Source organism: Terrabacter sp. Ter38 (assembly GCF_024519435.1).
Classification (GTDB): Bacteria; Actinomycetota; Actinomycetes; order Actinomycetales; family Dermatophilaceae; genus Terrabacter.
In genome coordinates this window covers 56,676-285,356 of the sequence record NZ_JALJRZ010000003.1, presented here as the reverse complement: position 1 = coordinate 285,356, position 228,681 = coordinate 56,676, and the positions used below count along the sequence as shown (strand labels likewise).

212 protein-coding genes, 3 tRNA genes, 1 pseudogene and 1 riboswitch (1 of these 217 cut by a window edge) are annotated in these 228,681 nt (G+C 71.8%); of the genes and pseudogenes, 88 read left to right on the top strand and 128 right to left on the bottom strand.

Features of this window, described 5'->3' with window-relative positions:
• Positions 1–59: 59 nt before the first annotated feature.
• From NR112_RS08690 to NR112_RS08675, 4 genes are all read right to left on the bottom strand, one after another.
• Positions 60–1,040, bottom strand: coding sequence for a ribose-phosphate diphosphokinase (locus tag NR112_RS08690; protein WP_256793596.1), 981 nt, complete (start codon positions 1,038–1,040; stop codon positions 60–62).
• On the bottom strand, positions 1,037–2,545 hold the full coding sequence (glmU, locus tag NR112_RS08685; RefSeq protein WP_256793595.1) for a bifunctional UDP-N-acetylglucosamine diphosphorylase/glucosamine-1-phosphate N-acetyltransferase GlmU: 1,509 nt from the start codon (positions 2,543–2,545) through the stop codon (positions 1,037–1,039). The genes NR112_RS08690 and glmU overlap by 4 nt, the downstream gene beginning before the upstream one ends.
• Before the next feature lie 384 nt (positions 2,546–2,929).
• Positions 2,930–3,008: transfer RNA gene (locus NR112_RS08680), tRNA-Gln, on the bottom strand.
• A 53-nt stretch (positions 3,009–3,061) separates the two neighbouring features.
• Positions 3,062–5,545, bottom strand: a complete 2,484-nt coding sequence (locus tag NR112_RS08675; RefSeq protein WP_256793594.1) for a sigma-70 family RNA polymerase sigma factor — start codon at positions 5,543–5,545, stop codon at positions 3,062–3,064.
• A 395-nt stretch (positions 5,546–5,940) separates the two neighbouring features.
• On the opposite strand from NR112_RS08675, the gene NR112_RS08670 reads away from it, so the two are divergent.
• Positions 5,941–6,546, top strand: a complete 606-nt coding sequence (locus NR112_RS08670) for a TetR/AcrR family transcriptional regulator (protein ID WP_256793883.1) — start codon at positions 5,941–5,943, stop codon at positions 6,544–6,546.
• 22 nt (positions 6,547–6,568) lie between these two features.
• Here the strand turns inward: NR112_RS08670 and NR112_RS08665 are convergent, their stop codons facing one another.
• Positions 6,569–8,404: a sigma-70 family RNA polymerase sigma factor gene (locus tag NR112_RS08665; RefSeq protein WP_256793593.1), complete on the bottom strand. Its 1,836-nt coding sequence runs from the start codon at positions 8,402–8,404 to the stop codon at positions 6,569–6,571.
• Positions 8,405–8,983: 579 nt separating this feature from the next.
• On the opposite strand from NR112_RS08665, the pseudogene NR112_RS08660 reads away from it, so the two are divergent.
• Positions 8,984–9,541: pseudogene (locus tag NR112_RS08660) on the top strand (cryptochrome/photolyase family protein); the annotation flags it as partial.
• A gap of 12 nt (positions 9,542–9,553) precedes the next feature.
• Here the strand turns inward: NR112_RS08660 and NR112_RS08655 are convergent.
• Entirely contained in the window at positions 9,554–10,444 is an 891-nt protein-coding gene (locus NR112_RS08655) for a methyltransferase domain-containing protein (protein ID WP_256793592.1), read from the bottom strand.
• Positions 10,445–10,499: 55 nt separating this feature from the next.
• On the opposite strand from NR112_RS08655, the gene NR112_RS08650 reads away from it, so the two are divergent.
• A complete protein-coding gene (locus tag NR112_RS08650) occupies positions 10,500–11,033 on the top strand; it encodes a MarR family winged helix-turn-helix transcriptional regulator (RefSeq protein ID WP_028785714.1) in 534 nt (177 codons plus the stop codon).
• Between the two features lie 13 nt (positions 11,034–11,046).
• Here NR112_RS08650 and NR112_RS08645 read toward each other — a convergent pair whose 3' ends face one another.
• The 7 genes from NR112_RS08645 to metG all read right to left on the bottom strand — a co-directional run bounded on the left by NR112_RS08645 (position 11,047) and on the right by metG (position 19,643).
• A complete protein-coding gene (locus NR112_RS08645; protein WP_256793591.1) occupies positions 11,047–11,409 on the bottom strand; it encodes a VOC family protein in 363 nt (120 codons plus the stop codon).
• 63 nt (positions 11,410–11,472) lie between these two features.
• Positions 11,473–13,344, bottom strand: coding sequence for an ABC-F family ATP-binding cassette domain-containing protein (locus tag NR112_RS08640; RefSeq protein WP_256793590.1), 1,872 nt, complete (start codon positions 13,342–13,344; stop codon positions 11,473–11,475).
• A gap of 119 nt (positions 13,345–13,463) precedes the next feature.
• Positions 13,464–14,408 carry a 4-(cytidine 5'-diphospho)-2-C-methyl-D-erythritol kinase gene (locus NR112_RS08635; protein WP_256793589.1) on the bottom strand — a complete coding sequence of 315 codons (945 nt, stop codon included), beginning with the start codon at positions 14,406–14,408 and terminating at the stop codon, positions 13,464–13,466.
• Positions 14,409–14,438: 30 nt separating this feature from the next.
• The gene (rsmA, locus tag NR112_RS08630; protein ID WP_256793588.1) at positions 14,439–15,362 is read right to left on the bottom strand and encodes a 16S rRNA (adenine(1518)-N(6)/adenine(1519)-N(6))-dimethyltransferase RsmA; all 924 of its coding nucleotides are present in this window, start codon (positions 15,360–15,362) and stop codon (positions 14,439–14,441) included.
• 143 nt (positions 15,363–15,505) lie between these two features.
• Positions 15,506–16,663, bottom strand: coding sequence for a resuscitation-promoting factor (locus tag NR112_RS22485; protein WP_306216930.1), 1,158 nt, complete (start codon positions 16,661–16,663; stop codon positions 15,506–15,508).
• Positions 16,664–16,848: 185 nt separating this feature from the next.
• Positions 16,849–17,730, bottom strand: a complete 882-nt coding sequence (locus NR112_RS08615; RefSeq protein ID WP_256793586.1) for a TatD family hydrolase — start codon at positions 17,728–17,730, stop codon at positions 16,849–16,851.
• Positions 17,727–19,643 (bottom strand): methionine--tRNA ligase, encoded by a 1,917-nt coding sequence (gene metG, locus NR112_RS08610; RefSeq protein ID WP_256793585.1) that lies wholly within the window; start codon positions 19,641–19,643, stop codon positions 17,727–17,729. The genes NR112_RS08615 and metG overlap by 4 nt, the downstream gene beginning before the upstream one ends.
• A 134-nt stretch (positions 19,644–19,777) precedes the next feature.
• Between metG and NR112_RS08605 the strand changes: the two genes are divergently transcribed.
• On the top strand, positions 19,778–20,209 hold the full coding sequence (locus NR112_RS08605; protein ID WP_256793584.1) for an SRPBCC domain-containing protein: 432 nt from the start codon (positions 19,778–19,780) through the stop codon (positions 20,207–20,209).
• A gap of 100 nt (positions 20,210–20,309) precedes the next feature.
• On the opposite strand, the gene NR112_RS08600 is transcribed toward NR112_RS08605, so the two are convergent.
• Both NR112_RS08600 and rsmI read right to left on the bottom strand, forming a co-directional pair.
• Positions 20,310–20,735 carry an OsmC family protein gene (locus NR112_RS08600; protein ID WP_256793583.1) on the bottom strand — a complete coding sequence of 142 codons (426 nt, stop codon included), beginning with the start codon at positions 20,733–20,735 and terminating at the stop codon, positions 20,310–20,312.
• Between the two features lie 131 nt (positions 20,736–20,866).
• Positions 20,867–21,697 (bottom strand): 16S rRNA (cytidine(1402)-2'-O)-methyltransferase, encoded by an 831-nt coding sequence (gene rsmI, locus NR112_RS08595; RefSeq protein ID WP_256793582.1) that lies wholly within the window; start codon positions 21,695–21,697, stop codon positions 20,867–20,869.
• 196 nt (positions 21,698–21,893) lie between these two features.
• On the opposite strand from rsmI, the gene ppc reads away from it, so the two are divergent.
• Positions 21,894–24,731 carry a phosphoenolpyruvate carboxylase gene (ppc, locus tag NR112_RS08590; protein ID WP_256793581.1) on the top strand — a complete coding sequence of 946 codons (2,838 nt, stop codon included), beginning with the start codon at positions 21,894–21,896 and terminating at the stop codon, positions 24,729–24,731.
• Between the two features lie 157 nt (positions 24,732–24,888).
• On the opposite strand, the gene NR112_RS08585 is transcribed toward ppc, so the two are convergent.
• A complete protein-coding gene (locus NR112_RS08585) occupies positions 24,889–25,902 on the bottom strand; it encodes a YafY family protein (RefSeq protein ID WP_256793580.1) in 1,014 nt (337 codons plus the stop codon).
• A gap of 61 nt (positions 25,903–25,963) precedes the next feature.
• On the opposite strand from NR112_RS08585, the gene NR112_RS08580 reads away from it, so the two are divergent.
• Together NR112_RS08580 and NR112_RS08575 are read left to right on the top strand one after the other, a co-directional pair.
• Entirely contained in the window at positions 25,964–26,539 is a 576-nt protein-coding gene (locus NR112_RS08580; protein WP_256793579.1) for a DinB family protein, read from the top strand.
• A gap of 13 nt (positions 26,540–26,552) precedes the next feature.
• Entirely contained in the window at positions 26,553–27,161 is a 609-nt protein-coding gene (locus NR112_RS08575) for a DinB family protein (protein ID WP_256793578.1), read from the top strand.
• Between the two features lie 383 nt (positions 27,162–27,544).
• Here NR112_RS08575 and NR112_RS08570 read toward each other — a convergent pair whose 3' ends face one another.
• A complete protein-coding gene (locus NR112_RS08570) occupies positions 27,545–27,925 on the bottom strand; it encodes a hypothetical protein (protein WP_256793577.1) in 381 nt (126 codons plus the stop codon).
• A 46-nt stretch (positions 27,926–27,971) separates the two neighbouring features.
• Positions 27,972–28,721, bottom strand: coding sequence for a dienelactone hydrolase family protein (locus NR112_RS08565; RefSeq protein ID WP_256793576.1), 750 nt, complete (start codon positions 28,719–28,721; stop codon positions 27,972–27,974).
• Between the two features lie 64 nt (positions 28,722–28,785).
• Here NR112_RS08565 and NR112_RS08560 point away from each other — a divergent pair, with 64 nt between their 5' ends.
• Both NR112_RS08560 and NR112_RS08555 read left to right on the top strand, forming a co-directional pair.
• Positions 28,786–29,661 (top strand): CPBP family intramembrane glutamic endopeptidase, encoded by an 876-nt coding sequence (locus tag NR112_RS08560; protein WP_256793575.1) that lies wholly within the window; start codon positions 28,786–28,788, stop codon positions 29,659–29,661.
• Between the two features lie 68 nt (positions 29,662–29,729).
• Entirely contained in the window at positions 29,730–31,325 is a 1,596-nt protein-coding gene (locus tag NR112_RS08555; protein WP_256793574.1) for a dolichyl-phosphate-mannose--protein mannosyltransferase, read from the top strand.
• Positions 31,326–31,388: 63 nt separating this feature from the next.
• On the opposite strand, the gene NR112_RS08550 is transcribed toward NR112_RS08555, so the two are convergent.
• From NR112_RS08550 to NR112_RS08520, 7 genes are all read right to left on the bottom strand, one after another.
• Entirely contained in the window at positions 31,389–31,943 is a 555-nt protein-coding gene (locus NR112_RS08550; RefSeq protein ID WP_256793573.1) for an LURP-one-related family protein, read from the bottom strand.
• A 172-nt stretch (positions 31,944–32,115) separates the two neighbouring features.
• Entirely contained in the window at positions 32,116–33,000 is an 885-nt protein-coding gene (locus NR112_RS08545) for an ABC transporter permease subunit (RefSeq protein WP_256793572.1), read from the bottom strand.
• The gene (locus NR112_RS08540) at positions 32,997–33,893 is read right to left on the bottom strand and encodes an ABC transporter ATP-binding protein (RefSeq protein ID WP_256793571.1); all 897 of its coding nucleotides are present in this window, start codon (positions 33,891–33,893) and stop codon (positions 32,997–32,999) included. Before NR112_RS08540 ends, NR112_RS08545 begins: the two co-directional genes overlap by 4 nt.
• A complete protein-coding gene (locus tag NR112_RS08535) occupies positions 33,890–34,282 on the bottom strand; it encodes a GntR family transcriptional regulator (RefSeq protein WP_256793570.1) in 393 nt (130 codons plus the stop codon). Before NR112_RS08535 ends, NR112_RS08540 begins: the two co-directional genes overlap by 4 nt.
• Before the next feature lie 371 nt (positions 34,283–34,653).
• A tRNA-Ala gene (locus NR112_RS08530) sits at positions 34,654–34,729 on the bottom strand.
• A 141-nt stretch (positions 34,730–34,870) separates the two neighbouring features.
• Positions 34,871–35,980, bottom strand: a complete 1,110-nt coding sequence (locus NR112_RS08525) for a peptidoglycan-binding domain-containing protein (protein ID WP_256793569.1) — start codon at positions 35,978–35,980, stop codon at positions 34,871–34,873.
• 129 nt (positions 35,981–36,109) lie between these two features.
• Positions 36,110–36,511 carry an SHOCT domain-containing protein gene (locus NR112_RS08520; RefSeq protein ID WP_256793568.1) on the bottom strand — a complete coding sequence of 134 codons (402 nt, stop codon included), beginning with the start codon at positions 36,509–36,511 and terminating at the stop codon, positions 36,110–36,112.
• A 368-nt stretch (positions 36,512–36,879) separates the two neighbouring features.
• Here NR112_RS08520 and NR112_RS08515 point away from each other — a divergent pair, with 368 nt between their 5' ends.
• From NR112_RS08515 to NR112_RS08475, 9 genes are all read left to right on the top strand, one after another.
• Complete coding sequence (locus tag NR112_RS08515; protein WP_256793567.1) at positions 36,880–37,416, top strand: hypothetical protein; 537 nt, start codon at positions 36,880–36,882, stop codon at positions 37,414–37,416.
• Between the two features lie 26 nt (positions 37,417–37,442).
• Positions 37,443–38,600 (top strand): DUF4331 family protein, encoded by a 1,158-nt coding sequence (locus tag NR112_RS08510; protein ID WP_256793566.1) that lies wholly within the window; start codon positions 37,443–37,445, stop codon positions 38,598–38,600.
• 8 nt (positions 38,601–38,608) lie between these two features.
• Complete coding sequence (locus NR112_RS08505; RefSeq protein WP_256793565.1) at positions 38,609–39,997, top strand: Dyp-type peroxidase; 1,389 nt, start codon at positions 38,609–38,611, stop codon at positions 39,995–39,997.
• Between the two features lie 28 nt (positions 39,998–40,025).
• Positions 40,026–40,889: an enoyl-CoA hydratase/isomerase family protein gene (locus NR112_RS08500; protein ID WP_256793564.1), complete on the top strand. Its 864-nt coding sequence runs from the start codon at positions 40,026–40,028 to the stop codon at positions 40,887–40,889.
• Between the two features lie 68 nt (positions 40,890–40,957).
• A complete protein-coding gene (locus NR112_RS08495; protein ID WP_256793563.1) occupies positions 40,958–42,037 on the top strand; it encodes a sulfite oxidase in 1,080 nt (359 codons plus the stop codon).
• Between the two features lie 40 nt (positions 42,038–42,077).
• Positions 42,078–42,908, top strand: coding sequence for a DUF72 domain-containing protein (locus NR112_RS08490; RefSeq protein WP_256793562.1), 831 nt, complete (start codon positions 42,078–42,080; stop codon positions 42,906–42,908).
• Between the two features lie 119 nt (positions 42,909–43,027).
• On the top strand, positions 43,028–43,543 hold the full coding sequence (locus tag NR112_RS08485; protein ID WP_256793561.1) for an OsmC family protein: 516 nt from the start codon (positions 43,028–43,030) through the stop codon (positions 43,541–43,543).
• Between the two features lie 9 nt (positions 43,544–43,552).
• Positions 43,553–45,655, top strand: coding sequence for a phosphate acetyltransferase (pta, locus tag NR112_RS08480; protein WP_256793559.1), 2,103 nt, complete (start codon positions 43,553–43,555; stop codon positions 45,653–45,655).
• Positions 45,652–46,809, top strand: coding sequence for an acetate kinase (locus tag NR112_RS08475; RefSeq protein WP_256793558.1), 1,158 nt, complete (start codon positions 45,652–45,654; stop codon positions 46,807–46,809). Before pta ends, NR112_RS08475 begins: the two co-directional genes overlap by 4 nt.
• A 62-nt stretch (positions 46,810–46,871) precedes the next feature.
• Here NR112_RS08475 and NR112_RS08470 read toward each other — a convergent pair whose 3' ends face one another.
• The gene (locus NR112_RS08470) at positions 46,872–47,744 is read right to left on the bottom strand and encodes an SDR family oxidoreductase (protein ID WP_256793557.1); all 873 of its coding nucleotides are present in this window, start codon (positions 47,742–47,744) and stop codon (positions 46,872–46,874) included.
• A 157-nt stretch (positions 47,745–47,901) separates the two neighbouring features.
• On the opposite strand from NR112_RS08470, the gene NR112_RS08465 reads away from it, so the two are divergent.
• On the top strand, positions 47,902–49,122 hold the full coding sequence (locus tag NR112_RS08465; protein ID WP_256793556.1) for an AI-2E family transporter: 1,221 nt from the start codon (positions 47,902–47,904) through the stop codon (positions 49,120–49,122).
• Between the two features lie 187 nt (positions 49,123–49,309).
• Here the strand turns inward: NR112_RS08465 and NR112_RS08460 are convergent, their stop codons facing one another.
• From NR112_RS08460 to glp, 5 genes are all read right to left on the bottom strand, one after another.
• Positions 49,310–50,425, bottom strand: a complete 1,116-nt coding sequence (locus tag NR112_RS08460) for a hypothetical protein (RefSeq protein WP_256793555.1) — start codon at positions 50,423–50,425, stop codon at positions 49,310–49,312.
• A 70-nt stretch (positions 50,426–50,495) separates the two neighbouring features.
• Positions 50,496–51,128 (bottom strand): GNAT family N-acetyltransferase, encoded by a 633-nt coding sequence (locus NR112_RS08455; protein ID WP_256793554.1) that lies wholly within the window; start codon positions 51,126–51,128, stop codon positions 50,496–50,498.
• Positions 51,129–51,203: 75 nt separating this feature from the next.
• A complete protein-coding gene (locus NR112_RS08450; RefSeq protein ID WP_256793553.1) occupies positions 51,204–51,698 on the bottom strand; it encodes a molybdenum cofactor synthesis domain-containing protein in 495 nt (164 codons plus the stop codon).
• A complete protein-coding gene (moaC, locus tag NR112_RS08445; protein ID WP_256793552.1) occupies positions 51,691–52,194 on the bottom strand; it encodes a cyclic pyranopterin monophosphate synthase MoaC in 504 nt (167 codons plus the stop codon). The genes NR112_RS08450 and moaC overlap by 8 nt, the downstream gene beginning before the upstream one ends.
• Positions 52,194–54,836 (bottom strand): gephyrin-like molybdotransferase Glp, encoded by a 2,643-nt coding sequence (gene glp / locus NR112_RS08440; RefSeq protein WP_256793551.1) that lies wholly within the window; start codon positions 54,834–54,836, stop codon positions 52,194–52,196. Before glp ends, moaC begins: the two co-directional genes overlap by 1 nt.
• A gap of 59 nt (positions 54,837–54,895) precedes the next feature.
• Here glp and NR112_RS08435 point away from each other — a divergent pair, with 59 nt between their 5' ends.
• Positions 54,896–55,510 (top strand): 5-formyltetrahydrofolate cyclo-ligase, encoded by a 615-nt coding sequence (locus NR112_RS08435; RefSeq protein WP_256793550.1) that lies wholly within the window; start codon positions 54,896–54,898, stop codon positions 55,508–55,510.
• 110 nt (positions 55,511–55,620) lie between these two features.
• Here the strand turns inward: NR112_RS08435 and NR112_RS08430 are convergent, their stop codons facing one another.
• A complete protein-coding gene (locus tag NR112_RS08430) occupies positions 55,621–58,152 on the bottom strand; it encodes a penicillin acylase family protein (protein WP_256793881.1) in 2,532 nt (843 codons plus the stop codon).
• A gap of 229 nt (positions 58,153–58,381) precedes the next feature.
• Between NR112_RS08430 and NR112_RS08425 the strand changes: the two genes are divergently transcribed.
• The 5 genes from NR112_RS08425 (at position 58,382) to mscL (ending at position 62,547) form a co-directional block, all read left to right on the top strand.
• Positions 58,382–59,902, top strand: coding sequence for a potassium/proton antiporter (locus NR112_RS08425; protein WP_256793549.1), 1,521 nt, complete (start codon positions 58,382–58,384; stop codon positions 59,900–59,902).
• Between the two features lie 45 nt (positions 59,903–59,947).
• Entirely contained in the window at positions 59,948–60,343 is a 396-nt protein-coding gene (locus NR112_RS08420) for an FmdB family zinc ribbon protein (protein WP_256793548.1), read from the top strand.
• Positions 60,344–60,416: 73 nt separating this feature from the next.
• Positions 60,417–61,322, top strand: a complete 906-nt coding sequence (locus NR112_RS08415; RefSeq protein ID WP_256793547.1) for an S-methyl-5'-thioadenosine phosphorylase — start codon at positions 60,417–60,419, stop codon at positions 61,320–61,322.
• A 2-nt stretch (positions 61,323–61,324) separates the two neighbouring features.
• Positions 61,325–62,023: an SAF domain-containing protein gene (locus tag NR112_RS08410; protein ID WP_256793546.1), complete on the top strand. Its 699-nt coding sequence runs from the start codon at positions 61,325–61,327 to the stop codon at positions 62,021–62,023.
• Between the two features lie 158 nt (positions 62,024–62,181).
• Positions 62,182–62,547: a large conductance mechanosensitive channel protein MscL gene (mscL, locus tag NR112_RS08405; RefSeq protein ID WP_256793545.1), complete on the top strand. Its 366-nt coding sequence runs from the start codon at positions 62,182–62,184 to the stop codon at positions 62,545–62,547.
• Positions 62,548–62,654: 107 nt separating this feature from the next.
• Here the strand turns inward: mscL and NR112_RS08400 are convergent, their stop codons facing one another.
• From NR112_RS08400 to NR112_RS08390, 3 genes are all read right to left on the bottom strand, one after another.
• Positions 62,655–63,089 carry a tol-pal system YbgF family protein gene (locus tag NR112_RS08400; RefSeq protein ID WP_256793544.1) on the bottom strand — a complete coding sequence of 145 codons (435 nt, stop codon included), beginning with the start codon at positions 63,087–63,089 and terminating at the stop codon, positions 62,655–62,657.
• A 66-nt stretch (positions 63,090–63,155) separates the two neighbouring features.
• Complete coding sequence (locus NR112_RS08395) at positions 63,156–67,295, bottom strand: AAA domain-containing protein (protein ID WP_256793543.1); 4,140 nt, start codon at positions 67,293–67,295, stop codon at positions 63,156–63,158.
• A 96-nt stretch (positions 67,296–67,391) separates the two neighbouring features.
• Positions 67,392–68,216 carry a nucleotidyltransferase domain-containing protein gene (locus tag NR112_RS08390; protein WP_256793542.1) on the bottom strand — a complete coding sequence of 275 codons (825 nt, stop codon included), beginning with the start codon at positions 68,214–68,216 and terminating at the stop codon, positions 67,392–67,394.
• 121 nt (positions 68,217–68,337) lie between these two features.
• On the opposite strand from NR112_RS08390, the gene NR112_RS08385 reads away from it, so the two are divergent.
• The 4 genes from NR112_RS08385 to NR112_RS08370 all read left to right on the top strand — a co-directional run bounded on the left by NR112_RS08385 (position 68,338) and on the right by NR112_RS08370 (position 72,535).
• Positions 68,338–69,993 (top strand): DUF1800 domain-containing protein, encoded by a 1,656-nt coding sequence (locus NR112_RS08385; protein ID WP_256793541.1) that lies wholly within the window; start codon positions 68,338–68,340, stop codon positions 69,991–69,993.
• A gap of 8 nt (positions 69,994–70,001) precedes the next feature.
• On the top strand, positions 70,002–71,330 hold the full coding sequence (locus NR112_RS08380) for a DUF1501 domain-containing protein (protein ID WP_256793540.1): 1,329 nt from the start codon (positions 70,002–70,004) through the stop codon (positions 71,328–71,330).
• Positions 71,331–71,403: 73 nt separating this feature from the next.
• Positions 71,404–71,676 (top strand): hypothetical protein, encoded by a 273-nt coding sequence (locus NR112_RS08375; RefSeq protein WP_256793539.1) that lies wholly within the window; start codon positions 71,404–71,406, stop codon positions 71,674–71,676.
• 118 nt (positions 71,677–71,794) lie between these two features.
• Positions 71,795–72,535 carry an aminoglycoside phosphotransferase family protein gene (locus NR112_RS08370; RefSeq protein ID WP_256793537.1) on the top strand — a complete coding sequence of 247 codons (741 nt, stop codon included), beginning with the start codon at positions 71,795–71,797 and terminating at the stop codon, positions 72,533–72,535.
• Positions 72,536–72,867: 332 nt separating this feature from the next.
• Here the strand turns inward: NR112_RS08370 and NR112_RS08365 are convergent, their stop codons facing one another.
• On the bottom strand, positions 72,868–73,857 hold the full coding sequence (locus NR112_RS08365; protein WP_256793536.1) for an aldo/keto reductase: 990 nt from the start codon (positions 73,855–73,857) through the stop codon (positions 72,868–72,870).
• A gap of 78 nt (positions 73,858–73,935) precedes the next feature.
• Here NR112_RS08365 and NR112_RS08360 point away from each other — a divergent pair, with 78 nt between their 5' ends.
• The 6 genes from NR112_RS08360 (at position 73,936) to NR112_RS08335 (ending at position 78,673) form a co-directional block, all read left to right on the top strand.
• A complete protein-coding gene (locus tag NR112_RS08360; protein ID WP_256793535.1) occupies positions 73,936–74,445 on the top strand; it encodes an NUDIX domain-containing protein in 510 nt (169 codons plus the stop codon).
• Positions 74,446–74,698: 253 nt separating this feature from the next.
• Positions 74,699–74,896 (top strand): hypothetical protein, encoded by a 198-nt coding sequence (locus tag NR112_RS08355; RefSeq protein WP_256793534.1) that lies wholly within the window; start codon positions 74,699–74,701, stop codon positions 74,894–74,896.
• Positions 74,897–75,313: 417 nt separating this feature from the next.
• A tRNA-Arg gene (locus NR112_RS08350) sits at positions 75,314–75,389 on the top strand.
• A gap of 490 nt (positions 75,390–75,879) precedes the next feature.
• Positions 75,880–77,208, top strand: a complete 1,329-nt coding sequence (locus NR112_RS08345) for a glycosyltransferase family 2 protein (protein WP_256793533.1) — start codon at positions 75,880–75,882, stop codon at positions 77,206–77,208.
• Positions 77,205–77,711 carry a hypothetical protein gene (locus NR112_RS08340; RefSeq protein ID WP_256793532.1) on the top strand — a complete coding sequence of 169 codons (507 nt, stop codon included), beginning with the start codon at positions 77,205–77,207 and terminating at the stop codon, positions 77,709–77,711. Before NR112_RS08345 ends, NR112_RS08340 begins: the two co-directional genes overlap by 4 nt.
• Positions 77,711–78,673, top strand: coding sequence for a pyridoxamine 5'-phosphate oxidase family protein (locus NR112_RS08335; RefSeq protein ID WP_256793531.1), 963 nt, complete (start codon positions 77,711–77,713; stop codon positions 78,671–78,673). The genes NR112_RS08340 and NR112_RS08335 overlap by 1 nt, the downstream gene beginning before the upstream one ends.
• Here NR112_RS08335 and NR112_RS08330 read toward each other — a convergent pair.
• Positions 78,599–79,126 carry a DDE-type integrase/transposase/recombinase gene (locus NR112_RS08330; protein WP_374511941.1) on the bottom strand — a complete coding sequence of 176 codons (528 nt, stop codon included), beginning with the start codon at positions 79,124–79,126 and terminating at the stop codon, positions 78,599–78,601. The genes NR112_RS08335 and NR112_RS08330 overlap by 75 nt on opposite strands.
• On the opposite strand from NR112_RS08330, the gene NR112_RS23180 reads away from it, so the two are divergent.
• Positions 79,065–79,466: a hypothetical protein gene (locus NR112_RS23180; RefSeq protein WP_374512092.1), complete on the top strand. Its 402-nt coding sequence runs from the start codon at positions 79,065–79,067 to the stop codon at positions 79,464–79,466. The genes NR112_RS08330 and NR112_RS23180 overlap by 62 nt on opposite strands.
• 290 nt (positions 79,467–79,756) lie before the next feature.
• Entirely contained in the window at positions 79,757–80,368 is a 612-nt protein-coding gene (locus NR112_RS08325) for a carboxymuconolactone decarboxylase family protein (protein ID WP_256793530.1), read from the top strand.
• A 59-nt stretch (positions 80,369–80,427) separates the two neighbouring features.
• On the opposite strand, the gene NR112_RS08320 is transcribed toward NR112_RS08325, so the two are convergent.
• The 5 genes from NR112_RS08320 to NR112_RS08300 form a co-directional block, all read right to left on the bottom strand.
• Complete coding sequence (locus NR112_RS08320; protein ID WP_256793529.1) at positions 80,428–81,111, bottom strand: DsbA family protein; 684 nt, start codon at positions 81,109–81,111, stop codon at positions 80,428–80,430.
• 95 nt (positions 81,112–81,206) lie between these two features.
• Entirely contained in the window at positions 81,207–82,001 is a 795-nt protein-coding gene (locus NR112_RS08315; protein ID WP_256793528.1) for a C40 family peptidase, read from the bottom strand.
• 2 nt (positions 82,002–82,003) lie between these two features.
• A riboswitch (cyclic di-AMP (ydaO/yuaA leader) is annotated at positions 82,004–82,168 on the bottom strand.
• Positions 82,169–82,385: 217 nt separating this feature from the next.
• Entirely contained in the window at positions 82,386–83,081 is a 696-nt protein-coding gene (locus NR112_RS08310; RefSeq protein ID WP_256793527.1) for a metal-dependent transcriptional regulator, read from the bottom strand.
• Between the two features lie 29 nt (positions 83,082–83,110).
• On the bottom strand, positions 83,111–84,364 hold the full coding sequence (locus NR112_RS08305) for an MFS transporter (RefSeq protein ID WP_256793525.1): 1,254 nt from the start codon (positions 84,362–84,364) through the stop codon (positions 83,111–83,113).
• 78 nt (positions 84,365–84,442) lie between these two features.
• Complete coding sequence (locus NR112_RS08300) at positions 84,443–84,781, bottom strand: hypothetical protein (protein ID WP_256793524.1); 339 nt, start codon at positions 84,779–84,781, stop codon at positions 84,443–84,445.
• A gap of 3 nt (positions 84,782–84,784) precedes the next feature.
• Here NR112_RS08300 and NR112_RS08295 point away from each other — a divergent pair, with 3 nt between their 5' ends.
• Positions 84,785–85,960 (top strand): hypothetical protein, encoded by a 1,176-nt coding sequence (locus NR112_RS08295; protein WP_256793523.1) that lies wholly within the window; start codon positions 84,785–84,787, stop codon positions 85,958–85,960.
• The gene (locus NR112_RS08290; protein ID WP_256793522.1) at positions 85,957–86,280 is read left to right on the top strand and encodes a hypothetical protein; all 324 of its coding nucleotides are present in this window, start codon (positions 85,957–85,959) and stop codon (positions 86,278–86,280) included. The genes NR112_RS08295 and NR112_RS08290 overlap by 4 nt, the downstream gene beginning before the upstream one ends.
• A gap of 233 nt (positions 86,281–86,513) precedes the next feature.
• Here NR112_RS08290 and pdxH read toward each other — a convergent pair whose 3' ends face one another.
• Complete coding sequence (gene pdxH, locus NR112_RS08285) at positions 86,514–87,230, bottom strand: pyridoxamine 5'-phosphate oxidase (RefSeq protein ID WP_256793521.1); 717 nt, start codon at positions 87,228–87,230, stop codon at positions 86,514–86,516.
• A 111-nt stretch (positions 87,231–87,341) separates the two neighbouring features.
• Here pdxH and NR112_RS08280 point away from each other — a divergent pair, with 111 nt between their 5' ends.
• On the top strand, positions 87,342–87,746 hold the full coding sequence (locus tag NR112_RS08280) for a hypothetical protein (protein WP_256793520.1): 405 nt from the start codon (positions 87,342–87,344) through the stop codon (positions 87,744–87,746).
• A gap of 39 nt (positions 87,747–87,785) precedes the next feature.
• Here NR112_RS08280 and NR112_RS08275 read toward each other — a convergent pair whose 3' ends face one another.
• Entirely contained in the window at positions 87,786–88,373 is a 588-nt protein-coding gene (locus NR112_RS08275) for a pentapeptide repeat-containing protein (RefSeq protein WP_256793519.1), read from the bottom strand.
• A gap of 134 nt (positions 88,374–88,507) precedes the next feature.
• Here NR112_RS08275 and NR112_RS08270 point away from each other — a divergent pair, with 134 nt between their 5' ends.
• Both NR112_RS08270 and NR112_RS08265 read left to right on the top strand, forming a co-directional pair.
• Entirely contained in the window at positions 88,508–89,629 is a 1,122-nt protein-coding gene (locus NR112_RS08270; RefSeq protein ID WP_256793518.1) for a citrate synthase 2, read from the top strand.
• A 108-nt stretch (positions 89,630–89,737) separates the two neighbouring features.
• Positions 89,738–91,741 (top strand): PQQ-dependent sugar dehydrogenase, encoded by a 2,004-nt coding sequence (locus NR112_RS08265; protein WP_256793517.1) that lies wholly within the window; start codon positions 89,738–89,740, stop codon positions 91,739–91,741.
• A 22-nt stretch (positions 91,742–91,763) separates the two neighbouring features.
• On the opposite strand, the gene NR112_RS08260 is transcribed toward NR112_RS08265, so the two are convergent.
• Positions 91,764–92,753, bottom strand: a complete 990-nt coding sequence (locus NR112_RS08260; RefSeq protein WP_256793516.1) for a hypothetical protein — start codon at positions 92,751–92,753, stop codon at positions 91,764–91,766.
• A gap of 322 nt (positions 92,754–93,075) precedes the next feature.
• On the opposite strand from NR112_RS08260, the gene serC reads away from it, so the two are divergent.
• On the top strand, positions 93,076–94,200 hold the full coding sequence (serC, locus tag NR112_RS08255; protein WP_256793879.1) for a phosphoserine transaminase: 1,125 nt from the start codon (positions 93,076–93,078) through the stop codon (positions 94,198–94,200).
• A gap of 152 nt (positions 94,201–94,352) precedes the next feature.
• On the top strand, positions 94,353–95,714 hold the full coding sequence (locus NR112_RS08250) for a lytic transglycosylase domain-containing protein (protein WP_256793515.1): 1,362 nt from the start codon (positions 94,353–94,355) through the stop codon (positions 95,712–95,714).
• Positions 95,715–95,826: 112 nt separating this feature from the next.
• On the opposite strand, the gene NR112_RS08245 is transcribed toward NR112_RS08250, so the two are convergent.
• From NR112_RS08245 to NR112_RS08230, 4 genes are all read right to left on the bottom strand, one after another.
• A complete protein-coding gene (locus tag NR112_RS08245; RefSeq protein ID WP_256793514.1) occupies positions 95,827–96,357 on the bottom strand; it encodes a ferritin in 531 nt (176 codons plus the stop codon).
• Positions 96,358–96,551: 194 nt separating this feature from the next.
• Positions 96,552–97,838, bottom strand: a complete 1,287-nt coding sequence (locus tag NR112_RS08240; protein ID WP_256793513.1) for an MFS transporter — start codon at positions 97,836–97,838, stop codon at positions 96,552–96,554.
• Entirely contained in the window at positions 97,835–98,284 is a 450-nt protein-coding gene (locus NR112_RS08235; RefSeq protein WP_256793512.1) for a MarR family winged helix-turn-helix transcriptional regulator, read from the bottom strand. Before NR112_RS08235 ends, NR112_RS08240 begins: the two co-directional genes overlap by 4 nt.
• 200 nt (positions 98,285–98,484) lie before the next feature.
• Entirely contained in the window at positions 98,485–99,981 is a 1,497-nt protein-coding gene (locus NR112_RS08230) for an NCS2 family permease (RefSeq protein ID WP_256793511.1), read from the bottom strand.
• A gap of 58 nt (positions 99,982–100,039) precedes the next feature.
• Here NR112_RS08230 and NR112_RS08225 point away from each other — a divergent pair, with 58 nt between their 5' ends.
• Complete coding sequence (locus tag NR112_RS08225; RefSeq protein WP_256793510.1) at positions 100,040–100,312, top strand: DUF2530 domain-containing protein; 273 nt, start codon at positions 100,040–100,042, stop codon at positions 100,310–100,312.
• Between the two features lie 88 nt (positions 100,313–100,400).
• Here the strand turns inward: NR112_RS08225 and NR112_RS08220 are convergent, their stop codons facing one another.
• Positions 100,401–101,234, bottom strand: a complete 834-nt coding sequence (locus NR112_RS08220; protein WP_256793509.1) for a DUF3027 domain-containing protein — start codon at positions 101,232–101,234, stop codon at positions 100,401–100,403.
• A gap of 4 nt (positions 101,235–101,238) precedes the next feature.
• Positions 101,239–101,634: a cold-shock protein gene (locus tag NR112_RS08215; protein WP_256793508.1), complete on the bottom strand. Its 396-nt coding sequence runs from the start codon at positions 101,632–101,634 to the stop codon at positions 101,239–101,241.
• A gap of 156 nt (positions 101,635–101,790) precedes the next feature.
• On the opposite strand from NR112_RS08215, the gene NR112_RS08210 reads away from it, so the two are divergent.
• A complete protein-coding gene (locus NR112_RS08210) occupies positions 101,791–102,267 on the top strand; it encodes an SRPBCC family protein (protein WP_256793507.1) in 477 nt (158 codons plus the stop codon).
• Positions 102,268–102,297: 30 nt separating this feature from the next.
• Here the strand turns inward: NR112_RS08210 and NR112_RS08205 are convergent, their stop codons facing one another.
• A complete protein-coding gene (locus NR112_RS08205; protein WP_256793506.1) occupies positions 102,298–103,239 on the bottom strand; it encodes an aldose 1-epimerase family protein in 942 nt (313 codons plus the stop codon).
• A gap of 71 nt (positions 103,240–103,310) precedes the next feature.
• Here NR112_RS08205 and NR112_RS08200 point away from each other — a divergent pair, with 71 nt between their 5' ends.
• Both NR112_RS08200 and NR112_RS08195 read left to right on the top strand, forming a co-directional pair.
• Positions 103,311–105,731, top strand: coding sequence for a helicase-associated domain-containing protein (locus NR112_RS08200; RefSeq protein WP_256793505.1), 2,421 nt, complete (start codon positions 103,311–103,313; stop codon positions 105,729–105,731).
• A 6-nt stretch (positions 105,732–105,737) separates the two neighbouring features.
• On the top strand, positions 105,738–106,112 hold the full coding sequence (locus tag NR112_RS08195) for a DNA polymerase ligase N-terminal domain-containing protein (protein WP_256793504.1): 375 nt from the start codon (positions 105,738–105,740) through the stop codon (positions 106,110–106,112).
• 8 nt (positions 106,113–106,120) lie between these two features.
• Here NR112_RS08195 and NR112_RS08190 read toward each other — a convergent pair whose 3' ends face one another.
• Entirely contained in the window at positions 106,121–107,053 is a 933-nt protein-coding gene (locus NR112_RS08190; RefSeq protein ID WP_256793503.1) for a hydroxymethylglutaryl-CoA lyase, read from the bottom strand.
• Positions 107,054–107,157: 104 nt separating this feature from the next.
• Between NR112_RS08190 and NR112_RS08185 the strand changes: the two genes are divergently transcribed.
• From NR112_RS08185 to NR112_RS08160, 6 genes are all read left to right on the top strand, one after another.
• A complete protein-coding gene (locus tag NR112_RS08185; protein WP_256793502.1) occupies positions 107,158–108,810 on the top strand; it encodes a DNA repair helicase XPB in 1,653 nt (550 codons plus the stop codon).
• 342 nt (positions 108,811–109,152) lie between these two features.
• Complete coding sequence (locus NR112_RS08180; protein ID WP_256793501.1) at positions 109,153–109,875, top strand: response regulator transcription factor; 723 nt, start codon at positions 109,153–109,155, stop codon at positions 109,873–109,875.
• 4 nt (positions 109,876–109,879) lie between these two features.
• Entirely contained in the window at positions 109,880–111,436 is a 1,557-nt protein-coding gene (locus NR112_RS08175; protein ID WP_256793500.1) for a cell wall metabolism sensor histidine kinase WalK, read from the top strand.
• A gap of 68 nt (positions 111,437–111,504) precedes the next feature.
• Entirely contained in the window at positions 111,505–112,791 is a 1,287-nt protein-coding gene (locus NR112_RS08170) for a S1C family serine protease (RefSeq protein WP_256793499.1), read from the top strand.
• A 219-nt stretch (positions 112,792–113,010) separates the two neighbouring features.
• Positions 113,011–114,531, top strand: a complete 1,521-nt coding sequence (locus NR112_RS08165; protein WP_256793498.1) for an SDR family NAD(P)-dependent oxidoreductase — start codon at positions 113,011–113,013, stop codon at positions 114,529–114,531.
• A 60-nt stretch (positions 114,532–114,591) separates the two neighbouring features.
• Complete coding sequence (locus NR112_RS08160) at positions 114,592–114,993, top strand: VOC family protein (protein ID WP_256793497.1); 402 nt, start codon at positions 114,592–114,594, stop codon at positions 114,991–114,993.
• Positions 114,994–115,051: 58 nt separating this feature from the next.
• On the opposite strand, the gene NR112_RS08155 is transcribed toward NR112_RS08160, so the two are convergent.
• From NR112_RS08155 to NR112_RS08090, 14 genes are all read right to left on the bottom strand, one after another.
• Entirely contained in the window at positions 115,052–115,567 is a 516-nt protein-coding gene (locus tag NR112_RS08155) for a GNAT family N-acetyltransferase (RefSeq protein WP_256793496.1), read from the bottom strand.
• Positions 115,564–116,388, bottom strand: a complete 825-nt coding sequence (locus NR112_RS08150) for a hypothetical protein (RefSeq protein ID WP_256793495.1) — start codon at positions 116,386–116,388, stop codon at positions 115,564–115,566. The genes NR112_RS08155 and NR112_RS08150 overlap by 4 nt, the downstream gene beginning before the upstream one ends.
• A 5-nt stretch (positions 116,389–116,393) precedes the next feature.
• Complete coding sequence (gene pepN / locus NR112_RS08145) at positions 116,394–118,892, bottom strand: aminopeptidase N (protein WP_256793494.1); 2,499 nt, start codon at positions 118,890–118,892, stop codon at positions 116,394–116,396.
• 73 nt (positions 118,893–118,965) lie between these two features.
• Positions 118,966–119,841 (bottom strand): zinc metalloprotease HtpX, encoded by an 876-nt coding sequence (gene htpX, locus NR112_RS08140; protein WP_256793493.1) that lies wholly within the window; start codon positions 119,839–119,841, stop codon positions 118,966–118,968.
• A gap of 206 nt (positions 119,842–120,047) precedes the next feature.
• The gene (locus NR112_RS08135; RefSeq protein WP_256793492.1) at positions 120,048–121,631 is read right to left on the bottom strand and encodes a proton-conducting transporter membrane subunit; all 1,584 of its coding nucleotides are present in this window, start codon (positions 121,629–121,631) and stop codon (positions 120,048–120,050) included.
• Positions 121,628–123,133 (bottom strand): NuoM family protein, encoded by a 1,506-nt coding sequence (locus NR112_RS08130; protein ID WP_256793491.1) that lies wholly within the window; start codon positions 123,131–123,133, stop codon positions 121,628–121,630. The genes NR112_RS08135 and NR112_RS08130 overlap by 4 nt, the downstream gene beginning before the upstream one ends.
• On the bottom strand, positions 123,124–125,037 hold the full coding sequence (locus NR112_RS08125) for an NADH-quinone oxidoreductase subunit L (protein ID WP_256793490.1): 1,914 nt from the start codon (positions 125,035–125,037) through the stop codon (positions 123,124–123,126). The genes NR112_RS08130 and NR112_RS08125 overlap by 10 nt, the downstream gene beginning before the upstream one ends.
• Entirely contained in the window at positions 125,034–125,486 is a 453-nt protein-coding gene (gene nuoK / locus NR112_RS22480; protein ID WP_306216927.1) for an NADH-quinone oxidoreductase subunit NuoK, read from the bottom strand. Before nuoK (NR112_RS22480) ends, NR112_RS08125 begins: the two co-directional genes overlap by 4 nt.
• The gene (locus tag NR112_RS08115; protein WP_256793489.1) at positions 125,483–126,058 is read right to left on the bottom strand and encodes an NADH-quinone oxidoreductase subunit J; all 576 of its coding nucleotides are present in this window, start codon (positions 126,056–126,058) and stop codon (positions 125,483–125,485) included. The genes nuoK (NR112_RS22480) and NR112_RS08115 overlap by 4 nt, the downstream gene beginning before the upstream one ends.
• Positions 126,055–126,957, bottom strand: a complete 903-nt coding sequence (locus NR112_RS08110; protein WP_256793488.1) for an NADH-quinone oxidoreductase subunit I — start codon at positions 126,955–126,957, stop codon at positions 126,055–126,057. The genes NR112_RS08115 and NR112_RS08110 overlap by 4 nt, the downstream gene beginning before the upstream one ends.
• A gap of 303 nt (positions 126,958–127,260) precedes the next feature.
• Complete coding sequence (gene nuoH, locus NR112_RS08105; RefSeq protein ID WP_256793487.1) at positions 127,261–128,229, bottom strand: NADH-quinone oxidoreductase subunit NuoH; 969 nt, start codon at positions 128,227–128,229, stop codon at positions 127,261–127,263.
• Positions 128,226–128,753: an NADH-quinone oxidoreductase subunit C gene (locus NR112_RS08100; protein ID WP_374511909.1), complete on the bottom strand. Its 528-nt coding sequence runs from the start codon at positions 128,751–128,753 to the stop codon at positions 128,226–128,228. Before NR112_RS08100 ends, nuoH (NR112_RS08105) begins: the two co-directional genes overlap by 4 nt.
• A complete protein-coding gene (locus NR112_RS08095) occupies positions 128,750–129,316 on the bottom strand; it encodes an NADH-quinone oxidoreductase subunit B (protein ID WP_306216979.1) in 567 nt (188 codons plus the stop codon). Before NR112_RS08095 ends, NR112_RS08100 begins: the two co-directional genes overlap by 4 nt.
• A gap of 104 nt (positions 129,317–129,420) precedes the next feature.
• The gene (locus NR112_RS08090) at positions 129,421–129,780 is read right to left on the bottom strand and encodes an NADH-quinone oxidoreductase subunit A (protein WP_256793484.1); all 360 of its coding nucleotides are present in this window, start codon (positions 129,778–129,780) and stop codon (positions 129,421–129,423) included.
• A 207-nt stretch (positions 129,781–129,987) separates the two neighbouring features.
• Here NR112_RS08090 and NR112_RS08085 point away from each other — a divergent pair, with 207 nt between their 5' ends.
• From NR112_RS08085 to NR112_RS08070, 4 genes are read left to right on the top strand one after another with little or no spacing between them, the layout of a single operon-like run.
• On the top strand, positions 129,988–131,886 hold the full coding sequence (locus NR112_RS08085; protein ID WP_256793483.1) for a 2-oxoacid:acceptor oxidoreductase subunit alpha: 1,899 nt from the start codon (positions 129,988–129,990) through the stop codon (positions 131,884–131,886).
• Positions 131,883–132,989, top strand: a complete 1,107-nt coding sequence (locus tag NR112_RS08080) for a 2-oxoacid:ferredoxin oxidoreductase subunit beta (RefSeq protein WP_256793482.1) — start codon at positions 131,883–131,885, stop codon at positions 132,987–132,989. Before NR112_RS08085 ends, NR112_RS08080 begins: the two co-directional genes overlap by 4 nt.
• The gene (rarD, locus tag NR112_RS08075) at positions 132,986–133,987 is read left to right on the top strand and encodes an EamA family transporter RarD (RefSeq protein WP_256793481.1); all 1,002 of its coding nucleotides are present in this window, start codon (positions 132,986–132,988) and stop codon (positions 133,985–133,987) included. Before NR112_RS08080 ends, rarD begins: the two co-directional genes overlap by 4 nt.
• A gap of 37 nt (positions 133,988–134,024) precedes the next feature.
• A complete protein-coding gene (locus NR112_RS08070) occupies positions 134,025–135,593 on the top strand; it encodes an MFS transporter (protein ID WP_256793480.1) in 1,569 nt (522 codons plus the stop codon).
• 27 nt (positions 135,594–135,620) lie between these two features.
• On the opposite strand, the gene NR112_RS08065 is transcribed toward NR112_RS08070, so the two are convergent.
• Complete coding sequence (locus NR112_RS08065; RefSeq protein WP_256793479.1) at positions 135,621–137,357, bottom strand: sialidase family protein; 1,737 nt, start codon at positions 137,355–137,357, stop codon at positions 135,621–135,623.
• A gap of 126 nt (positions 137,358–137,483) precedes the next feature.
• Between NR112_RS08065 and NR112_RS08060 the strand changes: the two genes are divergently transcribed.
• Positions 137,484–138,890, top strand: coding sequence for an aspartate ammonia-lyase (locus tag NR112_RS08060; protein ID WP_256793478.1), 1,407 nt, complete (start codon positions 137,484–137,486; stop codon positions 138,888–138,890).
• A gap of 51 nt (positions 138,891–138,941) precedes the next feature.
• On the opposite strand, the gene NR112_RS22875 is transcribed toward NR112_RS08060, so the two are convergent.
• Entirely contained in the window at positions 138,942–139,808 is an 867-nt protein-coding gene (locus tag NR112_RS22875; RefSeq protein WP_256793477.1) for a VOC family protein, read from the bottom strand.
• Positions 139,809–139,955: 147 nt separating this feature from the next.
• Between NR112_RS22875 and NR112_RS08050 the strand changes: the two genes are divergently transcribed.
• Complete coding sequence (locus NR112_RS08050) at positions 139,956–140,270, top strand: hypothetical protein (RefSeq protein ID WP_256793476.1); 315 nt, start codon at positions 139,956–139,958, stop codon at positions 140,268–140,270.
• 41 nt (positions 140,271–140,311) lie between these two features.
• Here the strand turns inward: NR112_RS08050 and NR112_RS08045 are convergent, their stop codons facing one another.
• The 19 genes from NR112_RS08045 to NR112_RS07955 all read right to left on the bottom strand — a co-directional run bounded on the left by NR112_RS08045 (position 140,312) and on the right by NR112_RS07955 (position 162,493).
• The gene (locus tag NR112_RS08045) at positions 140,312–141,643 is read right to left on the bottom strand and encodes a D-arabinono-1,4-lactone oxidase (RefSeq protein WP_256793475.1); all 1,332 of its coding nucleotides are present in this window, start codon (positions 141,641–141,643) and stop codon (positions 140,312–140,314) included.
• A gap of 4 nt (positions 141,644–141,647) precedes the next feature.
• Complete coding sequence (locus tag NR112_RS08040; RefSeq protein ID WP_256793474.1) at positions 141,648–142,829, bottom strand: alanine racemase; 1,182 nt, start codon at positions 142,827–142,829, stop codon at positions 141,648–141,650.
• A 140-nt stretch (positions 142,830–142,969) separates the two neighbouring features.
• Positions 142,970–143,986 (bottom strand): polyprenyl synthetase family protein, encoded by a 1,017-nt coding sequence (locus tag NR112_RS08035; RefSeq protein ID WP_256793473.1) that lies wholly within the window; start codon positions 143,984–143,986, stop codon positions 142,970–142,972.
• Between the two features lie 46 nt (positions 143,987–144,032).
• On the bottom strand, positions 144,033–145,646 hold the full coding sequence (gene nuoN / locus NR112_RS08030) for an NADH-quinone oxidoreductase subunit NuoN (RefSeq protein WP_256793472.1): 1,614 nt from the start codon (positions 145,644–145,646) through the stop codon (positions 144,033–144,035).
• On the bottom strand, positions 145,643–147,244 hold the full coding sequence (locus tag NR112_RS08025; RefSeq protein WP_256793877.1) for an NADH-quinone oxidoreductase subunit M: 1,602 nt from the start codon (positions 147,242–147,244) through the stop codon (positions 145,643–145,645). The genes nuoN and NR112_RS08025 overlap by 4 nt, the downstream gene beginning before the upstream one ends.
• An 8-nt stretch (positions 147,245–147,252) precedes the next feature.
• Positions 147,253–149,238 (bottom strand): NADH-quinone oxidoreductase subunit L, encoded by a 1,986-nt coding sequence (gene nuoL / locus NR112_RS08020; protein WP_256793471.1) that lies wholly within the window; start codon positions 149,236–149,238, stop codon positions 147,253–147,255.
• A gap of 15 nt (positions 149,239–149,253) precedes the next feature.
• Entirely contained in the window at positions 149,254–149,553 is a 300-nt protein-coding gene (gene nuoK / locus NR112_RS08015; RefSeq protein ID WP_256793470.1) for an NADH-quinone oxidoreductase subunit NuoK, read from the bottom strand.
• Positions 149,550–150,338, bottom strand: coding sequence for an NADH-quinone oxidoreductase subunit J (locus NR112_RS08010; RefSeq protein ID WP_256793469.1), 789 nt, complete (start codon positions 150,336–150,338; stop codon positions 149,550–149,552). Before NR112_RS08010 ends, nuoK (NR112_RS08015) begins: the two co-directional genes overlap by 4 nt.
• Complete coding sequence (gene nuoI / locus NR112_RS08005) at positions 150,335–151,144, bottom strand: NADH-quinone oxidoreductase subunit NuoI (RefSeq protein ID WP_256793468.1); 810 nt, start codon at positions 151,142–151,144, stop codon at positions 150,335–150,337. Before nuoI ends, NR112_RS08010 begins: the two co-directional genes overlap by 4 nt.
• Entirely contained in the window at positions 151,137–152,558 is a 1,422-nt protein-coding gene (gene nuoH / locus NR112_RS08000; RefSeq protein WP_256793467.1) for an NADH-quinone oxidoreductase subunit NuoH, read from the bottom strand. Before nuoH (NR112_RS08000) ends, nuoI begins: the two co-directional genes overlap by 8 nt.
• A complete protein-coding gene (locus NR112_RS07995) occupies positions 152,555–154,996 on the bottom strand; it encodes an NADH-quinone oxidoreductase subunit G (RefSeq protein WP_256793466.1) in 2,442 nt (813 codons plus the stop codon). Before NR112_RS07995 ends, nuoH (NR112_RS08000) begins: the two co-directional genes overlap by 4 nt.
• A complete protein-coding gene (nuoF, locus tag NR112_RS07990; RefSeq protein ID WP_256793465.1) occupies positions 154,993–156,324 on the bottom strand; it encodes an NADH-quinone oxidoreductase subunit NuoF in 1,332 nt (443 codons plus the stop codon). The genes NR112_RS07995 and nuoF overlap by 4 nt, the downstream gene beginning before the upstream one ends.
• Positions 156,321–157,079: an NADH-quinone oxidoreductase subunit NuoE gene (nuoE, locus tag NR112_RS07985; protein ID WP_256793464.1), complete on the bottom strand. Its 759-nt coding sequence runs from the start codon at positions 157,077–157,079 to the stop codon at positions 156,321–156,323. Before nuoE ends, nuoF begins: the two co-directional genes overlap by 4 nt.
• Entirely contained in the window at positions 157,076–158,464 is a 1,389-nt protein-coding gene (locus NR112_RS07980; protein ID WP_256793463.1) for an NADH-quinone oxidoreductase subunit D, read from the bottom strand. Before NR112_RS07980 ends, nuoE begins: the two co-directional genes overlap by 4 nt.
• Positions 158,464–159,246, bottom strand: a complete 783-nt coding sequence (locus NR112_RS07975) for an NADH-quinone oxidoreductase subunit C (RefSeq protein ID WP_256793462.1) — start codon at positions 159,244–159,246, stop codon at positions 158,464–158,466. Before NR112_RS07975 ends, NR112_RS07980 begins: the two co-directional genes overlap by 1 nt.
• Positions 159,243–159,797, bottom strand: a complete 555-nt coding sequence (locus tag NR112_RS07970; RefSeq protein ID WP_020145017.1) for an NADH-quinone oxidoreductase subunit B family protein — start codon at positions 159,795–159,797, stop codon at positions 159,243–159,245. Before NR112_RS07970 ends, NR112_RS07975 begins: the two co-directional genes overlap by 4 nt.
• A gap of 78 nt (positions 159,798–159,875) precedes the next feature.
• On the bottom strand, positions 159,876–160,235 hold the full coding sequence (locus NR112_RS07965) for an NADH-quinone oxidoreductase subunit A (protein ID WP_020145018.1): 360 nt from the start codon (positions 160,233–160,235) through the stop codon (positions 159,876–159,878).
• A 127-nt stretch (positions 160,236–160,362) separates the two neighbouring features.
• A complete protein-coding gene (locus NR112_RS07960) occupies positions 160,363–161,682 on the bottom strand; it encodes a geranylgeranyl reductase family protein (protein WP_256793461.1) in 1,320 nt (439 codons plus the stop codon).
• Between the two features lie 118 nt (positions 161,683–161,800).
• Entirely contained in the window at positions 161,801–162,493 is a 693-nt protein-coding gene (locus tag NR112_RS07955; RefSeq protein ID WP_256793460.1) for a demethylmenaquinone methyltransferase, read from the bottom strand.
• 94 nt (positions 162,494–162,587) lie between these two features.
• Between NR112_RS07955 and NR112_RS07950 the strand changes: the two genes are divergently transcribed.
• Positions 162,588–163,883 (top strand): isochorismate synthase MenF, encoded by a 1,296-nt coding sequence (locus tag NR112_RS07950; protein WP_256793459.1) that lies wholly within the window; start codon positions 162,588–162,590, stop codon positions 163,881–163,883.
• 11 nt (positions 163,884–163,894) lie between these two features.
• Positions 163,895–165,763, top strand: a complete 1,869-nt coding sequence (gene menD / locus NR112_RS07945) for a 2-succinyl-5-enolpyruvyl-6-hydroxy-3-cyclohexene-1-carboxylate synthase (protein WP_256793458.1) — start codon at positions 163,895–163,897, stop codon at positions 165,761–165,763.
• Between the two features lie 16 nt (positions 165,764–165,779).
• Here the strand turns inward: menD and NR112_RS07940 are convergent, their stop codons facing one another.
• The 4 genes from NR112_RS07940 to NR112_RS07925 all read right to left on the bottom strand — a co-directional run bounded on the left by NR112_RS07940 (position 165,780) and on the right by NR112_RS07925 (position 168,486).
• Positions 165,780–166,544, bottom strand: a complete 765-nt coding sequence (locus NR112_RS07940) for a 3-keto-5-aminohexanoate cleavage protein (RefSeq protein WP_256793457.1) — start codon at positions 166,542–166,544, stop codon at positions 165,780–165,782.
• Positions 166,541–167,545: an o-succinylbenzoate synthase gene (locus NR112_RS07935; protein ID WP_256793455.1), complete on the bottom strand. Its 1,005-nt coding sequence runs from the start codon at positions 167,543–167,545 to the stop codon at positions 166,541–166,543. Before NR112_RS07935 ends, NR112_RS07940 begins: the two co-directional genes overlap by 4 nt.
• Positions 167,546–167,568: 23 nt before the next feature.
• Positions 167,569–167,832, bottom strand: coding sequence for a hypothetical protein (locus NR112_RS07930; RefSeq protein ID WP_256793454.1), 264 nt, complete (start codon positions 167,830–167,832; stop codon positions 167,569–167,571).
• Between the two features lie 135 nt (positions 167,833–167,967).
• Entirely contained in the window at positions 167,968–168,486 is a 519-nt protein-coding gene (locus NR112_RS07925) for an NUDIX domain-containing protein (protein ID WP_256793453.1), read from the bottom strand.
• A 35-nt stretch (positions 168,487–168,521) separates the two neighbouring features.
• Here NR112_RS07925 and NR112_RS07920 point away from each other — a divergent pair, with 35 nt between their 5' ends.
• Entirely contained in the window at positions 168,522–169,493 is a 972-nt protein-coding gene (locus NR112_RS07920) for a 1,4-dihydroxy-2-naphthoyl-CoA synthase (protein WP_256793452.1), read from the top strand.
• A gap of 3 nt (positions 169,494–169,496) precedes the next feature.
• Here the strand turns inward: NR112_RS07920 and NR112_RS22870 are convergent, their stop codons facing one another.
• Positions 169,497–169,868, bottom strand: coding sequence for an alpha/beta hydrolase (locus NR112_RS22870; protein WP_256793451.1), 372 nt, complete (start codon positions 169,866–169,868; stop codon positions 169,497–169,499).
• Entirely contained in the window at positions 169,865–170,476 is a 612-nt protein-coding gene (locus tag NR112_RS22865) for an alpha/beta hydrolase (protein WP_256793450.1), read from the bottom strand. The genes NR112_RS22870 and NR112_RS22865 overlap by 4 nt, the downstream gene beginning before the upstream one ends.
• Before the next feature lie 269 nt (positions 170,477–170,745).
• On the opposite strand from NR112_RS22865, the gene NR112_RS07905 reads away from it, so the two are divergent.
• The 5 genes from NR112_RS07905 (at position 170,746) to NR112_RS07885 (ending at position 176,053) form a co-directional block, all read left to right on the top strand.
• Positions 170,746–172,287 (top strand): MFS transporter, encoded by a 1,542-nt coding sequence (locus NR112_RS07905; RefSeq protein ID WP_256793449.1) that lies wholly within the window; start codon positions 170,746–170,748, stop codon positions 172,285–172,287.
• A complete protein-coding gene (menE, locus tag NR112_RS07900; protein ID WP_256793448.1) occupies positions 172,287–173,471 on the top strand; it encodes an o-succinylbenzoate--CoA ligase in 1,185 nt (394 codons plus the stop codon). The genes NR112_RS07905 and menE overlap by 1 nt, the downstream gene beginning before the upstream one ends.
• A 47-nt stretch (positions 173,472–173,518) precedes the next feature.
• The gene (locus NR112_RS07895) at positions 173,519–173,800 is read left to right on the top strand and encodes a PLD nuclease N-terminal domain-containing protein (protein ID WP_256793447.1); all 282 of its coding nucleotides are present in this window, start codon (positions 173,519–173,521) and stop codon (positions 173,798–173,800) included.
• Between the two features lie 19 nt (positions 173,801–173,819).
• Positions 173,820–174,695: a 1,4-dihydroxy-2-naphthoate polyprenyltransferase gene (locus NR112_RS07890; RefSeq protein ID WP_256793446.1), complete on the top strand. Its 876-nt coding sequence runs from the start codon at positions 173,820–173,822 to the stop codon at positions 174,693–174,695.
• 134 nt (positions 174,696–174,829) lie between these two features.
• Positions 174,830–176,053: an NAD(P)/FAD-dependent oxidoreductase gene (locus tag NR112_RS07885; RefSeq protein ID WP_256793445.1), complete on the top strand. Its 1,224-nt coding sequence runs from the start codon at positions 174,830–174,832 to the stop codon at positions 176,051–176,053.
• A gap of 105 nt (positions 176,054–176,158) precedes the next feature.
• On the opposite strand, the gene NR112_RS07880 is transcribed toward NR112_RS07885, so the two are convergent.
• Genes NR112_RS07880 through NR112_RS07855 form a run of 6 tightly spaced genes read right to left on the bottom strand, consistent with a single transcriptional unit; the run spans position 176,159 to position 181,318 of the window.
• Complete coding sequence (locus NR112_RS07880; RefSeq protein ID WP_256793444.1) at positions 176,159–176,485, bottom strand: DUF4229 domain-containing protein; 327 nt, start codon at positions 176,483–176,485, stop codon at positions 176,159–176,161.
• Positions 176,486–176,497: 12 nt separating this feature from the next.
• Positions 176,498–177,517, bottom strand: coding sequence for a c-type cytochrome biogenesis protein CcsB (ccsB, locus tag NR112_RS07875; protein WP_256793443.1), 1,020 nt, complete (start codon positions 177,515–177,517; stop codon positions 176,498–176,500).
• On the bottom strand, positions 177,514–179,283 hold the full coding sequence (locus tag NR112_RS07870; RefSeq protein ID WP_256793442.1) for a cytochrome c biogenesis protein ResB: 1,770 nt from the start codon (positions 179,281–179,283) through the stop codon (positions 177,514–177,516). The genes ccsB and NR112_RS07870 overlap by 4 nt, the downstream gene beginning before the upstream one ends.
• Position 179,284: 1 nt before the next feature.
• Positions 179,285–180,028, bottom strand: coding sequence for a cytochrome c biogenesis CcdA family protein (locus NR112_RS07865; RefSeq protein ID WP_256793441.1), 744 nt, complete (start codon positions 180,026–180,028; stop codon positions 179,285–179,287).
• Between the two features lie 7 nt (positions 180,029–180,035).
• The gene (locus tag NR112_RS07860; RefSeq protein ID WP_256793440.1) at positions 180,036–180,650 is read right to left on the bottom strand and encodes a TlpA disulfide reductase family protein; all 615 of its coding nucleotides are present in this window, start codon (positions 180,648–180,650) and stop codon (positions 180,036–180,038) included.
• The gene (locus tag NR112_RS07855; protein ID WP_256793439.1) at positions 180,650–181,318 is read right to left on the bottom strand and encodes a histidine phosphatase family protein; all 669 of its coding nucleotides are present in this window, start codon (positions 181,316–181,318) and stop codon (positions 180,650–180,652) included. Before NR112_RS07855 ends, NR112_RS07860 begins: the two co-directional genes overlap by 1 nt.
• A 210-nt stretch (positions 181,319–181,528) precedes the next feature.
• Here NR112_RS07855 and NR112_RS07850 point away from each other — a divergent pair, with 210 nt between their 5' ends.
• Positions 181,529–182,146 (top strand): LysE family transporter, encoded by a 618-nt coding sequence (locus NR112_RS07850; RefSeq protein WP_256793438.1) that lies wholly within the window; start codon positions 181,529–181,531, stop codon positions 182,144–182,146.
• A gap of 17 nt (positions 182,147–182,163) precedes the next feature.
• Here the strand turns inward: NR112_RS07850 and NR112_RS07845 are convergent, their stop codons facing one another.
• The 9 genes from NR112_RS07845 to NR112_RS07805 form a co-directional block, all read right to left on the bottom strand.
• On the bottom strand, positions 182,164–182,784 hold the full coding sequence (locus NR112_RS07845) for a hypothetical protein (protein WP_256793437.1): 621 nt from the start codon (positions 182,782–182,784) through the stop codon (positions 182,164–182,166).
• 212 nt (positions 182,785–182,996) lie between these two features.
• Complete coding sequence (gene hemL / locus NR112_RS07840) at positions 182,997–184,334, bottom strand: glutamate-1-semialdehyde 2,1-aminomutase (protein WP_256793436.1); 1,338 nt, start codon at positions 184,332–184,334, stop codon at positions 182,997–182,999.
• A 46-nt stretch (positions 184,335–184,380) separates the two neighbouring features.
• Complete coding sequence (locus tag NR112_RS07835; RefSeq protein ID WP_256793434.1) at positions 184,381–184,866, bottom strand: MarR family winged helix-turn-helix transcriptional regulator; 486 nt, start codon at positions 184,864–184,866, stop codon at positions 184,381–184,383.
• A gap of 35 nt (positions 184,867–184,901) precedes the next feature.
• Entirely contained in the window at positions 184,902–185,867 is a 966-nt protein-coding gene (gene hemB / locus NR112_RS07830) for a porphobilinogen synthase (RefSeq protein WP_256793433.1), read from the bottom strand.
• A 12-nt stretch (positions 185,868–185,879) separates the two neighbouring features.
• Positions 185,880–187,529, bottom strand: coding sequence for a uroporphyrinogen-III synthase (locus tag NR112_RS07825; RefSeq protein WP_256793432.1), 1,650 nt, complete (start codon positions 187,527–187,529; stop codon positions 185,880–185,882).
• Complete coding sequence (gene hemC, locus NR112_RS07820; RefSeq protein ID WP_256793431.1) at positions 187,526–188,494, bottom strand: hydroxymethylbilane synthase; 969 nt, start codon at positions 188,492–188,494, stop codon at positions 187,526–187,528. The genes NR112_RS07825 and hemC overlap by 4 nt, the downstream gene beginning before the upstream one ends.
• Complete coding sequence (gene hemA / locus NR112_RS07815) at positions 188,491–189,873, bottom strand: glutamyl-tRNA reductase (RefSeq protein ID WP_256793430.1); 1,383 nt, start codon at positions 189,871–189,873, stop codon at positions 188,491–188,493. The genes hemC and hemA overlap by 4 nt, the downstream gene beginning before the upstream one ends.
• Positions 189,870–190,553: a redox-sensing transcriptional repressor Rex gene (locus NR112_RS07810; protein ID WP_256793429.1), complete on the bottom strand. Its 684-nt coding sequence runs from the start codon at positions 190,551–190,553 to the stop codon at positions 189,870–189,872. Before NR112_RS07810 ends, hemA begins: the two co-directional genes overlap by 4 nt.
• 143 nt (positions 190,554–190,696) lie before the next feature.
• Complete coding sequence (locus NR112_RS07805) at positions 190,697–191,005, bottom strand: glutaredoxin family protein (protein WP_306216923.1); 309 nt, start codon at positions 191,003–191,005, stop codon at positions 190,697–190,699.
• Between the two features lie 174 nt (positions 191,006–191,179).
• On the opposite strand from NR112_RS07805, the gene NR112_RS07800 reads away from it, so the two are divergent.
• The gene (locus NR112_RS07800) at positions 191,180–191,953 is read left to right on the top strand and encodes an RNA polymerase sigma factor (RefSeq protein ID WP_256793427.1); all 774 of its coding nucleotides are present in this window, start codon (positions 191,180–191,182) and stop codon (positions 191,951–191,953) included.
• Positions 191,954–192,275: 322 nt separating this feature from the next.
• Complete coding sequence (locus tag NR112_RS07795) at positions 192,276–193,583, top strand: DUF5667 domain-containing protein (RefSeq protein WP_256793426.1); 1,308 nt, start codon at positions 192,276–192,278, stop codon at positions 193,581–193,583.
• 63 nt (positions 193,584–193,646) lie between these two features.
• Here the strand turns inward: NR112_RS07795 and NR112_RS22860 are convergent, their stop codons facing one another.
• The 6 genes from NR112_RS22860 to NR112_RS07765 form a co-directional block, all read right to left on the bottom strand.
• A complete protein-coding gene (locus tag NR112_RS22860; protein ID WP_256793425.1) occupies positions 193,647–195,497 on the bottom strand; it encodes a lysophospholipid acyltransferase family protein in 1,851 nt (616 codons plus the stop codon).
• On the bottom strand, positions 195,494–196,540 hold the full coding sequence (locus tag NR112_RS07785; protein ID WP_256793424.1) for an NAD-dependent epimerase/dehydratase family protein: 1,047 nt from the start codon (positions 196,538–196,540) through the stop codon (positions 195,494–195,496). Before NR112_RS07785 ends, NR112_RS22860 begins: the two co-directional genes overlap by 4 nt.
• A gap of 296 nt (positions 196,541–196,836) precedes the next feature.
• The gene (locus tag NR112_RS07780) at positions 196,837–196,935 is read right to left on the bottom strand and encodes a 30S ribosomal protein bS22 (RefSeq protein ID WP_003792170.1); all 99 of its coding nucleotides are present in this window, start codon (positions 196,933–196,935) and stop codon (positions 196,837–196,839) included.
• A 226-nt stretch (positions 196,936–197,161) separates the two neighbouring features.
• The gene (locus NR112_RS07775) at positions 197,162–197,362 is read right to left on the bottom strand and encodes a helix-turn-helix domain-containing protein (protein ID WP_020145054.1); all 201 of its coding nucleotides are present in this window, start codon (positions 197,360–197,362) and stop codon (positions 197,162–197,164) included.
• A gap of 183 nt (positions 197,363–197,545) precedes the next feature.
• A complete protein-coding gene (gene aspS, locus NR112_RS07770) occupies positions 197,546–198,862 on the bottom strand; it encodes an aspartate--tRNA(Asn) ligase (RefSeq protein ID WP_256793423.1) in 1,317 nt (438 codons plus the stop codon).
• A 314-nt stretch (positions 198,863–199,176) separates the two neighbouring features.
• A complete protein-coding gene (locus tag NR112_RS07765) occupies positions 199,177–200,373 on the bottom strand; it encodes an acetoin utilization protein AcuC (protein ID WP_256793422.1) in 1,197 nt (398 codons plus the stop codon).
• Positions 200,374–200,423: 50 nt separating this feature from the next.
• On the opposite strand from NR112_RS07765, the gene NR112_RS07760 reads away from it, so the two are divergent.
• Complete coding sequence (locus NR112_RS07760) at positions 200,424–201,092, top strand: TrkA family potassium uptake protein (RefSeq protein WP_256793421.1); 669 nt, start codon at positions 200,424–200,426, stop codon at positions 201,090–201,092.
• 90 nt (positions 201,093–201,182) lie between these two features.
• On the opposite strand, the gene NR112_RS07755 is transcribed toward NR112_RS07760, so the two are convergent.
• From NR112_RS07755 to NR112_RS07740, 4 genes are all read right to left on the bottom strand, one after another.
• Positions 201,183–201,710 (bottom strand): GNAT family N-acetyltransferase, encoded by a 528-nt coding sequence (locus NR112_RS07755; protein WP_256793420.1) that lies wholly within the window; start codon positions 201,708–201,710, stop codon positions 201,183–201,185.
• A 91-nt stretch (positions 201,711–201,801) separates the two neighbouring features.
• Complete coding sequence (locus NR112_RS07750) at positions 201,802–202,314, bottom strand: N-acetyltransferase (RefSeq protein WP_256793419.1); 513 nt, start codon at positions 202,312–202,314, stop codon at positions 201,802–201,804.
• Positions 202,315–202,329: 15 nt separating this feature from the next.
• Positions 202,330–203,136, bottom strand: coding sequence for a pyrroline-5-carboxylate reductase (proC, locus tag NR112_RS07745; protein ID WP_256793418.1), 807 nt, complete (start codon positions 203,134–203,136; stop codon positions 202,330–202,332).
• Positions 203,137–203,149: 13 nt separating this feature from the next.
• On the bottom strand, positions 203,150–204,100 hold the full coding sequence (locus NR112_RS07740; RefSeq protein WP_256793417.1) for a proline dehydrogenase family protein: 951 nt from the start codon (positions 204,098–204,100) through the stop codon (positions 203,150–203,152).
• Positions 204,101–204,287: 187 nt separating this feature from the next.
• Here NR112_RS07740 and NR112_RS07735 point away from each other — a divergent pair, with 187 nt between their 5' ends.
• The 3 genes from NR112_RS07735 (at position 204,288) to NR112_RS07725 (ending at position 207,251) form a co-directional block, all read left to right on the top strand.
• Positions 204,288–205,028: a hypothetical protein gene (locus NR112_RS07735; protein ID WP_256793416.1), complete on the top strand. Its 741-nt coding sequence runs from the start codon at positions 204,288–204,290 to the stop codon at positions 205,026–205,028.
• On the top strand, positions 205,028–205,879 hold the full coding sequence (locus tag NR112_RS07730) for a maleylpyruvate isomerase N-terminal domain-containing protein (RefSeq protein WP_256793415.1): 852 nt from the start codon (positions 205,028–205,030) through the stop codon (positions 205,877–205,879). Before NR112_RS07735 ends, NR112_RS07730 begins: the two co-directional genes overlap by 1 nt.
• An 85-nt stretch (positions 205,880–205,964) precedes the next feature.
• Positions 205,965–207,251, top strand: coding sequence for an alpha-hydroxy-acid oxidizing protein (locus NR112_RS07725; RefSeq protein WP_256793414.1), 1,287 nt, complete (start codon positions 205,965–205,967; stop codon positions 207,249–207,251).
• Positions 207,252–207,267: 16 nt separating this feature from the next.
• Here NR112_RS07725 and NR112_RS07720 read toward each other — a convergent pair whose 3' ends face one another.
• Positions 207,268–208,332, bottom strand: a complete 1,065-nt coding sequence (locus tag NR112_RS07720) for a hypothetical protein (protein WP_256793413.1) — start codon at positions 208,330–208,332, stop codon at positions 207,268–207,270.
• Positions 208,333–208,459: 127 nt separating this feature from the next.
• On the opposite strand from NR112_RS07720, the gene NR112_RS07715 reads away from it, so the two are divergent.
• From NR112_RS07715 to NR112_RS07680, 8 genes are all read left to right on the top strand, one after another.
• Positions 208,460–209,212: a cyclopropane-fatty-acyl-phospholipid synthase family protein gene (locus tag NR112_RS07715; RefSeq protein ID WP_256793412.1), complete on the top strand. Its 753-nt coding sequence runs from the start codon at positions 208,460–208,462 to the stop codon at positions 209,210–209,212.
• Positions 209,209–209,712, top strand: coding sequence for a nucleoside deaminase (locus NR112_RS07710; RefSeq protein WP_256793411.1), 504 nt, complete (start codon positions 209,209–209,211; stop codon positions 209,710–209,712). Before NR112_RS07715 ends, NR112_RS07710 begins: the two co-directional genes overlap by 4 nt.
• A 499-nt stretch (positions 209,713–210,211) precedes the next feature.
• Positions 210,212–210,799 carry a hypothetical protein gene (locus NR112_RS07705; protein WP_256793410.1) on the top strand — a complete coding sequence of 196 codons (588 nt, stop codon included), beginning with the start codon at positions 210,212–210,214 and terminating at the stop codon, positions 210,797–210,799.
• A 367-nt stretch (positions 210,800–211,166) separates the two neighbouring features.
• Entirely contained in the window at positions 211,167–213,785 is a 2,619-nt protein-coding gene (locus NR112_RS07700) for an ATP-dependent Clp protease ATP-binding subunit (protein WP_256793409.1), read from the top strand.
• A gap of 164 nt (positions 213,786–213,949) precedes the next feature.
• On the top strand, positions 213,950–214,882 hold the full coding sequence (locus NR112_RS07695) for an ATP-binding cassette domain-containing protein (protein ID WP_256793408.1): 933 nt from the start codon (positions 213,950–213,952) through the stop codon (positions 214,880–214,882).
• Positions 214,879–216,210 (top strand): FtsX-like permease family protein, encoded by a 1,332-nt coding sequence (locus NR112_RS07690; protein WP_256793407.1) that lies wholly within the window; start codon positions 214,879–214,881, stop codon positions 216,208–216,210. The genes NR112_RS07695 and NR112_RS07690 overlap by 4 nt, the downstream gene beginning before the upstream one ends.
• Positions 216,211–216,232: 22 nt before the next feature.
• Positions 216,233–217,486, top strand: a complete 1,254-nt coding sequence (locus NR112_RS07685) for an LCP family protein (RefSeq protein ID WP_256793406.1) — start codon at positions 216,233–216,235, stop codon at positions 217,484–217,486.
• Positions 217,483–217,989, top strand: a complete 507-nt coding sequence (locus NR112_RS07680; RefSeq protein ID WP_256793405.1) for an amino-acid N-acetyltransferase — start codon at positions 217,483–217,485, stop codon at positions 217,987–217,989. The genes NR112_RS07685 and NR112_RS07680 overlap by 4 nt, the downstream gene beginning before the upstream one ends.
• Before the next feature lie 109 nt (positions 217,990–218,098).
• Here NR112_RS07680 and NR112_RS07675 read toward each other — a convergent pair whose 3' ends face one another.
• Genes NR112_RS07675 through NR112_RS07665 form a run of 3 tightly spaced genes read right to left on the bottom strand, consistent with a single transcriptional unit; the run spans position 218,099 to position 220,630 of the window.
• Positions 218,099–219,031, bottom strand: a complete 933-nt coding sequence (locus tag NR112_RS07675) for an ATP-binding cassette domain-containing protein (RefSeq protein WP_256793404.1) — start codon at positions 219,029–219,031, stop codon at positions 218,099–218,101.
• On the bottom strand, positions 219,028–219,843 hold the full coding sequence (locus NR112_RS07670) for an ABC transporter permease (RefSeq protein WP_256793403.1): 816 nt from the start codon (positions 219,841–219,843) through the stop codon (positions 219,028–219,030). Before NR112_RS07670 ends, NR112_RS07675 begins: the two co-directional genes overlap by 4 nt.
• On the bottom strand, positions 219,836–220,630 hold the full coding sequence (locus NR112_RS07665) for an ABC-2 family transporter protein (RefSeq protein ID WP_256793401.1): 795 nt from the start codon (positions 220,628–220,630) through the stop codon (positions 219,836–219,838). The genes NR112_RS07670 and NR112_RS07665 overlap by 8 nt, the downstream gene beginning before the upstream one ends.
• 104 nt (positions 220,631–220,734) lie before the next feature.
• Between NR112_RS07665 and NR112_RS07660 the strand changes: the two genes are divergently transcribed.
• On the top strand, positions 220,735–221,124 hold the full coding sequence (locus tag NR112_RS07660; RefSeq protein WP_308336571.1) for a PPOX class F420-dependent oxidoreductase: 390 nt from the start codon (positions 220,735–220,737) through the stop codon (positions 221,122–221,124).
• Between the two features lie 87 nt (positions 221,125–221,211).
• On the opposite strand, the gene NR112_RS07655 is transcribed toward NR112_RS07660, so the two are convergent.
• Genes NR112_RS07655 through radA form a run of 3 tightly spaced genes read right to left on the bottom strand, consistent with a single transcriptional unit; the run spans position 221,212 to position 224,675 of the window.
• Positions 221,212–222,105, bottom strand: a complete 894-nt coding sequence (locus NR112_RS07655; RefSeq protein ID WP_256793400.1) for an A/G-specific adenine glycosylase — start codon at positions 222,103–222,105, stop codon at positions 221,212–221,214.
• A 23-nt stretch (positions 222,106–222,128) separates the two neighbouring features.
• Complete coding sequence (disA, locus tag NR112_RS07650; RefSeq protein ID WP_256793399.1) at positions 222,129–223,205, bottom strand: DNA integrity scanning diadenylate cyclase DisA; 1,077 nt, start codon at positions 223,203–223,205, stop codon at positions 222,129–222,131.
• 54 nt (positions 223,206–223,259) lie between these two features.
• Positions 223,260–224,675, bottom strand: coding sequence for a DNA repair protein RadA (radA, locus tag NR112_RS07645; protein WP_256793398.1), 1,416 nt, complete (start codon positions 224,673–224,675; stop codon positions 223,260–223,262).
• A gap of 70 nt (positions 224,676–224,745) precedes the next feature.
• Between radA and NR112_RS07640 the strand changes: the two genes are divergently transcribed.
• Complete coding sequence (locus tag NR112_RS07640) at positions 224,746–224,964, top strand: hypothetical protein (protein WP_256793397.1); 219 nt, start codon at positions 224,746–224,748, stop codon at positions 224,962–224,964.
• A 268-nt stretch (positions 224,965–225,232) separates the two neighbouring features.
• Positions 225,233–225,565 (top strand): Lsr2 family protein, encoded by a 333-nt coding sequence (locus NR112_RS07635; RefSeq protein WP_256793396.1) that lies wholly within the window; start codon positions 225,233–225,235, stop codon positions 225,563–225,565.
• Between the two features lie 133 nt (positions 225,566–225,698).
• Here the strand turns inward: NR112_RS07635 and ligD (NR112_RS07630) are convergent, their stop codons facing one another.
• Together ligD (NR112_RS07630) and ligD (NR112_RS07625) are read right to left on the bottom strand one after the other, a co-directional pair.
• Positions 225,699–226,583 (bottom strand): non-homologous end-joining DNA ligase, encoded by an 885-nt coding sequence (ligD, locus tag NR112_RS07630; protein ID WP_256793395.1) that lies wholly within the window; start codon positions 226,581–226,583, stop codon positions 225,699–225,701.
• Complete coding sequence (gene ligD / locus NR112_RS07625; RefSeq protein ID WP_256793394.1) at positions 226,583–227,530, bottom strand: non-homologous end-joining DNA ligase; 948 nt, start codon at positions 227,528–227,530, stop codon at positions 226,583–226,585. The genes ligD (NR112_RS07630) and ligD (NR112_RS07625) overlap by 1 nt, the downstream gene beginning before the upstream one ends.
• Positions 227,531–227,548: 18 nt before the next feature.
• Here ligD (NR112_RS07625) and NR112_RS07620 point away from each other — a divergent pair, with 18 nt between their 5' ends.
• Together NR112_RS07620 and NR112_RS07615 are read left to right on the top strand one after the other, a co-directional pair.
• Positions 227,549–228,532, top strand: a complete 984-nt coding sequence (locus NR112_RS07620; protein WP_256793393.1) for a Ku protein — start codon at positions 227,549–227,551, stop codon at positions 228,530–228,532.
• Positions 228,533–228,658: 126 nt separating this feature from the next.
• Positions 228,659–228,681: the 5' portion of an acetyl-CoA hydrolase/transferase C-terminal domain-containing protein gene (locus tag NR112_RS07615; RefSeq protein WP_256793392.1), read on the top strand. 1,207 nt of this gene lie beyond the right edge of the window; the window shows 23 of its 1,230 coding nt (coding positions 1–23); the start codon lies at positions 228,659–228,661; its stop codon lies off the right edge, out of view.

The window sequence follows — 228,681 nt, the reverse complement described above, 5'->3', positions numbered from 1 at the left end:
GAGGGCGTATGCCGCCGGGGCGGTCCCGACGGCATACGCCCTCGTCGTGTGGTGGCCCTTCAGGCCTTGCCGTCGAAGAGGCTCGTCACCGAGCCGTCCTCGAAGACCTCCCGGATCGCCATCGAGACGAGCGGCGCGATCGAGAGGACCTCGAGCTTGTCGAAGCGGCGGTCGTCGGGGATCGGGAGCGTGTTCGTCACGATGACCTCCTCGACCTTGCAGGCCTTGAGGCGGTCGACGGCCGGCCCCGAGAGGATCGCGTGCGTCGCGGCGATGATGACCCCGGCGGCACCCTGGTCCATGAGCGCATCGGCGGCCTTGGTGATGGTGCCGGCCGTGTCGATCATGTCGTCGACGAGCACGCAGACGCGGCCCTTGATCTCACCGACGACGCGGTTGGCGACGACCTCGTTGGGCCGGTTGATGTCGCGGGTCTTGTGGATGAAGGCGAGCGGAGCGCCACCGAGGCGCGAGCTCCAGTCCTCGGCGACCTTGATGCGCCCGGCGTCGGGCGAGACGACGGCGAGGTCGAGGTGGCCGTACTTCCTGCCGACGTAGCCGGCCAGGATCGGCATCGCCATGAGGTGGTCGACCGGGCCGTCGAAGAAGCCCTGGATCTGCGCGGTGTGGAGGTCGATCGCCATGAGCCGGTCGGCACCGGCCGTCTTGAACAGGTCGGCCATGAGGCGGGCCGAGATCGGCTCCCGGCCACGGTGCTTCTTGTCCTGGCGGGCGTAGCCGTAGAAGGGCAGGACGACAGTGATGCGCTTGGCGGAGGCCCGCTTCAGCGCGTCGATCATGATGAGCTGCTCCATGATCCACTCGTTGATCGGAGCGGTGTGGCTCTGGATGACGAAGGCGTCGGAGCCGCGGACGGACTCCTCGTAGCGGACGTAGATCTCGCCGTTGGCGAAGTCGTAGGCCGACGTCGGTACGAGGTCGGTGCCGAGCGCGGCGGCGACCTCCTGCGCGAGCTGCGGATGGGCCCGGCCGGAGAAGACCATGAGGTGCTTCTCGGTCGTCTTGTTGATGCCGCTCATCGCTGGGCGTCCTTCGTCTCGGAGGTCTGCTCGGGGATCTGCTCGGGGGCCCGCTCGGGGGTCTGTGCCGCGGTGGACCGCTCCTGCGCGGCGCGGGCTGCCTCGTCGGTCTTCGTGCCGGCCCGGCGCCGGGCCACCCAGCCGTCGACGTTGCGCTGCTGCGCGCGGGTCACGGCCAGCTGTCCCGGGTCGACGTCGCCGACGACGGCCGATCCCGCGGCGACGTAGGCGCCGTCGGCGATCGTCCGGGGCGCGACGATGACCGAGTTGCTGCCCACGAAGCTGTGCGCCCCGACGTTCGTGTGGCCCTTCGTGACGCCGTCGTAGTTGGCGAAGATCGTGCCCGCGCCGATGTTGGCGCCCTCGCCGATCGTCGCGTCGCCGCAGTAGGTCAGGTGCGGCACCTTGGCGCCCGCTCCGATGTCGGCGTTCTTCGTCTCGACGAAGCCGCCGATCTTGCCCTTCGCCCCGAGTCGTGTGCCCGGGCGCAGGAAGGAGAAGGGCCCGACGGTGGCGCCGGGCCCGATCTCGGCGAGCTCGGCCTGGGTCCGCACGACGCTCGCACCGTCACCGACCTCGACGTCGGTCAGCGTCGTGTCGGGGCCGATGACGCAGTCGCGGCCGATCGTGCTGGCGCCGAGGATCTGCGTGCCGGGGCGCACGACCGTGTCGGGCCCGATCGTCACGTCGGCGTCGAGCCACGTCGTCGCCGGGTCGATGACGATCGCGCCGTCGCGCATGGCCTGCTCGACGGTGCGGCGGTTGAGCTCGGCACCGAGACGGGCCAGCTGCACCTTGTCGTTCACGCCTTCCGTCTGCCAGAGGTCGGCGACGAGGTGAGCGCGCACCCCGAGACCGCGCCCGCGGGCGATGGCGATGACGTCGGTGAGGTACTTCTCGCCCTGCGCGTTGTCGGTGCCCACCTCCGAGAGGGCTTCGCGCAGGACCGCCGCGTCGAACGCGTACAGGCCGCTGTTGACCTCGCGGATGGCGCGCTGCTCCTCGTCGGCGTCCTTCTGCTCGACGATTGCGACGACCGAGCCCTCCGCGTCACGGATGACCCGCCCGTAGCCCGTGGGGTCCTCGAGCGTCGCCGTGATGACGGTGACGGCACTGCCGGACGCGTGGTGCGCCGCGACGAGTCCCTCGAGCGTGGCGCTGGTCAGCAGCGGCACGTCGCCGTAGGTGACGACGACGGTGCCGGCGAGGTCGCCGGGCAGCGCCTCGAGCGCGCACTCAACGGCGCGCCCCGTCCCCTTGACCTCGTCCTGGTCGGCGACGACCGCCTCCGGGTCGACCTGTGCCACGTGCTCGGCCACGCGGTCGCGCTCGTGGCGCACGACGACGGCGAGGTGGTGCGGGCTCGTACCCCGGGCCGCCCGGATCGCGTGGGCCACGAGACTGCGGCCTCCGATCGTGTGGAGGACCTTGGGGGTCGCGGACTTCATGCGTGTGCCCTCACCGGCGGCGAGGACGATCACGGCGGTCGGCCGTAGATCGCTCACAGGGCGCAGCTCCTTTTTGGATCGGGGTGCACTCGGGTGCGTACGACCCCGGCCCACGCGGGCGCCGGGGTGCGCCTCGGCCATGCTACTCGTGGGGAGCGAGGGTGCCGGCCCAGCCACGGGCGTGCCGTGACCCCCCTCACATCGCCCCTTCCGCGCGGTGGCGTATGCCGTGTGGCACACGGCGCGGTCGCGTGCTGAGCGCCCATCTCCGCCAATCGTGCGACCATGGGAGGACGGGCCCGCCAGTCCCCCCCTAAGTTGGCGGACCCGGGGCTGGCTCTGGCACCAACTCCCTGCCGAGCGGCCAAGGCGTCGCTCGACCGCGGACCCCCACCGCATGTCGGGCGACGCCGCTCGTCCGAGGGCCGTCAGCGGCCCCTGCTCCCCGGGCAGGAGTCGAACCTGCGTCGCTTGTCCTGATTCAAAGTCAGGCGGGCCCTGCCGGCAGACCAACCGGGGATCGTCGTGGACGTGGACAGGGTAGTGCAGACCCCGGGTCGCTCCGTCGCGGACTCATGCACCTGCCGGGGGCGCGTCGCCGGGCGGTGTCTCCGGCGTCGCATCACCGGCGGCAGGACCGTGGGAGCCCTGGACCGGGGCGGCGACGACGGATGTCGGCTCGGTCGGCGGATCTGCCGGTTGGTCGGCTCCTGGACTGGCGGAACGCAGCTGGCCGTTCTCGGTCGCCGGGCTGGACGCCGCGCTCGTCGCCGCGGGGTCCGCCGGATCTGCGCCACCGGGCGCGGAGACAGGGTCAACCGTCGAGGATCCCGAATCACCTTCAGCCGGAACGGGATCCGTCGGCGCCGGGTCGGACGGAGCCGAGTCGGCAGGTGCTGGATCGGCCGGCGTCGGGTCGACAGGCGTCGCGTCTGACGGAGCCACAGGCGCCGGATCCGCGGGCGTCGGATCGGCCGGCGTCGGATCGGCCGGCGTCGGATCGGCCGGCGTCGGATCGGCCGGCGTCGGGTCGACCGGCGTCGGAGCGGCCGGCGTCGGGTCGGCCGGCGTCGGGTCGACCGGCGTCGGATCGGCCGGCGTCGGGTCGGCCGGCGTCGGATCGGCCGGCGTCGGATCGGCCGGCGTCGGGTCGACCGGCGTCGGATCGGCCGGCGTCGGGTCGACCGGCGTCGGGTCGGCCGGCGTCGGGTCGACCGGCGTGGGGTCGACAGGCGTCGCATCTGACGGAGCCACAGGCGCCGGGTCGGCCGGCGCCGGGTCGGCCGGCGTCGCGTCGGCAGGCGCCGGATCCGCGGGCGCCGGGTCGGCCGGCGCCGACGGGGCAGGCGTCGGGTCGGCCGGCGTCGAGTAGGACGGCGCGGGGTCGACGGGTGCCGGAGCAGCAGGTGCTGGGTCCGGAGGCGCCGGGGGTGCAGGCGCGGGGTCGACGGGCGTCGCGTCGGACGGCGCAGGGGCCGCGGGCGCGGGGTCGGTCGGCGCGGGGTCGGCGGGGGCAGGGAGGAGGGCGAGGTGGAGCACGTCGACCGGGGTCGTGCCGGCGGCCGCCCCGGCCACCGACCCGGGGCTGAGCACAGGTGTGGCGCCGTCGACCGAGGCGGCGACCGACGTCGTCGCCGTCGTACCAAGGTCGTGCGCTGCCGCCGGTGCAACCGAGAGGCCGAGCCCCACGACAAGGCCGGCCATCGCGGTGGCGAGGGGTGGGCCGATCGCCGTCCCGGCCAGGATCGAACCGCCCGTCAACGCGGCGACGGGAGTGACGATGGCCGCGCTGGACATGAGGGCGGTGGTCCCGGCCATGCCGGCCGCAGCCGGCACCGTGAGGACTGCGCCGCCCGCACCCGCGCACGTGGCCGTACCGGCGGCGGCCGTACCGGCCGCGGTGGCGGCCGACACGGAGGTCGCCCCCGTGGTGATTCCCGCTCCTGCGGCCGCCGCGCCGGATGCCGTCGCCCCGGCACCGCTCGCGGTCAGCGTGCCGCCGAGACCGGCGCTGCCTGCAACCGTGCCTCCGACCGTGGACCCGGCGCCGACCGAGGCGACGGCAGTCGTGCCCGCGGCACCCGCGCCGGCCGTTCCACCCGCAGCACCGGCACCCGCCGTCACACCCGTGGTCGCACCCGTGGTCGCACCCGTGGTCGCACCCGTGGTCGCACCCGTGGTCGCACCCGTGGTCGCACCCGTGGTCGCACCCGCCGCGCTCGACCCGACCAGAGCAGCGAAAGTCCCCGGGGGCAGCCCGGCGAGCATCGTCGCTCCGGCGGCGAGGAGGAGAGGACCGGTCAGTGCACCGAACCCGTCGTAGACGCGCTGCAGCTCCACGGCGAGTCCCGCCTCGCGAGGACAGCAGTCCAGGTGCGCTTCGACGCGCGCTCGCTGCCGCTCCGTCAGTCGGCCTCGGACGTGGCCGCTGAGATGGTCGAGGGTCCAGCGACAGTCGCGCGCGTCGCAGACCGGCACCCGGCGCCGCACCCAGGAGTCGAGATAGCGGTCCCGGAGCTCGTCACGAGCGCGCTTCGCGCGTGCACTGGCCGCGTTGGCCGAGACACCGAGCTCGGGAGCGACCACCCGCGGCGGATGGCCCTCGACCATCGTCTGCCAGAGCAGCCGTCGATCTCCCTCGCTCAACCGGAGAAAAGCCTCTCGGACCAGGTCCGTGTCGACACCCTGGGCGCTGAGGGCCGACAGTCCTTCGTCAGGGCCGGGCAGCAGGTCGAGGTCCGTCGTCGACGTCGGGACCACGCTCATCTCACGACGGATCGCGTCGACGCCGACGGTGCGGACGGTCGACAGGAAGTACGCGCGGAAGTTCGACGACGGTCCCCTCCCCTCGCTCAGGAGATGGAAGAGACGGGCAGAGGCCTCGGCCACGAGGTCCTCGGCGGACACGCGGCCGCGATACGGCGTGGCGGCGGCGTGGGCGGCTGGCAGGTGGCGGCGCCAGAGCGCTGCAAAGGCCTCCTCGTCGCCCGAGCGCGCCCGCGCGAGCAGCACGACATCGGACTCCTCGACCCCAGCCGTCGCGGGTGCGGCGGTCATGGTGTCGGACCGTGGTCCCATCGTGTGTGCTGACACTCTGCGGCACCTTTCGCCGGATGTGCCTCACCAGTGTGCTCCACGACGGCCGCCCCGTGGGGGTCTTTGCCGAAGTGTCGTCGGGCATGACGGTGAGGTCGATCCGCGCCCGCCCCTTCGCGTCGAGATCGACCTCACCGGCGGTCTCGGCCGAACCGTGTCCCCACACGGCGCCCGGCGCGAACCGCCTCCTCCCTACCAATGACATAGACGTGTCGGGGGGGCGTTTCATGACGGGATTCGGCAAGAAAGTCGGGTCCGGCCTCATCCGTCGCGGCCGACGGGACCGGGACAGGCACAATGGCGGCGTGACCGCCGACCGTTCAGACCGCGCCGACCGCTCCCGCCCTCGCGCCCGGATGACCGGCCCGGAACGCCGTGAGCAGCTCATCGCCGTCGGTCGCAAGCTCTTCGCCGACAAGGGTTTCGAGGCGACGACGGTCGAGGAGGTCGCGGCCAAGGCGAGCGTCTCCAAGCCGGTCGTCTACGAGCACTTCGGCGGCAAGGAAGGCCTCTACGCCGTCGTCGTGGACCGTGAGATCCAGGCGCTGATGGGCGGCATCAGCACGGCGCTCGAGGAGCCGGAAGGGGCGCGGGTCCTGCTCGAGCGGGCCACCCTCGCCCTGCTCGACTACATCGAGAGCGACCCGTCGGGCTTCCGGATCCTCGTGCGGGACTCGCCGCCGGGCCAGTCGACCGGGTCGTTCGCGAGCGTCCTCGGTGACGTCGCGGTCCAGGTCGAGCACCTGCTCGCCGCCGAGTTCAAGCAGCGCGGCCTCGACCCCAGGTCGGCACCGATCCACGCGCAGATGCTCGTCGGAATGGTGGCTCTGACCGGGCAGTGGTGGCTCGATCGACGCAAGTTCAAGAAGGACCAGGTCGCAGCGCACCTCGTCAACCTCGCCTGGAACGGTCTCTCGGGGCTGGACCGCACCCCGCGGCTCGTCACCGTCCCCCACCGCTGAACACCCCCCTCGTGTGAGGGGTTCAGGTGGGGCGGACGGTCTCCGTCCACGTGTCGCCGGCGGCGTCGGTGACGCGAACGACGACGGCCTGGGCGCCTCCGGTGCCGGACTGCTCGAGCAGCGCCTGCCCCCGCTCGCCGGTGCACCGCACCGCCGACGTGCTCGTCTGCGTGCACGTCCAGCTGGAGTTGCGCACCGAGAGCGTCCCGGCGCCGGACGCGTCGCTGATGCGCACCGTCATCGAGCCCTCGACCCGGGAGCGCACGCGCACGGAGATCCGTGCCGGGTCGCGTCCGGACACGAGGCGGACCGTGATGGTGGGCGCGACGCCACCCGGCTGGGGTGCCGGGGGCGTCGTGGTCGGCGTCGTGGTCGGCGTCGTGGTCGGCGCCGGGGGCGTCGGGCTGGGAGCCGGCGGCCGCGTCGGCGGCGTCGCGGGCGCCGGGGCCGGCGGCGTCGCGGGCGCAGTGGCCGTCGGTCGTCCGGGGGTGTCGCTCGCCGCGGGTGCGGGGGCCGGCGGGGGCGCCGGATCGGCGCCACCGCTGTCGGCCCGGGGCGCGCCCGGAGGCACCGGGGTGCCGGATGCGGTCGAGGGCGTGGCGGCACCGTCGCCGTCCGTGCCGGCGGACGGTGTCGGCCGACCCGACGTCGAGGGGACGGCCGCGGCGCTCGTGCCGGCCGGGCCGGTCGAGCTCTGGACGGGTGTGGCGACGGCACCGGAGGCACCCGAGGCGGTCCGTCCGCCGGGGGCCGGGGCGCCGCCCGGACCGGCGGCAGCCCCTGCCGCCGGCGAGGAGGCGGTCGGAACCGTCGCGGCCGCCGACGGCGCTGCCAGGGAGGCGCCGGGCAGGGCCAGCGCGCCGGCGACGCCCGCGGTCACCGCGAGCCCCGCGACGAGCCCGGTGACCCGACTCGCAGCCTGGGCCAGGACCTCGACCGAGGTCCCGGAACCGGCAGATGAGGAGGAGGAGGGCGACGGCACAGGCTGACCCGCGGCATCCGCACCCTGGGCCCCCCCACCCGCGACGCCGGCGAACCCGGCGAAGCCGGCCGCTCCGGCCCCGCCGGAGAGACCGACGACGGCCGGGACACTGACGAAGCCCGGCGTGCCGAGGCCCGCCAGCAGCGCGAGCGGGACGATGAGCGCCGGGAAGCCCTCGTGGATGACCCGCAGGTCGGCGGCGATGGCGGCGGCGTGGGGGCACTCGGCGACGTGTGCCTCGGCACGTTCGGTCTGCCGCTTGGGCAGGCGCCCCCGGACGAGCGCCCCGAGGTGGCTCACGGTCCAGTGGCATTCGTCGGTGTCGGCCGCGGCGAGGCCGCGCTCGGCCCGGGCGTCGAGGTAGAGCGCCCGGAGCGACTCCCGGGCCCGCATGGCCCGAACGCTGACGGCGTTGGCGGTCATGCCGAGGGCCGGCGCGACGGCGCGCGGCGCGGCGCCCTCGACCGTGGTGTGCCACAGCACGCGCTGGTCGCGCTCGGGCAGCCCGGCGAAGGCCTCCCGGACGAGGGCGAGGCCGTCGTCGTCGGTGGCGAGCCCCTCGAAGGGGTCGTCGGTCGGGTCGGCGAGGACCTCGAGGTCGTCGGCTTCGGTCGGCACGACCCGCAGGTCGCGGCGGCCCTGGTCGATGGCGACGGACCGCACGGCCGAGAGGAAGTAGGCCCGGAAGTGCTCGTCGGGCCCCTTGCCCGCGCGGATCAGCGCGAGGACGCGCGCGGCAGCCTCCGCGACGATGTCCTCCGGGGCCGAGCGGCCCCGGTGACGTCCGGCGACGGCATACGCAGCCGGCAGGTGGCGACGCCACAGCTCGCCGAACGCCTCGGCGGAGCCTTCGCGGGTCCGGGCGAGGAGGGACACGTCAGGGGCCGAGGCCCATGCCTCGCTCGACCACAAGGTCGCGTCTGCCGACAACCCTCTCGCCCTTCTCCTGCCCCGGTGCGGGTCAGTCTGCCAAGCGGCGGGGCGGGCGTCGAGTCGGAACGCGGGCGTGTGCGAGATCAGGACGAAACAGTCCGGATCGGGCCCTGCCTCGGCGCCCTCGTCGGGGGCTGCGTCGAGGCGCGGTGGGCAGGTTTCGTCCTTCCGGATGATCCCCTCCACGAAACCACGCGGAAGGACGAAACCTGGCGGCACCACCGAAGACAAACCCGTAGGGGCCACTCCCTCCCCTGACCAAGCGGGAGACCCCTTCGGTGCCGTCATCTGTATGACGTGCCGGGACCCATTTCATGACACGCTTTCCCGAAATGGGTCGAAATGCCAGAAATTGACCCAGACTTTCTGCCCGAGCGAGACGGCTGGCGTCGTCGAGACCCGGGCCTTAACCCGACGAGACCGGCGGTTTACCTCACGACTCCACGCCCTCCCTCTGAGCGGCCCGGCTGTCGCCGGGCTCGACCATGATGAGGGCGTGCCCCTGACGATGCCGCCGACCCGATGACGAGGCGCTGGCTCTTCGCCGACCAGCTCGGCCCGCACTTCGACGTGGGTCGCGGCGGCGTCCTGCTCGTCGAGAGCCGTCGGGCACTGGGACGGCGACCGTTCCACCGTCAGAAGCTCCACCTCGTGCTCTCGGCGCTGCGCCACCGGGCCGCCGAGCTCGGAGACTCAGCGACGCTCCTGCGCAGCGACACGTACACCGACGCGCTGCGCGAGCTGGGCGAGCCGGTGCGGGTCCACGAGCCGACGTCGTATGCCGCCGAGCGCCTTGTGCGCCGCCTGCTCGCGTCGGGCATCGTCGAGTCCGTCGACCCGACGCCGGGCTACAGCCTGTCGCGCGAGGACTTCGCCCGGTGGCCCGACGGGCGGCGGCGGCTGCGGATGGAGGACTTCTACCGCTTCCAGCGGCAGCGGCTCGACCTGCTCGTCGAGGGCGACCGGCCCGTCGGCTGTCGGTCGTCGTCCGACGAGGACAACCGCGAGCCGCCGCCCCAGGGAGCCGAGCGGCTCGACGTGCCGGCGCCCTACGAGCCGCGCGGCGACGCAGCGCCCAGAGAGGTGACCGCGTCAGCGCGCGGCGCGGGCCACGGCGAACGTGCGCGTGAAGGGGAAGAGCACGCCGAACGCACGACGCGGGTATGCCGTCTCGAGCTCGCGCTCATAGTCCGTGACGAAGGCGTCTCGCTCGTCACCGTCGAGAACGCCGAGCACCGGCCGCAGGCCCGTGCCGCGCACCCACTCGAGCACCGGGTGCGGGCCGCCGGCCTCGCCGCCGAGGACGTGCTGATAGGTCGTCTGCCACACGTCGACGTCAGCAGTGCGGTCGAGCAGGAGGGCGGCATACGTCTCCGGGCGGGCCACGGCCTGGGCCCGGTCGAGTCCCGGGCGCAGGTCGTCGGCGCGGGGGTGGCGCGCCGCGACCTCGCGCATGAGGCGGTGCGACGGCGCGTCGAAGTTCGCGGGGACCTGCATGGCGAACGTGCCTCCGGGCGCGAGGCTCTCGAGCCACGAGGGGATGAGGCGCAGGTGGCTCGGGACCCACTGGAGCGTGGCGTTCGTGACGAGGACGTCGACCGGGGCGCCGGACTCGGTCGGGTCCCAGTCCTCGGCGCTCGCCTCGACCCACTCGACGCGGTCGTCGGTGTCGAGGGCCCGGGCGCGCTCGAGCATCTCGGGAGAGCTGTCGACGCCGATGATCCGTGCGCTGGGCCAGCGCTGGGCGAGCCCGAGCGTCAGGTCGCCGGGGCCGCAGCCGAGGTCGACGACGAGCGTGGGGTCGTCGGCGTCGACGCGCGCCAGCAGGTCGGCGAAGGGCCGGCCGCGGTGGCCGGCGAAGACGGCATACTGCCGCGGGTCCCAGGCGGAGTCGGCGGAGCGGGCAGGAGCGCCTGGGGCGACCGGACGGTCGGGGGCGACCTCGACTCCATCGGCTTCAGGTGGGGTCGTGGGCTCGGTCATGTCGTCTCGCTTTCTTTCGATGTCAAGAGTCTTGACGGCGACTACAGTTGGGAACATGAGCGCCGACCGCAGGCCAGCCGACGACGTCGACGAGATCGTCGCGGCCTGGCGCCGGGAGCGCCCCGACCTCGACGTGTCGCCGCTCGAGGTGCTCTCGCGGGTGTCGCGGCTCGCGCGCCGGCTCGACCTCGCCCGCGGGTCGGCGTTCTCCGAGCACCTGCTCGACGGATGGGCCTTCGACGTGCTGTCGGCGCTGCGCCGGGCGGGCGAACCCTACGAGCTGTCGCCCGGCCAGCTCGTGCAGCAGACTCTCGTCACCTCGGGGACGATGACGAACCGCGTCGACCGACTCGAGCGCAGCGGCTTCGTCGAGCGGCGTCCCGACCCGGGTGACCGGCGCGGCGTGCTCGTCCGCCTGACCCCGGCGGGTCGCGACGTCGTCGACTCGGCGATGGCCGACCTCATCGAGCAGGAGAAGTCGTTGCTCTCGGAGCTGTCGGCGACCGACCGGACCCAGCTGGCCGGGCTGCTGCGGCGGATGCTGGCCCCGCTCGAGAGGCGCGAGACGCGTCGCGACTCGCACGGCTGAGGTCGTCACCCGATCACTCCTGAGCCTGCTGGAACTCCAGCCGGTTGCCGACGGGGTCGGCGGTGTGGAAGCGGCGCAGGCCCGGGATGTTCTCGTCCCACGTCACCGGCGCACCCGCCTGCTCGACGGCGCGCGCGAGAGCGTCGACGTCACCGACCGCGATGCCGGGGTGGGCCTTGCGGGCCGGGACGAAGCCCTCCTCGATGCCGACGTGGACCTCGGCGGAGCCGGCCCGGAACCACGCTCCGCCGCGGGCCCGGAGTCGCTCTGGCTTGTCGACCTCGGTCATTCCGAGGACGCCGACGTAGAAGTCGCGCACGGCGGCTTCACACCCGGACGGACCGGACACCTGGACGTGGTGCAGGGACATTTCCATGCCTCCAAAGTATCTTGACATCAAGATACTTTCAAGAGCCCTGCGGGCGCGGGCTCGAGAGGCTCAGCCGACGATCTCGGCGGCCTCGAGCCACTCGAGCTCGAGCTCCTCGCGCTCGATGACGACGGCCTGCAGCTTGGCGTTGAGGTCGGCGAGGGCCGCGGGATCCGTGGCCTTTTCGGCCATGTCGCCGTGCAGGCGCTCCTCACGGTCCTGCAACCGCGAGAGCTGCTTCTCGATGCGCGCCATCGACTTGCGCGCCTCACGCACCTCGGCCGGGCTCGCGGTCACCGCCGCCTGAGGAGGAATGCCGGCCGCCGAGCTCGACGCGGCAGCCGCGCCACCGCTCGGGACGGAGGGAGCGGCCGCGCGCGCGACCTGGGCCGCGATGTCCGCCGTGCGCAACCGGAGGTACTCCTCGACACCGCCCGGCAGCTCGCGCACCTTGCCGTCCCCGAGCAGGGCCAGCTGCTTGTCGGCCACCCGCTCGAGGAGGTAGCGGTCGTGCGAGACGACGACGAGGGTGCCGGCCCAGCCGTCGAGGACGTCCTCGAGCGAGGTCAGCGTCTCGATGTCGAGGTCGTTGGTCGGCTCGTCGAGGATGAGCACGTTGGGCTCGGTGAGCAGCAGGCGGGTCAGCTGGAGCCGGCGTCGCTCGCCACCGCTGAGGTCGCCGACCCGCGACTGCTGGCGACCGCCCGGGAAGCCGAGACGAGTCGCGAGCTGGCTGGCGCTGATCTCCTTGTCGCCAAGGGTCGTCCACTGCTTGACGTCCTCGATGGCCTCGATGACGCGCCACTGCTCGAAGCGCTCGAGCTCGCGCACCTCCTGCGTGAGGTGGGCGATGGCGACGGTCTTGCCGATCTTGCGACGACCGGCGTCGAGCGGGACCTCGCCCGTCAGCGCGCGCAGGAGGGTCGACTTGCCGGCGCCGTTGACCCCGACGATGCCGATGCGCTCGCCCGGCGCGAGCCGCCACGTCACGTGGTCGAGGAGGCGGCGCTCGAGGGGCGGCTCGCCCACGGACACCGTGGCGTCCTCGAGGTCGAGCACGTCCTTGCCGAGGCGTCGGCTCGCGAACGACGCGAGCTCGACGCTGTTGCGTGGTGCCGGCTCGTCCGCGATGAGCGCATTGGCCGCGTCGATGCGGAACTTCGGTTTGCTCGTGCGCGCGGGCGCCCCGCGGCGCAGCCACGCGAGCTCCTTGCGCATGAGGTTGGAGCGGCGGTCGGCGACGACCCCGGCGAGACGGTCGCGCTCGGCCTTGGCGAGGACGTACGCGGCATACCCGCCCTCGAAGGCGCTGACCTTGCCACCCTCGACCTCCCACGTGTTCGTCGCGTAGGCATCGAGGAACCACCGGTCGTGGGTGATCGCGACGGTCGCGTTGCCGGGTCGGGGCCGTTTCGTCGCGAGGTGGTCCGCGAGCCAAGCGACGCCCTCGACGTCGAGGTGGTTGGTCGGCTCGTCGAGCAGGAGCAGCTCGGGGTCCGAGACCAGCAGGCGCGCCAGCGCGAGGCGGCGCCGCTCACCACCGGACTTCGGGCCGACCCGGCTGTCGAGGCCGCCGACGTTCTGCGCCTCGATGCCGCCGAGCAGCCCCGTCAGGACGTCGCGGATGCGGGGGTCGCCGGCCCAGACGTGCTCGGGAAGGTCGCCGAGCACCGCCTCGCGGATCGTCCACTCGGGGTCGAGCGCGTCCTCCTGGGCGAGCATGCCGATGCGGATGCCGTAGGCGCCGCCCTGCTTGGTGATGCGGCCCGAGTCGGCCTCCTGCAGGCCGGCCATGACGCGCAGCAGCGTCGACTTGCCGCCGCCGTTGACGCCGACGACGCCGATACGGTCGCCCGTGAGGATGCCGAGGCTGACGTCGTCGAGGACGTGGGACGTGCCGAAGACGAGCGACACGCGCTCGAGGGAGATCAGGTTTGCCATCGCTGACTGACCCTATGTGCTCCGGCCCCTCCCGCCGAACGCGGCGTTCGGTGGCGGACTCAGTGCTCTACCCGCACTTTCCCATCGAACGCCGCGTTCGGTGGGAAGGCGTGGGGGGCTCACTCGACGTGGCGGGGGGTGGCGACGACGTGGGCTCCGTGGACCGGGCCCTTGGCGCGTCGCAGGTCGCGGCAGAGGTCAGAGGCCGCGAGCGACACCGACAGGTCGAGCGAGGCCTCGTGGCTCTCGGTGAGGAAGGCGACGGTCGGGCCCGAGCCCGAGACGATGCCGCCGAGCGCGCCGAACTCGACGCCCGCGTCACGCAGCTCTCGCAGCTGGGGCCGGAGCGAGAAGGCGGCCGGCTCCAGGTCGTTGTGCAGGGCCGCGCCGAGCAGGGCCGGGTCACCCGAGCGCAGGGCGGCCATGAGCTCGGAGCTGACCTGCGGCTCGGGCACGTCGACGCCGTCACGCTGGCGCAGGCGGTCACACTCGGCATACACCTCCGGGGTCGACAGGCCGGTGTCGCTGATGGCGAACACCCAGTGGAAGGTGCCGCGCGCCAGTACCGGCGCGAGCTGCTCGCCGCGGCCCGAGCCCATGGCGTTGCCGCCCGAGAGGATGAACGGCACGTCGCTGCCGAGGGTGGCCGCGAGCTCGGCCAGCTCGTCGCGGTCGAGACCGAGGCCCCACAGCTGGTCGCATGCCACGAGGGCCGCCGCGGCGTCGGCGGAACCGCCGGCCATGCCGCCCGCGACCGGGATGTCCTTGTCGATGCGGATCGAGAGGCGCTCGTCGACGTCCCACCGGTCGGCGACGAGACGGGCAGCGCGGACGGCGAGGTTGTCACCGTCGGTGGGGATGCGGTCGGCATACGCCCCCGCAGCGACGACCTGCCACTCGGCCCAGCGCGCGACGGAGACCTCGTCGTGCAGAGAGACCGCCTGGTACACGGTTGCGAGCGCGTGGAAGCCGTCAGGACGCCGGGGACCGACGCGCAGCTCGAGGTTGACCTTGGCCGGGACCCGCACGGTCACGGCGCCGGGCAGGGTCGGAGCGACAGTCATGCGCCCACCCTATGGGCCGATCCGCCGGCGTCAGGACGTACGGCCCCCACGGCGTGCGCGCGGTTCGGCGGGACCCACGCCCTGGGGCCGGGCCTCCGCAATGCGCGCGAAGGTCAGGATGTCGAGCTGCTCACCGCGGGTGCGGGGGTCGACCCCGGCTGTGACGAGCGCCTGCTCGGCAGCGTCTGCCGACCCCGCCCACGACGCCAGCGCCCCACGCAGGGACTTGCGTCGCTGGAGGAACGCCGCGTCGATGCAGCGGAAGACGTCCTCGCGGCTCGCGGTCGTCTTCGGCGGCTTGCGCCGGCGCAGCGCGACCAGGCCCGAGTCGACGTTCGGCGCGGGCCAGAAGACGTTGCGCCCGACCCGCCCGGCCAGCTCGACGTCGGCGTACCACGCGGCCTTGAGGCTCGGGACGCCGTAGATCTTGCTGCCCGGCTTGGCCGCGAGCCGCTCGGCGACCTCGAGCTGCACCATGACGAGGACACGCTCGATCGTCGGGAAGTGCTGGAGGAAGGAGAGCACGACGGGGACCGAGATGTTGTAGGGCAGGTTGGCGACGAGCGCGGTGGGATCGGGGCCGGGGAGCTTCGTGATCGTCAGGGCATCGGCCGCGACGAGGCGGAGCTTGTCGGCGTTGTCCGGCTGGAGCGAGCGGACCGTCTCCTCGAGCGCGCCCGCGAGCCGCGGGTCGACCTCGACGGCCGTCACGTGCTTGACGGCAGGGAGTAGTGCGAGGGTGAGCGAGCCGAGCCCGGGGCCGACCTCGACGACGACGTCGTGCGGTCCGACGCCGGCCACCCGGACGATCTTGCGCACCGTGTTGGCGTCGACGACGAAGTTCTGGCCCCACTGCTTCGTCGGCCGCACATCGAGACGCTCGGCGAGCTCACGCACCTGTGCCGGCCCGAGGAGCGCGGCATCGTCGACGGCCGGCGCGTCCTTCTTGCTCATGCTCTCACCCTATGGGGCCGTGCCCGCTGGCGTATGCCGCCGGGCGGATGACGAGATCGCGCCGGCTCGCGCGCCCGTCGGCGAACGGACGAGGCCCCCGACCGTGACGGTCGGGGGCCTCGTGCGGACGTGGGGAGGGTGGCTCAGCCACAGCTCCACTGCGACGTGCCGTTGTCGGCGTAGACGCGGTTCGCCACGGTGATCTGCTGCTCGCGGGAGGCGAGGTCAGCGCGGGAGGCGAAGTCGCCACCGCCGTAGCCGAGCCACGTGGAGGTGAGGAACTGGAGGCCGCCGTAGTAGCCGTTGCCGGTGTTGATGTGCCAGTTGCCGGTGGACTCGCACTGGGCGATGCCGTCCCACATGGCCGCGCGGGCCAGGTTGATCCCCGCACCCGAGCTCGAACCACCCGTGCTGCGGGTGGTGGTGCTGGTGCTCCGGGTGCTCTTCGGGCTCGGGGCAGCGACCGGCCGGGCCTTCGTGCCGACGAGCACGATGCGGTCGACGGGGGCCTTGGTGACCTTCGAGGAGATCGCCTTGGTCGAGACGACCTTGCCGTCGACGACGGTGGTGCGGACGGTGACGGTGCGCACGCCGGCGACACCGGCACGCGAGGCCTTGGCCTGGTCGACGTAGAGGTCGCTCGTCTTCTTCTTCGTCGTGCCGAAGGCGATGGACTCGTTGACCTTCTTGTCCTTGGTCTGCACGCGCTGGACGGCGATCTTGACACCCGAGGTGAGGCGGGTCGTGACCGGCGGGTTGACCTTGTCGGTCTTGCCGACGCGGACGCCGAGCTGCGTCAGTGCCTCACCGACGGTCGCCGCGGCGATGGTCTTCTTCGTCGTCTTGCCGTCGACCACGACCGTGACGGCCTTCGGGGTGACGATGCTGACGGTGAGGCCCTGGCGACCGATGGTCTGCGAACGCGAGACCGACAGACGGGCACCCTCACCGCGGAGGCCGAGCGCGAGGAGCGCTCCGTCGACCGTCGTCTCGGTCGTGCGCAGCTGACGCGTCTTGCCGTCGACCGTGAGGGTCAGCAAGCGGGCGTACTTGACGGTGATCGTGTCGCCGTCGTTGATGGGGGCGTCTGCGGCAGGGACGACGACGTCGCCCGGCTTGACCGCGATCCCCTGGTTGTCGAGGACGTCGCCGACCGTGCTGCCGAAGACGTGGGCCGAGCTGGCCGTGCCGTCCACGGAGAGGTTGACGGCCTTGTCGAGCTGGGTCGCGCCGACGGCGCCACCGGTGAGGACGACGGCCGCGCCAGCGGCGGCCAGGATCTTGGCGTTGCGAGAAATCAAAACACTCCGAACGTCGAACGACCCGGGTGCAACGCGCTCTCGATCCGTCCTCCTCACGTCGTCGGAAGGAGGTCGATGCGGGGTGGCAACCGGCCAACAGTCGTCCACAGTGACCGACAGACCACGGAAAGGTCAAATTTCGGTAACGGAGACCAGTGTCGGTGGACGCGACGCTCTGCGGTGCGCTAGGCGGATTGTCCGGTTCGCTCCGCACCCCACGGGCCGTACACCCGCTCGCTGTTCTCCGAGACCGCACGACACAGCGCGGGGACGTCGATGTTGAGCACCGCGGCCATCGCCCGGACCGTCACGGGCACGAGGAACGAGGCGTTCGTGGCACCGCGGTGCGGGGCCGGAGCGAGGTAGGGCGCATCGGTCTCGACGAGAATGCGGTCGAGCGGGATCGCGGTCAGCGCGTCGCGCAGGCCGCGCGCGTTCTTGAACGTCACGGTGCCCGCGAAGCTGAGGTAGTAGCCCCGGTCGACGCACTCGCGCGCCATCGTCAGGTCGCCGGAGAAGCAGTGCAGCACCGTGTGCTCCGGAGCCCCCTCCTCCTCGAGGATCCGGAGCACGTCGGCATGCGCGTCGCGGTCGTGGATCTGGAGGGCCTTGCCGAGCCGCTTGGCGAGGTCGATGTGCCAGCGGAAGCCGTCCTGCTGCACCGGTACCCCCTCGGGGCCGGTGCGGAAGTAGTCGAGACCGGTCTCACCGATGACGCGGATGCGATCGTGGGCCGCGCAGCGCTCCACCTCGGCGTACGCCTCCTCGAGCCGACCGTCCGCCGCGAGGCGTGGAACCTCGTTGGGGTGCAAGGCGATTCCGCCGACCAGCTCGTCATGGGCATCGATCGCGTCCATGGTGAAGCGGATCCCCTCGAGGTCGCACCCGACCTGGACGAGACGGGTGACACCGACGGCTCGGGCGGCCTTGATCGCGTCGGCGACGTCGAACGGCTCGTCGCCCTCGCGCGTGATGTCGAGGTGGACGTGGTTGTCGACGACGTCGATGGGCAGCGGGTCCGGCGCCGTCTCCGGCAGGCCCCGCTGCCCCGACGCGTGCGGGGTCATGCGGTCGGTGCCTCGGCGCCGGCGGCGCTCCCGGCGCCCCGACCGCCGCCCTTCGGCGCCCTCATCCTCGGCGCGGCGAGCGGGTCGGTGTGGTGCCGCGTGCCCCCCGGTGCGCTGTCGCCGAGGCGGGCCCGCTCGTCCTCGACGACCTGCTCGGCGTCGAGCTTGACGAAGACGCCGGACGGCTTGGCGACGGGCGTCCCGACGACGACCGGACGCGACTCCCACCGGGGTGTGGCGGAGTACTCGCCGGTGATGACCGGATAGCTCCGGAGGTCGTCGTCGAGGTCGGCGACGACCTCCAGACGAGGCATCGGCATGAACTCGCCCTCGCCGCCGAGGACGGCGTGGACGCGGTTCGCCGCGTGGGGCAGGAAGGGTGAGATGAGCGTATTGATATCTGAGACGGCCTGGGCCAGCGTGTGCAGCACCGTGGAGAGACGCTCGCGCTCGTCGTCACCCTTGAGCTTGAACGGCTCGGTCTTGGAGACGTACGCGTTGGCCTCACCGACGACCCGCATGACCTCGGCGAGGGCGGCCTTCTGCCGGTGTCGCTCGAGGGAGGCACCGACGGTCGCGAACGCACCCCGCACGGCGGCCAGCAGGTCCTCGTCGACGGGCTCGACGGCATACGCCCTCGGGATCTCGCCGAAGCTCTTGGCGATCATCGCGGCCGTGCGGTTGACGAGGTTGCCCCAGCCCGCGACGAGCTCGCTGTTGTTGCGCTGGACGAACTCAGCCCAGGAGAAGTCGGCGTCCTGGTTCTCGGGACCGGCGGCGCAGATGAAGTACCGGATCGGGTCGGGGCCGTAGCGCGCGACGATGTCCTGGACGTAGATGACGTGCTTGCGGCTCGTCGAGAACTGCTTGCCCTCGAGGGTGAGGAACTCGGAGGCCACGACCTCGGTGGGCAGGTTGAGCACGCCGTACTCCCCCGGCTCGCCGCCCTTGTCACCCTTGCCGGCGTAGCCGAGCAGCTCGGCCGGCCAGATCTGGCTGTGGAAGGTGATGTTGTCCTTGCCCTGGAAGTAGTAGGACACGGCCGACGGGTCGTTCCACCACTCGCGCCAGCGCTCCGGTTCACCGACCCGGCGGGCCCACTCGATGGAGGCGGAGAGGTAGCCGATGACCGCGTCGAACCAGACGTAGAGGCGCTTGCTCGGGTTGTCCTCCCAGCCCTCGAGCGGCACCGGGATGCCCCAGTCGATGTCACGGGTCATCGCGCGCGGTCGGACGTCCTTGAGGAGGTTCTCGGAGAACTTGATGACGTTGGGGCGCCACGTGCCCGACGCCTCACGGCCCGCGAGCCACTCGCCGAGCGCGCCGGCGAGGGCGGGCAGGTCGAGGAAGAAGTGCTGCGTCTCGATGAACTCGGGCGTCTCGCCGTTGATCTTGCTGCGCGGGTTGATCAGCTCGTCGGCGTCGAGCTGGTTGCCGCAGTTGTCGCACTGGTCGCCCCGGGCCTCGGGGAAGGCGCAGATGGGGCACGTGCCCTCGATGTAGCGGTCGGGCAGCGTGCGGCCCGTCGAGGGGCTGATGGCGCCGCGCGTGGTCTGCTCGATCATGTAGCCGTTGGCGTGGACCTGGCGGAACATCTCCTGCACGACGGCGTAGTGGTTGCGCGTCGTGGTGCGGGTGAAGAGGTCGTAGGACAGGCCGAGGTCGGCGAGGTCCTGGGCGATGACGGAGTTGTACTTGTCGACGAGCTGCTGGGGCTCCAGGCCCTCCTCCTCGGCGAGGACGAGGATCGGGGTGCCGTGCTCGTCGGTGCCCGAGACCATGAGGACCTCGTGCCCGGCCATCCGCATGTACCTGCTGAAGACGTCGGAGGGCACGCCGAAACCGGCCACGTGGCCGATGTGGCGCGGGCCGTTGGTGTACGGCCAGGCGACGGCAGACAGGACATGGCTCATGGCGAGCAATCCTAGGCGGGGCGGGGGCGCCACCGCGCACGAGTATGCCGCCGGGCCGCGACGCCGGGTCCGGCCCGGACAGGCTGTCGGTTTCCTTCTAGCGCCGGACGTCCTCCTGGGGGTACGACAGAGACATGACTGGACACATCGCACAGGCAGAGGTCATCGTCGACGCGTCGCAGCGTGCCGTCTGGGGCGCCCTGACGCAGCCGGAGCAGGTGAAGGAGTGGATGGCCGGCACCACCCTCTCCACCGACTGGCAGGTCGGCAGCCCCATCACCTGGCAGGGCGAGATGGAGGGCAAGCCCTACGAGGACAAGGGCGAGGTGCTCGAGGTCGAGGAGGGCCGCCGTCTCTCGATGACGCACTACAGCCCGCTCATGGGCCAGGAGGACCGGCCCGAGAACTACCACACCGTCACCTACACGCTGACCCCGACGCGGGACGGCCACACCACGCTGGCCCTCGAGCAGGACGGCAACGACTCGCAGGAGCAGGCCGACCAGTTCTCGCAGAGCTGGCAGGGCATGCTCGAGTCGCTGAAGTCGACGGTCGAGTCGGGCTGACGTTCCGCGCGCCGTCACGAGCGACCTCGGCCCACCACGGAATCGGCGCCGACCCTGGACGGGTCGGCGCCGGTCGCGTGCAGGACCGCAGCGGTGCGGCTCAGCCGAGGCGAGCCTCGAGGGAGATGGGCACGGCCTTGAGCGCCTGGCTCACGGGGCAGTTGGCCTTGGCGTCCTCGGCCGCGGCCTGGAAGTCCTCGGCCGAGATGCCGGGCACGTCGGCGACGACGCTCAGGGCGATCTCCGTGATGCCCGTGCCCGGGACGAACGTGACGTTCGCCGTCGTGTCGAGTGTCGTCGGAGGCGTGCCGGCCTTGGCGAGGCCGTTCGACAGCGCCATCGAGTAGCACGAGGAGTGCGCGGCGGCGATGAGCTCCTCGGGGCTCGTCTTGCCGTTCGACGACTCCGCCCGCGAGGGCCAGTTGACGTCGTAGGTGCCGATGCCCGAGCTCTCGAGGCTGACCTGGCCGGAGCCCTCGAAGAGCGAGCCCTCCCAGTGCGTGCTGGCGGTGCGAGTGGTGCCCATGCCTTGCTCCTTCGCTGTGCAGTCGACTCGGCCGGACGGTCGCCGGCCTCCGAAGAGGGAACGAGAGCAGCCTTGCCCGCTGTTCCCCGGGAGGCAAGGGGTTCGCCTGTCGAGACGGCCCGGCGGGGCGCTCAGCGAGCGGCGAGCGACGCGTCGTAGAGCGCCTTCTTGGACAGTCCCGTCCGCGACGCGACGTCGGCGGCGACGTCCTTGAGCCGCTCCCCCGCGTCGACCCGCGTGCGGATGCCGGCCACGGCCTCCTCGAGGGACGGCACCACGCGCTCGGCACCGGCCACGACGACGGTGATCTCGCCCTTGACGCCGCCCTCGGCCCACTCGACGAGCTCGTCGAGCGTGCCGCGTCGGACCTCCTCGTAGGTCTTCGTCAGCTCGCGGCACACGGCGGCCCGGCGGTCCGGGCCGAAGGCGTCGCGCATCGCGGCGAGCGTCTCCGAGAGCCGGTGCGGCGCCTCGAAGAAGACGATGGTGCGCCGCTCGTCGGCCACGTCGGCGAGGACCTTCGCCTTCTCGCCCGGCTTGCGCGGGAGGAAGCCGTCGAAGCAGAAGCGGTCGACCGGGAGGCCCGAGACGGCCAGCGCCATGAGGACCGCGCTCGGACCGGGGACGCACGTCACGCGTACGCCCGCCTCGACCGCAGCGGCGACGAGGCGGTAGCCGGGGTCGGAGACGGACGGCATACCGGCGTCGGTGACCACGACGACGCGCCCGCCGGCCACGAGCCGGGCGACGAGGTCGGGCGTGCGGGCGGCCTCGTTGTGCTCGTGGTAGCTGACGACCGACCCGGTCGGGGTGACGGCGAGCTCGGCGAGCAGGCGACGCAGGCGGCGGGTGTCCTCGGCCGCGACGACGTCGGCGGTGGCGAGCTCCTGCCCCAGTCGAGGTGCCGCGTCCCGTGGGTCGCCGATCGGGGTGGCCGCGAGGACGAGGGTGCCGGTGGTCATGCCGTCATCCTCGCAGGGCACCGACGTGCCCCGTCGCGACGGTGCGTCACGACAACCGGCCTGGTGGCGGCTCGTCGAGGCCCCCTACCGCTGATGACCCCGACAACCGTCCACGTGGTGGACTTCGGTGTCCACGGGATGGTCCCCATCGTGGACTCGAAACGCCGACGAAACCTCGACGCGGTACGACAGACCCATGACGAGCCAGGGCCCCGCCACGACCGAGCAGCTCCTCGAGGCCGACCGGCGCGAGCCGAACGCCGCGACGTTCGCCTCCGGCGTCTCGTCGGCGCAGCAGCACGCGGCCCTCCGCGCGTCCGTGCGCCAGCTGGGCGCGCTGCTCGGCGAGGCCCTCGAACGCCACGAGGGCGCTGCCCTGCTCGCGCTCGTCGAGAAGGTGCGCGGGCTGGCCCGCGAGCCGGAGGACGACGAGCTGCGCGCGCTCCTCGAGGGCGTCGACGCCCCGACCGCCGTCGTGCTGGCCCGGGCCTTCACGGCCTACTTCCAGCTCGTCAACGTCACCGAGCAGCTGCACCGCTGGCAGGAGCTGAGCGCGGTCGAGCAGACCCCCCTGGAAGCGACGGTCGGCCGCATCGGCGCCGCTCTCGAGGCCGGGACCCTGGGTCGCGACGAGCTCGAGTCGATCCTGGCCCGGCTGGAGTACCGCCCGGTCTTCACCGCGCACCCCACCGAGGCGACGCGACGCACCGTCCTCAATCTGCTCCGGCGGATCGCCGTGACCGTCGACGAGCTCGAGGACCCGCGCCGTCCGGTGTCCGACGGACCGCGTGCCGAGCGCCGGCTGGCCGAGCTCGTCGACATGATGTGGCAGACGGACGAGCTGCGGATCGTCCGGCCCGAGCCGACCGACGAGGCCCGCACGGCCATGCACACGCTGCGCTTCCTCGCCGACCAGGTGGTGCCCGACCTGCTCGCCGAGCTCGACCGGACGCTCGCCGGCATCGGCGTCGAGCTGCCACCATCGGCCCGGCCGCTGCGCTTCGGTGCGTGGGCCGGCGGCGACCGGGACGGCAACCCCAACGTCACGCCCGAGGTGACTCTCGCGGTCATCGGCATGCAGCACGACGCCGGCCTCGCCGAGCTCGTCGAGAAGCTCGACCACATGCTCCACGAGCTGTCGTCGTCGACCCGCTTCGTCGAGGTGACAGAGGCCCTGCGCGAGAGCCTCGAGCGCGACGCGGAGGCGCTGCCGGTGACGTATGCCGCGGTGTGCCGGCTCAACGCGGAGGAGCCCTACCGCCTCAAGCTCAGCTTCGTGCGCGTCCGGCTGCTGCGCACGCGCGACCGCCTCACCCACGGGACCCCACACGAGCCCGGCCGCGACTACGCGGGGTTCGACGAGCTGCTGGACGACCTCGTCCTCATGCGCGACTCGATGCTCGCGGCCGGTGACACGCTGACCGCGGACGGTGCGATCCTGCGCCTCATCCGCGCGGTGGTCGCCACCGGCACCGGCCTCGCGACGCTCGACGTGCGCGAGCACAGCGCGAAGCACCACGCCGCGCTCGCCGACCTCTACGACCGCATCGGCGGCCTCGACACCCCCTACGCCCAGCTCGACCACGCGGCACGCATCGAGGTGCTGGCCCGCGAGATGGCTTCGCGCCGTCCGCTCACCGGTGTCGGCGTCCACGACGTCGGCGAGGCCGCGCAGGCGTCCCTGTCGCTCATGGCGGCGATCGGGCGAGCGCTCGACACCTACGGCCCCGAGGCGATCGAGACCTACATCGTGTCGATGACCCACGACGTCGACGACCTCTTCGCGGTCGTCGTCCTGGCCCGTGAGGCGGGGCTCGTCGACACGGGCACCGACTCGACCCCGGCCACCGCGCGCATCGGCTTCGCGCCGCTCTTCGAGACCGTCGCCGAGCTCGAGGCCGCCGGGCCTCTGCTCGAGGCGCTGCTGTCCGATCCGTCGTACCGCCGCGTCGTCGCAGCCCGCGGCGACGTGCAGGAGATCATGCTCGGCTACTCCGACTCGTCGAAGGACGCCGGGATCGCCGCCTCGCAGTGGCAGATCCACCGGGCCCAGCGCGCGCTGCGCGACGTCGCCCGGCAGCACGGGGTCGTCCTGCGGCTCTTCCACGGCCGCGGCGGCTCGGTGGGTCGCGGTGGCGGCCCGACGGGTGAGGCGATCCTCTCCCAGCCCTACGGCAGCCTCGACGGGCCGATCAAGATCACCGAGCAGGGCGAGGTCATCAGCGACAAGTACACGCTGCCCGGCCTCGCGCGCTTCAACCTCGAGGTCGCCCTGGCCGCGGTGCTCGAGGCCTCGGTCCTGCACCGGAGGTCGCTGCTCCCCCGGGACGTCCTCGACGGCTGGAACGGCACGATGGACCTCGTCGCCGGGCGCGGCCAGGACGCCTACCGCTCCCTCGTGCGGGACCCCGGGCTCGTGCCCTTCTTCGTGTCGGCGACGCCGGTCGACGAGCTGGGCAAGATGAACATCGGCTCGCGGCCGTCCAAGAGGCCCGGCGGCGAGGGTGGACTCGAGGACCTCCGCGCCATCCCGTGGGTCTTCGGCTGGACCCAGTCGCGGATCATCCTGCCCGGCTGGTTCGGCGTCGGCTCCGGTCTTGCCGCGGCTCGCGAGGACGGCCGCGAGAAGACGCTGCGCGAGATGTACGGCTCATGGGCCTTCTTCCGCACCTTCCTGTCCAACGTCCAGATGACCCTGGCGAAGTCGGACCTCGACATCGCCGCCGGGTACGTGCGGGCCCTCGTGCCCGACGACGTCGCCGGGGTCTTCGACACGATCCGCGAGGAGCACGCGCGGACCGTCGAGGAGGTGCTGCGGGTCACCGGTCAGAAGGAGCTGCTCGAGGCGGCTCCCGTGCTGCGGCGCACGCTCGACCTGCGCGACAGCTACCTCGCCCCGTTGCACGCGCTGCAGACCTCCCTGCTCGCGCGCTCACGTGCGGTGCCCGACGACGTCGAGCCGGACGCCGACGTGCAGCGCGCACTGCTCCTGACGATCAACGGCATCGCCGCGGGGCTGCGCAACACCGGCTGAGGCCGTCAGCCGTATGCCGTATGCCGTATGCCGTTTGCCGTAGGCGTCTCGACCGCGCCACGTCCGCCGCGGCGCAGCCGGCGCCGCGAACCGGGCCCGGACAACCCCCCGAAGCCAGCCCTGGCGCAGTTGCCGCGGCGTGGGTTTCCGGCCGGGGTCAGTCGGTGTCGGTGGCGGTGAGGCTGGCGGTGGCGCTCGCGGGGTCGACGGCGGCGCGGAGCATTCGGGTCGCCTGCTCGCGCATCACCTCGCGCAGCTCCGGCGGGTCGAGCACGGTCATCTCCCACGGCAGCGCGCCGAGATGCATCGCCATCGCGCCGAGGTGGTTGCCGCCGGCCTCGAAGATGCAGTGGTCGGGGCCGTCGGCCGTGACGGTGCCGACCGATGGCGGGACCTGGCGGTCCACCGACGACTTCGGCGCCTCGATCCGCACTCGGGCGACGTGGTCGTACGCGTCGCGGCTGATCGCCCGCTGCACGTGCTCGGCGGCGTCGGGCGCGTCGTCGCGCGGCCGGAAGCGCCAGCCACGGGTCGTCGCATCGGCCATGCGGTCGAGCCGGAAGGTGCGCCAGTCCTCACGGTCGAGGTCGTACGCGAGCAGGTACCAGCGGCGACCGGTGGCCACGAGGCGGTAGGGCTCGACGCGGCGTTCCCCGGACCCGCGCGGGCCGGCATACGCGAAGGTGACCCGCTCCGTCTCGCGGCAGGCGCGCGCCAGCAGCAGGAGGGTGGCGGCGTCGACGGGCGCGGCGCCACCGTCGAGCGTCACCGTCGCCTCGTGGATGGCCTCGACCTGCGCGCGGAGCCTCCCCGGCAGCACCTGGTCGAGCTTGGCGAGCGTGCGCACCGCCGCCTCCCCGAGCCCCTCGACCGTGCCACCGGCTGCGAGCCGGAGGCAGACGGCGACGGCGACCGCCTCGGTGTCGTCGAGCAGCAGCGGTGGCAGGCGTCGCCCGGCGCCGAGCTGGTAGCCGCCACCGGCTCCGTGGGCGGCGTTGACGGGGTAGCCGAGGTCGCGCAGCCGCTCGACGTCGCGGCGCACGCTCCGGGTCGTGACGTCCAGGCGGTCGGCGAGCTCGGTGCCGCTCCAGACGGGGCGGCTCTGGAGCAGGTCGAGCAGGCGCAGGACCCGGGCCGTCGTGCCGGAGCCGCTGTCGGACGTCGTGGACATGGCTCGAGCATGCCAGCCTCTGCGGACAGAAACTGTCCTATATGGCTGAGAGAGTCGAGCCATGACCACGACACAGACCTCCATCGACTGGACCTCGACCCTCGTCGACCAGGCCGCCCGGCACTGGACCAACCAGCTGCGCCCCCGCTTCGAGGGACTGACCGACGAGGAGTACCTCTGGGAGCCGACCCCCGGCGCCTGGAACGTCCACCCGCGCGGACAGGGCGCCACCGAGATCCAGGGCGGCAGCGGTGCGCTGACCATCGACTTCGCCCACCCCGAGCCCGTCCCCGCACCGGTCACGACGATCGCCTGGCGGCTCGCGCACCTCATCGTCGGCGTCCTCGGCGCCCGCGTGCACAGCCACTTCGGCGGACCAGAGGTCGACTACCTCACCTTCGACTACGCGGGTACCGCAGACGAGGCCCTGGCCCAGGTCGACCTGGCCTTCGCCGCCTGGGCCGCCGGCGCCAGAGGCTGGGACGAGACCGCGCTGGCCGAGCCGTGCGGACCGAGCGAGGGCCCCTGGGCCGAGCACCCGCGCGTCGAGCTCGTCCTCCACATCAACCGCGAGCTCATCCACCACGGGGCAGAGATCGCCCTGCTCCGTGACCTCTACGCCCACCGGAACGACTGAGAGAGGACCCGACATGGCAGCCCACGTCCCACCCGTCGCCGACGAGCGCGACAGTCTCATCGCCTACCTCGACCAGCAGCGCGACGCCTTCGCCACCGTGGCCCTCGGCCTGGCCGAGGAGCAGATCCGCCTCGCACCGACCGCCGGCACCCTCAGCATCGGCGGCCTCGTCAAGCACGTCACCACGTGCGAGCGAGGCTGGACCGAGCGGATGGCTGCGGCGCCCGACGCGCCGGCCCCGCCGGACCGGTCCCTCGAGGAGCAGGCCACCGCCTGGGGCGACGACTTCCGCGTCACCGACGGTGACTCGCTCGAGTCGCTCCTGGCCGCCCTCGCCGCCCAGGGCGACACGACCCGCGAGGTGCTCCGCCGGGCCGACCTCGGAGCCGCGGTGCCGGTGCCGCGCGACGCCCCGTGGTTCCCCCAGGACGTCGACGCGTGGTCGGTGCGCTGGGTCGCGATGCACCTCGTCGAGGAGCTCGCCCGGCACGCCGGGCACGCCGACATCGTCCGCGAGTCGATCGACGGCGCGACGACGTTCGAGCTCGTGGCCGCCCGGGAGGGCTGGCCCGAGACGCCGTGGCTCACCCCGTGGCGACCGGCGGCGCAGAGCAGCGCCTGACGCGAGTTCCGTTGCAGCACAACGCGTGCAGCACAAAGGCGAAGGGCCCTTGGGAGTATGAGTCTCAAGGGCCCTTCTGGTTGATCGGTCGATGTGACGCTCCCGATCGACTCCTCGTCGTTTCCGGTCCCGGCCGCCTCGTCACCCGGCTGCCGCAGTGGGTTGCCCCACCGTGTGGACCCTCGTCTCCGAGTTGTCCCGCTCTCCCCGAGGGGAGGGCGTGAGAGATTTCTATCCCGCACCGACGGGGTCCGCAAGGGCTTTCGCCAAACATTTCCGCGGTCCACAGGCAGGCGGCGTGTCGTCCACAGGAAGAGTGCGTTTCTCCACCGGTCGTACGCGCTGGTGCACAGCTTGTGCACCGCGCCTGTGGACGGCGGGGCTCAGTCGCCGGCCCCGCCCGACTCGGCCAGAACGGCCCGAAGGAGGGCCACCCCGACCGCCGCGTCGCGCGCCCGCTCGCGGTCCCCGGCGGCGGCATACGCAGCCTCCGCCTCGACGAGCGACCGCAGCTCGGCGGCCACGAGCGAGCGCTCGGTGGCATCGTCGAGCCGGCGACGCTCGGCCTCCGTGACCCCGAGCCCGACGGCCGCCCCGGCGACGTCGGCCGACGTCGCGACGGCGCGACGGTCGGCGACCTGCACGGCCTCGGCGTTCTCGATCGCGGCCACGGTGGTGCGCAGCACGCTCACGGCGGCCCGGTCGCGCTCACGCATGGCCGTCGTCAGACGGGAACGCAGAACGGTGCGGAGAGGCGAAGACATGCCGAGACGGTATGCCGCCGCCCGTGCTGCGCGCCAAGAGGTTTCGTCACGAGGGACGTCGGTCCGACGGACGCAGCCGCTCCCGGAAGAAGTCGCGGACGGCCGCGACGGCCTCCGGGTGCTTGTGGTCCGTGAGCGTCGCGTGGTCGTGGCCCTCGAGCTCCACCGCGATGAAGCCGTCGCCGAGCTCACGACGCAGCGTCTCGAACCGCGTCCCCGTGACCCAGTCACCGCTGTACCGGACCCCGAGCACCGGACATCCCTGCGCGACGCGGCGTCGCACCACCTCGAGGTCCGCAGCCGCCAGGTTGATGTCGGCCGCCCGCCGTCGCCCGAGCGGCAGCGGGGTCGCCGGCTGCGCGACCACCGGCGCCACCACGACGGGGTCGACCATCATCGCCAGCGCGAAGCCGCCGGTCACGCACATCCCGATCGCCCCCACTCCCGGGCCGCCCGCGCGCAGGTGCAGGTCCCGCGCGAGGGCACGTAGCCACCCGGCGAGCGGTGCCGTGCGACCGGTCGCGAACATCGTGAACTCGCGGGTCATGCAGAGCCGCGGCACCACGCGCAGCGCCTCCCACGTGTGCGGCGGCGCGTGCGACGACCCGAACAGGTGCGGCATCGTCACCCTGAAGCCGTCCTCGACGAGCTCGTCACCCAGCTCGATGACCTCGGGGGTCAGGCCCGGACTCTCGTGGACCACGACGATCCCCGGCCCCTCGCCACGCTCGTAGACGGGGTAGGTGAAGCCCTCCGCGGCGAAGTTCGCGCCCGCCCAGCCCGTCAGCAGCGACATGCAACGACCCTACGGCGGCCGGCACTCCCACGGGCGGAGTCGGCCGCGCGGCTACAGTGACGCCATGTCGAGCGACGCCGGCGCGGCCGCGACCCAGGTCTCCTCCCCGGGCGGCGGCGCCCTCGCGCGGCTCCTGTCGCGGCCCTCCCCCCGCGACCCGTCGCCCGTCACCGACCCCGCGGCGCGTCGCGGGCTCCGCTGGGAGACGGTCCTCGTCCTCGGGGTCAGCCTCGGGTCGTCAGCGGTCTACGCGGTGCTCAGCATCATCGAGAAGCTGACCCGCCCGGTACCGCTGTCACAGCAGACGACGGCGATGAACCAGTCGGCCACGCCGGGACGTCCCTGGCTCGACCTCGCCTACCAGCTCGCCGGCATCGTCCTGCCCCTCGTCGCCGTCGGCCTGGCCCTCTACCTGCTCAACCACGTCCGGAGGCCGGCCGTCGACGTCCGCGCCGGCCACTTCGTCGGCCTCGACCGTCGCGAGCCCGGCCGTGACCTGCTCCGCGGCCTCGGGCTCGCCGCCGTCATCGGCATCCCGGGGCTCGGCTTCTACTTCCTCGCCAAGGCGATCGGCATCAACACCCAGGTCTCGGCGGCCAACCTCGAGGCGGTGTGGTGGTCGGCTCCCGTGCTCGTCCTCGCGGCCGTCGAGAACGCCCTCCTCGAGGAGGTCATCATGGTCGGTTACCTCTTCACGCGGTGGCGCCAGACCGGGTGGTCGTGGCCGCTCGTCATCGGGCTCTCGGCCCTGATCCGCGGCAGCTACCACCTCTACCAGGGCTTCGGCGGCTTCGCGGGCAACATCGTCATGGGGCTCGTCCTCGGCCTCGTCTTCGTGCGCACCCGACGCGTCATGCCGCTCGTCGTGTGCCATGCGGTGCTCGACACCGTGGCCTTCGTCGGCTACTCCGTGCTGCGGGCGCGCGGGGTCTCGATCTGACCGGGCGCCGCGCGCCGCCGCCGGAGCGCTGCGCGGCCCACCCAGCCCCACTGCATACGATGGCGCCCATGAACTCGGCCAGACAGGTGCGCGCTCGCCTGCTCGGGGACCCGGCCGACGACTACCGGCTGACCCGCCGCACCGCCGGTCGCATCGCGTGGCTCGGCTGGGCCGGACCGCTCTTCTTCATGCTCGTCGGTGGCTTCATGCGCTTCTGGCACATCGGGGCCCCGCACCAGCTGATCTTCGACGAGACGTACTACGTCAAGCAGGGCTGGTCGATGGTCCTGTACTGGTTCGAGATGAAGAACGACGACGTGCTGCAGCAGGCCAACCAGGTCGACCAGCACTTCACCGCCAACGACCCGATGGTCTACGGCACCGAGGGCGACTTCGTCGTTCACCCACCCGTGGGGAAGTGGCTCATCGGCTGGGGCGAGGCGCCGTTCGGCATCCTCAACTCCTTCGGCTGGCGTTTCGCCGTCGCGCTCGCCGGCACGATCTCGATCTTCATGCTCGGTCGCATCGCCCGGCGACTCTTCCGCTCCGACCTGCTCGGCACCGTCGCGGCCGCGCTCCTGGCCTTCGAGGGCCACCACTTCGTCCACTCGCGCACCGGCCTGCTCGACATCTTCGTCATGTTCTTCGGCCTCGCCGCCTTCGGAGCCCTGCTCATCGACCGGGACAAGGCGCGAGAGGTGCTGGCCCGCAAGGTCGGTGACCGCGCCCGGGCCGCGACCTCGTGGATGGGACCGTGGCTCGGCTGGCGCCCCTGGCGCTGGGTCGCGGGCATCATGCTCGGTCTCTCGGCCGGCGTGAAGTGGTCCGGCCTCTACTTCCTCGTCTTCTTCGGGCTGCTCACCGTGCTCTGGGACATCGGGGCGCGCCGAGCCGCCGGTGTGCGTGGCTGGTCGGTCGGCGGGGTCGTCAAGGACGGGCCGTACGCGTTCGCGCAGCTCGTCGTCACCGCCGTCGCCACGTACGTCGCGAGCTGGACCGGCTGGATCCTCACCAAGGGCGGCTCCTTCCGCACGTGGGCGCAGAACAACCCCGACACCGACCACGGCTGGCTGCCGGACTGGTGGCGCTCCCTCTGGGCCTACCACCAGCAGATGTATGCGTCGACGCAGGCGATCACGAGCTCGCACCCGTACCAGACCAACCCGTGGTCCTGGCTCATCCAGGGACGGCCGACGTCGTTCTTCTACGAGGGCCCGAAGAAGGGCGCCGACGGGTGCCTCGTCGACCAGTGCAGCAAGGCGATCACCTCGATCGGCACCGTCTCGATCTGGTGGGGCGCGACGCTCGCGATCTTCGTCCTGCTCTTCATGTGGGCGCTGCGCCGCGACTGGCGGGCCGGCGCGATCCTCTGCGCTCTCTTCGCCGGCTACCTTCCGTGGTTCTTCCTCGGCAACCGGACGATCTACTCGTTCTACGAGGTCGCGTTCGTGCCCTACGTCGTGCTCACGTGCGTCTACGTCCTCGGGCTCGTCGTCGGCGGTCGCGACGCCTCCCTGACGCGCCGCCGCATCGGCTACGGCCTCATGGGGGCGTTCGTGCTCGTCACCATGGGCCTCTTCGCGTTCTTCCACCCGATCTACGTCGCCGACGTCATCCCGCTGTCGGAGTGGCAGGCTCGGATGTGGTTCCCCAGCTGGGTCTGAGCCCTGCTCACGTCGGTAGGGCCTGGTGGACGAGCCGGAGTCCGCCTGCGGCGCCAGCGGTGGTCAGCCGGCGTCGTGGGTCAGCTGGTCGATCACGGCGGCCACGGCCAGCAACAGCACCGCGTCCTGCCCGTCGGCGACCTCGACGCCGTACGTGTCCGCGACCCGGAACCACTTCTTCGACACCTCCGCGACCTTCTCGCCGTCCGCGGTGATCTCGTACTCATGGTCGACGACGTTGCCCTGCACGTCCAGGTCGGGACCCTCCGCCACGTCGACGGAGAACCGCTCCCGCAGTGGCGAGATCAGCGCCTTCCTGACCGTGGCGACAGTGCGTCCCGACGGGTCCTCGATCTCCATGGAGTCGCGCACCCGTAGCTTGCGCTCCTGCAGCTTCAGGAGCGCATTGCCCTCGGCATCCTCGAGGACCAGCGTGTCACGGATCCGGAGGGCCTTGCCGTTCACCTTGAAGAGGCGCTGGCCCTGCTCGTCCTCGATCCAGTAGTCGTCACCGATCGAGACGAGCTTCTGGCGCATCCGGTACGTCGTGCGCCCGACCCCCCTGCGGTCGTCCCGGCGCTCCTCGCGTCGCTCCCGACGCCGATCCCCGATGCCCACGCGTTACCTCCTCGAGAGCCCACTCGCGTTGGTCCCGACCAGTACACGCCTCGCCGCCCCGGATGTCCCCGGAATGCGAGGTTCCACCGGGATGAGCTGGCACGCCAGTCAGGCCACGCGGACACGTCCGTCGCGTCGACCCAACACCGAGAACCCCGCTCCCCTCGGAACGTCAGTGGGATCGGCGTCTGACCCAGACGTAGGTGAGAGTGATGAGGGTGGCCGCGATGGCAACGGTGATGCCGAGCTCGAGTGCCTGGAAGGTCCAGAAGCGGTCGGCGGGCTGGTAGATGATGACGGTGGGGTAGCCGGATCCCGGTTTGGGAATGTCCTGCTCCATGAGCCAGTCCCCGTGAGCGCCGCTGGGCAACACCGTGGGCGCGTGACCCACCCAGCTGACGGTCAGCGGGGTCATGAACCGGCCGCGCAGCATGTTCTCGATGACCAGCCGGATCAGGAAGTACCCCGCCAGAGTGATCGCGAACGCAGGCGCGCTGCGTCGCACGGTCACGCCGACGAAGGCCCCCAGGGCGAAGGCGGCCAGCGCGTAGCCGAGGGGGACTATCCCTTGGATGTTGTAACCGGTCGGTTCGAAACGACCGTCGAGCATGTTGACCGGGCCCCGCCAGTAGGTCATGAGCAGCGTGATGGCGAGCTGGGCGACCACAACGACAAGTCCGGCGATGACGAGTCTCGAAGTGAGCCACCGGGTGCGCGTTACGGATTGGGTCCAGGCCAGGCGCAGTGTCCCGGACTCGATCTCGCGGACGAGGATCGGAGTTCCGACGAAGACCCCCAGCAGGCCAGGCAGCAGGACCAGGTAGGCCGCGACAGGTTGGCCGCCGGTGAGTGAGTTCAGCGTTCGGTAGAAGGCGGCAGCCTGGTCGGAGCAGGTTTGTCGGCTACCCCCGGCCGACAGGCACGACAACAGCCCAGTGGAGTCGAGGGCGGCGCGCAGGGTGTGTCCGGCCGCGACGAGGTAGGTCGCGAGCAGCGCGACGAGGGCGGCGGCGCCTATCGCGGCCGGGCGTGTGAGTCGCCAGGAGGTCCAGGTCATGACAGGCTTCCTGTCGCTTGTGTCGCGAAAGTCCGGGTTCCTGCGTCCGGGTCGCGCAGGTAAGCCAGGACGAGGTCTTCGAGGCTGAGCGGGTGGGTGGTCCATCGCGGGTCCTGGACTGGGCCGTCGAGCTCGACGATGAGCGTGGTCTGACGTTCGGTGGTGTGCTCGGACAGGACGTGCCGCAGCCCCGTCGGGGGTGAGGCGTAGCCGGGTCCGACGAGGATCCGGTGGCGGTCGAGGAGGTCGTCGATGGCGCCGTCGACCTGGACCTGTCCCGAGCCGAGGACGACGAGGTGGTCGCTGACCCGTTCCAGTTCGGAGATGACGTGGGATGACAGGACGACGGTCGTGCCACGGTCGGCCGCGTCGGCAAGCACGGTGGCCATGAAGTCTCGTCGGGCCAGCGGGTCGAGGCTCGCGACCGGTTCGTCGAGGATCAGGAGTGCCGGTCGCTTCGCCAAGGTCAAGGTGAGCGCCACCTGTGCCTGCTGGCCACCGGACAACCCGCCGGCCTTCCTGGACAGCGGAATGCCGAGTTCGGCGAGGTGGCCGAGGGCGAAGTCGTGATCCCAGGTCGGATTCATTCCGCGGCCCATGCGCAGCAGGTCGCCGACAGTCAGGCCCCGGTAGAGCGGGTGGTCCTGGGCGAGATAGCCGACCTGGGCAAGGGCGGCGGCCGATGTGGCTGGCGGCTGCCCGAATATTGTCGCGGTTCCTTCGGTCGGGGTCAGCAGCCCGACCGCGAGCTGGAGCAGCGTTGACTTTCCCGCGCCATTCGGCCCGACCAGCGCCGTGATCGAGCCCGGTTCGATGCGTAGAGAGCAGTGCCGCAAGGCCCACGTGTGGCCGAACGACCGACCCAGCCCGGTCACTTCCAAGGGGGCGCTCATGCGACACCTTCTGCGACAGAGTCGTGCAGTGCTGACGCGAACAGCGCGCTGAGGTCCTGGTCGTCCAGACCCTCCTTGCGCGCGGCGTCGACCCACGCCGACAGTCGGCGTCGAAGGGCCGGGGTGGCCATGACTGTCTGGTCCGGCACGTCGACACGGACGAACGTCCCAACACCCGGTCGCCCCACCGTCAGGCCTGCAGACTCCAGCTGCCGGTAGGCCTTGAGCACCGTGTTGGGGTTGATCGCCAGGCTGGCAACCACTTCCCGGACCAGCGGTAGCTGGTCCCCCACCTGCAGCTGCCCCACGCGCAACGCGTGCTTCACCTGGTGGACCAGCTGAAGGTAGGTCGGGACACCCGATGCCGGGTCGAGTCGAAACGTAATCACGACAACACCTTATCTACGAAGGTAGGTAAATAGTGATGCAAGGGTGGTCTCGACGTCAAGCAGGGGTGCGCATCTCGATGTCGGGTCAGGCGCAAGGGCTCTTGATGCCCGTGGTGGCCGCGGCTGGGAGGTCAGCGCGATTGCTGTCGACCCGAGATTGGTTGCAGCCTCGAGAGCAGTCGGGCCCAGACGCGTGACGCGTGGTCGACAGGTCGCTGCCGGCCCTTCCGTTCGCCGACATCGACGCGACGAAGTCCCGTCGGTCCGCCACCGGCGCGCCCCCGCCGCCGCCCACCACGGCGGCTCCTCGAATCACTGAATTCCAGAAAAGCAGAGAGACCGGACGAAAGGCGTGTCCGGTCTCTCTGCTTTGGTGGAGCTGAGGGGATTCGAACCCCTGACCTTCTCATTGCGAACGAGACGCGCTACCAACTGCGCCACAGCCCCGAGGTGCGAAGGAACGATAACACCACGCCGGCCGGCATACCCAATCGACCCGCACCCCCGCAGATCGTGGTGGATCGCCGGCGCCCGGCGCCGGGAAACCACCAGCACGAGCGCGCCCCCGGCGCCCATCGGGCAGGGCGGCTACGTCGTTGTCGACGCCTTCGATGTCGACGCCGACGGCTCCGGTGCTGTCGACGTGGCTGACCGCGAGGGGGTCGGTGAGGGCGTCGGCTGCCCGGCCTTGGCGATCGCCTTCTCGAGCGCGGCGACCGTCGCGGCGTCCACCGTCCCGGTGGCAGGGACGTGGAGCTCGGCCTGCAGCTCCTTGAGCGCTTCCGTCAGGGCAGGTGTCCACCGTCCGTCGACGGGACCGTCCCAGAAGCCGGCGAGCTTGAGGGTCTGCTGCACGGCAGCCGTCGACGCGAGCTCCTCCTGCGCGGCCGCGCCGCCCTTTGCCTGGAGGTCGGACTGGAGGGCCTCCTGCGTCGCCTTGTCGACCGTGCCCGTGACGGGTAGTCCATGGGCCTTCTGCAGCGCCTGCACGGCGTCGACCGTCGACGGCCCGTACACGCCGTCGACGTTGCCGTCGAAGTACCCGGCCTGGCTCAGGGACTTCTGCAGCGCGGCCGTGTAGTCGTGCACCGCGGCCTGGGCGGACTTCTGGGCCTCGTCCGTCAGACATCCGGCCTCGGCGAAGAGGGCCAGCCACGACATCTCGAGGGCCACGGCCGCGGCGTTGAACTGTTGGGCCGCCTGGTGCAACGGCGTCTGGGCGCCGATGCCCTGCTGAGCGGCCGTGAACTCGGTCTCGGCCTGCTTGACCCGGTTCACCGTCGCCGGCGGCAGGGTCGGCGCCGGGCTCTGGCTCGCCGCCGGGGTCGTGGAGCTCGACGAGGACCCGCCCGTGGTGTTCGCGGAGGCCGCGGCCTCCCGTGCGGCCGCGAGCTCCTGCTCTGCCGTCACCATCGCCGCCCGGGCGTCGACCGCAGCGGTCGCGGCTGCGGTGACGTCCGCGCGCGGCTGCTCGAGGTCGGCGCCTGCCGTCTGGACGTCCCCGACGGTCGGAGCCGTCGCCGTCAGCACGTCCCCGTAGCGGTCGACCGCCGTGACGTAGTCGGCAGCCGTCGTGCAGAAGTGCGCCTCGGCGGCCGCGGCGGTCGTCTGCGCCTGCGCGAGGTCCTTCTCCTTGACGGACACCCGGGCGTCGGGCACTGCCGTCCCGGCGCTGGTGCAGGCCCCGAGGGCCAGCACCAGCGCCAGCGTGCAGCACCCGAGGTGGAGTCGACTCCGGCGACCCGCACCGGATGGACGCCCGTCGACCTCAGTGCGGTCGGAGGTGTCGGACAGACCCCTCAGGGGCAGCACGGTCGCTGACCCTCGTCAGGCCAGCGCCCTCGCCTTGAGGGCATCGAACTCGTCCTGGTTGATGGTCCCGGAGTCGAGCAGGCCCTTCGCGCTGGCGATCTGCGCAGCCGGGCTCTCCGCTGTCTGCGAGCCAGCCGCCTGACGGATGTACTCGTCCTGCTGGGCCCTCATCTGCGCCATCTCCGTCATCTGCCGCTCGGTCATGCTCCGACCGCGGGCGATGAGGTAGATCAGCGCGCCCAACCAGGGCACGAGGATGAGCAGCACGGCCCAGCCCGCCTTGCCCCATCCGCTGAGCTCGCGGTCACGGAACAGGTCGAAGATGCACCGGAACCACACGGTGATCGCGGCGATCCAGATGAAGAACCAGAAGCTCCACAGCAGGACGTCCCAGAAGTTGGTGGTGATGTTGTCCATGTCAGTCCCCTCGGTGCGGTGTGGCGATGATCCGGGCGCTGACGTGCGCCGATGACCACAGCCTGCCCACCCGCCCCACCTGATGCCTCAACCCCGGAGGGTGAACCCTTCGGACGAAATTCGGCCGGAGCAGCCGGCTTCGGTCTGCCTGCACGACCTCACGCCGCCGCCGAGGAGGCGCTCGGAGCGGCCGTCTCGGGTCCCCTTTCATACTGTGCGGGTGATGTTCACCCCCGGCGCAGCCGTGACGGTGGGATCGGTGGGAGGGGGTCTCGCGGGGCCCCGAGCAACGACTGGACCGAATGACAGCCTCCGCTCGGGGCAGCGGGCCCTCCCACCAGAAGCCACCGAGAGACAGGGCGTCAGTGATGGGTTCCGACACGAGTTCCAGACCGGGCATCAGGGTCGGGCCCACGAGTGAGTTCAGCCTGTTCTTCCACGTCAAGCCGGGACACGGGGAAGCCCTTCACCAGGCGCTCCGGGACCTGCAGGCCGCACCGGGCTACCGTCCCGGCGACTACGAGATGCCGATCGCCTCGATCCACGAGGCCCGGTTCGTCCCCTTCGACGACGACACGCGGCTGCTCTTCGCGACGAGCTTCGACGGCCCCTGGGACGCCTACATGGAGGACTTCGCCTCGAAGCCGCTCAGGCTCTTCGACGCGATCTTCCAGCACGTCGTGGGCTACGAGGGCCTGCCGACCCTCGAATCGGTGAAGGACTTCATCCTCAGTGCCCAGCAGAGCGCGGGAGGCTACGCCCGCAACTACGGGGGCACCGTGAAGGAGATCCGCAAGGCCGCGAAGGTCAACGAGGCGTTCCAGCAGGTTCTCGACGACCCCGATGCGGCCGAGGCGCTGGAGCATCCCGCCCTGCGCCCCCTTCTCGACGTGGCTGCGGACTAGTCGGCATGCCCGCCCAGGGAGCCTGAATGTCCGATCACATCTCCGGCCCGCGCGCGCTGGCCGAGCCCATCGCGGACATCACCGACGTGTACGCCTTTCCGAGTCCCGAGCAGCCCGGGCGGTTGGTGCTCGTCATGAACACCCTTCCGTTCGCCCAGCCGGACGACCACTTCTCCGACGGGCTCGTCTACCGTTTCCGGCTCCGTCGACTGTCCTCCCGCGGCGAGCCGGGGCCGCGGCTGTTCCACGTCGCCGAGCCGGAGGTCACGGTCGACGTCCTCTTCGACGAACCGGACGCCGACGACCACCAGGGTCAGCGCGGCGTGGTCCGTACCTCCGAGGGCGCGACCCAGGCGTTCCACGTCGGCGACGACAACAGCGGGAGTGGCGGGAGTGGCGGTGCCACGGGCCCCCTGCGGGCCTTCGCCGGCGCGAGGTGGGACCCGTTCTTCATGGACGCACCGGCCGCCCTGAAGACCATTGCCACCGGGCAGCTGAGCTTCGCGCAGCCCGGGAGCATCTTCATGGACGGCAAGAACGTCCTCAGCATCGTCGTGGAGCTCGATGTCGCGGCGCTCCTCGGACCGGACGACGAGCAGACGGGCCTGGTGGGCGTGGTCGCCGAGACGCTGACCCGCGGACGGCTGAACGTCCGGATCGAGCGGGTGGGCCGGCCCGAGGTCAAGAACCTCATGCTCGCACCGAAGCAGTTCGACCAGGTCAACCGTGACCTCGAGATCCGCGACCTCTACAACATGGAGGACGGGTTCCACCTCGCCGAGGGGTACAAGGGGGCCTACCGGGCCCGGCTGGACGCGAACCTCGCCTTCTGGGACAGCCTGGACGGCAAGGCGGACTGGCCGGTCGACGAGAGCGGCGCGCACGCGCTCCGGGGCGTCATGCTCGATGACTTCCTCGTCGTCGACGTCACCAAGCCGTATGCGGAGACGGGCTCGTTCTTCGAGATCGAGCGCGCCCTGATGAACGGGGAGCCACACCGCACGTGCGGTGGACGCACGCTCAACGACGACGTCATGGACACGATCTTCACCCTCCTGGTGAACGCCGGCCTGGGACCCACCATCAGCGACGGGGTGGAGGGTGCCACCAGGCCGGCATCGGGCTCCTTCCCGTACCTGGCCGCTCCCAACCCCGAGCCGCCCGTGCCGCCGGCCCACGTCTAGGCGGATCCATGAGCACTCTCCCTCCCGGGTCGGTCCATGGTCCCGTCGACACGACCGCGACCGGCATGTCGCCCGCTCTCGAGATCGACGACATCCAGAGCGGCGCGCTCCACGAGCGACCTTCCCCGTACGTCGGCACGTACCTGCTGCTCAAGGTCCACGAGCCTGCCGACGGCAGGGAGCTCATCCGGCGGCTCATCCCCCTGCTGCAACCGGGCCGTGAGCTCACCGAACCCGGGCTCGGGGCCTGGTTGACCGTCGCCTTCACCTACGAGGGTCTCAAGGTGCTCGGTGTCCCGCAGGACTCGCTGGACAGCTTCGCACCGGAGTTCCAGCAGGGCATGGCTGCACGTGCTGCCGAGATCGGGGACGTCGGCGCCAACAGCCCCGAGCACTGGGAGAAGCCGCTCGGCACCTCTGACGTGCACATCGCCCTGGCGGCCCTGTCCCCCGACGCGGCACACCTCGATGCGGTCGTCGACCGGGCCCGCCGCGCCCAGGAACAGATGCCGGGGGTCGAGGTGGTCTGGCGTCAGGACTGCTACCAGCTGCCCACCGGCCGCACGTCGTTCGGCTTCAAGGACGGGATCGGGCAGCCGACGGTCGAAGGCGCTGGGACGCCGCCCACGAACCGCGGCGAGCTGCCCATCAAGGCCGGCGAGTTCATCCTCGGATATCCCGACGAGACCGGCGGCATGGCACCGGTGCCGACCCCGGACGTCCTGGGCCGAAACGGCACGTACATCGTCTTCCGCAAGCTCCACACCCGCGTCGCGGCCTACCGCCAGTACCTGCACGACAAGGCCAGGACGCGGGAGGAGGAGGCCTTGCTGGGCGCCAAGATGGTGGGTCGGTGGCAGAGCGGCGCTCCCCTCGCGCTGGCTCCGGACGAGGACGACCCGGCCCTCGGCGCCGACCCCGCCCGCAACAACGACTTCGGGTATGCCACCGACCTCCGCGGCTTCACGTGCCCAGCCGGGTCGCATGCGCGCCGGGCGAACCCGCGGGACTCGCTCGACCACGAGAACAGCGTCGACGTCCGCCTGCACCGCATGATCCGGCGGGGCACGAGCTACGGTCCGCCGCTGCCGGACGGCGTCCTCGAGGACGACGGGGAAGACCGAGGGATCATCTTCGTCTTCGCAGGGGCACACCTCAAGCGCCAGTTCGAGTTCGTGAAGACCCAGTGGCTCAACGACGGCATCTTCATCGGGGCCCCCGACGAGAAGGACCCGCTCGTCGGGGCCACGGACGGATCCAGCCCCTTCACCATTCCCCAGCACCCCATCCGCCGCAGGTTGCCCGACGTGCCGCCCTTCGTGGTCACCCGCGGCGGGGAGTACTGCTTCGCCCCCGGGCTCCGCGCGCTGCGGTGGCTGGCGGACCTCACCACCTGACGGCCAGCACCCCACCCGAGGAGAGCGCATGTCCGACACGACCGGCACCGACCGCTGGAAGGCGCTCGACTTCGCGCCCCCTCCGCCCGACGAGGACGGGTCGGAGCCGTCCGTCCTGCTCGAGTACCGGTCCGGCGACAGCATCGCCGTGATCACCCTGAACCGGCCGCTCGCCGACAACGCCATCACGACGGAGATGGGTGCGCGCCTGACCGAGGTTCTCGAGACGATCGCCGTTCGACCCGCCGTCCGCGTCGCGCTCATCACCGGGGCGGGTGACCGGGCGTTCTCGGTCGGCAGCGACCTCAGGCAACGCAAGAGCATGACCAAGGAGCAGTGGCTGGGACAACGCCAGGACTTCGACCGCACGCTCTACACGCTGCGGCAGGTGCGCAAGCCGATCTTCGCCGTCGTCAACGGGATCGCGTACGGCGGCGGGTCCGAGATCGCCCAGAGCACGGACTTCATCATCGCGTCGGACAACGCGACCTTCGGACAGCCCGAGGCCATGATCGGGCTGTCGGCCGGTGGCGGCTCCCCGGCGCTCCTCCCCCGCCTCCTGCCACGGGGACGAGCCCTGCAGATGCTGATGACCGGAGATCCCATCACGGCCGCCGAGGCGCACCGGGTCGGGATGGTCAACGAGGTGCATCCACCCGCCGAGCTGATGCCGGCGGCCCTTGCCATCGCGGAGAAGATCGCGAGCAACTCGCCCACGGCGGTCCAGGCGGTCAAGCGCGCCGTGCACATGGGCGAAGGGCAGCCGATCGAGCAGGCGGTCGCGATCATGATGGAGGCCCACTGGCGATCCGCCGTCCATCCCGACCGGGTTGAGGGCATCGGCGCCTTCAACGACAACCGGGACCCGCACTTCCAGGACCCCGACTACTGACGGACGTGCCTGCGCGACAACCCTGATCGACAACCGTGATCGACAACCGTGATCGACGAGGAGCCCCCGTGCTGACTGAAGACAGCCTCCGACAAGCCCGTTCCGCCCTGACCATGATCCACCACGAGCCGTTCAACGCCGAGGCTCCACCGGCCGCCCTGGAGGGTGACATCACCCCCACCGAGCAGCACTACGTGCGGAGCAACTTCGACGTGCCCGAGCACGACGGCACCCTCCAGATCGGTGGGGCCGTGGGCTCGCCGACGACGCTCACGCTGGACGACCTGCGCGCCCTGCCGTCCGTCGAGCGGGCCGTCACGCTCGAGTGCGCAGGAAACGGCCGACTCGAGACGCGGCCGCTGCCCGCGGGAGAGCCATGGGGGGCGTATGCCGTCTCCACCGCCGTGTGGACGGGCACGTGGTTGCGTGACGTGCTCGAGCAGGCGCAGCCTGCGTCTGACGGGGTCGAGGTCCGGTTCGAGGGCGCCGACAGCGGCTCCTACCTGCTCAACCCGGTGCTCGCCCAGACCGTGAAGTCCGACCTGACGTTCGTCCGTTCGCTGACCCTCGAGCACGCTCTCGACCCGGCGGCGGAGATCCTCATCGCCTACGAGATGAACGGACGTCCGCTCGGCCTCGACCACGGGGCGCCCTTCCGGATCGTCGTGCCGGGCTGGTTCGCCGTGGCCTCGGTCAAGTGGCTGAAGCGGATCGACGTCCTCACGGAGCCCTTCGAGGGCGAGTTCCAGACCGGGCACTACGTCTACGAGTGGCCCGATCGTCCTCACGAGCGGGTGACGACGATGCGCGTGAGGGCCCGGATCACCGACCCGGCGCCGGGGGCCGTCCTCACGCCCGGGACCCACGTCATCCGCGGGAAGGCCTGGTCGGGCACCGGGCCGGTCACGAACGTCGACCTCAGCTTCACCGGCGAGGGCGCCTGGAGCCCTGCCGTGGTCGAGCCTCCCCAGGGTCCGCACCAGTGGCAGAGCTGGGCCTACGAGTGGGAGGTCGCCCTGCCGGGGCGATACAGCATCCGTGCCAAGGCGACCGACGCAGCGGGCAACGAGCAGCCGGACGTCCCACCGTGGAACCGGCTCGGATACGGGAACAACGCCGTCGAGGTGTCCTACGTCGACGTCCGGTGACCCCCGCCGCTCCCGGGCGCCTCGTGGGTAAGAGCCAGGCATGCCCCACGCGAGGATCGGCGTCTCCGGCTGGCGCTACCCGTCGTGGCGCGGCGACTTCTACCCGAAGGGTCTTCCCCAACGGCTCGAGCTGACGTACGCGGCCGAGCGGATGACGTCGGTCGAGGTGAACGGCTCCTTCTACTCCCTCCAGCGTCCGAGCTCGTATGCCGCGTGGCGGGCAGCCGTGCCCGCCGACGTCAACTTCGCGGTCAAGGGTGGGCGCTTCATCACCCACATGAAGGCGCTGCGCGACGTCGAGACCCCGCTGGCCAACTTCTTCGCGAGCGGGGTCCTCGCCCTCGGCCCCCAGCTCGGCCCGGTGCTGTGGCAGCTGCCGGCCCGCATCGAGTTCGACCCGAACCGTGTCCGGAGCTTCCTCCAGCTGCTGCCACGCTCGACGGGCGAGGCCTCGCGGCTGGCCGAGAAGCACGACGACAAGCTCAAGGAGGACCGCATCCTGACGACCTGCGAGGTCGACACCCCGATGCGGCACGCCCTCGAGCCGCGTCACGACAGCTTCGACACCGAGGAGGCACGGGCGCTCTGCGCTGAGTACGGCGTCGCCATGGTGATCGCCGACAGCGCAGGCACGTGGCCGGTCATGGACGACGCGACGAGCGACTTCCGCTACGTGCGGCTGCACGGCGAGACCGAGCTCTACGCCAGCGGCTACACGGACGAGTCCCTGGACCGGTGGGCGCGAACCTGCCACCACTGGATGGAGCAGGGGCACGACGTCCACGTCTACTTCGACAACGACGCCAAGGGGCACGCGCCGCACGACGCCGTGCGTCTCGTCCGGCGGCTCGGGCTGTCCACGACCGCCTGAACCGTGGAGGCGGGTCGAGGCGTTCGCCCGGCACCCGGCCACGCGGCATACGGTGTCGTCACGAGAGTCCTCGGACGACGGGAGACAGTCATGACCGAGCAGCACCCGGGTGAGGCGCCGTGAACCGCGACGAGCTCCGGGCCGTGCAGGAGCCCCTCAAGGCCCGCTACCGCGAGGACCCGGCCTCGGCCCTGCACCCGGTGTCGGCGAGCGCCGTCTTCGGCGTGCCGGTCGCGGTCGAGGTGCGCACCGCCGCCGGGGCGGTCCGCGCCGGGCTGCACCCGGCGGCGGGTGGCGACGGATCCGACGCGTGCTCGGGCGACATGCTCATGGAGGCGCTCGTCGCGTGCGCCGGGGTGACGCTCCACGCCGTGTCGGTCGCGTTCGGCGTCGACCTGCGCGAGGTGGAGGTCCGGGCGGAGGCCACGTTCGACGCGCGCGGCACGCTCGGTGTCGACCGGACGGCACCGGTCGGCATCCTCGGCCCGAGGGTCGTCGCCGAGGTCACGACGGACGCCGACGACACCACCCTGCAACGGCTGGCCACGGCCACGGAGCGCTACTGCGTCGTCGGCCAGTCGCTCCGCGAGCCACCGTCGATCGAGGTGCGGCGCCGCGAGCCCCGTGACCGATAGGTTCAGGACGTGAGCCGCAGCGTCTATGTCGCCTCTCCCGAGGGCCTGACGGGCAAGTCCGCCGTGGCCCTCGGCCTGCTCGACGCCCTGCTGCGCGAAGTCGGCTCGGTCGGTGTCTACCGCCCCCTGACGACGCTCGGGGGCACCGGTCCCGACGAGGTCGACCACATCGTCGAGATGCTCGTCAGCCAGCCCGGCGTCGAGCAGACCTACGAGGAGGCACTCGGAGTCACCTACGCCCAGGCGCATGACGACCCCGACGAGGCGCTCCACGTCATCGTCGAGCGGTTCGGCGCGCTGAGCGCGCGCTTCGAGGTCGTCATCGTGCTCGGCTCCGACTACACCGACATCTCGACCGGCACCGAGCTGTCCTTCAACGCGCGGGTGGCCGCCAACCTCGGCTCGGCCGTCGTGCTCGTCGTCCACGGCCGCGACCGCACGCCCGACCAGATCCGCGTTGCCGCCGACAGTGCCATCACCGAGCTGCGTGCCAACCACGCCCAGACCGTCGCCGTCGTGGCCAACCGCGTCGACCCGGCCGACCTCGACGCGGTGCGGGCCGTGCTCGGCACGTTGCCCTTCCCGGTCACCGCCTCGATCCCCGAGAACCCACTCCTCTCCGCGCCGAGCTTCCGGGCTCTCGCCGACGCGATCGGCGCGCGGCTCGTCCTCGGCAGCGAGTCGTGGATGGACCGCGACAGCCTCGGGCTCGTCGTCGCGGCGATGAGCCTGCCCAACGTGCTCGCCCGGCTCGGCCCGGACGTCACCGTCATCGCGCCGAGCGACCGCACCGACCTCATCCCGGGTCTCCTGCTCGCCCACCAGTCCGGCACCTTCCCGACCCTGGCGGGCATCATCCTCACCGGCGGCTACCCGATCCCCGAGACGATCTCGCGCCTGTCGGCCGGTGTGCAGCACGACCTGCCGATCGCCCTCACCGACGACGGCACCTTCCGCACGGCCGAGCGGCTCATGCGGGTGCGCGGACCGATGACGAAGGGGTCGCGCAACAAGATCGAGACGGCACGCCGGCTCTTCTCCGAGAGCGTCGACCAGTCCGCCCTGCTGACCGCCATCGACGTCTCGGCCTCCGAGGTGCGCACACCGCTGATGTTCGAGTTCCAGCTCATGGAGCGGGCTCGCTCGGACCGCAAGCACATCGTGCTCCCCGAGAGCCAGGACGACCGCATCCTCGAGGCCGCCGACGTGCTGCTGCGACGTGGTGTCGCCGACCTCACGCTGCTCGGCGACGAGACGAAGGTCCGCGCCCGCGGGTCGGCGCTCGGGCTCGACCTCGACGCCGCGACCGTCGTCTCCCCCACCGACGCCGACCTCGTCGAGCGATTCGCGCAGGAGTATGCCGCCGCGCGGGCCCACAAGGGCATGACCCTCGAGCGCGCCCGGGAGGTCGTCACCGACATCTCGTTCTTCGGCACGATGATGGTCCACCTCGGCCTCGCCGACGGCATGGTGTCCGGCGCCGTCAACACGACCGCGCACACGATCCGTCCGGCGCTCGAGTTCGTCAAGACGGCCGACGGGGTCAAGACGGTCTCGAGCGTCTTCCTCATGTGCCTCGCGGACCGGGTGCTCGTCTACGGCGACTGCGCGGTGATCCCCGACCCGACGGCCGAGCAGCTCGCCGACATCGCGATCTCCTCGGCCCAGACCGCGCAGCAGTTCGGGATCGAGCCGCGGGTCGCGATGCTCTCCTACTCGACGGGCACGAGCGGGTCCGGCGCCGAGGTCGAGAAGGTCCGTGCCGCAACGGAGCTCATCGCCCAGCGGGCGCCGGACCTCGCGCTGGCCGGGCCGATCCAGTACGACGCCGCCATCGACCCCGTCGTGGGCCGGGCCAAGATGCCTGACTCCGACGTCGCCGGCCACGCCACGGTCTTCGTCTTCCCCGACCTCAACACCGGCAACAACACCTACAAGGCGGTGCAGCGCAGCGCTCACGCCGTCGCCGTCGGTCCGGTGCTCCAGGGTCTGCGCAAGCCGGTCAACGACCTCTCGCGCGGCGCGCTCGTCGACGACATCGTCAACACCGTCGCCATCACCGCCGTCCAGGCGCAGGGCGTCTCGACCGAGCAGCAGGGAGCAGGGCAGTGACGGAGCCCACCCGCGACCAGCCCGTTCTCGTCCTCAACGCCGGTTCGTCATCGCTGAAGTACCAGCTCGTCGTGCCGGAGTCGGGCGAGGTCCGCGCGGGTGGGATCGTCGAGCGCATCGGCGAGGCCGGCAGCGACGTCGCCGACCACTCGGCCGCACTCCAGGCCATGACGACCCGGCTGCACGCAGACGGTGTCGACCTCGACGAGGTGCCGCTGCGCGCCGTCGGTCACCGTGTCGTCCACGGCGGTCCTGACTTCTCAGAGCCGGTCATCATCGACGACGCCGTGCTCGAACGCATCAGGGCGCTGAGCGCCCTTGCGCCACTGCACAACCCGGCTGCCGTCATCGGCATCGAAGCCGCTCGGCAGCACTACGACGTGCCCCACGTCGCCGTCTTCGACACCGCCTTCTTCTCGACCCTGCCGGACGCGGCGTCGACGTATGCCGTGCCCCGCGACCTCGCCGCGAAGCACTCCATCCGCCGTTACGGCTTCCACGGCACCTCGCACCAGTTCGTCGCGCAGGCGACCGCCGACCTGCTGGGACGCCCTCTCGCCGAGCTGCGTCAGGTGATCCTCCACCTCGGCAACGGCTGCTCGGCCTCAGCCGTGCGGGGTGGTCGGGCCGTCGAGACGTCGATGGGCCTGACCCCGCTGCAGGGACTCGTCATGGGCACCCGCTCGGGCGACGTCGATCCCGGGTTGCACGCATACCTCGCCCGAGAGGCGGGGATGACGCTCGACGAGATCGACACCCTCCTCAACAAGAGGTCCGGGGTCCTCGGGCTGAGCGGCGTCAACGACTTCCGCGAGCTCGTGCAGCGCGTCGATGCCGGCGAGCAGGACGCGAGTCTCGCGTTCGACGTCTTCGTCCACCGGCTCAAGCACTACGTCGGCGCCTATCTCGCGATCCTCGGCGGGGCCGACGTGCTCGTCTTCACGGCGGGCATCGGGCAGCACAGCGCCCCGGTCCGGGCAGCGGTCGCCGACGGACTCGGCGAGCTGGGCATCACGGTCGACGCGCACCTCAACGCGTCGGGCTCGAGTCAGGCACGCGTCATCTCTCCTGACGGGTCACGCGTCGTCGTCGCGGTCGTGCCGACCAACGAGGAGCTCGCCATCGCCCGGCAGACGGCCGATCTCGTCGGCTGACGCCCGACCGCGCCACCTCCCACTCGTTCGAGGCGATGTCGCCACCCACGCGGGTGCCGCGATCACCTCGACGGGCGCTGGGCCTCGAGGTACTCGCGAAGGGACGTGGGGCGGCGACCCGTCAGCCGCTCGACGTCGCCGCTCACGCCGTCGAGCTCACCCGCGGCGACGGCGGTGTACGTCGACACCCAGGCGTCCACCTGCCAGTCCGGTGCCCCGTAGACCGCGCGGGACGCATACGCCTCCTCGACCGTCTCGTCGTGGAAGCGCACCTCGCGGCCCGTGACCTCGGTGATGACCTGCGCCATCTCGGTGAACGTCAGCGCCTCGGGCCCGGTCAGGTCGTAGGTCGCTCCCTCGTGCGCTGCCGGGTCGAGCAGGACGGTGACCGCGACGCGTGCGATGTCGTCGTGCGAGACGACGGCGGCCCGGCCGTCGCCCGCGGGGCCCCGGACGACGCCGTCCTCGCCGACCATGTGGTCCATGAACTCGAGGTAGAGGTTGTCGCGCAGGAAGGTCCACGCCATGCCCGAGTCACGCAGGTGCTGCTCCGTGGCCGCGTGGTCACGAGCCAAGGTGAACGTCGCGTCCGGTGCGGCTCCGAAGAACGACACGTAGACGACGTGCCCGACCCCGGCAGCCGCGGCGGCGTCGACGAAGGCTCGGTGCTCGGCGAGCCGGTCCTCGTTCTCGGCGGCCGAGACCATGAAGAGGGTCTCGACACCCTCGAGAGCCGCTCGGGCGGCGTCGGCGTCGCGGTAGCTGCACGGGGCCGCAACGGAGCCCGGCAGCTCGGGCGCCCGTGACGCGTCGCGCACCAGCAGCCTCTGGGTGACGCCTCGGTCGGCGAGGTCGCGCGCAACGAGACCACCGAGCCACCCGGTCGAGCCGGTGACGGCGAGGACGGGACGGTCGGCACGGGCGTCGGATTCCATACCCCCGAGCGTACGCAGCCGTGGCGCCGCGCCGGCAGGTTGCGCTCAGGTCGTCGCTGTGAGGACGCGAGGACCGAGCCGCTGCGCTCACCCTCGTGACGGCCAGCGAGCAGGGGCGATCCCCCGGAACCCCAGCGAGGCAGCATACGGTGTGGTCGTGACCGACAACCATGCCGACCCCTCTGGTGCGCCCCTCGACGTGAGTGCGCCCGTCCCCACCCACGACGGCAGCGACACCCTGCGGGCCGATCCCCCCTTGGCCCCGGAACTGCCCGGCATCGAGGCTGCGGCCGTCCCGCCCGGCATCCGGGTCGCGAGTGATTGGGCGTGGCGCCTGCTGCTCATCGGCGCGGCCATCTACCTGCTCTCGCTGGCGGTGCGCTCGGTCTCCGAGATCGTCGTGCCCGTCGCGATCGCCATCCTCCTGACGGCACTGCTGCGACCCGTCGCGACGTGGCTGCACCGCCGGATGAAGCCGGGCGCCGCCGCCGGCATCACCCTGCTCGGCACGATCCTGATCATCGGGGCGCTCTTCACCCTCGTCGGCACGCAGTTCAGCAGCGGCTTCTCCGACCTGACGAACCAGGTCGCCACCGGCCTCGAGCGCATCCGGGACTGGGTGCGGACGTCGTTCAACATCACCGACGCGCAGTTCGACCAGTACTTCAACACGATCCGCGACAAGGTGAGCCAATCGGGCAACCTCGGCGACACCGCGACCTCGGTCGGCCTCACGGCGACGCACTTCATCGCCGGCCTGTTCATCGCGCTCTTCTCGCTCTTCTTCTTCCTCTACGAGGGACCGCGCATCTGGACCTGGGTCGTGCGGCTCTTCCCGCGCGCCACCCGCCCGCGGGTCAACTCCTCGGGCGTCATCGCCTGGCACCAGCTGTCGGCGTTCGTCCGCGCGACGATGATCGTGGCCTTCGTCGACGCGGTCGGCATCTCGGTCGGCGCCGCGATCCTCAAGGTCCCCTTCGCCTTCGCGATCGGCATCCTCGTCTTCATCCTGGCGTTCATCCCCATCGTCGGCGCCCTGCTCTCGGGGGCCGTCGCCGTCCTGCTCGCGCTCGTCGCGCACGGTCCGGGCGTCGCGCTCATCATGCTCGCGGTCGTCATCGGCGTTCAGCAGCTCGAGTCGCACGTGCTCCAGCCGTTCCTGCTCGGCAAGGCCGTCAGCGTCCACCCGCTCGCGGTCATCCTCGCGATCGCGACCGGCTCGATCATCGCCGGCATCGTCGGAGCCCTCGTCGCCGTTCCCTTCGCTGCGGTGCTCAACGCCGTGGGCAAGCACCTCTTCAGCGACGAGACCGAGGGCGAGCTCGACCGGGAGATGGCGGCGTCGGCCGACGAGGGCGGAGCCCCGGCCAACGCCTGACCGAGGTCGAATGCCGTCCGGCTGGGTCCCCGCTCATGAGCAGGGACCCAGCCGGACGCGTACCCAGCCCCGGCCGCCCGTGGCGCGCCGCGGCCCCCGAACCGACGGCGCGAGACCCGAGCCGCCAGCCATTCGCGCGCCGCGGCCCCCGAACCGTCGGCTCAGGGCAACCGTGAGCGGGGCGGGCCTACTGGGAGACGGCGCGGCGGGCGAAGAGGGCCCGGTCGTCGAGCTCTTCGGCCTCTTCGGCGAACTCAGGCGTGTCGAAGACGTCGGCCGGGATGCCGGACTCGGTGTAGCGCGGCTCGGCCTTGGCCTTGAGCGAGTAGGTCGGGCGCGGCACCGGGACCGGGCTCCAGCTGCCCTCGGCGGGCTGCTCGACGGCGGCCACGGCGACGGGCACCTCACCGGTGATCGGGGCCTGGACGTCGAAGACGCCGGGCTCGACGTGCTGGGCCTCGACGGCCTGCGACGCCTGCGAGACCGCCACGACCTCCGACGGCGCCGCCGCGGCGGCGCTGCGGATGACCTGGGTGTCGTCACTCGAGAGGAGCGGCACGTGGTGCGCAGCATCGTGCGCGTCGTAGGACCTGGCGCGGCGGCGACCCCGCCGACCACGCTGACCGCGGCTCTCCCCCGCATCCGAGCTGGCGCGCAGGCGGTCGGCCTGGGCCTCGGCCCGCAGCCACACGAGGACGGCGGCGACGGTGAGCACGGCGAACGGGATGGAGATCCACATGAGCACGTCGGTGACCGTCAGCACGACGGACACCGGCAGCCATGCGACCGCGACGAGGAGCAGCGCCGCGCGAAGGCGGCGCTGTGCCAGCGGAACCCGAGGGGGGGCCGTGGGTCGAGCCGGCCTCCGGTCCGCGTGGCTCGTCGATCGCGCTGACTCGGGCATGCGGTCCACCTCGGCGGAGTAGGGGGCGATGTCGTGGTCGGTCTGGCTCTGGTCTGACGAGGGGCCCGACGCGACGAGCGAGCTCGCGAGCACGCGCTCGTCGGAGCGACGGGCGACGAGCGGAGAGTGCCGGCGCGACGTGCCCGCGGGGACGGCCCGCTTCACATCGACGGTGGGACGGCCGGTGCTCGCGGGCTTGACGGCATACGAGTGCGGGCGCGGGGTGCTCAGCGCCGCGGTCGGCAGGGCCGGTCGCTTCTCGAGGACGCGCATGGCCTCGGAGAAGCCGTCGACCGACCGGGTCGCGGCGGCGTCCTCGCGGCGGCGGGCCCAGTGCTGCACGAGATAGGCAGCCCAGATCGCCACGATGACGACGAAGATGAGGCTGCTGACGGGCACGTGACCCACGGTAGGACGCGGTTCGGTAACGGCCCCGCACATTCGAGGCGTGTCGCGCAAGAGGCTGGTGTTACACCTGTGACAGGCGAGCCGTGAGAGTCGAGCCGCCCAGGTCCTCGATCGTGACGGCGAAGGAGCGGTGGTCGCGCCACGCGCCGTCGATGTGGAGGAAACGCTCGCGCACTCCCTCGTCACGCAGGCCGAGCCGCTCGACCACGCGCAGCGAGGGAACGTTGTCGAGTCGGATGTTGACCTCGACGCGGTGCAGCCCACCCGCGCCGAGAGCGTGGTCGACCGCCAGCGCCAGGGCGCGGGTCGCGATGCCCTGCCCCGTGACGGACTCGTCGAGCCAGTAGCCGGCAGCACCCGACTGCTGCGCGGCGCGGACGATCCCGAAGAGGTGGACCTGACCCACGATGCGACCGCCGACCTCGATGCACCACGGCATGGCGCGATCGGCGCGCGCCTCGGTGTCGAGGTCGCGCACGAACTGCCGGAACGGGACCGGAGCCCGCGCCGGCGAACCCGGCGGGAGGGTGGGCTCCCACGGCTGGACGTATGCCGCGTTGTCGCGCCGCACGCGCTGCCAGTCGCGCTCGTCGTCCAGACGCAGGGGCCGCAGCACGATCGTGGGCTCGGACGAGGCATCACGCAGGACGACCGGCCAGCGGGCCTGACCGTCCCGGTGGGGGCGCCACGGCATCCTCATCCGACCGACCCCATGGTCATCGGTCGACGCCGGATCACCACGTGGCGCAAGCGGGTCCGGGTCCTCACGTCAGTGGTCACTGCCGGGGATCTGGTCGAGGGCGTGGCCCACGACCGGCTCGAGCACGTCGAGGGCGTCGGTCACGCCGCCGCGCGACCCCGGGAGGTTGGCGACGAAGGTGCGCCCGGCGACGCCGACGAGACCCCGCGAGAGCATGGCCGTCGGCACCCCCTTGCCGACGCCGGCCGCGCGGATCGCCTCGGCGACGCCGGGGACGAGCCGGTCGAGCAGCGGCGCGGTCTGCTCGGGTGCCACGTCGGTCGGGGTGAGGCCGGTCCCCCCGGTCGTGATGACGAGCTCCGGCTCGCTCGCGAGGACCTCGCGCAGCGCCAGGCCGAACTCGTCCCCGTCGGGCACGACGACGGGCTCGCCCACCTCGAAGCCCCAGGCGCGGAGCCGCTCGACGATGACCGGGCCGGACCGGTCGGCGTAGACGCCGGCGGCGGCCCGGGTCGAGGACGTGACGACGACGGCCCGGCGCCCCACGCCCGGACCCTCACTCACGCCAGTCCCCCGACCGGCCACCGGACTTCGCCGTGACGCGGACGTCGGTGATCCGGCCGTGCTTGTCGACGGCCTTGATCATGTCGATGAGAGCGAGCGCGGCGACCGACACCGCGGTCAGCGCCTCCATCTCGATGCCCGTGCGGTCGGCGGTGCGCACCGTCGCCGTGATGTCGGCGCCGTCGTCGGCCACCGTCACGTCGACCTCGACACCGTGCACGGCGATCGGGTGCGCGAGCGGGATGAGCTCGGGCGTGCGCTTGACGGCCTGGATGCCGGCGATGCGGGCGACCGCCAGGGCGTCGCCCTTGGGGACCCTCCCCGAGCGCAACGCCGCGACGGCGTCGGCGCTGAGCAGGACGCGCCCCGCCGCGCTGGCCTGGCGGGCGGTCACGGCCTTGGCCGAGACGTCGACCATGTGGGCGCTGCCGTCGGCGCGCACGTGGGTCAGGCCGGGCGCCTCGCGAGCTCCGGGCTCCTCGGTGACGTCGCTCATCAGGCCTCCTTGTCGAGGACGAGGACGTCGACGACCTCGCCGGCGACGAGCTCGGTCACGTCCTCGGGAACGACGAAGAGCGCGTTGGCCCGGGAGAGGTCGGCGACGAAGTGCGAGCCCTGGCCCGCGACGGGGACGGCGACGAGGGTGCCCTCGGCCGACCGTGACACGACGGCACGACCGAACTGGCGCCGCCCGCCGAAGGACTCGACGCCGGAGATGAGCGTGGCCGGCCGCAGTCGTCGCTTCTCGGGAGTCAGGCGCATCAGCCGGCGCAGCGCCGGTCGCACGAAGACCTCGAACGACACGAACGACGACACCGGGTTGCCGGGCAGGGCGAAGAGCGGCACCTGCCTGCCACCCGGTCCGGTCAGCAGCCCGTAGCCCTGCGGCTTGCCGGGCTGCATCGCCACCTTGACGAAGTCGATGCCCTCACCACGCAGAGCGCTCTTGACGACGTCGTAGGCCCCCATCGAGACACCGCCGCTCGTGATGACGACATCGGCCTCGGCGACGACCTCGTCGAGCACGGCGAGCAGCTCCTCGTCGGAGTCGCCGACCGCCGCCCGGATCTCGGCCGAGGCTCCGGCGCCGACGGCGGCTGCCCAGAGCATGGAGGAGTTGGAGTCGTGGATCTGACCGGGCTGCAAGGGCTTTCCGGGCTCGACGAGCTCGGCACCCGTCGACAGCACGACGACGTGCGGCCGGCGGTGGACCTCGACCTGGGCATGACCGCACGCGGCGAGCAGCGCAATGGTGCGGGCGCCGACGACCTCGCCCGCGGAGACGATGATCTCGCCCGACGACACGTCCTCGCCCTGCCGACGGATGAAGCGACCCGGGGTGACCGCCACGCGACACTCCACGTCGCCCGTCGCGGCCGCGTCGGTGTCCTCGACGGCGATGACGGCGTCGGCACCCTCGGGCATCGGGGCGCCGGTCATGATCCTGGCCGCCTCTCCGACGCCCACGGAGAAGGTCGGGTTGGCACCCGCGGCGACCTCGCCGACGATGCGCAACCGCACCGGGGAGCCTCCGGCAGACGCGAGCGACTCGGAGCGGACGGCATACCCGTCCATCGACGAGTTGTCGAAGTGCGGCAGGTTGACCTTGGCACGGACGTCGCGGGCCACGACGAGGCCGAGGGCCTCGGTGAGCGGAGTCCACTCGGTCGGCGACGGCTCGAGCGTCGAGAGGATGGCCTTGAGGTGCTCGTCGACCGTGCGCACGTCACCCGGTGTCGTGACGGGCGCCGGCGTCGGCGTCGGCAGCTCGCCGAGCACGGCGTCGTCGAGGACGCGGCGGTAACCGTCGATGAGCACCTCGCCGACGCAGCGGACGTTGCGGCCGAAGACGGGGTCACCGATGACGCGCAGGCTCGTGCAGTCGCGCATCGAGGGCACTCCCTTGGGGAAGCGCTGCTCGAAGCCCGACACGAAGCGGTAGGCCGAGTCGAGGTCGACGTAGGGCTCGGGCGCGTCGACGGTCGCGACGACGTGGTAGCCCTTGTCGAGGGTGAAGAAGTCGGACCGGATGACGAGCAGGTCGTTCGTCGTCTTGACCGGACGGAAGCGGGTGCGCGGCACGAGGATCGCCTCGGACCCCTCGAACACCTCGATCGCCGTGCCCATCGCCGACTCCATCTGGATGACCTCCGGCGAGCTCGGGTCGGCGGGGTCGACGTTCTTGTGGTTGACGATGATCGGCAGGCCGAGGACGCCCTGCTTGGCGGTCATCCGCTCGCGCAGGACCTCGAGGTTGATCCACACGTTGTTGGCGTTGAAGGTGCTGTGCCGCTTGATGTCGCGGAAGTAGCGTTCCTCCCCCTCGGCCACCATCGCCGTGTCGCGCAGCACGATCCGGCCGTCGGACTTGCGCACCGCGAGGTGGCCGCCCTTGCGGTCGCTCTTGGTGCGCTTGCACACCTCGGCGACGTAGGGCAGGCCGTGCTCGACCATCCACGCCGCGACATCGGGGTCGCACGTCGCGCCGAGGTTGTCGGAGTTGGAGAGGAACGCGTAGCGGATCCCCTTCTCCAGCAGGGAGTCGAGCACACCGGACGTGACGAGCGAGACGTAGATGTCGCCGTGGCCCGGCGGGCACCACTCGAGCTCGGGGTCGTCGGGCCAGTGCACCGGCATGAGGTCGTCGGGGCGCAGCTTGGGCTCGGCGTTCTGGATGAAGTCGAGCGGCAGCCCCTCGACCGGCAGGTCGGGGTACTTCGCGAGGATCTTGAGCGACTCCTCCGAGGTGCGGAAGGAGTTCATGAGCACGAGCGGGAGCTCGACGCCCCAGCGCTCACGCAGGGCCAGCACCTGCAGGGCGATGATGTCGAGGAAGGTCAGGCCGTCCTTGACCTCGAGCGCGGACTTGGCGCCCGTCATGCCCATCCCGGTGCCGAGGCCGCCGTTGAGCTTGATGATGGCGGTGCGGGACAGCGCCTCGCGTGCCTCCTCGTCGGACACCTGGACCCCGCGGAGGGTCTGCACCTCGCCGAGGGGCTCGATCGACTCCTCGGGGATCGTGCCGAGGGCCCCGGCCTGCAGCTGCTCGTAGTAGTGCTCGAACACCCTGATCGCCTCAGGACCGAGGCCCCGGTCGCGCATCAGTGCGACGGACGCGTGGAGCCCCTGGTCACTCATGGGCATCACCTTACGATGGGCCGCATGTGCGTCACCCGAGTGCGCGAAATGTGCTCACCGTGAGCGGCCTGGGCAAGCGTGACCTGCGTCACGCCGCGCGGGCCAGGCGGCGCCAGATCGCCTCGCGCCTCACCCCGGCCGAGCGTGACGCCGCCGCGGCGGCGATCGCCGGGGCCGTGCTCCGGTTCGTGCCCGACCCGTCCCGGGTGGCGGTCTACGAGTCCCTCCCGGACGAGCCGCCGACGGGCCGCCTCGTCGAGGCGCTCCTCGCGGCCGGGCACGAGGTCATCGTGCCCGTCGTGCAGGACGACTTCTCGCTCGAGTGGAGGTATGCCGTCCCGGGCACCTCGGGCGACGACGCGACCGTGCGCCGCCCCGGCCACGGCGGCCACGCACCGGACAACGAGGAGCGACACGGCTGGCTCGGCACCGACGCCCTCGCCACGTGCGACCTCGTCGTCACGCCCGGGCTCTCCGTCGACGGACACGGGACGCGCCTCGGCCAGGGCGGCGGCTGCTACGACCGGGCCCTGCTCCACCGGGACCCGGCCACCCCCGTCGTGACGCTGCTCCACGAGGGCGAGCAGAGCGAGACGGACCTGCCGGCCGACGCCCACGACCTCCCGGTCGACGGCTACGTCACGACGACCGGACGCGTCGTGCGGCTGCGCTGACGCGCACCTCGTCGAGCCGACCGCCGGCCCCGACCACCCGGCATACGCCATCGGTGGCGGACGACGCCGGTGACTCCCTCAGGCCCGGCCCGCCCCGGGACCCGGGCGGGCTACGGGTTCGACGTCGGCGACGGCGGCACGAGCGTCAGCTCGTCGTCGGTCGCCTCGCGCACCGCGGTCGGGCTGAACGGCCACACGAAGGTCTCGTTGGCCGCCCACGCGTCGATCTGGTCGGAGTAGTGGTCGTCGTAGGCGTGCCCCGACTGGCCGGTCGAGTTGACCCAGCGCGACGCGTCGAGGTTGCCGAGGTCGACGACCATGCGCATCGACGGGCCGCTCGTGACGTCGTAGCCGGGCTTCGAGGCGTTCCACGCGTTGGCGTTGACGATGGAGTTGCCGCCGCCGAGCTCGATGTCGTCGCGGTTGAAGAGGTTCTGGATGAACTCGGGAACGCCGTCGGCGCCCATGACCTGGTGCGTCAGGTCGAGCGAGTGCAGGCGACCCCAACGCCACGTCGCGGGCACCTTGCCGAGCTCGCGGGCGAGGTCGAGACGCGCCTCGACGAGCGCGCGCTTGAGGATCTCGCCGGAGCCCTCGGTGACGCCGGGCGTCGTCTTGTCGTCCCACCAGTCGTTCTTCGGGTCCTTGAGCAGCTGCTCAATGACGACCATCCACCGGCTGCCGCCGTCAGGCGCGATGTCGGGCGGGAGCTCGTCGAAGGTGAACTCCAGCAGGTGCTTCCACACGGCGTTGTAGTACGCCGCCGAGGCCGCATCACGCGTCTTGTCGTTGGGCTGGTTGCCGTCCCAGTCACGCAGGAGGCGCTGGGCCTGCGCCGTGAAGTCGTCGACCTGCACGGCGAGGAGGCGCTCGACGAGGCCCGGCGCGTACGTGTTGAGGGTGTCGCCCTGGATCTGCGACATCGTCTCGGGCGAGACCTTCGGCGTCGCGGCGAGCAGGGTGCGGATCCGCTGCGCCCGGAACCCGTAGTCCCACTCCGAGGTCAGGAACGGCGTCGGGCTCGCGGTGACGGCCTGGTTGGCCGTGACGATGAAGCCCTCGGCGGGGTCGAAGGTGTGGGGCAGGTCGTCGAAGGGCACGTAGCCCTTCCAGTCCCATTGCGAGTCCCAGCCGGGCGACGGCCAGAAGCCGGGGGGCGAGCCGGGCGTCGCCGACCGTCGCACGGGGATCTTGCCCGGAGACTGGTAGCCGATGTGGCCGGCCGTGTCGGCGTAGACGAGGTTCTGCGACGGCACGGAGAAGAGGGCCGCGGCCTTGCGGAAGTCCGACCAGTTGGTGGCCCGGTTGAGGGCGAAGATCGCGTCGGCCGTCGTGCCCGGCGTCAGCGCCGTCCACGCGAGCGACACGGCATACCGGTTGGACTGGGGAGCGCCGCGCACGACGCTGCGGTCACCCGCCGTGTCGATCGCCGGGACGATGTCGGACATGATCGGCCCGTGCACCGTCGAGCGCACGGTCAGCGGCACGTCGGCGCCACCGGCGACCTTGATGACCTCCTGGCGCGTCTCGAGCGGCTTGGTCAGCCCGTCACGGAGGTAGCCGTCTCCCGAGACCTGCTCGAGGTAGAAGTCGGTGACGTCGGGGCCGAGGTTCGTCATGCCCCACGCGACCTTGTCGTTGTGGCCGATGACGACGCCCGGCAGCCCCGAGAAGGTGAAGCCCGAGACCTGGAAGGGGCACGCCGCGCTCAGGGTGCGGCACTGGAGGTTGACCTGGCCCCAGATGCCGGGGATCGACAGCGCGAGGTGCGGGTCGTTGGCGAGCAGGGGCTTGCCCGTCGTCGTGCGCGAGCCCGAGACGACCCACGAGTTCGAGCCGATGCCGTCGCCCCGGCCGAGGCTCGACGGCACCGCGTTGACCGACGCGAGCGCCGAGTCGATGGCGGCGTTGCCGTCCTCGGAGCGCATGGCCGTCAGGGCCGCGGGGGCCGGGCTCGCCGCCTGGTCGCTCGCGGACGCGGGCTGCCAGTCCTGCTCCGAGAGGATCGGCTGGTTGCGGTCGACGGGGTAGGGAGGGTAGAGCAGGTTGATCTGCTTGAGGGAGCGCGTCGTGCGCGACAGGCGGGCGCGGGCGAGCTCGTCGTCGTAGTTGCCGCGCAGGTCCCACGCCATCGCCTTGAGCCACGAGAGCGAGTCGACGGGTGTCCACGGCTCGACGCGGTAACCGGGGCTGCGGCGGGCGAGCACGGTGTACTCGAGCGACATCTTCTCGGGCGCCTCGGCCTTCTTGATGTACGCGTTGACGCCGTCGGCGTACGCCTGGAGGTACTGCCGCGTCTCGGGTGCGAGCTTCGGCAGCTCCTGCTCCGCGATGCGGCGCCAGCCCATCGTGCGGATGACCTTGTCCTTGTCGATGCCGGCGCTGCCGACGAGCTCGGAGAGCCGACCGGCCGTGACGTGGCGGCGCAGGTCCATCTCGAAGAAGCGGTCCTGGGCGCTGACGAAGCCCTGCGCCCGGAAGAGGTCGCTCGCGTTGTCGGCGTAGATGGTGGGGACGCCCTGGGCGTCGCGGTGCACCGACACCGAGCTCGTCAGGCCCTCGATCTCGAGCTGTCCCGAGGTCTCCGGGAACGACTGCCGCACCACCCCGATCGCCAGGATCCCGACACCGACCACCGCCATGACGACGAGGACGGTGACGAGAAGGACGATCCGACGGGCGCGCTTCAACCGTGACACGCGACGAGCCTAGGCCACCGCGGACGGTGCAGCTCGCAGCCCGTCGGGCGCTGCGCGACATCGTTGCCGAACCGACGACCGACGCTGCCGACCCGACCGCGACGCCCCGCGGACCGCCCCACGGGCGCCGGCACCGGGATGGTTGGATTGCCCCACACCGGAGGAGCTGCCGTTGACCGCACTCGCGAGCATCACGTCGTCGACCATGGACCTCGACGACCTGACGCGCGTGCTCCTCATCGGGTCGCTCGTGCTGCTCGTGGCCGTCGCGGCCGTGCGCCTGTCGGTCCGCTCGGGACTGCCGTCGCTGCTCATCTACCTCGGGATCGGCCTGGCCCTCGGCAACGCCGGCGCCGGCATCCAGTTCGACGACGCATCCATCACGCGCGTGCTCGGCTACGCCGCCCTCGTGCTCATCCTGGCCGAGGGTGGCCTGACGACGTCGTGGTCCAACATCAAGGACTCGGTGGCCCCCGCCGCGGTGCTCTCGACGGTCGGGGTCGTCGTGTCGGTGCTCGTCGTCGCGGTGGCCGCGCACGCCTTCCTCCCGCTGTCGTGGACGATCTCGCTCCTCATGGGCGCGATCGTCTCCTCGACGGATGCCGCCGCCGTCTTCGCCGTGCTGCGCAACGTGCCGATCCCCAAGCGCCTGTCCGGGATGCTCGAGGCGGAGTCGGGCTTCAACGACGCGCCGGTCGTCATCCTCGTCGTCGCCTTCGCCGCCCAGGGGGTGCCTGGCGGCACGGCCGACCCCTGGTGGGTGCTCGTGCTGCACGCCGCGGTCGAGCTCGCCGGGGGCGCCCTCGTCGGGGGTGCCGTGGGCTGGGTCGGTGGGCAGCTGCTGCACCGCGTCGCCGGCGCGTCGTCCGCCCTCTTCTCGATCGGAGTCGTCGCGCTCACCGTCCTGGCGTATGCGATCGGCGCCGCGATCCACGTCTCCGGTTTCCTGGCGACCTACCTCGCGGCCCTCGTGCTCGGCAACATGGGACTGCCCAACCGGGTGGCGTTCCAGAGCTTCGCCAACGCGCTCGGCTGGATCGCCCAGATCGGCCTCTTCGTGCTGCTCGGCCTGCTCGCCGACCCGAGGCGCCTCGACGAGCAGATCGTCCCGGCCGTCGTCATCGGCCTCGTGCTGCTGCTCGTCGCCCGGCCGCTCTCGGTCTTCGCGTCGGTCTCGTGGTTCAAGGTGCCCTGGCGCGACCAGGTCTTCCTGTCGTGGGCCGGACTGCGCGGCGCCGTACCGGTCGTGCTCGCCACGGTGCCGCTCGTCGTGGGCACGCCGGACACGGAGTGGATCTTCGATCTCGTCTTCATGCTCGTCGTCATCTTCACGATCGTGCAGGCCCCGCCCCTGCCGTGGGTGGCGCGGCGGCTCGGTCTCACCGAGCACGTCCACTCGGTCGACGTCGACCTCGAGTCGACCACCCTGATGGAGATCGGCGCGGACGTCATCCAGGTGACGGTGGGTGCCGAGTCGAGGCTGCACGGGGTGGCCGTCTTCGAGCTGAGGCTGCCCAAGGGCGCCAACGTCACCCTCGTCGTGCGCGCCGGCGAGGGCTTCGTGCCCGAGCATCACACGACGATCCGTCACGGCGACCGGCTGCTCGTCGTCACGACCTCCAAGGTCAAGCAGCGCACCGAGCGACGCATCCGCGAGATCAGCCGTGGCGGGCGTCTCGCCGGCTGGCCGTAGACTGACCCTCGGTCATCTTCCGCCCCCGACGTCCGAGGTTCACCTGTGCCCACCTACTCCTATGCGTGCCAAGAGTGCGGCCACGCCTTCGACATCCGCCAGTCGTTCACCGACGACTCCCTGACGGTGTGCCCGGAGTGCGGCGAGCCCCGCCTGCGCAAGGTGATCCACCCGGTCGGCATCGCGTTCAAGGGCTCGGGCTTCTACAAGACCGACTCGCGCGCCGCGTCCAAGAGCGCGTCGACGCCGGCGGCCTCCGACGGCGCGGGCTCGGGCGACACGAAGAAGAACGACGGCGGTTCGTCCACCTCGACCTCCTCGTCGACCTCGTCCTCCGACTCGTCGGGCGGCTCGTCGGGCGGCTCGTCAGGCAGCTCGAGCACCTCGACGCCGTCGAAGACCGCGTCGACGTCGTCCGGGTCGTCGTCCACAGCCACCTGAGCTCGGGGGACGTTGTCCCCACCCGAGGGCATATGCCGCTCGACCGGCCGGGTGCCCGCCTTAGGCTCCTCGCATGACGACCGAGCAGACGACCCAGTCCGACCCCGCCGTCCCCGGCGCCCTGTCCGACCCCGCCGTCCCCGGAGCGCCCGCTCCGGGTCTGCGCGCCGAGATCGGCGTCATCGGCGGATCGGGCCTCTACGAGTTCCTCGACGACTACGAGACCGTCGACGTCGAGACCCCGTTCGGACGACCGAGCGACCCGCTCGTCATCGGTGAGGTCGAGGGCCGCGGCGTCGCCTTCGTCGCGCGGCACGGCAAGGGCCACCGCTTCGCGCCGCACGGGGTCAACTACCGCGCGAACCTCTGGGCGCTGCGGGCCGTCGGCGTCCGCCAGATCCTCTCCCCCTGCGCGGTCGGCTCGCTCAAGCCCGAGCACGGGCCCGGCACCATCGTCGTGCCCGACCAGGTCGTCGACCGCACGTGGGGGCGGCCCCACACCATCTACGAGACGGAGGGCCCGGTCGTCCACGTCGGGTTCGCCGATCCCTACTGCCCCAACGGCCGTCAGGTCGCCGTCGCCGCAACCCGGCTCTCGCAGCTCGAGGTCGTCACGGAGGGCACCCTCGTCGTCGTCAACGGGCCACGGTTCTCCTCCCGCGCCGAGTCGCTCATGCACCAGCAGGCCGGCTTCGGCATCGTGGGCATGACGACGATGCCCGAGGCGGCCCTGGCCCGCGAGCTCGCCATGTGCTTCACGACGATCGCCATGGTCACCGACCACGACGCCGGCGTGGAGGGCGGCGACGCCGTCACGCACGACGAGGTCCTGCGCGTCTTCGCGACCAACGTCGAGCACCTCACCTCGATCCTGCGCGATGCCATCGGCCAGATGCCGGCGCACGAGCCCGACGAGACGGCCACCTGCCCCTGCCGACGCAGCCTCGACGGTCTCGAGCTGCCCTTCCCGCTCCCCTGACCATGAGCGGCAGCCGATCGGGGTCCCGGTGGCGCCGCGAGACCGGCCGGGCGGGCTGGCCTGACGGTCCGCGGCGGCGTCGGGCCCGACGCGCGCGCTGGCGGCGATGGGCGGCGGCGAGCCTGGCCGCCCTGGCCGTGCTCGTCACGGTCGCGGCCCTGCGCCCGGCGCCGGCAGGAGGCGCGGGAGCGCCGACGGTCGTCATGGCCCGTGACGTCGCGGCCGGACAGACGATCGGCGCCGACGACGTCACCGTCGCGGCCCGACCCGGGGGCCAGCGACCCGTGGCAGCCCTGTCGACGGCACAGACGGCGGTCGGTCGCGTGGCCGCGGCTCCCCTGTCCGTGCACGAGGTCGTGACGCCGGAGCGCCTCGTGGGCGGCGACCTGCTCGCCGGCCAGCCCGGCGATCACGTGGCCCTCAGCGTCCCCGTCCTCGATGCGGCGTCGGTCGGGGTGCGGCCGGGCGACCACATCGACCTCTACGCCACCGGCTCCGGCAGCCGGGCCGCGACCGACGTCGTCGTCCTCGCCGTCCGCGCGGCCGAGGAGTCGACCGGCCTCGGCTCCGGCGCGCCGGCGCGAGTGACCCTGGCCCTTGACCCGACGCAGGCCGCCGAGGTGGCCCGCGGCCTCAGCGCTCTCGAGGCCGGCCAGGGTCTGGTGGTCGCCGTCCGGCACGGGCCGGGACCTGCACAGTAGGCTCGGGGTGCCCGGGGCGCGCCTCACGCGTCACTCTCGTCGCAGCGTCGCACACGGGTCGCAGGCTCAACACGGACAGGCAGGCCCCACCGGGGCGAGTCGCAACCAGCCCCCGCGGCATCGAGATCACCCAGTCCAGGGCACAGAAAGGGACGCGCATGATCAAGGGTTTCAAGGACTTCCTGATGCGAGGCAACGTCGTCGACCTCGCGGTCGCCGTCGTCATCGGCACGGCGTTCGCCAAGGTGGTCGACTCGTTCGTCACCGTCATCATGGACCTCATCGGCAAGATCGGCGGCAAGCCGAACTTCTCGCAGTTCAACCCGGGCGGCGTCCACTTCGGCGCCTTCCTGACCCAGCTCGTCGGCTTCGTCATCGTGGCTGCCGCGGTCTACTTCATCGTCGTCGTCCCGATGAACCACCTCGCCGAGCGGCGCAAGGCCGGGATCGAGCCCGAGCCCGAGGCCCCGTCGGAGGAGGTCATCCTGCTCACCGAGATCCGCGACAGCCTCCGCGCCCGCTGAGTCGGACCACACGAACGCACGTCGATGGGGCGGGAGCCGATGGCTCCCGCCCCTTCGTCAGTCCCAGCCATCCCGTGTCACGACGGGGACACTCGACGGACGCCCGGTCAGACGGGCTCAGCGGTGTCGGCGAGGGCGGTGGGACCGGTGGCGGTGGTGCCGTAGGCCTCAGGGCGCTCGTAGTCGCCGAGGATCTCGGCGAGGGCGAGCGGGCGGGCGGCCTCGGCGTGCCGGCCGGCGCGCTGGAGCGTGCGACCGAGCAGCAGGTGCGCGTAGGAGTCCGTCGGCGACTGCTCGATGACCTCGTTGAGGGTCGCCTCTGCCCGACCGAGCTGCGCCGACTGGAAGTAGGCGCGGGCCAGCATGAGCCTGAGGTCGGTGACGGAGTGGAGCACACCCTCGTCCGCGGCCTCGGCCGTGCGCGACGACTCGACCTCGTCGACGAGATCGGCCAGGGCGGTCGCGGCGGCCACGTGGTCACCTCGCTCGAAGAGACCCTGAGCCCAGGAGAGGCGCAGCGAGAACGGTGTCGTCGTGTTCATGTGGCCCACAACGCCACACGAGCCCACGGCATTCCGGCAGGTAGCACCGCCGTGGTCCGCGTCAGGTCACTCGTAGTGCGGGGGCCGCTGCTCCTCGAGCCAGCGGTCACCCAGACCTGAGCCCGAGGGGCGCTCGCCCCAGCCGAGGTCGAGCTCGTCACTGCTGCGGCCGAGCGCCGCACCCGGCTCGCTCGCATCGGCGTCGACGTCGGGCGTGCTGTCCGCCGCTCCGGTGCCCTTGCGGAACACCCTGCGCCGCTTGCGCTTGGGGCGCGGAGCAGACTCCGTCGTCGATGGACCGGCTCCGTCGGAGGCCGCCCGGCCCGTCGCCGGGCGGCCCTCTCCGGAGGGCGCACTGGCACCCTCCGACGGCCCGTCGCCGTCTGACGCGCTCGTCGGACCAGCGCCGTCGTCTGGCGTCGGTGCCGCCCCGTCGGTCCGCTCGGCCTCGCGGGGCGGCGACGACGTGCGGGCGAGCGTCACGATGCGGGCGATCTCCCGCGCGGGATCGCGGAACACGTCGGTGCTCCACACCCGCTCGTGCAGCCAGCCGAGGCGGGCGAGCTGCTCGGGGCGCAGGCGGTCACGGTCGCGCGTGCTGCGCAGGGCGGCATACCTGCTCCCGTCGGTCTCGACGGCGATGAGGGCCCGGCCCCGGTGGTAGGGATCCTCGACGGCGATGTCGATGCGGTGGGTGGCCGTGCCGTAGTCCTCGTGGACGGTGAGGCCCTGGCGGCGCAGGCGCTCGGCGAGGTCGTGCCGCAGCGGGTCGACGGTTGTCGGGGCGGAGGCGAAGAGGGTGTCGTCGGCGCCGACGACACCGCGCCTCTCGGCGTACGCGAGGAAGTCGCGGAGCATGATCGCGCCGCGGGCCTTGAGCCGCTCGGGGTCGAGGTCGATCGCCCGCAGCGCCGACACGACGGTCATCCGGGCGCGGGCTCGGGTGATGGCCACGTTGAGACGTCGCTCGCCGCCCTCGATGTTGAGCGGACCGAAGCGGTGCAGGACCCGTCCGTGCGGCGTCTTGCCGTAGCCGATCGACAGGATGATGGCGTCGCGCTCGTCGCCCTGGACGCGCTCGAGGTTCTTGACGAAGAAGCGCTTGTCGCGGGAGTCGTCGAAGTAGGGGGCGACGTCCGGCGCGGTGCGCAGCGCCTCGGTGATCGCCTCCTCGAGGCGGTCGGCGTGCTTGATGCCGAGGGCGATGACGCCGAGCGACTCGCTGGGACGGGTGCGGGCGTGCTCCAGGACGAGCTCGACGACGCGGGCCACCTCGCCGTCGGTCGTCTCGATGGTGTCGACGCCCGGCTGGACGACAGCCTGACCGTCGACCGGCTCGAAGGTGACCGCCGACTCGAGCGACGTGCCGGGGAAGGTCGTGAGGCGGCCGTCGTACATCGCGTCGTTGGCGAAGGCGATGAGGCGCTCGTCGCGGCTGCGGTAGTGCCACGTGAGGTTGCGGGTCGGCAGAGCTGCAGCGAGCACGTCGAGCACCGACTCGAAGCCCTCGGTCAGGGTCTCGTCGGCAGGAGCCGCGGCATCGGACTCGTCGTCGGAGACGACGGTGAAGAAGTTCGTCGGCGGGAGCTGGCGCTCGTCCCCCGCGACGACGACCTGTCGGGCGCGGGAGATGGCCGAGATCGCCTGGGCGGGCTGCACCTGCGAGGCCTCGTCGAAGATGACGACGTCGAACCAGCGCCCCGGAGGCAGCGTGGATGCGACGACGAGCGGGCTCATCGCCCAGCACGGCTTGATCGCCGTCAGCGTGGACGACGCCTGCGGCATGAGGTCGCGCAGCGGCTTGTGGCGGCGAGCCTTACCGGCCTCGGCACGCACGAGGGCCTCGTGGGCCGGGTGGTCGGCGAGGACCTCACGGATGTTGCGGGCGACCGCGGCGCGCACCCGGTCGACGGTCGCCGACTGGTGGGCGCGGTCGGCCTCGGCGAACTCCGCGACGTCGCGGCGCAGTCCCGCGCCGTCGTGGGCGCCGTACGCCGGGTCGCGGACGGTGATCTCCTGCGCGACGGAGGCCCACCACACGTGCTCGACCTCGGCCGTGACCTGGTCGGTGGGGATCCCGCGGGCCGCGAGGTCGTCGACGACCGGGCCGAGCCCGGTCGAGCGCAGCTCGTCGAGGGCCGAGGTGACCTGGGGCAGCACCGCGATCCGGTCGGGCCGGCTCGCGAGCCGGGCCAGCCGGTCCCGCAGGTCGCGCAGCGGCAGGGACGTCAGCGTGCGCCCGTCGGGCCCGACCTGGAGGCGGTCGTCGAGCCACTCGAGGTCGGTGGTGAGCTCGGCCAGCAGCGACAGCCCCTCGTCGAGGCGCGGCGAGATCTCCGGACGACCGCCTCCGCCGACGAGCTCGAACCAGTGCTCACGCTGCTCGCTGGCCGACACGAGCTCCTCGTGGAGGTTGGCCGGCGGTCGACCGGGGCGCAGGAGGCGCTTGGTCTGCTGCCGGATCTTCCAGCGGTCCACCCAGCCCATGTCGACGTCGCGGGCCTCACGCCAGTCGCGCGTGGCGGTGGCGGCGATGTGCTCCTTGAGCGGGATGTCGAAGACCTCGGGCCGGAAGACCTCGAGGGTCTCACGGACGCTCGACATCGTGGCGAAGGCCGACTTCCAGTCCTCCAGCGAGTTCGCCTCGGGCACGTGGGATTCCGACAGTATGCGGTTGAGCTGGCGGGCGGCGTCGTCGAGCCCGCTCGTGCTGTGTCGGGTCGTGACGTCGAGGGCGCGGGCCGCGTCGTCGGCGGTGAGGATGCGGGCGCCGAACCACGGGTCGTCGCCGTCCCGCGTCCACGCCCCGAGCCCGGCGGCGTCGCGCAGCCGCCGGCCGAGCTCGACGGCCCTCGCACGGCTCAGTCGGGCGAGGTCGCGGCTGCCGAGACGGACGTGACACGTCGGCGCAGGCGTGCGCGTGCCGAGCTCGACGAGTGCCTGCTGGGCCTCGTGCGCGGACACACCCCACGGGTCGCGCACGGCGTGGAGCGCCTCGACGTGCTTCTGCAGGCGCGCCCGGCGGTCGCGCAGCGTCGCGGTCGTGCGGTCGCTCTCGAGGGTGTCGTTCTCGACCGCGGCGTCCAGGCTCTTGGCGAACTGCTGGGCGGTCGCGCGCTTGTTCGTCGGCCCGTCGTAGGCGTCGAGCACGAGGTCGCCGAGCCCGAGACGGTCGAGACGGCTGAGGACGGCGTCGATGGCGGCGCGCTTCTCGGCGACGAAGAGGGTCGACTTGCCCTCGGCTGCGAGCGAGGCGATGAGGTTGACGATCGTCTGCGACTTGCCGGTGCCGGGAGGTCCCTTGACGACGAGGTGGGCGCCCGCGCGTACGGCGTCGATGGCTGCGTGCTGGGAGGAGTCCGCGTCGAGGACGAGGTACTCGTGCTCCGGGTCGGGGTCAGGGTCGCTCTCGGGCAGGCGCAGCCGCACCGCCGCGAGCGCCGACTCGTCGCCCGCGAGCGCGGCGACGACATCGTGGTCGGCGAGGGTGTCGCCCTGGAGGGCGAGGTCGGCGACCATCGGCAGCTTGGCGTAGGAGAAGGTGCCCAGCACGAGCCGGGGGGTGATCTCGAACTCGGCCACGCGCTCGCACGCGTGGCCGAGGGCGGCATACACCGGGTAGGGGTCGAAGCCGTTGCCGGCCGTGGCGAGGTCCGCGAGCGCGTCCGCGTCGATCTCGATGCCCTGCTCGGAGCGGAGGTACTCGCGCAGGACGGGGTTGAGCTCGGCCTCGGGGCCGAGGTCGATCTCGAAGTCCTCCTGGGCGGCGCCCGTCGGACGCAGCACGCACGAGCGCAGCAGCACCGGCGAGGCCGGCGGGCGTGCGGCGCGCGGCACGGACCACGTCGCCATGCCGATTGCGATGAAGCCGGCCGCGATGCCGCGCTCCTCGTGCAGCTCGAGGGCCTTGGACCGGATGGCGCGCGCGCGGCGACGGGCCTCCTCGAAGGCCGCGGGCTCGCGCACGAGGTCGGACAGTCGCGTGCGACGGCCGGCGAGCAGCATCGAGACCCCGCCGGGGTGCGCGGTCGTCAGGTCGAGGGTGCCGGAGGGGAGGTCGCGGTACCAGAGGAGCGTGTTGCGCCCGCCGAGGTCGACGAGCGTGCGCTGCCAGGTCCTGACGGCCGCCCCGACGCGGTCGGCGCGCGGATCGCCCGAGGGCGACTCGGCCTTGGGGGCAGGGTCGGTCCTGAGGGCGTCGGTCATTCCAGCAGGCTAACGAACGAACCTCCGCGTACCCGCCACCGACAGACCACCGGGCAGAGGAATCCGTGCTGAGACGGCCCGTGCCGTGCGCTCTTGTCAGCGCTCGCCGAGGGCGGCGCGGGTCTCGCCGACGAGCCGGGCCACGGCGGCGACGGCAGCCCTGAGGGACTCCTCGGTGGCACCCAGCGCACCGAGCGCGAGGGCAGCGTCCCGCGAGAAGCCCGCGGGAGCGTCGGGCAGGGTCGCCACTGCGGGCGCGAGCCCCTTCTCGTTCGTCACCCAGCGTCCGGCCTGCGCGTGCAGGGCGTGGGCACACAGCAGGACCGCTCGGGCCAGCGCCAGCGACACGTAGGTCGTGTCGGCGCGACGGGCGCCCTTCGTGGCCGCGCCGACGAGGAAGTCGGCCTCCCAGAGGGCGCCGACCATGGCGTCGCGCAGTGCGAGGGGGTATGCCGTCACGGCCGCGCGCAGGGACGCGAGCCGACCGGCCGGGTCGGCCAGGACGACCCCGGTGGCCAGCTCGGCGGCATACGACACGTCGAGGAAGCCAAGTGGGTGACCTGCTTGCGGGTGGAAGGCGAACTCACCACGGTTGGCTCGATCCGCTTGTGCTGCAACCCGATCGACGTCGCGCAGGATCCAGTCGACGGCGGTGCCCTCGACGTCGAGCCAGCCACCCGCGTCGACCCAGGGGCCCCAGGAGCCGGGCACCCCCACCGCGACGTCACGTCCGGACCAGCGGCTCGCGAGCCGACCGAGCACGGCGGTGTCGGGCACACCTTCGTAGTAGATGCCGAGGTCGACGTCAGACGTGGGCAGCGCGTCGCCACGAGCGCGGCTGCCGCCGAGCACGACGCCGACGACCCCGCGCACTGCGGTCAGTTCGCCGGCCATCCGGGCCAGCGTCTCGTCGGCGATCATCGGGCAGCCCTGGGCATGGGCCGGACGCTACCGGAGCGCCGTCCCGACGCCGAGTCGGCGAGAGTGACCTAAATGTCCGATAACGACGTCAGCGCCCGATCTGGTATGTACCGTCCCACGCATGACCGCTCACTCCCCCGAGTCGCCGACGTCCGGCGGACCGTCCTTGGCCGGACCGTCGTTGGCCGGACCGTCGTTCGCCGGGCCGTCGGCAGCGCCCGCGCGCCGACGCGTGCTCTCCGGGCTCGGGGGCGGCGCGGCCCTCGCCATGGCCACCGCGACGACCGCGTCCGCGGCATCCGCCTCAGCCGCAGCGGCGCCCGGGACGGCCACCCCCGCGGTCATGGCCGCAGCCGTCACGACCGACCCCGTACTGCACCTGCTCCGGCGCGCGACGTTCGGACCGACGCCGGCCCTGGTCGCCGAGGTGCGCGCGACGGGGACGACGGCCTGGCTCGACGCCCAGCTCGCGCCGCTGACCAAGGTGCCCGACACGGCCATGGACACGATCCTCAAGCGCTGGCCACGGCTGGGCTGGAAGGCGTGGGAGGTGCGCGAGCGCCTCGAGGGCGGCGACACGTGGACCGTCATGATGGACCTCGTCGAGGCGCACCTGGCCCGGGCCCTCTTCTCCCGCCGGCAGCTCCTCGAGACCGTCGTCGACTTCTGGACCAACCACCTCGTCGTCCCGGTCCCGAGCAGCGAGGTCTGGGACAGCTCGCACCTCTTCCAGCGCGACGTCATCCGCAAGCACGCGCTGGGCAAGTACTCCGACATGCTCAACGCGGCCGCTCGACACCCGTCGATGCTCAAGGTCCTCGACAACGCCGACAGCACGAAGAAGGCGCCGAACGAGAACTACGGCCGCGAGCTGCTCGAGCTGCACACCGTCGGCGTCGGGACGTTCACCGAGGCCGACGTCAAGATGTCCGCGCTGGCCCTGACCGGCCTCAGCGTCGACCCCGAGTCGGGTCTCTACTACTACCGGCCCAACCGTCGTCACGTCGGGACCGTCAAGGTGCTCGGCTGGAGCGACCCCAACGCGACGCCCGAGAACGGCAGCGCGGTCGCGACGCTCTACCTCACCTACCTGGCGAACCACCCGGCGACGGCGACCCGCATCGCGACGAAGCTCGCCACGCGCTACGTCTCCGACACGCCCCCGGCCACCCTCGTCACCAAGCTCGCCCAGGTCTACCTCGCGAACGGCACGGCCATCGCACCGGTGCTGCGAGCCCTCTTCCTCTCCCCCGAGTTCGCCGCGTCGGCGGGCCAGAAGATCCGCACGCCCTACGAGGACGCCCTCGCGTCGTGCCGCATCCTCGGCCTGACCCCGGAGCCGGTCCCGGCCGCCGGGGTGACGAGCGACCTGCGCAGCCTCTTCTGGCAGATGGGCACCTTCGGGCAGGCGCCGATGGGGTGGCCCGCTCCGAACGGCTATCCCGACGTCGCCGCCGCCTGGAACGGCGCGTCGAGCACCCTGAACCGCTGGAACTTCCACCTCGGCCTCGCGGGCAACTGGACGCTCAAGGCGATGAAGCGTCCCGACGTCACGGCGCTCGTGCCGTCCCCGCTGCCGACGACGTATGCCGCCCTCGTCGACGCGCTCGCCGCGAAGCTGCTCATCACGCTGACGACCGTCCAGCGCGACGCGATCTGCCGGTTCGTCGACCACGCCCCGGGCGACGCCCTGAAGGCGGGTGCCGCGGCCCTGACGTGGCGGCTCCCGTCGATCGTCGCGCTCCTGCTCGACTCCCCCAACTTCGCGACCCGCTGAGGACGACCATGACGACCCACCCCGCGACCACGTCCTCGGCCCGAACAGGCGTCCCCGCGGAGGGCTGCGGTTGCCCGCAGGGCCAGGCCCTGACCTCACAGGTCTCCCGCCGCACGCTGCTCGCGGGCGCATCCGCGCTGGGAGCGCTCGGCGCCGTCGTCGGCACCGCCGGCCCTAGCGCCGCCACGCAGCTCGCTTTCGCCGGGACGGCCTACACCGGCGACACGATCGTCATCCTCAGCCTGCGCGGCGGCTTCGACGGCCTGTCCGCGGTGGCCCCCGTCGGGGACCCCGCGTACGTCACGGCTCGCCCCACGATCGCCATCCCCGCGTCGCGGGCGATCAAGCTCGACAGCATGTTCGGGCTGCACCCGGCCCTCGCCCCGCTCAAGCCGATCTGGGACGCCGGCGGTCTCGCAGCCGTCCACGCCGTCGGTCAGGTCAACCCGACGCGGTCGCACTTCGAGGCGATGGCCACGATGGAGAACGCCGCCCCCGGCTCGAGCATCCGCACCGGCTGGCTCGACCGCATGATCGGACTCAGCGGCCCGGTCTCGACGTTCGCGTCCGCGTCGGTCGGCTCGGCGACGACTCCGCAGTCGATGATGGGGCCGAACCCTGAGGTCGCGATCCGCACCGTCGACAGCTTCAGCCTCAGCGGCGCGAGTACCCCGGAGGAGCAGACCCGCTGGACGACCGCCCTCAACGCCTTGTATGCCGGAGCGCCCGCCGCGCTCGGGGCACCCGCCAGGGCGACGCTGGGGGCTCTCTCGACGATGTCACCGCTCAAGGCCGCCGGCTACACCCCGGCCAACGGGGCGGCATACCCCAAGGGCGCCGTCGGCGACGCCCTCCGCGACCTCGCCCGCCTCATCAAGGCCCGCCTCGGCCTGCGGGCTGCCACGGTCGACGTCGGCAACTGGGACATGCACTCGGGCCTCGGGTCCAGCGACTCGGGCTGGATGTTCCGCCAGCTCACCGAGCTCGGCCAGGCCCTCGCCGCCTTCAACCAGGACCTCGGCGCGCAGATGAGCGACGTGACCCTCGTGACGCTCAGCGAGTTCGGCCGCCGCGTCGCGCAGAACGGCTCCGGTGGACTCGACCACGGGCACGGCAACGTCTCGCTCGTCCTGGGCGGCGGCGTACGCGGCGGCCAGGTCTACGGTCGCTGGCCCGGCCTCGCGGCGGCCAACCTCGACAACGGGGACCTCGCCGGCACGACCGACTACCGGACGATCCTCGCCGAGGCGCTCGAGAAGCGTGCGCAGCTCTCCTCGTCGACGGTCTTCCCGCTGCTCGGCACCCACCGCCTCGGGATGTTCGCGGCGAAGGCCTGACTCCCGGCCGCTGACCCGGCGTACGGTCTAGGAACGGTGCCGGCCCGGCCGGCACCGGCAGAGGGAGGGGCTCATGAGGCTGTACATCTGCTGGGGCACCGGCGGAAGCGCCCACCACGACTGCCACACGGCGCACCAGGCCCTGGTCGACGCCGGCCACAGCCCTGAGATCGTCAAGGCCAGAGGTCAGGAACATCTGCCGAAGTTCTTGCAGCGCAAGGTGCGTCGCGAGGTGCACGCCCTGACCGGTTCGTTCTTCGTCCCCGTGCTGGTGCTCGACGACGGCACGGCCATCAACACCCCGGACGAGATCGTGGCCTGGGCGCGCGCCCACCCCGCCGGGTAGACAGATCAACCTCGACGACCGGTGATGGCCCGTGCGGTGGCGAGCTGGCACGTGCTGCCTCCTGCCTCGGGCGACAAAGGGGTGGGCGCTGCGCAGCTCGTGCGCGACACTGACCGATGTGGACGAGGTCGAGGTCGTGGTCGCTCACCAGGCGCGCGCGACGCTCCGCGTCGGCGACGTGTTCCTCAAGGTCGACGGGGACCAGACGTACACCGACGTCGAGATCGAGGCGATGACGCTGGCGCCGGTCCCGACCCCGGAGATCCTGTGGCGCAGGCCGCCCGTGCTCGCGCTCGCGGCGCTGCCAGGAGTGGCGCTGGGTCGCCTGGGTCGCCCGTCGACCGCCTCGGCGGCGGCTTGGGCCGCGGCTGGTGCCACGCTCCGAGTCCTGCACGACGCGCCCTTGCCCGCGTGGTCCGGGAAGACCTTGGACGAGAAGGCGGCGAGCCTCGAGGCCGAGTGCACGTGGCTCCTGGCGAACGACGTCCTGCCGGCTGACCTCGTGTTGCGCAACCGTGAGTGTGCCGAGGCTGCGCTGCGTCCGTGGACGCCGGTGTTCATGCACGGCGACCTGCAGGTGGCGCACGTCTTCGTCGACGGTGATGAGGTGACGGGGATCCTCGACTGGTCCGAGGCGGGTCGCGGGTCAGCGATGTACGACCTCGCCAGCCTGACGCTGGGGCATCCGGAGCACCTCGACGACGTCGTCGCCGGCTACGGCGCGGCTGCCGTCGACGTCGACGTGGTGCGCGCCTGGTGGTCGCTGCGGAGCCTGACGGCGATCCGCTGGCTCGTCGAGCACGGCTTCGACCCAGCCGCGCCCGGGTGCGAGATCGACGTGCTCAGGGCCCAGCTCTGAGGCTGCGGTTCGCCGGCGCTCGGCTCAGAGCTCTCTCACGGTGAACAGCGTGGTGGCGTGGACCAGGTGCACCTGCCGGCGGTCGGTCTCGACGAAACCGACCTTCGCCGGCACCCGCCGTGAGGCGGCGTTCCAGTCCCAGACCGTGGCCCGGATACGCTCGTGGCCAAGCGATCTCGCCCAGTCGGGGACGGCGACCGAAGCCTCGTCCCGTAGCCCTGACCCCAGACGCACTGGAGCAGCTCGAACGCCAGCTCCGGCTCCGCGTCGACCCCGCGGCCGCTGTCGACGAGACCGCACTAGCCGCAGGCCGTCCGGTGGCCGTTGGGGGCTCAGCGGTCGATCATGCGCTGCATGGCCTCGGGGTAGCGGTCGCCGTGGACCTGCACGCCGGCCGAGGCGGCGTCCAGCTCGCTGAGGTCCTCGTCCGTGAGGACGAGGTCGGCGGCTCCGAGGTTCTCGTCGAGGCGCTCGAGCCGGCGGGTCCCGGGGATCGGCACGACCCACGGCTGCTGCGCGAGCAGCCAGGCCAGCGCCACCCGACCGACCGTCGTGCCCTTGCGCTCGGCGACCGCGGTGATGAGGTCGACGAGGGCGAGGTTGGCCTGCAGGGCCTCCCGCTCGAAACGCGGCAGCGAGGCGCGGATGTCCCCCTCGCCGAACTCCGTGGTGGCGGTGACCTTTCCCGTGAGGAAGCCCCGCCCGAGCGGACTGAACGGGACGAAGCCGATCCCGAGCTCCCCGAGGGCGGGGAGGATCGCCTCTTCCGGCTCGCGCCAGAACAGGGAGTACTCGCTCTGCAACGCCGTGACGGGTTGTACGGCGTGGGCGCGCCGGATGGTGCCGACTCCGGCCTCGGACAGGCCGAAGTGGTGCACCTTGCCGGCCTCGATGAGCTCCTTGACCGTGCCGGCGACCTCCTCGATGGGGACGTCGGGGTCGACCCGGTGCTGGTAGAGCAGGTCGATGGCGTCGGTGCGCAGCCGTCGCAGGGAGCCGTCGACGGCGGCGCGGATGTCGTCGGGCCGGCTCGTGACGCCCGTCTGGGCGCCGTTCTCGTCGAAGGCGAAGCCGAACTTGGTGGCGATGACAACGTCGTCGCGGACCGGTTGCAGTGCCTCGCCGACGATCTCCTCGTTGTGGAACGGGCCGTAGACCTCGGCGGTGTCGAAGAGGGTGACGCCGCGGTCGACCGCAGCGCGCAGGAACGTGACCATCTCGTCCCGTGGGGGTCGAGGGCCGAAGGACTGGCTCATGCCCATGCAGCCGAGGCCGAGGGCGGAGACCTCTAGGCCTCGGGTGCCGAGAGTGCGTGTCTGCATGCGGGTTCTCCTTGGTCGTGTTCGTGGAGATGGACTTGCGGCATGTTCCTGACGCCTTGATCATCTGTCGATGAGCGAATGCCTGCAATCGTGAAGCTGCGACAAGCGGTCCGGGCGGTCATCCTGGCCGACGACGAGGGGGTCCTCCTGTGCCGCTTCAGCGCGCCGCATCCAGCCGTCCCCACGGGGGCGACGGTCGTGTGGGCGGCCCCCGGCGGCGGGGTCGAGCCCGGTGAGTCCCCGCTGGCGGCACTGCGCCGGGAGCTGCACGAGGAGACGGGACTCGTCGTCGACGGCGACCCGCCTCACGTCTGGCACCAGGAGGTCGTGGCTGCCGGCCACGCGGACGGCTACGACGGTGTCGTCAACGACTACTTCCTCGTCCGGACGCCGCTCTTCGACCCCAGAGGCGCACTGTCCGACGCCGAGCTCGCCGCCGAGCACATCAGCGGCTTGCGTTGGTGGCGGCACTCAGAGATCGCCGGATACGACGGACCTGACCTGTTCTCGCCTCGCGACATCGCCTCACCGCTGGCGGCGTTGATCGCCGGTGACATCCCGACCACGCCGGTGCGGCTCGGCCTCTGACCTGCCGGCGGCTCGGCGCTCCTCCACAGATGACCCCCGTGTCCGGGCGACACTGGCGTCCTGTCGGTTGGCGCCATGTGGGCAGGGAACGTGCCCGGGCTGGTCTGGGCCGCCCCTGGGAGCCGTGCCGTAACTTCCGGCGGTCCGGTGCGTTGAGTGAGTAGCGGGACGGCGGTCTCACCTACCCCGAGCGACTGCCGTCCTGCGACCTTCCACTGGCACCACGACCATCCCGCACAGAACCCGGTGGTACATGTTGGACACGATCACGACCCCATGGCCGACCCAGGGCTGCCACGGCGAGATCTACGCTGCCCGAGAGCGCAACGCAGACGGCACGGCCTGGCAGATCCTCTGGTTCGACGACGTCCCGGTGGTCATCTGCTCTCGCAGCTGCAGACCGCCCGAGGACCTGATCGAGCGCATCCAGCCCGACATTCGCGCCGCCTGACGTCCAGCCGTCACAGCCCCCCACTGCCAGCTGCGCCACCTAGCCTCGCTGGCTCGTCGCCCCAGGACCTGACGACGGCGGCGACGTCCGTCGTGCAGGACCGCCCAGGCAGGAACGGTCAACCCACCGCCACCACCATCGCCGTCGCTGCGATGACCCTCCTCATCGGCTCCGGGGTCTGGAACCTTCGACCTGGGCCGACGATCAGTAGCCTCGGGTGCATGGAGCCCACGTCTCCTGGGAGGACTCGTGCGCAGTGCAATGTGTATCGCTCATGGGCACACCGGGATGCCAGCGGCGGCCGCGCGGACTACCGCGCGCGGACGGCCGTGTGCGGTCCAGTAGCCTGTCCCCGTTGGTCGGCCCGGCGGGGCCTCGTCGCGGCGAGGTTTCCAGCGCAGGTCTCAGCCATGCCCCGCCCTCGTAGCTCAGGGGATAGAGCACCGCTCTCCTAAAGCGGGTGTCGCAAGTTCGAATCTTGCCGGGGGCACCACACGTCGTGCAGGTCAGGGTGCGTTCTCGGCGATGCCTTCCGTCGGCAACGGGAGCACCCATCCACGTGGGGTGCACGTGGGGTGCCCGTGGGGTGCACGTGGGGTGCCCGTGGGGTGCCCGTGGGGTGCCCGTGGGGTGCCCGTGGGGTGCCCGAGAGCCTTGTTACCCGAGCGAGTGCCGCCTTGTCGGCGTCGGTCCCATGAGGTGGCCGTACGTGTCCAGGGTCAGTTTCGCGGTCGAGTGCCCGAGCCACGAGGACATGGTCTTGATGTCGACACCGGGACTGCTGGCTGTCCACGCCGCTTGGGTCGAGATGGACCGAACCGGCGCAAAACGTGGCAGGATCACGACATGAGAGGCGGCGCTGCCAAGCGCCTGCGGCTACCGCCGTCATCGCTGAGCTTGACGAGTGTCGCTGAATCCGTCGGGATGGTTTCGTCCGGTCGGACCAGGCCCAGGCGAGTTGACCATGCACCGAGGAGACCGTGATGCCGACCACGGACACTGACTGGTTCGTGCAGCTACTCATCTTCGTCCTCGTCGCCTACCCGATCGTCGGTGGCTTGGCGTTCCTCGTGTCCAGCTTCTACTACCACGTGTTCTCGGAGCGGGCCGATCTCCCACGATATCTGCAGCAGGGTGAGCCCTTCGTGACCATCTTCGTCCCTGCGCACAATGAGGAAGACTCAATCGAGAGCACGGTGCTCTACCTGGAGCGCCAGCTCAACTATCCGGCGGACAGGTACGAGATCATCGTCATCGACGACGCATCCACCGACCGAACTGCGGAGATCCTGGTAGGGCTGCAGGATGAATACCCGCACCTGCGCGTCATCACCATCGTCCAGAATCGTGGAAAGGCGCATGGCTTCAACGTGGCGCTCGCGTATGCCAAGGGCGACTTCATCCTGTCCAACGACGCCGACACCAAGCCCAATCCCGACGCGCTGTGGCAGTACCTGAGCTACTTCGAGCGTGAAGGTGGGCACAACGTCGGCGCTGTGACCGGCAACATGCTTGCGGCCAACCGCACGACGTTGACCGCAGAGGCTCAACAGAACGAACTCAACTCGATCATCGGGCTCATCAAGCGCTCACAGATGTCCTACGGGGCCTTGTTCGCGTTCTCCGGTGCCAACACCTTGTACCGCAAGCAAGCCGTGCTCGACGTCGGCGGCTGGCATGCCGAGCAGCCGACCGAGGACATCGCGATCGCCTGGGACATGCAGGCGGCGGGTTGGCGTGCTCTGTTCGCGCCTCATATCCGGTTCTTCCTGGACGTTCCCGAGCAACTACGTGCCTTGGTCAAGCAGCGACGGCGCTGGTCGTCGGGCGGCATCTTCGTTCTGGTGAGCAAGGGCCCGAACCTGGTGCGGCACCCGATCCGGAACTTCAGGATGATGCCGGTGGTCCTCGACTACAGCCTCAGCATCGTCTGGAGCCTCCTCTACTGGGTCAGCATGTTCTTGTTCGTCGTGACCCAGGTCTACTTCGCGGCAACGCAGAACTGGGAGCGGTTCTGGCACGACTGGTACATGGTCGGCATCTTTGTCGCCATCCAGATGGTCGTAGGTCTGGCCCAGTTGAGCGTCGCGTCGTACTACAACGACGGCGGCCGCACTCTGAAGTACATGGTGTTCGCGCCGTGGTACATGCTCGTCTACTGGATGGTCAACACCTGGACCGTCGTCCTCGAGTTCATCCCGACGATCGGCAAGGTCTGGGCGCGTCGAGATGGCGGTTCGTGGAAGTCCCCGGAGCGCTCCGACAGCCTGCAGGGCATCCGCGAGGGGTATCAGGGACAGGGGCCGACATGACGCCCAAGCCTTCGTACGTCACCCACCACGTGGACGAGAAGGACGTCACCGTCGACTGGTTCTTCGGGTCCAGGCTCCGCGGCACGAAGCTGAGGCAGTTGGTCCTACTGGTGGTCAGCTGGTTCTTCGTCGTACTGCCGGTGGTGATCACTGCCTCGTCCCTCCTGAACCGGGACAACGACGGGGGCTGGTGGAGCTACCAGGAGGGCTTCGACATGTGGGATCGGACCGTGCGCCTACTCGGGATCCTGGTGGTCATCTTCGTCGTCGGGTTCCTGGCGTTGCACCTCATCCATCGTGCCACCCTCAAGGAACGCAACCAGCGGAAGACCTACGACGAGCAGCGTCTCGCCCGTCGGATGGAGATCGCCGACGCCTGGTACGCCGACAAGTTCGGTCCGGAAGCACTTCGCCTGCAGCAGCGGAAGGCCCAGATCGAGCCTTACGTCGATATCGAGACCCACGAGCTGCGCGGCCTCTATCGCGCCAATGGGGTCAACTGATGCCGCTCTCGCACGTCGACCAAGCGCTCATCGGAGACATGAAGCAGCGAGAGCTGCACCTCAAGAGCAGGCAGCGCGCCGCCGACGCGATCCTCTTCGGGCTGCGGCGGTATCGGAAGGTGTGTGTGGCCTTGGTGGGCGTGGTGGGCGCCGCCGCCGGGGCCGGACTCTTCCTCGCTGTGAACAGCACGCTGCCAGAACGGCCCGGTTCGTGGCGGCTGATGCTCCTGAACGTCATCCTCGGTGCGATCCTCGGTGTGCAACTGGGTCGAAGCCTCCTGCGCATGAAGTGGGGCCACAGACTGCTTGCCAGGAAGGAGGGCAGGCTGCGTTCGGAGTACGCCAGCGAGCTGCACGCAGGTCGCCGCTGGCGGCCCTTCTACTACCAGGATGAGGACATCTCCCCGTACGTCCCGCAGATTCTGTACTTCATCGAAGGGGAGCAACGCTTCGACTCCGTGCACGCTGCGCTTGCCTTCGCCAAGGAGCACCCGCACCGCGGCACCACGTCCCCCTCGCGGGTGCTGGCCATGTTCAACAAGGTCGCGGCGCAGACCAACCTCGTGGTCGTCTCGAGTGCCGACGAAGCGGGTACGCCATCGAGTCGCCTGATGCGCTTCGTCAGGTCGGACCGCCCCGGCGTGTGGTACATAACGACGGCACCACACGGAAATAAGGCCCATGCATTCGACACGGGTCGGATCGCACTGGTGACGCCACCGACGGAGTCGGGCGCGACGATCGGGAGCAACCGGGTCCAGGTCAGGCGGGCAGAAGTCCCTTTCCCTCAGGTCGCTCACTTGTATCGCGCCCAGGTGCCTGGCTACGTCGATCGCCTGACCCAGGACGAACAACAACGCGAACTGGTCTACGAGGTGACTTTGCAGTCAGCCAAAGTGGACACCTGGCTGGAACACGAGATCGTGGAGTTCGACGATCCTGGGCCTAGTTCGATTCAGTGACTGGTCGCTGGATCCAGGTGACGATGGCTGGGCGCATTTCGTGGCGTGCGCCAGCGGCGGGTGTCGACGACGACGTTCTGCAGCAGGGCGAAAAGCCCTCCATGGCGGAGTTGTCGGCGCTGGAGGCGGCCCGGCCCACGACCCGCGCAGCTCGTGCCGTTCCAGCTCGTGGACGTAGCGCCGACAGCGGAACTGGGCACCTGGGTCGATGTGGACCACGCAGCCGGCCACGACAGGGGCGCCGCCGCGGCGGGTGACTGCTATCCGGAGCGCGTCGACCGCGAGGTGGGAGGGCATCCGGTCATCGATGGCGCATCCGATGATTCGGGGCAACCAGACGTCCTTGACCGCGCACAGGTAGAGCTTCCCCTCGGCGCTGTGGTGCTCGGTGATGTCTGTCAGCCACACCTGGTTTCGGTCGGTCCGAGGTGAAGTCGCGCTCGACGAGGTCATCGTGCCCGGGCGGCCCGGGCCGGCGGGACGTGCCGCGTTTGCGGGCCCGCCCGTCCCGGTCATCAACGGGCCAGGTCACGGCCCAGCGGGTAGCTCATTTTGGGGACTGGCCCAGTTTCAGGTTCGTCTGGGACAGGTACGCGGCGGCGCGGCGCAGAACCTCGTTCTCCTGCTCGAGCAACCGGCTTCGCTTCTTCAGCTCGCGAAGCTCCTCGGGCTCCTCGCGTGTCGGGCCGGCCCGGATCCGGTGCTCGACGTCGTCGCGGAACTCATGGGGTGGGCTGCAGGCATGGTGAACAGCCTTCCATCGGCGACCTCCGTCGTCACCGGTCGGGTGTGAGCAGACCGTCAGCAGTCCCCCGCTCGGGAGCGGTCGGTGAAGAGGGCCCCGAGGTCCCCCGAGAGCCGGGATCTCGTCGTCTCGGCCGGGTGGGCGGATCCGTCCCGTCCACGGTAGGGGCCGACGAGTCCCGGCCCGTTGGCGGGCCTCGTACGCGGGATGGCTGGTGCTCCCGACGAGAGGACGGGAGCAGGACCAGGGCCCCGGGCCGGATCGCCCAAGGGCCTGATCCGGCCGGGACGAACGTGGGACGATGGAGACTCCACGACCCGTCACCCCAGGAGCACCTCATGACGGCGACCGACCCGAGCCACGGTTTCCTCACCGAACCGGCTCTGACCCCGGAGCTCGAGGCCTACTTCGCGAGCGACGTCACCGACCACGGCTACGTCATGAACCTCAGCCGCGTCTGGGCCCAGTCACCCGCTGCCCACGACACGCTCTTCCGGCTCCTCGCCGACATGGTCTCCGTCGCCGGCCTGAGCTTCCGGCAACGGGGCATCCTCATCGCCGCAACCGCCTCGACCATCGGCGACTCCTACTGCGCGCTCGCGTGGGGTGGCCGCCTCGCCACCGCGGCGGGCGAGGAGGTCGCGGGCGCCGTGCTCCGCGGCGACGACGAGCCTCTCGACCCCGTCGACGCCGCTCTGGCGACGTGGGCCCGCACCGTGGCGAGCACCCCGAACACCACCACGCCCGCCGACCTCGAGCCGTTGCGCGCGGCCGGCTTCGACGACCGCCAGATCTTCGCGATCACCGTCTTCGTCGCGCTGCGCCGAGCCTTCTCGACCGTCAACGACGCCCTCGGCCCGCTCCCCGACCACCAGCTGCGCGCCGACGCCCCACCGGCCGTGGACGACGCCGTCTCCTTCGGCCGCCCGGCTGCGGACCAACCCTCCTGACCGAGGGCGTATGTCGTCCGCCCGGCTCACCGGCCGGGCCCCTTCTCGTGCGCCCGCGCTCAGACGCGCTGCGTGGCGACCCCGCGCAGCAGCGCGAGGTAGTCCTCGACCGGGTGCGCTCCCGTCACGGCGGCGTACCCGTTGGCGACGACGAACGGCGTCGACGTGACACCCATCGACCGCGCCTGCTGCTCGTCCTCCCGCACCTGCTCGGCGTACTCGTCGGACGCGAGCACCGCCGACACCCGACGCTCGTCGAGGCCGCACTCGGCGGCGAGACGCTGGAGGACCTCGTGGTCGTCGATGGGAAGGCCCTGGCCGAAGTGGGCGGTGTGGAAGCGCTCGACTGCCGCGGAGCGCAGGGCGGGGCCACCCATCTCTCCGGCGAGGGCGCAGAGCCGGTGGGCGTCGAAGGTGTTGGCGCGGACGGCGCGGTCCCAGTCGAAGACGAGGTCGTCGGCCTCGGCGACCTCGCTGGCCTTGGCGTTCATGAGCCGGCCGGCCCCCGCGTCGCCGCCGTGGCGTACCGAGAGGTGGTCGCTGACGGGCACGGAACCGCCCACGGGGACGTCCGGGAAGAGCTCGAAGGAGCGCAGGCGCACGGTGACGTCGTGCGGCCGCTCGAAAGCGGCGACGGCAGCCTCGACACGACGCTTGGCGACCCACGAGTAGGGGCAGACGAGGTCGCTCCAGAGGTCGAGCTCGATGATGGTCGTGGACTCGGCAGCAGGCTGATCGGTCATCGACTCAGTCAACCACGGAGGCGGCCAGGGCCGGAAAGCACTGCGCCCCCACCGGATCCGGTGGGGGCGCAGCGTGTGGCGTGAGAGGTGACCGCTCAGATGCGGCCGTACATCGACGGCGTCGTCCAGATGGAGTGGTTGCCGATGACGGTGCCGGGGCGCTGGGCGTCGATCATGCGGCCCGGGCTGACGTAGATGCCCACGTGGTAGATCGGCGATCCGAAGAAGACGAGGTCGCCGGGGCGCGGGTTGCTGACCGGGGTCGAGGCCGCGGCCTGCGCGGACGCGGTGCGTGGGATCGAGATGCCGGCCTGGCGGTAGACGTAGGACGTGAAGCCCGAGCAGTCGAAGCCGGAGGGCGTGGTGCCGCCGTAGACGTAGGGAACGCCGAAGAACGACTGGGCGATGCCGATGATGCCGGTGGCGCTCGGGTTGGGCGCAACGTTGAGGGCGGCGCGGCTCGCGGAGCGCGACGCGCGCTGCGGGGTGACCTGGCGCTCGGCGGCGGCCTGCTCGGCGGCCTTCTCGGCGGCCTTCTCGGCGGCCTTCTTCGCGGCGCGCTCGGACTTGACCTGGACGTCCTCGATGACGACCGGCTTGACCGACGCCTGCTTGAGGGCGGGCTTGGCGAAGCCGATCGCCGACAGGGCGTTGCCGGCCTTGAGCGTGCCGACGGCGGGGCCGACGGCCGCGGGACCGGCGACCGTGTTCGCGGAGCCGTCAGCGGCGTTCGCGGTGCCGGCGAACGAAGCGACGAGACCACCAGAGGCCGCGACGATGGCGGCACCCTTCACGGCGGGCTGGGCCGACTCCTTGGCGATCGTCTTGAGCTCCGAGATCGCGTTGAAGCGACCGGGGGCGCGGTGGCGCCCGGGAACGTTCTGAGCCACGTTTGACCTCTCGACGCCTACGAGGTGAGCTGTCGGGTTCGGGCTGGAGGTACTGCCCGGCCTTCGCTCGGACCGGTCTCGGTCCACGGAGGGCTTCACCCCGAGGGCGTCTCTCGACGTCCGGAGAAAGTGGTTCCCCCGCTCCTGCCATGCGGTTCGTACTGAGCCTCAGGTCGATGGCAGGACTAGGCGGTCCGACCCGGGGCACTCACTCGACGGGGAGAGCAAGTTCGCCCACCGTACCCAAGTAGGGGTGCCTTGTCACCTTCGAGTTCCCGGAAGTCAAAGAATTTTCAGCGACCCCCCGACGGGGCCGGACGAGGTGTGGCAAGGCATGCCAGAACGACCCGGCAGAACGGGGCAAACCCTGACGGATGCGGCGTGTCAGACGGCCTGGCAGAAGACGTGGACCGCCACGTCGTCGGGCAGGGAGACGCCGGTGGACGGCTCGCTGCCCTCGCGGACGGCCAGGACCCGACCGCCGTCACGGACGACCTCGACACGGGCGCCGGGCACGACGCCGGCACTCGTCAGCAGCGCGAGCGCCTCCGGGTCGACCTGGACGGGCTCGCCGATGCGACGGATCGTCACGACCGTCGGCGCGGACCCCACGGCGGCCGTCAGGGTGCTGAGACCGGTGAGGAAGTCCTCGTCCTGGCGCACCCCGAGCTCCTCGAGACCGGGAATGGGGTTGCCGTAGGGCGACTCGAGCCCCTCGCCGATGAGGCCGAGGATCTTGCGCTCGACCTTCTCGGACATGACGTGCTCCCAGCGGCAGGCCTCGTCGTGGGCGTACTCCCACTCGAGGCCGATGACGTCGACGAGCAGCCGCTCGGCGAGGCGGTGCTTGCGCATGACGCGGGTCGCGAGCAGCCGGCCGTGGTCGGACAGCTCGAGGTGACGGTCGCCCGAGACGGCGACCAGCCCGTCGCGCTCCATGCGGGCGACGGTCTGCGACACGGTGGGACCCGAGTGGCCGAGACGCTCGGCGATGCGCGCGCGGAGGGCCACGATCCCCTCCTCCTCGAGCTCGAAGATCGTGCGCAAGTACATCTCGGTGGTGTCGATCAGGTCCGTCACGGTCATACCTTCTCAGAATCGGAGAGCGGTCAAGGACCGCCCGTCAGTGGCCCCGGCCTCGGGTCGACCCTCGCGCGTCGGGTCGGGTCGTGCCGTGGCACCCAGACGCGCAGCCAGCCCGCCCCGGCCACGGCCCCCAGGCCGAGCACGACCGCGGAGGCGCCGAGCGACATGATGGCGCTCAGCCCTGACAACGCCAGCGGGCCCGCCGCCCTTCCCACGTCCGCGCAGAGCCGCCAGCCGCCGAGGAACTGCGCACGTCCTTCCGCGGGCGACGCGTCGGCCCCCAGGGTCATGATGAGCCCCGCCCCGAGCCCGTTGCCGAGACCGAGGACGGTCGCCACGGCCGTGACGGCGACGAGGCTGGTGGCGAGCGGGAGCAGCATCATGCCCAGGCCGAGCACGAGCATGCTGGGCACCGCGGCTGCGACCCGGCCGTAGCGGTCCATGAGCCAACCCGAGGGGTAGAAGAGCGCCATGTCGAGCGCCCCGGCCACACCGAAGACGAGCGACGTCTGCGCCGGTGTGAATCCGACCGACTCGGCCCACAGCGGCACGAGGGCCTCGCGGATGGCGCGCGCCCCGGCCACGCACATGGCCCCGGTGCCGAGCGTCAGCAGGACGTGCCGGTGCTGCAGCAGCACGGACGCCACGCTGCGCGGCGGTCCGCCGCCCGCGAGCCGGTGCGCCGAGCCGGTGATGTCCGGCGCGAGCAGGACGAGGACGAACGCGGCAAGGCTCGCGACGCCGCCGACGGCATACGCCGCCCCGGTGCCCCACCTGACGATGACGAGCGATCCGATGAACGGGCCGACGAAGTAGCCGATCCGGTGCACGCCACCCAACGTCGACAGGGCCCGCGCCCGCATCGCCACCGGTACGGCCTCGGTGAGGTAGGCCTGTCGGGCCAGGCCGAAGAGCGAGCCGGCGAGCCCGATGACGAGCACCCCGACGAACAACATGACGAGACCGCCGGCCAGGGCCGCGACGAGCATGCCGACGGCCTCGATCACGGCCGCGACGAGCAGCGCGCGGCGCTCACCGATACGGGCCGCGAGGGCCCCGGAGGGCAGGTCCCCGAGCAGCTGGCCGACGCCCAACATCGCCACGAGCAGCGCGGCGACGCCGACCGAGGCGCCGAGCTCGCGCGCCGACACGGCGATGATCGGGGACACCGCGCCCGCGCCCGTCGAGCCCAGGAGGGTGGGCCCGTAGGCCGACAGCGCGATGGCGCGCAGGCGCCCGCTGCGTCCGTCCGCGCCGTCCCCCTGAATCTCGGTCACGCCACAGGACCCTAACGATCGGGTTACTCGGGTGGCCGGGCCGACCGCCCGACGAAAGCATTGGCCCGTGGCCAGGACTCAGAGGACGAGCAGACCGAGGGCGGTGGAGGCGGCGTTGGCGGCGACGACCGCCAGCGCCACCGTCACCGCGTCCTCGCGCGCCCTGACCCGCCACCCCGCGACGAGGAGCGCCGTCTCCACCGCGGCGACGGCGACCTCCGCCCCCACGAGCTGCCACGGTGACCTGAAGCCCGTCGACACGGCATACAGCACGGGGTGGGTGACGACGTTGACGCCGACCGCGCCGACGAGTGCGCGGCCCCACCCGGCCCAGCCCGCGGCACGCGCGAAAGCCACGAGCACGGGCACCTCGACGACCAGGGTCAGCGCGAGGGCCTGCAGCGCGGCGGGGCTCACCCCGTGACCGCGCAGCCCCGACCGGGAGGCTCCGTGACCGACGCGCCCGACCCGGCCGTCGCCGTACATCGTTCGAGCACCATCACCCTCCTCGTGCTGGCGGCAGTCTGTCTCTCGCTCGCGATCGCGCTCGGGGCGCCGATCGCGACCGCCGTCATCGGCCTCATCCTCTTCGGCATCCTGCACAACCTCCTCGAGATCCGCTACGTCGCGGGGCGCTTCGGCGGCCTGCTCGGGCGCCCCTTCCTCGAGCTGCTCGTGGCACTCGTCACCGGCATCGTCGTCTGCCGGCTCCTCGCCGGGGTGGTCGGGCGGCCCGCGCGCCTGGCCGAGATCGTGCTCGGCTACGTCATCCTCGCGGCCGCCGCCCGGCACGGGCTCGACGGCCGGCGTCGTGTCGCTGCCTGGGTGCTCATCGGTGGCGCGGCCGCCGTCTCGCTGACCTTCCCGACGTACCACTTCGTCGTGCTGACCCACCTGCACAACGTCGTGCCGCTCTTCTTCCTCTGGGAGTGGTCGCGCCGGATCACCTCACATCGCGGGCGGCAGGCCTTCCGGGCCGTGCAGGTGCTGTGGGTCATCGCCATCCCGGCGGTGGTCCTGCTCGGCTTCCTCGACGGGTCCCTCAGCGCCGACCCCGGCATCGTGCGCAGCGTCGTCGGTGACGGCCAGACGGTCCTCGCCGCGAGCGCCCCGCCGAGCGCGGCCGCGACGGTGCTCGGGATGCGCTTCCTCACCGTCTTCGCGTTCATGCAGACGATGCACTACGTCGTGTGGGTGGCCCTGCTCCCCCGCGTCGCGCCGGATGCCTCGGCTGCCTTCGAGGCCCGCGTGCCGTGGGTGACCGGTCCGCGGCTGTGGGCCGTGGGCTTCGTCGCTGCCGCACTCTTCGCCGTCCTCTTCGGTCTCGACTTCGCCCAGGGCAAGGCGTTGTATGCCGCCCTGGCGAGCTACCACGCCTACCTCGAGCTACCGGTGCTGCTCGCTCTGCTCGTGGGCGCCCGCAGCCTGTCCGCGTCACCCCGCTCTGCCGACCGTCGTGACGCCTCCGGCTCGGAGACCGGGTCGACCCCTGCACCGCCGACCCCGCTACCTCCCACCGGGGGTGGGTCACGTGGTGCCGAGCTGAGGCCCGAGGCCACCGCGGCGGTCGCCCCGGACGCCGAGGTGGGGCCGTGACGCTGCCCGCCCCGACGGGCCTGGTCGCGGCGCTGCCAACGGACGCCACGGCGCCGCCGGACGCGGCCTGGGGCCCGATGGTCGTCGTGGCGCTGGTCGTCATCGCCGTCGTCGCTGCCGTCGTCGCCGTCGGTCGGATCACTCGGCGCCGACACACCGACGACGAGCCGACCCGCAGCGGCACCGGGACCGGCACGACGAGCAGCACGACGAGCGGCACGACGACCGACGACCCGCTGCCGACCGACCCGCACCAGCACCGACCAGGGCAGCCCGGTGGTTCAGACGGCCCCGACGGCTCCCCCGGGCAACCCTCGTAAAAAGTCTTGCCGCCCAGTCAGGCCCCGACGTACGGTCGTCACATCGAAACCGAAGGGAGGTGATCCGAGAAGTGATGTCTTCCGGAGCGTGTGAGGTGGCCACGCGCTAGCCGCGTCCCCATCCACACCCATGGATGAAGCAGGGCAGTCCGACTCGTCGGGCTGCCCTGTTCCGTTGTCCGGCCTGCCCCACCGAACGCGGCGTTCGAGGTGTCAGGCGAGTGCGGGAGGCGTCAGGGCTGGAGGCGCAGCCGCGTCCACGAGTCGGCGTCGGCGAGGCCGCCGGGGCCCGTGCGGCGGAAGACGATCCGGTCGTGGAGGCGGTTGCGCCGCCCGGCCCAGAACTCGACCTCGTCGCAGACGATGCGCCACCCGCCCCAGAAGTCCGGCACCGGCACGTCGTGGTCCCCGCCGGTGTCGGGGAAGCGCTCGAGCACGTCCTGCCACTTGCGCTCGAGCTCGGCCCGATCTGCGGCCGGGCGCGACTGGTCCGACGCCCAGGCCGACAGCCGCGAGCCGTAGGGCCGGGAGTCGAAGTAGGCCTCGACCTCGTCACGGTCGACGAGCTCGGCCGTGCCCCGGAAACGGATCGCGCGGTAGATGGCGGGCCAGGTCAGGGCCGCCGCGACACGAGGGTTGGCCCGCAGGTGTTCGCTCTTGGCCGAGCCGAGGTTGGTCACGAAGCCCGGACCGCGCTCGTCGAAGAAGCGCATGAGCACGGTGCGCACGTCGGGCGTGCCCGTCGCGTCGACGGTGGCCACCGAGATGGCGGTCGGCTCGGGCACGTCCTCGCGGTCCTCGGCCGCGGTGAGCGCGGCCTCGACCCAGCTCTTGGCCTGCAGATAGGGCGACGCCGCCACATCGGACTCGACGAGGCCGTCGCCGGAGTAGTCGACGCGGCGTACGGCAGCGAGGCCCTCCCGGGCCGGCTCGTGAGATGAGCTGTCCATGACCCCACACTAGGGTTGACCCGAGAAGGTCCGCGCGGACGTCAGGCCACGGCGCGCGCGGTCCCGGCGACAGCCCCGGCCCGTCCGGGGCGCTGTGAGGAGTCACCAACGATGGCAGGCAAGGGCAAGCTCGTCACCCAGACCGTCAAGCTCGGCATCAAGTACGGCCCCCAGATCTGGGTGGCCACTCAGGCGCTGCGCGAGCCCGCCAAGGAGGCCGCCAACAAGGCGATCTCGAGCGAGCGCGCCCGGCGGCAGGCGATGGCGCACGCGAAGTCGCTCGCCGACGGCAGCATCCTCAAGGTCTACAAGGGCGACGTGGCCCACTGGATCGTCTTCAGCGGCGACGAAGCGGTCGGCGTCCACCCCGAGACCGACATGCTGCTGTCGACCCTCGTCGAGCGGGCCGACCTGACCAAGCGCATCCGGCCCGACGACAAGGTCAAGGCGACCGACCGCGCCAAGGACGCCGCCACCGCGGCCCTGCGTCGGGCCAAGCCCAACCAGATCAACTGACGCCCGCGCTCGGCTCAGGGTGCCCACGCCGCCCTGGGCTCAGTCGGCGACGACGATCCCGAGCTCGGCCGCGAACGCGTCGGAGAGGTCGATGACCTGCGAGCGGCTCATCGTCGCGCCCTTGAGCCCGGCGAGACCCACCGGGGAACGGAGCGTGGCCCCCGAGAGGTCGAGGGCGGCATACCTCCCGCGACCGAAGGTGGGCGACACGAGCGTGCACCCCTCGAAGGTCAGGCCGTCGACGGCCGCCTCCTGGAGGTCGAGCTCGACGACGACACAGTCGACGAAGGCGACGTCCTTGAGGCGGGCGCCGCGCAGGTTGAGGAAGTCGACCTTGCCGCCGCGCACCGTGACATCGCGCCACGTCGAGCCCCAGGCGGAGACGGCGGCCAGTCGGCACCCCTCGATGGTCATCTCGACGAGGCTCGCCTCGGCCAGCGTCACGCCGACGCCGCCCACCCGCTCCCACTCGCACTCCGACCAGCGTGAGCCCTCGAGGTGCGCCTCGTCGAGCGTGCCACCGAGCACCGAGCACTCGAGGAACGAGTGGCCCTCGGCGTGGGCTCTGGTGAAGTCGGTGCCCTCGAACCGGACCGCGTCGTGATGTTGGTCTCGGGTGGCGAACACGGCGTCACGAAACACGGTCTGGTCGGCGGCTGACGGCATACGGTGAGTCTGTCAGCCGGGACCGACGCCCACCGTCCGCCTCCCGGCTGCGGCCTCCACACCGCGGTGGTACCGCCTGCACAGCAAGGACGCACATGGCAGACAGCACGCCCGACCCCGACTTCAAGCCAGGACTCGAGGGCGTCGTCGCCTTCGAGTCGACCATCGCAGAGCCGGACAAGGAGGGCGGGGCGCTGCGCTACCGCGGCGTCGACATCAACGACCTCGTCGGGCACGTCGACTTCGCCCACGTCTGGGGCCTGCTCGTCGACAACGAGTTCGACCCGGGCCTGCCGCCGGCCGAGCCGTATCCGCTGCCCGTGCACACCGGGGACGTACGCGTCGACGTCCAGTCCGCGCTCGCCATGCTCGCCCCGGTATGGGGTTTCAAGCCGACGCTCGACATCGACGCCGACGAGGTGCGCGACAACCTCGCCCGCGCCGCGGTCATGGCCCTCTCGTTCGTCGGGCAGTCGGCCCGTGGGCTCGACAAGCCGATGGTCCCGCAGAGCGAGGTCGACAAGGCCCGCACGATCACCGAGCGCTTCATGATCCGCTGGCGCGGCGAGCCCGACCCGAAGCACGTCGAGGCCGTCGACGCCTACTGGGTCTCCGCCGCCGAGCACGGCATGAACGCCTCGACGTTCACCGCCCGCGTCATCACCTCGACCGGTGCCGACGTCGCCGCCGCGCTCTCGGGCGCCGTCGGGGCGATGTCCGGTCCGCTCCACGGTGGTGCGCCCTCGCGCGTGCTCCACATGCTCGACGGGGTCGAGCAGCAGGGCGATGCAACGGCATACGTCAAGGGCGTCCTCGACAAGGGCGAACGCCTCATGGGCTTCGGCCACCGCGTCTACCGCGCCGAGGACCCGCGCGCGCGGGTGCTGCGCTCGGCCTGCGAGCGCCTCGGTGCGCCGCGCTACGAGGCAGCGGCCGCCCTCGAGAAGGCCGCGCTCGACGAGCTGCACGCCCGCCGACCCGACCGGGTGCTCGCGACGAACGTGGAGTTCTGGGCCGCCGTCATCCTCGACTTCGCCGACGTCCCGCCGTCGATGTTCACGCCGATGTTCACGTGTGCGCGCACGGCCGGCTGGTCCGCCCACATCCTCGAGCAGAAGCGGACCGGCCGGCTCATCCGGCCGTCGTCGCGTTACATCGGCGAGGGGCCGCGCACGCCCGAGGACGTCGCCGGCTGGACGCCCGACATCTCCCACTGAGCGGCGGTCGCCCACCCGACGTCCCGCTGGGCTCTCGACGCGCGGACCTGTCGGCTCGCGCGTAGCCTCGCGAGCAGAGCCAGCAGGTCACCGAGTCGGGGAGTCAGCATGGTGCAGCGACTGCGAGTCCGAGGATCGATCGCCCTCGTCGGCGCCCTGGTCGCGGGGGGTGCGCTCGCCGTCCAGCCCATGCCCACGGCCGACGCGGCGCCGACGCTCCAGGTGACGACGGTCGTGTCGGGGCTCAGCTACCCGTGGGACATCACCTGGGTCGGCGACCTCATGCTCTACGACCTGCGCCCCGGCCAGGTCTGGAGCAAGCGAGGCAGCAACGCCCCTCGCCGCGTCGCCATCTCGGGCTTCCCCTCCCTCTACGTCAACAGCGAGGGTGGCCTGCTCGGCATGGTCGCCGATCCCGCCGCAGCGACGAACAAGCGCTTCTACACGTGCCAGTCCGTCCGCACCCCGGCGGGCAACCCGCTCGACGTGCGTGTCCTGCGCTGGCGGCTGACCGGCGACACCACCGCGGTCTCCGACGGGTCGCCGGTCGTCACGGGGCTGCCTGTGACGAGCGGTCGCCACTCCGGGTGTCGGCTGCGCTTCGGCGGCGACGGCAAGCTCTACGTCGGCACCGGCGACGCGGCCACGGGGACCAATCCGCAGAACCTCGGCTCGCTCGGCGGCAAGGTGCTCCGGGTCAATGCCAACGGCACGATCCCGACCGACAACCCCTTCTACTCCCGCGGTGGCAACGCCCGCTACGTCTGGAACTACGGGCACCGCAACATCCAGGGACTCGCCCTGCGGCCGGGCACGACCGAGCTGTGGTCCGCCGAGCACGGCACGACCCGCGACGACGAGATCAACCTCTCGGTCCGCGGCGGCAACTACGGCTGGGACCCCGTGCCCGGCTACGACGAGACGACCCCGATGACCGACCTCGGCAAGTTCCCGAGCGCTCGCGTCGCCATGTGGTCCTCGGGCGACCCGACCGTGGCGACGAGCGGCGCCACCTTCCTGCGCGGCTCGGCCTGGGGTGAGTGGCAAGGTGCTCTCGCCGTCGGCCTGCTCAAGGGGCAGGGCATCTACCTCATGCGCTTCAACCCGTCCCCCACGACGACCCGTCCCGCGACGGTGACCCGGATGGCCATCGCCCAGGGCTACGGCCGCATCCGGGCCGTGCAGCTCGGGCCAGACGGGGCGCTGTGGTTCACGACCTCCAACGGCACCGACGACAAGATCGTCCGGATCACCCCGAAGGTCACCGTCCCCAGACGGTCCGGTGGCAGCCTCATCTCGCCCGTCGGCGTCACCGGCGCCCGCACCGGGTCGCAGGTCACGACCTTCATCCGCGGCACCAACAACGCCGTCTCGTTCAAGCGCAGCACCAACGACGGGGCCTCGTGGGGGTCCTGGACCTCGGCCGGCGTCACCTCCACCGATGCGCCGTCCGCGACGAGCTCACGCTCCGGACGCGTCGACCTCTTCACCCGCAACAGCGCGAGGCAGCTCGTCCACACGTGGTACCAGGACGGCATACGCAAGGGGTCGGCCAACCTCGGCGGCACCGTCGTCGCCCAGCACGGGGCCTCGCTCGGCAACGGCACGATGGACGTCTTCGCCGTCGCGACCACCGGATCGGCCTGGCGCAAGCACTTCGACGGCACACGGTGGAGCGGCTGGATCTCGGCGGGCGGGATCTTCACGTCGGGCCTGTCCGCGTCGGCCAACCCGGCGAGCGGCGGCATCCTCGTGACGGGCCGCGGCACCAACGGCGCGACCTACGAGCGCACCTTCTACCCCACGACGGCGACGAGCAGCTGGGTCCAGCGCGGCGACAACCTCGCAGCCTGGTCCGACCGCGCCCTCGGCGACATCTGGCCGGGGCGGGCCCTCGTCGCCGTCGGCAACGGGGTCGACGGTCGCGCGGTCGTCCAGCGCGGCAGTCTCCTCATCGGGACGGCCCAGGCCTTCACGTCCGCGCCCGACGTCGTGACGCGCGCCGACGGCACCTTCCTGCTCTTCGGCCGTGGCTCGGGTGGCGAGCTGCGGGTCTACGACGGGCGCCCCGGCGCCTTCACGAGCACGTCGCTCGGCGGCATCGTCCGCTGACGCTCACCGGACCGGGGCGCACCTACGCGTGCGCGCCGGTCCCAGGAGTGCGCGATGCACCGCGCACTGCTGGGTCCAAGGGCCACCTGCGGGACGAGCGCACACCTGCGCTCACGCGGCCCAACGTCGAGAGTCGACGATGGCTGCCTGGGTGCGAGCCCTGATGAGGGGCGACGTCGTCGAGCTCGGCCCAGACGTAGCGCGCGAAGAACCACCCCTTGCGCCGCATGGCGTCCTCGCGCCGCTTCTCCGCGAAGGCGGCGCGCTTGTCGGCGTACTTCTCGGCACCGTCGAACTCGACGAGGACCCGCGTGCCCTCGATCCGGAAGTCCGCGTACCGGTCCCCGACATCCGTGGCCACCTCGAACTGCGGCTCGATCCGGTGGCCGAGGGCCCGCAGCCGGTGGCCGATGACGCTCTCCCCGGGCGACTCGATGCGGCGGTCCGCCTCTCGCAGGATCGCGCGGACCGGCCCGATCCCGCGACACCCCGCGAGCAGCTCGCAGGCCGCCGTGAGCTGCTCGGTGGTGACCAGCTCTCGATGCAGCGCGGCGTCGGCCGCCACGAGGGCGCTGAGCGGCACCCCCTCCAGTCCGGCCTGCACGACACCGACCGCGGTCGCCACCCGGTCGTCCGAGGTGCCGTGCGCGAGTCCGCGTGCCGGGAGCGAGCGGTGGATCTTCACGTCGCGTCCGTTGCGCGTCGGGCCCACGCCGAGGCGAGTCAGGTGCACGGCCTCGAGGTCGAGCCGGTAGTCGGGCAGGCCCTGGGCGACGAGAAGGGACTGGTGGCTGATCAGGGACCGCCCCTCGAAGCGGTGCCAGGCCGCCACGGTGCGCAGCCAGTGGAGGTCACGGGCGTCGCGGGGCGGGCGGACGGCATACCACCCGCGCAGCAGCGGGGTCAGCAGGCCGGTGCGCACGGCTCGCGCGACGGCAGCCGGGCCGTGGCCGGCAGCGCCGAGTCGGGCAGCGCTGACGACGTCGCGGTGGGCGAGCTGCTCGAGATCCATCGCTTCATCGTGGGGCGTCGGACACCTCGCGCGCTCCGGGCCTGTGGATAGTGGTGACGCGGCACCCCGACGGTGCGCGTTCGTGCCAGAGATGCGCGTTCCAACGCGCACTCGTGGGGCGGGGGCGCATCTCCCGAACCACCCCGCACCCCGACCGCGTGCCGTGTGGGCGTCCACACATCGAGCAGCAATGTCCAAGGGGTGGGCACGTGGGGTTGAATGTCAGCGGTGACAACGGCGTCATCCGACCTCAACACGTCCGCCACGAGACCGTAACGTGGCCGCACTTCGCAAGGGTGAATCCGTGACCGAAGCACCAGTCGTGACCCAGCCCATCACCATCCCCGCCGAGCTGCTGCCCGCCGACGGACGGTTCGGCTCCGGCCCCTCGAAGGTACGCCCCGAGCAGATCGACTACCTCAGCTCCCTCGGTCGCACGGTGCTAGGCACGTCACACCGCCAGGCGCCGGTCAAGAACCTCGTCGGCGAGGTCCGCGCGGGCCTGCGCGAGCTCTTCTCCCTGCCGGACGGCTACGAGATCATCCTCGGCAACGGCGGCTCGACGGCGTTCTGGGACATCGCGGCCTTCGGCCTCGTCCGCGAGCGCGCCCAGCACCTCGCCTTCGGCGAGTTCTCGAGCAAGTTCGGCAACGTCACGGCGGCCGCCCCCTTCCTCGGCGACCCGACGATCATCAAGGCCGACCCGGGCACCCTCGCCACGCCGCGAGCCGAGTCCGGCGTCGACGTCTACGCCTGGCCGCACAACGAGACCTCGACCGGCGTCATGGCACCGGTCCAGCGCGTCGAGGGCGCCGACGACGACGCGCTCGTCCTCATCGACGCGACCTCCGGCGCCGGCGGCCTGCCCGTCGACATCACCCAGACCGACGTCTACTACTTCGCCCCGCAGAAGTGCTTCGCCTCGGACGGTGGTCTGTGGCTCGCGGCCTTCTCCCCTGCCGCTCTCGCGCGCGTCGACGAGATCGCGGCATCGGGTCGCTGGGTCCCCGACTTCTTCAGCCTGCCGACCGCGGTCGACAACTCGCTCAAGAACCAGACCTACAACACCCCCGCGCTGTCCACGCTCGCCCTCATGAAGAGTCAGCTCGACTGGATGAACGGCAACGGCGGCCTCGACTTCACGACCGGTCGCACCCAGGACTCCTCGAGCCGCCTCTACGGCTGGGCCGAACAGACCGACTGGACGACGCCCTACGTCGCCGACCCGGCCGCCCGATCGCAGGTCGTCGGCACGATCGACCTCGACGACTCCATCGACGCCGCCGCCGTGGCCAGCACCCTGCGCGCCAACGGCATCGTCGACGTCGAGCCCTACCGCAAGCTCGGCCGCAACCAGCTGCGCGTCGCGATGTTCCCGGCGGTCGACCCCGAGGACGTCACGAAGCTGACGCAGGCGATCGACCACGTGGTCGCAGCACTCGGCTGACCGGCCGAGCACGCGCCGAGAGGGCCGGCCCCCGTATGCCGGGTGCTGGCCCTCCGCGCGAACCCCGCCGTCCCCGCGTGACCTTTGACGACGTGCCTCGTTGATCCCGGCAGACCGCCAAAGAGGGCGGCTGTCGCATTCGAGGAGTCACCATGGTCCGCATCGTCCGCGCAGGCACCACCGCGCGCCGGGTCGCTGCAGCCGTGCCGGTCATCGCCCTGGTGACCGCCGGCATCGCGTTCGCCGCCACCCGCGGCAGCGACACCGTCGCCCCGACGTCGGCGATCACCGTGCCTGACCAGGCCATCTCCGGGGGCAGCCCGCTCTACCCGCAGGCCGGCCCGGCGCCCGCGCCGATGCAGCTGCCGCCGATCTACCAGACCTTCACCCAGGACTACGCCCGCGTGAACGTGGCCGGGCCGGCAAAGGCCGCGATCTCGGCCATCGACTCGCTCGCGCCGGTCCGCCTGGACGCGAACGGCATACCCGCGGCGGCCGTCACGGCCTACCAGCGCGCAGCCGGCGTCCTCGGCAGCATCAAGCCCGGCTGCGGCATCGACTGGGCCCTGCTCGGAGCCATCGGACGCGTCGAGAGCAACCACGCACGCTTCGGCGGCAACGTCCTCGACGCGAGCGGCATCGCCCGACCCGGCATCATCGGCATCCCGCTCGACGGGTCGCGCGGCACGGCCCGCATCACCGACACCGACGGCGGTGCCCTCGACCGCGACACGACCTTCGACCGCGCCGTCGGCCCGATGCAGTTCATCCCGACGTCGTGGTCCGTGGCGGGCCGTGACGGTGACGGCGACGGCGTCGCCAACCCGCAGAGCCTGACCGACGCGGTCACCGGTGCCGGCGTGCTGCTGTGCTCGGGCGGCACCGACCTGCGCCAGCCCGGTGCGGCCCATGACGCCGTGCTGCGCTACAACCACTCCGACTCCTACGTGCGCACGGTGCTGTCCATCGCCGACGCCTACCGCCGTGGCGTGGCCGTGGTCCCGATGAGCGCGATCCCCGCTGCCCGCCCTGCCGCAGGGAGTGGCTCCGCCACCCCCGAGGGCTCGGGCTTCGCGTATGCCGGTTCGCCGGCTCCCCGTTCGACGGCTTCGCCGAGCGCACGCCCCACACCGAGCTCCTCGGCGAAGCCGTCACCCGCACCGTCCGCCACCTCGAAGCCCTCGGCGTCACCGAAGCCGTCGGCCCCGCCCCAGCCGGCCCCGAAGCCGAAGCCCGGCGCACCTGGCCTGCCGATCCCGCTGCCGTCGGTTCCCGGCGTCCCGCTGCCGACGGTCACGGTGCCGCTGCCGTCCGTGACGAAGGTGCCCGTGACGAAGGTGCCCGTGCCGACGTTGCCGGCCGAGATCGTGCGGCTGCTCGCCCTGCCTCACCTGCCACTGCTGAGCGGCGACCCCAAGGACCTCGTCCGGGTGCTCGACCCGCTGACCGCGAAGGTCGTCTGCGTCCTCGACGCCAAGGTCGTGACGTGTCCCACCGGAGGTCTGCTCGGCTGAACGAGACCCTGTCGGCCGAGCAGCACCCCTCACCGCGAGAGCGGCCGCCCGTCCGGGCGGCCGCTCTCGTCGTGGCCGCGGCGCCCGCGAGCCTCGCGTGACGGCACGACCGTCAGGCGAGGGCACCCGCGATGGGCGGGGCGGAGGCGTCGGCCTGCTCGCTGCTGGCCTCGCGGCGGAGGTACTCCTCGATGTTCTCGACGTCGGCCCGGTTGCGCCGGACGACGGTCAGCAGGTCGGACATCGAGCTGACCTCCTCGACCTGCTCCTTGATGAACCACTGCATGAACTGGTCGGACGCGAAGTCGTGCTCCTCGCGGGCGACGGCGGTCAGCGCGTTGATCTGGTCGGTGACGCGCTTCTCCTGGGCCAGCGCCAGCTCGACGGGCTCGACGATGTCGGCGAAGGCGTTGGTCGGCGCGGCCACGCCCGGGATCGCCACCGTCGAGTCGGTGTCGAGGAGGTACTGGACCATCATCATCGCGTGGTCGCGCTCCTCGACCGCCTGACGGTAGAAGAGCGCTGCCATCTGCGGCATCGTCAGGGTGTCGTAGTAGACCGCGATCGCGACGTACTGCTGGTGGGCGGCGTACTCGTGGCCGATCTGCTCGTTGAGCAGGTCGACGAACCTCTGGGCGGCCATGGTTGGCTCCTCCGCGCTGGTCTCGACGGGTGGCAGACGCCCATCCTAGGGACGGGCACCTGCCCGCCCGCAGACCCGTCCGCAGCCGAGCCCACTCCGGCGGACGGCTCAGCGCTTGACGAACGCGGCGATGACGGCGATGGCGATGAAGAGCAGGAGGGCCGCGACCGTGATGCGGTGGCGGAACTTGAAGTTCACTTGGTCACCTCGGGGGCCGAGGGCACCACCGAGGCGAGCTGGATCCGGAGTCGGGGGCGCCGCTGGGTCTGGATGGTCACCGCGACATTCTGCCGACGTGCGACCCAGAGTCCAACCGCTGCGAGGCTGAGACCCACCGCGACCGTGCCGATGGCGATCGTCCAGCGGGGTCCCCAGGCGTCACCGATCCATCCGATCACGGGCGCGCCGATCGGCGTGCCACCCATGAAGATCGCCATGTAGAGGGCCATGACCCGGCCCCGCATCACGGGGTCGACGCTCACCTGGACCATGGCGTTGGCCGTGGTGAGCGCGGTCAGGGCGGCGAGGCCGGTCGGCACGAGGAAGAGGGCGAACATGACGTAGGTCGGCGCCATCGAGAGGAAGGCCGTCGACACCGTGAAGCCGGCGAGGGCGACGAGGAGGACCCGCATCCGGGGCCGGGCGCGGCGAGCCGAGAGCAGGGCCGCCGTGAGCGAGCCGATGGCCATGATCGAGCCCAACAGGCCGTACTCCCCCGGGCCCTTGTCGAAGACCTTCGTGGCCATTAGCGCCATCGTCAGCTGGAAGTTCATCCCGAAGGTCCCGAGGACGAAGACGAGCGCCATGATGAGCACGAGGTCGGGGCGTCCTTTGACGTAGCGCAGTCCCTCGCGGATCTGTCCCTTGCCTCGGGCCCGGGGCGACGGCGTCAGCAGGCTGGTGTTCATCCGCAGGAGCGCCACGAGCACGAACACGAACGTCGCCGCGTTGACGTAGAGCGCGGGCGCGATGCCGAACCAGGCGATGACGAGGCCGGCGACGGCCGGCCCGACGAGGCGGCCGAGGTTGAACGAGGCGCTGTTGAGCGCGACGGCGTTGGGCAGGTGCTCGGTGTCGACCATCTCGGAGACGAAGGTCTGCCGGGCCGGGTTGTCGACGGCCGTCGCGACTCCCTGGAGGAAGGCGAGCGCGTAGACGTGCCACAGCTCGACGACCCCGGCCGCGGTGAGCACGGCGAGCAGCAGTGCCGTGACGAGCAGCGCCGTCTGGGTGAGGAAGAGGATGCGCCGCTTCGGGAAGCGGTCGACGAGCATCCCCGCGAACGGCGCGAGGATGAGGAAGGGCAGGAACTGCAGTCCCGTGACGATGCCGAGCGCCGTCGACGAGTGGTCGGTGAGGACCGTGAGGACGAGCCAGTCCTGGGCCACTCGCCCCATCCACGTGCCGACGTTGGAGACGATCGCGCCGGAGGCGTAGACGCGGTAGTTCGGGATCGAGAGGGAGTGGAAGGTGGGGCTCATTCGCTGGCCACCTTGGCCAGCACGGCGGCGGCCCGCTGGAGCAGCTCACGCTCGTCGTCGGTGAGCTGTTCGAAGCGCGAGAGCATCCACTCGTCACGGTGCTTCCGGATCCGCTTGAGCGCCTTTCGGCCCTCGGGGGTCAGCGACAGGATCACCTGTCGGCCGTCGGTGGGGTCGTCGGCCCGGGCGACGTAGCCGCGCTCGACGAGCATGGTCGTCGTGCGCTTCATGCTCGGGGCGGACACTCGCTCGATGTCGGCGAGCTCGCTGTTGGTGCGAGCGGTGGCCTCGAGGCGGCACAGCACGGAGAACTGGTGCGGGGGCAGCTCGCGGTCGGACTCGAAACGGACTCGCCGCGAGATGCGCATGCAGGCGAGTCGGATGTCGTTGGAGAGCGAGACGAGCTCGGCTCTGGAGAGCCGGATGGTCGGGTTCTTGGCAGTCAAGGGCGGATCCTCGGAAGTGCAGTCTGGTGATACTTAGCCTAACTCATTACCTCGGCTAACCATTCCCAACCCTGGACAGACCGGGCACGCACCGAGCGGCCCGCCGGACACGAGAAGGCCCCTTCCCGAGCGGGAGGGGGCCTTCACGGCACACGTGCTCTGGCGTTGCGGGAGCGAACCGCCTCGTCCGACAGCGTCACTCAGGTGAGCATCGACTCCAGCGGCGCCTTGATGAAGTAGACGACGAAGAAGGCGGCGACGATCCACAGCAGCGGGTGGATCTCGCGGCGCTTGCCGCGCGCCATCTTGACGAGCACCCAGGCGATGAAGCCGGCACCGATGCCGACGGAGATGTTGTAGGTGAACGGCATGAGCACGATGGTGAGGAAGGCCGGCAGCGCGATCTCCATGTCGTCCCAGTCGATGTTCTTGACCTGGGTCATCATGAGGAAGCCGACGATGACGAGCGCCGGGGCCGCGGCTTCCGAGGGGACGACGGCGAAGAGCGGGGCGAGGAACGTCGCGAGCAGGAAGAGCACGCCCGTCACGATCGACGCGAGCCCCGTGCGGGCACCCTCCTCCACCCCGGACGCGGACTCGATGTAGGACGTGTTGCTGCTGACGCCACCGGCGCCGCCCGCGATCGCGGCGACCGAGTCGACGACGAGGATGCGGTCGGTGTGCGGCGGGTTGCCGTCCTCGTCGAGGAGCTTGGCCTCGGTGCCGATCGCGACGACGGTGCCCATCGTGTCGAAGAAGTCGGCGAGCAGGAGCGAGAAGACGAACATGAGGGCCGTGACGACGCCGATCTTCTCGAACGAGCCGAGCAGGCTGAACTGGCCGAGGATCCCGAGGTCCGGGGTGTTGGTGATCGAGTCGGGCAGCTTGGGCACGGTGAGGGACCACGCCGACGGGTTGGTCAGCGCGCCCTTGTCGTCGAAGACGCGCGGTCCGATGCTGAAGACCGCCTCGAGCACCATCGCGAGGACGGTCGCCGCGACGATGCCGATGAGGATCGCGCCCTTGACCTTGCGGATGAGCAGCACGGCGATGAGGAGAACGCCGAAGACGAAGACGAGGGTCGGCCACCCGTCGAGGCTGCCGCCGATGCCGAGCTCGCTCGGGACCGATCCGGGGGTCGTGGGCCGGCGCGCGAAGCCCGCGTCGATGACGCCGATGTAGGCGATGAAGAGGCCGATGCCGACGGAGATCGCCACCTTGAGCGGCCCCGGGATGGCCCTGAAGACCGCCTTGCGGAAGCCGGTCAGCACGAGCACGAGGATGATGACGCCCTCGATGACGACGAGGCCCATGAGGTCGGCGAAGGTGATCTTGTCGGCCGAGTGGGTGATGACCATGCCGGTGATGAGGCCGTTGATGCCGAGCCCGGCGGCCAGCGCGATCGGGAAGTTCGCGACGAGGCCCATGAGGATGGACATGACGCCGGCGATGACCGCCGTGCCGACCGCGACGAGCAGCTTGCTCTCGGCCAGGTCGGTCGTGCCGCCGATCATGGTGCCCGAGCCGTCGACGACGCCCGAGAGGATGATGGGGTTGAGGACCACGATGTAGACCATCGTGAAGAAGGTGACGACGCCGCCCCGGACCTCGCGAGCGACGGTCGACCCGCGCTCGGTGATCTTGAAGAAGCCGTCCAGCCCGGTCTGTGTGGGCGCTTTGCGTGTATCCGTCGACATGGCGCACACCTTAGTGGCGGCGCGTTTCAGGCGTGTGACGAGACCCTAGGCTGTCCACGTGAGCGACGAGACCACCCCCGACGTGCCGGCCCGGCCGGCCGAGCCGACGACGCCCGAGCAGATCGCACCGCTGCCCGTGCCGATGCTGCGGATCATCGAGGTCGGGCTCGCCGCGTGGGTCGTCGCGCTCGTCGTCATCCTCGTCGTGCCCGCCCTCCACGAGGGCGACCGCGACTGGTGGCCGTGGACGTGCGTGGCCGGCTTCGTGCTCGGCGTCATCGGCTGGGTCTACGTGTGGCGCGGCCGCGGCAACGCGAGCGACGCAGCCTGACCCGCCTCCGCCTCCGCCCTGCCGCACAGCCGGGGAAACGCACGAACCACCCGGGTATGCCGGGTGGTTCGTCCGTGGTCGGGCGCGGTCAGTCGGTGACCGGGTCGTCCGAGCCGTGCGACTCCTCGCCCCGGTCCTCGACGTCCCGGTCCTCGGCGTCCCGGTTCGCGCGCTCGGCCGGCTCGAGGTCGACCGCGAACTCGTCGACGATCGGCTCCCCGATCGGCATCGGCTCGGGGTGGTCCATGTCGGTCTCGGAGTGGGCACCGCACCCGTGGTCGAGCGAGACGACCCGGCCGTCGGACGGGCTCCACTCGTTGGCGCACACGCCGAACGTCGCGCGCAGGGCGCCGGCCATCGGCAGGAAGTAGCCGCACGTCGTGCAGTGCGCGGTGGCCTTCGTCGCGATCTCAGCGGTCGGGCCGTGGTCGCCGTCGTACCAGCGGCTCGCCGCGACCTCCCGCCCCTCGGCGGAGAGCACGCGCGGACGTCCGAGGCCGAGCTCGAAGAAGGCCATCTGGTCGACGTCCTCCTCGCCCGTGGCCTCGAAGCCGGCCTCGAGGTTGGGGTCGTCGGGGCGGAAGGGCAGCACGTCGCCGGCACCGAGGTCTCCGGGAGCGAGCCGGTCGGCATACGGCAGCCACTCGGGTGCGAGGACGGCGTCGGGACCGGGCAGCAGGTTGGTCTCGCAGACCGTCGCCACCTTGGCGCGCGAGACCCGCGCGACGCTGACGCCCCAGCGCCAGCCGCGATAGCCCGGCGACGTGCACTCGAACCAGTGCATCCCGAGGCGTTCCTGGAGCAGGTCCATGCCGAGGTGCGCGCCGATGGTTCCGGGCTCGGCGACGTCCTCGAGGACGCTGCGGGCGAGGTCGGACGCGGCCAGCAGCACGGCGTCCGTCTTGGGGGTGGTGACGGTCATCAGCTCACTTCTCCAGCTCGTCCGCGAGGCCGCGCAGGGCACGGGCGACGGTGGAGGCGAGCTTGCGGTCGGGACGGCGTCCGGAGCGGTAGCCGTTGCCGACGCCGTCGAGGAGCTGCACGACGTCCTCGATGATGACGGTGAGCTCCTCCGGCGTCCTGCGGGTCTGTGCGGTCTTGTTGGCGGCGACGGACTGGACCGGGTCGAGCACCGTGACCGACAGCGCCTGGGCACCCTTGCGGCCCTCGACGATGCCGAACTCGACACGCACGCCCTTCTTCAGGTTCGTGACGCCCGCGGGGAGCGCGTTCGCGTGCAGGAAGACGTCCGCGCCCGAGTCCTCGGAGATGAATCCGAAGCCCTTGTCCGCGTCGTAGAACCTGACCTTGCCAGTCGGCACAGTCCACCTCGTTCAGATCTCGGTCGGCGCTCTCGCGGCACGACTCGATGGCGCTCCTTGCGCTCCGCTCCAGCCTAACGGCTCGGGGCAAGCCGGATTCCGCGCCGCGCAGGTGTCGAGACCCCGACCGGCCGGCTCGTCGACCTACGCTGGGGCATGCCCACGCCCCTGCACCTCGAGTCCTCCCGTGCCGTCCCCGTGGAGGTCGCCGCCGCGTACGACGGCCTGCTCGCCCACCCGCTGACCGACCTCATGTCGCGGCGCTACGGGCTGCTGCCTCCGATCCGCGAGGTGCGCGACCAGACCGGTCCGTGGGGAGAGGTCGGACAGACCCGCACCATCGCCCTCGCCGACGGCGGGACGATGCGCGAACGGCTGACCGAGGTCGTGCGGCCGGATCGTTTCGACTACGTCCTCACCGACTTCACCGGGGCGTTCAAGCCGCTCGTCTCGCACGTCGACGGCCGGTGGACCTTCGCGCCGGAGGGCACGGGCGTGCGGGTGACGTGGAGCTGGACGCTGCACCCGACGAGCACGTATGCCGCCCGCGTCCTGCCGCTCGTGGGCCGGATGTGGCGGGGCTACGCCCGTCAGGCCCTCGAGCAGGCCTCGGACGTGCTGCTCGGCCACTGAGGCGTCCCATGGACGGTCCGGTCGACGCGGTCAGGCCGGGGAGATGCCCCACGTGCCGGTCCACTCCTCGCCCGGGGCCAGCACGACGAGGCCCTCCCCGGAGTTGAAGGCGTCGGCGGGGCAGCTCATCGGCTCGACGGCGATGCCGACCTCGCCCTTGCGGTCCTCGGCGATCGCGGTGAAGACCTGCAGCCACGGGAAGGCGGCGTCGGCCCAGAGCGTCGTCGTGCGGTCGGCGGCCGACACGGTGGCGCGCCACATGCCGTCGGGGTCGCGCACGACGTCGGTGTAGGCGATGTCGAGACGGGCCTCACCCACGGGGCGACGCTGGCGGAAGTCGCAGGGCTCGCCGTCGACCGGACGGGTCGCGGCGGGGAGCAGCCGGTCGTCGACCTCGACCCACGTCGCGCCCGGGATGCGCAGCTCGACGTCGGGCAGCAGGGTCTCGCCGATGGCGAGGTAGGGGTGGGCGCCGTAGCCGAAGGGCGCCTCCGACGGCCCGACGTTGCGGGCGGCCGTGGTCACGACGAGGCCCGAGTCGTCGAGCAGATAGGTGGTGCGCAGGTCGAGGAAATGGTCCCACCCCGGCTGCGGGTGGAGGCGGTAGCCGACGGTGACGCGGTCGTCCTCGAGCTCGACGAGCTCCCACAGCGCCCAGCGGACCAAGCCGTGGCTCGCGTTGCCGCGGGAGACCTCGGTGACCGACAGCTGGTGCTCGGTGCCCGCGAACGTGTAGCGCCCGTCGCGGATCCGGTTGGGCCAGGGCATGAGCTGCTGGCCACGACCCCACGCGCACGTCTCGTCGGCGGCGTAGCCCGCGACGACGTCGACGCCGTCACGGGTGAACGTGCGCAGGCCGCCCCCGACCTCGACGACGGTCACCTCGAACGGACCGTGCCCGATGGTCCACTGCTGCCCGGTCGGGTGCGCCGGGGACGGCTCGGCGGGTGTCGCAGGTGAGAGCGCGCTCATGGGGCAACGCTAGCGGTGCGCGCCGCCGTCGCGGGTCGGGGGCACGGCGTGGCGGGCAGTAGGTTGGGAGGATGGCCACCTCGAGCCGGAGCCTCGCCGACGACATCCGCGGTCGCAGCGACGCAGAGCTCATCGACCTCGTGCTCGCGCGCCCGGATCTCGCGCGCCCGGCGCCGGCCGACCTGACGAGCCTGGCCGCGCGTGCCGGCACCCGGGCCAGCGTCCAGCGCGCCGTCGAGGCACTCGACCGGGGCCACCTCCAGGTGCTCGAGGCCGTCGTCGTGGCGGGCGACGCTGCCGAGCGGAGCACCCTGCTGCACCTGCTCGGCACCGACGACGCCGCGACCGTCGACGCGATCGTGCAGGACCTCTGGCGCGCAGCCCTGCTCTGGCGCGGCGCCGACGGCGACCACGTCGTGCGCACGGTGCCCGAGGTCCTCGGCACCGCGGTCGCCGGCCTCGGGGCGCCGATGCGCGAGCTGCGGCCCTCGTCACCTCCCGAGCACGCCGCCCCCGACCGCATCCGGGCCGCCCTCGCCGAGGCCCCCGACGACTCGCGGGCGATGCTCGAGCGGATGACGTGGGGGCCGGCCTTCGGCGTGCTACCCACGGCCACGCCCGGACGCACTACGGCCCGGTGGCTGCTCGAGCACCACCTGCTCGTCCCCGTCTCCACCGACCGCGTCGCGCTCCCCCGCGAGGTCGGCCTCGTCCTGCGCGAGGGGCGGCTGCACCGGTCGGCCGAGCTGACGCCACCCGACATCGAGGCCCGACCCGTCGCGCTCGTCGACGCCGCCGCCGGCGGTGCCGCGAGCGAGTGCCTGACCCACCTCGACGAGCTCGCCGCGGCGTGGGGCGCCGAGCCACCCCGGGTGCTGCGCGCCGGCGGCCTGTCGGTGCGCGACCTCCGCGTCACGCAGATGACGCTCGACCTCGACCCCGAGCACACCGCCTTCGTCGTCGAGCTGGCGTATGCCGCCGGGCTCGTCGCCGACGACGGCGAAGTCGTGCCGGTGTGGGCGCCCACGTCGGAGATCGACGAGTGGAGCTCGAGCGAGGCCGGGCACCGGTGGGCGACGCTGGCCATGGCCTGGCTCGGGTCGACCCGGGCCCCACACCTCGTGGGTCGACGCAGCACCGGAGCCGGTCCGGCGAACGCCCTCGGCCCCGACGTGCAGTGGCCCGCGATCCGGGCGATCCGCCGCGAGGTGCTGCGTGAGCTGGCGTCTCTCGCGCAGGGCCACGCTGCCGACCACACCTCGCTGCGCCAGCGCCTGGCCTGGCGCCGGCCGAACCGGTCGGCCGCCGTGCTCGACGAGGCCGTCGAGGCGGTGCTGCGCGAGTCCGAGTGGCTCGGCGTGACCGGTCGCGGGGCCCTGTCCGAGGCCGGCCGTGCGCTCGTCGCCCCCCTCCTCCCCCCGCCCCTCCCCCCGGTTCGAGGTGATGGCGCGAGCAAGGCCGGTGTCGCGAACACCTCGAGCGGCAGGCGCCCCGCGCGGGGTCGAGGTGACCGCGCCAGCGGCAGCGCTGCCGACATCACCTCGAACGGGCAGACGCCGGCCGAGTCGGGCGCCGTGGCCGAGACCGTCGCGGCGGGGATGTCGGCGCACCTGCCGTCGCCGGTCGACCACATCCTCGTCCAGGCCGACCTCACGGCGGTCGCCCCGGGCCCGCTCGTCGGCGGTCTCGGGTCGTTCATGCGCCTCGCCGCCGACGTCGAGTCCCGCGGCGGCGCCACCGTCTACCGCTTCACGCCCGAGTCGGTGCGTCGCGCGCTCGACGCCGGGTGGACCGCGGCCGACTTCACCGAGACCGTGCGCCGGTCGAGCCGCACCCCGGTGCCGCAGCCGCTCGAGTACCTCGTCGCCGATGTCGCGCGCAAGCACGGCCAGACCCGCATCGGCGGGGCGGCGGCCTACGTCCGGTCCGACGACGCGGCCGTGCTCGACACGATGCTCGCGTCGCGCGACCTCACGCCTCTCCGGCTGCGGCGGCTCGCGCCGACGGTGCTCGTGTCGTCGGCGGACCCGCGCGTCCTCGTCGACCTCTTGCGCGACAACGGTTTCGCCCCCGTGCACGAGGGACAGGACGGCGCCGTCGTCCACGCCGAGACGCCGCGCCGCCGGGCGGGTTCACGCCGCCGTGGCCCCGGCCCGATGGTCTCGCCGGTCGACCGGCCCTACACCCAGTCGCTCGTCGACGGGCTGCGCGCGGCCGAGGCGACGGCCGACCAACGCCGCGTCGAGGACGAGACCCGACCCGGCCCGCGCATCCAGGCGATGGATCCCGTCGTGACCCTCTCGCTGCTGCGCGACGCGGTCGCCGACCGGCACGGCGTGTGGATCGGCTACTCCGACGGCCACGGAGCCACGAGCCGCCACCTCATCCACCCGCAGAAGGTCGAGGGCGGCCGCGTCCGGGCCACGGACGAGTCCGGCCACGAGAAGTCGTTCTCGGTCCACCGGATCACCGGCGCGACGCTCGAGAGCTGAGCAGCCTTGACAGGCAACGGCATCCGTGAGGGCCACCGGCCGGCATACGTCCTCCACGACCACCGGAAGCCGCGGCCGCACTTCGACCTGCGGCTCGAGGAGGACGGTGTCCTGCGCTCGTGGGCGGTGCCCAAGGGCCTGCCGACGACGAGCCGGCACGACCGGCTCGCCGTCGCCGTCGACGACCACGACCTGGACCACCTGACGTACACCGACGAGCACAAGGCGGTCGCCGACACCGGATGGTGGGAGGAGGAGTCGCGCGACGACCACCGGATCGTCTTCGTGCTGCACGGTCGGGACGCCTCGCGCCGCTACGCCCTGATCCGCACCGACCGCGACTGGCTGCTCCACCTCACGAAGGACCAGCCCTCCGGCTGAGGAGCGGGTCAGGCGCCGGCGAGGGCGCGCACGACGTTGCTCGGGCTGGGGCGGCCGAGCTGCTGCGCCATCCACACCGACGTCTCGACGAGGGCGTCGAGGTCGACCCCGGTCTCGACGCCCGCGCCGTGCAGGGCCCAGACGAGGTCCTCGGTGGCGAGGTTGCCGGTTGCGGATTTCGCGTAGGGGCAGCCACCCAGCCCGCCGGCGGCCGCGTCGACTACCGAGACGCCGTCGCGGAGGGCGGCCACGGTGTTGGCGAGCGCCTGCCCGTAGGTGTCGTGGAAGTGCACGGCGATGCGGTCGGTGCCGATGCCTCGCGCGGCAAGCGCCTCGAGCAGCCGGTGGACGTGGCCCGTCGTGCCGACGCCGATCGTGTCGCCGAGGCTCAGCTCGTGGCAGCCGAGGTCCATGAGCCGCTCGGCCGTGTCGACGACCTGGTCGATCGGCACCGGGCCCTCCCACGGGTCGCCGAAGCACATCGAGACGTAGGCGCGCACCCACATGCCGTCGGCGAGGGCGCGCTTCACGACCGGCTCGAACATGGCGTACTGCTCGCTCACGGACCGGTTGAGGTTCTTCTGCGCGAAGGTCTCGGTGGCCGAGCCGAAGATCGCGATCGCCCCGAGCCCGAGCTCCTCGGCGCGGTCGAGGCCGCGCTCGTTGGGCACGAGGGCGGGACGGCGGCGCCCGAGCCCGTCGGCACCGAGTCCGGCGAGCACCTCCTCGGCGTCGCCCATCTGTGGCACCCACCTCGCCGGGACGAACGAGGTCGTCTCGATGGTGCCGAGCCCGGCAGCCTCGAGACGGCGGATGAACTCGACCTTCGTCGCGGCCGGGACGATCGTCTTCTCGTTCTGCAGGCCGTCGCGCGGACCGACCTCGTAGATCGTCACCTTCGGGGGCAGCCCCGTCGCCGCCTCGACCTGTGGGGATCGCATGCGCCCATACTGTCACCAGCACGCCCCACGCCCCGGCCGAGGTATCGGCTCGCGATGGCCCCCGACGGAATACCTCGACCCACGCTCGGAGTTGTCTCCACACGATGAATGACGGACCCCTGATCGTCCAGAGCGACAAGACCCTCCTCCTCGAGGTCGACCACCCGAACGCCGAGGCCGCACGCCGGGCCATCGCTCCGTTCGCCGAGCTCGAGCGTGCCCCGGAGCACGTGCACACCTACCGCATCACGCCGCTCGGCCTGTGGAACGCCCGCGCGGCCGGCCACGACGCCGAGCAGGTCGTCGACGCCCTCATCACCCACAGCCGGTATGCCGTCCCCAACGCGCTGCTCGTCGACGTGGCCGACACGATGGACCGTTACGGCCGCCTGACCCTCACCAAGGAGGGTCTCGCCGACAGCCCCGAGGGCACCCGTCTCGTGCTGCGCACGACGGACCGGCCGGTGCTCGAGGAGGTGCTGCGGCACAAGAAGATCAAGCCGCTGACCGGCGAGCGCCTCGACGACCTCGCCGTCGTCGTGCACCCGAGCGAGCGCGGCACCCTCAAGCAGGAGCTGCTCAAGGTCGGCTGGCCGGCCGAGGACCTGGCCGGCTACGTCGACGGTGAGGCCCACCCGATCGACCTCGACCAGGCCGACTGGCACCTGCGCCCCTACCAGCAGCACGCCGTCGACGGCTTCTGGCACGGCGGCTCCGGAGTCGTCGTCCTCCCCTGCGGCGCGGGCAAGACGCTCGTCGGCGCTGGCGCGATGGCCGCCGCCAAGGCGACGACCCTCATCCTCGTCACCAACACGGTGAGCGCGCGGCAGTGGAAGGACGAGCTGATCAAGCGCACGACGCTGACCGAGGACGAGATCGGCGAGTACTCCGGCGCCCGCAAGGAGATCCGCCCGGTCACCATCGCGACCTACCAGGTGCTGACGACGAAGCGGAAGGGCGCCTACGCGCACCTCGACCTGCTCGACGCCCGCGACTGGGGCCTCATCGTCTACGACGAGGTGCACCTGCTGCCGGCACCGATCTTCCGGATGACCGCCGACCTCCAGGCGCGCCGCCGCCTCGGCCTCACCGCGACCCTCGTGCGCGAGGACGGCCGCGAGGCCGACGTCTTCAGCCTCATCGGCCCGAAGCGGTTCGACGCGCCGTGGAAGGACATCGAGGCCCAGGGCTACATCGCTCCCGCCGACTGCGTCGAGGTGCGCGTCACGCTGCCCGAGGGCCAGCGCCTCGCGTATGCCGTGAGCGAGCCGGAGGACCGCTACCGTCTCGCGTCGTGCTCCGACGCCAAGCTCCCCGTCGTCGAGACGCTGGCCGAGCAGCACGCCGGCGAGCCCACCCTCGTCATCGGGCAGTACCTCGACCAGCTCCACGAGGTGGCTGAGCGGCTCGGTGCCGAGGTCATCACCGGAGAGACGACCGTCAAGGAGCGCCAGCGCCTCTACGACGCCTTCCGCACCGGCGAGATCACGACGCTCGTCGTCAGCAAGGTGGCGAACTTCTCCATCGATCTGCCGGAGGCGAGCGTCGCGATCCAGATCAGCGGCACCTTCGGCTCCCGCCAGGAGGAGGCCCAGCGCCTCGGTCGCGTCCTGCGCCCCAAGGGTGACGGGCGCACGGCGCACTTCTACACGATCGTCAGCCGCGACACCGTCGACGCCGACTTCGCCGCGCACCGGCAGCGCTTCCTCGCCGAGCAGGGGTACGCGTACCGCATCGTCGACGCCGACGACCTCTGAGCGTCGGGACCGCTCACCCTGCGACTCCATGAGGTCAGAGAAGCCTTGCCTGTTTCGCGTCGTCGACGTGGGCGAGCTCAGGGCCGAGGACGTGGCGAAGCTCAAGCCGAAGTCCACGTGCTGCAAGGACAGCCCGCGGTGCACGAGGTGCCCCGTGGTGATCAAGCGACGGCGCGCGCAGGACTGTGCCTCGATGGGCGGCAGCGACTTCAGGAAGGCTCTGGCCAGGGCTCGCACGCGCTGACTCGCGGTCGGCCGGTCCCGTTCCGGGCGCTGAACGGTCGCCGCGACCGGTTCCGTCGTTCCCAGCGAACTCCCAGCGAACACCCTGACACTGGGACCGTGGACACCCAGACAGCTGCGGCACCCGAGGCTCGCCTGCTCGTCGTCGAGGACGAGCCGAACATCCGCGAGCTCCTCGCAACCTCACTTCGCTTCGCCGGCTTCGAGGTCGAGACGGCCGGTGACGGCACGACCGCCCTCGCCATGGCCGCCGAGTCCGAGCCCGACCTCGTCGTGCTCGACGTCATGCTCCCCGACGTCGACGGCTTCGAGGTGACCCGTCGCCTGCGCGACCGCGGCCGCCAGCAGCCGATCGTCTTCGTCACCGCTCGCGACGCGACGGGCGACAAGATCCAGGGCCTCACCGTGGGTGGCGACGACTACGTCACCAAGCCGTTCAGCCTCGAGGAGGTCATCGCCCGCATCCGGGCGGTCCTGCGCCGCACCCGCGGGCAGGCCGACGACGGCGCGACGCTCCGCTTCCACGACCTCGAGCTCAACGAGGACTCCCACGAGGTGCGCCGCGGGGGGCGGATCATCGACCTGTCCCCCACCGAGTTCAAGCTGCTGCGCTACCTGCTGCTCAACCCCAACCGGGTGCTCTCGAAGCTGCAGATCCTCGACCACGTCTGGGACTACGACTTCCGCGGCGAGTCCGGCATCGTCGAGTCCTACATCTCCTACCTCCGGCGCAAGATCGATGCCGACGGCCCCTCGCTCATCCACACCAAGCGCGGCGTGGGTTACGTTCTCCGGGTGCCCCAAGAGCTGCCCGCCCCCTGACCGGATGGCCGACCTGACCGCCCCGGCGGCCGACCTGCGCGCCCCCGCTGACGACGCGAGCGTCCCGCACGCCGCGGTGCGTGGACGCTCGCTGACCCGCCGCCTGCGGGCCCTGCCCTTGCGCTGGCGCCTCCTCGCCGTCACTCTCGGTCTCGTCGCAGCAGCCCTCGCTGTCACCTCGCTCGCGGTCAGCGCCCTGCTGCGCGGCTACCTCGTCAGCCAGACGGAGGAGGAGCTCAAGGTCTACGCGGCGAGCCTGGCCTCGGTCGAGCTCTCCGAGCTGCAGGCGACGAGCTCGCAGCTGCCGTCGAACTTCACCGCCAAGGTGCTCGACCTGTCGACCGGCGAGATCACGAACCTCCGCGACGCCGTACTCCTGGAGCCCGCGACCCCTGCCCTGCCCACGCCGAAGCTCACCGACTCGAACCTGCTCGAGCCGTCGACGTTCCAGGTGGGCTCCGCCACCGGGGAGGGCCAGTGGCTGGCTCTCGCCAAGCTCAACGACGAGAGCAGCGGGATCGTCGAGGTCGCGTTGCCCCTGCGGCCGCTCGAGGCCACTGTCAGCCAGTTCCTCCTGTATGCCGCCGCCATCGGTGCCATCGCCCTGCTCCTGACGGCGCTGCTCGGCTGGTACCTCATCGGGCGCACCTTCCGGCCGCTGACCCGCATCGAGGACACTGCGGCCCAGATCGCCGTGGGAGACCTGACCCAGCGCGTCGACGTGCCTGACACCGACGACGAGGTGGCCTCGCTCTCCCGGTCGCTCAACGCGATGCTCGCCCGGATCGAGCAGAGCTTCGCCGCGCGAGAGGCCAACGAGGAGAAGATGCGCCGCTTCATCGCCGACGCGTCCCACGAGCTGCGCACCCCGCTCGCAGCGGTCGGCGGCTACGCCGAGCTCTACCGCCAGGGCGCGCTGCCGACGGCCGACGCCGTGACCGGTGCCATGGGGCGCATCGAGTCCGAGGCGCACCGGATGAGCGGTCTCGTCGAGGATCTGCTGACCCTCGCCCGCCTCGACGGCGAACGCCCGCTCGAGCTGCAGACCGTCGATCTCGCCGTCCTCGCGGCCGACGCGGCCCAGGACGCGCGCACCATCGCGCCGGAACGTCACATCGTCGCGACCGGCGTCAGCGGACCGATCGAGCCGACGGAGCTGCGGGCCGACGAGCAGCAGCTGCGGCAGGTCGTGACCAACCTCGTGACCAACGCGCGCGTGCACACCCCCGACGGCACCCCCATCGAGATCCTCGTCGGACGGGTCGACCCCCAGCACGTCGCACTCCACGTCCGCGACCACGGACACGGCATACCCGTCGACGCCCGCGCCGACGTCTTCGAGCGCTTCTACCGCGCCGACCGCAGCCGCAGCCGTGGCCAGGGTGGCGGCAACGGGCTCGGGCTGGCCATCGTCCACGCGATCATCGAGGCCCACGACGGCACGGTCCGTGTCGACGAGACTCCCGGTGGTGGGGCCACCGTCGTCGTCGAGCTCCCGATCACCCGGACCACGAGTGAGCCACGTCACCATGGCTCCTCCCAAGGCACAGCCGATTCCTAGGAACACCACAACGTCGTCCAAAGCTGGGTCGATGTCATGGAGACAACAGACCAGAGCGAGGAGGAGCCATGACCCTGGCACCTGAGGACCACACCCAGCAGATCCCGCAGGGCAGCTACTACAGCCAGTCCCTACCACCAGCGCCGCCGGCCCCGCCGACGCCGCCCCTGGGTGAGGGCAGCCGTCCGGCGCCCAAGCGCGAGAGCCGCGTCGGCCAGACCATCGGCGTCGCGCTGCTCGCGGCCGTCCTCGCGAGCGGTGGCACGTATGCCGCCACGCAGCTCGGCGACCAGGGCACCGCCACGTCGCCGACGTCCACCACGTCGACGACCAACCAGAACCAGGGCTCCTCGCCGACGGTCGTGCAGGGCAACGCCACGGCTCCCGACTGGACCGCCGTCTCCGCCGCCGTGACGCCCAGCGTCGTCAGCATCGACGTCACGACCCAGCAGGGGTCGGGCGCCGGCTCCGGCGTCGTGTTCGACAAGAGCGGACACATCCTCACCAACAACCACGTCGTCGGGGACGCGACCGGCAACGGCGCGATCACCGTGACGCTGAACGACGGGCGCACCTACGCCGCGACCATCGTCGGCACCGACCCCTCGACCGACCTCGCCGTCATCAAGCTGACCAACGGACCGAGCGACCTGACCCCGATCACGCTCGGGGACTCCGAGGCCCTCAAGGTCGGAGACCCGGCCATGGCCGTCGGCAACCCGCTCGGCCTGTCGGGCACCGTCACCACGGGCATCGTGTCGGCGCTCAACCGTCCGGTCAGCACCGGGACGGCGAGCGAGTCGCCCCTCGGCCAGCAGCAGACGTCCGGCGACGAGGTCGTGACGAACGCCATCCAGACGTCGGCCGCGATCAACCCGGGCAACTCCGGCGGCGCGCTCGTCAACGCCAAGGGCGAGCTCATCGGCATCAACAGCTCGATCGCGTCGCTGGGCCAGAGCTCTAGCGGCAGCCAGAGCGGCAACATCGGCATCGGCTTCGCGATCCCGGTCAAGGAGGCCAAGTCGATCGCCGACCAGCTCATCAAGAGCGGCAAGGCCGAGCACGCCTTCCTCGGGGTCAGCACCCGCGACACGGTCGTCTCCGACGGCAGCGCCAAGCGGGCCGGCGCCCAGGTCGTCGCGGTCAACAGCGGCACTCCCGCAGCGAACGCCGGCATCAAGAACGGCGACGTCATCATCGCCGTCGACGGCCAGCGCATCGACTCCGCGACGGCCCTCGTCGCCCAGATCCGCGAGATGACGGCCGGCGACAAGACCACGCTCACGGTGATCCGGGACGGTGCCCGCCAGGACGTCCCCGTCACCCTCGCGGTCAAGCCGGTCAGCTCGAACTGACCTCTCCACTTCGCGCCGGGTCACGGACAGGGTGACGACACGCTGGACGTGACCCGGGCGAGGCCACCCTCCCCGGTCTCGGATGCCGTCGGGCTCGCGCCCGTCCCCGCCACCACGTTCCCGGTGGCTCGGACGGACGCCGGCCCGGCGGCATACGTCATCTCTCCGGCCGGGAGCGCGGATTGGGGGCGGAGCGAGCCACCCGCGTACCCTTGCGCGGTGAGTGAGACCGAGAACGAGCTGGACCCCGCTGCCGTCGTGCACCTCGACCCCGAGGACGTCGCGACCGCGGTGCGCGTGCTGGCCCTGGCGCCCTCGCTCGAGATCGACGACCCGGACTTCGAGACCCTGAAGCGCGCCGCGTCGCTGATGTACAAGCGGCTCAAGAAGGACCGGCGCAACGCGAAGACGTGGGCCGAGCGCAAGGCCGACCGGCAGGTCATCGAGTCGACGGCCACCGGGTCGCCGATGCGGATCGACGACGAGACCAAGGGGATCCCCTTGGTGTCCAACGCAACCGGCGCCTTCGCCGGAGAGCTCATCAACCCGCGCGGGTGCTACATCTGCAAGACCGACTACACGCTCGTCGATGCGTTCTACCACTGGCTCTGCCCGGACTGCGCGGCTCGCTCGCACGCGAAACGTGACCAGCGCACCGACCTCACGGGCAAGCGCGCCCTGCTCACCGGGGGCCGGGCGAAGATCGGGATGTACATCGCGCTGCGCCTGCTGCGCGACGGCGCCCACACGACGATCACGACGCGCTTCCCCAAGGACGCGATGCGCCGCTTCTCCGCCATGGAGGACTCGGCCGACTGGATCCACCGGCTCAAGATCGTCGGCATCGACCTGCGCGACCCCACCCAGGTCGTCGCCCTGACCGACGAGGTCAGCGCGGCGGGGCCGCTCGACATCCTCATCAACAACGCCGCCCAGACGGTGCGGCGCTCCCCCGGGGCCTACAGCAACCTCGTCGAGCTCGAGTCGGCTCCGCTGCCCGACGGCGTCGCCCTGCCCGAGATGGTGACCTTCGACCGGATCAGCGAGGCGCACCCGGCCTCCATCGCCGGCGCTCTCGGCACCCATGCCGTCGCGCACCACGACGGCGAGTCGGTCGAGCACGCGATCGCGGCCCAGACAGCCGCGTCGATGACCGCACTGGCCCTGACCGCCGGGCACGCGAGCCTCGAGGCCCACCGGGCCGGCACCGCCGTCGACGCCGGCGGTCTGCTGCCCGACCTCCAGCGCACCAACTCGTGGACGCAGAAGGTCGAGGAGGTCGACCCACTCGAGCTGCTCGAGGTGCAGCTGTGCAACTCGACGGCGCCGTTCATCCTCGTCTCGCGTCTGCGTCCGGCGATGCGAGCCGCGGTCGGCGGCGGTGCGCGGCGGGCGTACGTCGTCAACGTGTCCGCCATGGAGGGGCAGTTCTCCCGCCGCTACAAGGGGCCCGGCCACCCGCACACGAACATGGCCAAGGCCGCCCTCAACATGATGACCCGCACGAGTGCGGGCGAGATGTTCGAGACCGACCGCATCCTCATGACGGCCGTCGACACCGGCTGGATCACTGACGAGCGCCCGCACGACGAGAAGCTGCGCATCGCCGCAGAGGGCTGGCACGCCCCGCTCGACCTCGTCGACGGCGCGGCCCGCGTCTACGACCCGATCGTGCGCGGCGAGGCCGGCGAGGACCTCTACGGCTGCTTCGTCAAGGACTACGAGCCCAGTCCCTGGTGACCCACGGTCGGCACCGATGGCGTATGCCGTCCCGGCCCTCGACGGCGTAGCGTCCCGTGCATGATCACAGCCGTTCACAACCTCGTGTACTCCGATGACGCACCGGCGACGCGCGCCTTCTTCCGCGACGTGCTCCAGTGGCCGTGCGTCACCGACGAGCCCGGCGCCGACGTCTCGGACGACGCGGCGTGGCTCATCTTCGGGACCGGCCCGAGCGAGCTCGGGGTGCATCCGACGCGCGGGCCGGAAGGGACGACGTGGTCGGCGCCGCGGCACCACGCGATCTCGCTCATGTGCGACGACCTGCGCTCGACGATGAACGAGCTCATCGCGCGCGGAGCGGAGTTCACGACCGAGCCCACGAACCAGCGCTACGGCCTCGTCGTCATGATGGCGGTCCCCGGAGCCGACGAGATCCAGCTCTACGAGCCGCGCCACGCGACCGCGTACGACCTGACCTAGGAGCGGTTCGTGGAGATCCTTCGGCATCGGGTGCCGGACGATCTCCACGAACCAGCGGTCAACGGAGAGTCTTGGCGTACCAGACCTCGGCGTAGTCGCCCTCGTTGAAGGCCGGCACCTCGACGTAGCCCTGCCGGCGGTAGAGCGCGCGGGCCTCGACGAGGTCGAGACGGGTGTCGAGCCGGACCGTCGTCGCACCGAGGTCGCGAGCGGCCTCCTCCACCGCGCCCAGCAGCGCCCCCGCGAGGCCGGTCCCGCGCGCCTCCGGCCGGACGAACATCCGCTTGAGCTCCGCGACGTCGGACCGGTCCGGGACGAGGCGCACACCGACGCAGCCGACGAGCCGTTCCCCCGACCGCGCGACGACGAAGTCACCCGTCGGCGGGGCGAGGTCGCCGCTCGGCATCTCAGCGAGGCTCTGCTCGATCTCCTCGGGCGTCGAGTCGCGGTCCTCGTGCAGCCGGAACCACCGGTCGCTGACGTCGACGAGGTAGTCACGCAGCAGGACGGCCGACTCCGCCGACGTGACGTCGGCCCGCTCGACGACCCACCCCGTGGGCGGCGTGCGACTCACTGCCGCGGCGGGGCCGTGATCGCCACCCCGTCGGCGATCACCTCGGTCATCAGGGCGACGAGGTCACGGCGACGACGACCGGGGTCGGTGGCATACGTCGACAGGTCGTCAGGACGCTCCCGCACCCGGAGGCCCTCCTCGACGATCTCACGGTGGTGGGGGTACGCCGCGCGTGCCCACCGGCCCGCCCCGGACTTCGACGTCGGCTGCCCGGTCACGAGCAGGTGGACGAGCCGCGGCGCCCCGAGAGCACCCCACTCGGCAGCCTGGGGCAGGGACGCCTCCCGCGGGTGGTGCTCCATCGCCTCGAGCTGCGAGCGCCAGAAGGTGTCGAGGTTCTCGCGGGTGGCGTCGTGCAGTGCGGCGTCGTCGCTCGCGATCGCGATGTCACGGACGTCCTTGCCGCGCACGGTGATCCCGTGGTCACGCAGCTCGCGCCACGTGATCTCCTTGAGGTCGCAGTGGGTGCCGACGTCGAACCACTGGTGCAGGACGCCGGGTCCTTCTGGCACGCCGCCCGGAGAACCGGCCAGGTCGCTCTCGATGACGTAGAAGCCGTCGTAGTCGGGCTCGGGCCAACGACGGGCGAGCTCGGCGTGGACCTCCCGCAGCACCTCGACGTCGGCCTCGGTGGGGCGGCGGCTCGTGACCGCGACGAAGTCGATGTCGCTGCCGGCGTGGAACTCCCCGCCGAAACCGAGCGACCCGTGCAGGTAGAGACCCTCGAGCAGCCCCGGCACGCGCTCGTCGAGGAGAGCGAGATGAGAGCCGCACACGTCGCGGACGACGTCCGGGAGCGCGTCGCGCGTCGGGACGCCCACCGTGATCAGACGGCCGCGCCGAACGTCGCCCGCGACGCGAGTGCCTCACGCAACTCGGCGTCGGCGTCGACGAGGGAGCGGTGGACCGCAGGGGTGAGATCGTCACGCGAGATGGCCGCGGCGCTGAGACGTGCCGTCTCGTCGTCGAAGATGCGCGGGAAGGCGACGAGGACGACGCGCGAGAGGGCGTCCTCCCCGACCCAGTCCGACATCGCCGGGACGTCGGTGAAGTAGCGCGGCACGTAGTCGGCGACGAGCGAGTCGTCGGGCGCGACCCAGAAGCCGCGGGCCAGGTGCACCATCTCGTAGTTGGAGCGGCCCTGGCGGCCGGTCAGCTGCTCCCACGCCCAGGCCTTGGCCTCCGCGTCGGGCAGGCTGGCCCGGCACATGAGGGCGTTGAGCCCGCCCTGCAGGGTGTCGTCCTTGGCGCGGAACGCCTCGACCTCCGCCACCCCGATGAGCCCGCGCGCCGAGAGGTTGCGCACGACGATCCAGCGGAAGTCACCGTCGTCCTCGAGCCCGGCCGGCAGGCCCTGACCGTCGGCCCAGGCGCGCAGCAGCGCCTCGTCGTCGCTCGTACCGGCGACGAGGCGGGCCGCGGCCAGCGACTCGGTCGTGCCGGCCGTGGCCCGTTCGAGCAGCCCCACCGCGGCCCGGTTGAGACGGGCCATGGCCGCCTCCTGCAGCTCGCGCGGCACGAAGTACGGGACCATCCGGTGCTCGGCGTAGGCCGCCACCCGGGTCAGGATCGAGGAGTTCGTCTCGAGCGGCCACGCGGCGTCGAAGACGTCGAGGAAGGCCTGGGGAGAGACCGTCGCCCCGTGCACCCCGTCGATGAGCGCGGACCACACGACGGCGCGGGCCTGCTCGTCGGGAATCTGGCCGAGCTGGGACGGCAGCGCGGCCACCGTGGCGTCGGACAGGCGTACGCGGGCCCACGTCAGGTCGGACGCGTTGGGCACGACGACGGTGGGCTCCGGCGTCCCCTCGAGCTCGGCGAGGGCGGTCTCGGGTCCCGTGACGGTGACCATGACACGACCGAGCTCGCGCCCGTCGGTCCACCCCGCGACGTCGAAGGCGTGCGGGCGGTCGGCCGGCCGGTCCGCCGGCGCCTCGCGGCGCACGACGGCCGACTCGACGACGCCGGCCTGCTCGTCGACGTCGACCGAGATCGTGTCGCGGTCGGCCGTCAGCAACCAGGCCCGCGACCAGGCCTCGAGGTCCTTGCCGCTCGCGGTCTCGATCGCGGCGAGGAAGTCGGCGAGCGTGCCGTTGCCGTAGGACTTGTCGTTGAGGTAGGCACGGACGCCGGCGATGAACTGGTCGTCACCGACGTACGCGATGAGCTGGCGCAGCGTGGCTGCGCCCTTGGCGTACGAGATGCCGTCGAAGTTCTGCAGCGCGCTCTGCGCGTCGAGCGCCTCGACGCCGGCGACGGGGTGGGTCGACGGGGAGCGCTCGGCGCCGTAGCCCCACACCTTGCGCACGATCGAGGAGTCGACCCAGGCGTCGGTGTACTCGGTCGCGTCGACGAGGCACCGGTGCGACATGTACTCGGCGAACGACTCGTTGAGCCAGAGGTCGTCCCACCACTTCATCGTCACGATGTCGCCGAACCACATGTGCGACATCTCGTGGCTGACGGTGTTGGCCCGGGTCAGCAGCTCGTCGCGCGTCGCGGCGCCGCGGTAGAGGTACTGGTCGCGGAAGGTCACGCAGCCGGGGTTCTCCATCGCGCCGGCGTTGAACTCCGGCACGAAGACCTGGTGGTACTCGCCGAACGGGTAGCGGATGCCGAAGAGCCCGTGGAAGTAGTCGAACGACCGCTTCGTCACGTCGAAGAGCTCGGCCGCGTGGCGCTCGAGGGGCTCGCGCAGCGAGGCCCGCGCGTGGAGGCCCAGCGGTATGCCGTCGTGCTCGTCGTGGACGGAGACGTAGGGCCCCGCGCACACCGTCATGAAGTACGTCGCGAGCGGCTTCGTCGTCGCGAGGCTCCACGTGCCGGCGCCGACCTCGGAGGCCGCACCGTTGCCGATGACCGTCCAGTCGAGGGGCGCGTGGACCGTGACGTCGTAGGGCGCCTTGAGGTCGGGCTGGTCGAAGCACGCGTAGACGCTCGGGGCGGCGTCGAGGAAGAGGTGGCCGTAGACGTAGTCGAGGTCGTCGGCGGGGTCGGTGGCCCGGTGCAGCCCCTGGCCGTCGTGGCTGTAGGCCATCGTCGCGGCCACGACGAGCTCGTTGTCGGCGGCCAGCCCCTCCAGCGGGAGGCGGCCGTCGACGACGTCGGCCGGGTCGAGCGACTCACCGTTGAGCGAGATCGTCTCGACCGAGCGGGCCTTGAGGTCGATCCACGAGCCCGCGCCGGTCTGGGCGCAGGAGAACCGGACGCTGGTGCGTGAGCCGAAGACCTCCGTCCCCTGGTCGAGATCGAGCTCGACGGCATACGACGTGACGGTGATCAGCGAGGATCGCTCGCGGGCTTCGGCCAGGGTGAGACTGCGCATAGGGGCGAGCCTGCCAGATCGACGGGCCCGCCGCCGCCGGGGTGGCCTCCCTCGTCGTGGTCCCCGGGCCCGGTCAGCGGTGGAGCGGACCGCCGGCCATGCTCTCGAGGCGCGCGATGCGCTGGTCCATCGGCGGGTGCGTCGAGAGGAACCGGGTGACGTCCTGCGCCCGGAACGGGCTCGCGATCATCATGTGGCTCGCGTTGACGATGTCCTGGGAGGGGGCGAGCGGTGCGCGCGCGACGCCGGACTCGAGCTTGCGCAGGGCCGAGGCGAGGGCGAGGGGGTCGCCGGTCAGCTTCGCACCGTCCTCGTCGGCGTCGTACTCGCGGGTGCGGCTGATCGCCATCTGGATCATCATCGCGGCCATCGGCGCGAGCAGGCTCATCGCGAGCAGCGCGAGCGGGTTGGGACGGTCCTCGTCGGAGCCACCGCCGCCGAACATGCTCGAGAACATGAGCATCTGGCCGATCGAGGTGATGACGCCGGCGACCGCGGCGGCGACCGAGCTGGTGAGGATGTCGCGGTTGTAGACGTGCATGAGCTCGTGACCGAGCACGCCGCGCAGCTCGCGCTCGTCGAGCAGGCCGAGGATGCCCTCGGTGCAGCAGACCGCTGCGTTCGACGGGTTGCGCCCCGTCGCGAAGGCGTTCGGCGCCTGGGTCGGGCTGATGTAGAGGCGCGGCATCGGCTTGCCGGCGGCCGTCGAGAGGTCGCGCACGATGCGGTACATCGCCGGCGCCTGCGCCTCGGAGACCGGGTAGGCGTGCATGGCCCGGATCGCGAGCTTGTCGCTGTTCCAGTAGCCGTAGAACGTCATCGCGACGCCGATGAGCGCGAAGAACCAGATGAAGCGCCCGCCACCGACGAGGGCGCCGATCCCGAGCAGGAGGGCCCAGATGCCGCCGAAGAGCGCGGCCGTCTTGAGCCCGTTGAAGTGGTTGTGCATGCCGGGTGAACGAGCGGCCCGCAACGCGTGTTCCCACGGGGAATCCCCTGAGCGACGCAGGAACCCTCCTCGTCGACCTCCGTGACCCAGATCCCCGTCGAGGAGGAGCCGAGCCCGGAGACCATCACGATGGCGGCGCACCGTCGGAGCCGCGCCCTGGCCCTCCGGCTGCGGCGACCTCGCGGCCCGCGGCCTCGGGGTCGCCGTCAGCCGAGGAGGCGCAGGAGCAGGTCGGGCTGGACGCTGACGACGACGAGGACCGCCGACGCGAGGACGAGCCCGGCGACCATGACCGGTCGCCGCCGCGCGACAGCGACCGGTGCGGGGGCTGCGCCCTCGGTGCCGGCACCGGCCACCACGTCGGGGGCGGTGATGACGGCACGCAGCCAGCGCAGGTAGACGGCGACGCCGATGACGGCGTTGACCGCTGCGACGACCGCGAGCCAGACCCAGCCCTCGGCGACGACCGGTCGCAGGGCGGTGATCTTGCCGACGAGGCCGATGATGCCGGGGGGCAGTCCCGCGAGGGAGGTCAGGGCCAGGGCGAGCGCGCCGGCCCGCCACGGGCTGCGCTGCCACAGACCCTCGTAGGCCGCGATGGACCGTCCCTCCCCGGGCTGGTCGCGCAGGGTGACCGCGACGACGGCGAAGGCGACGAGGGTCGCGACGACGTAGGTGAGCAGGTAGGTGGCACTGGCGCTGACGCCGAGCGCGGAGATGCTGACGAGCGGCAGCACGACCCACCCGGCCTGCGCGACCGTCGACCACGCGAGCAGACGCACGACGTCGTCCTGACGCAGCGCCATGACGTTGCCGAGCGTCATGCTCAGCGACGCGAGCAGCGCGATCGACACCAGGGCCGGCGTCCCGAGCGCGGCGACCGCGCGGAGCACGACGAGCAGCGCCGCGAGCGCCGCGATCTTGGAGACCGTCGCGAGGAAGGTCGCGACGGGCACCGACGAGCCGGCGTATGCCGTGGGCGTCCACGCGTGGAACGGCACGAGCGAGAGCTTGAAGCCGACCCCGGCGACGACGAGGACCGTCGCCAGCGCGACGACACCTCCGGAGACCGACGGGAAGACGACGGAGGTCGGGGCACCCGACGCGGCCGAGAACGCGCCACCGGAGGACAGCGCTGCGTCCGGGGTCAGGAACGGGCTCCCCGTCGCGGCGAACCACAGAGCCACGCCGAGCACGAGCAGGGCGAAGGAGACGAGGGACGTCACGAGCAGCTGGGTGGCGCCGGCCACGGCTGACCGGCGTCCGGAGAGGGCGACGAGCGCGATGACGGGCAGGGTCGCGAGCTCGAGGGCGACGAGCCACGTGCCGACGTCGCGGCTGGCGGCCACGACGATCGTGCCGGCGAGGGCCGCGAGGAGCAGCACGGCCTCGACCGGCTCACGGGTGCTGTCGGGCGGGCGCCGGCGGCGGGTGCGGGGCCAGGCCAGGGCGATGCAGACGACGGCCGAGACGGCGGCAGCGAGCTGGAGGGTGCTGCCGAGGGCGTCGGCCTGCCAGAGGCAGACCTGCGGCAACCCGTCGACCGTGGGCGCCGACGCACTCGCGGCGGTCCGGCCGGTCAGGCAGAACGTCTCGCGCGTCGTACCGCCGCCGAGCACGAGCCCGGGCACCGTGGCCACGGCTGCCCCGAGGGCGGCCAGGGCGGCGACGGCGTAGGGCACTCGGCGAAGGCGCGGGTTGACGAGGTCGGCGACGAGCACGAGCACGAGCCCGGCGACCGGCAGGAGCGCCGGCAGCAGGGTGGTGTAGTCGATGGCGAGGCCCGTCACCGCGAGACCCCCAGCCCGGAGAGCAGGCCGGACGTCGCGGCGTCCGAGAGGCCGAGGAGCAGGTGCGGGAGCAGGCCGAGCGTGACGATGACGACGACGAGCGTCATGACGACCGCCCAGCGGGCGCCACGGGCGTCCGCCACGGGCTCGCCCGCCGGCCCCTCGGCGGCGTCGCTGCCCTCCCCCGCCCAGACGATGCGGGCCACCCGGAGCGCGTAGGCCGCCGCGAGCGCGAGCCCCACGGCACCGAGCACGACACAGACGCGCAGGAGGGCGACGGGCCGGTCGGGCGCGGGGGACCACGCGGCATACAACGCCAGGAACTCACCCCAGAAGCTGACGAGACCGGGGAGCCCGAGCGCCGCCGCCAGGCCGACGACGAGCGCGAGGCCGAAGCGCGGAGCCTTGTCACGCAGCGCGGCCCGGGCGACGTGGAGGTCGGAGGAGCCCCACTGCTCCTTGAGGTCGCCGACGACGAAGAAGAGGAGGGCCGCGACGACACCGTGGGCGATGTTGCCGAAGAGCGCCGCCTGCAGACCCGTCTCGCTGCCCGACGCGATGGCGAGGGCGACGAAGCCCATGTGCGCGACCGAGCTGTAGGCGATCAGGCGCTTGAGGTCGCGCTCGACGAGGCAGGCGAGCCCTCCCCAGAGGATGCCGACGACGCCGAGGATCGCGAGGACCGGGCTCAGCTGCGCGACTCCTGCGGGCACCGTGCCGACCGCGAGCCGGACGATGCCGTAGGTGCCCATCTTGAGCAGGACGGCGGCGAGGAGCACGGAGCCCGCGGTGGGGGCGATGGTGTGCGCCGAGGGCAGCCACGTGTGCAGCGGCCACAGCGGCACCTTGATGCCGAGCCCGAGCAGCAGGATCGCGGCGATCGCGACCTGGAGCGGCCGGGACAGCCCGACGCCGTGGCGCTCGGCGAGAACGGTGAGGTCGCTCGTGCCCTGGTGGTGGACGAGGAAGAGGATGCCGACGAGCATCAGCGTCGAGCCGAGGACCGTGAAGAGCACGAACCGGCCCGCGGCGTCGGCGCGGGTCTCGTCGCGCACGTGGTCGTCACCGAAGCGGCGGACGAGCACCCACATCGGCACGAGGACGACCTCGAAGGCGATGAAGAAGAGGATCGCGTCGCGCGCCATGAACGTGGCGAGCGCCCCCGCCTCGACGAGCAGGATGCAGCCGAGGAAGGTCGACCCGGTGCCTCCCCTGGGGATCGGCCCGGACAGGGCGTGCGCGACGACGGCGACGGTGAGCAGCGCGGTGAGGAGCACGAGGGCTGCCGAGATGCCGTCGACGCCGAAGTGCCACCGGACGCCGAGCGAGCGGATCCACGGCACGTCGACCTCGTGGCGGCCCCAGACCACGACGACGGCGAGCACCGCTGTGGCGACGGTGGATCCGAGCGCGATGCCGCGTTCGACGGTGGACTCGCCAGGGATCGCGATGAGGGCGATCGCCGCGAGGAGCGGCAGCAGGAGCATGAGGGTCAGCGCCATGCGGCCACCCCCAGGACGGCGACGACCACGACGCCGACGAGCAGGCTGAGCAGCGACAGCGAGGGCACGGCGCGGTGGCTGCGCTCCCCCGCCCGGCCGGCCGCCCGGGCGACGACGGCGGCCGCCCGCGGGTAGGCGTCGACGACGTCACGGTCGAGCGCCACGACGAGACGCGCGACGGCCGTGACCGCCCGGCCGACGCCGACGTATGCCGTGTCGACGCCGAAGCCGCGCACCGCCGGCTCCCGGACTCGGCTCGGGACCCGGTCGGCGACGTCGAGCCGGCCGCGGTCGCTGACGGACCACACGGCATACGCGGCTCCGGCGACGAGCAGGACGGACAGCAGGGCGCTGAGGAGCCCGACGTGCACGCCACCGCGGAGGCCGACGAGGAAGAGGGTGCCGACGACGGTGAGGGCGGCGAGCACGGACACGACGAGCGCGGCCGGGAGCGTGATGGGGGCGTGGCCGTGGGCGTGGACGCGCTCGACCTCGGCGTCGTCGGCGCTGTCGCTGGCGGTCACGACGGCGACGTCCTCCTCGGCGACGACGGCGGGCTCGAGGTCGGGCAGCGCGCCCGTCTCGGCGACGGGCGTGTCGAGCAGCAGCCACGCGCGGGTGCAGTAGGCCGCGGTGAGGACGACGGTGACGAAGAGGGCGACGACGACGAGCCAGGCACGGAGACCGCCACCACTCGTCGCACCATCCAGCGCGGCGTCGATGACGGTGTCCTTGGTGAAGAAGCCGATGAGCGGCGGCACCCCGGCGAGCGCAGCCAGGCCGATCCCCATCGACCAGCGCAACGCGCCGGTCGGACGCAGTCGACCGCGCAGGGCGGCGACGGCGGTCGCGCCGGCGAGCACCGAGAGCCAGCCGGCCCCGAGGAAGAGCAGCGCCTTGAAGAAGGCGTGGCCGACGAGGTGCGCGATGCCCGCTCCGGGCCCGAGCTCCGCCGGTGCCGCGGCGAGCGCCGAGAGCATGATCGCGATCTGGCTCAGGGTCGAGTAGGCGAGCATCCGCTTGAGGTCGGTCTGCACGAGCGCGAGCAGTGCGGCGTAGACCATGGTCACGGCTGTCAGGACGGCGAGCAGGGTGCGCGCGCCGTCGTGACCGGCGTAGAGCGAGAAGAGGCGGGCGATGACGTACGTGCCGGCCGCGACCATCGTCGCCGCGTGGATGAGTGCTGACGCCGGGGTCGGGCCCTCCATCGCGTCGGGGAGCCAGTCGTGGAACGGCACGAGACCCGACTTGCCGGCGACGCCGATGACGACGCCGACGAGACCGATCGTGAGCAGCGTGCCGTCTCCGGTGGCCGTGAGGACCGCCATGAGGTCGGTCGACCGGGCCCGCACCGAGAGCGCGACGATGCCCACGACCATGGCGATGTCGGCGACCCGGGTGACGATGAAGGCCTTGTAGGCCGCTCGCCTCGCCGCGGCGCGCTCGCTGTCGTGCCCGATGAGCAGCCACGAGCACCAACCCATGACCTCCCAGCCGACGAGCATGAGCACGAGGTCGCCGGACTGGACGAGGAGCAGCATGCCGGCCGCGAAGAGCGAGACGGTTGCGGCGAACTGGCCGTAGCGGGGGTCGTCGCGGAGGTACCACGCGGTGAAGACCTGGATGCCGAGCACGACGAGCGCGACGACGAACGCCACGAGGCCCGAGACACGGTCGGAGAGCAGGTGCAGCGGCACGGAGAGGTCGCCGAGCGGGAGGCTGCCGACCGAATCGATGTCGGCCGTGCGCGACGGCGCGATCCACTGGATGAGTCCGAGCACGGCGACGTAGGCCGACACCGACACGGCGACGGCCGCCGCCAGCCCGCGCTGGCGCCGCGTGAGCAGCCCTGCGAGGGCAGCCAACGCCGGGAGCACGACGATCATCCGGACGATCCAGCTCATGCGAGGGCCTCCCCCGCTGCCGCCGGCTCACGGGTCGCGTCGCGCGGGTGGCCGTCCCGGTCGGCGGCGCGCGGGTCCTCGGCGTCGCCGGGGTCGCCGGCGTCGTCCGGGTCGTCCGGGTCGTCCGGCTCGTCCGGCTCGTCGTCGGTGAGGTCGGGAACCGCCGTGAGGTCGATGTGTCCCGTGCGGCGGAACATCACGAGGATGATCGCGAGCGCCACGGTGATCTCGGCGGCGGCGATCGTGATGACGAAGAGGGTGAGCACCGGACCGGCCGAGAGCGGTGCGCCGGGGCGGGACCCGGCCGTGACGAGCAGCAGGTTCGCGGCGTTGAGGATGAGCTCGACACCGATGAGGACGAGGACGGCGTTGCGGCGCGCGAGGACGCCGTAGACGCCGATGCCGGCCAGGAGTGCCGACAGGGCGGCCGGCAGCGAGAGGTGGATCATCCGCGACCGTCCGACCGTGCGCCCGCCGACACGGTGCCCGGGTGGCGGGCGCCGTCGCCGCCGTCACGGTGCAGGACCAGACGCGACACGGCGAAGGCACCGATGAGCGAAACGAGGAGCAGCACCGAGAGCAGCTCGAAGGGCCAGACCCACGTGCCGAAGACCGCCTGGGCCACCCGGGGCGTGGTCGTCGTCGGGGTGTCGAGGTCGGCCGTCGCACCGGAGAAGAGCGGGAGCAGGAGCGAGGCGAGCAGTGCGGTCGTCGCGGCGCCGAGGAGGGCACCGACCAGGCGCTGCCACCACGGGGTGTCGATCTCGGCGTGGGGACCGATCGGCGCGCGGGTCAGCATGAGCGCGAAGAGGACGAGCACGACGATGGCGCCGACGTAGACGAGCAGCTGGACGAGTCCGACGAGCTCCTGCCCGAGCACGAGGTAGGCACCCGCCAGCGAACCGAGGCAGACGAGCAGCCACAGCGCCGCGTGGACGACCTGCTTCGTCGTCACCGACAGCAGAGCCGACAGGGCCGTCACGGCGCCGACCGCGGTGAAGACGATGTCGCGGGTCGTCACTCGCTCCCCTCCTCGTCGGTCGACACCGTCGGCAGGACCTGGGTCGAGTCTCCCTGTGCCGCAGCCTGCTCCGCGGCCCGCTCGGCCTCAGCGCCGTCGGCGGGTGGAAGCGCCGAGGTCTGCTCGGAGGCCGCCGGGCCCTCGGTGCGCTCAGCAGCGGGCAGCGCAGCCGTGCGCTCGACCGCCGGCATGACCCGGGTCTGCTCGGCCGCTGCTGTCGTCGGCTCGGGGCTGGAGGCCGGCATGACCCCGGTCTGCTCGGCTGCGGGCGGGGCCGCCGTCTCGGGGGTCGTCTGCGGCGGGGTCGTGGCCTCCCGGCGTACCCGCGTCGGTCGGGGCGCGGCCCCGGCTCCACGCGTACCACCCGTGGGAGCGGCTGCTCCGGCGGACCCGCGGGCCGGCTTCGCGGCCGCCGTGACCTCGGCGGGGTCGGCGCTTCCCGGGTCGAGGGCAGGCGGCGCCGGGACGGTGGCCATCCAAGCGCCGAGGCGGTCCTTCTCGTGGAGCAGGTCGCGGATGTCGGTCTCGGCGTACTCGAACTCCGGGCTCCAGTGCAGCGCGTCGAACGGGCAGACCTCGATGCAGATGCCGCAGTACATGCAGAGCGAGAAGTCGATGGCGAAGCGGTCGAGGACGTTGCGCTGGCGGGCGCGGCCGCCGGGGGCCGTCGGCGGCAGCTCCTCCTTGTGCGAGTCGATGTAGATGCACCAGTCGGGGCACTCGCGCGCACAGAGCATGCACGAGGTGCAGTTCTCCTCGGTCAGCGCGATGACGCCGCGGGACCGGGGCGGGAGCGCGGGTGACACGTCGGGGTACTCGGCCGTGTGCGTGTGCCGGGTCAGCGACTTCGCCGTCGTCGCGAGTCCCTTGACGAGCCCGGGAATGATCCCGTCAGCCACGTGCGCTCACCTCTTCCTCTGCTCGCTCCCCGGCCGGGACCCCGACCCCGTCCCGGACCCCATCCTCCTCAACCGTCCAGAGGCCACGTGTGGCCCACTTCAGACCGTCGAGAGGCCACGTACGGCCCGCTCCCGCAGGTCGAGTGGCGCGGGCCTCGGCGGCCAGACGTGGCCACTCGAACCGCGCACGGCGGCCACTCGTGGCCTCTCGACGGTGAACGAAGGGCCGAACGTGGCCTTTCGACGGGGAGAGGGGGGCCGGACGTGGCCCTTCGACGGTTCGGACCCTGGGGACGGTGGGGGTCATGAAGTCATCACCACGCCGACGGCGGTCACTCCCAGCTGGACCAGGGCCAGCGGCACGAGCCACACCCAGGCGAGGCGCTGCAGCTGGTCCTCGCGCATGCGCGGCCACGACACGCGCAGCCAGATGACGACGACCGCGACGAGGAAGCCCTTGAGCACGGTCCAGAACCAGCCGAGCCACTGCTCGAACGGCCCTGACCAGCCGCCGAGGTAGAGCACGGCGAAGAGCAGCGACATGACGACGATGCCGGCGTACTCGGCGAGCAGGAAGAAGGCGAAGCGCAGGCCGGTGTACTCGGTGAAGGCGCCGAAGACGATCTCGGAGTCGGCGAGCGGCATGTCGAACGGCGGGCGCTGCAGCTCGGCGAGGGCCGCGACGAGGAAGACGACGGCGCCGGGCAGCTGCCAGAGCAGCCACCACGGGTTCCACGCCTCGGCGATCGAGACGAGCGACAGGCTGCCGGCGGCGAGGGCGACGGAGGCGACCGCGAGGACCATCGGCAGCTCGTAGGACACGAGCTGGGCGGCGGCGCGCATCGCGCCGAGCAGGGAGTACTTGTTCGCCGAGGCCCAGCCGGCCATCAGCGTGCCGATGATGCCGACGCCGATGACGGCCAGGACGAGCACGACGCTCGCGTCGACGGTCGCACCGACCACGGTCGGCGACAGCGGGATCACCGCGAGCGCGACGAGGTACGGGATGAGCGCGACGAAAGGGGCGAGGCAGAATACCCAGGGGTCGGCCCGGGCCGGCGTGATGTCCTCCTTCTGGACGAACTTCACGCCGTCGGCGACGAGCTGGGCCCACCCGTGGAAGCCTCCGGCATACATCGGCCCGAGCCGGCCCTGCATGTGTGCCATGACCTTGTGCTCGGTCTGGCCGACGAGCAGGGGCAGCACGAGGAAGGCCGCGAGCACCGCGACGGCGCGCAGCACGACCTCGAGCCACGGAGCGAGGTCGCTCATCGCGGTCCCCACTCCGGTCCGGGCACGCCGGGCGCCTGCACGCGCCGGCGACCGGGCGCGCGGGCGGAGTCGTGGCCCTCACCGGGCTCCTTGGCACCGGGCCAGGCCTTGGAGGCGCGGGCGGCGAGGACGAAGGACTTGCGCAGCGGGGTGCCCTCGAAGCCGTCGGGCAGCAGGAGCGGGCGCAGGCCGAGGCCGCTCCCGTCGTCGAAGCCGTCGAAGTCGATGCCGAACATCTCGTGCGTCTCGCGCTCGTGCCACGCAGCGCCGCGGAAGATCCCGGTCAGCGACGGGACCGGCAGACCCCCGGTGACGCGGGTGCGCAGCAGCACCGACCGCAGCGCGCCCGGCACGCGTGTGTCGAGCAGGTGACAGACGACGTCGAAGCCCGCGTCGTCGCCCTCGCGGTCGGTCTCGTCGACGGCCGTGAGCCAGTCGAAGTACGCGTAGCCCTCCTCACGGAGCGAGAGCACCGTGCCGGACCACTCCCCGAAGGGCACGTCGCGCACGTCGGTGACCCTCACCGTCCGCCCTCCCCCGGCTTCGCGCCACGGCGCAGGAGGGGACGGCGGACGTCACCCGCGCTGCCGACGCGCGTGCCGGCATACCTGCCCTTGAGCTTCTGCGTCGACAGGCGCTCGGCGGCGATCTGCTCCTGGAGGCGGATGATGCCGTGCAGCAGCGCCTCGGGGCGCGGCGGGCAGCCGGGGACGTAGACGTCGACGGGCACGATCTGGTCGACGCCCTTCGTCACGGAGTAGGAGTCCCAGTAGGGGCCGCCGGAGTTGGAGCAGGCGCCGAAGGAGATGACGTACTTCGGCTCGGGCATCTGGTCGTAGAGGCGGCGGATCGCCGGGGCCATCTTGTCGGTGACGGTGCCCGACACGACCATGAGGTCGGCCTGGCGCGGACCCGGCGCGAACGGGATGACGCCGAGGCGGATGAAGTCGTGGCGGCCCATCGAGGCGGCGATGAACTCGATGGCGCAGCAGGCGAGCCCGAAGTTGAAGACCCACAGGGAGTAGCGGCGGCCCCAGTTGAGGACGACCTTGATCGGCTTGGGCGCGTGGGCGCCGAGGACGCCCATCGTCGCCGGCCCCACGGTCGGCATCGGCAGGCTGACCGGCTGGCTGGCCGGTTGGTTGGCCGGTTGGCTGACCGGCTGGCTGACCGTGCTCGGGTTCTGCTCCATCACACCCACCTCAGCAGGCCGCGACGGCCGGCGTGGGCCAGACCGAGCACGATGACACCGATGAAGATGCCCACCTCGACGAGGCTCGCGCGGCCGAGGTCGGCGTCGCGGATGACGGTCGCCCAGGGAAACAGGTAGACCGCGTCGACGGCGAAGACGACGTAGAGGAAGGAGAAGACGAAGTAGCGGACCTTCGTCTGGGCCCAGCCCTCGCCGACCGGGTCGACACCGGACTCGTACGTCGCCAGCTTGGCCGCGTGCGGTGCGCGCGGTGCGAGGAGCCGTCGCACGAGCATCGCCGCCGTGACGAGCAGGACGCCCGCCCCCAGCACCGCTGCGACGGCCACGTACCCGGACATGACGGCCAGCCTATCCATGCCCGTACGCGAGTGGCGTGGTCCCCGGGGCCGGCTTGGCGCCGACGCCTGCGAGCCCGGACGCGGCGCGGCTGTCCACGTGATGGCAACCTGCGCAATTGTGCTCGGAGAGCGACATAGCATGGAAGTTGCCCGCCGCACAGGGCCCCGGGCCGTGAATCGTATGGAAGTTCGAGGACGTCGCAGAGCATGAGCGCCAAACTGGTCCAGAAGCTCGATCGCGTGGTCATCCGATTCGCCGGGGACTCCGGCGATGGCATGCAGCTCACCGGAGACCGCTTCACGTCGCAGACCGCACTGCTCGGCAACGACCTGTCGACCCTGCCGAACTTCCCCGCCGAGATCCGCGCGCCCCAGGGCACCCTGCCCGGCGTCTCGAGCTTCCAGCTGCACTTCGCCGACCACAACGTGCTGACACCCGGTGATGCCCCCGACGTCCTCGTCGCGATGAACCCCGCCGCCCTCAAGGCCAACCTGCGCGACCTGCCGCGTGGCGCAGCGATCATCGTCAACACCGACGAGTTCACCAAGCGCAACCTCTCCAAGGTCGGCTATCTCGAGAGCCCGCTCGACGACGGCTCGCTCGACAGCTACGACGTCCACCCGGTGGCCCTGACCTCGATCGCCGTCGAGGCCCTCGTGTCCTTCACCGACCTGACCCGCAAGGAGAAGGAGCGGGCGAAGAACATGTTCGCGCTCGGCCTGCTCTCGTGGCTCTACACCCGGCCCATGGACGGCACCGAGGCGTTCCTCAAGGCGAAGTTCGCCGACAAGCCGGAGATCCTCGAGGCCAACCTCGCTGCCCTGCGCGCGGGCTTCAACTACGGCGAGACCACCGAGGACTTCGCGGTCGCCTACGAGGTGGCCCCGGCCACGATGCCTGCGGGCACCTACCGCAACGTCACGGGCAACGTCGCGCTGTCGCTCGGCCTCGTCGCCGCTGCACACCGCGCACACCTGCCGCTCTTCCTCGGCAGCTACCCGATCACCCCCGCCTCCGACATCCTCCACACGCTCGCCGGGCTCAAGCGCTACGGCGTCGCGACGATGCAGGCCGAGGACGAGATCGCCGGCGTCGGCGCCGCCCTCGGTGCGAGCTTCGGCGGCGCGCTCGGTGTGACGACGACGTCGGGGCCCGGCCTCGCGCTCAAGGCCGAGACGATCGGGCTCGCCGTGTCGCTCGAACTGCCGCTCATCGTCTGCGACATCCAGCGCGGCGGCCCGTCGACCGGCCTGCCGACCAAGACCGAGCAGGCCGACCTGCTCCAGGCGCTCTTCGGCCGCAACGGCGAGTCGCCCGTGGCCGTCGTGGCGCCCGCGACGCCGGCCGACTGCTTCGACGTCGCCGTCGAGGCGGTGCGCATCGCGACGACGTACCGGACTCCCGTCATCGTCCTGTCCGACGGCTACCTGGCCAACGGCTCCGAGCCCTGGCGGCTGCCGCGCACGGCCGAGCTGCCCGACATCGCCGTGGAGTTCGCGACCGAGCCCAACGCCGTGGACGACAAGGGTCAGCCGACCTTCCATCCCTACCTCCGCGACCCCGAGACCCTCGCCCGGCCCTGGGCGATCCCGGGCACGCCGGGCCTCGAGCACCGGGTCGGGGGCATCGAGAAGGCCGACGTCACGGGCAACATCTCCTACGACCCCGACAACCACGACCACATGACTCGGCTGCGTCAGGCCAAGATCGACGGGATCGCCGACAGCATCGAGCCCCTCGTCGTCGACGACCCGACCGACGACGCCGACGTGCTCGTCCTCGGCTGGGGCTCGACCTTCGGTCCCATCGCCGCGGGCGTCCGCCTGGCGCGGGCCACCGGAGCCCGCGTCGCCCAGACGCACCTGCGCCACCTCAACCCCTTCCCCGCCAACACGGGCGACGTGCTCCGCTCCTACCAGCGGGTCATCGTGCCCGAGATGAACCTCGGTCAGCTCGCGATGCTGCTGCGGGCGAAGTACCTCGTCGACATCGAGTCGCACACGTCGGTGCGCGGCCTGCCGTTCCAGGCGGCCGAGCTCGCCGACGTCATCGCCACCGCTGTGGCGTCCGTCTCGGACGTGCCCCTGAAGGAGGCCGCCAAGTGACCACCGACCTGGGTATGCCGTCCAGCGGACCAGACGCCCCCGGTGCCCCCGGTGCCCCCGGTGCCCACGGCACCGCCGGCGTCCCGCTCCTCACCGACGGCACCGCGCTGACGAAGAAGGACTTCACGTCCGACCAGGAGGTGCGCTGGTGCCCCGGGTGCGGGGACTACGCGATCCTCGCGGCCGTGCAGGGCTTCCTGCCCGAGCTCGGGCTCAAGCGCGAGAACATCGTCTTCGTCTCGGGCATCGGGTGCAGCTCGCGCTTTCCCTACTACCTCGACACCTACGGCATGCACTCGATCCACGGGCGAGCGCCCGCCATCGCCACCGGGCTCGCGGCGACGCGCGAGGACCTCTCGGTCTGGGTCGTCACCGGCGACGGCGACGCCCTGTCGATCGGTGGCAACCACCTCATCCACGCGCTCCGCCGCAACGTCAACCTCAAGATCCTGCTCTTCAACAACGAGATCTACGGCCTCACCAAGGGGCAGTACTCCCCCACCTCGCACGTCGGCCAGGTGACGAAGTCGACCCCGCTGGGCTCGCTCGACACGCCCTTCAACCCCGTGTCGCTCGCGCTCGGCGCGGAGGCCAGCTTCGTGGCCCGCACGATGGACTCCGACCGCCAGCACCTGACGTCGGTGCTCCGCGCCGCGGCCGAGCACCGTGGGTCGGCGCTCGTGGAGATCTACCAGAACTGCCCCATCTTCAACGATGGCGTCTTCGACGTCCTCAAGGACCGCACCGAGGCGGCGGCCCGCATCCTGCACCTCGCCGACGGTGAGGAGGTCGGCACCGCCGAGACGGTCGTCGTGCGTGACGACCGCGGGTCGCTCGCCGTCGTGCCGCGCGCCGAGGCCGACCCGGCCCGCATCGTGCGCCACGACGCGTCGGCACCCGACCCGTCCGCGGCGTTCGCGCTCTCGCGGCTCGACAGCCCCGACCTCGGGCACGTCCCGATGGGGATCTTCCGCAACGTCCAGCGCCCGACCTACGACGACTCCCTGCGCGAGCAGATCGCCTCGGCCCGCACGGGTGAGGTTACCGACGCCGACATCGACGCCCTGCTCGCCGGTCGGGACACCTGGACCGTGGGGGCGTGACCGCCCGGGAGACCGCTCCGTCCGTCGCGCCCCACGATTCCGGCCCGCGCGGGACCGGGTCGACCGCACCCCACGGCGAGGTCGGGCGGGGCACCCTGCTCGGCTTCGCGGCATACGGCCTCTGGGGGCTCTTCCCGCTCTACTTCGACGCGCTCAAGCCTGCCGGGCCGTGGGAGATCCTCGCCCACCGCATCCTCTGGACGCTGCTCTTCTGCGTCATCGTGCTCCTCGTCGTGCGCGACCTCGGCTGGATCAGGCCACTGCTGCGACGGCCTCGGCTGCTCGCCGGCACCGCGGTGGCGGCGGTGCTCATCGCGGTCAACTGGGTCGTCTACGTCGCGGCCGTGACCTCGGGCAACACCTCCGAGGCCGCGCTCGGCTACTTCCTCAACCCCCTCGTCACGGTGGCCCTCGGCGTCGTCGTGCTCGGTGAGCGCCTCCGCGTGCTGCAGTGGGTGGCCGTCGGCATCGGTGTCGTGGCCGGCGTCTACCTCGGGATCTCCGGCGGACGCGTGCCGTGGGTCGCCCTGACGCTCGCCGTGTCCTTCGCGCTCTACGGGTTGACGAAGAAGAAGGTCGGCGTCAGCCTCGACGCGATCCACGGCCTCACGGTCGAGACCGTCGTGCTGGCCCCCGTCGCCGTGGTGCTGCTCGTCGTCGTCGGCGCGCAGGGCGACCTCCAGTTCGGCCTGCACGGCGGCGTGCACACGTCGCTGCTCGTCCTCTCCGGACTGGTCACCGCGGTGCCCCTGCTGTGCTTCGCCGCCGCCGCGCGCCGTATCCCGCTCGTGTCGATCGGACTCATCCAGTTCATCACCCCGGTCATGCAGCTGCTCTGCGCGGTGGTCCTGCTCGACGAGCACATGCCGCCCGAGCGGTGGATCGGCTTCGGCATCGTCTGGCTCGCCCTCATCGTGCTCACCGTCGACTCGCTCCTCAGCCTGCGTGGCGCCCGGGCCGCGCGACGCGACCTGCCCGTCGACGACTGCCCGCGCTGAGGAGCCCTCGCCGTACCCGCGGTGACAGACTGCCGGTGTGAGCGACGTCGTCCTGGGTTCTCGCACCGGTCGGTTCGTCATCGCCGCTGCCGTGCTCGGCTCGGGGATGGCGCTGCTCGACGGGACCGTCGTCAACGTCGCCCTCGTCCGGATCGGCGAGGAGCTCGGCGCGAGCCTCGCGGAGCTGCAGTGGATCACGAACGGCTACCTCCTCGCGCTCGCCTCGCTCATCCTCCTCGGCGGCTCGCTCGGTGACCGCTTCGGCCGCCGGCGCGTCTTCGTCATCGGGGTCGTGTGGTTCACGCTGGCCTCCGCCGCGTGCGGGCTCGCGCAGTCACCCGTCCAGCTCATCGTCGCCCGGGTGCTCCAGGGCGTGGGGGGAGCACTGCTGACGCCGGGCAGCCTCTCGATGATCCAGGCGTCCTTCCGACCCGACGACCGCGGCAAGGCCATCGGCACATGGTCCGGACTCGGCGGCGTCGCCTCTGCCCTCGGGCCTTTCGTCGGCGGGTGGCTCGTGCAGTACGCGAGCTGGCGCTGGGCCTTCCTCGTCAACCTGCCCCTCGGCGCCGCGACCGTCTGGATCGCGCAGCTGCACGTCCCCGAGACGAGGGACGAGCGTGCCGACCACCACTTCGACGTGACCGGCGCGGTGCTGGCGACGCTCGCCCTGGGGACGACGACCTTCGCGCTGATCCAGCACGAGACGCTCGGAGCAGCGGCGGCCATCGGGGTCGGGCTCGTCGGCCTCGCGATCGGCGCGGCGTTCGTCGTCGTCGAGCGCCGCACCTCGCACCCCATGGTCCCGCCCGCCCTCTTCGCGTCGCGCCAGTTCAGCGCGGCCAACGCGATGACCCTGCTCGTGTACGCCGCCCTCGGCGCCGTGTTCTTCTTCCTCACGCTCCAGCTCCAGACCGTCCTCGGCTACGGTCCGTTGCTCGCCGGGATGGCCTCGCTGCCGATCACCGTGCTCATGCTGCTCCTCGCCGCCCGGGGCGGTGCGCTCGCCTCCCGCATCGGGCCACGCCTGCCGATGACGGTCGGCCCTGTCGTGTGCGCCGTCGGCGCCCTCATGCTGTCTGGGGTCGGCGCCGGCTCGACCTACTGGACCGGCGTCCTGCCCGGCATCTCCGTCTTCGGCCTCGGGCTCACCCTGCTCGTCGCGCCCCTGACGGCGACGGTCCTCGCCGCGGCTCCTGACCGTTATGCCGGCGTCGCGAGCGGGGTCAACAACGCCGTCGCCCGCGCGGGCAGCCTTCTCGCCGTCGCCGCGCTGCCGGCCGTCGTCGGGCTCAGCGGCTCGGACTACGCCGTCCCCGAGGCCTTCTCGTCGGCGTATCGAACCGCGATGCTCCTGTGCGCCGGCCTGCTCGCCGCCGGCGGCGTCGTGTCATGGCTGCTCATCCACAACCCCTCACCCGAGCCGTCCGGCACCGACGAGACGGGTGCCGAGCGGCTGGGGCGCGAGGACGCACCGGGTGCGACACGGCATACGCGGGCCGTCCCGGCCGGGTGGTCGTGCGCCGGCTCCGAGGGGTGCCCGGGGACGGCGCACCACCACGACGAGGACCTGCCCGCGCTGGGCGGGACACCGACCGGGCGCTGACGGAGCTCAGCCCGGCCGCTTGGACCGTCACGGTGTCGGGTCCGCCCAGCTGCCGCCACGGATGTCGCTGTTGCCGAAGGTCGCCGGGCACGCCGCCAGGACGTTGGGCGGTGAGATGGGGCTCGCCGTGTAGAGCGAGGCCCGGTAGGAGTCGATCGCCGGGCAGTCGGCGGCATTCGCCGCGTCGTTCCAGACGCCGACCACGCCGTCGCGGGTCGCGGCTGCGTAGACGTAGTCGCCGAGGAACTCGGCTGTCAGCCCGTTCTGGCTCGTCCCGCGCGGGTCACCGACGGCGCTGCGGTCCAGTGAGGACCACCCGCTCGGGACCCCCGCCACGATGTCGGCGTGCCAGACCTGGCCGACGAGACCGCGGGCCGACGTCGTGTCGTGCCGGTAGGGCGTCGTGAAGGCGTTGTCGACGACGTAGAGGTCGGTGCCGTCGGGCGACATCGCCGGCGCCGTGTAGACGGGCCGGTCCCCCGTCGGCAGCGCGAGCGCGGCCGGAGCGGTCCAGCTGGCGCCCGCCGTGGTGGAGCTCGTCCAGAGCAGCTGCTCGTGGTCGAGCCCCGAGGCACCGTCGGCCCAGGTCATGACGATCTGGTTGGTGGCTCCGGCACCGCTCGGGGCACCGTTGGCGATGTCGACGCTCGGGCCCGCCGCGAGGTCGACGCGAGCTCCCGCGATCCCGTCCATGGTCGGCCGACCGAGCACGGGGTCGATGACACCGGGCTCGGTGACCGGAGCGACGGCCGTCGGGCCCGCCCAGTGGGCGCCCCCGTCCGTGGATCGGTACATGAGCTGGAGGTCGGTGCCCCGACGCCTGCCGACACCGAAGACGTAGACGTTGCCGTGGCTGTCCGTCCGCACCGTGCAGCCGTCCGGCTGCCCGTTGATCCCGTTGTCGGTCGCGGGCCCGACCTGCTTGGTCGTCCAGGAGTCCCCGCCGTCCGTCGACCGCGCGACGATGAGCGGCGTCGGGAGGGCGTTGCCGTGGCTGTTGCTCCGGAACGAGGCCCAGCAGACGTAGACGTGGCCGAAGAACCGGCTCGACTCGGCGTTGTCGGCCCACACCTGCTCCTTGTCGGAGAAGGTCGTCGACGACTGCTTGGAGATGATCACCGGGGCCTTCCATGCCGTGGCGTCATCCGCGGCGGCGGCGCGCGGGTCGTCGGTCCTCGACACCGCGATGGCCTCGAAGCCCTTGAAGGTCGCGGACTCCTTGTCGGCCGAGACGTTCGAGGTGAGGTTCGCGTAGTAGAGGCGCGAGCCGTTGGTCCACGAGAACGTCCCGTCCGACGCCCGACGCGGACCGAAGGCGACCGCCGGGTCGCCGTCCGAGACGAGCCCCTTGGCGGCGTAGCCGGGGAGGGTGCCGATGGGTCCGGGGTGCGCGGTGCAGGCCGCGGGCCCGAGGCAGTCGCGGCCGGTCAGGCCGGTGTAGGTCGGCTGGGTCCATCCGCTGCCGCCGTCGAACGAGAAGTAGACGCCGGAGACACCCACGCCGTCCGTGAAGGGGCAGGTGGTCGGGTCCCCGGCCGCGCACGACTCGTCGTCGATCTCGTCGTTCGCCCCGGCGACGACGACGCTCGGCTCGTGGGCGTCGATCGCGACGGCGGGCTCGTTCTGCTTGTTCTGCGAGAAGGGTGTGGGCGGACTGGCGACGTTGACGATGACGTCCGTCGGGGCGGCGACCGCGACCGCGGCTCCGGCGAGGGCGGTCGCGGCGGACACGATGCACGCGGTGAGAACTCGACGGTGAGCCATGGCCTCTCCTCAGGGTGGTACGTCAAAGGATCGCGTCGGCGCGCGCACCGTCCAGCGTGCGCCCGCGACCCCGCCCACGACAAGGTCTACGGCGGATCTCCTCGCCGAGCCGTGGATGATGGGTACATGAGCGACGTGTCAGCGCAAGGCTTCCGGACCGAGCACGACTCGATGGGCGAGGTGCAGGTGCCCGCCGACGCCCTGTGGGGCGCGCAGACGGCCCGGGCCGTCGAGAACTTCCCGATCAGCGGGCAGCCGGTGCCACCGGGCGTCGTCCACGCCCTCGCCCGGCTCAAGGCCGCTGCCGCCGACGTCAACGCCGAGCTCGGGGTCCTCGACGCCGACCGGGCCGAAGCCATCGCGGCGGCGGCGGCCGAGGTCGCGGACGGCGACCACGACGGCGAGTTTCCCGTCGACGTCTTCCAGACCGGCTCCGGCACGTCGACGAACATGAACGTCAACGAGGTCGTGGCACGGATCGCGCACCTCGCGAGCGACCTCGACGTGCACCCCAACGACCACGTCAACGCCGGCCAGTCGAGCAACGACACGTTCCCCAGCGCGCTGCGCATCGCGGCGACGACGGCGAGCGTCCTCGACCTCGTCCCGGCGCTCGAGCACCTCGCGTTCGCCCTGGGCCGCAAGGAGGCCGAGTTCGCCGACGTCGTCAAGGCCGGCCGCACCCACCTCATGGACGCCGTGCCGGTGACGCTCGGGCAGGAGTTCGGCGGCTACCGGCGACAGGTCGAGCTCGGGGCCAGCAGGGTGCGCAGGGCCGCGGAGGCGACGAGCGAGCTGCCCCTCGGTGGCACGGCCGCCGGGACCGGTCTCAACGCGGCACCGGGCTTTGCCCGCAAGGTGATCGAGCGCGTGTCGGGGGTCACCGGCATCCCGTTCCGCGAGGCCGCGAACCACTTCGAGGCGCAGTCGGCGCAGGACGCGGTCGTCGAGCTGTCCGGGGCGCTCAAGGTCGTGGCCGTGAGCCTGACGAAGATCTGCAACGACCTGCGCTGGATGAGCTCCGGACCCCGCACCGGCCTCGGCGAGATCCACCTGCCCGACCTGCAGCCCGGGTCGAGCATCATGCCCGGCAAGGTGAACCCCGTCGTGCCCGAGGCGACCCTGATGGCGTGCGCGCAGGTCATCGGCAACGACGTCACCATCACGACAGCCGGCGCTGCGGGCAACTTCGAGCTCAACGTCATGCTGCCGGTCATGGCCAAGAACGTCCTCGAGTCGATCAGGCTGCTCGCCTCGACGAGCCGCCTGCTCGCCGACCGGTGCGTCGAGGGCATCACGGCCGAGGTCGAGCACGCGCGGGCCCTCGCCGAGGGCTCACCCTCGATCGTCACGCCGCTCAACCGCTACCTCGGCTACGAGGCCGCGGCCGCGGTCGTCAAGCAGGCGGTCAAGGAGCGACGCACGATCCGCGACATCGTCATCGAGCAGGGGCACGTGGCCGACGGGACGCTCACCGAGCAGCAGCTCGACGAGGCCCTCGACGTCCTCTCGATGACCCGGCCCGACGCCTGACGGCGCACCCGCACCGAGGGCGTATGCCGTCGGGCCGGGTCGGCGCACACGTCAGCCGAGGAACTGGCTGACGGTGAAGACGGCGCCCTGCGGGTCGCAGACGACAGCGGTGCGCGTCCAGTCGCTGTCGCCGGTGCGGACGACGGACCCGCCGAGCCGCACGACCCGGTCGGCCGCCGCGTCGCGCTCGGCGACGGTGAACGTCACGTGCCACCCCGGCTCGGCGTCCGGCGCGACGGGCACGACCCAGCCGATCGCGTCGGCGAAGCCCGGCGGCACCGTGGCCCCCGACTGCCGCTCGTGGATGCCCGGGTCGGTGGTGGAGGCGAGGTGGTCGCCGTAGCCGGGCACCCGGATCATCGTGGCGAAGCCGACGTCGGCGAACTCCCAGCCGAAGGCGCGGGTGTAGAACTGCTGTGCGGCTGCCGGCTCGTCGGTGTGCAGGTCGCTGAAGTTCCACGCCCCCGGGACGTTGGTCACCTGCGAGCCCAGCCGCCGCCTGGCCTCCCAGAGGCGCACCTCGAGCCCCTGCGGGTCACGCACGACCACCGACCGACCGCCCTCGCCGGCCGCCGTCGGTGGCTGGACCACCGCTCCCCCGGCCTCCTCGACGCGGCCGGTCGCGGCCACTGCGTCGTCGACCGCGACGTAGGTGTGCCACCGGGCTGCACCACCACCGCCACCACTACCGGCGTCCTGTGCCGCGGGTGCCGCGGGTGTCGACGGGCCGCCGAGCCCACCGACGTCCTGGCCGTCGAGGCGGGCGATGAGGTAGCGGAACGGCACGCCCGGCGGCGTGGCCTCGTCGAAGGTCCAGCCGAAGAGGCCGCTGTAGAAGTCCGCGGCGGCATCGACATCAGCCTGCTCGGTGTCGACCCACGAGGTCACTCCCTCGGGGTAGGTCCTCTGCTCGGTCACGGCATCCTCCTCGGCGTCGGTGTGCGTCGCTCCCCACCGTAGGTGGGGCCGCCGACAGCGGTCGACGCACGCCGACGGTCATCAGCAGGTGTCGCCGAGCGGGACCGCAGACCCCGCAGGCCGGCCCGTGCGGACTACCGTCGGTGGATGACCCTGGACGACGTCGACGCGTACCTCCGGACGCTCGAGGGGGTCCGTGCCAGACGCACCGACGGACGCCGCGCGTGGTACGTCGACGGGCTTCTCGTGGCCCGTGCCGACACTGCCGGCACGCTGCTCGTCCGCCTCGGCGGCCGCGACCGCGAGCGGCTCGTCAGCGCCCACCCCGACACCTTCGGCGTGCCGCCCCGGTGGGAGGCGCACGCCAAGCTGCAGGCCGACCTCGCGGGCGACGACGACGCGCTCCGGCACTCGCTGCGCCTCGCCTGGGAACGACAGCGCTCGGCTCGCGCCGGCAGCTGAGCAGGCACACGGCATACGCCACTGCGCGGGCGCCACGGCGCTCAGGCGCCGAGGACCCGCTCGAGGTAGGGGTTGCCGAAGCGGCGTTCCGGGTCGACGCGGTCGCGCACCGCGAGGAAGTCGTCGAAGCGCGGGTAGACGCTGCGAAGGTAGTCGGCGTCGCGCGTGTGGAGCTTGCCCCAGTGCGGGCGACCGCCGTGGTTGACGGCGATCGCCTCGAACGCGTCGAAGTAGCCACCCCGCCCCTGCCGGTGGTACTTGTGGATCGCGACGTAGCAGCTCTGGCGCTCGTAGGCCGTCGAGAGCCAGACGTCGTCGGCGGCGGCCACCCGGCACTCGACGGGGAAGGAGATCCGCTCGTCGTGGGTGTCGACCCACTCGCGCAGCTCGAGCAGCACCTCGGAGAGGCTCGCCCGCGGGAAGGCCCACTCCGACTCCATGAAGCGCACCTCGCGCGCCGTGACGAAGACCTGGTGCGAGCGCTCGGTGAACTGGCGCTCGCTCAGCGCGCGGGACGCGATGGCGTTGATGCTCCTCGTCGAGCGTGGCATCCGAGTGGCCAGCCGGTTGGTCAGCTCGAAGAAGCGGTTGCTCAGGAGGTCGTCGTCGAGCTTCTCGCGCCAGGCCGGCAGCGGGCGCCTCGCCGTGCCCTCGGGCACGCGGTTGTTGCGCTTGGTCAGGGCCCGGTCGGTGTGCGGGAACCAGTAGAACTCGAAGTGGTCGTTGGCCTCGGCCGACACCTCGGCGTGGGCCAGCACGTCCGTCAGGGACTCGGGCCGCTCGACTGCATGGAGCAGGAAGGCGGGCACGACGGCGACGGTGATCTCGGTGACGATGCCGAGCGCGCCGAGCCCGAGCCGGGCGGCCTGGAAGAGCTCGGGCTCGCGCGTCGGTGAGCACTCGACGAGCGACCCGTCGGCGAGGACGATGCGCAGCGCCCGGATGCCGGCAGAGAGCCCCGTCAGGCGCAGGCCCGTGCCGTGCGTCCCCGTGCCGGTGGCGCCGGCGAGGCTCTGCCGATCGATGTCGCCGAGGTTGGGCAGCGCGTAGCCGAACGCCTCGAGCTCCTCGTTGAGGACGTGCAGCGGGGTGCCGGCGCGCACGGTTGCCTCGCCGCGCGTCGAGTCGATCGAGGTGACCCCGCTCAGGGCACCGAGGCGCAGCTGCACCCCGTCGGTCACGGCGACGCCGGTGAACGAGTGGCCGGCGCCGATCGCCTTGACCCGCAGTCCCCGGTCGGCGGCTCGCACGACCTCCTCGACGACCTCCGCCTCGCTGCGCGGCGTCGCCACGCGGGCGAGCTTCGAGGACTCGGTGCCGGCCCAGTTGGACCAGTCGATGCTGCGTACGACGCGGCGCTTCACGCCACCCACGCTGTCAGCCAAAACACTGCCCTTCCCCACGATAGGTCGCGGCCCGTCCGACGACCCGGTCGCCTCCGTCGCTGCTGACGAGCGCGAACTCCGTGAAGCGCTCGGCCAGCTCCCCTGCCTTGGCGTGCCGGAACCATATCCGATCACCCAGTGAGAGCCGGTCGGCGCCCGGGCCCTCGAGGGGCGTCTGGACCTCACCGGCCCCCTCCCGCCGGAGCAGGGCGACATCGTGCTCCGGCAGCGGGCTCGGCACCCGGGACCACCCGGGCGGCCCCGACGCGACGTAGCCGCCGCCGTATGCCGTCACCATCCCTGCGCCGGGCCGGCGCACCACCGGGGCGGCGAAGTAGGCGGCCGGACGCAGCGACAGCGCGTCGTAGCCGTCGAAGAGGGTCGGCGCGAAGAGGCCCGACCCCGCAGCGAGCTCGGTGAGCGAGGAGTCGTGGTGCGTGACGTGCAGGCTGCCGGTCCCACCGCCGTTGACGATCTCGAGGTCGGCCAGGGCGCGCGCGGCCGCGACCACCGCGGCCCGGCGGGTGCGCAGCTCGGAGTCGGACACCTTCTTCATCCGGCGAACGACGGGCGAGGAGTCGGGCAGACCGGCGATCTGGGCGTCGTAGAACATGAGGCCCGCGACGACGAGACCCCGCTCCTGGGCCCGGCGGATGACCGACTCGACGTCGCCGGGCGTGCGGGTGGGTGACCGGCGGACACCCATGTGCGCGGGGCCGACCCGGAGCGACGCGTCGACGTCGATCGCGACGCGCAAGCCCTCGTGGCCGGGCACCTCGCGGGCGATGAAGTCGACGTGCTCGACGCTGTCGACCATGACGACGACGGCCCGGGTCAGGGCCGGGTCGTCAGCGAGCTCGGCGAGTGCCGGGACGTCGACGCTCGGGTAGGCGACGAGGAGGTTGTCGTGACCGTCGCGGGCCCACCAGAGCGCCTCGCGCACGGCGTAGCACATGAGCCCCTCGAAGCCGCCGCGCCCGAGGGCCCGCTCGATGAGGGGTCGGCTGCGCAGCGACTTCGTCGCGATGCGGATCGGCACGCCCGCGGCGAGCTCGACGAGGGTGGCGGCGTTGGCGTCGAAGGCGTCGAGGTCGACGACGGCGAGCGGGCCGGGCAGGTCGGCGGTCGCCGCCGAGAGGCGCGCCGCGACGGGCGGCGAGAGGCGGCGATGCATGGTCTGCACCCTACCGAGCGTCACCCCACCTCGTGACCCCCCGAGCTCACTCGAGGGCACTGCAGTCGACGGCCCTGTCCGTCACGGCGCCTCGTGTGACCCGGCGGCCGCTCGACCGGGACGTGCCGGTGAGGCGCGGGTCAGCCGACGCGGTCGACGACGCTCAGGGCAAGGGCCTGCAGGGCTGCCTTCGCGTCGCTGTCGGGCAGCGGGTCGAGCAGCGCCTGCGCCTCGCGGGCGACGGCATACGTCTCGTCTCGCGCCACCGCGAGGGCCGGGTGGGCCCGGAGGAGCCGGAGGGCCTCGGCCAGGGCCGCGTCGTCGGTGAGGTCACCGTCGAGGAGCTCGAGCAGACGCGCGTCCGACGCGTCGGCAGGATCGGCCATGGCCCGCAGACGCAGCACGGCCAGGGTGTCGACCCCCTCACGCAGGTCGGTGCCGGGGATCTTGCCGCTGTCGTCGGCGTCGGACGCGATGTCGATGAGGTCGTCGGCGAGCTGGAAGGCGATGCCGAGCTTCTCGCCGTAGGACCGCATGATCTCGACCGACTCGGGTGAGCCGCCGCTGAACATGACGCCGTAGCGTCCGGCCGTCGCGATGAGCACGCCGGTCTTGTCGGCGAGGACGCCGAGGTAGTAGTCGACCGGGTCCACGCCGTCCGGGCAGGGACGGTCGTCGCGGATCTGCCCGTTGCAGAGGCGCACGAACGTCTGGGCCTGGATGAGGACGGCCTCGGCGCCGAGGCCCGCGACGAGCTCGGACGCCTTGCCGAAGAGCAGGTCGCCCACGAGGATCGCCGTCGAGTTGTCGTAGGCCGCGTTGACCGACGCGACACCGCGTCGCACGCTCGCCTCGTCCATGACGTCGTCGTGGTAGAGCGAGGCGAGGTGGGTCAGCTCGACACCTGCCGCAGCCGCGACGACGTCGTCGTTGATGCCCTGGCCGAGCTCGGCCGCGAGGAGCGTCAGCAGCGGCCGGAACCGCTTGCCGCCCGCTGCCACGAGGTGTCCCGACGCGGCGGCGATGAACGGGTCGTCGTGGTCGACGACCTGCGTGAGCAGGGCGTCGACCCGGGCCAGTCCGTCACTCAGGCGTGCCGACAGGTCCGCGGTGGCCCCGGGGATCCCGAGGACCGGCGGGGTGGCGTGCGTCGTCATCGAGCCCCGTCACCGGACGGACGACCCTGCAGCCGTGGCTGAGCCGTCATCGGACGAACTGCGAGGCACGGTCGGCCAGGTCGAGCAGCGCCGACGGCAGGACGCCGAGGGCGAGCGTGGCCAGGGTGCCGATGGCGATCGAGAACGTCGTCGACACCGACGGGATGGCGACCTCGACCGCGTCGTCGGGAGCGTCGCTGAAGAACATCAGGACGATGACCCGGGCGTAGACGAAGACCGTGATCGCGCTGCACAGGACACCGACGACGGCCAGGACCGTGCCGGTCGCTCCACCGGTGCCGATCGCCGCCGAGAAGACGCCGAACTTCGAGACGAAGCCCGAGGTCAGCGGGATGCCGGCGAAGGCGAGCATGAGGAAGGCGAACGCTCCGGCCACGACCGGGAAGCGCTTGCCGAGCCCGGCCCACTGCGACAGGTGCGTGGCCTCGGCGCCGTTCTGGCGCACGAGCGAGACGATGGCGAAGGCCGCGATCGTCGAGAAGCCGTAGGCGACGATGTAGAAGAGCACCGCGCCGACGCCCTTGCGGTCGAAGGCGAGGACACCGACGAGGATGAAGCCCGCGTGCGCGATCGAGGAGTAGGCGAGCAGGCGCTTCATGTCGGTCTGCGTCACCGACAGCACCGAGCCGACGACCATGGTGAGCAGGGCGACGAGGACGAGCGCGTTGGTCCACTCCCAGCGGCCGGTGTCGAGGCCGACGTAGCCGAGGCGCAGGATCGCGCCGAACGCGGCGGCCTTGGTGCACGCGGCCATGAAGCCGGTGACCGGCGTCGGAGCGCCCTGGTAGACGTCGGGCGTCCACGCGTGGAACGGCACCGCGCCGACCTTGAAGAGGAGACCGACGAAGACGAGGAACGCACCGGGCACCAGCAGGCCGTTCATCGCGAGCGGTCCGGCCGCGATCGCCTTGGACAGGTCACCGAAGTAGACCGAGCCGGCGTAGCCGTAGAGCAGGGCCGTGCCGAAGAGGAAGAAGGCCGAGCTGAAGGCACCGAGCAGGAAGTACTTCAGGGACGCCTCCTGCGAGAGCAGGCGGCGACGACGGGCCAGGCCCGAGAGGATGTAGAGCGGCAGCGAGAGCACCTCGAGGGCGACGAACATGCCGATGAGGTCGTTCGTCGTCGGGAAGAGCATCATGCCGAAGATCGCGAACATCGTCAGCGGGAAGACCTCCGACGTCAGCGCGCCGGCGCGGGCGGCTGCCGTCTCGGTGGCAGAGCCCGGTGTCGAGGCACCGCTCGGGGTGAAGGCGTCGGGACCGACGCCCCCGAAGCGTTCGGCCATCGTCAGGACCCCGAGGACACCCAGGAGCAGGATCGTGGCTTGCATGAACAGGGCGGGTCCGTCGATGGCCAGGGCGAAGAGCTGGCGGTTGGTCGAGCCGTCCGTCAGGCCCATCGTCAGGCCCTGGTGCTTGGCCGCGAGGATGATCGCCGCGGCGGCCGCGAGCAGGCCGGCGACGGCGAGCGTCACCTGGATGGCGTGGCGACGCTCCCGTGAGGCGAACGCCTCGACGAGGACGCCGATGAGCGCCGTGCCGAAGACGATGAGCAACGGCAGGATCGCGAGGTAGTCGACGTTCGACTGCTGGAACGCTGCGGGAAGCGTGGGCAGCGCCAGCGGAGCGACGGCGGTCACTTCGAGCTCCCTTCGGCCACGGTGCCGGCCGGGTTGAGGTTCGGAATGGCTTGCTGGACGTGCGACAGGGTCTTGTCGACGGCCGGGTTGATCACGTTGAGCGCGAGGTTCGGCAGGAAGCCGAGGACGACGAACGCGGCGATCAGCGGCGCGGCGACGAGCTTCTCGCGCGTCGTCAGGTCACGCACGGCGGTGAGGCCGCGACGGCCGGACTCGTCGAGCCGGTCGTGCTCGCGCTCGCCCACGAGGCCCTCGGGCTTCGGGCCGGTCATGACCTTCTTGTACATGAGCAGGATGTAGAGCGCGGCGAGGATGATCCCGGTCGTCGCGATGACGGCGGCCACCGGCTGCGTCGGGAAGCTGCCCACGAGCACGAGGAACTCCGAGACGAAGCTCGACAGACCCGGCAGGGCCAGGCCCGAGAGGCCCGCGACGAGGAAGATGCCCGCGAGGGCCGGCGTGATGCGCTGCCAGCCACCGAAGTCGGGGATGCGCTTGCTCCCCCGACGGCGCACGAGCATGGCCGCGAAGAGGAAGAGCGCGGCCGTCGAGAACCCGTGGTTGACCATGTAGAGCGTGGAGCCCGCGTGGCCGACGTTGGTGAAGGCGAAGATGCCCAGCACGATGAAGCCGAAGTGGCTCACCGACGTGTAGGACACGAGGCGCATCATGTCGGTCTGGCCGATCGCGAGGAGCGCTCCGTAGATGACGGAGAGCACCGCGAGGGCCACGACGACGGGCGTCGCCCACGTGCTCGCCTCCGGGAAGAGCTGGAGGCAGAAGCGGATCATCCCGAACGTGCCGACCTTGTCGAGCACGCCGACGAGCAGCGTCGCCGTCGCCGGCGAGGACTCGGTGGCGGCGTCGGGCAGCCACGTGTGGAACGGCACCATCGGCGCCTTCACCGCGAAGGCGAAGAAGAAGCCGACGAACAGCAGCCGCTCGGTGGTCGGGTCGAGCGAGAGACCGGTGAGGCGCTCGATGAGGAAGCCGTCGGTGCCGCCGGGGCCCTGCAGGTAGAGGGCGATGACGGCGACGAGCATGATGAGCCCGCCGGCGAGCGAGAAGAGGAGGAACTTCATCGCGGCGTACTGCCGGCGCGGCCCGCCGAAGCGGCCGATGAGGAAGTAGACCGGGATGAGCATGGCCTCGAAGAAGACGTAGAAGAGGAACACGTCGGTGGCGGCGAACACCCCGACCATGAACGTCTCGAGCACGAGGATGAGGGCGAAGTACGTCTTGACGCGCTGGCCGCCGCGGGGGCCGGCCTCCTCGGGCACGTCGTGCCAGGCGGCGAGCAGGCAGATCGGGGTCAGCACGAGCGCCATGAGGATGAGCACGAGCGCGATGCCGTCGACGCCGAGCGAGTAGCTGACGCCGAACTGCGGGATCCACGAGTGCTGCTCACCGAGCTGGAACTGGCTGCTCGAGGCACGGTCGAACTGCGTCGCGGCGATGACGCCGACGACGAGCGTGACCAGGGAGAACCCGATCGCCATCCGCTTGGCGTTCTCGGCGCTCCCCGGCACGAAGGCGACGACGAGCGCGCCCACGAGGGGGATGAGGCCGAGGATCGTCAGCCAGGGGACGGTGGACATTGCGGTCATCAGGACATCACCCAAAGAGCACCGAGGATGGCGACGACACCAGCGAGCATCGTCAGGGCATAGGAGCGCGCGAAGCCGTTCTGCAGCTTGCGCAGGCGGGAGCTCGTCCCGCCGACGAGGGCGGCGAGGCCACCGGCCGCACCGTCCACACCCTTGCTGTCGGCGAAGACGAGCGAGCGCGTGAGGTGGATACCGGGTCGCATGAGGAGGGCCTCGTTGACCTGGTCCTGGTAGAGGTCCTTGCGCGCCGCCTGCGTGAGCAGCGAGCCCGCCGGGGCCGTGACCGGCACGTCGTCGCGCCAGTAGCGCAGCCACGCCAACGCCGCACCTGCGGCGACGAGGACGAGCGTCAGGGCCATGAGGACCGGCACCGGGATGACGGGGTGGGCACCCTCGGGCTCGGCGCCGGTGACTGGCTCGAGCCAGGAGGTGAACAGTCCCGTCGGGCCGAGGATCAGACCGAGGAAGGCCGAGCCCACCGCGAGGACGATCATCGGGATCGTCATGAGCTTGCCCGACTCGTGCGGGTGCACGTCGTCCGTCCAGCGCTTCTTGCCGTGGAAGGTCATGAAGAACAGGCGCGACATGTAGAAGGCCGTGATGCCGGCACCGATGAGGGCGGCCAGACCGAAGACCCAGGGGCGCCAGCCCTCGCCGATGAAGGCCGCCTCGATGATCTTGTCCTTGGACCAGAAGCCCGAGAACGGTGGCACGCCGAGGATGGCGAGCCAGCCGACGGCGAAGGTCGCCCACGTGAGCTTCATGGCGCCGGACAGGCCGCCGAAGCGGCGCATGTCGACCTGGTCGTTCATGCCGTGCATGACGGAGCCGGCCCCGAGGAACATCCCGGCCTTGAAGAACCCGTGCATGAGCAGGTGGAAGATCGCGAAGGCGTAGCCGACCGGGCCGAGGCCGGCGGCGAGCATCATGTAGCCGATCTGGCTCATCGTCGAGGCCGCGAGGGCCTTCTTGATGTCGTCCTTGGCGCAACCGACGATCGCACCGAAGAGCAGCGTGATCGCGCCGACGATGACGACGACGAGCTGGGCCGTGGGCGCCGCCTCGAAGATCGGCGCCGAGCGCACGACGAGGTAGACGCCGGCGGTGACCATCGTCGCGGCGTGGATGAGCGCCGAGACCGGCGTCGGGCCGGCCATGGCGTCACCGAGCCAGCTCTGGAGCGGGAACTGCGCCGACTTGCCGCAGGCACCGAGCAGGAGCATCAGGCCGATCGCCGTCATGAAGCCCTGGTTCGCGTTGCTGCCGGCCGCGCCGAGCACCGTCGCGAAGTCGACCGCGCCGAAGTGGAAGAACATCACCATGATCGCGATGGACAGGCCGAGGTCACCGACGCGGTTGGCGACGAACGCCTTGTTGGCCGCAGTCGCGTAGGCCGGGTTGTAGTTCCAGAAGCCGATGAGCAGGTAGCTCGCGAGGCCGACGCCCTCCCAGCCGACGTAGAGCAGCAGGTAGGAGTTGGCGAGGACGAGCAGCAGCATCGCCGCGACGAAGAGGTTGAGGTAGGCGAAGAAGCGCCGCTTGTCGGGGTCGTGCTCCATGTACCCGATCGAGTACACGTGGATGAGCGAGCCGACGAAGGTGATGAGCAGGACGAAGACCATGGACAGCTGATCGACGAGCAGCCCCGCGCTCACCTTGAACGAGCCGGCGGTGATCCAGTCGAAGAGGTCGATGCCGACCGCGCGGTCCTCGGCACCACGGCCGAGCATCGCGAGGAAGACGAGCGCGCCGACGACGAACGCACCCCAGGAGAGGGCGGTCGCGAGCACCGGCCCGAACCTGTCGGTGCGGCGGCCGCCGAGGAGGAGCACGGCGGCACCGAGCAGCGGCAGCGCGACGAGCAGCCACGCGTATGCCGTCACCCCGGTGGCGGCGTGCGCCTCACCTTCGTGCGTGGCGAGGCCCGCGGCATACGTGCTCAGCGTGCTCGACGAGCTCGCGAGCGTCTGGACGAGAGTTCCCATTCTGGGCGGCGCTCCTTACAGCTTCAGCAGGTTGGCGTCGTCGACCGAGGCCGAGCGGCGAGCGCGGAAGATCGCCATGATGATGGCGAGTCCCACGACGACCTCCGCGGCTGCGACGACCATGACAAACAGGGCCATGACCTGCCCGTCGAGGGCGCCGTGCATCCGGGAGAAGGTGACGAGGGCGAGGTTCGTCGCGTTGAGCATGAGCTCGACGCCCATGAAGACGATGATCGCGTTGCGTCGCACCAGGACGGTGGCCGCGCCGATGGCGAAGAGCAGCACCGACAGGTAGACGTAGTGCATCGGGCTCACTTGGACCGACCTTCCTCGATCTCGCGCTCCATGTGGCGCTCGACGTCCTTGAAGCCGTCGGTCGTCGCGACCTGGTCACGGGCCACCAGGACACGCGAGACGGACAGGTCGCTCGGCGTGCCGTCGGGCAGCAGCGCCGGGGTGTCGACCGCGTTGTGGCGGGCGTACACCCCCGGCACGGGCAGGCCGGCGACGTTCTTGTTGTCGCGGACGCGCTTGGCGGCCCACTCGGCCTGCGTGATGCGCGGCGTCAGGCGCTCGCGGTGCGCGAGCACCATGGCGCCGAGGGCGGCGGTGATGAGCAGGGCCGAGGTGACCTCGAAGATCCAGACGTACTGGCCGAAGATCAGCTCGGCGAGGCCGGTCACGTTGCCGGTCTCGGCGTTGGTCGAGACGAGCTTGTCCATCCCGGTCTGCACGGTCTGCTCGTCCATGACGACGCTGCCCAGCGAGAAGACGAGGATGCCGGCGAGGCCGATGACGAGCAGCAGCGAGGCCCAGCGTTGGCCCTTGATCGTCTCGACGATCGAGTCGGACGAGTCGACGCCGACGAGCATGAGGACGAAGAGGAAGAGCATCATCACCGCGCCGGTGTAGACGAAGATCTGCACGATGCCCAGGAAGTCGGCCTTCTGCATGATGTAGAAGATGCCGAGGATGCACATGACGAGGGCCATGCCCAGCGCCGCGTGCACGGCCTTCCTGGCGAAGAGCAGCCCCAGGGCGGCGAGGACCGCGATCGGGGCGAGCACCCAGAAGCCGACGGCTTCGGCGGTGGAGGTCACGGGTTGGCTCCTTCCCTGGTCTCGGGTGCGGTCGGGTGGGTGGAGTGCACGAGGTCGTGCGCCCCGGGCACCGCGGCCCCGACGTTGCCGGGCCCGCCGGCATAGGCGTCGTCCTCGTCGTGCGCCGCGTCGCGGGCGTCGACGTAGGCGCGCTGCGCGGCGGTCGGCTCGCTGACCTTGCCCTGGTAGTAGTCACGCTCCTCGAGCCCGTCGGACATCGGGAAGGGCGGCGGGAGCATGCCGCTCTGGAACGGCGCGAGCAGCTGGTCCTTGGTGAAGATCAGCTTGCCGCGGTCGTTGTCGGCGAGCTCGTAGAAGTTCGTCATCGTCAGGGCGCGCGTCGGGCACGCCTCGATGCACAGGCCGCAGAAGATGCAGCGGAGGTAGTTGATCTGGTAGACGCGGCCGTAGCGCTCGCCCGGGCTGAAGCGGCCCTTGCCACCCTGGTCGAGCGGGGTGTCGTCGTTGTCGGCACCCTCGACGAGGATCGCGTCGGCCGGGCAGGCCCACGCGCACAGCTCGCAGCCGATGCACTTCTCGAGGCCGTCCGGGTAGCGGTTGAGCTGGTGACGACCGTGGAAGCGCGGCGCCGTGGGGCGCGGCTTCTCGGGGTACTCCTCGGTCGCGACCTTGCGGAACATCGTGGAGAACGACACCCCGAAACCGGCCACGGGCGCGAAGAGCTCGGACAGGAAGCCCTTGCTGCGGTCGTCCTGACCGGGTCGCTGGTCACGGGGCGCGCCGACCTCCGACCCCCTGGCGGGGGTCTGGGGCGACACGTCCTTGCCGACGGTGTCGTCAGCCATGGTCCTCCTCCTTGACGGCGGTCGAGGTGCTCGAGGTGCCGGCGGTCGTGAGCACGGGCTCGCGGGATGCCGCCAGCTGGTGGCCCGACCGGGTCGGCTCGTTGAGGCGCTGACCCGGCAGCGGCGGGACGGGGTAGCCGTCCTCGAAGGGGTCGATCTCCTCCGGCGGGGTCACGTCCTCGGCCGCGGCACGGGCGGCACGCTTGTCGTCCCAGATCCACGCTGCGGCGAGAGCGATGACGGCGACGATGCTGACGATGACGACGGTCGCGACGGACAGCTCGCGGCCGGCGAAGGTCAGCTTGCTGTCACCGAGGAAGCCGAGCTGCGCGCCGCGGATGAAGGCGACGGCCACGACCCAGGCCAGGGTGATCGGGATGAGGAACTTCCAGCCGAAGCGCATGAACTGGTCGTAGCGGACACGCGGCAGCGAGCCACGCAGCCAGACGAACAGGAACATGAAGAGCCACAGCTTGGCGGTGAACCACAGCAGGCCCCACCAGCCACCGCCGAACATGTTGTCGTTGATCGCCGAGATGAACGGCGGGGCCTGCCAGCCACCGAGGAAGAGCGTGGTGGCCAGGGCCGAGACGGTGAACATGTTGACGTACTCGCCGAGGAAGAACATCGCGAAACGCATCGAGGAGTACTCGGTGTGGAAGCCACCGGTCAGCTCGCCCTCGCCCTCGGCGAGGTCGAAGGGCAGGCGGTTGGTCTCGCCGACCATGGTGATGACGTAGACGGCGAAGCTGAAGAACGCCGGGAGGATGTACCAGAGCGAGCTCTGCGCCGAGACGATCGACGAGGTCGACATCGACCCGCTGTAGAGGAAGATCGCGACGAGCGAGAGGCCCATGGCGATCTCGTAGCTGATGACCTGGGCGGTCGAGCGCAGGCCACCGAGCAGCGGGTAGGTCGAGCCGGAGCTCCACCCGGCCAGGATGATGCCGTAGACGCCGACCGAGGCGACGGCGAGCACGAGCAGCACGGCGACGGGGACGTCGGTGACCTGCAGCGGCGTCTCGTGGCCGAACATCGAGACGGTGCCGCCGACCGGGATGATCGCGAACGACACGAAGGCCATCGTCGCGGCGATGAGCGGCGCGAGGGTGTAGATGAGCTTCTCGGCGTTGGCCGGCGTGATGTCTTCCTTGAGCATCGACTTCATGCCGTCGGCGAGCGTCTGGAGCAGACCGAAGGGACCGTTGCGGTTCGGGCCGGGGCGCTGCTGCATGCGGCCGATGACGCGGCGCTCGAACCAGATGACGAGCAGCGTCGAGACGAGCAGGTAGACGAAGATGCCGACGGCCTTGATCAGGGCCACCCACCACGGGGTGTCGCTGAAGTCGGCTGTGGGGTTCTCGGACATGGGCAGCGCGGCTGCCACCCCGTATGCGGTCAGGCCGAGGCTCATGCCGCACCACCCTTCGTGACGTGGACGCGGCCACCGGCGTCGGTGCCGAGGCCCGAGCGGATCGAGCAGTCCTTGGCGTTGGTCGGGACCCAGACGACGCCGTCGACCATGCCCTCGGTGACGACCGCGGGCAGCGTGACGCTGCCGGCCGGGCCGGAGACCGTGACGTGGTCGCCCTCGGCGAGCCCCAGCCCGGCGGCCGAGGCCTCGGACAGACGGGCCACGGCGAGCGGCGCGGTGCCGGCGAGGAACGGCTCGCCGTCCTGCATGCGGCCGGCGTCGAGCAGCGTGGCCCAGCTCGAGAGGACGAAGTCGCCGCTGCCGTGGGGGGCGGCCGCGACGCGCTGGCCGTCGGGAGCGCTCGTGGCACGGGCGCCGCCCCACGGGCCGAGGGCTTCGAACTGGGCGTGGATCTCGCGCTGGCTGCGTGTCTCGAGGAAGACGCCCATCTCGCTCGCGAGCATGTCGAGGGCGCGGTGGTCGCTGACCGCGTTGGTCTCGAGGGCCTCCTCGAAGGCGCGGAGGCGGCCCTCCCAGTTGACGTAGGTGCCGGTCTTCTCGGACTGCGAGGCGACCGGCAGCACGACGTCGGCGACGGCCGTGACCGGCGACTCGCGCAGCTCGAGCGAGACGACGAAGGCCTTCTCGAGCGCCGCGGCGGCCGCCGGGTCACCGAGGTCGGACGGGTCGACACCACCGACGACGAGGGCCTCGATCTCGCCGGCCGCAGCGGCCGCGACGATGCCGGCCGTGTCGCGGGCCGGGGTGGCCGGGACCTGGTCGACGTCCCACACGCGGGCGACCTCGGCACGGGCCGCGGCGTCGGAGACCGGGCGTCCACCGGGCAGGAGTGCACCGAGCGCACCGGCCTCGAGCGCACCGCGCTCCCCCGCCCGACGCGGCACCCACGCGAGGCGGGCACCGGTGGCGGCGGCGAGGTCGGCCGCGGCCCGCAGGGCACCGGGCGCGGTGGCGAGGCGCTCACCGACGAGCACGACGCCGTCGGCACCGAGGGCCTCGCGAGCCTTCGCGCCGAGCTCGGTCGAGCCGAGGTCGGTCAGGGCCGAGGCCTCGTGGCCGGGGACGGTCGGCAGCAGGGTGCCGCCCACCTTGGTCAGGCCGCGCGTGGGGTGGGACGCGACGGCATACACCTGCGTCTGGTGCTTGCGGAACGCCTTGCGCAGGCGCAGGAACACGATCGGGCTCTCGTCCTCGGGCTCGAAGCCCACGAGCAGGACGGCCTTCGCGGCCTCGAGGTCGGCATACGTGACGGCGCCGCCATCGGGTCCCGTGGCGGCGACGTGCTCGGCGAGGAAGGCGACCTCCTCGTCCGAGTGCGGTCGCGCCCGGAAGTCGACGTCGTTGGTGCCGAGCACGACGCGCGCGAACTTGCCGTAGGCGTAAGCGTCCTCGGCGGACACGCGTCCACCGACGAGCACGCCGGCCTTCGTGCCGGCGAGACCGGCCGCCGCGGCGGCGAGGGCCTCGGGCCAGCCGACGACCTGCAGCTCGCCGTCGGCGTCACGGACCATGGGCAGCTCGACGCGGTCGGGCAGCGTGGCGTACGTGAACGCCCAGCGGCCCTTGTCGCAGTTCCACTCCTCGTTGACGGCCTGGTCCTCGGCGGCCATGCGGCGCAGCACGACGCCGCGACGGTGGTCGGTGCGGACGGCGCAGCCGCTCGCGCAGTGCTCGCAGACCGACGGCGTCGACACGAGGTCGAACGGGCGGCTGCGGAAGCGGTAGGCCGCGCCGGTCAGCGCGCCCACCGGGCAGATCTGGACGGTGTTGCCCGAGAAGTAGCTCTCGAACGGCTTCTCCTCGTAGATGCCGATCTGCTGGAGCGCACCACGCTCGACGAGCGCGATGAACGGGTCACCGGCGATCTGGTCGGAGAAGCGGGTGCAGCGGGCGCAGAGCACGCAGCGCTCCCGGTCGAGCAGGACCTGCGAGGAGATGTTGACCGGCTTGGGGTAGGTGCGCTTGACGTCGTCGAAGCGCGACACCGGGCGGCCGGCGCTCATCGCCTGGTTCTGCAGGGGGCACTCGCCGCCCTTGTCGCAGACCGGGCAGTCGAGCGGGTGGTTGATGAGGAGCAGCTCCATGACGCCCTGCTGCGCCTTGTCGGCGACCTTGGACGTGGCCTGCGTGCCCACGACCATGCCCTCGGACACCGCCATCGTGCACGAGGCCTGCGGCTTCGGCATGGGTCGGACGTTGCCGTCACGGTCCGGCATCGCGACGTCGACGAGGCACTGGCGGCACGCCCCGACGGGGTCGAGCAGCGGGTGGTCGCAGAAGCGCGGGATCTCGACGCCGATCGTCTCGGCGGCGCGGATGACGAGCGTGCCCTTGGGGACGCTGACGGGCACGCCGTCGATCGTCAGGCTGACGTGGTCGGGCGCCGTGGGCGCCTTCGTCTCCGTCGTGGCGGTCATGCGGACACCATCCCGCTGGACTCCTTGGTCTGGACGTCGAAGAGGACCGACTTCTCGGGCGGGAAGAGCTCGTGGGCCGGCGTGTGCATGCCGGCCTCGAACTCCTCGCGGAAGTACTGCACGGCCGAGGTGATCGGGCTCGTGGCCGCGTCACCGAGGGCGCAGAAGCTGCGGCCGAGGATGTTGTCGCAGATGTCGACGAGCTTGTCGATGTCGTCCTGCGTGCCCTGGCCGTTCTCGATGCGGTTCATGATCTGGCGCAGCCACCACGTGCCCTCGCGGCACGGCGTGCACTTGCCGCAGGACTCGTGGGCGTAGAAGTCGGTCCAGCGCGCGACGGCGCGCACGACCGACACGGTCTCGTCGAAGACCTGCAGGGCACGCGTGCCGAGCATCGAGCCGGCGGCGGCGACCGAGTCGAAGTCGAGGGGCACGTCGAGGTGCTGGTCGGTGAAGATCGGCGTCGAGCTGCCGCCCGGCGTCCAGAACTTCAGCTTCTTGCCGCCGCGCATGCCGCCGGCGAGGTCGATGAGCTCGCGCATCGTGATGCCGAGCGGCGCCTCGAACTGGCCGGGGTTGGCGACGTGGCCCGAGAGGCTGAAGATGCCGAAGCCCGTGGACTTCTCGGTGCCCATGCCCTTGAACCAGTCGGAGCCCTCGAGGATGATCCCGGGCACCGAGGCGATGGACTCGACGTTGTTGACCGACGTCGGGCGGGCGTAGAGCCCCGCAGCACCGGGGAACGGCGGCTTGAGGCGCGGCTGTCCGCGTCGGCCCTCGAGCGAGTCGAGCAGGGCCGTCTCCTCGCCGCAGATGTAGGCACCGGCGCCGGCGTGCACGGTGATGTCGACCTTGACGCCCTTGCCCCCGACGTCGTCGCCGAGGTAGCCCGCGGCACGGGCCTCCTCGACGGCGCGCAGCAGGCGGCGGTAGACGTGGACGACCTCACCGCGGAGGTAGATGAACGCGTGCTCGCAGCCGATGGCGTACGAGGAGATGGCCACTCCCTCGATGAGCGCGTGCGGGTTGGCCATCATGAGCGGCACGTCCTTGCACGTGCCCGGCTCGGACTCGTCCGCGTTGACGACGAGGTAGCGCGGGCCGCCGTCGGGCGGGGCCATGAACGACCACTTCATGCCGGTCGGGAATCCGGCGCCACCACGGCCACGGATGCTGGAGTCCTTGACGGCGTCGATGATCGCCTGCGGCTCCATGTCGAGCGCCTTGGTGAGGGCCTTGTAGCCGTCGTGGCGCTCGTAGGTCGCGAGGGTCCAGGACTGCGGGTCGTCCCAGAACTTCGTGAGGATCGGGGTCAGGGTGTCGGTCACTTCGATCCGTCCTTCCCGTCGGCCTGCGACGAGTGCGAGCCGTTGCGGTCGGCGCCGGGGGCGACCCAACCGCGGTCGTTGGCGATCTTGAGACCGAGAAGGGACGCGGGGCCGGCGCCCACGCCCTCGTCGGCGCGGCCGTCCTCGAAGCCCGCGAGCACCCGCGAGACCTCCTTGAACGTGCAGACCTGGGCGGCGCCACGCGTCGGCGCGACGTCCTTGCCGGCGCGGAGGTCCTCGACGAGGCCGATCGTGCTCTCCGGCGTCTGGTTGTCGAAGAACTCCCAGTTGGCCATGACGACCGGCGCGTAGTCGCACGCGGCGTTGCACTCGACGCGCTCGAGGGTGATCCTGCCGTCCTCGGTCGTCTCGTCGTGGCCGATGCCGAGGTGCTCCGAGAGCCGGTCGAAGATGAGGTCGCCGCCCATGACCGCGCACAGGGTGTTGGTGCAGACGCCGACGGTGTAGTCACCGTTGGGGTGGCGCTTGTACTGCGTGTAGAAGGTGGCGACACCGCTCACCTCGGCCTCGGTGAGGTCGAGCACCTCCGCGCAGAAGGTCACGCCGCGGCCCGTGACGTAGCCGTCGACCGACTGCACGAGGTGCAGCAGCGGCAGCAGCGCCGAGCGCTTCTGCGGGTAGCGCGAGATGACCTCTGCAGCGTCGACGTGCAGCTTCTCGAGCACGTCGGCGGCATACGGCGCCTTGGACTCGGGGCTGACGTGCAGGTGGCCTGAAGCGTCGTGACCGCTCAACGGTCCACACCTCCCATGACGGGGTCGATCGAGGCCACGGCGACGATGACGTCGGCGATCTGGCTGCCTTCGCACATCGCGGCCACGGCCTGCAGGTTGTTGAAGCTCGGGTCGCGGAAGTGCGCGCGGTACGGGCGCGTGCCGCCGTCGGAGACGACGTGGCAGCCGAGCTCGCCCTTCGGCGACTCGATGGCGACGTACGCCTGGCCCGCCGGCACCCGGAAGCCCTCGGTGACGAGCTTGAAGTGGTGGATCAGGGACTCCATCGAGGTGCCCATGATCTCGCGGATGTGGTCGAGGCTGTTGCCGAGGCCGTCGCTGCCCAGCGCGAGCTGTGCGGGCCACGCGATCTTCTTGTCGGCCACCATGACCGGGCCCTCGTTCGCCTGGAGGCGGTCGGTCGCCTGCTCAATGATCTTCAGCGACTCGTACATCTCGTCGATGCGGATCCGCAGGCGGCCGTAGGCGTCCTGGCTCGTGCGGGTCTTGATCTCGAAGTCGTAGGTCTCGTAGCCGCAGTACGGGTCGAGCTTGCGCAGGTCGTGCGGCAGGCCGGTCGAGCGGAGCACCGGGCCGGTGATGCCGAGCGCCATGCAGCCGGCGAGGTTGAGCACGCCGACGTCGACGGTGCGGCCCTTGAGGATGGGGTTCTCGTTGAGCAGCGCCTCGAGCTCGCCGAGACCGCGGCGCACCTCGGGCACCATCTCGCGCAACGCGTCGATGCAGCCGGGCGGCAGGTCCTGCGCGACACCGCCGGGACGGATGTAGGCGTTGTTCATCCGCAGGCCGGTCACCATCTCGATGACGCGGAGCAGGCGCTCGCGCTCCCGGAAGGCGACGGTCATGACCGTCGTCGCGCCCATCTCCATGCCACCGGTGCCGAGGCAGATGAGGTGGCTGCTGATGCGCGTCATCTCCATCATGAGCACGCGGATGACGTTGGCCCGCTCGGGGATCTGGTCGGTGATGCCGAGCAGCTTCTCGATGGCGAGGCAGTAGGCCGCCTCCTGGAACATGGGCGTGAGGTAGTCCATGCGCGTGCAGAACGTGACGCCCTGCACCCAGGTGCGGTACTCCATGTTCTTCTCGATGCCGGTGTGGAGGTAGCCGATGCCCGCGCGGGCCTCGGTCACCGTCTCGCCGTCGATCTCGAGGATGAGGCGGAGCACGCCGTGCGTCGACGGGTGCTGCGGCCCCATGTTGACGACGATGCGCTCCTCGCCGAGCGAGGTGGCCTCGTCGACGAGGTCGTTCCAGTCGCCGCCGGCGGCGTTGAAGACGTGGGCGCCCTCGCTGGCCTGCTCGTCGGCCACGGACGTGGCGTAGACGTCGTTGGCGCCGGGCTCCGGCACCTCGGTCTGGGTGAACTCGGTGTGCGTGCTCATCAGTTGTACGACCTCCGCTGGTCCGGCGGCGGGATGGTGGCGCCCTTGTACTCGACGGGGATGCCGCCGAGGGGGTAGTCCTTCCGCTGCGGGTGGCCCGGCCAGTCGTCGGGCATGAGGATTCGGGTGAGGGCCGGGTGGCCGTCGAACTCGATGCCGAACATGTCCCACGTCTCGCGCTCGTGCCAGTCGTTGGCCGGGTAGACGGAGACGATCGACGGGATGTGGCGGTCGTCGTCGGGGCACGAGACCTCGACGCGGACCCGCCGGCCGCCGTGGGTGATCGACAGGAAGTGGTAGACCGCGTGCAGCTCCTCGCCGGTGCGGTCGGGGTAGTGCACGCCGGAGACGCCGGTGACGATCTCGAAGCGCAGCGACGCGTCGTCGCGCAGGACGCGGGCGACGGCCATCAGGTGCTCGCGGCGGACGTGGATCGTCATCTCGCCCCGGTCGACGACGACACGGTCGACGGCCTCGGCGTAGGAGGCCGTGCCGCCGACGAGGCCGCGCTCGAGGTTGTCGGCGATCTCGTCGAAGTAGCCGCCGTAGGGGCGCTCCGAGGCGCCGGCGACGAGGATCGGGCGGACGAGGCCGGAGTACCCGGTCGTGTCGGCGCCCTGGGTCGCCCCGAACATGCCGTGGCGCACGCCGACGACCTCGGGCTCGGTCGCGCCGCCGGTCTGGGCGAGCTCGAGCTCGTGCGGCGTCAGGCCGGAGGCCTGGTCCTTCGTCGTGTCGGCGATCACGGCGTTCGCGTCGTCCTTCTTCTCGCCGTCGCTCATGCCAGCAGGCCCTTCATCTGGTGCGTCGGCGTGGCGGAGAGGGCAGCGGCCTCGGCGGCCTTGGCCGCCTCCTCGCGGTTGACGCCGAGCGGCGAGGTCTCGATCTGGTGGTGCAGCTCGATGATCGCGTTGAGCAGCATCTGCGGGCGGGGCGGGCAGCCGGGCAGGTAGATGTCGACCGGGATGATGTGGTCGACACCCTGGACGATGGCGTAGTTGTTGAACATGCCCCCGGAGCTGGCGCACACACCCATGGAGATGACCCACTTGGGGTTGGGCATCTGGTCGTAGACCTGACGCACGACAGGGGCCATCTTCTGGCTGACGCGGCCGGCGACGATCATGAGGTCGGCCTGGCGCGGGGTCGCCGAGAAGCGCTCCATGCCGAACCGGGCGATGTCGTAGTCGGGCGTGCCCACGGCCATCATCTCGATGGCGCAGCACGCGAGGCCGAACGTGGCCGGCCAGATCGAGGCCTTGCGCATGTAGCCGGCGAGACCCTCGACGGTCGAGAGCAGGAACCCGGCTGGGAGCTTCTCTTCGAGACCCATTGCTTACTCCTTAACCTTTCCTGACGAACCCGGTGGACGCGTGCCCGCTGCTGCGGGTGCTCACGTGGTCACCTGGCGTCAGTCCCACTCGAGGCCGCCGCGACGCCAGACGTAGGCGTACGCGACGAACACCGTGAGGATGAACAGGACCATCTCGACCAGCGCGAAGAGGCCGAGCTTGTTGAAGGCCACCGCGAACGGATAGAGGAAGACGGACTCGATGTCGAAGATGATGAAGAGCATCGCCGTCAGGTAGTACTTGATCGGCACGCGGCCACCGCCGGCGGCCTGCGGCGTCGGCTGGATGCCGCACTCGTACGCCTCGAGCTTGGCGCGGTTGTAGCGCTTGGGCCCGACGACGAGCGAGGTGAAGACCGACAGCGCGGCGAACGCGAAGCCGAGCCCCAGCATGAACAGGATCGGGACGTAGGAGTTCATCCGAGGTCACGTGCCTTTCGGTCGTGCTTGACGTGCGAAGCGGGGGCGCAGGTGCGCGGCGCACCCATCCTAGGGGCGTCCCCATCGATTGTGCTCGGCGTCACAATGGCGCCGACGGGCGGGTGGCTCATGCGCTCGGAGCCAGCCGCGAGAGGGTGGTGATGAGGCGGTCGCTCGCGCCCTTGCTCGTGGGGTCGGCGAGGTTGGCCATGATCTTGAGCAGGAGCGGCATGAGCTTCCTGCGGGGCAGGCCGTACTTCGTCGCGAGCCGCATGACCTCGGGGTTGCCGATGGCGTGGGCGAACCAGCGACCGAGCGTGAAGTAGCCGCCCAGCTCGTCCTTCATGACCTTGGGGTATGCCGCGAGCACGCGTTCGCGCGCCGCGTCGCTCGGGCGCGCCATCGCCTGGGCGACGAGCTCGGCGCCGAGGCGCGCGGCCTCGAGGGCGTAGTCGATGCCCTCGCCGTTGAAGGGGTTGACCATGCCGCCGGAGTCGCCGACGAGGAGCAGGCCGTCGGCGTAGAGCGGGGTGCGGTTGAAGCCCATCGGCAGCGCGGCGCCGCGGATCGGACCGGCCGACTCGTCGTGCTCGAGCTGCCATTCGGGGAAGATGTCCTCGACCCAGCGACGCATGACGTCCTTGTAGTCGGTCTTCTGGAAGGCCGACGTCGTGTCGAGCGTGCCGAGGCCGACGTTGGTGCGGCCGTCCTCGAGCGGGAAGAGCCAGCCGTAGCCCGGCATGAGGATGCGGTTGCCGTCGTCGTCGCGGCTCCACAGCTCGAGGTGGCTCTCGAGGTAGTCGTCGCGCTTCGGCGTCGTGTAGTAGGCGCGGACGGCGACGCCCATGACGCGGTCCTCGCGCTTGGGTCGGCCGACGGCGGTGGCGAGGCGGCTCGAGACCCCGTCGCTCGCGACGACGACGGGCGCGCGGTAGGAGACGGTCTCGCCCGTCGCGCGGCCGGCGTCGTCGAGGCGCTTGGCCGTGACGCCGGTGACGCGGCCCGAGGCGTCGCGGACCGGGGTGGTGACGCTCGTGCGCTCGTGGAGCCGCGCGCCCCTCGCCTCGGCGTGGCGGGCCAGGGTCTCGTCGAGCTGGGCGCGGGTGCGGACCATGCCGTAGCCCGGGAAGGCGTCGGACTCGGGCCAGTCGAGCTGAAGCGTGTGGCCGCCGCCCTTGATGCGCAGACCCTTGGTGCGCTGCCACCCGCTCGTGTCGACGCCGAGGGAGATGAGCTCCTTGGTCGCGCGGGGGGTCAGGCCGTCGCCGCAGATCTTGTCGCGCGGGAAGGCCGACTTCTCGAGGAGGACGACGTCGAGACCGTGGTCGGCGAGGTAGGCCGCCGTCGCACTGCCGCCCGGACCGGCGCCGACGACGATGACGTCGGCCCGCTCGACGGGTGCGGCACCAGACCCCGAGGGGCTGGGCGCGACGCTCGAACTGGTCATGTCTCCCTGCACGCTTCCGAACCGCTTGTGAAGATCTTCACGAACTAACTTCGGGAGTCTATTCCCGCGATTTCGCGCTTGTCAGATAAGGCATGCCTAACTCTCGACAAGCGAGCGGTCAGCGCTTGGTGCCGTGGTGCAGCGCGACGACGCCGCCCGTCAGGTTGGTCCAGCCGACCTGCTGCCAGCCGGCCGCCTCGACGACGCGGGCGAGCTCGCCCTGCGGCGGCCATGCGCGGATCGACTCGGCGAGGTAGACGTAGGAGTCGGGGTTGCTCGACGTGCGGCGGGCGACCGGCGGGAGCGCGCGCATGAGGTAGTTCGAGTAGACGGTGCGGAAGACCTTGTTGACCGGCTGGCTGAACTCGCAGACGAGGAGTCGGCCGCCCGGCTTGGTGACGCGGAGGAACTCGCGCAGGGCCGTCTCGGCATCGGCGACGTTGCGCAGCCCGAAGCTCATCGTCACGACGTCGAAGCTCTCGTCGGCGAACGGCAGGCTCATCGCGTCGGCGGCCGTGAAGGCCATGTCGGGGCGACGCCGGCGGCCGACCCGCAGCATGCCGAGCGAGAAGTCGGCCGGGACGACCTCGATCTCCTCGTCGGCCCACGGCTCGCTCGACGTGCCCGTGCCCGCCGCGATGTCGAGGATCCGCTCCCCCGGCTTGGCGTCGACGGCCTTGACGACGGCCCGGCGCCACAGCCGGTCCTGCCCGAGCGAGAGCACGTCGTTGGTCACGTCGTACTTCTCGGCGACGGTGTCGAACATCGACGCGACGTCGACCGGCTTCTTGTCCAGCTGCGCACGGGTCATGCGCTCATCCTCGCACCCGCGGCGGGTGTGGGTCGGGTCGCACCGGCGACCACGCGAGCAGGGTGGCGCGCGTTCGGCCGTAGAGTTGCCACCGATGTCCACGCTTCCCGCCCCCGAAGCGCCGTCCCCCGCCGCGGGACCGACGGTCGTCGTCCGCACGGTGCCCCTCGACGCCGCGGACCCCCTGCTCTCCTACCTCCCCGCCGACCTCCCGCACGACGAGCTGCTCTCGTGGGTGCGCCGAGGCGAGGGCCTCGTCGGCTGGGGCTCGGCTCTGACGTTCGAGGCCGACGGCGACGACCGCTTCCACGAGGCCGAGGCCTGGTGGCGCGAGGTCAGCCGGCACGCCGTCGTGCGCGACGAGGTCGGCCGGCCGGGCACCGGTCTCGTGTGCTTCGGCTCGTTCCCCTTCGCGTCCGACTCCGCCGAGGCGGCCCGGCTCGTCGTCCCGTCGACCATCGTCGGCCGTCGCGACGGGCAGACCTGGCTCACGACGGTCTCCCTCGAGCCGCAGCTGACGCTGCTCGAGAAGCTTTCTCTGGCCAGCGATCCCGAGCCTCCTCGTGACGTCGCGTTCGCCGACGGACAGGTGTCGCCCGCCGACTACGCCCATGCGGTCGCCGTGGCCGTGCAACGCATCGGGGCGGGTGAGGTCGACAAGGTCGTCCTCGCCCGCGACCTCGTCGCGACGGCCTCCGGGCCCATCGACCCGCGGTGGCTGCTGCGTCGCCTCGCCGAACGCTACGAGAACACGTGGGTCTTCTCGGTGGCCGGACTCGTCGGGGCCACCCCCGAGCTGCTCGTGCGCCGCGACCAGGGACTCATCACCTCACGGGTGCTGGCCGGCACGATCCGCCGCACCGGCGACGACGCCAAGGACCTCGCCCTCGCGGCCTCGCTGGCCCGCTCGTCGAAGGACCTCGAGGAGCACGAGTACGCCGTGCGCTCCGTCGCCGAGGCCCTCGCTCCGCACTGCTCGTCGATGAACGTGCCCGAGGCGCCGTTCGTGCTGCACCTGCCCAACGTCATGCACCTCGCGACCGACGTCGCCGCCGTGAGCGCCGACGAGGCGTCGGCCCTGACGCTCGCCGCGTCGCTGCACCCGTCGGCTGCCGTCGGTGGGACCCCCACGGCACGTGCGGTCGAGCTGATCGGCGAGCTCGAGCACATGGACCGGGGGCGCTACGCGGGTCCGGTCGGCTGGATGGACGCGAGCGGCGACGGCGCGTGGGGCATCGCCCTCCGCAGCGGCGTCATCGATCCCGCCAACCCGTCGCAGATCACGCTGTATGCCGGGTGCGGCATCGTCGCGGGGTCCGATCCCGAGTCCGAGGTGGCCGAGTCCAACGCCAAGCTCATCCCGATGCGCGACGCGCTCGCGAGCGACTGACCGGAGCGACGGTGACCGGGCGTCGGAGTGCACCGGAGGTCGCGCTGCACGTGCTCCAGCAGCTGTGGCTGGCTGGCGTGCGTGACGTCGTGCTCGCACCGGGGTCTCGGTCGGCCCCCTTCGCCCTCGCCCTCGACGCGGCCGACCGGGCCGGCGACCTGCGCCTGCACGTGCGTGTCGACGAGCGGTCCGCCGGCTTCCTCGCCCTGGGTCTGGCCACCGGGTCACGCCGACCGGTCGCCGTGGTCACGACCTCGGGCACGGCCGTCGGCAACCTGCTCCCGGCGGTCATGGAGGCGCACCACACGGGGCGCCGGCTCGTCGTCGTCAGTGCCGACCGGCCCGACCGCCTGCGTGGCACGGGCGCCAACCAGACGACCGACCAGGCCGGCATCTTCGGCACCTTCGCGACGTGTCACGACCTGACGGCAGCCACCCCCGACGACGAGCTGGCCGGCGTCGTGGCCCACGCGTGCTCGCGGCGCGGGCCGACCCAGCTCAACGTCCAGCTCGACGGCGACCTCATGCCCTCGGGCGCTGACCCCGACACGTGGTGGCAGCGCCCCAGGTCCGACTCCACCGCGACGACCGGCACTGCACCGCACGCCAACTCCGCCCTGGCGCAGTTCCCACAGCCAGACGCGCCAGACCAGCACGCCAACTCCGCCCTGGCGCAGTTCCCGCAGCCAGACGCGCCAGACCAGCCCGCCAACTCCGCCCTGGCGCAGTTGCAGCCCGGGTCGCGTCGGGACGGGAACGTCGAGGCGTCGGTGTCCGTGCCGACCGACGGCGAGGTGCTGCCGCTCGGGCCGCGCACGGTCGTCGTCGCCGGGGACGACGCCGGACCGGCCGCACGTCTGCTCGCCGAGGCTGCGGGCTGGCCGCTCGTCGCGGAACCCACCTCGGGCGCGCGCATCGGGCGGCAGGCCCTGCGCACGGGACGGCTGCTGCTCACCACCGACCTGCGCGGGGACGTCGAACGCGTCGTCGTCGTCGGCCACCCGACGCTGTCCCGACCCGTCACCAGTCTCATCAGTGACCCGGGCCTCGAGGTCCTGTCCGTCCGTGGTCGTGACGGCGTGGCCACCGACCCCGGCAGGGTGGCGCGCGTGCTCGACGTCGTGCCCCGGGTCGAGGCGGCCGACGACCCGGCCTGGTTCGACGCCTGGCGCGGCGCCGACCAGCAGCTGGGCGGCCTCGTCGACGCGGGACTCGCTGGGCCCGAAGGAGATCCGTCCCGGGCCACGGGGCACGGCGGCCTGTCGCCCCTCGCCGTGGCGGCCGTCGTGGGGGCCGCGGTCGCCGCCGACACGACGCTCGTCGTCGGCTCGTCGAACCCCGTGCGCGACCTCGATGTCATGGCCACACCGTGGACGCCGCTCGAGCACCGCTTCGTCGTCGGCAACCGTGGGCTCGCCGGCATCGACGGCATGGTCTCGACGGCCGTCGGCGTCGCCCTCGGCCGCCCGCGAGCCGCGCGCAGCATCGCCTACCTCGGCGATCTCACCTTCCTCCACGACACGAACGGCCTGCTCATGGGCCGCGGCCAGCCGCGGCCCGACCTCACCTTCGTCGTCCTCAGCGACGACGGCGGCGCCATCTTCAGCACCCTCGAGCAGGGCGACACCCGCTATGCGAGCGCCTTCGAGCGCGTCTTCGCGACCCCGCACGGCACCGACCTCGAGGCGCTGTGCGCGGCGCACCACACGGCATACGAACGCGTCGACGACCTCGGCCGCCTGGCCGAGGCGCTCGCCGAGTCCCCCTCCGGCACCAGGGTCCTCGAGGTCCCGGTGTCGCGGGCCGACCGTCGGGCCGAGGCCACCTGGCTGCGCGAGCTGGCCCAGCAGGTGGTGCCCCACCGCGACGACCGCCCCTGACCGCACCGACGTCGGGTCAGCCCGGGGCGTCCGGGACCGGCCACTGGGACGGCGTGCCCGGCTCGGACCGCACCGCCGCCGCGACGAGCTCGGCGCTGTCACGTGCCTCCCGCCCGTCGGGCAGGTGGACGGTGTCCTCGAGACCGATGCGCACGTCGTAACCCGCGGCCTGGGCCCAGCGCAGCACCCGCCAGGCCCAGCGCCCCTCACCGTGCACGAGGACCGGTACCGGCGACATGCCGAGCGCCGCGAGGATGCGCTCGGCCGCCCACGGCCCGTCGGAGCCGGGGGTCACGCCCGGGATGAGCTCGACGAGCACCCGTTCGACCTGCCACGGCCAGTTCGTGGCCACGAAGCGGCTGGCCGCCTGAGGTGTCCAGATCCCCGCCTCGACGCCGGATCCGTTGTCGCGCAAGGCTGCTGCGACGTCCGCGGCGCCTTCTTCGTGCCAGTTCACGCTCGCGCAGTCCGGGCCGCCTAGGTCTGGTGACGGCCACTCCGACACGTGGGCCAGCGTGCGGCGGGCACTGTCGACGATGCCGTCGCGCGTCGAGACGCTGACGCGGAGCCCCGGCGTCGCAGCCCGGATCGCGCCGACGGCCTCGACGACGTGCCGCGTCTCGAGCGTCTCTCGGCCGGAGTCGTCACGGGGGTGCACGTGCACCATGAACGCGCCCGCCGCCACGGCGTCCGCGGCGGCGCGGGCGAGCTCGTCGGGCGTCTGCGGCACCGTGCGGTGCTGGCCCCGGGTGCGGTCACCGTTGAGGCAGACCTGGATCATCCGGGGCTCCCCTCAGTGAGCACGGCGTGGCACCGCACGAGCCGGTCGCGCCACCACTGCTGCCGGTCCGCTGGAGCCGCGAGGTCGGCGAGCGCCTCGGGGTCGGCCACGGCACGACCAGGCCGCAGGAGGCCGGCTGACGGACGCCACGGGTCAGCCGACACGTCCCGCTCGAAGAGACCCACCGTGCCGAGGCCGCACGCGTGATCGAGCGCCGGCAGCGCCGCGGCGAGGGCCACCCCCGCAGCGACGCCGACGCTCGTGTCGAGCGCCGACGACACGACGGCGGGCAGCCCGCACGCCTCGACGACACCGAGCGCCGACCCGACGCCACCGAGAGGCGCGACCTTGACGACGACGAGGTCCGCGGCACCGAGCCGGGCCACCCGGATCGGGTCCTCGGCCTTGCGGATCGACTCATCGGCTGCGATGAGCACGTCGATCCCGTTGTGTGCCAAGGCTGTTCGCAGGTCGACGAGCTCCTCGACGCTGGCACAGGGCTGCTCGGCGTACTCCAGGTCGTATGCCGTGAGCCGCCGCAGCGCCTCCGTGGCGGTCGCGACGTCCCACCCTCCGTTGGCGTCGACCCGGATGCGCGCCGACGGACCCATCACGGACCGGACGGCCGCGACCCGGTCGACGTCGTCGTCGAGCGTCTGGCCGCGCTCGGCGACCTTGACCTTCGCCGTCGTGCACCCGTCGAAGCGCGCGAGGACCTCCGCCACGCGGTCGGGCCCGACGGCCGGCACGGTCGCGTTGACGGCCACGGCGTCGCGCACCGGAGCCGGCCACTCGGCATACGCCGCCTCCAGGGCCGCGGACAGCCAGCGCGCGGCCTCGCGGTCGGCGTACTCGACGAACGGGCTGAACTCACCCCAGCCCGAGGGGCCCTCGAGGAGCAGGGCCTCGCGCACGTCGACGCCGCGGAAGCGCACCCGCATCGGCAGGGCGACGACGTGGGCCCGGGCGAGGAGCTCGTCGGCAGGAGGCAGCGTCGTCATGTCCCCATCATCACCGACGGCGCTCAGCGGGCGGGGAAGGCCTCGTGCCGGTCCTGCGTCGGGTCGGGCTGCGCCGGGGCCGGAGGCGTCGCGGCGTGGTCGTCGTGCGTGAGCCCGCGGTCGTGCGAACGACGGGCCCTGCCACAGGTGTGGCCGCGGGTGCGTCCGGCGGCGTGCGGGAGCACCCAGAAGAGCCCGAAGAGCCACCAGACGCCGTGGCCCGACGACCCGAGCGCGATGGCGATGAGCACCACTCCGGCGATGATGAGCTTGCGTGGCGAGAACACGTCGGTCTCCTCCGTCCGCGGGACCGGTCGGCCCCGTACTCCCTCGACGGTAGGCGCGCGACGCCCGGCGGACCCGGTCCCTCTGTCAGCGCCTCCCCCTGACAGATGTCACCTCCGCGGGCCGCGGCGGAGCGCTCACTCGACGGCGGCGGGGCGCTCGCTCGCGTGGGAGAGGGGTCCGAGCACGACGTCGGAGGCGTTGTCGACGGCCACGGCGATGCGGTCGCGGAAGACCTGGCCCATCGGCGGCAGGGCGTCGAGGGGGAAGAACCGCGCGTCGGTCGACTCGTCGTCACCCGGTCGCGGCTCGCCCGAGACCCACCGGCACCGGAAGGTGTGGTCGAGGTACTGCCCGAGGTCGCCGTTGACGTGCGTCACGACGCCGCTCGCCGAGACCCAGACGAGCCGCTCGACCTCGGCGACGACGCACGCCTCCTCCTCGACCTCCCGGACGGCGGTGACGTGCGGGTCCTCGCCCGGGTCGACGATGCCGGTGACCGGGGTCCACGCGCCGTTGTCCGCGCGCTTGACGAGCAGCACCTCGTCGGCGCCGTCAGCGGACGTGCGCAGCACGACGGCCGTGACCCCCGGCATCCAGAGCAGCTCCGTGCCGACCATGGTGCGCAGGTGGGAGACGTACGGAGGGATCGGCATACGGGCGACCCTACCCCCGCCGATAGGGTCGGTCCGTGAGCAGCGAGCCGGGCCAGAGCGCCGTTTCCGAGATCTTCGACCCGAGCGAGTGGGCGCCCGTCGAAGGCTTCGACCTGACCGACATCACCTACCACCGACGCCGGCCCGTGGCCGGTCGCCCGCACGCGGAGTCCGGGGTCGTGCGCATCGCGTTCGACCGTCCCGAGGTGCTCAACGCCTTCCGCCCGCACACCGTCGATGAGCTCTACCGCGCGCTGGACCACGCCCGCATGACGCCCGACGTCGGCGTCGTCCTGCTCACCGGCAACGGCCCGAGCCCCAAGGACGGCAAGTGGGCCTTCTGCTCGGGGGGCGACCAGCGCATCCGCGGGCGCTCCGGCTACCAGTACGCGACGTCGCCGGACGCTGACGCCACCTCTTCGGGCATCGACGCCGCACGCGCCCGGGCCCAGGGCGGGCGCCTCCACATCCTCGAGGTGCAGCGCCTCATCCGCACCATGCCCAAGGTCGTCATCGCCGTCGTGAACGGCTGGGCGGCCGGCGGCGGGCACTCCCTCCACGTCGTGTGCGACCTGACGATCGCGAGCCGCGAGCAGGCCCGCTTCAAGCAGTCCGACGCCGACGTCGGCTCGTTCGACGCCGGCTACGGCAGCGCCTACCTCGCCAAGATGGTCGGCCAGAAGTTCGCCCGCGAGATCTTCTTCCTCGGGCGCACCTACTCCGCCGAGGACATGCAGCGGATGGGCGCCGTCAACATCGTCGCCGACCACGCCGACCTCGAGCGCGAGGCCCTGCAGGTCGCGACGGAGATCATGGGCAAGAGCCCGCAGGCGCAGCGGATGCTCAAGTTCGCCTTCAACCTCACCGACGACGGGCTCATGGGCCAGCAGGTCTTCGCCGGCGAGGCGACGCGCCTGGCCTACATGACCGACGAGGCCGTCGAGGGCCGCGACCAGTTCCTCGAGAAGCGCGAGCCCGACTGGTCGCCCTTCCCCTGGTACTTCTGACGCTCAGAGCCCGTCGAGCAGGGCGACGGTGGCGGCCACGATCTGACGCTGCGCCTCGGCGCGGCTGACCGTTGGGGTGCCGTCCCCGGGCTGGTCGCCGTAGTCGCCGAAGTAGGAGTGCACGGCTCCCGTGACGGCGGTGTATGCCGTGTCGCCGGGCAGGAGCGGCCGGCTGGCCGCGATGTCGGCGGGCGTCGTGAAGCCGTCGCGGGTGCCACTCACCGAGGCCACCGTGAGGTCGGTGCGGTCGGCCAGGGAGTCGACGGGATAGGACGCCCAGAGCACGAGTCCCTCGACGACGCCGGGGTGGTCGTGGGCGAAGCCGGCCGCGACGACGCCGCCGAGACTGTGCCCGGCGATCGTCCACGACGTCACCTCCGGATGACCGTCGATGACGGCGTGGGCGCCGTCGTCGCGAGGAATCCGATCCCGAACGGCTGCTTGACGACGAAGACGATCACCCCCTGCCGACTCACCTCCGAGAGCATCGGCACGTAGGCACGCGGGTCGACGCGGGCGCCGGGCTGGAAGATCAGGCCGCGGGTCGGCGTGCCGCTCGTCGGCGCGATGACGATCTGGGCGGGGGCGTCCATGACGCGGAGGTCGGCGCTGCCGGACATCGCGGCCACAGCCTCGGGGGTCGCTCCGAAGGGCCGCAGCCAGACGAGGGCCCCGAGCACGACGACCGTGACCAGGACCCCGGCCACCCGGCCGACGACCCGAAGCGCCGGTCGCGTCGCCCGGCGTCGCGGGTCCGGCTCCGAGCGGTCCCGCACGAGGAGCACGACGCCGATGAGACCGCTGGCCGCGAGTGCGATGACCTGGGCCGGGTTGCCGGCCAGCAGGACGGAGTGGTCGAGCAGGAAGAGCACGAGCGGCACGACGAGCCAGAAGATCCCCAGCACGACGGTGAACCGGGCGCGAGGGCGCCGTCGGGCCGTGGCCCCGGCCCCCGCCGGTCCCTCGTCCGGCACGGTCGTCACGCCTCGAGGGTAACCACGCGGGAGGGCGCAGCGGCGGCGTGGACGCCGACATTCCGGGGGACGGACGTCCGGGCCGCGGCGAAGCCGGTGTCGGCCGCACGCCGGGCACCGGGACAGGGCAGGATGTTGGAGTGGAACCGAGCGACGACCGCCGCGCCAGCCCTGGCCGTCGCGCGCCCGGTTCCGCGCCACAGGATGCCGCCGCAGCACGCTCCCCGCACGGGCCTGACGGATCGGCCGCTCCCCCTCCCGCACCCGAGGCCCCGGACGTGCCCGAGGGCGGTCGGCCCGCGGACTTCCGCCAGCCATCGCGCACGACCGCGGCGAACGCGACGCGCGCCGTCGGGCGCGGGCTCGGACGGGCGGCCACCGGCACCGCCCGCCTGACCGCACGCTCGGGACGCTTCGCCGCCGCGAAGGCGCACACGTACACCCACGCCGGCGGGGCCGGCGAGAGCGGTCTCGCCCGGATGACCGAGCTGCACGCGAGCCACACCGCCGGCGACACGATCATGACGCTGGCCCTGGCGGGCACCCTCTTCTTCAACCCGCAGACGGCCCAGGCCCGTGGCGACGTCGCGACGTTCCTGCTGCTGACGATGGTGCCCTTCGTCCTCGTCGCGCCGCTCATCGGGCCGCTCCTCGACCGCTTCTCGCACGGCCGGCGCTGGGCCATCGGCACGACGCTCGCCGTCCGGGCCTTCCTCTGCTGGGTGCTCGCCGAGGCCATCACCCACGACAGCGGCTGGCTCTTCCCGGCTGCGCTCGGGTGCCTCGTCGCCTCCCGGGCCTACACCATCACGCGCGCGGCAGCGGTACCTCGTCTGCTGCCGCCGGGCACGACCCTCGTCAAGGCGAACTCGCGTGTCTCGATGGCCGGGGTCGTCGGTGCGGTCGTCGGCGGCGCGCTGGGCGGGCTGGCCATGCTCGCCGGACCGTCCTGGGCCCTCCGTGTCGGCTTCGTCGTCTTCGTCGTCGCCACCGTCCAGGCCATCCGCCTGCCGGCGCGCGTCGACAGCCCGCTCGGCGAGGTCTCCATCGAGGACACGACCCCGATCCCGGTGCGCGGCGCCCACGACGACCCGAGCGCGCCGGGGGCCGGCTCGCTCCGCGGCACCCGGCGCGGCTGGGGCGACGACCCGGCCCGGCGGCATACGCCCTTGGACGGCGACGCACTCACCGTCGACTCGCTGGGGCCGCTGGCCCGCTTCCGCCGGCGCAAGCAGGCGATCCCCTGGCCGGTCATGCACGCCATGTGGTCGACGGGTGGCACGCGGGTGCTCACCGGCTTCCTCATCCTCTTCATGGCGTTCCTCGCCAAGGAGCACCCCATCGACGGCATCCGCGGCGAGCTCGTCCTCGCGTTCATCGCGGTCGCCATCGGCGTCGGCAACGGCATGGGCAGCGTCGTCGGCAACGTCGTGCGCGACCAGCGGCCCGAGCGCATCGCCATGGTGTCGGTGCTCGCCGCGACCGTCTGCTGCGTCGCGACGGGCATCTGGTACGGCGTGTGGACGCTCGTCGTGCTCGGCTTCGTCCAGGGCATGTCGGCGCAGCTGTCCAAGCTGGGCTTCGACGCGCTCGTGCAGCGCGAGGTCCCCGAGAACGTCCGCACCTCGGTCTTCGCCTGGTCCGAGACGATGCTCCAGGTGCTGTGGGTCGTCGGCGGCACCCTCGGCATCGTGCTCCCCCTCAACCCCTACGTCGGCTTCCCCGTGTGCGCGGTCGCGCTCGTCTGGACCGTCGCCATGGCCGCACGCCAGCGCCGGCGCGCCGCCCCCACCCCACCCCCGAGAGCGAGACGTGCCTGATGGCCGCGCCGTCCCCCCGCCCGCTGGCGGTCCCCGCCGGCCCGGCCGTCCTCGACGTGCTGCCCGCCCTCGACGCGGCCCTGACCGGTCGCTCCCCCGTGCTGCCGTATGCCGCGGGGTCCCCGCCGCCGTCGGTGCCGTCCCACGACCCTGCCGAGCTGCCGGATGGTCTCGCGGTCGCGATCGGCACCTCGGGCTCGACCGGTCGGCCCAAGCGCGCACTGCTGACGGCCGACGCCCTCGAGCGGTCCGCCTGGGCCACCCACCAGGTCCTCGGCGGGAGCGGTGCGTGGTTGCTCGCCATGCCGGCCCACCACGTCGCGGGACTCCAGGTCCTGCTCCGGTCGCTCGCCGCGGGTGTCACACCGGAGGTGCTCGACCTGCGCGACGGCTTCTCGGTCGAGGGCTTCGCGGAGGCCGCGAGCCGGGTGCGGCCCACGAGCGCGGCACCCCGGCGCTACACGGCGCTCGTGCCGACGCAGCTGACCCGTCTCGTCGACGACCCCGTGGGGCTCGAGGCGCTGGGCTCCTTCGACGGGGTGCTCGTCGGCGGTGCTGCGACGCCGCCCGCCCTCGTCGAGCGCTGCCGCTCGCTCGGCGTCGCGCTGAGCCTCACGTACGGCATGAGCGAGACCGCCGGGGGCTGCGTCTACGACGGCATCCCGCTACCCGTCAGCAGGGTCCACGTCGACAACGACCGGCACGTCGTGCTCGGCGGCGACACGGTCGCGCACGGCTACCTCGGCGAGGCACGCCTCAGCCGTGACGCCTTCACCGTCGACCCCGACGGCGTCCGGTGGTTCCGCACCGACGAGCTCGGCCACTTCGACGACGACGGGCTGCTCGTCATCGACGGGCGCGCCGACGACGTCATCAACACGGGCGGCCTCAAGATCAACCCCGGTGTCGTCGAGGACGCCATGACCCGGCACCTCGACGACGTCCTCGACGTCGTCGTGCTCGGCCTTCCCGACCCCGAGTGGGGCGAGGCCGTCTGTGCCGCAGTGACGCTCGTCGACCCGACCGGCCACCTGACGACTCGCGCCGTCCGCGAGAGACTGCGCGGCATCCTCCCGGACGCGGCCCTGCCGCGACGGGTCCTCGTGCTCGCCGAGATCCCCCAGCGGGGGCCCGGCAAACCCGATCGGGCCGCCATCCGACGCGCCGTGCAGGGCCTGGCCTGAGCGGTGGCAAGATGGGGGTGTCCCACCCGTCGCCGAAGGAGGTCGCCGTGCTGCGCGTCGTGCTGATCGCCCTCGTCGTCTTCGCCACGATCTACGCGCTGGTCGACTGCCTCCAGACCGATCGTCGGCTCGTGCGGATCATGCCCAAGACCGTCTGGCTGCTCGCGGTGCTCGTGCCGGTGCTCGGCCCGGTGTTCTGGCTCGTCGCCGGGCGCAGCGACGCCCGGGGCGGACGCGGTCCCGCATCGCGCGGGCCCGGCCGCCGGCCACCCGGGCCCCGAGGCCCGATGGGCCCCGACGACGACCCCGACTTCCTCCGCAAGCTGTAGAAGGACCCCCCGGAACTCCATGGCCACCCTGTCCCAGTGGATCGAGGGCGCTCGCCCCCGCACGCTGCCCGCCGCCGTCTCGCCCATCCTCGTCGGCACCGGCGCCGCCTACCAGACCGGTCACGTCGTCTGGGCGTATGCCGTCCTCGCCCTCGTCGTCGCCCTGGCCCTGCAGGTCGGGGTCAACTTCGCCAACGACTACTCCGACGGCATCCGCGGCACCGACGAGGTGCGCGTCGGGCCGGTGCGGCTCGTGGGCCAGCGGCTCGCCGCACCCCGATCGGTCAAGATCGCGGCCTTCGCGTGCTTCTTCTTCGCCGCGCTCATGGGACTCGCGCTCGTCGGGCTGTCGGAGCTGTGGATCATGATCCCGATCGGCGCGGCGGCCATCGTCGCGGCCTGGTACTACACCGGAGGCACGCGGCCCTACGGCTATCTCGGCCTCGGCGAGGTCTTCGTCTTCGTCTTCTTCGGGCTCGTCGCGACCCTCGGCACCATGGCGACGATGACCCCACCCACCGCCGCGGGCTGGTGGGGCGCCATCGGAGTCGGCTCGCTCGCCTCGGCCATCCTCGTCGCCAACAACCTGCGCGACATCCCGACCGACCGCGAGCACGGCAAGCGCACGCTCGCCGTGCGGATGGGCGAGTCGGGCACCCGCGCCTTCTACGTCGCGCTCATCGCCGTCGCCTTCGTCATGACCGGCCTCGCCTCGCTCACGTCGCCGTGGGCCCTGCTCGCGATCCTGGCGGCGCCGCTCGTGGTGCGGCCGATGCAGGCCGTCGTCGGGCGCGCCACGGGTCCAGGCCTCATCCCCGCGCTGGCCGGCACGGGGCAGTTCCAGCTCGCGTGGTCGGTGCTGCTCGCCGTGGGCCTCGCGCTCGGCCGCGCCTGACCCGGTGAACCGCCGACCCGCGGAGCCGCAGCGGGTCGAGGTGGTCCCGCGTGACCCGACGCGGCGGCCGACGTCCGACCTGGTGGGTGCGGCATTCGGCTGACGGGCACGCGTCCCGGTGCCACCGTGGACGGATGACCGAGGAGATCGACGTCGTCGTCGTCGGGGCCGGGCAGGCGGGCCTCGCGACGAGCCACGAGCTCGACCAGCGCGGCATCGAGCACGTGGTCCTCGAGGCGAGCGTGCCCGGGTCGTCATGGCTCGGCCGGTGGGACAGCTTCACCCTCGTCGGCCCCAACCACACCGTCCGCCTGCCGGGCGCTGCCTACGACGGCGACGACCCCGGCGGCTTCATGACCCGCACCGAGGTGACCGGGCACCTGCAGGCGTACGCCGGCCGGCTCGGCCGGGTGCGCGAGGGAGTCCCCGTGCACGGGCTCTGGAGGCGCGACGACGCGTTCGAGCTGCGCACCGACCACGACTCGATCCGCAGTCGCATCGTCGTCGTGGCGACGGGCGCCTACCAGCAGCCGCTTCGACCGGCGGCCGTGGCCGGGCTCGCGCCGGAAGTACCGTGCGTCGACGTGCTCGGCTACCGGAACCCGGGCGCGCTGCCCGACGGCGCGGTGCTCGTCGTGGGGAGCGGACAGAGCGCGTGCCAGATCGCGGAGGAGCTCGCCCTGTCCGGGCGCGACGTCGTCATGGCGTGCGGCAGGGCGCCATGGTTCCTGCGGCGCGTCGGCGGCCGCGACCTCTTCGACTGGCTGATGGACTCGGGCTTCTACGAGCAGACGCCCGACCAGCTGCCGAGTCCTGCTGCGCGCCACGGCGCCAACGTCCAGGCGACCGGCGCCGGCGGCGGGCACGACCTGCACTACCGGACCCTCGCCGCGCTGGGCGTGCGTCTCGTGGGACACCTCGTCGACGTCGACGGGCACGCGGCGCGGTTCGCGCCCGACCTCCCCGAGGTCATCGCGGCCGGCGACGCCGGGTTCGGGTTCGTGCGCGAGACCATCCTCGACGGCTGCCGGGACCGCGGCGTGCCGGCGCCCGAGATCCCGGAGCCCGGTCCTCTCGACACGTCGGCGCCCACCGAGCTGGACCTGCGGGGCTTCGGAGCGGTCGTCGTCGCCACGGGCTTCCGCTCGCGCTACACCGAGTGGGTCGACGTCCCCGGGCTCGTCGACGAGCAGGGCTTCCCCGTGCACGTCGACGGCGAGAGCGTCGTGGCTCCCGACCTGCACTTCGTCGGTGTCCACTTCCTGCGCCGGCGCCGCTCGTCCCTGCTCTTCGGGGTCGGGGACGACGCCACGGCCACGGCCACCCGCATCGCCACCCGCCTCGGCCTCCCCACCTGACCTCCGTCCGTCGACTGGGTCCGGCGCTCGCTCGAGTGGGCTGGGCGCTCGCTCGAGTGGGCTGGGCGCTCGCTCGAGCGGGGCTGGGCGCCCTTCGAGTGGCGGTCAGCGGTCGGCGTTGCGGGGGTCCTCGGTTGCTGCGGCACCCGTGGTGTCGGCGTCGCGGGCGGGACGCTCGTCCTCGAGGTCCTCGGCGAACTCGTCGCTCGTCGGGTCGACCGCCTGCTTCGCCTCGAGCTTCGCCTCGTGGCGCTCGACGAGCTTGGCCGTGATCTCGTCACGCATGCCGCGCAGCAGGATGTAGGACGCGGCCGCCGAGGCGATCGCCGAGGCACCGAGCAGGAGCACGGGGTTGTTGCGCAGGCCGATGAGCCAGAAGAGGAAGAGGAAGCCGAAGAAGATGAGGATGCGGAGCAGGGAGTAGCGGACCACGTCAGATCACCGTCACATGCCCGAGTAGTTGTGCATGCCGACGAAGGTCGAGACGAGGTTGACCAGCGTGAAGTTGATGATGACGGCGACGTAGCCCGCGAGCGCGATGTACATCGACTTGCGGTGGTCGACCCCGGCCGTGGCGCGGCTGTGCATGTAGGCGGCGTAGACCGTCCAGATGACGAAGGTCCAGACCTCCTTGGGGTCCCACTGCCAGTAGGCGCCCCAGGCCTGCTTGGCCCAGATGGCTCCCGCGATGAGCGTGAACGTCCAGAGGATGAAGGCGACCATGTTGAGGCTGTATGCCGTCCGCTCGAGCGAGGCGGACGACGGCAGCGACTCGATGAAGGTGGGCTTGGCCGGCGGCTTCTCCTCGCGGCGCAGGCGCACGAGGTAGAGCAGGCCGACCGCGAAGGCCAGCGTGAAGAAGGCGACGGCGAGGAAGGCCACCGTGACGTGGATGCCGAGCCAGTAGGACTTGAGGGCCGGCATGAGCTCGCCGGCCTCCGTGTAGAGCACCGTCAGCGCGAGACCGAGCACGAGCAGGATGGGCGTGACGATGAAGACCCCGAGCCACTGCCAGTTGTTGCGCTTGGCGAGCACGCTGTAGGTGGCCCCGACGGCCGCGGCGGCGGCCGTCGCGAACTCGAACATGTTGCCCCACGGCGGGCGGCCTACGGCGAGGCCGCGCATGAGCACCGACGCGACGAGCAGCGCCGAGGCGAGGTAGGTGAGCATCAGGGCGATGCTGCCGCGCTGGCGGCTCTTGAGGCTCTCCTCGAAACCCGGCCCGGCCGCATTCCGGCGCTTCGCGCCGGCTCCAGGCGTCGCGGGGCGGCGCTCGGTCGGAGTGGGTGCGCCGGAACCGACGAGGACGTCCTCGCGCTCGTTGGCGGCGACCTCGGCGACGGCCTTCGAGTCGGCCACCGTGGGTGCTCGCGCCGCCAGGTGCCAGGTGAAGGCGAGCATGGCGAGCGTGTAGACGATCATCGACGCGTAGAGCGCGGCGTTGGCATTGGCTGCGAGGTTCACGAGCGGTCGGTCCGTTCTGCAAGGCGGTCGTGCACGCCGGTCGTGATCGCGGTGACGATCGCGGCGAGCCCGGGGTCGGAGTCCTTCGAGAGGCCACCGATGGTGACCACGGTAGCCGGTCGCCCGTCGGCGCCGGCAGGGCTGTCGAGCGTGCCGCGGTCGGGGCCGTCGGGGCCGTCGCCCGCGGGGGCCGGGCGCACGCGGACGAAGACGCGGCGGCGCTTGATCGTGAGACCGAGGATGAGGCCGAGCGTCGCGAGGATCGCGCTGACGAGGCTGATCGGTGCGCCGGGGTCGGTGCGCACCGAGAGGCCGGCGAAGCGCTTGACGCTGTCGAAGGTGATCGAGCCGCGGTCGCCCGGGAGCTGGTAGGTCTGGCCCGGCTTGAGGCGGATGAGGGCGGGCGAGCCGTCGGCCTTGGTCACCTGCTTCATCTCGTCGGTGTTGAGCGTGTAGACCGACTGCGGAGCGCCGCCCGGGAAGAGGTTGCCCTCCCAGACCGAGAGCGCCACCTCGGGGTTGTTGGTGTCGGGGAAGATCGACACCGGCCCGTTGGTGAAGGTCGGCTCGGCGGTCGGCAGGAAGAAGCCGGTGAAGCCGAGCTGCTTCGGCGAGGCCGACGGCACCTTGATGACACCGACCGAGCGGTAGTTGCCGTCCTGCGGCAGGAACGGCGTCGCCTCGCGGTAGAGCACGGAGCCCTGGGCGTCCTTGACCGTGATGACGGGCGTGTAGCCGTTGCCGAGCAGGAAGATGTCGGCGCCGTCGACGGTGATCGGGTGGTTGACCGAGACGTTCTCGCTGTTCTTCGGGGCGCCGGGCGAGCTCTGCAGCGTCGTCTGCGCGTCGAAGAGGCGCGGCGTGCCGAACGAGCGGCCGGGCGTCTCGTTGAACTCGACGTGCAGCTGGTCGAGCTTGAGCACGAAGGGCGGCAGCGTCTCGGTGTCGACCCACGGGCCGGGCGAGATCGTGTTGTAGGTGCCCGCGGACGACGCGAACGTGTCGCCCTCGGCGAGGATGATGTCGCCGCGCCAGCCGAGCAGGTGGCCGACCGCCATGCCGATGATGATGCCGGTCAGGGCCAGGTGGAAGAGCAGGTTGCCGGTCTCGCGGAGGTAGCCGGACTCGGCGGAGACGCTCGTCGCGTCGTGCGAGTGCAACCGGAACCGCTTACGCCTCAACACGGCTCGCGCGGCCGCCAGTGCTTCATCGGGTGAGAGGGTCGTCGTGATCTCGGCGTGCTCGTCGAGGCGCCTGAGCCGGGCGGGAGCGCGCGGGGGCCGCGAGCGCAGGGCCGACAGGTGCACCTTCGTGCGCGGCACGATGCAGCCGACGAGGGAGACGAAGAGCAGCAGGTAGATCGCCGAGAACCACGGTGACGCGTAGACGTCGAAGAAGCCGAGCTTGTCGAGCCACGGGGAGCTCGTCGGGTTCTGGGCGATGTAGTCGGCGACCCGGCCGGCGTCGATGTTGCGCTGCGGGAAGATCGAGCCCGGGACTGCGGCGATGGAGAGCAGCAGGAGCAGGAAGAGCGCCGTGCGCATGCTCGTCAGCTGCCGCCAGCCCCAGCGGAGCATCCCGACCGCGCCGAGGGTCGGCAGCACCGGCTCCTGCCGGTCGGGACGCATCCCCGTGCGTAGGCCGTCGCCGCCCGGCGCGCCCGACGTGGGCTTCGCGCCCGGCGCCCCCTTCTCAGCGCTCCCGGTGCTCCCGGTGCTCTGGGTGCTCTCGGTGCTCTCGGTGGCGGGGTTGGTGTCGGTGCTCATGTCAGATCGCCACCTGGAAGCCGTTGACGAGCCGCACCTGGAGCCAGACGATGACATCCTCCCAGACCCCGGTCAGCATGAGCAGGCCCACCGCGACGAGGAGCAGTCCGCCGACGTTCTGGAGGGCGCGGCGGTGCCGGCGCAGCCAGTCGCTCGCCGTGCCGGCGCGTTCCCACAGGGCCGCCATGAGCACGAACGGCAGACCCAGTCCGATCGAGTAGACGGCTGCCAGCGCGAGGCCGCGTCCGATCGAGCCGGACTCGGCCGAGATCGGGGCGGCCATGGCCTGGATGGCCCCGAGCGTCGGGCCCATGCACGGCGACCAGCCGATGGCGAAGGCGGCGCCGAGCAAGGGCGCCCCCGCGAGTCCGGCACGCGGTCGCCAGCTCACCGGGGCGGCATACGACCGGCCGAGCCCGAGGAAGAGCAGACCCATGAGCAGGACCACGGCACCGCCGACGCGCAGCAGCGCGCTCTGGTGCTCCCTGAAGGCGAGGCCGACGGCCGAGACGGCGGCCGCCGCGATGAGGAAGACGACCGTGAACCCCAGGACGAAGAGGAGCGCCCCCACGACGAGCCGGCCGCGCGACCGCTTCTCGAGCGCTACGTCGGACAGACCGGTGACGTAGCCGAGGAATCCGGGCACGAGGGGAAGCACGCACGGTGAGGCGAACGAGACGAACCCGGCCACGAGGGCGACGAGCCCCGCGGCGAGGAGTGACCCGGAGGCGAGCTCGGTACCCACGAGGACCTCAGGCCTTCTCGGCGAGGACGTCGTCGATGAGGCCGAGCAGGGTCGTCGTGGAGACAGGACCGGAGACTCGGGCCGCGATGCGGGCCTGCTGGTCGAGCACGAGCGTCGTCGGGGTGGCCGAGGCCTTGCCCTGGAGGGCGAGGATCGGGAGGCCGCCTTCGTAGGCCAGCGAGGGGTAGGTCACCGCCTTGGCCGTCTGGAAGGCGAGCCCCGTCTCGGGTCCCTCGAGCTTGTCGAGGCCGATGAAGTCGACCTTCTTGCCCTTCGCCTGCACGGTCTCCCATGCCTTCTGCAACGCGGGCGTCTCCTCGATGCAGGGCGGGCACCACGAGCCCCAGACGTTGACGACGAGTACGGTGCCGGCGCGCTCGGCGCTGCTCCACGCCTTGCCCTCGAGGGTCGTGCCGGCCAGCTTCACCGGCTCGCCACGGTCAGTGGAGGGCAGCTGCTCGATGGAGCCGTCACCCGCGACGTAGCCCTTGCGGTCACCCGAGCGGGCCTGGTCCGCAACGGAGTTCGGGTCGGACGAGCAGGCGGCAGCGAACGTCACGAGGCCCCCGGCCATGGCGACGGCGCCCCACCGCAGTGCGGTGCGTCGGTCGAGGTGGTCCATCAGGCGCCCACGCTCTTGCTCGCCCTCGCGAGCAGCTCCGCAGCCGGTTCGGAGTACGTGATCGACGCGAGCTCGTCGCCGCGGTAGGTCAGCGACGTCAGCGAGGCGAGCGTGCACTCGCGCTTGCGCGGGTCGTGCCAGAGCCGCCGTCCCTCGAGCTTGTTGCGCACGGTCCAGACCGGTAGCTGGTGGCTGACGACGACGGCCTCGTGCCCGCGAGCGGCGTCGCGCGCGTCGGCCACGGCTGCGAGCATGCGGGTCGCGATGTCCTCGTAGGGCTCGCCCCACGAGGGCTTCGTGATGTCGCGGAAGAGGTGCCAGTTGCGTGGGTGGAGCAGGTCCAAGGGCCCGACCGACCGGCCCTCGAACTGGTTCTCGGACTCGATGACGCGCACGTCGGTGGCGATCTCGACGCCGTGGTCGGCCGCGATGGGAGCCGCAGTCTCCTGCGCGCGTTCGAGCGGTGAGGCGACGACATACGTGATGTCGTTGACCTGGAGGTGAGCCGCGACGAGGCGCGCCATCTCCTGGCCGAGGTCGGAGAGGTGGAAGCCGTCGAGGCGCCCGTAGAGCACGCCGTCGGGGTTGTGGACCTCACCGTGTCGCATGAGGTGCACGACCGTGAGGTCGTCGGCGCCCGGCGCCACCCCGCTCGTGCTCTCACCCATGGGCGACAGTCTCTCAAACGTCGTGCTCAGGACCGAATCCGCACCCGAGCCTGTGCACCCCCTGTGACGTGCGGCGACACCCAGCCGGGCCCCGCCGACGTGGCCCCACGCGTACGCCGTCGGTGGAGGTCTCGGGCACCCGTGGCCGAGGTCACGCCGTCGTTGGGACGACCGGCGCCCGGGAGGGGTGGCGGCCCTACACTCCGTGACGTGTCGTGGTCACTCTGGCTGACGCTCGTCGCGACGGGCGCGCTCATCTCCTTCACCCCCGGGGCCGGCGCCATCAACACGATGGCGAACTCGCTCGGGTCCGGCTGGACCCGCTCGATCTGGGGCATCCTCGGCCAGCAGGTCGCGCTGCTCACCCACATCGCCGTCGTGGCCGCCGGTGTCGGCGTCCTCGTCGCGGGCTCACCGGTGCTCTTCACCGTCATCCGGTTCGCCGGCGCCGCGTACCTCGTCCACCTCGGGGTCCGACAGTTCCGGTCGCGTGCCGCGGCGGCACGGGTGGGTGAGGTGCAGCGCGAGCCGGTGTGGTCGATGTTCCGCCGCGGGCTGCTCGTCAACCTCACCAACCCGAAGGCCGTCGTCTTCTTCCTCGCGTTCACGCCGCAGTTCATCCGGCCGGAGCAGCCTCTGCTACCGCAGTACGCCGTGCTCGCCGCGACGGTGATCGCCATCGACGTCATCGTCATGTGGTTCTTCTTCGCCGCGGCGGCACGCGGGCTGGGGCGGCTGACCCAGCGCGAGTCGGGCCAGCGCACCCTCAACCGCGTCTTCGGCGGTCTCTTCGTCGGCGTCGGGGTGCTCCTCGCCGCCGTCCACTAGAGCCGGGACGACCGGCGTCAGACGAGCTCGGGTACGTCGAGGTGCGCGATGGCGATGGAGAACTCGCCGATCTGGGTGATCCGCATGCCGGTCTCCTGCACGAGGTCGGCCCGCAGGCCCATCGCCGCGTTGCGGGTCGCCATCATCGCCTGCAGTGAGTCGTACGTCGCGGTGACGCACGCCCGGCCGGAGGCACGGTCGACGAAGAGGCTGGCGCTGCAGAAGCCCTCGAGCTGCTCGACCCGCGGCATGATGCCCATCCGGAAGGCGTCGAGCATCCGGTCGACCATGGCCGGGTCGCCCTCGGTCCACGTCACCCGGGCGGCGCAGCCGTCGGCGACGCGGTGGTCCCGGTGGAGGTAGGCGATCTCCCACTCCTCGACGGTGGCCTCACCGCCGAGCAGGTCGGCGGCCTGGCGACGCAAGGGGACGACGGTGTCGGCGGTGGCGCGCATCGCGGCCTCGTCGCGCCATGCCGTCGTGACGATGCACTGGCCGCTGACACGGTCGGCGACCATGGACAGGCCGACGCAGCCGTCCATCGCCCTGACCTGCGGCATCACCACGTCCTGCACGTGTGCGATGCCGCTCTCGATCATGCCGGGACGGCCCAGGACCGTCGTGGAGCGTGCGTGCACGACCCCACCTCCCTCGGTCGGGGCGGCACCCCGACGGCGCCGCCGTCACCGACCAGCGTCCTCCTCGTGGGTCGAGCCCACAATCCCCCGCCGGCGTATGCCGTGACGCGCCCTCCCCCACGCCGGTTCGAGTGATCGCGGCTGGCCGTTGGCGGCCGCGACCACCTCGAACCGGTGTTGCGTGAAGGGTGGCGCCGGGTCAGTCCGCGCGCTCAGTCCACGGAGGCAGCCGCGCGGGCCGCGGCCGGTAGGGCGGCCAGCACGTGGTCGACGGCCTCGTCGTCGTGCGAGGCCGAGACGAACCACGACTCGAAGGCGCTCGGCGGCAGGTGCACGCCCTGGCTCAGCATCGAGTGGAAGAACCGGCGGAAGGCGTCGGTGTCCTGGTCCTTGGCGTCGTCGTAGTTCGCGACGGCCCCGTCGCGGAAGAAGACGGAGAACATCGAGCCGGCCCACTGGATCGTGTGCGGCACCGAGGCCGCGGAGAGCTCGCTCGCGACGGCGTCGGCGATCGTGTGCGACACGACGTCGAGGCGCTCGTACACGGCGGGCGTGCAGCCCTGGAGCGTCGCGAGACCAGCGGCGGAGGCGACAGGGTTGCCGGACAGCGTGCCGGCCTGGTAGACGGGCCCTTGCGGAGCGAGGAGCGCCATGACATCGGCACGACCGCCGAAGGCCGCAGTCGGGAAGCCGCCGCCCATCACCTTGCCGAAGGTGAACAGGTCGGGCGTCCCTGCGGCATAAGGGCCCTCGAGGCCGTAAAAGCCTGAGTCGCTGCACCGGAAGCCGGTCATCACCTCGTCGGAGACGAGCAGAGCGCCGTGACCCCTGGTGACGCGGAGCAGTGCCTCGGTGAAGCCGGGAGCGGGCGGGACGACGCCCATGTTGCCGGCCGCGGCCTCGGTGATGACGGCGGCGATCTCGTGTCCGCGCTCGGCGAAGGCGGCCTCGACGGCCGGGACGTCGTTGTAGGGCAGGACGATCGTCTCGCGGGCGCTCGAGCGCGGGACGCCGGCCGAGTCCGGGAGGGCGAAGGTCGCGACACCCGATCCCGCCGAGGCGAGGAGGGCGTCGACGTGACCGTGGTAGCAGCCGGCGAACTTGACGACGACGTCGCGGCCGGTGAACCCGCGGGCGAGGCGGATGGCCGACATCGTCGCCTCGGTGCCGGAGTTGACGAGGCGGACCTGCTCGACGGGATCGACCCGCCGGACGATCTCCTCGGCCAGGCGCACCTCGTTCTCGCTCGGCGTGCCGAACGAGAAGCCGCGAGCCGCCGCCTCGGTCACGGCCGCGAGGACGTCGGGATGCGCGTGGCCCAGGATCATCGGGCCCCACGAGCAGATGAGGTCGACGTAGCTCTTGCCGTCGGCGTCAGTGAGCCATGGACCGGCCCCGCTCGCCATGAAGCGCGGCGTGCCACCGACCGCCCGGAAGGCGCGCACCGGCGAGTTGACCCCACCGGGGATCACCTCGCTGGCCCGTGCCAGGAGCGCGGCGGACGCCGGGGCGTCGGTGGTCGTCTGGACGGTGACGGGCTGCGAGCTCATGCACCCAGTCTCTCAACCGATGCTGGGTGCGCGGACCGCCGGGTCGTCAGTGGCCGCTCGTGCCGTCGGGGTCGAGGTGGTCACGCACGATGGCCATGGCGTCGCCGATCGCCGTGAACTGCGTCGGGGTCATGATGTCGACGAGATTGGCACGCACGCTCTGCACGTGGACGCGCGCGATGTCGCCGACGGCGGCCAGACCACCGGTGGTCAGGACGAGCTCGACGCCGCGCTTGTCGTCGGAGCACTGCTCGCGCGTCACCCAGCCGCGGTCCTCGAGCCGCTTCGCGGTGTGCGTCAGCCGGCTGCGCGACTGCACGACCATGGCCGCGAGCTCGGACATCCGTAGCCGGTGGTTCGGGCTCTCGGAGAGCATCGAGATGATCTCGTACTCGCTCAGCTGCAGACCGGCGTCGCCGAGCGCGTCGTCGAGCGCACGCTCGAGCAGCCTCGTGCCGCGCAGGACGGCTCGCCACGACGCCTGTTCGGCGTCACTGAGCCACCGCACCCCGTCGTCCCCTGTACCTGACATGTCAACCTCCTGAGATTGCACAGATGGTAGTGGTGTCAGGCGGTCCATTCGGTCACGTCGAGCGCGAAGTACGTCAGCACGACCTGAGCACCGGCGCGGCGGATCGAGGTGAGGGACTCGATCGCGGCGGCCCGGAGGTCGATCCAGCCGTTCGCCGCAGCCGCGTGGATCATGGAGTACTCGCCCGACACCTGGTAGGCCACGACCGGCACCGATGCCCGCTCGGCCGCGGCCGCGACGACGTCGAGGTAGGACATCGCCGGCTTGACCATCACCATGTCGGCGCCCTCGGCGATGTCGAGGTCGATCTCGCGGAGGGACTCGACGATGTTGGCGGGGTCCTGCTGGTACGTGCGGCGGTCGCCCTGCAGGCTCGACTGGACGGCCTCGCGGAAGGGGCCGAAGAAGGCCGAGGCGTACTTGGCGGAGTAGGCGAGGATCACGGTGTCGGTGAGGCCCTCGGCGTCGAGCGCCTCACGGATGACGGCGACCTGCCCGTCCATCATCCCGGAGGGCGCCACGACGTGGGCGCCTGCGCGAGCCTGCGCGACGGCCATCTCGGCGTAGAGGAGGTTGGTGGCGTCGTTGTCGACGCGACCGTGCTCGTCGAGCACACCGCAGTGCCCGTGGTCGGTGAACTCGTCGAGGCACGTGTCGGCCATGACGACGAGGTCGTCACCGACGGCGTCGCGGACGGCGCGCAACGCGACGTTGAGGATGCCGTCGGGGTCGATGGCGCCCGAGCCCGTCGCGTCCTTCTCCTGTGGCACGCCGAAGAGCATGATCCCGCCGAGTCCGGCCGCGACGCAGCGGTGGGCGACGTCGACGACGCTCTCGAGCGTGTGCTGGTCGACGCCCGGCATGCTCGTGATCGGGCGCGGCTCCGTCAGACCTTCGCCGACGAAGACGGGCAGCACGAGGTCCCGCGGGTGCAGCCGGGTCTCGGCGACGAGGGATCGCAGGACGGAGGTCTGGCGCAGGCGACGGGGACGCTCGATCACCGGGGCCCCGTCTCAGCGGGCGCGGCGGCGCGAGGCCGGACGCTTGTCGCTGGGACGCTGCACCGGCTGACCCGCCTCGGCCGCAGCGACGGCGAGCCCGACGCCGTGGCCGGCGAGCGCGTCGACGAGGCTGAGGGCCGAGGCCTCGGGCGCGAGGACGTCGACCCGGAGGCCGTGCTCCTGCGCCGTCTTGGCCGTGGCCGGCCCGATGCACGCGACGACCGTCGCGGCGTGGGGCTTTCCGGCGATGCCGACGAGGTTGCGCACCGTCGAGCTCGACGTGAAGAGGACGGCGTCGTAGTCACCGCCCTTGATGGCGTCTCGGATCGACGCGGCCGGTGGGGCGGCCCGCACCGTCCGGTAGGCGGTGACGTCGTCGACCTCCCAGCCCATGTCGCGCAGACCGGCGACGAGCGTCTCGGTCGCGATGTCGGCGCGGGGCAGCAGCACGCGGTTGATCGGGTCGAGGACCTCGTCGAACTCGGGCCACGACTCGAGCAGGCCGGCAGCGGACTGCTCGCCCGCGGGCACGAGGTCGGGGTTGATGCCCCACTCGCGGAGAGCAGCGGCGGTGACGCCACCGACCGCGGCGACCTTGAGGCCGGCGAAGGCCCGGGCGTCGAGCCCGAACTCCTCGAAGCGCTCGCGCACGGCGCGCACGGCGTTGACCGACGTGAACCCGACCCACTCGTAGCGTCCGGTGACGAGGCCCTTGACGGCCTTCTCCATCTGCTGCGGCGTGCGCGGCGGTTCGACGGAGATGGTCGGCACGACGTCGGCCGTGGCGCCGTAGCCGGCAAGCCGGTCGACCATGGAGCCGGCCTGGGCCTGCGTGCGCGGCACGAGCACCTTCCAGCCGAAGAGCGGCTTGGACTCGAACCACGAGAACTCGTCACGCAGGCCGACGTTGGGAGACACGACGGCGAGCGACACCTGCAGCGGCTCCTTGCCACCGAAGACCCCGTCGGCGTCGCCGAGGGTCGTCGCGACGGAGGACTGGCGCACGGTGGTGCCGTATGCCGTCAGCGCCACGAGGGCGTCCGACGGACGTCCCGCAGCGCGCAGCGCGGCGAGGGCGGCGCGGATGCCTTCGGTGCCGCCGAGCAGCACGAGGGTGTCGGTGTCGGCGGCGTAGGCGGACCAGTCGACGCAGGAACGGTCGACCCCGACGACGTGGACCGCCCCGGTCGACTTCGACGTCAGAGGCACCCCGGCATACGTCGGCCCGGCGGTGAGCGCCGACACCCCCGGCACGACGTCGTAGGTGATGCCGGCCTTGCGGCAGGCACGCACCTCCTCGACGAGGCCGTTGAAGGTCGCGGGGTCACCGTCCATGAGGCGCACGACGAGGCCGCCGGGGGCGACCGACTTCGCGGCCTTGACGACGAGCTTGGCGCGCACCGCGTGGGTGAGCTCCTGGCCCTGCTCGCCGTGGCCGGCGTCGATGATCTCGACGTCGGGGCGGGCGTGCTCGAGGACGACGTCGTCGCGGGCGATCCTGTCGAGGACCACGACGTCAGCGGCGGCGAGCAGGTCGCGGCCGCGCAGCGTCATGAGGCCGGGGTCGCCCGGTCCGGAGCCGACGAAGGCGACACACGCCGGCGTCGTCGCGTGGGTGGGAGTCGAGTCCGTCTGCTCTGACGGCTGGCGAGAAGGAGTCACGAAACTTGCTCCGGTTGGTGTGGGGCGTGGTCTGGGGCAGGTCCAGCTGACGTGGCGACCTGGAGGTCGGCGGCGCCGTCCTCCAGCAGGATCCGGGCCAGGCGCGAGCCGAGAACCGCCGGCTCGTCGTAGGGCCCGACGAGCGAGCGGCGCAGCTCGACCGAGCCGTCCTCCGCGCCGGCGAAGGCGCGCAGCGACAGCTCGAGGCCGTCGTCGCCCTCGACGACCTCGGCGAGCGCCCCCACGGGTGCGGTGCATCCGGCCTCGAGCGTCGCGAGCAGCGAGCGCTCGGCCTCGACGCAGGCCCGCGTGTCGGGGTCCTCGAGCACGGACACGGCGGCCACGACGTCGTCGCGGTCGGACCGGCACTCGACGGCGAGGGCGCCCTGACCGGGCGCCGGCAGCACCTGGATCGGGTCGATGACCTCGGTGGCCTCGTCGAGACGGCCGAGCCGGGCGAGTCCGGCGCGCGCGAGCACGACTGCGTCGAGCGCACCGGAGGAGACGAATCCGATCCTGGTGTCGACGTTTCCGCGGATCGGACGGATCTCGATGCCGAGCCCGAGCGCTGCGATCTGGGCGGTGCGACGCGGCGAGCCGGTGCCGACGACGGAGCCCGCGGGCAGCTCGCCGAGCGTCAGCCCGTCGCGCGCCACGAGCACGTCGCGGCTGTCCTCGCGGACTGGGACCGCGGCAACGAGGAGACCCGGTTCAGGTGCTGTCGGGAGGTCCTTGAGCGAGTGCACGGCGACGTCGATGCGACCGTCGAGCAGAGCACGTCGGATGGCCGCGGCAAAGACGCCGGTGCCACCGATCGCGGTGAGCAGCTCACCCGAGACGTCGCCCTCCGTCGTGATCTCGACGAGCTCGACCTCGTGGCCGGCCTCGCGCAGCCGGGCGGCCACCCAGCGGGACTGGGTGGTGGCGAGGGCCGATCGGCGCGTGCCGAGACGCAGGGCGGTCATGGCTGGGCCCGCTGCGGGGGCGTGGACACGTTGGCGACATCCTTGGGCTCGAGGTCGAAGAGCTCGCGCAGGGCGGCGGCGTAGTCGTCGCCGCTGCCCTCCATCGCGAACTCCTTGACCCGCATGGTCGGCGTGTGGAGCAGCTTCTCGACGATGCGGTGCACGGCGAGGCCGACCTCCGCACGGGTGGCCTCGTCGAGGCCGGGCAGCCGCTGGTCGAGCCGCTCCATCTCGGTCGCGACGAGCGCGGCGGCGCGGGCGCGCAGGGCGGCGACGGTGGGCGCCACGGACTTCTCCATGCGGCGCGTCAGGTAGTCGGCGACCTCACCGGTGACGAGCTCGCGCACACGGACGACCTGGGAGGTGTCGGCGCGACCCTCGAGCAGGAGCCCCAGCGACTGGAGGTCGATGAGCGAGACGCCCGGGACGGCGTGGGGCCAGGACACGACGGGCTCGACGTCGCGCGGGAGGGCGAGGTCGACGACGACCTGGGGTCGCCCCCCGCGGCGACTCGCGCTGGCAGCCAGCATGTCGGCCGTGATGACGTGGCCGACCGCTCCGGTGCAGGTGATGACGAGGTCGCTCGCGGCGAGGACCTCGGCCAGGTTGTCCCAGGGACGGGCCACGCCGGACGTCGTCACCGCGAGGCGCTCAGCACGCTCGGGTGTGCGGTTGACGATGGTGAGGGACCCGATGCCCTGGCGTGCGACGGTCGCGGCGGCGAGGCCGCTCATGCCACCGGCCCCGACGACGGCGGAGGAGACGGCCTCGAGCGGGCCGAGGACGGCGGCGGCCTCCTCGAGCGCGATCTGCACGAGCGAGACGCTGTGCTGGTCGATGTCGGTCTCGGTGTGGGCGCGCTTGCCGACGCGCAGGGCGCCCTGGAAGAGCGCGTTGAGCGACTCCCCCACCTGACCGCGGCCCTGGGCCCCGGCGAGCGCGTCGCGCATCTGACCGAGGATCTGGGCCTCGCCGACGGCCATCGAGTCGAGCCCGCAGGCGACGGTGAAGGCGTGCGCGATGGCGGCGTCGTCGTAGCGCACGTACAGGTGTTCGGCGAGGGCCTCGGCGCGGGCGGCGAGGGCGTCGGCCGGGTCGCCCGGGGGCAGGTCGGCGACCCGGCGCCCGGCCTCGGGCTCCTCGACGCCGGCAGCGAGGGCGAGCGCCTCACCGATGGCGGCGACGGCGGGGTGGAAGGCGGGCACCGACGCGTAGACCTCGAGGCGGTTGCACGTGGAGAGCACGACGGCTTCGGTGGCCGTGGCCGAGCTGAGCACGGAGGCGGCGATGGCCTCGGCGCGGCCGGGGCGCTCGGAGAGCGCCTCGAGCACCGACAGCGGGGCGGTGTGGTGGGACAGGCCGATGACGAGAAGGCTCATGGGGCGGCCACCGCCGCCCGGAGGTCGCCCGCGGCCAGCGACTTGCGCTGGGCGTGGAAGGCGAGGATCTGCAGCTCGGTCGAGAGGTCGACCCGGCGTACGTCCACGCCGCTCGGGACCGAGAGCACGGCGGGCGCGAAGTTGAGGATCGAGCTGATGCCTGCGCCGACGAGGGCGTCGCAGACGGCCTGCGCAGCCGGCGCGGGCGTCGCGATGACGCCGATGGCGATGGGGTCGACGGCGTGGTGCTCGGTGAGCTCGGCGAGGGGGCGGATCGCCACCCCGACGATCTTCTCGTCGGCGAGGGCGGGGTCATCGTCGTAGAGACCGACGATGCGGAAGCCCTTGGTGACGAAGCCGGAGTAGGAGGCGAGCGCGTGCCCGAGGTTGCCCATCCCGACGATGGCGACGGGCCAGTCCTCGGTCAGGCCGAGGGCGCGGGAGATCTCGAGAGCGAGCGTCTCGACGTCGTAGCCGACGCCGCGGACCCCGTAGGAGCCGAGGTGGCTGAGGTCCTTGCGCAGCTGCGCGGAGCGCACTCCGACCTCGGCCGCGAGCTCTTCCGACGAGACCGACAGGACGCCGTCCTCAGCGAGGCGCGAGAGCGTTCGGAGGTACTCGGGAAGCCGCGCGACGGTTGCGTCGGGGATCTCGCGACGCAGTGCTGGGTCGGCGGACACTCTTGCTCACCGGCTCCTCTCGAACGAGGCGTTCTGCCACACGCGGAGCACGTGGGGACCCGATCAGGCTAGACGTTTGTGAACCCATGCACAAAGTTGACTTCGACGGCCTACCACGGCATGGGATGCACCGGTGAGGCAGGTCACCGGAGCGCGGCGCGCAGGCGTGCCTCGTCGACCCGCCAGAAGTCGTGGCGCCTCCCGTCGACGAACGTCACCGGGATCTGCTCGGCGTAGCGCCGCAGCAGCTCCGGGTCGTCATCGACGGACTGCTCCTGCCAGGTCACGCCGAGCTCGCCCGCCACCCGCTCGACGACGGCGCGCGCCTCGTCGCACAGGTGGCATCCGGCGCGCCCGAGGAGGACGACCCGCGGTGGGACCCCGGCAGCCGGGACTCCGGCAGCCGGGACCGCGGGAGCGTCTGGAGCGTCGAGGGGCTGCTCGCTCGTCATGCCGTCCACTGTAGGCACGCTCACGGCGCCGGACGTCGGGTGCACCACAAAACGTCACCGGGGTCCCATGCGCGGGCGCGTTCCGACAGACTGTCCACAATGCGCGCGAACAGGACGTCGGGTCGTCGGCCCCCACCTGTCCTCGCACCGGGAACGACCCCGGGGCGGGCGTCGATGACGCCTGCCTGCCCGGCGCTCCCGGGCACGGTCCCGGCGATCCTCGCGCCCACGGCATACGCCCTGCCGACGTGGCGCTCGGCGCTCGACGCGATCTGGTCGGCCCTGGCCGACGCGGGCGCCGAGGGCGGCGGTCTGACCCGCACCTCCCCGGGCTCCCCGGGCTCCCTGGGCTCCCCAGGCGCTGCCGGCTGGCGACGGCACCCGGAGCGCGACGCCGACGAGCAGGCCCGCATCGCTGCCCTCGTCGAGCTCGCCCAAGGTGGCGACAAGGAGGCCTTCGCGCAGCTCTACGACGTCTACGTCGACACGGTCTTCCGCTACGTGCTCGTCCGGGTCGCGAACCGCGCGCTCGCCGAGGACCTCACGTCCGAGACCTTCCTCCGGGCGATGCGCCGGATCGACTCGTTCACGTGGCAGGGCAAGGACATCGCGGCGTGGTTCGTCACCATCGCGCGCAACCTCATCGCCGACCACGTGAAGTCGGCGAAGTTCCGGTTCGAGGTGGCGACCGCCGACATGCGTGACGCCGACCAGCGGGTCGACGCCCCCGACACCGAGGTGCTGACGCGGCTGCGCGACGAGCGCCTCGTCTCGGCGATCAAGGAGCTCGGCCCCGACCAGGCCGAGTGCATCACCCTGCGCTTCCTCCAGGGTCTCAGCCTCGCCGACACGGCGAAGGTCCTCGACAAGTCCGAGGGAGCCGTGAAGCAGCTCCAGCTGCGGGCGACCCGGGCCCTGCGCAAGGCTCTCGAAGGAGTCGAGCTGTGATGCGCGTAACCCCACCGGCACCCTCGTCGTTCTCATGGCGTAGGGACGGTGCGTGTGCGCCCGGACCGACGCTCGGCGCGCTGACCGGCGCGACCGTGGGACGTGTGAACGCAGGCGGCGGGGTGGCAGCGATGGCGGTGCTCCGGCCCCTGACGAACGACCCGCACCACCCACCCCTCGCCGCACCACGTGTCGTATGCCGTGCCGTGTCGTCTCGGCCGGGGCCGCCGGGTCGGGCGAGGACGTTCGACACGCCCTGACGGCACGACCAGCCAGCAACCCAGCACGACGGACCGACGGACGCGAGAGACGGAGGAGGGACATGGACATCGGTGCGAACGCCGACGGCGAGCTCCTCCAGCGTGCCCTCGAGGGCGAGCAGGTCTCCGAGCCCGGCATCCTCGAGCTCGTCGCGGTGCTGCACGCCGTGCAGGCCGTCGACCAGGCCGGCCTGGCGCCGCGGGCCGAGTTCGTCTCCGACCTGCGCGCCCGGCTGCTGGCCGACGATGCCACCGCGGTCACGCCCCTCGTCCCCCTCGCGCTCCCCGACCGGGTCGACCGCGACGAGGACGGCCCCGCCCGAGCAGATGCACCCGGAGACGGTCCGCGCGACGGCGGCACCGTGTCGATCCTCCGTGTCGCGGCGCGACCGCTGAAGTTCATCGCCGCCGCGGCCGCCAGCATCCTCGTCATCGGCGGTGCCCTCGGCTTCGCGTCCCGCTCGGCCGTGCCCGGCGACGCCCTCTACGGCGTCAAGCAGCTGCTCGACCGCGCCGCCGTCCAGCTGGCGGGCTCCCGCTACGACGAGGGCCTGACCTACCTCGCCCAGGCGCAGGAGCACATCGCCGACGCGCGCGACCTCATCGACGGCGGGTCGCCGTCACCGCACGATCTCGACACGGCCTACGACGCCGCGACGGACGCGACCGGTCGCGCGCAGACCATCCTCATGGAGGTCTACCGCACCGAGCACCGCCCTGAGGCGTTGACCGAGCTGGCCGACTTCTACACCCGCGCGATCCCGCAGGTCGACGCGATGCGACCGCGGGTGCCTGCCGACTCGCTCGCGTCCTGGCAGCGTCTGCGCGACCTGCTCGGGGCGGGCCAGGTGGCCACCCTGAGGGAAATGGCTGCCTGCAGCGTCTGCGGCGACCGGGCCACCCAGGCCCGTCAGACCCTGGCACGACTGCCCGGTGCGGTCCGGCCCAGCAGCGCGGTGAGCGGCACGCCCGCCCCGGGCCCGGCGTCGTCGCGACCGGGGGCCACGACGACCCCACGGCCCACCGGTTCGGCACCACGGCCCCCGGTGGTCTCCGCGACCGTCCCGGGCGGCGTGCCCGGGCCCGGCGTCTCCGTGCCCGGCGTCACCGTCACCGGCCGCGTCACCCTCCCGGGCGGCACGATCAACCTGCCTGGCGTCGGGGTGACGAGCTCGTCCGTGGGCGTCGGTAGCGGCGGGGTCACGCTCCCCGGTGTCACGGTCAGCCTGCCGGGGGTCGGTGTCACGTCCTCGACGATCGGGGTCGGCGGCGGTGGCGTCACGCTTCCCGGCGCGACGGTCCCGCTGCCGTCGGTGACCCTCGGCGTCCCCACGGTCCCGTTGCCGCTGCCGACGAAGATCCTGCCCTGACCTGGGCCCGTGTCGGTCCGCTCGCGGTGACGCCCGCGACCGGCGGTCACGGGCGGGCGCCGGTCAGAGGAAGACGGACTTGCGCTGCATGAGCAGGCTGTAGAGCGTCTGCTGGATCGTCTCGCGCACCTGGTCGGTGAGGTCGAAGACGAGCATGGGGTCGTCGGCGGCCTCGGGCCCGAAGCTCGTCGTCTCGATGGGCGGCCCGAACTCGATGAGCCACTTGCTCGGCAGCGGCACCATGCCGAGCGGGCCGAGCAGCGGGAAGGTGGGCGTGATCGGGGCGTAGGGCAGCCCGAGCAGCCGGGCGACGGCGGGCATGTTGCCGAGGATCGGATAGATCTCCTCGGCCCCGACGATCGACACCGGCACGATCGGCACGCCCGCGCGCAGGGCGGCCGAGACGAACCCGCCGCGGCCGAAGCGCTGCAGCTTGTAGCGCTCGCTGAACGGCTTGCCGACACCCTTGAAGCCCTCTGGCCAGACGCCGACGAGGGAGCCGCTGCTCAGGAGGCGCTCGGCGTCGGAGTTGGCCGCAAGGGTCGTGCCCGAGCGACGGGCCATGGTGCCGATGAAGGGCATCTGGAAGACGAGGTCGGCGCCGAGCATCCGCAGGTGCCGGTTGCGCGGGTGCTCGTCGTAGACGGCCACCTGCGTCATGAGGGAGTCCATCGCGATGGTGCCGGAGTGGTTGCCGACGACGAGCGCTCCGCCGACGTCGGGGATGTTCTCGATGCCGCGCACCTCGACCCGGAACCACGAGCGGTAGAGCGGTCGCAGCAGCGGCAGGTGGACATTGACGGTGTAGTCCTCGTCGAAGCCGAACTCGTCGACGACGTAGTCGCCCGTGAGCCGGCGCCGGAGGTAGGCGAGGGTCTCGGCGACCTGGCGCTCGACCTCCTCGGCGGGCACCCCGGCCGAGGTGGCGGCGGCGCGCAGCACGTTGACGGCGAGCTCGACGAGCTCGGCCGGGCCCGGACGGGACTCCGAGCTGAGCTCGGCCCCGTCGAGCACCGCGCCGACGAGCTTCTCGGCCCGCGACTGAAGCCCCGACGTCAGCGCGTGCTCCCAGCCACCCCCGTCTCCAGCGGGCGTATGCCGTGTCTCCGGCTCGGTCTCGGAGCGGACGCTGCGCTGGGGGACCTCCTCGACGGGCGGGACGGCGCGCAGCCGGGCGGGCTCCCCCGGGCCCGGGCGACGGGGCGAACGCATCGACGCGCGGCTCGGCCTCGTCCGGGGCGGGGTCGGCTCGGCGGGCAGGGTGTCGGCGGGGTCTCCGGGCTCCGTGATGTCGGCGACCTCGAAGGCCTCGTCGGGCTGGTCGGGCTCGCTGGTCTCGGTGGGCGCGGCGGAGCCGACGGCGTCGGCCTGCTCGCTCGCGACCTCGTCGCGCGCGGATGGGCTCGACGGTGTCCGGGCGGGGCGGGACTCGGGCTCGGTCGGGCCCTCGGTCACCGCTGCCTCGATGACGTCGTCGGCGACGGTGTCGGCGCCCGCCCTGGTCGCGAGACGTCGCGCGGGGCTCACCTCGACCGGCGCGGTGGGGACGAGGGGCGTTCCCGCGCGGCGCCGGCGCTCGCCCGACGCCCGGGCCGCTCCGGCCGCGAAGGCACCCCGGGCGGGACGGCCCGAGGTCGCGGCAGGCCTGTCGCTCGTGACCGTGGCCGACTCGGCGGCCTTCGTGGCCGGCGCGGTCCTCGACGCCGTCTTCGGAGTCTTCGTCGTCTTCGTCTTGGTCGGCTTCGCGGACTTCGCCTTCGTCGGCTTCGTTCTCGCCGGCTTCGTTCTCGCTGGCTTCGTCGCGGTCGGCTTCGGTGCTCCCGTCGTGGAGGTCGACGGGGCGGACGTGGCCTTCGTCGTCTCGGTCTCGCCGGACGTCGTCGAGTCGGCGGCCTTGCTCGGGTCGGCGCTCACGGCTGGATCCTGTCGAAGACGCGGGAGAGGGCTGCGGCGGTGCCGCCGGCGGCGTCGCTGACGACCTCGCCGACACCTTCGACGCCGGGGACGGCGGGCCGCAGGTGACGCGCGTAGTCCTCGAACGCCTCTCGCGTGGTGAAGGCCGGCTCGAACTCGAGGACGGAGCGCATCCGGGTCGTGTCGAGCCCGCGGCCGAAGGCGAGGATGGTCAGCTGGTCGGAGGAGAAGTCGGCGAAGCCGCTGCGCCGGACGATGTTGCCGATGAGCCCGGCGGCCGAGAGCGGCACCGGGACGACGGGGCGCCGGGCGATGGCGGTGCACTGGGTCACGGTGAGGAAACCGTCGCCGGCGACGTTGACGATCCCGGCGGGCGGCCCGGTGGTCGCGAGGATCATGGCCGCGGTGGCGTCGTCCTCGTGGATGAACTGGAAACGGGCGTCGTAACCGAGCGGGATCGGCACGAGGGGCAGCGAGAAGTAGTCGGTGATGGCCGTGTGGATGCTCGGTCCCACGACGTTGGCCAGGCGCAGCATCGTGATCTCGACGTCGGGCCGGCGCCGCGAGAAGCCCCGGACGTAGCCCTCGACCTCGACGGAGTCCTTGCCGAAGCCGGTCCGCGGCAGGGTCTTGGGGTTCATGTCCTCGCTGAACATCGCCGGGTCGCGGGGCGAGGAGCCGTAGACGGCAGCGGAGGACTTCACGACGAGCCGCGAGACCGACTCGGACTTCTGGCACGCGGCGAGCAGCTGCATCGTGCCGATGACGTTGATCTCCTTCTGCGTCACCCGACCGCCGGAGTCCTTGGGCGTCGCGATGACGTTCATGTGCACCACCGTGTCGACCTCGGCCTGCGTCATGATGCGCCCGATCATCGGGTTGCGGATGTCGGCGCGCACGAACTCAGCCCGGCCGATGGAGTGCTTGGGCGGCACGACGTCGACACCGAGGATGCGCTCGATCGACGGATCCGTCGAGAGCCTGCGGGCGTAGAGGCCACCGAGGTAGCGGGACACCCCCGTGACCAGGACGACCTTGGCCATCGGAATCCTCCAGTCGTCGGTCGGTGCGGACGTCGTGCGCGGGCGCTGCTCGAGCGGGCTCGAGGGTGGCGCGGGCTGCGGAGGAAGGTGCTCGCTCCCCCGCTCTCGCAGCCTACCGAGACCCTGCTCGATCCGTACCCGGGCGCGGCACCGGATGGTCGGATGTGTCGAGACTCTCCCTGGGCGCTCGTCGAGCGCCTGGTGTCCGACCGACCCCGGAACGCGAACGACCCCCACCGGAGGTGAGGGTCGAGAGCGTGCGGGGCGATGCCGCCGAGATACCTGAGCTGGTCAGGTCACTTCTTGTTGCGACGCTGGTGGCGCGTCTTGCGCAGCAGCTTGCGGTGCTTCTTCTTCGCCATCCGCTTGCGGCGCTTCTTGATGACAGAACCCATGTTTGTCCTTGTCGTGAGACGTGTCCTCGAACTGAGCTGGTGCCGACCTGCGTCGACACCCCTCGGAGAGGGGTAGGTCGAACTTCACGAGCCGAACAGGCTCACAGGGTAGCGCGTACGGGCTCCCTAGCCCAAAAGCGTCCTCCAGCCCACCTGCGCCCATGCCGAGGGGGCGGCCGGACCGGTGGTCGCGGCCGCCCCCTCGGGGTGCGTGGTGACGCTGCTGTCACGCGGTGTCGATGTAGGACGTCTGGAGGTACTTGTGCACCGCATCCTCCGGAACCCGGAAGGAGCGGCCGACGCGTACGGCCGGAAGGTCTCCGCCGTGGACGAGCCGGTAGACGGTCATCTTCGACACGCGCATGATCGAGGCGACCTCGGCGACGGTCAGAAACCGCACCTCGGCGAGCTGGCGCTCATTCGACATGTGTTACCCCGATCTTCGGTGGGTTGCACCCGCGCGTCGACGGCTTCCCCTCCGGCGAAACTGCACGCAGGTGCAAGAAGCAACATTAGGGGCAGATGTGACTGGAGGGGAAGCGAACCGGAGAACTAATCGATCACGCGCAACTCGACACGCCGGTGGGATCGCGATGGATCTCCCGGCTCGTCATGGCTCCAGGCGGTGCAGGTCACGCGGGAAGAGGGTCACCTCGCGGATGTTCTCGGCACCCGTCAGCCGCCCGACCCACCTTTCCAGACCGATGGCGAACCCGCCATGCGGAGGCATGCCGTGGGCGAAGGCGTCGAGGTAGCCGACGAGGACCGTCGAGTCGGTCCCCGTGCGCGCCATCGCCGCGGCGTAGTCCGAGGGTCGGTGCAGGCGCTGCCCTCCGGTCGTCAGCTCGAGCCCGCGGAAGAGCAGGTCGAAGCTGTTGCTCCAGCGCTCGTCACCCGGCTGCGGGTGCGTGTAGAACGGCCGCTTGCCCATCGGGTAGCCCTCCACCGCAAGGAAGTCCGAGCCGTATGCCGTCTTCGCCCACTCGCTGAGGGCGCGTTCGTGCGCGGGGCTGAGGTCGGGCTCGTCCGCGTCTGCGCCGACCTTCGCGAGGGCGTCGCTGAAGTGGATGACGGGGAACTGCTCCGGCACCTGCGGCAGCTCGACGCCCAGGAGCGCAGCGGCGTCGGCGGCATGCTCCCGGATGCCCTCGACCATGCCGGCGACCGCCTCGCGCAGGACGGCCAGCACGTCGTGGTGGTCACGGATGAAGCCGAGCTCGGCGTCGAGCGAGGTGTACTGCGCGAGGTGGCGCACGGTGTCGTGCGGTTCGGCCCGGAAGACCGGACCGACCTCGAAGACCCGCTCGAAGACCCCGACGAGCATCTGCTTGTAGAGCTGCGGGCTCTGCGCGAGGTAGGCCGTGCGTCCGAAGTAGTCGACGGTGAAGACGTTGGCACCCGACTCGGTGGCCGTGCCGACGAGCTTCGGGGTGGCGATCTCGGTGAACTCGAGACTCCCGAGCGCCGCCCGGTAGCCGCGCATCGACGCGCTCGCGAGCTGCCAGGCAGCCCGGTGGCGCGGGTGGCGCAGGGTCACCGCCGCGTGGTCGAGGTGGGTGGGAAGCCCGGCGCCGAAGCTCGGGCGCCACAGCTCGGTCGGCGGCGCGACGGCCGGCTCGGTGAGCGCGGTGATCGCGGGTTCGACGACCTCGGCGCCGCCCGGGGCCGACTCGTTGGCCGAGACGGTGCCGGTCACCTCGACGACGGTCTCCTCGGGCAGACCCGAGAGCTGGTCGACGGTCTCGCGGTCCTTGACGACGACCTGGGCCAGGCCCGAACGGTCGCGCAGCACGAGGAACGTGACGCTCGCGAGGACGCGGCGCCGGTGGATCCAGCCGGCGAGGGTGACCCGCTCGCCGGGTTCGACGGACGCGAGGTCCCGCGCGAGCACGCGCGGAGCAAGGGTCGTGGGTTGGGTCGGTTGCATGCCGTTCACCTCCAGAGGGTTGGTGCCCCGGAGGTGTGGGCGATGGGGAATGTCGCTGTGCCACCACACCTTCGCCGCCGCGGATCGCGGACGGCCTCTGGTCGTGCTCGGCTCAGGATCGTCAGGCCCGTCGTCGCCGTGCGCCAAGGTTAGGCGCTCAGACCGCTGCCCACCAACCCGATTGTCGGGTGCGCCGCGGCGCCGGCGTCGCCTGGACGCAGCGAAGCGAGCCAGGAACGAGCGAGCGGAGCGGAGGAAGGCGACGCCTGAAGGGCGTCGCGGCACGCGCCGCAGCGAAGCGAGGCGCAGACGATTCAGTCGAAGTGGACGTCGAGCCCATGCAGCGGGAAGACGGCCGTGCGCGTCGCCATGACGGCGCGGTCGACCTCGCTCGCAGGGTCGTAGCCCATCTCCCACGAGCGCCACCAGAGCGGTCCGTCCTCGGCCGTCAGGTCGCCCATCCGCAGCGGACCAGGACGCCCGAAGATCTGCTCGACGTGGGCACGCCAGTCCTCGGGGACCGGGGTGCTCGTCGGGATGGGGGCGTGGGCGGCGATGGCGGTCAGGTGCGTCCACGTGCGGGGCACGACACCGATGACCTCGTAGCCGCCACCGCCGAGGGCCACCCAGCGGCCCTCGCACACCTCGTGCGAGAGCCGGTGGAGCGCGTCGGCCGCCGCCCGCTGGGCGTCGACGGTGACGGCAAAGTGCGCGAGGGGGTCCTCCGCGTGGGTGTCGCAGCCGTGCTGCGTCACGAGCACGTCGGGTTTGAAGGCGCGGATGAGTGGCATGGCGACGGCGTGCAAAGCGCGCAGCCAGCCGGCGTCGCTGAGGCCGGGGGGCAGCGCGACGTTGACGGCGGTGCCCTCGGCGTCGGGGCCACCGACGTCGCCCGGCCACCCGGTGCCCGGGAAGAGGGCCCGGCCGGTCTCGTGGACCGAGATCGTCAGCACCCTGGGGTCGTCCCAGAAGATCCGCTCGACCCCGTCGCCGTGGTGCACGTCGACGTCGACGTAGGCGACGCGCTCGGCCCCGTGGTCGAGAAGCCACTGGATGCCGACGGCGATGTCGTTGTAGACGCAGAAGCCGCTCGCCTTGCCCCGCATCGCGTGGTGCAGGCCGCCCGTGAAGTTCACCGCGTGCTCGGCCTCGCGCTCCCAGACGGCGCGGCAGCTGTCGACCGTGCCCGACACGACCCGGGCGCTGGCATCGTGCATGTCGACGAAGGCCGGGTCGTCCTCGGTGCCGAGGCCGTACGCGTCGTCGGCGGCGGAGGGATCGGTCGAGGCGGCCTTGACCGCGGCGACGTAGTCGTCGTCGTGGACGGTGGCGAGCAGCTCGTCGGTGGCCACCCCGGCGCCGACCACCTCGACGCCGTCGACGTCGAAGACCCCGAGGGCGTCGCAGAGCCGGGCCGTGAGGTCCAGGCGAGCGGGCGCCATGGGGTGCGTGGGGCCGAAGTCGTACCTCGTGAACGAGGAGTCCCAGACGACCCGGGCCTGAGTTGGCATGATTGAGACGCTATCGCGGAAACGCGCCACGGACGACGGAGGTAACACCCATGGGCCGCAACCGGCTCTTCGACGACGACGTGATCGTCATCGGGCTGGGACGCTTCGGCTCGGCCGTCGCTCTCGAGCTCACCAAGCTCGGCCACCGGGTCATCGCCGTCGAGCGCGACAACGCCATCGCCGAGAGCTACGTCAACAAGGTGTCCAAGGTCGTGCACGCCGACATGGCGCAGTCGACGGCGCTCGACATGATCCGCCACGCGGAGCCGCGGATCGCGATCGTCGGCATCGGCTCGTCGGTCGAGTCCTCGGTCCTCGCGGCGGCCAACCTCGTCGACGCGGGCGTCCCCTCGATCTGGGCGAAGGCCCTCTCACCCGAGCACAAGCGCATCCTCGACCGCATCGGGGTGCACCACGTCATCTCGCCCGAGGCCGACTCCGGTCGCCGCGTGGCCCACCTCGTCAACGGCAAGATGCTCGACTACATCGAGTTCGACGACGGTTTCGCCATCGTCAAGCTGAAGCCGCCGGCCGAGACGATCGGTTTCACGCTGGAGCAGAGCCAGATCCGCCGCAAGTACGGCGTCACGGTCGTCGGCGTCAAGGCGCCCGGCGAGGACTTCACGTATGCCGTCCCGCAGACGAAGATCTCGGCGCACCACATGCTCATCGTCAGCGGGCCCGTCGAGCTCATCGAGCGTTTCGCTGCCCGGCCCTGAGCCGGGCTTGCTTCCGGCACAGACGAACCCACCGTCCCGAGCGGGGGGGTGGGTTCGTGAAACGCAGGGCGGCCGACGCGCGCCGCCGGTTCAGAGGCGCAGCGCCGGTCCGTTGTCGGCGCCGAGCGGCAGGACCATGGCGATCTCCTCCTCGCCGTCCTCCTCGCTGACGACACCCATCGGCCTGCGGTAGTCGGTGGGGCGGAACCCCATGCCGCTCGCGAAGGCGACGGCGCGGCCGTTCTCGGTGCCGACCCAGTAGACGAGGTGGGAGTGGCCGCGCTCGGCGGCGAGCGAGGCACCGTCCTTGACGAGGTGGGTGGCGACGCCGGAGCCGCGGGCCTCGGGACGCACCCACAGACCGAAGAGCTCGCCGGCCGTGCCGTCGCTCTCGGTGGCGGTGCCCACGCTGACCACGCCGACAGCGCGCCCGTCGCGCTCGGCCACGAGCCGTGCGGAGCGCTGCATGCGTTGACGCCAGAAGTCCTCGTCGTAGGACTCTTCCTCGTCGACCGAAGCCACGAATGCCTCGGGCGATTCACGCAGTGCGGCGAGGCGGACGGAACGGTAGTCCTCCCAGTCGTCCTCGCCGAGGGGACGCACGGTGATGTCGCTCATGGGTCCACCTTCGCACGACAGCCCGCCGGACCGCACCCGCGGGTCGGTGAACGTTCGGTGCGCCTCGGGACCGACTGGCCGACAGCGTGACTCAGAAGCGGTGGACCATCTCGATCTCGCGCAGGTCCGGTCGGCGCGGGTGGTCGTGGACCGCGCCGGTGCGCACGAAGCCGCACCGCGCGTACAGCCCCTCGGCGACCGGGTTGGAGCTCGTCACCTCGAGCACGACCTCGGTCTTGCCGAGGCGCCTCGCCTGCTCGAGGACGGCTCGGACCAGGGCCTCGCCCACACCGCGACCGCGGGCCTCCGGGGCGACGTACATGCCGAACAGCGTTGCGGTCGTGGCCCGTTCGGGCTCCCAGTGGGAACCGAGCCCCGCGCTGCCGAGCACGCCCGAGGCGTCGCGGGCCTGCACGAGCCAGGCGCCCTCGATCCGCTCGCGCCAGTCGGCCTCGTCGTAGGCGGCCTCGTCGGCGTAGGTGAACCAGAAGGCGTCGGGCGCCTCCTGCAGCATCGCGAGCCGGACGTCGCGGTGCGACTCCCAGTCCTCCGGCGAGACGGGGTGCAGGTGGAGACGCTGGTCGTGGGTGCGAGGCTCGGCCATCACCCCACGATGCCCTCAGACCTGCCCGGACGCCAGCTGTTTCGAGCGCGCCGCCGCAGCCTCGATGGCCGTGACGAAGGCGGCCCGAACCTTGTGGTCGTCGAGCTGGCGCAGCGCCGCCACCGTCGTGCCACCCGGCGAGCTGACCTGCTCGCGCAGGACCGTCGGGTGCTCGCGGGTCTCCTTGAGCATCGTCGCCGCCCCGTAGAGCGTCTGGACGACGAGCTCGGTGGCCGTGGCGCGCGGCAGACCGAGCACGACGCCGGCCTCGATCATGGCCTCGACGACGTAGAAGATGTAGGCGGGCCCGCTGCCGGAGATCGCCGTGACGGCGTCGAGGTGCTTCTCGGCGAGCCGGACGACCCGGCCGCACGAGCTGAGCAGTGCCTCCGCCTCGGCGAGGTGGTCGTCGGTGCAGTGGCTGCCGGGCGAGATGCCGGCCATGCCCTGGTCGACGAGTGCCGGAGTGTTGGGCATGACGCGGATGACCGACGTGCCCTCGGGCAGTCGCGACTCGAGGAACTCCGTCGTGATGCCGGCCGCGAGCGAGATGACGGCGTTGCCGGGGGCGACGTGGTCGTGGATCTCGTCGAGCAGCGCCGCCATGTCCTGCGGCTTGACGCAGAGCACGAGCGTGTCGGCGACGTCCGCCGCCTCAGGGTTGGCCAGCACGCGCACCCCGTGTCGCTCGGCGAGCGCGTTGACCTTCTCGGGTGTGCGTCCGGTGACGACGAGGTCGCTGGGCGTGCGGCCCGAGCGGATGAGGCCGGAGACGAGGGTCTCGCCCATGACCCCCGCGCCGAAGATGGCCGTCGTCGTCATCGTGGGTCTCCGCTCAGTTCTTGCTGGCGACGCCGCGCAGGAAGAACATGACGTTGGCGGGCTTCTCGGCCATCCGGCGCATGAGGTAGCCGTACCACTCCTGGCCGTACGGGATGTAGACGCGCATCTGGTCGCCGCGGTCGGAGATGCGCTTCTGCTCCTCGGGCCGGATGCCGTAGAGCATCTGGTACTCGAACGACCTCGGGTCGCGACCGGCCTGGCCCGCGAGCGCCCCGGCGATCTCGATGAGCCTCGGGTCGTGGGAGGCCACCATCGGGTAGCCCTCGCCCTGCATGAGGATCTTGAGGCACCGGACGTATGACTTGTCGACGTCGGCCCCGGACTGGAAGGCGACCGACTCGGGCTCCTTGTAGGCGCCCTTGCAGAGACGGACGCGGGACCCGGCGTGCGCGAGGTCCCGGCAGTCGGCCTCGGTGCGGTAGAGGTAGGCCTGCACCACGGCACCGACGGTCGGGAAGTCGGCCCGCAGGTCGCGCAGGGCGTCGAGGGTCAGGTCGGTCGTCGTGTGGTCCTCCATGTCGAGGGTCACCGTCGTGCCGGCCTGCCGGGCCAGCTCGCAGATCTCACGAGCGTGGTCGAGCGCGATGGCGTTGCCGTCGCCCGGCAGGGCCTGCCCGAGCGCGCTCAGCTTGAGCGAGACCTCGACGGAGCCACCCTCGGTGAGCCCCTGGTCGCGCAGCGCGGTCAGCAGCGCGAGGTAGGCGTCGCGCGTGTGCCGGGCCTGGGCGAGGTCGATCGTGTCCTCGCCGAGGTAGTCGATCGTCGAGAGTCGGCCGGACGCCGCGATCTCGGAGGCGGCCCCGACGACGTCGGCGCGCTCGGCACCGGGCACGAAGCGCTTGACGACCGAGCGCGACACGGGCGCCTTCTCGATGACGTCTCGGATCTTCTCCTGCTTGGACAGCTGCAGGAGCGAGTTGCGCAGCAGGTCGCTGGCGTCCACGGGGGCCTCCGGGTGGTGCTCGGGATGTCGCTCGGGTCACGGCGGCGGACGGTGGTGACCGTCCCGCCGGGCAAATCTACCGCCGCCGACATCCCGCGCCTGCCGGTCCCCTCCGCTGCTCCGGCTCGCGCGCCGCCAGCCCCGCCCCTCAGGGTCCTCGTCGGGGCCATGGGGCAGACTCGCTGCCATGGCTCGCCCGACCGCCACCCGACGACCCGTGACGGCCGCCCTCGTGGCCGCAGCGCTGCCTCTCGTGCTCGCCGCGTGCGGCGAGCCGGCCGAGACGCCGTCCGCCGCCACCAGCCCGGCCGGCGCGGCCGGAACGGCAGGCGCTGCCGGTGGCTCGACGAGCCAGGCCGCCGACGACCCGCCGCTCACGCCCCCGTCGAGTGTCGTGCCACCCCGCGTGCACGGCACCGCGGCCGTCGCCTCCTACCTCCGTGGTCACGACCTCACGGGGCTGACCCGCACGGACGACGAGGCGGTGACCGAGGCCGTCCTCACGTCGTGCCCGGGCGGTCCCACCGTGGCCCGGGACGTCGGCCCGACGGCATACGCCCGCTCCTGGGAAGCACCGGGAGGCGTCCGCGCCGACGTCGCCGCGATCATCTACCCCGACCTCGCGCCAGCCGCGAAGGCGGCCGAGCCGCTGCTCGCCGCGGCGCAGGCGTGTCGGGCGCCCCGGCCGGCCAGGGGCATCACGACGACCGTCGCCAACCAGCGCCGCGACGTGGCGGAGGGTATGCCGCTCGGCCGGGTCGACGTGACCCGGACGTCCCCGGACGAGACGCGCCACGACTACGTCGGCGTCGTGCAGGTGGGCAACGTGCTCGTGCGCCTGACCTACTCGTCCGTCGACGCGAAGGTCGCGACCGAGAAGGGGTCGACGGCGCTCGCGCTGCTGGCCCGGGACGTGCAGAGGCTCTGATGCCCACGATCGACGACGCCGCCCTCGCCGAGCCAGGTCCGCTCGGCGTCACCCTCGACGACCTCGGCGAGGCCCTCGGGGGTGCCGCGACCGTGCTGCGCGCCAACGCGATGGCCGCCGGGCTCGACGCACCCGTCCCGACGTGCCCCGACTGGACGGTGCTCGACCTCGTCGTCCACCAGGGCATGGTCCACCGCTGGGCCGCGAGCCATCTGCGCGGCGAGCCCATCGAGCCACCGGAACCGCTCGAGCGTGAGGGCCGCGAGTCCGCCGACGTGCTCGGCTGGCTCGACGACGGGGCGACGGCGCTGCTGCAGGCGATCGTCGATGCGCCGGACGACCTCGACGCGATCGTGTTCCTCAAGGACGCGCCGGCCCCACGACTCTTCTGGACGCGCCGACAGTGCCACGAGACGACGGTCCACGCCGTCGACGCGCTCGGGGCCCGACTCGGACGGCCCGCGCGCGCCGACGAGACGTGGATCCGCCCCGGCATCGCGCTCGACGGCATCGACGAGCTGCTCGTCGGCTTCGTCACCCGCCGCGCGGAGGGAGCCTCACCCGGCGCCCCGACCCGGATGCTCGTGCGCCCCGACGGCGTCGACGTCGCCTGGCTCGTCGACCTCGACACCGGCCGGCCGGTCCGGACCAGCCGGGTCCGGCCGGGGTCCGGGGGTACCGGTGGGGCCGACGCCGACCACGTCCTGACCGGCGACCCCGTCGACCTGTACCTGCGACTGTGGAGCCGCGGCGCGGCCGAGCCGGCCGAGCCGGCCGAGCCGGCCGAGCCGGCCGAGCCCGTCACGGGGCTGGAGCGCTGGTGGCGCGAGAACATCTCGATCTCGTGGTGACCCCCGGCTCGGCCGCGTAGCAGGATAGGCGCAGCACCCGGACCGCAGCGACGCGGACCGGGCCCGTGCGACCAGAGGAGCTCGTATGCCGCAGGAGGGCATCGGACGGACCGTCCAGTCGGCCATCTACCGGGCCGGTGCCTTTGGCCGCCGACCAGCGGTCCCGACCGACGGCACGCACCTCGAGGCGGCAGCCCGCAAGGTCATGTCGAAGCGCGGGTTCGCCTACGTCGCAGGCTCGGCCGGATCCGAGGCGAGCACCGACGCCAACGTCGCAGCCTTCTCGAGGTGGCGCACGGTGCCCCGGATGCTCGTCGACACGACCCACCGCGACACGTCCGTCGAGCTCTTCGGCCGTCGGCACGAGAGCCCGTTCCTCGTCGCCCCGGTGGGGGTCCTGTCGATGGCCGACGACGAGGCCGACCTCGCCGTCGCCCGCGGCGCCCGTGCGCAGCGCATCACCCAGATCCTCAGCACCCAGGCCTCGGTGCCGATGGAGGACGTCGCCCGCGCGCTCGCCGGCTCGGGGCACTGGTACCAGCTCTACTGGAGCAGCGACGACGACCTCGTCGAGAGCCTCGTCTCTCGGGCCGAGGCGTGCGGCAGCGACGCCCTCGTCGTCACGCTCGACACGGCATACCTCGGCTGGCGTCCGCGCGACCTCGACCTCGGTCACCTGCCGTTCGCCCGCGGCGAGGGCATCGCGCAGTACACGTCGGACCCCGTCTTCCAGCGGCTCGTCCGCGAGCGGGTGGCGGCTGCGGGGCCCGCAGTCCGGCCGCGGCCCACGCCGGCCGCCGTCGCGACGCTCGTGTCGATGAGTCGCAACCACCCGGGCGACACCCGGCACAACCTCACGGCACCCGAGCCGCGCGCCGCGGTCGAGACGTTCCTCGACGTCTTCAGCCGTCCGTCTCTGACGTGGGACGACCTGCCGCGGCTGCGGGCGATGACGAGCCTGCCGATCGTGCTCAAGGGGATCCTGCACCCCGAGGACGCCCGACGCGCCGTGGACGCCGGGGTCGCCGGCGTCTACGTCTCCAACCACGGCGGCCGGCAGGTCGACCGGTCGGTCGCCGCGCTCGACGCCCTTCCCGGGGTCGTCGACGCCGTGCGCGGTGCAGGGTCGGAGGCTCCGGTGATCTTCGACAGCGGGATCCGTTGCGGCGCAGACGCGTTCGTCGCCCTGGCTCTGGGCGCGTCGGCCGTCGGTATCGGGCGCCCTCACGTCTACGGCCTGGCTCTCGCCGGCGCCGACGGGGTGTCGGAGGTGCTGCGCAACCTGCGCGCCGAGCTCGACCTCCAGCTGGCGCTCACCGGGTGCACGTCGCTCGCCGACCTCACCCCCGAGCGGCTCGTCCGGGTCGGCTGACGCGCCCGGATCTGCACTACAGCCGTACGCCCGAGTACGACGTCGCCGCGCGCACGTCGACGGTCGGCACGGGGTCTCCCCCGACCTCCCACCACGGGTCCGTGGTCCCGCCGCCGGCCGTGCTCCAGCACGTGCCCACCTGGTTCCGCGGCGGGTTCGCGGCGAACGTGCAGACGGTGTAGACGCCCGGCGGCACGTGGATCGTGAAGGCCCCACCGTCGACCGCGGGGTCGGCCGCGGCACCGGCGATCAGCGCATCCTCGGCGTCGACGAGGTTCTGGCAGCACAGGGCGACGACCGTGGCGTTGGCACCCGACACCGTGCCGGTGATCGTGCGGCTGCCCACGACGACGTCGGCGCGGACGTAGCGGTCGGCGAAGCCACCGATCGTCGACTCCGGGATGACCCAGTAGTGGACGGCTTCGGTGCTGCACCCCGTGCCGCTCCGTGAGCCGCACACCTGCGCGGGCAGCGTGGTGTCGACGAACGAGGTGGCCGAGCCGCTCAACGTGACCACCGTGCCGCCCGTCGTCGTGGGCGCCGAGTTGCGGATGATGCGGACGGCCCCGAGGGGACCCGCGGGGTTGCGCCACGAGAGACGGACCTGCGCCGCACCGAGGTCGTACGACGGCGGGGTCACCGAGGCGGCGGCACGGAGGTCCGCCACGACGTCAGGACGGGTGACGACGGTGATGGTGCGTCGGGCCGAGTAGAGGCCGTTCGCCTTGACCCAGACGGCGAACGTGTAGGCCACGTTCGGGGTGAGAGCCGGGGTGAGCGTCGTGCGCGCGGTGCGCCCGGTGACCGGGACGGCATACCCCGCCGTCGGGGACGCCGCGGGCGTGTGGCCCCGCGTCACGCGCACGATTCCGCCACCACCGGGGCTGTAGTACGCCGCCGGGACGGCGTAGCTGATGGTGACGCGGTGGGCCGTGCGCTCGGTGACGATGATGCTCGAGACCGGCGGCGGGGCCGTCGCTGCGGTCGAGGGCGTCGCCGGGACGAGCAGCGCCGCGAGCCCTGCGAGGGCGGTCAGCACGACGACGAAGCGTCTGCGGACGGTCGTTCCGGTCGTCGTCATCACGGCGCTCCCTGTGTCCACTGTGGCGTGCGAACCGTCACATCATGGACCAGCAGGCGCCCGGCGGTGCGGTTTCGGGGAGTGGAACTCATTCGACGGCTCCGTCGCCGTCCCGGAGGATCGGGTCATGCCAGCCCTCGACCACCTGACCCGCGACGCCTACCCGAAGTCGAACGGCTACGACGCGAAGTGGCTCGTCGACCTCGACATGGGCCCGCACCCGTTGTGGCTGCTCGAGGACCTCGCCGCAGACCTCGACCTGCGTCCCGGCATGCGCGTGCTCGACCTCGGCTCCGGACTGGGCGCGACGTCGGTCTTCCTCGCGCGGGAGTACGGCGTCGGCGTCGTGGCCGCGGACCTGTGGGTCGACCCCACCGAGGCGGCCGCCGTCTTCCGGAAGGAGGGCGTCGACGACCGCGTCCTCGCGACGCGGGTCGACGCGCACGCGCTGCCCTTCGGCCGGGGCTCGTTCGACGCCATCGTCAGCATCGACGCGTGGGAGTACTTCGGCACCGGCGACCACTACCCGCCCTACCTCGCGACCTTCCTCAAGCCGGGCGGCCAGCTCGGGGTCGCGACGCCCGCCCTGACGACCGAGGTGCGCGAGCTCGGCGAGATCCCGGAGCACATCGACCGCGTCGTCGGCGCCGAGTCGGCCGCGTGGCACACCGCGGACTGGCTGCGCAGCCAGTGGGAGTTCAGTCGGGCCTTCGCGACCGTCACCGCCCGCAACCAGCCGGACGCCTGCGCGAACTGGCTGCTGTGGGAACGTGCCGTCATGGAGCTCAAGGGACAGCCCACGTCACCGGTGCAGGGGATGCTCGAGGCCGACGGCGGCGCCTTCGTCACGTTCGCCCTCGTCACCGGGAGGGTCGCATGAGCCTCGATGCCACCGACCTCGAGCACCTGCGGCGAGCCGTCTCGCTCGCGCGCCTGGCCCTCGAGCGCGGGGACGAGCCGTTCGGCTCCGTCCTCGTCTCGGGTCACGGGGAGGTGCTCTTCGAGGACCACAACCACGTCGTCGCACTCGAGGCCACCCAGCACCCCGAGTTCGCCATCGCGCGCTGGGCCGGTGCCCACCTGAACGCCTCGGAGCGGGCGGGCGCCACCGTCTACACCTCGGGCGAGCACTGCCCCATGTGCTCGGCCGCGCACGCGTGGGTCGGCCTCGGCCGGATCGCGTATGCCGTGAGCTCGGCCCAGCTGACCGCGTGGCGGTCGGCGTGGGGGTCGGCTCCGGCCCCGGTCGCGGCACTGTCGATCCGCGACGTCGTGCCGGCCGCGGTCGTCGACGGTCCGGCCCCCGAGCTCGAGGCCGAGGTCCGCGACCTCCACGACCGTTTCGCCCACGGTCACCCCCACCCCGACCCCAACCCCTGACCTCGGCCCACCGGCATACGCCCAAGAGTGCGCCACGGCGCACTTTCGCACGTCACGATGGGTGTCCGAACAACGAGAAGCGCGCCACGGCGCGCTTCTGCCCACCTGTGGAGAGGCGTCTCGCGCATTGCCATCGCCCGGGCAGGCTTCCACCATGACTCGCCCAGATCGCAGCACACCTCCGGTCCGACGGGCTGATGCGACGGCGGCCGGGAACACCGATGATCGGCTCCGCCGCTCGCACGTCGCGCTCTTCCGTGGGGTCCATGTCGAGCGAACGGTTCCCGTCACGTTGCGCGTCCGGATCGAGGCCGCCCTCCTCGTGGTCACACCGGGCAGCCATGTGTCGCACCACACGGCGGCGTCACTGTGGGGTGGGATCGTCCCTGCTCACCCCGACATCCACGTCTCGAGTCCGCGCAACCGGACACGACGGGACGGAATCACGGCCCACCGTGTCAAGGAGGGGCAGGAGGTCGTCCTCTTCCGAGGGCTTCGTGTGACGACGCCGGTTCAGACGTTTCTGGACCTGGCCCACTGCCTGACGCTCGTCGATCTCGTCGTGCTCGGCGACTCGTTGGTCCGCAAGAAGCGCTGCACACCTGACGAGCTGGTTGCCCTGGCTGAGAAGCACCGCGGCCCCCACTCGAGGCTGGCCCGGCGAGCGGCAAGGCTCGTGAGAGCCGGCGTCGACTCGCCGATGGAGACCCGCCTGCGGCTGCTCATCGTCCTCGCCGGCCTGCCCGAGCCCGAGGTCGACCACCGGGTGCACGACGGCGACGGGACCCTGCTCCGGCGCTACGACCTCTCCTACCTCCCCTTCCGGCTGATCATCGAGTACGACGGCAGGCAGCACGCCGAGTCCGACGAGCAGTGGCTCAGCGACATCGGCCGCGACGAGGCCCTCGACGACGAGCGGATCCGCAGGCTCGTGGTCGTGTCCCGGGACATCTACTCGACGCCGGCGAACACGCTCGCGAGGATCACGCGGGCCATGCGCCGAGCAGGTATGCCGGTACCCCGGCTCCGGCACGAGTGGCGCCGACACTTCCCGAGCAGGTCGGGCGACATCGCCCTGCCGGCATGAGGGCGCCGACAAGCGCGCCCGGGCGCAGTTCCGCGCCGGATGACGGGGCGTCCCGACCCAGAACCGCGCCATGGCGCGGTTGGGTGTCGGAAGGGCTCCCGGACCGACCGCGGCGACCCGCGCGACACGGGTGTGAAACGCGGCCGCAACACGGTGGGCGGACACTGGGCGGGTACGACACGGCATACGCAAGGATCACGACACGCCTCCCGGCATCTGTCCGCTCACGGCGAACAGCGGCCGAACCTGAGCCGATCACGCTCAGGATGGGGAACAGGAGGGACACCACCGGCGTTGGTCGGGGTGTGCTCGTCCACAGCGGGCACGGATAGCATCGAGATGTCTCTCGATCAGTCAGGAGAAGAACATGTTCGAACGGTTCACCGACAGGGCCCGAAGGGTGGTTGTCCTCGCGCAGGAGGAAGCTCGCCTGCTCAACCACAACTACATCGGGACCGAGCACATCCTCCTGGGTCTGATCCACGAAGGCGAAGGCGTCGCCGCGAAGGCCCTCGAATCGCTCGACATCTCGCTCGAAGCGGTCCGGGCCCAGGTCCAGGAGATCATCGGCCAGGGGCAGCAGGCTCCGACCGGCCACATTCCCTTCACGCCCCGCGCGAAGAAGGTCCTCGAGTACTCGCTGCGCGAGGCGCTCCAGCTCGGCCACAGCTACATCGGCACCGAGCACATCCTGCTCGGCCTGATCCGCGAGGGCGAGGGCGTCGCCGCCCAGGTCCTCGTCAAGCTCGGCGCGGAGCTCAACAAGGTCCGCCAGCAGGTCATCCAGCTGCTCTCCGGCTACCAGGGTGGCCAGGGCGGCGAGAAGGCCGGCGCGGGTGTGGGCCAGAGCCAGACCGAGGGGACGCCCGCGGGGTCCCTCGTGCTCGACCAGTTCGGTCGCAACCTCACGCAGGCTGCCCGAGAGGGCAAGCTCGACCCGGTCATCGGACGTGAGAAAGAGATCGAGCGGGTCATGCAGGTGCTGTCCCGCCGCACGAAGAACAACCCGGTCCTCATCGGCGAGCCCGGCGTCGGCAAGACCGCCGTCGTCGAGGGTCTCGCCCAGGACATCGTCAAGGGCGAGGTGCCCGAGACCCTCAAGGACAAGCAGCTCTACACCCTCGACCTCGGCTCGCTCGTGGCCGGCAGCCGCTACCGCGGTGACTTCGAGGAGCGGCTGAAGAAGGTTCTCAAGGAGATCCGCACCCGCGGCGACATCATCATCTTCATCGACGAGATCCACACGCTCGTCGGTGCGGGTGCCGCCGAGGGCGCGATCGACGCCGCGTCGATCCTCAAGCCGATGCTCGCCCGCGGTGAGCTGCAGACGATCGGTGCGACGACGCTCGACGAGTACCGCAAGCACATCGAGAAGGACTCGGCCCTCGAGCGGCGCTTCCAGCCGATCCAGGTGCAGGAGCCGACGCTGCCGCACGCCATCGAGATCCTCAAGGGTCTGCGTGACCGCTACGAGGCCCACCACCGCGTGACGATCACCGACGGTGCGCTCGTCGCGGCCGCCAACATGGCCGACCGCTACGTCAACGACCGCTTCCTGCCCGACAAGGCCATCGACCTCATCGACGAGGCGGGCGCCCGACTGCGCATCCGTCGGATGACGGCTCCGCCGGACCTGCGCGAGTTCGACGAGAAGATCGCCGCCCTCGTGCGCGAGAAGGAGTCGGCCATCGACGGCCAGGACTTCGAGCGCGCGGCCCGCGTCCGTGACGACGAGAAGCGCCTGCGCCAGGAGAAGGCCGCCCGTGAGGCCCAGTGGAAGTCGGGCGACATGGACGTGGTGGCCGAGGTCGACGAGGAGCTCATCGCCGAGGTCCTGGCTGCGAGCACCGGCATCCCCGTCTTCAAGCTGACCGAGGAGGAGTCGAGCCGACTGCTCCACATGGAGGACGAGCTGCACAAGCGCATCGTCGGCATGGACGACGCCGTCAAGGCGCTGTCCCAGGCGATCCGCCGTACTCGTGCCGGCCTCAAGGACCCGCGCCGTCCGGGTGGCTCGTTCATCTTCGCCGGTCCCACCGGTGTCGGTAAGACCGAGCTCGCCAAGACGCTCGCCGAGTTCCTCTTCGGCAGCGAGGACGCGCTGATCCAGCTCGACATGTCCGAGTACTCCGAGAAGCACACCGTGAGCCGCCTGTTCGGCTCGCCTCCCGGTTACGTCGGCTACGAGGAGGGCGGCCAGCTCACCGAGAAGGTGCGCCGCAAGCCGTTCTCGGTCGTGCTGTTCGACGAGGTCGAGAAGGCTCACCCGGAGATCTTCAACTCGCTGCTGCAGGTGCTCGAGGACGGCCGCCTCACCGACTCGCAGGGTCGGATGGTCGACTTCAAGAACACGGTCATCATCATGACGACCAACCTCGGCACGAGGGACATCTCCAAGGCCAACATGGGCTTCTCGGCCGGACCCGACAGCCGCTCGGACTACGAGCGGATGAAGGCGAAGGTCACCGACGAGCTCAAGCAGCACTTCCGGCCCGAGTTCCTCAACCGTGTCGACGACACCATCGTCTTCCCGCACCTGAGCCGCGACGAGATCATCCAGATCGTCGACCTCGAGATCGCCAAGCTCGACAAGCGGCTCAAGGACAAGGACATGGGCATGGAGCTCACGCAGTCCGCCAAGGACCTGCTCGCCAAGAAGGGCTACGACCCCGTGCTCGGTGCGCGCCCGCTGCGCCGCACCATCCAGCGCGAGATCGAGGATGCCCTGTCGGAGCGGATCCTGTTCGGGGACTTCGCGTCCGGCCAGTACGTCAAGGTCGACACCGAGGGTGAGGGCAAGGCGGAGACGTTCACCTTCTCCGACATGGCCCACCCGGACGCCGCGCACCGCCCGTCCGACGACCTCCCGGAGCTTCCCGAGGGCGCTGCCCTCGACGAGGCACTCGGGGTCAACATCACCGCCGGGCCGCCCGTGCCCGACGACCAGGTCTACCCCGACGCGGGGCTGACCGGCACGGAGCGCTGACCGCAGCGATCCGCCAGCACGGCCGAGGGGCCGGGGACATCACGTCCCCGGCCCTTCGTCGTACGCCCCCGTCCCGGGCGTCATACCGGGGTCGTATGCCGTCCCGCCAGGGAGGCGACCACGGCCCGATGTGGGGCCGGGCCCACCACCGCGAGTGTGGGTCCATGAGCTACTACGATCCAGCCCGTATGCCGTCCGGCGCGCCCGAGCGCCCCGGCTCCCCCACCGTCGCCTCCCCGGTCAGCCCCGGCGTCGGCGTGGCGGCCGCCCCGGGCCCGTCGCATCCGTCACGGGCGGCATCGGCCGACCCGGCCCGCGACCTCGTCGCCCGGGACCTCGTCATGACCTACGGCCGCTCCGGGGCATCCGCCGGGCCGCCCGCGCTCGGCGGCGTCGACCTGACGATCCGCGCCGGCGAGAGCCTCGCCGTCATGGGGCCTTCCGGCTCGGGCAAGACGACCCTGCTGCACGTCCTGGCGGGAATCCTGCGACCTACCGGGGGCCAGGTGCTCTGGCGCGGCCGGGACATCGCACGGATGTCGGACCGCGAGCGCACGGTGCTGCGCCGTGAGGACTTCGGCTTCGTCTTCCAGCAGGGCATGCTGCTCCCCGAGCTGCCGGCGATCGAGAACGTCGCCCTGCCGCTCATGCTCGGCGGGGTCAGACGGTCGGAGGCGGCAGCGCGAGCTGCGACGCTCTTCCCGCCGCTCGGCCTCTCGGGCCTCGAGAGGCGCCGACCCGGCGAGCTCTCGGGCGGCCAGGCGCAGCGTGTCGCCATCGCGCGGGCGCTCGTGGGCCGGCCCGGTGTGGTCTTCGCCGACGAGCCGACCGGTGCGCTCGACCAGACGACGAGCGCCGAGGTGATGCATCACCTGACGCAGCTCGCGGCGCACACCGGAGCGTCGCTCGTCGTGGTGACCCACGACGAGAACGTCGCCCGCTGGTGCAACGGCGTCGTCCGGGTCCGCGACGGCCGGATCGCGCCCGACGCCGACGACGCCCACGCCGACGCCGACGCCCACGCCCACGCCGACGCCCACGCCGACTCCCACGTCGGGACCGGCCGGGTCGAGGCTGCGCCGACGGCGGCGCGATGAGGGCCGCGACCGAGCTGTGGTGGCGCCTGCGGCGCGCGGGCGCGGCCGACAACAGGGTGCCCGGCATCCTCGCTGTGGTCTCGTTCGCCGTCGCGACGGCTGCCCTGCTCGTCTGCGTCGCCGGGCTCCGCGCGTTCGAGGCGCGCAACCCCCTGCCACCGGGCGGGCTCGAGGGCCATCTCAGCGACGAGGCGGCGATCGGCAACCTCTACGTGACCCTCGCGTGGATCGCGACGACGTGCATGGTCATCCCGATCCTCACGCTGGGAGGTGTCGCGGCGCGTCTCGCGATCGCCCGCCGCGACCAGCGTCTGGCTGCGCTCCGTCTCGCCGGTGCGACGTCGGGACAGGTCACCCTCATGACGCTGGCCGAGGCTGCAACCCAGGCCGTCGTCGGTGCGCTGACGGGCGTCGTGCTCTACCTCACCGTGCTCCCTCTCGTGGCCCGGCTGAGCTTCCAGGGGCGCCCGTTCGAGCTGCGCGAACTGGTGCTGCCGCTGTGGCAGACGCTGGCCGTCGTCGCGGCCGTCGTCGTCGTGGCGGTCGTGTCCGGCGCGTCGAGCCTCGCCCGGGTGGCGATCAGCCCGCTCGGCGTGGCTGCCCGCACGAGTCCGAAGCGACTGAGTGTCCTGCGGGTGGTCGTCGCCCTGGCCGCCGGAGCTGCGTGGGTGCTCGTCATCACCCCGATGAAGGAGCCGCAGCGGATGACGATCGTGCTCGTGCTCGGCGCGATGATCCTCGCCGTCAACGCCGTCGGGCCGTGGGTGGTCATGGTGGCCGGCCGGGTCGCGGCACGTGTCGCCCCGACCGCGGCGACGCTGCTGGCGGCCCGGCGCATCGCCGACGACCCGAAGAGCACATGGCGCGCGGTCGGCGCCCTCGGCCTCGCCGTCGTCGTCGTGGGCTTCACGAGCCTCGCGCAGGTCGACGACCCGACGACCCCGCTCGAGCGCTACCTCGCCGACGACCTCGGCACGGGCGCGCTCGTGACCCTCGTCATCATCACCATCGTCGGCGCCACGTCGACGGGTGTCGTCCAAGCGGCCCGGGTGCTCGACCAGAGCGAGCAGTACCGAGCGCTGGCGCTCGCCGGCACGAGCGAGCGCTCGCTCCACCGGGCCCGCGCCCTCGAGGTCGCGCTCCCGCTGTCGGTGACGATCGCGCTGTCGGCCGGCTTCGTGCTCGTGCTCATGCTGCCCTTCACGACCGCCCTCGACGGCGGCCTCGTCGTGCGTTTCGTCGTGACCTCGGCCGTCGCCGGGGCGGTCGTCCTGGCGTCGGTGCTGGCGTCCCGTTCACTCGTGCGGACGGCCTCCCGCGTCGCCTGAACCGGTCGTCTACGGTGGGGCGGTGACCTCCCAGCGCCGCCCCACCGACGTCCGCCAGCCGTCTGCGATGCCCGCCGACACCCGTCGCCCGGCCCGCACGCGGCGGTTCGTCCTGGCGCGTGCCGGGGCCGTTTCGGCTGCTGTCGCCATGGCGCTCGCCGGCTGCTCGACGGTGGCACCGAGCGGGACCGGCGCGCCGACCGGAGCGTCCGCCTCGTCCGACGGCGCCACGTCCGCACCCTCGTCCTCGGGGGTCCGCGTGAGCGGGGCGCCAGCGCCCTTGGCCGCGCTGGTCTCGACGGTGTATGCCGGCGGCGACCTCACGCGTACTTCCTCCCCCTCCGCCGCGGCTGCCCTCAGGACGCGCACGGCGTCCCCCGGACCGGTCACGGCCAGGGCCGAGGTCGGCTCGTGGATGGGCACACCCGTCGCCGTCGTCACCGCCGGCGACGACGTGACGCTCGCCGTCGGGCCGACATGGAAGGTCGTCGGTGGATGGTGGCCGTCGCTCGGGGTCGCGAAGCCGAGCCTCGGTGGTGGGCCGCGCTGGGTCCTCGCGATCGGCTCCGACGCCCGTCAGGGCCAGCCGCTCGAGCGCACCCGCGCCGACGTGCTCCAGGTCATCGGCATCGACGGCAAAGGTGGTGGCGGCGTCATGGGTATGGCCCGCGACCTGTGGGTCCCGCTGGCCACCGGCGGCAAGGGCAAGATCAACTCGGCCATGGTGTTCGGAGGCCCCCGCGCGCAGGTGAGCACCGTCCGGTCCGTGACCGGCCTTCCCGTCGAGGGCTACGTCGTCCTCGGCTTCACCGGGTTCAAGAAGATCGTCGACGACGAGGGCGGCATCCCGATCGTCATCCCCAGGACGGTCGTGGCCTCGCACGCCAAGAACCTCGTCATCAAGGCCGGCGCCCAGACGCTGTCCGGCGCCGAGGCGCTCGCCTATGCCCGCGAGCGCAAGACCTTGCCCGATGGGGACTTCGGCAGGTCGCGCCATCAGGGAGAGGTCATCCTCGCCGCCGCGATCAAGGCCAAGCTCGCCGGGCCGATCGCCATCCCCTCGGCGCTGACGAGCTTCAGCGCGGTCGGTCGGAGCAACCTCTCGGCCGAGCAGATCCTCACGTTCGCCGCCGGTCTCCACCAGCTGAGCCCGCTCCAGGTCGGCAGGGGCGTCGCCCAGGGGGCCTTCGGATGGGCCGGCCAGCAGTCGATCGTCGTGCTCGGCAGGCAGGCCCGCACCCTCTTCGCAGAGTTCCGCGACGGGAACCTCTCGTGAGCGGCGGCACGCCCGTCATCCGGCGGGCCCGCACCTCCGACGTCCGCGCCATCCGGGCCCTCGTCGCGCCGTTGGCCGAGCGTCGGGTGCTCGTCAGCAAGGAGGCGGTCACCTACTTCGAGAGTCTCCAGGAGTTCCGGGTGGCCGACCTCGACGGCCGCGTCGTCGGCTGCGGCGCCCTCCACGTCATGTGGGAGGACCTCGCCGAGATCCGCACTCTCGCGGTGGCCCCGGACCAGCTCGGCTCCGGTCTGGGCGGGCGCCTGCTCGAGGCGCTCGTCGAGGACGCGCGAGAGATCGGCGTCGAGCGGCTCTTCTGCCTGACGTTCGAGACCGACTTCTTCGTCCGGCACGGCTTCGAGGTCATCGAGGGTCAGGCCGTCCCGATGGACGTCTACGCCGAGCTGCTGCGCTCCTACGACGAGGGCGTCGCCGAGTTCCTCGACCTCGAGCGCGTCAAGCCCAACACCCTGGGCAACACCCGGATGCTCCGCACCCTCTGACCGTCGAAAGGCCACGTCCGGCCCCCTCCCCACCGTCGAGAGGCCACGTCCCGCCGCCTCCCCACCGTCGAGAGGCCACCAACCGGGACGTGGCCTCTCGGCGCTGACGTCAGCCGCGTCCGGAGGCCGCGTAGATGCGCCGGACGACGTCCTCGATGTCCGGCTCCTCGATCGTCAGGTCGCGCACCTCGTGGCGCGAGGACACGTGGGCGAGCACGGCCGCGACCGTCGTGGCCTCGGCGTCGAAGGAGAGCCGTTGGCGCAGCCCGTCCGACTCGCTCTCGACCAGGGTCGCGCCGGGGACGTCGGCGAGATCGGGTGTCGGCTGCGCGAGGTCGATGACGAGGATGCGCTGCGCGCCGACCGTGCCCGCGAGCCCGGTCAGGGTGCCGTCGAAGGCGAGCCGGCCGTGGTCGACGACGAGGACCCGGTCACAGAGCCGCTCGATGTCTCCCATGTCGTGCGTCGTCAGGAGCAGGGTCGTGCCCTGCTCCTGGCGCTCGGCGACGAGGAACTCGCGCAGACGCTGCTTCGAGAGCACGTCGAGGCCGATCGTCGGCTCGTCGAGGATGAGCAGCTCCGGTGAGTGCAGCAGGGCAGCGGCGATCTCGGCACGCATCCGCTGGCCGAGCGACAGCGAGCGCACTGCCGTCCCCAGCTGCGGACCCATCTCCAGCTGCTCGACGAGCAGGTCGGTGCGTGCCCGCGTCGCCGTCTCGTCCATCCGGTGGACGGCCCCGAGGATCGCGAAGGAGTCGCGCAGCGGCAGGTCCCACCAGAGCTGCGAGCGCTGACCGAAGACGACCCCGATGCGCCGGGCCACCTCGACCCGCTGCCGCATCGGGTCGAGCCCGCAGGTGCGCACGTGACCGGAGGTGGGCTTGAGGATGCCGGTCAGCATCTTGATCGTCGTCGACTTGCCGGCGCCGTTCGCCCCGATGTAGCCGACGGCCTCGCCGGCCTCGACCGAGAAGGTCATCCGGTCGAGGGCCCGCGTCTTCTTGAAGTCGCGCACGAGGTCCCGCGTCTCGATGATGCTCATCCGCCTGCTCCTTGGTAGTGACGAGTGCCGAGGCGCCAGCACGTGGCGGCGATGCCCCAGGCCAGCAGCCCGGCGACGGGGGTGAGCCATGCGAGCCAGGACGGCGCCAGCGGGTCGTCGAGGCCGAGGATCGCAACGGCCGGGATGTAGGCGACGAAGGCCGTCGGCACGACGAACGTCCAGAAGATCCGCAGCGGGTCGGGGAAGACCTGCTGGCTCTGCTGGGCGGCATACGACCCGCCGTAGGTGAAGGCGTTGGTGAACTCCGCGCCGTCGACGAGGAAGAACTGGAGTCCCCCCGCAGCCGTGAACAGGGCCGAGAAGATCGCGGTGCCGCTGACCACGGTGAGCACGATGAGCGCCACGGTGGCCGGCGACCAGGCGATGTCGGCGGTCGTCAGGGCGACGCCGAGCGCGACGAGGGCGACGGACAGCCGGCCCACCCTTCGCAGGGACAGGTCGCTGGTCATCAGCTGGGCGAGCAGCGGCAGCGGACGTACGTAGAACGCGTCGACCTGGCCGGCCCGGATGTAGCGCGGCAGCTGGTCGAGGTGACCGACGAACATGTCGGCGAGCGAGAAGGCCAGGTTGGACAGTGCGAAGACGAGCAGGGCCGCCGTGAAGTCGAGCCCACCGAGCACGTCGACGTTGTGGAAGATCACCCACACCTCGGCGAACTCGGCGAGCCCCACACCGACGGTCCCGAGGATGTCGGTGACGAACGAGGCGCGGTACTGCATCTGCGCCCGGGCGCGGGACGCGAGCAGCACCCGGTAGGGGCGCAGCCGCTGCGAGAGCGTCGTCTCAGCCACCTTGCACCTCCAGACGTCGACGACCCGCGCGCAGCACGACCTGGCCGAGGGCGAGCAGCGCGACGGCCCAGAAGACCTGCACCCCGACGGCGGACGCGATGTCGTGCCCGACGACGCGTCCGGCGAGGATGTCGATGGGGTTCTGCAGCATCGACGGGAACGGCGACCAGTTGGCGATGGTGCGCAGCCAGTCCGGGAACCACGGCACGGGCAGGTAGAGACCGCAGAGCAGGCCGCCCGTGATCATCCAGAGCAGCGTGATGCCGCGGATCTCGACGAGCCAGAAGGCGAGCAGGTTGATGACGAAGTTGCCCGAGAAAGCGACGACCACGGCGAGCACGATCGACACGGCACCCGCGGCCCAGCTGACGGCGGACGGTGGCCACGCCATGTCGAAAAGGAGGGCGCCGAGCAGCAGCGCGGGCACTCCGCGACCGATGAGGTTGATGCCCGCGCGTCCGAGATCGCCTGCGAGATAGGCGATCTGCGGGTCGACCGGTCTCAGGAAGTCGACGGCGATGTCACCGGTGCGGACACGGTCCTTGACCTCGGCGAAGCCCCAGAGGTTGACCGTGCCGAGCAGCGCCTGACCCCACCAGACGAACGCGATCGTCGTCGGGGCGTCGTAGCCGCCGATGGCCGTGCCGGCCGACGCGAGCGCGGCGAGCAGGATCGAGGCGCGGATGAAGCCGAAGACCGAGTTCGTCGTCATCCCGGCCAGCAGCGCCAGCCGGTAGGTCGAGTGCCTCCTGAAGCCGGCTCGGAGGAGCAGCCAGAAGGTCTTCACGACGCACGGACGGGGGCAGGCACAAGGGGCCACGCTACCGACGGGACGGCCCGGGATCAACGGGGTGCGCCGGTGACCTGCCGGGCTCTCGTAGTCTGTCGCAGGTGGCCACCCTTCCGCGCGACCTCTCCCCCGAGGCCCTCGAGTTCATGTCGGTGCGTCACCTCGCGACGCTGACCACCGTGCGGCCCAACGGCTCGCCCCATGTCGTGCCGGTCGGCTTCACGTGGGACCCCGAGACGTCGGTCGCCCGGGTCATCACGAGTCGCCACAGCCGCAAGGCCCGCAACGCGCTCGCCGGGTGTGCAGCCGTGCTGTGCCAGGTCGACGGGCGCCACTGGCTCTCGCTCGAGGGCACCGCCCGCATCGTCGACGATCCGGCCTCGGTCACCGACGCCGAGCAGAGGTATGCCGCCCGCTACCGCGAGCCTCGCCCCAACCCCGAGCGCGTGGTGATCGCCATCGACGTGCGCGCCGTCCTCGGCAACGTCTGACTCCGTCGCCCGCTCACTGCAGTGAGCGCCCCGCCCCGCTCGAGGGGCGTTTGGTCGTTCACCTGACCGGGGAGAGAGGACGCCGGGTCAGGCGGGCAGGCGGAACCTCTTGCGCGACATGGGCTCCACGAGACCGTCGGCGACGAGCGAGTCGAGGCAGCGCATGACTTGCACCCGGTCGTCGGCGGAGTCCTCGAGACGAGTGAGTGGTAGTGCCGCGTGGGCGTCGCGCAGACGGCGCAGCAGCTCGCCGCGGACCTGGCGGTCGGTCCCGTGCCAGGACTGACCCCGCCGGGGCGGCCCGTCGTACGCCGGCCGGCCGGCGACGTTCCAGGCGCACAGGTCGGCGACCGGGCACTCGTCGCAGCGTGGGCCTCGGGCGACGCAGACGAGAGCGCCGAGCTCCATCACGGCGACGTTCCACGTGTTCGCGGCGTCGCCCTCGGTCGGCATCGAGTCGGCGGCGAGCCGCGCCTCGGCGCGGTTGAGCGTGAGGCCCGGGAACGCCTTGCCCTCGAGGGTGCGGGCCAGCACGCGCCGGACGTTGGTGTCGACGACGACCTCGGGGATGCCGAACGCGAAGCACGACACGGCCGCAGCCGTGTAGGCACCGACCCCGGGGAGCGCCAACAGGCCAGCGGGGGTGTCCGGCACCTCACCACCGTGACGCTCGACCATGACCCGTGCCGCCTCGTGCAGCCGCAGGGCGCGCCGGGGGTACCCGAGCCGTCCCCAGGCGCGCACTGCATCTCCCGGTGCAGCGGCCGCGAGGTCGGCCGGCGTCGGCCACCGCTCCATCCACTCGCGCCAGATCGGCTCGACCCGGGCGAGCGGGGTCTGCTGCGACATCACCTCGGAGAGGAAGACGCCCCAGGGGCTGGCGTCCGGCTCCCGCCACGGCAGCTCCTTGCGCCCGGACTCGGCGTACCAGGCGTTGACGCGCTCGTGGATCAACGACAGCGGGACCTCGCGGGACGGCATACGGAAGGAGGCGGCGGAGCCGGTCAGACGTAGCGCTCGAGGATGCTCGACTCGGCGAGCCGCGACAGGCCCTCGCGCACGGCCCGGGCGCGGCCCTCACCGACGCCCTCGACGAGCATGAGGTCCTCGATGCCGGCGGCGAGCAGCCGCTGGAGGGACTCGAAGTGCGACACGAGCCGGTCGACGATCGCGGTGGGCAGGCGCGGCACCTTGGTCAGGAGGCGATAGCCCTGCGGCGACACGGGGGCGTCGAGGCTGTCGCCGACGACCGAGAAGCCGACGGCGCGGGCCCCCGCCGCGAGGTCGAGCAGCTCGACCGAGTTGAGGGCCTGGAGGTTGGCGAGCGCGTCGCCGAGGGTGAGGCCCGACTTGGTCGCCGGGAGGTAGTCGCGGATGACGAGCTCGCGGTCGTTGCCGAGTCCGCCGACGAGCTCCTCGAGCTGGAGGCTGAGGAGGCGACCGTCGGTGCCGAGCTCGACGACGTAGTCCTGGATCTCGGCCGAGATGCGCCGCACCATCTCGAGGCGCTGGAGCACCGCGGTGACGTCGCGGATGGTGACGAGGTCCTCGATCTCGAGCGCGGACAGCGTGCCCGTGACCTCGTCGAGGCGGGCCTTGTAGCGCTCGAGGGTCTGGAGGGCCTGGTCGGCGCGCGAGAGCGTCGTCGGCGAGCCCTCGATGACGTGTCGGAGGTCGCCGACGTAGAGGGCGACGACGCCCATCGACTGGCTGACGGAGATGACGGGGAAGCCCGTCTGCTTGGCCACGCGCTCGGCCGTGCGGTGACGCGTGCCGGACTCGGTGGTCTCGATGCGGGAGTCGGGCACGAGCTGGGTGGCGGCGCGCAGGATGCGGGTGCCCTCGCGGTCGAGCACGACGGCGCCGTCCATCTTGCACAGCTCGCGCACGCGGGTCGCCGAGAACTCCATGTCGAGCACGAAGCCGCCGGTGCAGATCGAGTCGACGACGCGGTCGAAGCCGAGCACGATGAGGGCTCCGGTGCGTCCACGGAGGATGCGTTCGAGGCTGTCGCGCAGCTCCGTTCCGGGTGCCACGGCGGCGAGGGCCGCACGCAGCAGCAGCTCGTCGTTCCGGTCCATCACTTCCCTGTTCGCAATGGGGGCGCCGAGCGCGTCCACCCGGTCGGTCGCAGTCTAGACGGTGCCGACGGCCGGTGCGCTCGTTGACCGTCCACCGGCGAGGCGTCCCATCGCCTCGATGGCCCGCGGGACATCGGCGACCTCGACGGCACGGATCCCGCTGGGCACGGAGGAGTCGGACAGGCTGCCTGCGGGCACGAGGGCGTGACGGAATCCGAGGCGGGCCGCCTCGGCGAGACGGCGATCCAGACCGGTGACGCGACGCACCTCGCCGGCGAGGCCGACCTCACCGAAGGCGACGACGTCGCTGGCGAGGGGCTTGTCGATGACGGACGACGCGACGGCGCAGACGATGGCGAGGTCGGCGGCGGGCTCGGTGATGCGCACGCCCCCGACGGTCGCCGCGAAGATGTCGCGAGAACCCACCGGCGCCCCGGCCCGCTTGTCGAGAACGGCGATGATCATCGCGAGCCGCGAGGCGTCCAGACCGCTCGAGGTACGTCGCGGCGACGGCAGCGTGGACGGTGCGACCAGCGCCTGCACCTCGGCGACGAGCGGTCGACGACCCTCGAGCGTGACGGTGACGCACGTGCCCGGCACCGCATGGTCACGCGTCGACAGGAACAGCCCGCTCGGGTCGGCCAGCCCGGTGATGCCGACGTCGGACAGGTCGAAGCAGCCGACCTCGTCGGTGGGGCCGAAGCGGTTCTTGACGGCACGCACGAGCCTGAGCCGCGAGTGCCGGTCGCCCTCGAACTGGATGACGACGTCGACGAGGTGCTCGAGGACCCGGGGACCGGCGATCGAGCCGTCCTTGGTCACGTGGCCGACGAGGAGCACGGCGGTGCCACGCGCCTTGGCCGCCGCGATGAGGGCACCGGCGACCTCCCGGACCTGCGAGACGTTGCCGGCCTGGCCCTCGACGTCGGCGCTCGCGATGGTCTGGACGGAGTCGACGACGAGCAGGCCCGGCGAGCGGGCCTCGACGTGGCCGAGGACCGTCGCGAGGTCGGTCTCGGCTGCGAGGTAGAGCGTGTCGGCCATCGCCGAGATGCGCTCGGCCCGCGTGCGTACCTGGGCGGCCGACTCCTCGCCGCTGATGTAGAGGACCTCGGAGCCCGACCGGGCCGCCCGGGCGGCGACGTCGAGCAGCAGCGTCGACTTGCCGACACCGGGCTCCCCCGCGACGAGGACGACCCCGCCGGGGACGAGGCCACCGCCGAGCACGCGGTCGAACTCCGCCACGCCGGTGGGCCGCGCGGCCGCGCGGGTCACGTCGACGTCGGCGATCCGCAGGGCGGGCGTGACGACGGCGGCCGCCGTGGTGCGGGCGGCCGTGGGCGCACCCGTCTCGGCCACGGTGCCCCAGGCCTGGCACTCGCCGCACCGACCGACCCACTTGGCGGTGGTCCACCCGCACTCACCGCAGCGGAAGCCGGGCGTGCGTCGGGTCGTCGTCCTCGTAGCCATGGCACGACCGTACGGTGGCGGTGCGACAGCGCTCGTGAGGGCCGCCGTGGCGCCGTGAGAAAATGTCGGCATGGAATCGGTCATGCCCTATGTGCTCGCCATCGTCCCGACGGTCGGTGTGGGCGCGCTCTTCTACTTCGTCATCAAGAGCATCCTCGAGGGAGACCGTCGCGAGCGCCTCGCGCAGGCCCGGTGGGAGGCCGAGCACGACCGCCGCGAGGCTGCGGCCAACGAGGCGTCGCAGCCGGCCGCGCCGGGCGCCGAGGCCACCCCGACGACGGAGCGCTGAGCTCCGGCGCCGAGCGCAGGAGTCGAGGGCAGGAGTCGAGGGCCGAGCGCCGCCCGACACCGGGGGCGCCGACAAAGGACCCGTCACGGCAGGAACGCGGCCTTTCCGTCATTCCTGCCCGCACCGGTGCATCTCTTTAGTGATCGACCGCGCCATTGTTTGCCATGGAAATGCATGTACGGGCTCTTCGCGCTAAATTGATCCTGCCCGCGGATCGCGTATTCGCGGAATCCCCTCCGAATTAACCAACAACTTCAGATGGAGAAACATGGCTCAGCGTGTCGAAGTGGTGTTGATCGATGACATCGACGGTGGAAAGGCTGCCGAGACGGTGACCTTCGCGCTCGATGGCGTCACCTACGAGATCGACCTGTCCGACAAGAATGCCCGCAAGCTGCGCGACGACCTCGCGACGTGGACCGGTCACGCACGTCGGGCGGGTTCGGCCAAGGCCGCCACGCGTCGTCGTGCGGGCGCCGGCTCGGCCAAGCGCAGCGACCTCGGCGCGGTCCGTGAGTGGGCTCGCGCCAACGGCCACACCGTCTCGGACCGGGGCCGCATCTCGGCCGACGTCCAGGCGGCCTACGACAAGGCGCACTGACCCCGGTCAGCGACGCAACCGAGAGGGCCCGGCACTCGGACGTGCTGGGCCCTCTCGCCTGCCACGGGCAGGACGTGTGCCGTCAGGTCCTGCGCGACCGCCGCCGCGTCGCCCAGCTCGGCCGCCGCAGTACTCATCCCGTGATCTCGGCAGCCAGGTCGCCGTCCCGGGCCACACGGTCGAGCACCTCGTCGGCCGTCAGCTGCTCGAGCTCGCCACCCTCGGCGCCCGCCTCGATCTCGTCCCACGACCGCGGCGCCGCCACGGTCGGACGGTCACGCCCGCGCAGCGAGTAGGGGCACACGGTCGTCTTGGCGGCGACGTTCTGGCTCCAGTCGAGGAAGATCTTGCCCGGGCGCAGCTCCTTGGCCATCTTCCACACGACGAGGTCGGGGTGGGCCTTGGTCAGCTCCTGCGCGAGCTGCTGGACCGTGTCCCGGATCTCGTCGCTCGTGTGCGCGCCGGGCAGGACGGCATACAGCTGGAGCCCCTTGCTGCCACTGGTCACCGGGACGGTGTCGAGCCCGATGCGGCCGAGCCGTTCGCGCACGACGAGCGCGACCCGGGCGCACTCGAGCAGGCCGGTGCCCGGCCCGGGGTCGAGGTCGATGACGAGCCGGTCGGGGTTGACCGGAATGGCGTCGCGCCCCTCCCCCTCGTAGCGCCACTGGTGGACGTGGAGCTCGAGCGAGTTGAGGTTGGCGAAGAACGTCAGCCCGGCGAGGTCGTCGATGAGGGGGAAGACGGGGTCGCGTCCTGCCCGCCGGATCCACGACGGGGTGCCCGCAGGGATGTTCTTCTCGAAGAACTGCATGTCGCCGACCCCGTGCGGGAAGCGGATCCGCGTCACGGCGCGGTCGCGCAGGTGGGGAAGGATGGCCGGCGCGATGCGCGCGTAGTAGTCGATGACCTGGGCCTTGGTCGTGCCGGCCTTCGGATACATCACCTTCTCGAGGCTCGACAGCTTCATCCGGCGGCCGTCGACCTCGACGGTCACCTTGGTCGGCACGTAGGCCATCACTCACCGTCCCCGTGGTCGTCGACGTCACCGGGCGTGAGGTCGCTGCGCAGGCCCTTGTATGCCGGCTGGCGCAGTCTCCCCTGACCGCTCAGTCCCAGCGACTGCACGTCGGCGACGAGGACCGGGAGCACCCACGTCGCGCCGTTCGAGTCCTCGGCGGGGACATCTGTGGCGAAAGGCGACTCGTCCGAGGTGAGGGCTTGCAGGTCGCGCATCAGGGAATGTCCCGTCTTGCCGGCCAGGCCCGACCCGACGCGCCCGAGGTAGCGCAGGCCGCCCGGCCCGGGGACTCCGACGAGGACGGCCCCGAGACGGTTCGACACGGTGCCCGTGGCCTCGGGTCGCCACCCGCCGATGACGACGGAGACCGTGCCGCGGTGGGGCGACTTGAGCCAGTAGGGGGAACGGAGCCCGGGGACGTAGACGGAGTCGACACGCTTGGACACGATGCCCTCGAGGCCCTGCTCCTTCGTGGCGGCGTGCAGCGTCGCCCCGTCGGCGAAGGTCGGCGGCGTCTGCCAGCGCGAGGCGGCGAGCTCGAGCCGCTCGAGGGTGGAGCGCCGGTCGGTCCACGTGCGCGGCATGAGGTCGACCCCGTAGAGCCGCAGCAGGTCGAAGGTCATCAGGGTGACCGGCGCGGCCTCGGCGAGCATCGCGGCGCGGCGGGCGTCGGTCACGTGGAACCGTTCGGCCATCGCGGCGAACGACGGCACGCCGTCGCGCATCGAGACGATCTCGCCGTCGAGCAGCATGTCGGCGTACTCGTTCGCGAGCCCGCGCAGCTCCGGGAAGGCGACGGTCACGTCGCGCTCCGTGCGGGAGAAGAGGCGCATCTCGCCGTCCACGACGTCGGCCAGCACCCGCATGCCGTCCCACTTGACCTCGTGCTGCCAGCGGTCGCCGACAGGAATCGTCGTCGTCGGCGTCGCGAGCATGGGGCGCATGGGTGCATTCTTGTTCTCATGCGAGCCATCTGGAAAGGCGCCGTGTCGTTCGGCCTCGTCAATGTGCCGGTTCGACTCTTTTCGGCGACCGAGAACCACGACGTGCAGTTCCGGCAGGTCCACGAGAAGGACGGCGGCCGCATCAAGTACCAACGCGTCTGCTCGATCGACGGCGAGGAGGTGCCCTACTCCGACATCGCCAAGGGCTACGAGGCCGCCGACGGGCAGATGGTCGTGCTGACCGACGAGGACCTCAAGAGCCTTCCGACGCGGTCGACGAAGGAGATCTCGATCGAGAAGTTCGTGCCGTCCGAGCAGATCGACCCGCTGCTCTTCGACAAGAGCTACTACCTCGAGCCCGACAAGACGGGCCTCAAGCCCTACGTCCTGCTCCGCGACGCGCTCGAGAAGGCCGACCGGATGGCACTCGTCACCGTGTCGGTGCGCACCCGGATGACGCTCGCCGTGCTCCGCGTGCGCGACGGCGTCATCGTGCTCCAGACGCTGCTGTGGGCCGACGAGGTGCGCGCGCCCGAGTTCGAGTCCCTGTCGGAGGAGACGCACGCGACGGCCAAGGAGCTCGCCATGGCCTCCTCGCTCGTCGACTCGCTGTCGGGCGACTACGAGCCCGAGGAGTTCGAGGACGACTATGCCGAGGCCGTGACCCAGCTCGTCGCGACGAAGATCGAGGGCGGCGACATCACCGAGACGCCCGAGGCCAAGGGCGAGGAGACGGAGGTCGTCGACCTGCTCGCGGCCCTGCAGCGCAGCGTCGACAAGGCCAAGGCCGCCAAGACCGGCGGCTCGAGCGCCTCCGACTCCGACTCCGACTCCGACTCCGCCGAAGGGAAGCCCGCCAAGAAGACGGCTGCGAAGGCCACGACGCCGAAGAGCGCGGCCACGAAGACGACGGCGAAGAAGACGACGGCCAAGAAGACGACCGCCAAGACGTCCACGGCCAAGACCACGGCGAAGAAGGCTGCCACCAAGAAGGCCAGCTGACCCGCCGGCTCCACGCCGTCGCCGACCCGCCCTGACCCCCGCCACGCGCAGGGGGTCGATGGCGACGTTCGTCACGCCGGACGGCATACACCCTCGCCCTGGCGTGCGCTGCGCGAGGATGAAGGAGTGCGGACGGCCACGATCGACGA

Coding starts and splice junctions, on each gene's coding strand:
- NR112_RS08380 (WP_256793540.1), top strand. CDS start 70,002: ATGACGACCCACCCCGCGACCACGTCCTCGGCCCGAACAGGCGTCCCC.
- NR112_RS08280 (WP_256793520.1), top strand. CDS start 87,342: ATGGCAGGCAAGGGCAAGCTCGTCACCCAGACCGTCAAGCTCGGCATC.
- NR112_RS08175 (WP_256793500.1), top strand. CDS start 109,880: ATGGCCGACCTGACCGCCCCGGCGGCCGACCTGCGCGCCCCCGCTGAC.
- NR112_RS08690 (WP_256793596.1), bottom strand. CDS start 1,040: ATGAGCGGCATCAACAAGACGACCGAGAAGCACCTCATGGTCTTCTCC.
- NR112_RS08570 (WP_256793577.1), bottom strand. CDS start 27,925: ATGTCTTCGCCTCTCCGCACCGTTCTGCGTTCCCGTCTGACGACGGCC.
- NR112_RS08050 (WP_256793476.1), top strand. CDS start 139,956: ATGACCCTGGACGACGTCGACGCGTACCTCCGGACGCTCGAGGGGGTC.
- NR112_RS08095 (WP_306216979.1), bottom strand. CDS start 129,316: ATGGGCGTCCTCGGCGCCCACGCGCCCAAGCCGATCAAGGTCGTCCTC.
- NR112_RS07700 (WP_256793409.1), top strand. CDS start 211,167: ATGTTCGAACGGTTCACCGACAGGGCCCGAAGGGTGGTTGTCCTCGCG.
- NR112_RS08190 (WP_256793503.1), bottom strand. CDS start 107,053: ATGCGATCCCCACAGGTCGAGGCGGCGACGGGGCTGCCCCCGAAGGTG.
- NR112_RS08245 (WP_256793514.1), bottom strand. CDS start 96,357: ATGGCCGCCCAGAGGTTCGTCGACCTGCTCAACGAGCAGATCGGCCAC.
- NR112_RS08205 (WP_256793506.1), bottom strand. CDS start 103,239: ATGAGCGCGCTCTCACCTGCGACACCCGCCGAGCCGTCCCCGGCGCAC.
- NR112_RS07785 (WP_256793424.1), bottom strand. CDS start 196,540: ATGGCCAAGGTCGTCCTGGTCACGGGGGTGTCCCGCTACCTCGGTGGC.
- nuoH (WP_256793467.1), bottom strand. CDS start 152,558: ATGAGCCTCGGCCTGACCGCATACGGGGTGGCAGCCGCGCTGCCCATG.
- NR112_RS08200 (WP_256793505.1), top strand. CDS start 103,311: ATGGCCACCTCGAGCCGGAGCCTCGCCGACGACATCCGCGGTCGCAGC.
- NR112_RS07720 (WP_256793413.1), bottom strand. CDS start 208,332: ATGACGACGACCGGAACGACCGTCCGCAGACGCTTCGTCGTCGTGCTG.
- NR112_RS07765 (WP_256793422.1), bottom strand. CDS start 200,373: ATGCCAACTCAGGCCCGGGTCGTCTGGGACTCCTCGTTCACGAGGTAC.
- NR112_RS08505 (WP_256793565.1), top strand. CDS start 38,609: ATGAGCACTCTCCCTCCCGGGTCGGTCCATGGTCCCGTCGACACGACC.
- rsmI (WP_256793582.1), bottom strand. CDS start 21,697: ATGACCACCGGCACCCTCGTCCTCGCGGCCACCCCGATCGGCGACCCA.
- NR112_RS08655 (WP_256793592.1), bottom strand. CDS start 10,444: ATGACCGAGCCCACGACCCCACCTGAAGCCGATGGAGTCGAGGTCGCC.
- NR112_RS08555 (WP_256793574.1), top strand. CDS start 29,730: ATGAACTCGGCCAGACAGGTGCGCGCTCGCCTGCTCGGGGACCCGGCC.
- NR112_RS08360 (WP_256793535.1), top strand. CDS start 73,936: ATGCCTGCAATCGTGAAGCTGCGACAAGCGGTCCGGGCGGTCATCCTG.
- NR112_RS08430 (WP_256793881.1), bottom strand. CDS start 58,152: ATGGCGGTGGTCGGTGTCGGGATCCTGGCGATCGGGGTGGTGCGGCAG.
- NR112_RS07860 (WP_256793440.1), bottom strand. CDS start 180,650: ATGGACCACCTCGACCGACGCACCGCACTGCGGTGGGGCGCCGTCGCC.
- hemC (WP_256793431.1), bottom strand. CDS start 188,494: ATGACCGCCCTGCGTCTCGGCACGCGCCGATCGGCCCTCGCCACCACC.
- nuoH (WP_256793487.1), bottom strand. CDS start 128,229: ATGAGCGACCTCGCTCCGTGGCTCGAGGTCGTGCTGCGCGCCGTCGCG.
- NR112_RS08025 (WP_256793877.1), bottom strand. CDS start 147,244: ATGTCCACCGTCCCCTGGCTGACGATCCTCGGCCTCATCCCCCTCGTG.
- NR112_RS07695 (WP_256793408.1), top strand. CDS start 213,950: ATGAGCTACTACGATCCAGCCCGTATGCCGTCCGGCGCGCCCGAGCGC.
- NR112_RS07710 (WP_256793411.1), top strand. CDS start 209,209: ATGAGCCTCGATGCCACCGACCTCGAGCACCTGCGGCGAGCCGTCTCG.
- NR112_RS07800 (WP_256793427.1), top strand. CDS start 191,180: ATGACGCCTGCCTGCCCGGCGCTCCCGGGCACGGTCCCGGCGATCCTC.
- glp (WP_256793551.1), bottom strand. CDS start 54,836: ATGAGTGACCAGGGGCTCCACGCGTCCGTCGCACTGATGCGCGACCGG.
- ligD (WP_256793395.1), bottom strand. CDS start 226,583: ATGGCCTACGTGCCGACCAAGGTGACCGTCGAGGTCGACGGCCGCCGG.
- NR112_RS07925 (WP_256793453.1), bottom strand. CDS start 168,486: ATGCCGATCCCTCCGTACGTCTCCCACCTGCGCACCATGGTCGGCACG.
- NR112_RS07675 (WP_256793404.1), bottom strand. CDS start 219,031: ATGAGCATCATCGAGACGCGGGACCTCGTGCGCGACTTCAAGAAGACG.
- NR112_RS08085 (WP_256793483.1), top strand. CDS start 129,988: ATGAGCGCCAAACTGGTCCAGAAGCTCGATCGCGTGGTCATCCGATTC.
- ligD (WP_256793394.1), bottom strand. CDS start 227,530: ATGCGCCCCATGCTCGCGACGCCGACGACGACGATTCCTGTCGGCGAC.
- NR112_RS08415 (WP_256793547.1), top strand. CDS start 60,417: ATGACGACCGAGCAGACGACCCAGTCCGACCCCGCCGTCCCCGGCGCC.
- NR112_RS08675 (WP_256793594.1), bottom strand. CDS start 5,545: ATGACCGCCGCACCCGCGACGGCTGGGGTCGAGGAGTCCGATGTCGTG.
- aspS (WP_256793423.1), bottom strand. CDS start 198,862: ATGCAACCGACCCAACCCACGACCCTTGCTCCGCGCGTGCTCGCGCGG.
- NR112_RS07855 (WP_256793439.1), bottom strand. CDS start 181,318: ATGGGTGAGAGCACGAGCGGGGTGGCGCCGGGCGCCGACGACCTCACG.
- nuoK (WP_306216927.1), bottom strand. CDS start 125,486: ATGATCCACCTCTCGCTGCCGGCCGCCCTGTCGGCACTCCTGGCCGGC.
- nuoL (WP_256793471.1), bottom strand. CDS start 149,238: ATGGGAACTCTCGTCCAGACGCTCGCGAGCTCGTCGAGCACGCTGAGC.
- pepN (WP_256793494.1), bottom strand. CDS start 118,892: ATGCGCAGTCTCACCCTGGCCGAAGCCCGCGAGCGATCCTCGCTGATC.
- htpX (WP_256793493.1), bottom strand. CDS start 119,841: ATGCACAACCACTTCAACGGGCTCAAGACGGCCGCGCTCTTCGGCGGC.
- NR112_RS08340 (WP_256793532.1), top strand. CDS start 77,205: ATGACGCCCAAGCCTTCGTACGTCACCCACCACGTGGACGAGAAGGAC.
- NR112_RS07760 (WP_256793421.1), top strand. CDS start 200,424: ATGGGCCGCAACCGGCTCTTCGACGACGACGTGATCGTCATCGGGCTG.
- NR112_RS08065 (WP_256793479.1), bottom strand. CDS start 137,357: ATGGCTCACCGTCGAGTTCTCACCGCGTGCATCGTGTCCGCCGCGACC.
- NR112_RS08645 (WP_256793591.1), bottom strand. CDS start 11,409: ATGGAAATGTCCCTGCACCACGTCCAGGTGTCCGGTCCGTCCGGGTGT.
- NR112_RS08575 (WP_256793578.1), top strand. CDS start 26,553: ATGGCAGCCCACGTCCCACCCGTCGCCGACGAGCGCGACAGTCTCATC.
- hemL (WP_256793436.1), bottom strand. CDS start 184,334: ATGAGCTCGCAGCCCGTCACCGTCCAGACGACCACCGACGCCCCGGCG.
- NR112_RS07620 (WP_256793393.1), top strand. CDS start 227,549: ATGCGAGCCATCTGGAAAGGCGCCGTGTCGTTCGGCCTCGTCAATGTG.
- NR112_RS08510 (WP_256793566.1), top strand. CDS start 37,443: ATGTCCGATCACATCTCCGGCCCGCGCGCGCTGGCCGAGCCCATCGCG.
- NR112_RS08600 (WP_256793583.1), bottom strand. CDS start 20,735: ATGGGCACCACTCGCACCGCCAGCACGCACTGGGAGGGCTCGCTCTTC.
- NR112_RS08335 (WP_256793531.1), top strand. CDS start 77,711: ATGCCGCTCTCGCACGTCGACCAAGCGCTCATCGGAGACATGAAGCAG.
- NR112_RS08515 (WP_256793567.1), top strand. CDS start 36,880: ATGGGTTCCGACACGAGTTCCAGACCGGGCATCAGGGTCGGGCCCACG.
- NR112_RS08250 (WP_256793515.1), top strand. CDS start 94,353: ATGGTCCGCATCGTCCGCGCAGGCACCACCGCGCGCCGGGTCGCTGCA.
- NR112_RS07960 (WP_256793461.1), bottom strand. CDS start 161,682: ATGACCAGTTCGAGCGTCGCGCCCAGCCCCTCGGGGTCTGGTGCCGCA.
- NR112_RS07870 (WP_256793442.1), bottom strand. CDS start 179,283: ATGAGCACCGACACCAACCCCGCCACCGAGAGCACCGAGAGCACCCAG.
- NR112_RS08260 (WP_256793516.1), bottom strand. CDS start 92,753: ATGGATCTCGAGCAGCTCGCCCACCGCGACGTCGTCAGCGCTGCCCGA.
- NR112_RS08545 (WP_256793572.1), bottom strand. CDS start 33,000: ATGACCTGGACCTCCTGGCGACTCACACGCCCGGCCGCGATAGGCGCC.
- NR112_RS07980 (WP_256793463.1), bottom strand. CDS start 158,464: ATGAGCACGCACACCGAGTTCACCCAGACCGAGGTGCCGGAGCCCGGC.
- NR112_RS08325 (WP_256793530.1), top strand. CDS start 79,757: ATGACGGCGACCGACCCGAGCCACGGTTTCCTCACCGAACCGGCTCTG.
- NR112_RS07780 (WP_003792170.1), bottom strand. CDS start 196,935: ATGGGTTCTGTCATCAAGAAGCGCCGCAAGCGGATGGCGAAGAAGAAG.
- NR112_RS08170 (WP_256793499.1), top strand. CDS start 111,505: ATGACCCTGGCACCTGAGGACCACACCCAGCAGATCCCGCAGGGCAGC.
- NR112_RS07735 (WP_256793416.1), top strand. CDS start 204,288: ATGGCTCGCCCGACCGCCACCCGACGACCCGTGACGGCCGCCCTCGTG.
- NR112_RS08640 (WP_256793590.1), bottom strand. CDS start 13,344: ATGGCAAACCTGATCTCCCTCGAGCGCGTGTCGCTCGTCTTCGGCACG.
- NR112_RS07995 (WP_256793466.1), bottom strand. CDS start 154,996: ATGACCGCCACGACGGAGACGAAGGCGCCCACGGCGCCCGACCACGTC.
- nuoI (WP_256793468.1), bottom strand. CDS start 151,144: ATGGCTGACGACACCGTCGGCAAGGACGTGTCGCCCCAGACCCCCGCC.
- NR112_RS07775 (WP_020145054.1), bottom strand. CDS start 197,362: ATGTCGAATGAGCGCCAGCTCGCCGAGGTGCGGTTTCTGACCGTCGCC.
- NR112_RS08540 (WP_256793571.1), bottom strand. CDS start 33,893: ATGAGCGCCCCCTTGGAAGTGACCGGGCTGGGTCGGTCGTTCGGCCAC.
- NR112_RS08580 (WP_256793579.1), top strand. CDS start 25,964: ATGACCACGACACAGACCTCCATCGACTGGACCTCGACCCTCGTCGAC.
- NR112_RS07805 (WP_306216923.1), bottom strand. CDS start 191,005: ATGACGAGCGAGCAGCCCCTCGACGCTCCAGACGCTCCCGCGGTCCCG.
- NR112_RS08520 (WP_256793568.1), bottom strand. CDS start 36,511: ATGGACAACATCACCACCAACTTCTGGGACGTCCTGCTGTGGAGCTTC.
- NR112_RS08650 (WP_028785714.1), top strand. CDS start 10,500: ATGAGCGCCGACCGCAGGCCAGCCGACGACGTCGACGAGATCGTCGCG.
- NR112_RS08615 (WP_256793586.1), bottom strand. CDS start 17,730: ATGACCCCGCACGCGTCGGGGCAGCGGGGCCTGCCGGAGACGGCGCCG.
- NR112_RS08040 (WP_256793474.1), bottom strand. CDS start 142,829: ATGCATCGCCGCCTCTCGCCGCCCGTCGCGGCGCGCCTCTCGGCGGCG.
- proC (WP_256793418.1), bottom strand. CDS start 203,136: ATGACGACGACGGCCATCTTCGGCGCGGGGGTCATGGGCGAGACCCTC.
- NR112_RS07755 (WP_256793420.1), bottom strand. CDS start 201,710: ATGAGCGACATCACCGTGCGTCCCCTCGGCGAGGACGACTGGGAGGAC.
- NR112_RS07835 (WP_256793434.1), bottom strand. CDS start 184,866: ATGTCAGGTACAGGGGACGACGGGGTGCGGTGGCTCAGTGACGCCGAA.
- NR112_RS08210 (WP_256793507.1), top strand. CDS start 101,791: ATGCCCACGCCCCTGCACCTCGAGTCCTCCCGTGCCGTCCCCGTGGAG.
- NR112_RS08320 (WP_256793529.1), bottom strand. CDS start 81,111: ATGACCGATCAGCCTGCTGCCGAGTCCACGACCATCATCGAGCTCGAC.
- rsmA (WP_256793588.1), bottom strand. CDS start 15,362: ATGAGCAAGAAGGACGCGCCGGCCGTCGACGATGCCGCGCTCCTCGGG.
- NR112_RS07635 (WP_256793396.1), top strand. CDS start 225,233: ATGGCTCAGCGTGTCGAAGTGGTGTTGATCGATGACATCGACGGTGGA.
- NR112_RS07640 (WP_256793397.1), top strand. CDS start 224,746: ATGGAATCGGTCATGCCCTATGTGCTCGCCATCGTCCCGACGGTCGGT.
- NR112_RS08330 (WP_374511941.1), bottom strand. CDS start 79,126: ATGACCTCGTCGAGCGCGACTTCACCTCGGACCGACCGAAACCAGGTG.
- NR112_RS07730 (WP_256793415.1), top strand. CDS start 205,028: ATGCCCACGATCGACGACGCCGCCCTCGCCGAGCCAGGTCCGCTCGGC.
- mscL (WP_256793545.1), top strand. CDS start 62,182: ATGATCAAGGGTTTCAAGGACTTCCTGATGCGAGGCAACGTCGTCGAC.
- NR112_RS08160 (WP_256793497.1), top strand. CDS start 114,592: ATGATCACAGCCGTTCACAACCTCGTGTACTCCGATGACGCACCGGCG.
- NR112_RS07725 (WP_256793414.1), top strand. CDS start 205,965: ATGCCGCAGGAGGGCATCGGACGGACCGTCCAGTCGGCCATCTACCGG.
- NR112_RS08395 (WP_256793543.1), bottom strand. CDS start 67,295: ATGACCGACGCCCTCAGGACCGACCCTGCCCCCAAGGCCGAGTCGCCC.
- NR112_RS07885 (WP_256793445.1), top strand. CDS start 174,830: ATGACCGAGGAGATCGACGTCGTCGTCGTCGGGGCCGGGCAGGCGGGC.
- metG (WP_256793585.1), bottom strand. CDS start 19,643: ATGAGCCATGTCCTGTCTGCCGTCGCCTGGCCGTACACCAACGGCCCG.
- NR112_RS07690 (WP_256793407.1), top strand. CDS start 214,879: ATGAGGGCCGCGACCGAGCTGTGGTGGCGCCTGCGGCGCGCGGGCGCG.
- NR112_RS08130 (WP_256793491.1), bottom strand. CDS start 123,133: ATGGCGCTGACCCTCATGCTCCTGCTGCCGCTCCTCGCGGCGATCGCC.
- NR112_RS07965 (WP_020145018.1), bottom strand. CDS start 160,235: ATGAACTCCTACGTCCCGATCCTGTTCATGCTGGGGCTCGGCTTCGCG.
- NR112_RS07750 (WP_256793419.1), bottom strand. CDS start 202,314: ATGGCCGAGCCTCGCACCCACGACCAGCGTCTCCACCTGCACCCCGTC.
- moaC (WP_256793552.1), bottom strand. CDS start 52,194: ATGAGCGACGTCACCGAGGAGCCCGGAGCTCGCGAGGCGCCCGGCCTG.
- NR112_RS07655 (WP_256793400.1), bottom strand. CDS start 222,105: ATGCCGTCCCGCGAGGTCCCGCTGTCGTTGATCCACGAGCGCGTCAAC.
- NR112_RS08605 (WP_256793584.1), top strand. CDS start 19,778: ATGACTGGACACATCGCACAGGCAGAGGTCATCGTCGACGCGTCGCAG.
- NR112_RS08500 (WP_256793564.1), top strand. CDS start 40,026: ATGTCCGACACGACCGGCACCGACCGCTGGAAGGCGCTCGACTTCGCG.
- NR112_RS07955 (WP_256793460.1), bottom strand. CDS start 162,493: ATGACCCGTGCGCAGCTGGACAAGAAGCCGGTCGACGTCGCGTCGATG.
- radA (WP_256793398.1), bottom strand. CDS start 224,675: ATGGCTACGAGGACGACGACCCGACGCACGCCCGGCTTCCGCTGCGGT.
- NR112_RS07935 (WP_256793455.1), bottom strand. CDS start 167,545: ATGACGACGCTGCCTCCTGCCGACGAGCTCCTCGCCCGGGCCCACGTC.
- NR112_RS08345 (WP_256793533.1), top strand. CDS start 75,880: ATGCCGACCACGGACACTGACTGGTTCGTGCAGCTACTCATCTTCGTC.
- NR112_RS08400 (WP_256793544.1), bottom strand. CDS start 63,089: ATGAACACGACGACACCGTTCTCGCTGCGCCTCTCCTGGGCTCAGGGT.
- NR112_RS08565 (WP_256793576.1), bottom strand. CDS start 28,721: ATGTCGCTGCTGACGGGCTGGGCGGGCGCGAACTTCGCCGCGGAGGGC.
- NR112_RS08090 (WP_256793484.1), bottom strand. CDS start 129,780: ATGTCCGGGTACGTGGCCGTCGCAGCGGTGCTGGGGGCGGGCGTCCTG.
- NR112_RS07970 (WP_020145017.1), bottom strand. CDS start 159,797: ATGGGTCTCGAAGAGAAGCTCCCAGCCGGGTTCCTGCTCTCGACCGTC.
- NR112_RS08490 (WP_256793562.1), top strand. CDS start 42,078: ATGCCCCACGCGAGGATCGGCGTCTCCGGCTGGCGCTACCCGTCGTGG.
- pdxH (WP_256793521.1), bottom strand. CDS start 87,230: ATGGACAGCTCATCTCACGAGCCGGCCCGGGAGGGCCTCGCTGCCGTA.
- NR112_RS08670 (WP_256793883.1), top strand. CDS start 5,941: ATGACCGGCCCGGAACGCCGTGAGCAGCTCATCGCCGTCGGTCGCAAG.
- NR112_RS08585 (WP_256793580.1), bottom strand. CDS start 25,902: ATGTCCACGACGTCCGACAGCGGCTCCGGCACGACGGCCCGGGTCCTG.
- NR112_RS08185 (WP_256793502.1), top strand. CDS start 107,158: ATGAATGACGGACCCCTGATCGTCCAGAGCGACAAGACCCTCCTCCTC.
- NR112_RS07715 (WP_256793412.1), top strand. CDS start 208,460: ATGCCAGCCCTCGACCACCTGACCCGCGACGCCTACCCGAAGTCGAAC.
- NR112_RS07975 (WP_256793462.1), bottom strand. CDS start 159,246: ATGAGCGACGGCGAGAAGAAGGACGACGCGAACGCCGTGATCGCCGAC.
- NR112_RS08230 (WP_256793511.1), bottom strand. CDS start 99,981: ATGTCGACGGATACACGCAAAGCGCCCACACAGACCGGGCTGGACGGC.
- NR112_RS23180 (WP_374512092.1), top strand. CDS start 79,065: ATGTCTGTCAGCCACACCTGGTTTCGGTCGGTCCGAGGTGAAGTCGCG.
- NR112_RS08220 (WP_256793509.1), bottom strand. CDS start 101,234: ATGACCGTCACCACCCCCAAGACGGACGCCGTGCTGCTGGCCGCGTCC.
- NR112_RS07890 (WP_256793446.1), top strand. CDS start 173,820: ATGGCCACCCTGTCCCAGTGGATCGAGGGCGCTCGCCCCCGCACGCTG.
- NR112_RS07950 (WP_256793459.1), top strand. CDS start 162,588: ATGTCCACGCTTCCCGCCCCCGAAGCGCCGTCCCCCGCCGCGGGACCG.
- NR112_RS08390 (WP_256793542.1), bottom strand. CDS start 68,216: ATGATCGCCGACGAGACGCTGGCCCGGATGGCCGGCGAACTGACCGCA.
- NR112_RS08240 (WP_256793513.1), bottom strand. CDS start 97,838: ATGAGCCCCACCTTCCACTCCCTCTCGATCCCGAACTACCGCGTCTAC.
- NR112_RS08365 (WP_256793536.1), bottom strand. CDS start 73,857: ATGCAGACACGCACTCTCGGCACCCGAGGCCTAGAGGTCTCCGCCCTC.
- NR112_RS07940 (WP_256793457.1), bottom strand. CDS start 166,544: ATGATCCAGGTCTGCCTCAACGGTGACCGCACCCGGGGCCAGCACCGC.
- NR112_RS08560 (WP_256793575.1), top strand. CDS start 28,786: ATGTCGAGCGACGCCGGCGCGGCCGCGACCCAGGTCTCCTCCCCGGGC.
- NR112_RS07795 (WP_256793426.1), top strand. CDS start 192,276: ATGGACATCGGTGCGAACGCCGACGGCGAGCTCCTCCAGCGTGCCCTC.
- hemA (WP_256793430.1), bottom strand. CDS start 189,873: ATGAGCCTTCTCGTCATCGGCCTGTCCCACCACACCGCCCCGCTGTCG.
- NR112_RS08060 (WP_256793478.1), top strand. CDS start 137,484: ATGAGCGACGTGTCAGCGCAAGGCTTCCGGACCGAGCACGACTCGATG.
- NR112_RS08125 (WP_256793490.1), bottom strand. CDS start 125,037: ATGAGCTGGATCGTCCGGATGATCGTCGTGCTCCCGGCGTTGGCTGCC.
- NR112_RS08385 (WP_256793541.1), top strand. CDS start 68,338: ATGACCGCTCACTCCCCCGAGTCGCCGACGTCCGGCGGACCGTCCTTG.
- NR112_RS08035 (WP_256793473.1), bottom strand. CDS start 143,986: ATGACGACGCACGCCACCCCGCCGGTCCTCGGGATCCCCGGGGCCACC.
- NR112_RS08455 (WP_256793554.1), bottom strand. CDS start 51,128: ATGCCGTGGCGCCCCCACCGGGACGGTCAGGCCCGCTGGCCGGTCGTC.
- NR112_RS08375 (WP_256793539.1), top strand. CDS start 71,404: ATGAGGCTGTACATCTGCTGGGGCACCGGCGGAAGCGCCCACCACGAC.
- NR112_RS08635 (WP_256793589.1), bottom strand. CDS start 14,408: ATGACTGTCGCTCCGACCCTGCCCGGCGCCGTGACCGTGCGGGTCCCG.
- ppc (WP_256793581.1), top strand. CDS start 21,894: ATGACGAGCCAGGGCCCCGCCACGACCGAGCAGCTCCTCGAGGCCGAC.
- NR112_RS08265 (WP_256793517.1), top strand. CDS start 89,738: ATGGTGCAGCGACTGCGAGTCCGAGGATCGATCGCCCTCGTCGGCGCC.
- disA (WP_256793399.1), bottom strand. CDS start 223,205: ATGGACCGGAACGACGAGCTGCTGCTGCGTGCGGCCCTCGCCGCCGTG.
- NR112_RS08410 (WP_256793546.1), top strand. CDS start 61,325: ATGAGCGGCAGCCGATCGGGGTCCCGGTGGCGCCGCGAGACCGGCCGG.
- menE (WP_256793448.1), top strand. CDS start 172,287: ATGGCCGCGCCGTCCCCCCGCCCGCTGGCGGTCCCCGCCGGCCCGGCC.
- NR112_RS08355 (WP_256793534.1), top strand. CDS start 74,699: ATGTTGGACACGATCACGACCCCATGGCCGACCCAGGGCTGCCACGGC.
- NR112_RS08470 (WP_256793557.1), bottom strand. CDS start 47,744: ATGGAATCCGACGCCCGTGCCGACCGTCCCGTCCTCGCCGTCACCGGC.
- NR112_RS08270 (WP_256793518.1), top strand. CDS start 88,508: ATGGCAGACAGCACGCCCGACCCCGACTTCAAGCCAGGACTCGAGGGC.